A 230,686-nucleotide genomic window follows, 5' to 3' on the forward strand; every position below is an offset into this window, starting at 1 on the left:
CCTCTAGAAAAGTATGACCAATATTTAAGTCAGTTGCGCACTTAGAATGACCACCCAGCCAAATCTAATCCTGGAAAGACATTTTAAGATACATGAAAAATCTCCTAGAATACATTGGTCCTATTGGACTTATTACCCTAATCATTGCCTACAGTATATACAGGAGGCTCCACCCGACGACAGAAGATGATAAGCACCACCTGCCCAGCCGATGTCCAGAATGTTCGTCCACATCTATTCAAGCCTACAAGCCGGCTAGAAAGCGCTACTCTCGAACTGCAGCTATGATGGGCCACCTATTGAATGGTAGTCGAGGAGCTTGGTTTGCTACCCTCTACGAAGCTGACCGAACCTACTACTACTGTCGGTACTGCGGGCACAAATTTGACAGAAAAGAAAATAGATTCCTGGCAGAATAGGATTCACCTACAAGGCACTTGAGGACGCACTCTCAGGTGCTTTTTATATCCAACTAGCTTGCCAATCTTTCCTCCTGCCCAAGATTGGTCTGATAAAGATAGCGCATCCGTTCAATCTGCAAGCGAAATTGCCCGACCAGGGCTGATACATCCAAAACCATTTCCTTAGTTCGAGTTGCTTCCATGACACCATCTACCAAACGACTGACTTCCTCACCATCTCGAACTCCCATAGACCACAGCTCCTGCAAGATAGTAATACCATAGCGCCTCTCATACTCAACCATGCTTTTCAATACCCACTGGTACTCAGTCTGATGTTTCATTTGATTTCTCCTTATACACGACTCAACAGGGAACGATTGTAAAATTGATTGGTTAAACTGGCCTGCAACATGGCCAACTCCACAATAGACTGGTAGTTTGTCAAATCAAGCCCTTCTAATATCCGATAAGATATAAATAATTTTGGCTGCAAGCGACTCAGATGACTGCTCCAGGCAAACCCATCCTCTTTGAATAAATCAAAGGCAAGAAAATATATCTGATTGACTAACTGATAGGCTCTGCTATTTAACAAATAGGAATAATCCTGCATTACATCTCGGCAAAAGGAAGCTAACCAAATCGCAGCCCTCAACTCTGGATTCCCCTGGTATTTAGCCAGCAAGCGCATGGTCATGAGACCAGCTGTACCCTCAGACAAGCTGTCAACACACACATCACCCGTATCTAGTCCAAAATGCTCAGCATAATTCTCCCACTCCCGATACAAGGTTTCCCACTGAATCTCAGTCCTCCGAACTTCCATTTGTCTATCCTCCAATCCTTCTGTTTTCATTATCTTACCATCATTTTTGAATTTTGTCAAACATGTTAAACAAAAATTTGATATTTTATTCAAGATATGGTAAAATAAGTTAAACAATCAAGGAGGAAAGCCATGATTCTAGGTGACATTTTAAAAAACTACCGGACAAACGAAAAACTATCAATGGATAAATTTGCGGAAATATCCGGCCTAACCAAGGGTTACATTTCTATGCTGGAAAAAAATCAGCATCCAAAGACTAAGAAGCCCCTTCTACCAACCATGGAAACTCTGGAAAAGATTGCGATTGGGATGGGCATCCCAGTGCATGAACTGATTGCCCAATTGGACCAGGACCAGGATATTGCCCTGACCCTGACACCTGGACAATTTGCCCAATTCCATTACAAAATGTCAAATCAGGTGCAAGAACTAGACCAAATATTGGTAGGTGACTACCGTGATAAATGGATTCACTTTGGCTTTGAGCAGGTAGCTAACATGGCAGATTCAGATGCACCGTCAGGCGAGGTTATCAAGCTGTCTGACTACTTAGAGACCGTCCAACTTCCTGTCCAAGGCAAGGTGTCTGCTGGTAGCGGTTATTGGCAGGACAGCGACTTTGATAACCTAGTCACTTTTTCTACTGATACTATTCCTACTCCACAGGAGTACGATGCTATTGCTGAGGTGGTCGGAGATTCAATGGCGCCCTACATTGCCAACGGTGACTATCTCTTTATCCGTCTCTCTCACCAAGTCGAGCTCAATACTGTAGGAATTTTTTCGGTCAACGGCGAAAATTTTGTCAAAAAAAATAAGGGAACCTATCTCGAATCCCTTAATCCCGACTATGATGATATCCTCTTGTCTGAGGACGACGACATCAGACCAATTGGTCAACTCGTCCAAATTTATTCTCCTGAATAAAATGAAAAATCCTGTGGTTCTCAAAACTACAGGATTTTTGTTTTATCTTTGAATAGACGACCAAAATGCAGACTTGGCTTGAGGCTTTTCACCACCAAATCGACAGGCTCATCCATTTGATTCCTACAAAAGTTTACTTAATCTTTTCTTCTTCATAATCACCGTTCGGGCAGACGACTTGCTTGCCACCACCACGAACCTTCTTCTCAACCAGATAATGGTCACATTTTGGACAGGCACGACCGACCGGCTTATCCCAAGATGTAAATTCACATTCTGGATAACGGTCACATCCGTAGAAAAGACGATTGCGTTTGCTCTTGCGCTCAATGACCTGACCCTGATGACAGACTGGACAGGTCACGCCGATTTCCTTGGTGATTTGCTTGGTATTGCGGCAATCTGGGAAATTGCTACATGCGTAGAATTTACCAAATCGCCCCAGTTTGATGACCATGGGATGACCACAAACGTCACAGTCAAATCCGGCAGGCTCATCCTTGATTTGGATTTTCTCCATTTGCTCCTCAGCCTTGGTCAACTCAATCTTGAAAGGCTGGTAGAAGCTATCGATAATCTTCTGCCACTGCTCTTTTCCAACCTCAACGTCGTCCAATTTCTGCTCCATTTCGGCTGTAAATTTGACGTTGACGATGTCTGGGAAAAATTCAACAATCAATTTATTGACAATCTCGCCCAGCTCTGTCGGCTCAAATCGCTTGGCAGCCAGTTTAACATAATAGCGTTTTTGGATGGTCTCAATGGTCGGTGCATAGGTAGATGGACGACCAACACCATTTTCTTCCAAGGTCTTGATTAGTGTCGCCTCAGAATAGCGAGCTGGCGGCTGCGTAAAGTGCTGCTCAGGATTGGTAGCGGTCCGAGTAACCGTATCACCTTGCTCCATATCCGGCAACATTTTATTCTTGTCTGAGTCGTTGTAAACCGCCATATAACCGTCAAACTTGACTTGGCTACCATTAGCCGCAAAGAGAACACCATTTTTCTCTAGACGAACGCTCATGGTGTCAAATACAGCCGCAGCCATTTGGCTGGCTACAAAACGATTCCAAATCAGTGTATAAAGACGGAGCTGGTCCTTATCCAGATATTTGGCAATGGATTCTGGGGTCAGATTGACATTGGACGGACGAATAGCCTCGTGGGCATCTTGGGCACCACTGGCATTTTTGAACTTGCTGCCATGCTTAGAATAGTTTTGACCAAACCGCTCTGTGATAAAGGCAGCAGCCTGCTCCTGAGCCACTGGACTAATCCGCGTCGAATCGGTACGCATGTAGGTAATAAGACCCTGCGTGCCGCCTGTTCCAAGACTGACCCCTTCATAAAGCTGCTGGGCAATCATCATGGTCTTCCGCGTACGGAAATTGATTTTATTGGCCGCATCCATTTGCATGGTGGAAGTGGTGTACGGTAATGGCGCATTGCGTCTCCGCTCCTTGCGTTCGACTTGCTCCACCAAGAAATCATCACCCTTTAGCCTATCCAAGACTTCCTTGACTTGGTCATTGTTTTCGATTTTGACTTTCTTGCCGTCCACTCCATAAAATGATGCCTGGAATTTTTTCGTTCCTTTTTTGAAGGTAGCGTCAATGGTCCAGTATTCTTCCGGCTTGAAATTGTTGATTTCATTTTCTCGGTCAATGATGAGCTTGAGGGCAACGGATTGCACGCGCCCTGCCGACAAGCCTTTCTTGACCTTTTTCCATAAGATTGGCGAAATCGAATACCCTACGATACGGTCCAAGACCCGACGGGCCTGCTGGGCATCGACCAAGTCATGGTTGATAGCACGCGGCTCCTTGAAGGCATTTTTTACCGCATCCTTGGTGATTTCATTAAATACCACACGGTTTTTGTCCTGCTCATCCAAGCCCAAAATGTGGGCCAAATGCCAGGAAATCGCCTCTCCTTCCCGGTCCGGGTCACTCGCCAGATAGACTTGTTTGGCATTCTTGGCCTCTTTTTTCAAAGAATTGATGAGCGGCCCTTTACCACGAATATTGATGTATTCTGGTGCGTAGTTATTGTCAAAGTCAATGGACATGCTGGATTTTTTCAAATCACGGATATGTCCGACCGAGGCAACTACCTTGTAATTTTTACCAAGATATTTCTCAATGGTCTTGGCCTTGGCAGGCGACTCTACGATAACCAAATTTTTCTTGTTCGCTGTTTTTTTCTTACTAACTGTTTTTGTAGCCATTCTCGTTCCTTACAAATATTTTTAACTCACAAAGAATATCCTATTTTTCAGCTAGTGTCAAGATTTTTATTTTCCTATAGGAAAACTTATTTTAAAATTGATAGTCAGAAATGATGTCCAAGCCCGATGTGACGCACTTTGCGCCCTCTTGAATCAAATGATGACATCCGTCAGATTTTCCGTCTAAAATGGAGCCTGGAATGGCAAATATTTCCCGCCCTTCTTCCAGGGCACGCTCACAAGTAATCAGGCTACCCGACCGCATTTTTGCCTCGCAGACCACCAGTCCGCCGACCAAACCAGCGATAATCCTATTACGCTCTGGGAAATGAAACTTGAGCGGCTGTTCACCAGGCCCGTACTCTGTTAAGACCAGATGATGCTTGCCTATATAGGACTGCAAATCTTTATTTTCCTTGGGATACGACACATCCAAGCCTGTACCGATGACCGCAATGGTCTGTCCACCATTTTTTAGGCTGGCGATATGGGCCGCAGTGTCAATTCCACGCGCCAGGCCGCTGACAATGACATAGCGATTCTGAAGTTCCTTAATAATCTTCTGGACTGACTGGATGCCGTTTTTACTGGCATTTCGCGTACCAACCACGCCCAACTTTGGTTTATCTAGCAAGTCAAGGTCTCCTTGGTAAAAGAGCAAGACTGGCGGATTGTAAATTTCCTTGAGGGCCAAGGGATAAATGTCATCCAAAATCGAAAAGGATGGAAAGCGATTAAACTCCTCACGGCAGGCCTTGATGTCCAAATTTTTATAATTTTCCATAAAGAGAATGGGATTTTTGCATTCAGAGACGACAGCCATGTTGCGCAAGGATAGCTTTTTATCAAACTTTTCTTGGTAAACCAAGATTTTGTGAATATTGAGATTGGTCAGCCCAGCCTTTTTCAACTTAAAAATATCAAAATTATTCATATTAATTACCTCTCTACCTGATTTGTTCGTAAAAAAAATAAATCTCCGAAGAAATTCATAGAAAATTTTGAAACATTTTTTATTCTGAGACTAACAAATTCTTAAGAAATTCTCTGAAATACTGTTAGATTATTCTATTGTTCCTATTTTTTAATAATCAATTTGATTGCCTCTTGCAATCGTCTCTCTTGCTCCTCTGGGTCATCAGAAGGATGTTCAATACAGGATTGAACTTTTTGTGCAATGGCAATTCCCATCATGCTATTAATACTGGATCGGACTGCACTAAGCTGCGTTACAATATCTATACATTCTTGTTCTTCTTCAACCATTTTTTGAATACCGCGAAGTTGACCTTCTGCGCGTTTTAATCGGTTCATCATATCTTTTTTATCTGTCTTCATATTCTATATGGTACCGATTGTTTGTAAAAAAGTCAATTCAAAAACTTGACAAGTTATCCTCATCTTTGTTATACTTAAAATACCCTATAGGGTATCTAAGAGGAGAACACATGTTTAAACAAATCTTATCAGGAATCTTTTCATCTTCCGAGAGTCTTACTGTGGCAGAACTGCCACAAGCCTTACAAGAGCCCAATACTATATTATTGGATGTCAGAGAAGTCAATGAATTTAATTCTGGACATATTGCACAAGCAATCAATAGCCCACTGAGTCAACTTGAAAACTTCAAAGGCGATAAAACGAAACAGTATCTCGTCATTTGTCAATCAGGCATGCGCAGTCAACGAGCTACTGAGTATTTGACTAGTCTTGGATACCATGCACTGAATGTTCGTGGCGGAATGAATGCCTGGAACGGTCCTATCAAAGGAGATCAATAAATGAAAATTCTAATTATTGGTGGTGTTGCGGGAGGAATGTCCGCTGCTACTCGTCTCCGTCGTCTGATGGAGGATGCCGAAATTATCGTATTTGAAAAAGGTCCATACGTCTCCTTCGCTAATTGCGGACTTCCCTATCACGTTTCTGGAGAAATTGCAGATCAAAGCAGTCTATTACTCCAAACACCAGAAAGTTTACAAGAGCGATTTAATCTGGATGTTCGGCCTTTTCACGAAGTCATTAACATCCACCCTGACAAACAAACTGTCACTGTCCAAACTCCAAATGGGCAGGTCGAAGAAACTTATGATAAATTGATTGTATCGCCAGGGGCAAAGCCCTTTATTCCTACCCTAGAGGGTATAGAAAATGCAACCAATTTGTTTACTTTGCGAAATGTACCTGATTTGGAAAAAATCATGACACAACTGAAGAAAGTAGAAAATGGGAAAGCAGTTGTCATCGGTGCTGGTTTTATTGGTTTGGAAATGGCTGAAAATTTAACACTCAAGGGACTGGACGTCACACTGATTGAACAAGCTCCTCATGTCTTGCCGCCTTTGGATGAAGAAATGGCTAGCTTTATTGAGGCTGAACTAATATCGAAAGGAATTCGTGTCCTCACGGGTCAGTCTGTGACAGGTTTCAGCCACAATGGACAAGTATTATCTTTAGCAAATGGGGAAACAATTTCTTCTGACTTGACAATCTTATCTGTCGGGGTACAGCCAGATTCAACATTAGCTGCTGATGCAGGAATCGCAGTGGGACTTCGCGGTGGTATTTTGGTTGATGAAAATTATCAGACCAATCTACCAAATATTTATGCGGTAGGTGATGCTATCGTGGTTAAGCAAGAGATAACCGGGCAAGACGCTTTGATTTCTCTAGCCTCTCCTGCCAATCGACAAGGTAGACAGGTTGCTGATGTCATTGCTGGTTTAAAACGTATCAATAAAGGGTCTATCGGGACAGCCATCGTTAAAATATTTGACCTAGTCGCAGCCTCCACTGGTCTAAACGAACGAGCGGTTCAGACGCTTGGATTTAACCATGCGGTCGTACATACAACAGGCAAGGATCATGCCGGTTACTATCCGGGTGCAACCGATATTGTCCTCAAGTTGATTTTTTCACCAGTTGATGGCAAAATTTATGGGGCGCAGGCTGTTGGCCAAAAAGGGGTTGATAAACGCATTGATGTCATTGCGACAGCTATTAAGGCTGGTTTGACAATTTTTGATTTACCAGAACTTGAATTGACCTACGCACCTCCATTTGGCTCGGCTAAAGATCCGGTCAACATGATTGGCTACGCAGCCCTCAATATCGCAGAAGGATTGAGTGAGAATATCCAGTGGCATCAATTGGAGCTAGAGTTGGAAAATGGTGCTATTTTATTGGATGTCCGGAATCATAATGAAGTGCGAAAAGGTCATTTTAAAGATTATATACATATTCCACTCGATCAACTCCGTGACCGAATGAATGAATTAGATAAAAATGAGCGCTACATCGTAAGCTGTCATAGCGGTCTCCGTTCTTATATTGCTGAACGTTTGTTAAAACAACATGGTTTCGATGTAAAGAACTTAGACGGTGCCTATTCTCTCTATAAAATGGTGCGACCTAACGCTATCTTAAACTAGATTATCCCTCCAGACTAGATGGTTCTGGAGGAATTTTTATCTTTTCAATTGACAAATTATTTTCATGATTATATAATCTAGTTATGTATACTAGATTAAACAAAAACGAAAGCGATCATCAATTGCCCTATTGGGAAGACTTGCCAGAGATTGATTTGTATCTAGATCAGGTCTTGCTCTATGTCCATCAGGCTACGCAGTTTTCACCGTCTAAGGAGGACAAGGGGCTGACTGCATCTATGGTGAACAATTATGTCAAACACAAGCATTTGGAAAAGCCTATCAAAAAGAAATACCAGAAACACCAATTGGCTCGACTGATTGCGCTGACTTGTTTGAAGAATGTATTTTCCATCCAAGAAATCAGCCAGACCCTGAATATCTTACAGTCCCACTACTCTTCAGATAGGCTCTACAATTATTTTGTGGATTGTATGAATGAAAATGAGATGGAGACAGCTCCTGAAATCATTCGTTATGCTTGCCAGACCTTGAAACTCTACCACAAGACGCATCAGCTGGCTTTAGAATTAGAAAGAGGCTAGTCATGGATTACAAAATGAAACTCAGTATTCCCCTAACATTCGGCGAAGAAGTCGCTAACAGCGTCACGCATGCTATTGGTGCCCTTCTGATGCTGGCTCTACTGCCCATTACCGCTGTGCATGCCTTTAAGGATTACAATGTCACTGCTGTGGTTGGAATGTCCATTTTTGTCAGCAGTCTGTTCCTGATGTTCCTCTCTTCTTCTATCTATCATTCCATGCCCTATACTTCGATCCATAAGTATGTTTTGCGGATGATTGACCATAGTATGATTTACATCGCCATTGCGGGCAGCTATACACCTGTTGCTCTCTCCTTAGTCGGTGGTTGGTTGGGCTATCTGATTATCAGCTTACAGTGGGGCATTACGATTTTCGGCATTCTCTACAAAATATTTGCCAAAGAAATCAATGAAAAATTTAGTTTGGCACTCTATCTGATTATGGGCTGGCTCATCATTTTTATCCTGCCGGCCATTTTCCAACAGACAAATCTGACTTTCGGGCTCCTCATGTTGGCAGGGGGATTGTCTTATTCAATCGGTGCTCTCTTTTATGCCAAGAAACGACCCTATTTTCACATGATTTGGCACTTGTTTATTCTCCTAGCCTCAGCCCTGCAGTATATCGCCATTGTCTATTTTATGTTATACTAGAAATCCGATAGACGTTCCAATTTCATGCGATTTTTTGCTTTCCATGATAAACTGATACATAGGAAATGTTAGAAGCTGCATTCAGAGCTTGGCACTTTTATATAAGTTCATCTTACTTGTGAATACAATTTCTTAGAAAGTAAAAATTATGATTACCAAAGAATTTGACACCATTACCGCCATATCGACTCCCTTGGGTGAGGGCGCTATCGGCATTGTCCGCCTATCAGGAACCGAAGCTTTTGCTATCGCCAGCAAGGTTTTCAAGGGCAAGGACTTAGGCTCCGTTGCCAGCCACACCCTCAACTACGGCCACATCATCGACCCTGATACTGACCAGGTCTTGGATGAGGTCATGGTTGGCGCTATGCGTTCTCCCCGCACCTTCACGCGCGAAGATGTCATTGAAATTAATACCCACGGAGGCATCGCCGTTACCAACGAAATTCTCCAGCTCCTGATTCGCCAAGGTGCTCGGATGGCTGAGCCGGGTGAATTTACCAAGCGTGCCTTTCTCAACGGTCGTGTGGATTTGACCCAGGCCGAAGCCGTCATGGATGTTATCCGCGCCAAGACCGACAAGGCCATGCACAATGCCGTACGCCAGCTTGACGGCTCCCTTTCCCAGCTCATCAACGACACCCGCCAGGAGATTCTCAACACACTGGCTCAGGTCGAGGTCAACATCGACTACCCTGAGTACGACGACGTGGAGGAGGCGACGACAGAGCTGGTCCGTGAGAAGACCCTCCAGTTCCAAGCTCTTCTAGAAAATCTCCTCCGCACTGCCCGCCGTGGAAAAATCCTGCGTGAAGGCATCGCAACCGCCATTATTGGTCGTCCCAATGTGGGAAAATCCAGCCTGCTCAATAACCTCCTCCGCGAGGAAAAAGCCATCGTTACAGACATCGCAGGAACAACCCGCGACGTTATCGAAGAATACGTCAACATCAAAGGCGTCCCCCTCAAGCTGATTGATACCGCTGGTATCCGTGAAACAGATGACATCGTTGAAAAAATCGGTGTGGAACGCTCCAAAAAAGCCCTTGAGGAGGCCGACCTCATCCTGCTAGTCCTCAACGCATCCGAACACCTGACCGAGCAAGATCGCAACCTACTAGCCATTTCCGATTTGGCCAACCGTATTGTCCTGCTCAACAAGACCGACTTGGAAGAACAGATTGAAGCAGACCAGCTGCCTGAGGAGGTCATCCGCATTTCCGTCTTAAAAAACCAGAACATCGACCAGATTGAAGAAAAAATCAACCAGCTCTTCTTTGAAAATGCTGGTCTGGTAGAGCAAGATGCCACCTACCTCTCCAATTCTCGCCACATTTCCTTGATTGAACAAGCCGTCCAAAGCCTGCAAGCTGTCAATGACGGACTGGAAATGGGTATGCCTGTCGACTTGTTACAGGTTGACCTGACCCGCTGTTGGCAAATATTGGGAGAAATCACAGGCGATGCCGCTCCAGACGAACTCATCACCCAGCTCTTTAGCCAATTCTGTCTTGGAAAATAAGGACAAGGAGGATGGGCAAAAACTAGCCAGTAAATAAAAACACAGATAGATTCGAGCTGATTTTGATAAAATCCAGCCGAACTGTCTGTGTTTTTATTTTTGTTTCTACTATCTTGGACTAATTTCCTAGCCAATTTCGTTAGATTCCTGCTCATTAGGAGAATGCCTATCTCTGTTGGATTCGTTTGCTCTTCGCATTAGGTGCTCAACTATAAATAAATCTAATTCAGTATCAACGTCATATCTAGACCATTCAGGTGACAGATATCCAAATGTAGTAGAAGTGTAAAATGATTGGTTCTTCATAAATTTGCCTACTGTGGACATCCACATTGAACCATCTGGGTAATAAATCATACCTTGTGATTGTCTATTTGTTTTCGTATTATCCAATTTAGGTAACTGAAATAAACCATTTTGTAATAGCGGTGCTACCAAAGACAGATTTCTATCAAACGGTTTAACTGTAATACAGGCGTCATATTTATCAGACCAAGAATTTGAAAAATCACGAATAAAAGAGACTGAACGCAACGGACTAGTGACCTGAAATGCAATAAAATTTGTATCTAGACTATATCTTCTTTCTGAAAATACATGCAATATGGTTTCAACCATAGTTGAAGTATCTGTTGCAAGGTCAATTGGACGTTTGACATATAGCAACTTATCCCTGTAATAGGATGTTAATAAAGAAATATAGTTCTCAGAATCAGTAGATATGACAATTTCATCAAACAGTTGACACTCTAAGGCTAAATCTATCGTATAACAAGCCAACGGTTTTCCACCAATCATTCTAATATTTTTATGAGGGACTCCCTTGGACCCAGACCGCATAGGAATAATTGCTACCCTCACATTCCACCTCCAATCTCTACTATAAAACTTGTTCTAATAGTCTTAGTGGTTCAATCTTCATTATGATTCTTATGCTCTTTTACTTGCGAAGCATAATAAGCAAGCTTGTTAAATTTTAGCCCAAAAGTTGCCAGTTCATCCTGCAATTTCTTTACGCTCGATACCATGATCCCTCGCACTTTCACATTTGGTAGATCTTTTAACAATAAGGCTGTGGTGGAATAGTAATGGTAGACTTCCACACATTCATACTTAGCTAATAAGCGAAATACAAAATCTTCTGCTAGTAGGTCTGTTTCTACTTGATTTACATAGCTAATATCTATTGGTTTTCTAGGATGCTTTAAATAGTAATCAATACCCAACTGTATACACACTGCTTGCGTATAATTGGCAGTATCCATCCTAGAATCTTGTATTTCTTGACCAATAAAAACACGAGCCAAGGGCTTTTTCACATCACTTCCAGCCTCCATTTCAAAGGGGAGTGATAATCTGGTAACCACTGGTGCAGGGATAATGCTTGGAACATCAAATACAGTATAATGTTCTAGGGACGAAGCCTTTATGCGCTCTTGATCCCAAGATGGGTGCAAGTGCTGGAAAGTCTTGTATTGACCAGGAGTTCCAAAAACTCCATTTTTCAAAATAGAAGCCGTCCCATCATCAAAGGTTTTTATCTTGGTATCCGGGTGAAATTCTAGATAGATAGAAGCCGGTACGGAATCAAGCGAGGCTACGTAGAGATAGTCGATTTCCGATGGCAGAGAAGAAATTCCTTGATATAAGGTCTCATCAATACTGTGGTCAAGTAAGTGTAGCTGAACACTCGGTGGGAGCTGCTCCAACAAAGGGGGCCACTTGGTTTCGACTAGCTGACTCTTTAAGATTACCAATTCCCAGGTATCCTCTATATTTAACTGCATGATTGCCAATGCAACCTTTAGCTGAAAAGGAGTTTGGCAAAAGATTAAATTTCTCAATGGTATTCCTCATTTATCATCTATTTTTCCTCAAAATTCCTTTCTTTGTGCTAGTCTACCTAAAAGCTCACATCAAGAAGAGAAGACAACGGACCATAACAGCATTGAGCTTCTCTCAAAGAAAGAGGATTCACTTTACATCTCTAGAACCGACCGATTTTAGCCAGTTGAGGAGGGCACTTTCAGCCTCATCATGAGAAAACTCTTGAGCGATCTCTAGCACCTTTTCTGAAACTTGCTTGCGATAATCCGTCGGCCATGCGACAAGCTTTCTCAAAACCTCCACCAACTCCTCAACGGTTTCAAAACCTGTACCGTAGTCAAGTTTGTCCAAAACTTGGTTGTGACCAAAGTCAACCTTAGAAAGAATGGGAATCAAGCCGACCCCCAAGCTTTCGACCATGGCATTGGCATACATCTCACTAATAGAGCAAGAGAGGTAAGCTGTAAAACTATGGCGGGGGATAAGGGCTGTATCCACAAAACCTTTCAAGATCACATTGTCAGGGATCTGATGAGTTTTCCTAAACTTTTCAACTTCATTCGCCATCCCTCCGTAGATGTGCAACTCTAACTCCGGTACCTGACGAAAAGCCTCAATAGCCATATCAACCCGCTTAATTCTGTTAAAGTGGCTTGAAAGGAATACCTTATTAGAGGATAATCCCATTGGAGGATGAGAAGCAACTGCTACACCTACCGGATGGATAAATGTGGCATCATACCCCTCTTCTACCAGTCTCTGATTGAGATAAGGACTAGCCGTCAATAGCTTGTTCGGAAGAACGGTTTGATAGTTTGTGTTGTGTTCTAGTCCATGATAATGATTATAGTGTAAGACATCTCGGAAAATCATCCCTCTCTCCTCAGCGTAAGCTATCAGATCAGGAAAGTGAGATTGCAACTGATCTTTGATGATAACATCCTTCTCGGCCCCATGCTCATCCAGATAACGTATCACCAAGTCCTCTTCTGTGAACTCCTCTTCATCCAAATAATAGGAGACCACTGGATACTCCTTTGAACCTTGATAGTAGCCAGAGATCGCGATAGAACCATCTCGATTATAATACTCAAAGGATTCCTCGTCATTTCCATACGCAGTATAGTACGGACCTTGAGAACAAAAGGTTGTCGAAACAATTTCTAAGTTGGCGTTGCGATGCAAGATACCAACTACAAAACCATCTAGATTGGTATCAACGTCAATGAATCCATTCGCTACCTTGTAGATTCTGTATTGTGGGCCTTCTTTTAATAGCTGGGCACCTACTTCCAATGTTTTCTCAAAGGCTTCAAGTGTATAAGTAAAGGTAGTAGTATCCATATCTGAATAGGTACCTGGAAGGTTAATAACATCCTCTGGTTCAAAGCCCATGACACGTAAACGTTGGTAGTCATGCTCTAATACAAAAGGGGTGGTTATTAAAAATTTATTGGCGATTCCATGCTTCCTCAATACTGCATGTCGGTAGGTTTGGGTAGATTCGTAACCGAATATTTTAGGTGACATGAATCGCCTAAGGGTATAGACTGTCATAGCTTCACCGTCTTTCTATTTTTCATTTACTGTAGAAAAAGCGAACAAGTTTCCACCTCTATTAACAGAAGGCAGTCCTGTTCGCTTAGATACTCATGTCTGGATCACTTAGTCTAATACTAATCTGGTAGCGAGGTCGTCATTTCGGCTGGTTTAATAGTCATCGCTACTGCGGTTGTTGCTTCTGCCTCATAGGCTTGACGACGGTATTTGTAGGTGATAATCATCTCATCTCCTTCTTCCACAGCACCTTGTTCGGCCCCTTCCACTCCGACAAAAGTATAACCAACTGTTTTGTTACCTATATAATATGTGTACTCAACAACAGTACTGTAAGCAAACTCTGAACCAACAGGAATTATATCAAGACTCTTTATTGAAAGATATGTTGGGTTCAAATTTCGTTTATAATGGTTTTCCACATAAGTATAGACCGATTGATAATCTGAAGAGGTTAAAGCAGCGCCAGAAAAAGTCTTAGTTTCCGTTACAGTTACATAGCCATTGGCATCCGGAGTAACGAGCTTACCATTATAGTCAATCATTTCTAAAACAGGAATACGTAACAAAGCGATCTCTGCATTTTTCGCAGTTTTATCATCAGTGGTATCGTAAGTCAGACCAGTTGGGACTCTTTTAGTCGTCTCTGATACCACCTCTCCTGCTGCATTGCGTACTATTGTGGTGACCTTATTAGCTACGATACCATTATCCACAATTGTAGAACCGGAAACAATCTCTTCCCCCGTATCCGCATCAATATAACGGGTCTTAACGGTACCAGTTACTGGTGTAGAGATAGTTTCAGTCGTGTTTGGAGCAACTTTATAAATATATGTGACTGTTGTAGTACCTTTTTTAACAAGACCTTTCTCTACATCGCCATCTTTGACTTGAACAAGCTCGTAGACTTTGCCGTTGGAAGTAATGGAAGTTGGTTTCTGAGTGGTCGCATCATAACTCAGACCTGAAGCAACTGTGTCTTCTGTAACGCTAGCCACTCCATCTGTGGTGGTTGTGGTGGTCGTAGTCGTTGAAACAACACCATCTGTAACCAAGTCGACTGCACCTTGAATTTCATTACCTTCTGTATCTACATAATGAACAGTGACACTACCTGTGGCAGTTGAAGTTTGTACATCAGTTGTTACTTGTGGGACATGACGATAGATATAGGTAATGGTTGTAGTACCTTTTTTAACAAGACCTTTCTCTACATCGCCATCTTTGACTTGAACAAGCTCGTAGACTTTGCCGTTGGAAGTAATGGAAGTTGGTTTCTGAGTGGTCGCATCATAACTCAGACCTGAAGCAACTGTGTCTTCTGTAACGCTAGCCACTCCATCTGTGGTGGTTGTGGTGGTCGTAGTCGTTGAAACAACACCATCTGTAACCAAGTCGACTGCACCTTGAATTTCATTACCTTCTGTATCTACATAATGAACAGTGACACTACCTGTGGCAGTTGAAGTTTGTACATCAGTTGTTACTTGTGGGACATGACGATAGATATACGTGACTGTTGTAGTACCCTCTTTAACGAGACCTTGTTCTACATCGCCGTCTTTGACTTGAACGAATTCATAAACCTTACCTTCAAAAGTAATAGTTGTTGGTTTCTGAGTTGTTGCATCATATTTCAATTCTGAAGCAACTGTTTCTTCTGTAGAGCTTGATACTCCATCTACAGTCGTTGTCGTTGTCCTAGTCGTTGAAACCTTACCCTCCACTACTAGGTTGTACAGGTCTTTGATTTCCTTACCTTCGGTATCAACATATTTAACATTGACATTACCTGTTTTAGTTGTTTCTGTGACAGATTCTGTAATTTGTGGTACATGACGGTAAATATACGTGACTGTTGTAGTACCCTCTTTAACGAGATCTTTTTCTACATCGCCGTCTTTGACTTGAACGAATTCATAAACCTTACCTTCAAAAGTAATAGTTGTTGGTTTCTGTGTTGTTGCATCATAGGTCAATCCTGAAGCAACTGTTTCTTCTGTAGAGCTTGATACTCCATCTACAGTCGTTGTCGTTGTCTTAGTCGTTGAAACCAAACCATCCACTACTAGGTTGTACGGGACTTTGATTTCCTTACCTTCGGTATCAACATATTTAACATCGACATTACCTGTCGTAGGTGTTTCTGTGACAGATTCTGTAATTTGTGGTACATGGCGGTAGATATACGTGACTGTTGTAGTACCCTCTTTAACGAGACCTTGTTCTACATCGCCGTCTTTGACTTGAACGAATTCATAAACCTTACCATCAAAAGTAATAGTTGTTGGTTTCTGAGTTGTTGCATCATATTCCAATTTTGATTCAACTGTTTCTTCTGTAGAGCTTGATACTCCATCTACAGTCGTTGTCGTTGTCTTAGTCGTTGAAACCAAACCATTCTCTACTAGTTTGTACAGGGCTTTGATTTCCTTACCTTCGGTATCAACATATTTAACATTGACATTACCTGTTTTATCGGACTCTTTTACTGATTCCTCAGCTATAACTGGTATGTAACCTACATACTTCCAACATTCGCTTTCTTCAGCAGTGTGTTGGAATCTTTCATCCAATTTGATTTCAATTTGTTGAACAATATCTAAAAAGCCAACTGATTCTGCTAAAGCAGCTGAGCTAAACCCAGCCCCCGTAGCAACCAATAAAGCTACAGCAACAGTTTTACCTGTACGTTTATTCCTAAACATCAAGTAACCAGCAAAGGTAGCCAAACCAACACCTACTACAATTAGAGTTGTAGCCTGTTTTACACCAGTATTTGGCAAGACTTTTTGTATTACCTTTTGGATAGGATTAGACGGAGTTAGAGAACTTGGAGTTTTCGGTGTGTCTGAACCTGGATTTCCCGGTGTACCACTACTTGGTGGCACCGGTGTGTCTGAACTTGGAGTTTCTGGTATCTGAATTTCATCAGATGGTATAGCACTACATTTTCCTGTTTTTTCATACACTAAAACAAAATCTGTAATCCATTCCACATTTCCTGTCTCGCTATTGATCCATGACATCGGTACATCAGTAATTTGTCCTGGGATGACATGAGATTCCTGCTCATCTGAAAGTGAATCTAACGCAGCACGTCGGATTGGGGTAGTCTGAAGACCTGTTTTGATTTCCGCTGCTTCAACACTCGGAGTAGTCATAAGTCCCAAAGCACCAGCAAGTGTAATTGTCGAAACCAAACCATAGGCTTTAGTTTTTATCATTCGTTGCCTACCTTCAGCTTCTGCGATTTTAGAAAAAATATATTTCCTATTCATTGTAAATTACCTCGAAAATTTAATTCTAGCAAATTAGAATCACTAACAGCTAAATGAATAACAATCATATCTAAAAAATATTTAAGAATAGATAGCTGTTTTTATATGCTAGCGTAATTCTTCTCATTTGTCAAGATTATTGTCCTATATTATAAAAGAAAATCCATATTTATAATACTCTATCTTCATTCCATTTTTTTGATTATATTAACATATAAATAATTGATTTTATTTACTATTTAGGGTATACTAAAAATAGAGAGGAGGTCTTCCTATGAAAAAAATTATCATTCTGCTATCTACCGTTTTTCTCCTTGTGCTAGGTGTCATCAGCTGGAAACTATTAACCTCTGGTCATGCCAAGTTTGAACTCCAAGATTCAGCTTCAATATATATTATTTATCCTAATCAGATTGAGGCCTATCAACTAGAAGGAAATGACCTCAAGCTCTTGAATCGACAAGAGATGGGAGGCATTGTTTTCCCTCTAGGAAATAGCCACAAGCTCCAAAATCGTTATCTGATGCTATCAAGCAGCGCCCCAAAATCCTACGCAGAAAATGTCACTTCGCTGGATTTTCAAACAGGTATGATTTCCCAGAAAGCCACCAAGTTTCATGATTACATTGCAGGGAGTGACGAGCACCATCTCTATATGGCTGGTAGGCACCTGACTTGGTTTGATACGAGTGGCAAAGAGGCTGGACAGCTTACTCTGCCTGAAGATTTTTCTACCCTGCCTAGCATCATGACCGATTCTGGCGATTTGCTTGTTCTGTACGGTCACAGGTATGTAATTGATAAACCTGAAGAAACCCGTGCTTACTATCTGATTTTTGACAAGAAATCTGAGAAAATTGTAGACGAGATTGAGGTACCACTTAGTCATCAAGTCCACCAAGGCATCCTGAAAAATAGTCTTGTCTATCACCCGATTTTGACCTATTATCATGGTGATGGGCAACAGGAAACCTCTTATGATGTGCAGACCTTCGATCCTAAAACAAAAGAAATCGGAAAAATCCAGCTCTCTCATCCGCATCCCTCTACCATTCACAATCTGGGAGACAAGCATCTCCTATTGATTGAACATGATAGTTATATTAGCAAATATCCTCATTTCACCCTCTATAACTTAGAAACTCAAGAAGAGAGCTACCATGCCTTTCCTAACTTATCTGATAGCGACAGCCCAATCAAACATATTCAACTGTTGGATCAAGAACGATTACTGTTCACAAAGGATAATCAAGTCATCATTTATAATTTCAAACATTCTGAAATTCTCAAGCAGACAAACCTGCCATCTGGAAATGTAGCTGGTGTCTGGCTTACCCCCTAAGAAAAAGGAACTCGCTCGAGTTCCTTTTCACTTCTATTCTTTATCTTGTAAATCAACGCTTGGTACTGTTGTTGCGGCATCGTTAGTCGCTTGGAAATGGTCAACTTTCTCATAGCCAAAAAGATTGGCGTAGATAGAAGTCGGGAACTTCCTGATTTTTTTATTGTAGGCTGTTGCCACCGTATTATAATCCTTGCGGGCCACTAAAATCCGATTTTCTGTGCCTTCAAGCTCGGTAATTAAGTCCGATACCTGCTGGTTGGCTGTGATTTGTGGATAATTTTCCGCCACTACCAAAAGGCGAGAAACTGCTGAATCTAGCTGAGTCTGAGCCTGATTGTACTCTGCTGAACCTTGCTGGCTGGAACCAATCTTGGCACGCGCATCCGCGATAGCTGTAAAAATATCTTTCTCATGCTCCATGGCCCCCTTGACGGCCGATACAACGTTGGGAATCAGATCATAACGTCGCTGGAGCTGGGTCTGGACATTGGCCTGGGCGTTCTCCACTTCGGCGTGGCTGTCCACCAGACCATTGTACTGACCGATTGCTCCTATTCCCAAAAATAGCAAAGCTACTAGGGGGATGAGGAAGGTTAACCATTTTTTATTCATACTATTTCCTTTCTTTTCTTACCAACCAGATGAGGCGCCGCCTCCGCCGCCTCCACCACCGGACCAACCACCTCCGCCGCCAAAGCTAGATGAGGAATGGTCAGAATGATGGTGATGATGGTAATGATAATCGTCGACCCACATCCAAAGTAGGCTACCTGGACCGCCTCCGCGGCCACCACGACTGGACTTATCAATAATAATAAAAATAATAACCAGAACAATAATGAGGAAGAAAAATGAACCGACATCATCGTCACTATAAGTTTCTTGACTTTCTAAGCTAGCCAGCTGCTGGGCTCCCAGGTCTGTCCCGTAAAAGCGGTCGCCGATGGAATTGACAATGTAGGTGACACCAGCATCATAGTCCTCCTGGCGGAAAAACTCCCTGGAGGAATCTAAAATATCTTTGGCCTCTATATCCCTGATGACGGTGGCTGCATTGTCCGAGGTCTCTATCCGAAACTGCCTGTCATCTATGGCAATGACCAGCAAAATCCCGTTATCCGTCCCGGAAAATCCCACCTGCCAGTGACGAAAGAGCTCATTGGAAAAACTTTCTAAGTCATCATTCAGATGGTCCGTCACATAGACCCCCACCTGCAATTTTTGACCGGTTCGCTCCCATTCTTGATTCTTTTGGTCAATACTGGCGATCGTATCAGCTGATAGGTAGCCTTGTTGGTCTACTACCGTCGTATCCAGCGGCCGATCTGGCAACTGGTCCGCTCTAACAATTGGCGGAAATAAGGCCAGCAAAACTAGGAGACTGACCAAGATTCCGCCTAGCCATACCACATACTTTCTCATCTCAACACCTCCTTCGGCACAAAAAGACAAGAAATCATCTATTTTCTATATACAATTATATCATATTGTGCACTGTTGAACAATATTTTTTATGTCCCTCTGCAATCTGGGTAAGACACGTTCCTTGAACCAGGGATGCTTGGCCCTCCAGATATTATTTCTAGGAGAAGGATGGGGCAGAGGAAAATAACTGGGCAAATAATCCTCAAAATGTCGGACCCTTTCGCTCAAGTTCCTCTGGGATTTCCCAAAAATAGCTTCCTGAGCATAGCTCCCAATTAAAAGCGTCAGATCAATATGAGGCAAATGTTGCAAGATGAGCGGATGCCACTTGTCAGCGAAGTCCTTGCGCGGTGGCAAGTCACCTGACTTACCCTTACCAGGATAATAAAAATCCATAGGAAGAATAGCAAACAGACCTGAGTCATAAAAGGTTTCTCGGTCTACCCCCAACCAATTCCGAAGATTATCGCCACTAGCATCATCAAAAAGTCGACCTTTTTCTTGTGTTTTCAAACCCGGCGCCTGCCCGATAATCAGAATGCGAGCAGTCTCAGGCGCCTGAAAGAGCGGTTCAATCCCTTGACGTGTAAAAACTTGATTGGCAGGGTCAGACATAATAGCCCGACGAATGGAGGATAGCTGCATATTGTGTCTCCTAAAAAAGACGGAAATCCCGTCTTTTCATCTCTTATTTAATCAACTCGTAAATGGCCTCGGCGTAAATTGCCGCGGCGCGGTAGAGTTGCTCAACTTCGATAAATTCGTTGGCTTGGTGCATGGTGTTGACATCACCTGGGAACATGGCTCCGTAGGCAACACCACGTTTGAGCAGGCGTCCGAATGTTCCGCCACCGATCACTTGTTCGTGACCTTTCAAGCCTGTGTGTTTTTCGTAAACAGACAAGAGAGTTGCGACCATTGGGTCATCGATTGGGCAATAGTGTGGGGTATGACCATGCGCTGACAGGCTGACAGCTTCTACACCCAGTTGTTCCAAACCAGCCTTGATTGTTTCAGGGTTGGTATTTTTTGGATAACGGAAGTTGAGGGCAATGGTGTTATCAGATGAGGTTTCATCAAACTTAAAGACGCCTGCGTTCATAGAAAGGGGCCCCATCTGCTCGTCATAGATGGCTACACCGAGTTTTTTTGCATCATGGTCTTCTAGAAGGACTTGTCCTGCCAAGTCAAGATAGGCTTTGGCTGCTCCGTCAAAGGCGAATTGACTGAGGAATTTAGCCAAATAGGTTGCTCCGTTGACACCTTCTTCTGGGGTTGAACCGTGGGCTGATTTTCCTATGACGGTGACTTGAACTTGACCGTTTTCAAGGGTTTCCGCGTCAGCTTTTAGGCCATAGGCTGCTGTGAAGTCTGCCAACTTGCTGTCCAGATCTGCTAGGTCGCCAGAGATAATAGCTGTAGCAGATTCAGGCACCATGTTCTCACGCAGGCCGCCTGTGAAGGAATGCAGTTTAGCAGCTCCGCTATTTTCTCCCGCAAAATGCAAATAAGCTGTGATGTTACCCTTTTCGCCGTTGATAATCGGGAACTCGGCATCAGGAGAAAATCCGAAATCTGGCAGAGGGAGACCAACGTTTGCGAAGTAATAATCCATGTCCGCCCAGCCCGACTCTTCGTCGGTACCTACGATGAAGCGGACTTTCTTAGAGATTGGCAAGCCCAATTCTTTGATGATTTTCAAACCGTAGTAGCAAGCCATAGTCGGCCCCTTGTCGTCGGACGAACCGCGCGCAAAGAGCTTCCCATCGATGATTTGTGGCTCGTAGGGGTCTGTATTCCAGCCACTACCAGCAGGAACTACATCCAAATGCCCGAAGATACCAAGCACCTCATCGCCTTCACCGAACTCAAAATGTCCAGCATAATTGTCAACATTTTTGGTCGGATAGCCGTCACGCTCAGCAATTTCTAGAAATTTATCCAAGGCACGGACAGGACCCAGTCCGAATGGGTGTTGGGCATCCGCTTGGCTATCGTCGCGCTCCGAATTGATGCGCAAGAGGTCGAATAAATCCGCCATGAATTCATCCTTGCGTTTGTCTACTTCTGCTCTAAAATTGATTGTCATACTGTCTCCTTTGCAATGTAAATGTAAGTCTATTTTATCATAATTTATCATGCAGATATAGAAAAAACTGACCTTTTTCAAGATCAGTTTATTCTTATTCAAATTCCAATTGCGCCTTGTCCGTAAAATAAGACTTGTAGGCTGCGTATGATGCTATAACGGAGGCCAGACTGGTAGCCGACAAGAGCATGAACATGACCATAATCTGGTAACGAATGGCAGCTACAGGGTCAACACCTGCAAAAATCAGACCAGACATCATGCCGGGCAGGCTGACCAGACCGACTGTCTTGGCTGAGTCAATAGTCGGTTGCATTCCCGTCTTGATACTTTCACGCAAAATGTCCTGCGAAGCCAATTTGGCAGACGCGCCCAAACTCAATTTCTCCAAGACCCGCTGGCGATTATCCGTAAAGAGACGGTACATGGCTCGATAGGACAGACCGATGGCCGACATGGCATTGCTAGCTAGCATACCAGAAATAGGAATGACCTGCGAGGGAATGAACTTAATAGCCCCCGACCAAATCAAAATGCTCAAGGTCAATCCAGTAGAAATCAGAAGGGCAAAGAAGGGATGCCAGAAGGACTTGTTGACGACAGGGTTACGCTTATTGGCCTGACGACTAGCATTGTAGAGAATGACTAGGACCATGACCAAGCTCAACCAGCCATTGGACACTTGAAAGACAAACTTCAAGACATAGCCGACCAGAAAGAGTTGGACCACCGTCCGCAAGACAGCCATCACAATGTCTTTGGTAATTCCCAGTTTTTCCTTTTGGCTGATGCTAAGCGCAATCAAGACCAGACCAAAGACCAAGGCCAGAGAAAGATTGCTTACATTTACTTGGTTCATTGGACAATCCTCCCCTTCTCTACCTGGATAATGGTGCTGGCTGCTGCTATTTCCTCCGCATCATGCGTGACTTCGACAATGGTGTGTCCTGCCTTGTGGTAATCGGCAATCAAGTCATGCACCAAGGCTTTGCTTATCGCGTCTAATCCAGCCGTCACTTCGTCCAGTAAGAGCACCTGGGGCTCAAAGAGAAGATTGCGGACCAAGGCCACGCGCTGTTTTTCACCGCCCGACAATTCGGAGATTTTCTTGTCTAAAAATGTCGCTGGCAAATCTACCTTGGCAAGAGCTTGAACCGTGCTTTCTTCATCAACATCCAGCTGACGAATGTCAAAAGGAAAGGCAAGGTTATCCCGCACCGTTTGCCCAAAGAGAACTGGCTGCTGGAAACAATAGGAAACCTCTCTGCGGTAGAGAGGCATATCCATTTGTGCTAAATCCTGAGACTGGTAGAGGACTTGTCCTTGACTAGGAGAAGTCAACCCTGCCAGCAGTTTTAAAATCGAACTCTTACCAGACCCGGACGGACCAACCAAGGTCAGGCGCTGACCAGCATCTATACTGAGCGTCACATCCGCCAAAATGGTCGTGTCTGCATGAACTAAGCCGACGTGATTTAGCTGAAAAATCGGCATTAGCGATCTGCCTCCTCTGCCTCTTCCGCAGCCATTGCAATAGCCTGAGTCTCGTGAATAGTGCCATGCGCATGGTGAGCAGGACCATAGATAGAATAGAGTTTCAAGTCCTCATCGCCAATGTTGATAACATTGTGGTAGGTATCTTTTGGAATGAAAATGGCAAATTCTGGAACTACTTCTGTATCAAGGGTAATGTTGTCCGCATCTGTTCCCATGATAACCCGTCCCTTCCCTTGCTCCACGCGCAAGAATTGATCATTTTCAGCATGCACTTCCGCGCCAATATCCCCACCAACTGGAATCGACATGAGGGTCGCCTGCAAGAGTTCCCCAGTCCAAAGGGCTGTCCGGTAGTTTGTATTTTCCAAGGTTGCGTCTTCAATATTTGTTACAAATGGTGCTTTACCAAAATCTTTCGTTGTCATCTTATATACTCCTCAAATTGTAATCATTCTAAAGTTTATTTAGAATTGTTATAATTATAGAACTTTATCTGCAACTTGTCAAGAAAGAAATTGAAAAAAATTCATAAAAAAATTGACCAGCTTAACTGATCAATCTTTCCTAGTAAAATGAGCAATTTCTTCTTGGCTGATCGCATCTACAAAAGCCACCTGCTCTAGATTGCCAATCAGGTCAAATAGGGACTGACTGTTTGACTGGAGCTCCTCTGCCTCTTTGTCAGAGGCTTTATCTACCTTCAAAAATACTGTCAATTGATAGGGTTCCTTGTCTGATTGGATTTCGATATGGTCATAAGTATAACCTTCAGGATAATCCTGTAAAGCAGCTAACTGACTGACCTTGCTATTGTCACCAACATAGTCTGTTTTGTACTGTTCCAGATTCACCTCTTGGCTTTTTTCTGCCTGACAGGCTGCTAAAAAGACGAGGAACAAACAGGAAACAAGAAATAAATATTTTCGCATGACTTTTCCTCCTGAAGCTTATATACTTTAAATTATAAACCCTTACACAAAGCCTGTCAAGAAAATTGACTTCATGTAATGTATACCAAGAACAGGCTGTATCAAGCTACTCTCTATCACCTTTGTAACGTAAACCCATAGCATTGATAGCGACAATAACCGTTGATAGACTCATGAGCACGGCCGCCAATAAAGGATCCACCATAATACCCATGCTTGGATAAAGGATTCCAGCAGCTAAAGGAATGGCGATGATGTTGTAACCTGCCCCAAACCAGAGATTTTGCCTCATTTTGCTGATGGTTGTCTTGGCAATGCTCAACATATCCAAGACCGCTGATGGATTGGATTGAACCAAGACTACATCTGCAGAGTGGATGGCAACAGAGGTCCCTGCGCCAATGGCAAAGCCTAAATCTGCCGTCGCTAGAGCAGGCGAATCATTGACCCCATCGCCGATGAAAAGAACTGCCCCACGCGCCTGATAGTCCTTGACCAGCTTCGCCTTATCCTCTGGTTTAAGTTCAGCTCGGTAATCTTCTATGCCCAACTGACTGGCCACTTTTTGCGCAGTAGCTGGGTTATCTCCCGTCAACATCACAGGACTAATGCCCTGCGCTTTCAAGCCTTCTACAAAATCTTTAGCATCTTCTTTTATCTGGTCTCCCAAGGCTACAAATCCCAAGACTACACGATCAGCCACCAAAAAACTCAAAGTAAGGCCCAAATCAAGATAAGGTGCAATCACGTCCTGATCCACTGACAAACCTATTTCCTGCAGACCTTTGTAGGACATAATTTCATAAATCCTTCCATCCAAGACGCCTCGAATCCCACTACCAGGGATATTCTCAACTCGTTCTGCTTGATAGAAAAGTGGACCTGCCGCCTCCACAATCGAAAGGGCAATTGGGTGGGTTGAAAGAACTTCTAACGCTGCCATTTTGGCCAGCGTATCTGCTCCCTGAACCAAATCTTGACTGTGGCGAACTTGAAATTTTCCGTCGGTCAAGGTTCCGGTCTTATCCATCAAGGCAAACCGAATCTGGTTAACCTGTTCAAGAGCTGTTCGGTTCTGAACCAAAAGACCATTTTTTGAAGAAATCGTGGTCAATCGCGCCACAACAAGGGGAATGGCTAGACCAAGGGCATGCGGACAGGCAATGACAAAAACAGAAACTGCCATCATCAAGGCAAAGGCAAGATTAGCCGTCATGGTCCAATAAATAAAGGCCAAAATCCCCACAATTAAAGCTGCATAGAAGAGCCAAGAGGCTACGCGGTCAGCCATATTTTCAAGCTTGGATTTCTGGTTTTGCGCTTGACGGACCATTTCGGTCACCTGCGCCAAAAAGCTATCCTTACCAAGACTGGTCACTTCCATTTCAAAGGGCATGTTTTGATTGAGCGAACCACCGAATACCCTATCTCCCGCCTCTTTTTTGACAGCTCGAGATTCCCCAGTAATCATGGATTCATCAATATGAGCAACACTCAAAATCTTACCATCGGCCGGAATTTTTTCATTTTCCTTGACTAAGAGGAAATCCCCAATCTGCAAGTCCTCTACCGCAACATCTGTCCCATCCTTGAGATGGGCTTTTTTCGGAATGAGAGAGGCCAAGTCTTTCAGGGCATCGCCTGCTCCCATAACCGCCTTCATCTCAATGATATGCCCAATCAGCATAATGACAATCAGCGTAGACAACTCAAACCAAAAGTTCATGCTTTCTTGTCCCAATAGCGCTAAAATTGTTGCATAAACGGAGTAAAGATAGGAAACAATAATCCCCATGGAAATCAGGGTCATCATTGCAGGTTTTTTAGCTTGCAACTCCCCCTCTAGCTCCGTTAAAGAAAGGTGTTCCTGAGTAGAAGAAGATAATAGAACCTAATATCAGCTGGACAAGTTCAACACCCGGAAAACGTAAAAGAGTGAAACCTGCAATTGGAGAAATGGCAAGTAGGGGAATCATGACTGCCACTGCGACTTTGAGTTTTGTATTCATATCCCCCATGTGCATCATGTGCCCACCATGCTCCATCATGTCATGGTCATGCCCTTGGTGATGCTGATGAGCATCATGAGTATGATGAGAATGATGACTGACGTCAGAGCCCCCTACATGATGATGGTCGTGATGGACGTGATGGTCAGAATGATGATTGGCGTGAACCCCCTCTTCATGAGGATGCTCCTGCTGATGAGAATGATGGCTGGTCTGACCAACTTCCTCAGAATGCATCATATGTTGGTGTTCCTGCTTATTTTCTTTTGAATGGTTCATAAGATAACTCCTATTTCTGTCTACATTTGTAATCGATTTACAATTATAGTTTACACTTGTAGTCAAAAAATGTCAACCGATTAGATCAAAAAAACCTAGAATGGGAGTGAACCCAACTAGGTTATACAGTTTATCAAAATCTGCTCATTTCAAATTAAAAACAGTACTAGCTAAGTAATCCGACAGGCATGGAAAAAGGGTATAAAGTTTATGAGCGAGAGCTAGTGACCAAGGCAGGTTGACCTCACGTCTCTTGGTTCCCATAGCCGCAACAATTTTCTTGGCAACGTAATCTGGCTGAAGGAGAAAGGCTTTGACACTCTCCTGATAAGAACCATCTGGATCTGCTTGATCGAAAAAGCCCGTCGCAATGGGACCTGGATTGACTGTCGTCACCGCAACGCCATACTTAGCTAACTCTAGCCGTATCGTATTTGAAAAACCAATAGCAGCAAACTTGGTTGCTGAATAAACGGATGATTTGGCCGTTGCTACTAGACCAGACATGGAGACAATATTGATGATCTGACCAGACTTTCTAGCCTTCATCCGCTTACCTACTAAACGGCACATGGTCATCAGGGCAAAGGTATTGATGTCAAACATAGCTTGGACCTGCTGGCTAGAGAAATTCTCAAAATCATCGTAAATCGCATAGCCAGCATTATTAACCAGAATATCAATCTGCCCATACTGGCTATCTAGCTCCTCAAAGAAAGCTGTCAGAATCGCCTCGTCACGAATATCCACATCAAACACAGCCTTTTTCTCATGATAGGCGTAGAGTTGTTCGATTTTGTCCACGTCGCGACCCAGCAGAATCAGAAAATCATCTGCCAAGAGGGGAACCATTTCCTGCACCAAACCACCTGATGCGCCTGTTATCAAAATGGTTCTCATAGTTCAATTTCCTCCAAGTCCTTGACCACATGAACTTCTTCAAAAATGGTCTTAGCATCGCGTCGTAGCTGACTAACATCCTTGGCCAAGAAACGCGGACTGATATGATTGAGCAAAAGTCGCTTGGCTCCCGCCTCACGCGCCACTTCTGCCGCCTCCATATTGGTTGAATGTCCATGCCGACGCGCCATCTTTTCATCGCCCTTACCATAGGTCGCCTCATGGACCAAGACATCCGCATTGACCGCAAGTCGCACACTGGTATGGCATTTGCGTGTGTCTCCCAAGATTGTCACAACCTTACCCGGACGTGGTGGCGATAGATAATCACTGGCAATGATTTCACGACCGTCCTCTAGGGTAACATTCTCGCCATTTTTGATTTTTCCAAAGAGGGGACCAAAGGGTACACCGGCCGCACGGAGAGCATCCGCATCCAGCGTTCCCTCCAAATCTTTTTGCATGACGCGGTAGCCGACACATGGCACCGTGTGATCCAGCTTGTCTGCGAATACCGTAAATTTGTCCGTCTCAAGAACCTTGCCAACTGTCTCTACGTCAAACTCATGAAAATGAATGCGGTAAGGCAAGCGGGAACCTGACACTTTCAGACTGGCCAAGACAAAGGAACGAATGCCCGTCGGACCATAAATTTCAATATCCGTCTGCTCCTCACTAGACTGGAAAGAACGGCTGGACAAGAACCCGGGCAAACCAAAAATATGATCGCCATGCAGGTGAGTAATGAAAATCTTAGCCACCTTGCGCGGACGAATGGTTGTTTCAAGGATTTGATTTTGCGTTCCTTCGCCACAATCAAAGAGCCAGACCTCATTGATTTCGTCCAAGAGTTTCAAGGCCAAGCTGGACACGTTTCTTGCCTTGGAGGGCTGACCCGCCCCCGTACCTAAAAATTGAATTTGCATTGTTTACTTTCTAATGTTTTATATATAAAATTGCAGAGCGATCTGACCAGGCAAAATAGCGCTGACCTGAATATCCATCCGCCACTTCCAGCACTTCTTCCTGATTAAAGCCTGAAATCTTGACCAATCCTTCTGCTGTCGCCACTTGGGTCAGGAGATAGTCTGTTTCAACTTCCTCTAACTCGACGTCCTCAAAAGGATTGGCTCGCATCCAAAGCTTGCCCTCCTCCAAAAAGACGACATAGTGGGGGAAAACTTGAGCAATCTCAAATAACAAACTGTCCGTGATTTCCTCCGTCCCCTCCGAAAAGACCTGAGCCAAACCGTCCGTCGACACATAGGCAAATCCGAAAGACTTGCCTGATAAATTCAGGCGGACAAAAGGCTTGTCTTCAGCAAAGCTGGGCTCTTTTGGAAAAAGGCTCAGCTGCTGAGAAAGTGTCAGATAGTAGTCCGTCGCTTTCTCTGCTCCTTGTTTTTGGTAGATTTCCGCAAAATAGGCATTGATAACCGAAGGCGGGGGCGTGATAAAGTCTAGTTTTTGTTGGTCAGTCATATCAGCTAATTTCTTCGCCAGATAGACCTTGTCCAGACTGGTAAAGCCACCGTATTTGATTGCCAAATCAAGATAATCCGTCATAAAATTCTTCCAACTTCCATTTATTGCTGGAAGCGATATAGCCTGATACCACTTCCACATCCTCTTCGTAGGTCCGATGTTCAATCAGTGCCAAAGTGGCTAAATCATGCAATTTATAAGATTCAGCAAGTGGAACCCTGACCTCAAATCGTTCAAACATGGTCTTAATCTTGGCCAAAACCATCATTTGTATATGGCCTTTGGCATTTTTATCCTTAGCGGACAACATGACATGAGGAAACTGACTTGGAGTAAAGCTGTCATCGGTCTTGTCCAGCTTGTTGTAAAGGGCCAGACGAGGAATGTCCAGCATATCTAGGTCTTTTAGAATGTCCAAGACCACCTGCTCCTGCTCACTGTGGTTGGGGTCAGAAGCATCGATGACATGGAGCAAGAGGTCCACATTCATGGACTCCTCCAAGGTGGATTTAAAGGCAGAAATCAACTCGGTCGGCAGGTCCTGAATGAAGCCAACCGTGTCGGTCAAGGTCACGTTGAACTTGTCCGCCAAGTTAATCTGCTTGGTCGTGGCATCCAGTGTGGCAAAAAGTTCATCAGCCTCGTACTGTCGCTTGTCGGTCATGGCATTCATGATAGTGGACTTGCCAGCGTTGGTATAGCCAATCAAACCAATCTTGAAGACACCTGATTGCAGGCGGCGTTCACGGACAGTTGCTCGGTTTTTCTCCACTGTTTTGAGTTGGCGTTCGATGTCGTGAATCTGGTTGCGAATGCTTCGACGGTTGAGCTCCAACTGGCTTTCACCCGGTCCACGAGAGCCGATACCACCTGCCTGACGGCTGAGCATGATACCCTGACCAACCAGACGCGGCAACATATACTTGAGCTGGGCTAGGTGGACCTGTAACTTGCCCTCGTGGCTTCGAGCTCGCATGGCAAAAATATCCAAAATCAACTGCATGCGGTCAATGACCTTTACACCTAAAATCTCTTCCAAATTGACATTCTGACGGGGTGTCAGTCGGTTATTGACAATGACGGTATCAATCTCATCAGCTTCGACCATCTGGGCAATTTCTTCTAGTTTCCCTGAGCCGACAAAGGTCTTGCTGTCGTATTTTTCCCGTTTCTGGGTATAAACACCCTTGACCAGAGCGCCAGCTGTCTTAGCAAGACTTGCTAATTCTTCCATGGACATGTCAAAATTATCTGTCTGCTGTAATTCCACTCCAACCAGGAGGGCGCGTTCTTGTTCTTTCTGGGTTTCAATCATTTAAAAATTCCTCCACGGCAGTGAAAATCTGCGACTTGTAATCTGGATCGCCTACTGAATAGAAGGGAACCTCCATCCGATTTCTGAACCAGGTCAATTGGCGTTTGGCAAAGCGGCGGCTATTTTGCTTGACCTTATCAACCGCTTCTTCTATGCTGATTTGACCTGCTAAGTATGGGAAAAACTCCTTGTAGCCAATCCCCATGGCAGCTTGGGCTTGGGGATACTTTTTGTAGAGCCAGCTGACTTCATCCAACAAGCCCGCCGCCATCATCTTATCCACGCGCTGATTGATGCGATCATAAAGAACCTGTCTGTCATCCGTCAGGCAGATGTAAATAGGCTCATATTCTGACTCTGTATTTTCCAAATTTTTGCCAAATTTTTTCAACTCTAACCCACGAATGATTCTCCGTCGGCTGTTGCCCTCAACCATCAACCCTGCCTGCTCTGCCATTGTTTCCAAATCCTCGTCAGACAAGCAGTCGAGTTCCGCCCGATAAGCAAGAACTTGCTCCTGGTCAACCTGCCCGCCAAGATGGTAACCCTCTAGCAGACTTTGGATGTAAAGCCCTGTTCCTCCAACAATGATAGGCAACTTGCCACGACTAGTAATGTCTGCAATTAAGGCCTTGGCTTCTGCTACAAATTCATAAGCTGAATAGCCCTCTGTCACGTCACGGACATCAATCAAGTAATGAACTGCAGCAGCCTGCTCTTCAGGACTAGCTTTTGCCGTACCAATATCCAGTTTGCGATAGACTTGCTGGCTATCACCGCTGATAATTTCTCCATTGTAGCGCTGGGCCAAGTCTATGCCAAGGGCAGTTTTTCCTACCGCTGTCGGTCCAATGACCACAATAACTTTAGTTTTCATCTTTTTCCTTGAAAATATTTTGTTTTTTCGCTAAAATCTATTATAACACAAGTAAAGGAGAATTCACTATGGCTAAAAATTTTGGTAAAGGTTTCTTAACAGGTGTTCTTTCTACGGTTGCTCTTGCAGCTGGCGCTATCTTCACTGTTCATAAAACAATCATCGAACCAGAAGAAAAGAAAGAAGCCTTCATCGAGGAAAATCGTAAAAAAGCAGCACGCCGTCGCGTGTCACGTTAAGGAAAAGTTGGATGAAACGTCCAGCTTTTTTCTTTTGGCAGCAACATAAAAACAGCCCAAAACGGACTGTTGACTTCAGCATTTTCCTACAAAATGATCTCTTCCTTCTCAATCAAGACAATGGTCCACATCATGACCAGGGTCACCACTGCTAGTGCCAAAATCAGCGGTAGCCATGACCTAAATACTGGAAAACTATAGCCCAGGAGACCTGGACCAAAGGCAGCAATCAGATAGCCGCCCGTCTGCACCATACCGGATAATTGGGCAGTCGCCTGTGGGTTGCTGGTTTTCAAGGTAAAGCCCAGCATCATATAAGGGAACAATGCACCATTGGTAAAGCTCAAAATCAAATGAATGGCGGTCCAAATGGGAATATTTACAGGCGCTAAGGCCATGAGAGCGAGACCTACTAGAGAAACAGCGGAGATGATTAACATTATCCTCCTACGCCAATCCTTGGTCTGATGAGAAAGAATAGCCGGTGTCACCATAGACATGGGAATGGCCATGAGATTGTACATGCCGGACATGAAACCAGCCTCAGCCTTGCTAAAGCCAATGGACTGAGCAATGGTTGGGAGCCAGGTAATCTCTGTATAGAAGAGCACCGACTGGAGACCGCCGAAAATCAGAAAGGCAAGTGCAGCCTTATTTTTCCAAAGAGATTGACCAGATGACTTTTCCTGATTACTTTCAAAACGATGATTGTGGCGGACATTTGGCAGCCAAATCAAAAGGGCCAAAAAGATTACGGCCGTGACCAGATAGATAAAGGTCTGCCATGAAGTCGCCGTAACCACAGGTACTGCCGCCATAGAAGCCGTAGTTCCAGCCACCCCCATCAGGGTCACATAAATAGTGGTATAAAGCCCGATTTTCTTAGGAAAATTGGCTGTCACAATACTTGGCAGCAGGACATTGATAAAGGCAATGGTCCCGCCCAGCAAAACGGTTCCTGCAAACAAGCCCACTAGACCGCTGGCCCGCATTCCTGAGCCAATAGTCATGATGAAGAGCACCAGCGCCATCAACTTTTCCAAGCCTAGCTTGCCAGCCAAGCGCGGTGCCAAGGATGAGCAGAGGGCAAACATAATCAGCGGAATAGAGGTCAGAACCCCCAGCGAGCTGACTTGTACCCCCAAGCCAGCTGCGATGTCCGTCAAAATGGCAGGCAGGGCTGTAAAGGGAGCCCGCATAACCACACCCAGCATAATAATGCCAGCTACCATAAATAGCGATTGTTTTTTCATATCGTGATAGTTGTCCTTTCTCTAACGTTCGGATTTCAGCATTTATGATTATACCATACTTGACAAATGATAGAAAGTTATTCTGTTTTATTTCTGGTTATAGTTTTAAGCTATATCATTTCCCATTAAATAACTATTTTTCAAATGGGAAAATTTGCGTTAGAATACAAACATACCAAACGAAAGCGAGAAAATATAACATGACACAATCAAGATTCCTACTAGTTGGCTCCCTCCTCCGCCCTTCAGCCCTTGGAGAATACAAGCGCCAAATCGAAGCGCGTGATGACATCAAGTACCCATTTTACGATGCCTTCGACGGCTACAAGGAGACTGAAACTGAACTCATCGAGAAAATCGTTGCGGAACAAAAAGAAAATGGTCTCGACATCGTGACTGATGGCGAATTTGGTCGCTCTATGTGGCACCTGGACTTCCTCTGGGGCTTTGAGGGTATCGAGCGTTACATTGCTGATCACGGCTATCCATTTAAAGACCACGATGGCCAACCTTATGAAACTCGTAAGGACATCGGTCTTCGCATTACCGCTCCACTTTCTTCTAAAAATCACCACTTCATCGATATTTACAAGCAAGTACAGGAATTGGCTGGGGACACGACAACCAAGCAGACTATCTACGGACCAGCTCATGCCTTCAATGAATTGATTATTTTCAACGGTCAGGTTGGACCAGATCAAGTCTACAAGACCCGTGAAGACTTGAAAGAAGGCCTCATTGCTGCCTACAAGGAATTCTTGGACCAGTATAAGGCTGCTGGTGGTCAGATTGTTCAATTTGACGACTGTCTCTGGGAACTCTTCGATCCATCAAATCCTGTGCCATTCTTTCCGCAGGATGACCCAGAAGCATTGGCTGCTCTTGCAGATGAATTTATCGCTATCAATAATGCCGTTGCTGACTACGGTCATGAAATTGGCTTGACAGTCTGGACCCACAACTGCCGTGGTAACTATGAAAGCCGCTCTGCAGCTGGTGGCACTTACGAGGCTATCGCTGAGAAATTCTTGAAAAACCAGCGTTACAGCCGTTTCTTCCTGGAATGGGATGATGAGCGTGCCGGCGATTTGAAAGCTTTGGAAAGCTTGAAAGATTCGGATGTCGAAATTGTTCTGGGTCTGCTTTCAAGTAAGACTTCTGAACTCGACGATGAAGAGCGTGTTTACAAACTCCTCGAAGAGGCCAGCAAAATCATTCCAAAAGAACGCCTCTACCTGTCACATCAGTGCGGTTTTGCATCATGTGACTCTGGCAATGAGCTTGCTATCCCACAACAATGGGCGAAAATCAAACAAGGTCAAGACATTGCAGCCAAATTCTGGGCTGAATAAAGAAGTAAATCAAGGAGCCATCAGCATTGCTGGTGGTTTTCTCATGTTCAAAATCGCCTGATGCACAAAAAGACCCTGAAACTCAAGCTACAGGGTTGTTTGTCTATCTAATAAAGTAATTGTGCCAAAATCAAAACCGCAATCAGGGCCAGCAGATGACCGATATTGACAACGATAAAGGAATGCTTCAAGCCCCGCTTCATGCTCAATTTGGCCAGATTATGGAAGGTAATCATAACTCCCGATTGGGGAACAACTGTCAGCACCGCCGAGGCAATAACCGTCACCCTGTGCAAGACCTGGGGATCGATACCCGAATCAAGGTAGGCAGGCAAGAAATTGCTGGCAGCAATCCCTACCGCACCAGACGAAGAGCCAATGATACCACCGATTAGGGCAGTCGACACCGAAAGACTAATCAGGGGCGAACCAGAAATCTGTCCAATCCAGTCTTGGATAAGCAAGAAGCCTGAGGACATGGCCAAGACCGTTCCGAAAGCCACTGTGCTAGAAGTCACAAATGCAGGTAGAACAGATGCCGTTGTCCCTTCATTTAAGAGAGTTTGCTGATTGACCAGATTCTTACGGAAGAGAAGACCTGACGCCAGTATGGCCACCGTTAGCCCCACAACCAAGATATAAGGCGTTTTCTGAAAGATGTAAATAGTTGCAACCAAGCTCAACATGGGCAGGCTTGCCAAAACTATATTAGGAAGATTTGCGTTATCTGTAGTCACAATTTCCTCATCACGCTCAGTATACCCCTCATTTCTCGCCATACTTTTCTTCAAGGCAAACCGCATATAGGTCAAACCAAAAACGACTAAAATTAAGCTTGAAACCAGGCTCAAGAGCGGTGCGGCGGTCAAAGTCGTCCCCAAAACCTTGGTTGGAACCGCATTATGAATGGACGGCGTCCCTGGCAAACTGGACATGGTCAGGGTGCTGACACCTAAAAAAACTGGAATTGGAAATAGCTCCCAATTGATATTCAGCTCCTTAAAGAGCGGTCTCGACAGGGGCAAGAGGGTGAAAATAACCACAAAAAGGCTGACACCCCCATAGGTCAACAAGGAGGCAATCAGGACAATAGCCAGCAATACCTTATAAGGACTTTCCTTACCAACCACTCGCAAAATACTATTGGCAATGGTCTGGGTAGCACCACTTGCTTCCATATACTTGGCCAGTATGGAGCCCAGCATAAAAATCGCAAAGTTATTGATTAAAAAACCAGCCAGGCCAGTCATATAAGACTGCTCCTTGCCCAACATGGTCTCTAAAATAGGCATTTGATTGGTCAAAGCCACGATCAAGCTCGCCAAGGGGGCCGCAACCATCACGTTTAGATTCTTTGTGGTCCAATAAATAATGGCCACAATCGCCAAAAATACCCCTACTACTCCTAAAATTATCATAGTTCTCCTTTAATGAAAAGAGGGATTGCTCCCTCTGATTTTTACCTATACTGCCGAATGTCCTCTTTCCCTTGAACCTTTGCCAGCAACTGGACCACTGTCTGCCCTAGAATTGGATGGACATAATCAGCCGCAATATCAGCCAGAGGCTGTAGGACAAAGGCCCGCTCATGGGCATAGGGATGGGGCACCGTCAGCCGTTCGGACTGGATGATTTCCTGGTCCCAGAAAATAATATCCAGGTCAATGGTCCTCTGTCCCCATTTTTCAATACGAACACGGTCCAAGTCCAGTTCTATTTTTTGACAGATTTCCAAAAATGCTAGAGGCTCCAAATCCGTAAAGACCCGACAGGCTAGATTGAGAAAGTCAGCCTGGTCCGTCTTGCCCCAAGCTGGTGTCTCATAAAGAGCCGATATGGCTCCCAGCTGACAGGCAGGATGATTATTCAAACTCTCCAAGGCAGCCTGCAAATAGGCCTCACGGTCCCCCATATTGCCACCAATGCTCAGATAAGCTGTGTATTTCATGGGCGTTCACGCTCCAACTCAATACCAACTGAATCATAGTGGCCAGCGATAGGCGGATTTTCCTTGTGGATGGCCAGCTTGATCTTCTCTACTTTGGGAAATTGGTCAAAAATCTCCTGACAAATCAGCCCTGCAACTTTTTCAATCAGAATATAGGGTTTACCTTCGACCACTTTTTTCATAGCCTCGAAAACAAGGCCATAATGAACTGTATCTTCCAAATTATCCGACAATGAGGCAGCGGTTAAATCCAGAAACAAATCGCAGTCCACCGTAAAAATTTGCCCCAGGGTCTGCTCTTCCTTGAAGGCGCCGTGGTAGCCGTAAAATTTGCATTGTTTGAGTGAAATCTTATCCATTCTTGCTCCCATTCACTAATTGGTCCCAGACAGTAATCAGATCTCGATTGGCTTGGACATTGTGGACTCGGACCATTTTACAGCCCTTGGAAATAGCCCAAGCAGACAGGGCTGCCGTTGCCTGATCCCGGTCAGCTGCCAAGGTATTGCCACCCAAAAGATGGTCAACCACCCGCTTACGGGAAATCCCAAAAAGAACTGGATAACCAAGCCCAGTAATCTGCTCCAAGCCTTGGAGAAGATCCAGATTGTGCTGGGCATTTTTGGCAAATCCAAACCCAGGATCCAGCCAAATCTTGTCAGCCAAAATACCATCTGCTAGGGCTGCCTGAGCCCGCTCCGCTAGAAAATCTCGCACTTCTTGCACAATATCCTCGTAGACTTCCTCTGTTTGATTGTGCATGAGGATAATGGGGACCTGATACTCCGCTGCCAGGGCCAGCATTTCTCCGTCATAGAGACCTGCCCAGACATCATTGAGAATGTCTGCACCAGCCTCCAGAGCCGCACGCGCTGTCCCAGTCTTATAGGTGTCGATAGAAACCAGGCAGTCAAAACGCTCCTTTATAGCACGAATAATCGGTACCACACGGGCGATTTCCTCCTCTTGGGAAACAAATTCCGCCCCCGGTCGGGTAGACTCGCCACCGACATCGATGACCTGGGCTCCTGCGGCCAAAAGCTCTTCAGCCTGCGCTAGGGCAGCCTCTACTTCATTAAATTTTCCACCGTCAGAAAAAGAATCCGGCGTGACATTGAGAATGCCCATGATGGACACTTGCTGGTGTAAGTTGTCAATCGACATAGCTCCTCCTATTTGTGAATCATGGACAGCAATTCGCGACGCAAAACAGCATCTTCCTTGTATTTTCCAAGAGCAACTGTGGTCACTGTCTTGCTGCCTGGCTTGCGAACACCACGCATACTCATACACATGTGTTCCGCCTCCACCATAACGTAGACACCTTCTGGCTCCAAGGCGTCCTGCAGGGCATGGGCTACCTGGTGAGTCAAGCGCTCCTGCAATTGTGGACGGCGACTAGCCACTTCCACCGCACGCGCCAATTTGCTGAGGCCTGTCACACGCCCCTTGCTAGGTAGATAGGCCACATGCGCCACCCCATAAAAAGGCACCAAATGATGCTCACACATGGAGTGAAAGGGAATATCCTTGACCAAGACCACTTCCTCATGCCCCTCCGAAAAGACCGCCGTAAACTGATCCTTAGGGGCTTCATTGAGACCAGAAAACATCTCCTGGTACATCTTGGCCACACGCTTAGGCGTATCCAGCAGTCCCTCACGGTTAGGGTCCTCGCCCAATAATTCCAACAATTGGTAAATAGTTTGTTCAATTTTCTCTTGCTTTGACATAATACATCCCCTTATTTAATGTTCTTATTATACCCTAAAAAGGCTCCTAGGAAAAGTCTTACTCCCCTTTGTGATATAATAAAACAAAGAATTGTAAGGAGAGCGCCACATGACCAAGAAACCCGTCCAGTTAGCGACGATTTGCTATATTGACAATGGCAAGGAATTTTTATTACTTCACCGCAACAAGAAAGAAAATGATGTGCATCGCGGCAAGTGGATTGGCGTCGGCGGAAAATTAGAAGCCGGTGAGACCCCTCAGGCCTGCGCAACCCGTGAAGTCTTGGAAGAGACAGGCCTTACGGCCACCAAGTTGGCTCTGAAAGGCATTATTACCTTCCCTGACTTCACCCCCAATATGGATTGGTACACCTATGTCTTCAAGATTACCGAGTTTGAAGGCAACCTAATCGACTGTAACGAAGGAGATTTGGAGTGGGTACCCTATGACCAGGTCCTATCCAAGCCCACCTGGGAAGGCGATCGGCATTTCCAAGAATGGCTCTTAGAAAACAAGCCCTTCTTCTCCGCCTGTTTCCGCTATGACGGAGATAACTTACTAGACTACTCAGTGGATTTTTATGAGTGATAAACAGCTTAAAACCTGCAAGTCAGCTGACCTGCAGGTTTTAAGTTATTCTGATACTGGTTGCTCTGCTTGAGATTGAGCCTGCTTGCCTTCATCAAGGAGGGCTGCAATAATCTTCTGGTCACGCAGTTTGACGGAATCGTTGATGGTCTCAGCTGAGTGGATAATAGCCGCCTCCAACTCACGGCGTTTCTGACGCCCTTCATCAATAGCGGCGATGATGCCGTTGTTCTGGGCTACCAGACTTTCAGCCAATTTTGTCACCGACTGAACAGCCAGAGTCGGATTTTGAGCTGTGCGTTCCATCATCGGAATGGCTTCCTTAGACGTATCTGCCAGCATCTGAAGAGCAGCATTATTGGCATTGACGATGGCATCAGCCGTCTGGCTGGACTTTATGGACTGTTGCAAAATACCTAACTGGGCGATGGATAACTTCATGGTCGGAATGGTATTGCGACGGAGCATGCCCAAACGCTGTTTCATGTCAGACGAGACCTTGACCAGATTCCGCATCTGCGGTGTCGTTGTCCAGGCCACATAGAGACGGCTCAGATATTCAGAATGCTGCTGCTCCAAAATATTGGCCACTTCTGTGATCCGCGCCAGCTTTTCAGAGGCTACCTGATAGTCAACAGTGGTCGGAACCAGGCTAGCCAGTCTTTCCTGCTCTGCTCTTGCTCGCTGAGCGGCCTCTTGACCTGTTGCCTCGATAAAGGCAATGACACCGACCAGATTCTCGATAGACTTGGTATTGTTTTCAATCAAGAGCTCGGCAGAAACGATATTGCGCGAGAGAACTTCTTCCTGCTTGACCACGCTGGCTGCCATAGTGTCCATTTTCTTTTCGATGGTCTGGGAATCGAAGTAAAATTCCTGCAAGTCGTTCTTGGTCTGCTTGAAAAGACGCTGGAAGAAACCAGGCTTCTTCTCCAATTCAGCCGTGCTTGAAATGTCCTTATACTTGGCCACAAAGCCGTTAAGTTCACGGTTGGTATTGGCCAAAAGCTCATCCACCTGCGGAATTTCAATCTTCTTCTGCTCACTCAAGATGTGGTTGACCGTTGCATTGACCTCCTCAACCGCCTCCTTGCCAAAGTCCAGGAGGGCGTTCTGGTTAGATACAAAATTATCCACCAACTGCGGTGCCTTGGCCTGGATCCCGGCCTGCTGTTCAGGTGTCAATTGGGCAAGGAAGGATACTTTCTGACTGTCACCAATGGGCGTAGCCTGGATGATTTCCGTTGTCTTGTCCTTCTGGTTCAAGCCGTTGCTGGCAATGGCATCTATATCAAAATTAAATCCTGACATCTTATTCCTCTACTTTCTTGTCACGTTTCATCATACGCAGGCTGACTTCAAAATCCTGCATATCGGCTTCGTTAAACTGGCGAATGGTATTATCCAAGTCACTATCAAAGGTCTCCATGGCAGATTTTGCCTGGGCCAAACGTTCTTCCGCATTGAAATAATCCTTGGGAGACTGCTTGATTTTCATATACCCCTGCAAAATATCCTGGAAACGCTGCATATTGGCCTCATGAATGGCCGTCAACTCTTCCTTCTTATCCGTTGTCGCCTCTAATTTCTCTAAAATGACTAGATGATCCCGTTGGATATTGCAGTAGGTCTCAAGAATTTCTGGCGTCAGGTCCGCAATCCACTCCTGCTCCGTCAGCTCCTGCTTGGCTTGAACGCAAGGCTCTGCCTCCTTGACAGGCTCTGTTGACTTTTCAGGAAGTTTGAGCTGATACTTGAGCTGAAGGGTGTCCACAACTTCCTTACTCTTATAGGCGTCTAAGTACTTACCAACCTTTTGATAGACTTGGTCCAGCTCAAAGAGTTCTGCCAGCAAGCGTCCCCGCAATTGCAGAACCGCCTTGTCCTCCCCATTTTCAGCCAAGAGCTGCTGGTGCTTGGAAAATCCCGCACTGATGGACCATACCAGATTTTCCAACCGCTGGATAGATGAACGGTTGAGCATCCGATGAACCGCAGGACGATTCTTCACATAGAGATAAACCAGTCCCAGAGGCAAAATAATATACCAAAAATTTATCAAAATCCCCAAGACAATGAACAGGGCAAGGATAGAGCCCAAACCATCATCTTTTTTATAGCGTTTTTTACCCATACGTTTTCCTCATTTTTCCATTATATTATATCATATTCCTCCCCATCTATGAAAAATTTACCAAAGAAAAAAGCCGGGTTTCCCCAACTTTTTAGAAGGCCTTGGCCTGGGTTGCATGGATGCTGTCAATGGAAATGCCAGAGGTGGCAAACAGGTTCTCCAATTCCTCTACAGCGATGCGGCCTTCGATTTGAACCTCGATGACCACATTGCCTTTTTTAGTCTGTAATTGAACGGTGCTAATGATATTGTAGCCCTTGTCAGAAATAATCTTGATAATCTTCGCAAGCTCACCAGCCTTATTTTCAACTAGGAAACGAGCCCGCACGCCCTCTTCTCCATAGCCTGAAACGTGGAGGAAGGCAGCAAAGATATCGCGGTCTGTGATGACACCGTAGAGCTGACCATTGTCCACAACCGGCAGGATGCCCACCTTGTTTTTATACATGAGGTAGACCGCATCCTCCAAGCTGGCATAGCCTGAAACTGTGATGACGTCCTTAATCATGACATCCTTGACCTTGGTCTTGTTGAGCAGGTAGTTCATCTCGTAGATAGACAGGCTGGTCGCCTTTGACGGACTAGCCTCTGCGATGGTCCCTTCTGTTACCAAACCGACCAATTTATCATTTTCAATGACCGGCAAGCGGTGCAAATCCTGCTCACGCATGATGTCTGCAGCATGGGCGATCGTTGTATCTGGCGAAATATAAACAACCTTACGGGTCATAAAATCTTTAACGGACATGGAACTTCCTCCTCGATATTTTCTACTCCTATTATAGCAAAAAACGAAAACGATTTCAATATCTTATGAAAAGAAATGAAAATCAGTGATCAACGACCACTGATTTGTTAGAAACTAGATTCACAAGTAAGGCACTTTAAGTTTTTTGATGGAATACTGACTGTATTTCGAGAAAAAACGAACGAAACTTGCCTTAGCTCAGGTGCCGAATTGTGAATATAGGTTCTAAAATTATACACCCTTAACTGCGAAATAGATCCCGCTTGGGCAGGCAAAGTTAAAGTTAGGGAAGGGCTGTTCATTGACTGGGCTGCAGGTATCTGTCAAACCAGCGATGCGCTCCTGAAGGCCTGCAATATCGGATGTTTCAAACAAGACGCTCGGTACATTGTCCAACACCTCTGGCGATACTTGAGCGATAAATTCCTTGGCATAAACCGTAATCGTAGTCGTCGCATCCGCATGAGACTTCATGTCAAAGGTCTCAAAGCCCATCATCTCCGCTTCATTTTCAATGACAAAACCTGCCGCTGACCAAAAACTTTTTTCTGCCGCCACATCATCCACATAGAGCATGAGGCCCAATTCTTTATTAAACATCTGTTATCCTCTTTCTAAAACGATATTGCTAATCATAGCAAGTTATGGTTCAAATTGCAAGAATGAATTCCTAACCTTCTAGTGATTTGTCGGCTGCCTGGGCCAGTCTCCCTTCCTCCAACTCAGCCTGCTCACGCGCCTGCTTTTTCAGACTCTTAATCTCGCTCTTCAAGCCCATATTTTTTGCCATTCCAAGCAAATATTGGATGACCAAGCCAAGAAATACAGAGCCGAGAATGACCAAAATCAAGGGCAGACGGAAATAACCAAAGATATAATTGACCTTGACAACCTGTTGGTTAGCCAAAGATAAGACCACCGTCAGAACGATAATAACCAGTAAGCCGATTAGGGATAGTTTTTTCTTCATATAATACCTCTTTCATCTGTCAGTCTATCATAAAACAGGAATCGTGACAAGGAAGGGGGATTGGGAATTGTATAGGAATATTTTCAGAAATTACTGCTTTATTTTTTTACATATAAATAGGCAGATGAATCAAATGAAACACCTGCCTATTCTCAATTTTTTTCATTTTCCAAAGAAACTATTCCCTGAAAAATAAGGAGGAACCTATGACAAAATATCAGTAAACAATCATTGTTTTATCATCCAACATAAGCAAAGCTACCTCTTGATATAAGTACATATCCTCATCATAATTTTTGCAACAAGTTTTTAGTTTGATATTTGTAAATAAAATCCAATTTTTAAACTCTCAAAACTAAGAAGACACAAATAAAATCATTCAATAATTTCATAAGTTCCGCTGCTTTCCCACCCTCAAAAATGGACTTTTCTTCATTTCTTTCCTATTTCATGATACAATAGAGCTATGAGAATCCAACAATTATATTATGTTATAAAAATAGCAGAGACAGGGAGTATGAACGAGGCTGCAAAACAGCTTTTCATTACCCAACCAAGCCTGTCCAATGCTATCCGCGACCTGGAAAAAGAGCTCAATATCAAGATTTTTTTCCGTAATCCCAAAGGCATTACCCTGACCAAGGACGGGATTGAGTTTCTATCCTATGCCCGCCAGATTGTCGAGCAGACCGAGCTGCTGGAAGACCGCTATAAAAATCCCAACGCCAAGCGCCAACTCTTCAGCGTATCCTCCCAGCACTACGCCTTTGTGGTCAATGCCTTTGTCTCCCTGCTCAAGGAGACTGAAATGGAAGACTACGAGCTCTTCCTGCGGGAAACCCGGACCTGGGAAATCATCGATGACGTCAATAATTTCCGCTCAGAAATCGGCGTCCTCTTCCTTAATAACTACAACCGTGAAGTCCTGCTCAAGTTGCTGGATGACCACAGGCTCTCCCATACGCATCTTTTCACTGCCAAGCCTCATGTTTTCGTCAGCAAGACCAATCCACTGGCACAAAAGAAAAGTATTAGCCTGGATGACCTAGCCGACTATCCCTACCTCAGCTATGAACAAGGGATTCACAATTCCTTCTACTTTGCCGAGGAAATTCTCTCCCAAGTCCACCACAAGAAATCCATCGTCGTATCCGATAGGGCCACCCTCTTCAATCTCCTGATTGGGCTAAACGGCTATACGGTTGCGACTGGTATCTTGAACTCCAACCTAAACGGGGACAATATCGTCTCCATCCCGCTGGATTATGACGATGAAATCGAACTCATCTACATCAAACATGAGAAAGCTGTCCTATCCGACATGGGGGAAAAATTCATTGCCTATCTCCTGGATGAAGTAAAATTCGATAAAAAATAATGACATATTTAAGTAGATTTCTTCTATCAATATATGTTATAATGCTATCATGAAAGCAGTTGAAAGTGATGTTGGAAATATGGTAAATTCTCAAAGTAAGTTCTAGTTCCCGTCCTTCCAGAAGTTACTTTGAGAAAACTGCATAACATCAACAGAATTTAGTCTCAGACTAAGTTCTTTTTTGACTAAAAATGTTGATAATAGTGAGTTTTAGGGTTGAAAAAGTTGAAAAAAAGAGTACACTAAAGTTACTGGCTCTGAGACGTCTCAAAGTAAGTTCTAGCTATCTGGAATTTTGGATGGGACAAGTTCCTTTCTATTTTTGAAATTATTTTTTAATAAAAACTAGCGATTATTTATCCAATAATCGAGGTGATTGAATGACGTTCTCAGGGTCAATTTTAGAGATTCCCAAAAGTGTTGCCAATTCCTCACCGTAGGTAAATGTAAAGAGTTCATAGGCGGATTTTCCGTTGAAAGAAGCTCGTTTGATGCTGTTGACATGCGAACAAACCAGGTTGATGTCCTCCTGTGTCAAGTTGTCAAACGAACTTCCTTTAGGAAGAATATCTCTGATAAGTGTGTGATTCTTCTCAATTCTCCCTTTCTGGTCAGAACGATTGGGGTCACAGAAGAATAGCTTAGATTCTCCACGCACATCCATTTCGATGTCGTCCACTCTGGCGAATTCACCGCCATTATCAGTCAGAATGACAGGAAATATTTCGCAGAAGTCCATCTCTTTCTGATGTAGGTCATTCTTGATAGCGTAGAGATGTTTAGCGACCTCATTAGCTGTTTTATTATCAAGTAATCGAGCGAAGATAAAGTTACAGAAGGAGAGGTTAAAGGTGAGAAGTACCTTTCCGCCGATCCGTCCAGTAACGGTGTCCATTTCCAGCCAATAGCTGATTCCTTTCTCTGTGAGAAAGCGTTGGAAGTCCTCGTAAGACCGTCCTTCTTTGGCAATTTTAGGAATGGGTTGTAGGTTTCTGGTTCTCCGCTTTCTGAATTTCACGACACGGGGGAAATCAATGGGCTTTGTGGACAGATAGCCTTTTTCAAGGTATCTGTAGATAGAAGCTCTGGATGCCGAAAGTTCGTTTGAGGCGATGATATGGTTGAGGTGTTGTCCCTTTTGGATGGCTGCAGAGACAATCTCGTCCATACGATAGAATTCTTCCTTGTTTAGGGCAACACCTGTTCTCGAGTCTGAGAGCTTAGCTTCGTAATCAAGCTGAGCTCTTTTTGCGTAGTAGAATTGTTTCTGGTATCCGCAATTGATTCTCTTTTTCGGACAGGCATTACAAACGTAGGGAGCCTTTTTGAGTAGAGGGCAAGAATCACAATTAGATGTCACAGAATTTTCTTTAACCACTCGATTTCTCCGAACTTCTTTTGAGATTGTAGAAGGATCTTTACCTAACTTAGCTGCTATAGCTGAGAAGGGCTTAAGTTGTTCAATTCCTATTTGAATATCGTTGCGATCAGAGAGAGTTAAGTGTTTGTTTTTCATTGTCGATTGCCAACTTGTCCCATAGTAAGTTCTACCTTATTTCCTTGTCTCAGTCTAATTTCCAGTTTTTAAGACAGACTAGAACTTACTTTGAGAATTTAGCATGTTGGAAATATTTCAACAAAATCACGGGAACCGCTTTCATTTTTTTGTTCTTTATGCTATAATACTTCTATAATAAATTTTAAGGAGTGATGAGATGGCTCAAAATAAAATGTTAGCTATGATTCTTGCAGGTGGACGGGGAACCCGTCTTGAAGGTTTAACAAAAAAGGTGGCCAAACCTGCCGTTGCCTTCGGTGGAAAATACCGCATCATCGATTTCCCTCTCAGTAACTGTGCCAACTCTGGTATCGATATTGTCGGTGTCTTGACCCAGTACGAACCGGTCTTGCTCAACTCATACGTTGCCCAATCACAGCGTTGGGGGTTGGATGTCCAAGGTTCTGGTATTTTTGTCCTGCCACCAAGTGAGAAAATCGAAGGTTTTGGTCTCTATAAGGGCACGGCTGACGCCATCACTCAAAATATCGACTTCATTGATTTGAACGAGCCTGAGTATGTCCTCATCCTGTCTGGTGACCACATCTACAAGATGAACTATGACAAGCTCTTGGATACCCACATTTCCAAGAAGGCTGATGCGACTATAGCAGTTATCGAAGTTCCTATCAAGGAAGCGTCACGCTTTGGTATCATGAATACGGATGATGAGTACCGCATCGAGGAATTTGAAGAAAAACCGGCCAACCCTAAGAGCAATCTTGCCTCAATGGGTATCTATATTTTTACATGGAAAACGCTTAAGAAATACCTCCTGGAAGACGACAAATCAGAAACCTCATCACACGACTTCGGCCACGATATCATTCCAAAATACCTGGCAGATGGTCGCACTCTGATTGCTCACCCATTCCGTGGCTACTGGAAGGACGTGGGTACGGTTAATAGTCTCTGGGAATCTAACATGGACCTGATTGACCATGCAGATGAGCTAGACCTGTCTGACCGTTCATGGAGAATCTACTCTGAAGACAAGGGCTCTCCTGCTCAAGTTATCAGTGCTACTGCCTCTGTCAAGTCTGCCTATATCGATAAGGGAGCCATTATTGATGGTGCCATCGAGCACTCTGTTATCTCAAATGATGTGCAAGTTAATGTCGATGCGGTTGTCAAAAATTCTGTCCTCCTACCTGGTGCTATCATCGGTGAGGACGTTGAATTGGACTATGTCATCGTGGCTGAAAATGTCAAGATTGCGGACGGTGTCAAATTGGCTGGTGAACCAGACAATATCCTCTTGATTGATAAGAATGTGAACAAGTAAGAAAGGTCGATTATGTTAAGAAATACTCTAGGAATTGTAAATATTGAAGGGAATAATGTGCACTTCGGCAATGTCATGGACCACCGTGGTGTACAAGCCTTTGGTTTCCTTGGCCGCTACCGCTTGATTGACTTTGTCTTGTCCAATATGTCCAACTCTGGCATTACGGAATTTCAGGTCTACATGCCTGCCAAGATGCGCTCAACCATCCAGCACGTCGGAACTGGTAAGCACTACAACATTAACAGTAAGCGTGGTTCGCTCCGTCTCTTGAACGGCGTGACCGACCCCAACTCTGTTTACCAGCATGACATCAATGCCTTTTCAGAAAATCTTCATTACATTGAAAGTTCTACCAAGGAATATGTGCTGATTGCGCCATCTTACTTCCTCTACAGCCAAGATTTCACAAAGGTCATGGCAGAGCATCAGGAAACTGGAGCTGACATCACCGTTCTCTACAAAAATGTTATGGACGCCAAGGAGAATTTTATCGGCTGCCAAACCTTGAAATTCGATGATGACAAGCGGGTCGTGGCCTTTGAAGAAAACCACGGTAAATACAAGAATCGTCCTGTTTCACTTGAAGCCTACATCATGAAGCGGACCACCTTTATCGAGCTCATCCGCCGTGCCAACAAGGTTTCCTCGCTCTACTGGCTCAAGGATATCCTGCGCGATGTGGCTGACCAGTATGTCATCCGTGGCTACGCCCACCGTGACTTCGTTGCCTGCATCAACAGCATTGATAGCTATTTCAATACCCAGCTGGACCTCTTGCAGCGTGACACGCGCAAATTGCTCTTCAAAAATGATTGGCCTATCCATACCCAGACCAGCGATTCATCTCCTACTCTTTACGGAACACTGGCAGATGTCAAACGATGCCTGATTGCCAACGGTGCCAATATCAATGGTCAGGTTGAAAATTCTATTATTGACCGAGATGTCATTATCGAAGACGGGGTGACCATTAAGAACTCTATTATTTTAAATGGCGTAACGGTGCGCAACGGTGTCACTATTGAAAATGCCATTATCGATAAGGCGACCAAGATTGTTCATTCTACGGATATTAAAGGAACTGCAAGTAATCCAGCCTATATCAAGGCACATCAAATCATCTAGGAGTAAACATGACAAAAAAATCTGTACTCTTTGTAGCATCTGAGGGACTTCCATTCATCAAAACTGGCGGCTTGGCTGATGTGATCGGCTCTCTGCCAAAAGAATTGGTCAAACAGGGGATGGATGTTCGGGTTGTGCTGCCACTTTACAAGAAAATCGCCATCAACAACCATGCTGATTTTGATTATGTATCCAGCTACGATGTGCGAGCAGGCGATATCCAGTCCATGGCCAATGTCTACAGCCAGGTCGTCGATGGTGTGACCTTCTACTTCATCGAACATCGTGATTTCTTTGAGCGTGACGAGCTCTATGGCTACGATGATGACGCCATGCGGTTTGGGTTCTTCCAGCATGCGACCTGCCGTCTGCTTGAGGCTCTCAACTTCTTCCCAGATGTCATTCATTCCCACGACTGGCATGCGGCGGTCATGCCCTTCCTCTGCCGGACCTTCTACAGCTACCGGGAAGAATTCCGTAATATCAAGCATGTCTTTACCATTCATAACCTGGCTTTCCAAGGGATTTTCAACAAGCAAGCCCTCTGGTCTGCCCTGGGGATGGACTACAGCTACTATCTGGATGGTATTGCACGTTTCCACGACGAATGTATCAGCTTTATGAAGCTAGGTATACTCTACGCTGACAAAGTAACGACTGTTTCTGATACCTACGCCAGAGAAATCCTTACCGAAGAATTCGGCGAAAATATGCAACATGTCCTCGAACTTCGCAAGCATGATTTGGTCGGTATTGTCAACGGTATCGATTACGATAGTTGGGACAGTCAGACAGACCATTATCTAGTGAAGAACTACGGTCTTGAAACAATCGGAGATAAGAAAGCCAATAAATTGGCCTTGCAAGCTCAGTTTGGACTTCCACAGGATGAACATGTCCTGATGATCGGTATCGTATCTCGTTTGACCTGGCAGAAAGGCTTCTACCTCTTGACTGAGGTGCTCGGCCATCTTCTTCAAGCCCATGTGCAATTTGTCATCTTGGGTAATGGTGAAGCAGACGTTGAAAATGCCTTCAACCACTTCAAGCATGCCTATCCTGAAAAATTTGCCTTCTACCGTGGCTACAATGAACCGCTTGCCCACCAAATTTATGCAGCAAGTGACCTCTTCCTCATGCCATCCATGTTTGAGCCCTGTGGTATTAGCCAGCTGATTTCCATGCACTATGGGACCCTGCCACTTGTCCGTGAAACAGGGGGATTGGTGGACACCGTCAAGCCATACCACATCGAAACAGCTCAAGGAACTGGTTTTAGCTTCGGCGGCCGTGATGCCTACAGTATGAAACAGGTCTATGACCTGGCCCTACAGACCTACTACGACCGACCAGAAGACTGGAATGCCATGGTCAAGCAAGCCATGGAAGAAGACTTCAGCTGGACCTCTTCAGCTGAGAAATATATCTGGCTCTACCGTGAAATTAGTGGCTAGGTAAGATTTGACCACAAACTAAAGGGGAGTGCGACCAAGGTCCACTCCTTTTCCACAAGGGAGATTGTTATGACAGAATTTACTGATTTGGATTTATACTATATGAATTCCGGTGAGCACACCACACTCTATGAGAAAATGGGGGCTCATATCATCAAGGAGCGTAATAAAATTCTTGGCACCCAATTTCGTGTCTATGCTCCAAATGCGAGAGAAATCTTTTTAGTTGGTGATTTCAATAACTGGGATCGCAGTCATCCCATGAATCGGGAAATTGACGGGGTCTTTGAGCTCTATGTGCCTGATTTGAAATCACTGGAAGACTACAAGTACCTGATTATCAGCCATGACGGTCGGGAAATTTATAAGGCAGACCCCTATGCCTTTTTCAGCCAGGTCCGGCCCAATACTGCCTCCACGACCTATAACAGTCGCTACAAGTTTAAGGACGATATCTGGATGTATGACCGGGTTTCTTACGATTTCAAGGAAGAACCTGTGTCTATTTACGAGGTTCATCTGGGTTCTTGGAAACAAAAGGTTGTCAATCAAAACCAGGCTGGCGCCCCGCTTGAATCCTTCTATTCCTATAAGGAAATCGCCCCTCTCTTGATTGACTATGTCAAGGAAAACAAATTCACTCACATCGAGCTGATGCCCATCACCGAGCATCCTCTGGATGCCTCTTGGGGCTATCAGGTCACTGGCTATTACAGTCCGACCAGCCGCTATGGCAAGCCTGATGAATTAAAATACCTGGTAGACCAGTGTCACCAGGCTGGGATTGGGGTTATTTTGGACTGGGTTCCCCTCCACTTCTGTAAGGATGCCCATGGTCTCTATCAGTTTGACGGATCCTGGCTCTATGAGTATTTCCATGAAAATGACCGTGAAAATAGACAGTGGGGTACGGCTAACTTTGACCTGGGCAAGGGCATTACGCGGTCCTTCCTCCTCTCTAACCTTAAATACTGGCTAGACAACTTCCATTTTGACGGCATTCGGGTCGATGCCCTTTCCTACCTCCTCTATTGGCGCGGAGAAACCGAAGAGGACAAAATCAACCATGCCGCAATTGACTTTATCAAGCGGGTCAATGCCATGGTTCACACCGATTACAAGGGCGTTCTCATGATTGCCGAGGATTCCTCAAGCTATCCAAAAGTCACCCATGCACTGGAAGACGGCGGTATTGGCTTTGACCTCAAATGGGACTTGGGCTGGATGAATGATACCCTGAAATTTGTCGAGCGTCCGTCTGTTTATCGTAAATACCATTCCAAGGAAATCACCTTTGGCATGTATTACAATCAAAACGAGCACTACCTCCTACCCCTGTCCCACGACGAGGTTGTCCATGGGAAACACTCTATCATTGATAAGATGAACGGGGATTTTGAAGATAAATTCCACCTGGCCCGTGTTTACTACAGCTTCTACTATGCCCATCCTGGCAAAAAACTCCTCTTCATGGGTAATGAATGGGGCCACATCCGCGAATGGCATGAATATACAGAAATGGACTGGGGATTGCGCCTTTATCCAAACCACGAGTCCTTCTACCAGATGATGAAAACCCTGTCTAACTTCTATCGGGACAATGATGCCTTTTGGAAATACGACCATCAAGCCTATGACAAGGGCTTTGATTGGATAACAATAGATGAAGAGGCCAGCGTCTACGCCTTTGTCCGCAAGAGTGATGACCAGGAAATTCTAACTGTTCATAACTTCAATGATCAGGAGGTCTTCGATGTGCACCTAGCCCTGCCAACAGATTCTGAATACAAACTGGTCTTCTCATCTAATGCCATCCCGATAGAAACCTTTAGCCTCTATCCGGATGAAAATGGAGCCAAGATTACTGTTCCAAGGTTGACGTCCTTCTATCTGGAGCGAGTGAAATAGCGATAAAATCTTGTGCCTTTGGTGCAAGATTTTTTTCTGTGCATTTGAGGAAAAATTCCATACAAAAAAGCCAGCCACTGTTTAGATGACTGACCTATCTATTCTATTCAACTGCTGTGTAAGTTGCTGCTTTCTCAAGGAAGGCGTCAAATTCACCTTTGGCTTTGACATCAGCGATAACCTTGTCGATTTCTGCTTTGAGGTCTGCGCTGCCTTTTGGAAGAGCAATGACTTTTGAATTTTCATCAATGGTTGGGAACTCAGCTTTGGCGATGCCCAAGTCAGCATTTTGTGAAACATAACCTGCTGCCACTGGCGAGTCCATCAAGACTGCATCAACCTTACCAGCCTTCAATTCGTTGACCGCTTCGCCCATCAAAGTGAGAGAAACAATCTTAGCACTGCTCAAGTTTTCTTTAGCATACGTTTCTTGTGTAGAACCTTTTTGAACGGCCAAGTTAAGACCTGCAAGAGCGTCGGTATCTTTAATCTGATCTGCCTTGTCCTTGTTGACCAAGAGAACATCTGAAATCAGGTAATATTCTTCAGAGAAATCAAATGTTTTCGCACGTTCTTCTGAGTAAGAAATACCCGCAATGGCGATATCTGCCTTGCCATTTTGCACGCTGGTCAAGACGTTGTCAAAGTTCATTGGAGAGATTTCCAATTTTACGCCCAATTCATCAGCAATTTTCTGTGCCAACATGATGTCCGCACCAACGACTTCGTTTTTGCCGTCTACAAGTGCTTGGAATTCAAAAGGTGCATAGTCTGGGCTAGTAGCTGCGACCAAGGTACCTTTTTCCTTGATAGTATCCAAAGTTGACTTGCTTGACTCCGTCGTTGACGATGAACAAGCTGCCAAGGTAAGACCAGCTACAACAGTTGCCGCAAGAGTTAAAATTTTGTTAAATTTCATGATAATTTCCTTCTTTATTGCTTATGTTTTCAGATATTCTGAAACAACATGACCTATTATATGGCATTTTTATTCATTTGTCAACGGGAGTGCTTTGAATATTTATTCTTTATTTACTGATTGACTGTTGGTAGGCTTCTTCGACAAAGTCTGACATCTTGCCTGACTCAACCAGCTCTTTCACGACCTTGTCAATCTTAGCTTTCAGCTCTGCGCTTCCTTTTGGCATGGCAACAGCATAAGAGTCCGAAATGGTTGTCTCAATGTCCATGTCCACAATTTGCAGGTCTGGGTTGCTACCCACATAAGCCTTAGCAATCGGTTCTTCAAAGATTACGCCGTCCAATTGGCCAGATTTTAATTGCTGGATCAGGTCGCCGTTCTTCTCTAGACTGAGGATGGAGGAGTCAGCAAAAGCCTCCTTGGCAACGGATTCTTGGATAGAACCTTTCTGGGTACCGATGGTTACTGATGCGAAATCTTCAGCCTTGCTGTATTTAGCTGCGTCATCCTTTTTGACAATCATCTTGTTGACCGACTGGTAGTAGGCTTCTGAGAAGTCGTAGGTTTTGGCGCGTTCTTCTGTGGCAGAAATCCCTGAAATACCAACGTCCGCCGTACCTTTTTGGACACTTGCCAATACGTTAGAGAAGCTCATTGGTGAGAACTCTACTTCCACGCCCAATTCTTCACCGATGGCCTTGGCCAACTCGATATCTGCCCCTACGATGGTATCCTTACCGTCAATCAATTGCTTGTATTCAAAGGGCGGGAATTCTGGGTTGAGGGCAACGACCAGGGTCCCCTTGTCTTCGATTTTTTCAAGTGTGGTTTGGTCGCTGTTTGATGAACCACATGCAGCCAAAGCCAAACTAGCAAAGCAAACTGTCGCAAATGTATAAACTTTTTTTAATTTCATGATAATCTCCTTTTTATGCAATAGACACTATTTTTATACCATACATTTCGTATGTTTATGCTATTTTATACCATAATTATGCAATTGTCAACCATAAAATCCGAATTTTTATACATTTTCTTGAAAAAAGTGAAAAATGCTGAAAAAACACCCTGTTGCCAGAGTGTTCCAGTTATCAGTTTTTAATCAATTTCTAAGCCGCCTGTATACAGTCTGTAGTAGACGCCTTTTTTCTCCATGAGCTCTGCGTGGTTACCACGTTCGACAATGCGGCCATGGTCCATAACCATAATGACATCAGAGTTGACAATCGTCGACAAGCGGTGGGCTATGACAAAGACGGTCCGGCCCTGCATGAGCTTGTCCATACCCTCTTGGACCATTTTCTCGGTCAAGGAATCGATAGAGGAAGTCGCCTCATCCAAAATCAGGACCGGAGCATTGGCTAGGGCTGCCCTGGCAATAGCAATCAGCTGACGTTGACCATTTGACAAGCCAGCCCCATCACCGCTAATCTGGGCGTCGTAGCCATTTTCCAAATGTTTGACAAAGCGGTCAACATTAGATAATTTTGCCGCAGCCAGTATCTCATCTCGACTGGCAGCTTCATTACCATGGGCGATATTTTCCGCAATGGTCCCTGTAAAGAGGTGGGTATCCTGCAAGACGATGCCCAGGGATTTTCTCAGAGAAGCCTTATCAATCAAGCGAATATCAATTCCGTCGTAGGTAATCATGCCTGACTGAATCTCGTAGAAACGATTGATGAGATTGGTAATAGTCGTTTTCCCAGCTCCTGTCGCTCCGATTGATCCCTTGGTCGATAATCGCCGCCATCAAAAAGAGAATGGATAGCTCGAACAGCACTTCAATCGTCATCGCCAAGAATGCCAAAATCGAGGGTCGCTTATAGTTACCAACATAGCCTAGTAGTATCTTATACATTACTCTCCTCCTTTATTGTAATTATCACTAACTATTATTATATTGCTATTCAAGAAAATATTCAATGATTAACATGAAAATGACAGGAAAAAAAGCCGAACATCCTTGTTCAACTTTGCTCCTATCTATAATTCCTATCCCATTCTCCGTCCTGGTCTTTCCTTGTATAGAAAAATTCAGACAGATTTGGATCATCCATGACCTTGAGAATTTCCAGCAAGTCATAGGCCAAATCCATTTGGGGTAAATCCGATTTTTTAACCCAACGGACTTCTCCTTCTTCCGTCGAGAGGAGTTGACCGGTAAATGCTGTCGCCTTGTAGAGAAAGACAATGCAACGATGCCCCTCCTTATCAGGCCAGTGCTTGGTCCCAACCAGCTGGGCATTCTGAATTGTCAGACCGGTTTCTTCATAGACCTCACGGACGACCGAATCATAAAATGGCTCATTTTCCTCAATGTGCCCACCTGGGAATGCAACGCCGGACCAACGATAACGATCGGGGTCGCGGATTTGTACCACCACATTTCCATCCTTGTCTTCAATGAGGCACATATTGGTCAGGGTAACGGTTTGCTTACGGGACATAGTTCACTCCTTTTATAATATATTCCTCATTATACCACAAAAGCCAAGGAAATCCCTCGGCTTTGTTAATTTCTTACCAACGTGGTTCTGCTTCAAAGGTCCATTTCCGGGTCCAAGAATGGCTCTGACCTGGCTGGATAGAAATGGTTTGGATGATTTCTGGGCTGACGATATGGTCCGTTGCCCATAGGAGGAGACTGGTTGGGGTGACTCTATCCGTCCCAGTCACGCTAGCCTTAGCCCCCTTGTGCAAGAGTTTCCATGAAAACTCATCTCGGAGCGGAGCATTTTCCGTAGAAAGCACACTCAAAGACACATCGGTCTCACACTTGTCAAAGGCAATAGCCTTGCCGTTTGCTATAAAATTATTATGGTCGTAGCCACCAAATCCCTCCAGGCGCTGGTCGCCCAAATCATACATGTCCGGCAGCTCCAGGCGGTAGTCAGGCGAAATAGCCATCCCATCGATACTGAGGAAATTATGGCAATATTCCTCGGTCACAATCTCCCGCTCGCCAACATTAGTGATGGTCGCCTCCAAAATCAGGTGATTGTCCTCTATCCGAATGGTCTTACGCACCTGAGCCGCAATGCCCAAACAAGGCACCGCATCCGTCACAAAGTCCGCACTGATCTCCGTGTGGCTAAAAGTCACAGGATAGGGCACAACCTCCTCATACTTGTGTTCAAACTGGTAGCCCAGGTCGCTGTCCTGCTTGATCAGACCCACTCCCAGCTTTGGAAAATAGTTTCCGACTGCAGCACCTTGTGAAAAATCACCCGAAAACTCACAACACAGACCGCGGCCACCCGATGACAAGTGTCTCAGGTTCATGGGTTCATTGGCACAGAAATGCGTATCTCCGTCCAAAATGACATTAGAGATGAAACCAGCTCGGTCAAAGCGAAAAGTATCATTGGGCCGCTCGCCAGGCTCAGCAATCTCCACTCGCAGGCGATGATTGGTAAGGTAGATCATAAGAACCTCCGTGAATATTTTATAACATAATTATATATTAAATATCCACCTAAGACAATAGCCTACCCTACTTTTCCAAAATCATCCGATATTCTGTCCGTTCTTGGCCGAGATGGACCTGTTTGCTCACCCCATCAAAGCGAAAGCCGACTTTTTCATAGAAAGAAATAGCACGCGCATTTCCTTCCAGCACCCAGAGGCAAACTCTATCGTAGTCTTGCATTTTTTCCAGCGCAGCTTGGAGCAGTCGGTAGCCGACTTTCTGACCGTAGACATCCGCCAGCACATAGAGGGCGTATAGTTCGCTAGCATTTTCCAAATCCTCCGACATGGACTGACCATAGCAGGAAAAGCCTACTACCTGGTCATTTTCAAGAGCCACAAAAATCCTCTCTGGATAGCGAAAGGCCCAGTCCTGACAGCGTTCTAGCGTGTAGGTCTTTTGGAGAAATTCCTGCGGTAACAAGTCAGCGTAGGCCTCCTGCCAAGCCTTCCAATGGACATAAGCCTTACCCCTAATCTCCTCCTCAGTCTGCATGGGTTTAATAATCATCATTATCACCTCCTTTTAAAATGATTATACTGAAAAAAAGAAGCTAACACAAGGTCAACTTCTCATCTTCATTACGGGTGCAAGCGGTGCAACATACGTGGGAATGGAATGGCTTCACGGATGTGTTTTGTACCAGCTACAAAGGTTACCATACGCTCAATACCGATACCAAAACCACCGTGTGGTACCGAACCGTATTTGCGGAGGTCAAGGTAGAATTCGTATTCTGACTTGTCCATGCCGAGTTCATCCATCTTAGCTACCAAGGCATCGTAGTTGTCCTCACGCATAGAACCACCGATGATTTCACCGTAGCCTTCTGGAGCCAAGAGGTCCGCACAAAGTACGCGCTCTGGATTGCCAGGAACTGGTTTCATGTAGAAGGCCTTGAAGCTTGCTGGATAGTTAACAACGAAAGTCGGTACACCAAAGTAGTTTGAAATCCAAGTTTCATGTGGCGATCCGAAGTCATCACCATGTTCGATGTGTTCGTAGTCTGTATCTTCATCAGCTTCATGTTCTTGCAGAAGGGTAATGGCATCATCATAAGCCACACGTTTGAATGGTTCTGCAATGTAGCGTTTAAGGGCATCCACATCACGCTCAAGAGTTTCCAAGGCTTGAGGAGCACGGTCGATAACACCTTGAATCAAGGCTTTGACATAAGCTTCTTGCAAGTCAAGTGACTCTTCATGGCTGAGGAAGGAGTACTCGGCATCCATCATCCAGAACTCTGTCAAGTGACGGCGGGTTTTTGATTTTTCTGCACGGAAAACAGGACCGAAGTCGAAAACACGACCAAGGGCCATGGCACCAGCTTCCAGGTAAAGCTGACCTGATTGACTGAGGTAGGCAGGTTGACCAAAGTAGTCTGTTTCGAACAATTCTGTCGAATCTTCTGCCGCATTTCCAGACAAGATTGGGCTATCAAACTTGATAAAGCCATTCTTTTCAAAGAATTCATAAGTCGAATAGATGATGGCGTTACGGATTTGCTGGATAGCGACCTGTTTACGCGAACGCAACCAGAGGTGACGGTTGTCCATGAGGAAGTCCGTACCGTGTTCTTTGGGCGTGATTGGGTAATCTTGTGACTCACCGATGACTTCAAGGTCTGTCACATCCAACTCGTAACCAAATTTAGAACGCTCATCTTCTTTGACAATTCCTGTTACATAGACAGAAGTTTCTTGGCTGAGGCGTTTTGCTACATCAAATTTTTCCGTTCCCTCTTCTTCACCGAATTTTTCAATGAAGTTTGGTTTGAAGGCAACGGCTTGGAAGAAGGCTGTTCCGTCACGCAACTGCAAGAAAGCCAATTTCCCCTTACCTGACTTGTTGGCAACCCAGGCACCGATGGTCACTTCTTGACCGACATAATCTTTTACTTGGTTAATGGTGATTAATTTTCTAGACATAATCTTTCCTTTTTTCTTTTATTTTGACATGAATGTGTGGAGTCGAGCAACAGCCTCTTTGAGCGTGTCCATATCTGTCGCGTAGCTGAGGCGGATATTTTCAGGAGCACCAAAACCTGCACCTGTTACCAAGGCCACACCGACTTCTTCCAAGATAGCTGTGGTAAATTCCGTCACATCCGTGAACCCTTTCATTTCCATAGCTTTTTTAACATTTGGGAAGAGATAGAAGGCTCCTTCCGGTTTGATAACTTCAAAACCTGGCACTTCTGCTAGTAATGGATAGATAGTGTTAAGTCGCTCTTCGAAGGCCTGACGCATGGTTTCAACCGTATCTTGTGGACCTGTAAATGCCTCAATAGCTGCATATTGAGCAGCCGTGGTCAAATTTGATGTAGTCTGACCGATAATCTTACTCATGGCACCGATAATCTCTGGATTTCCAACCGCAAATCCAACCCGCCAACCAGTCATGGCATAGGCCTTAGCCACTCCATTGACAACAATGATCTGCTGGCGAATGCTCTCTGAGATACTTGAAATCGGTGTAAAACTATTGCCGTTATAGACCAAACGGCCATAAATATCATCTGCCAAGATGAGAATGTCGTGTTCCACAGCCCAGTTTCCAATAGCCTCCAATTCCTCACGACTGTAAATCATACCAGTCGGATTGGACGGGCTGTTGAGCAAGAGGACCTTGGTCTTGTCTGTTCGAGACGCTTCCAACTGGTCAACCGTCACCTTGAAATTATACTCTTCCGTCGCAGTGACAAAGACTGGCACACCTTCATTCATCTTAATCTGGTCAGCATAAGACACCCAATAAGGCGTTGGAATCAGAACCTCATCACCCGGATTGATAACCGCTGCAAAGAAGGCATAGAGGATAAACTTAGCACCCGTTCCCAGCACAACCTGATTGCGCTCAATGGAGTAGCCGTAAAATCGCTCAAAATACGTATTGACCGCATCTTTCAACTCTGGCAAACCAGATGCCACCGTATAAAAGCTAGCCTTGCCATTTTCAATAGAAGAAATCGCAGCCTCTTGGATATTCTTAGGAGTGAAAAAATCTGGCTCTCCCAAGGTCAACTCCAAAATATCGCGTCCCTGCGCTTTCAAGGCCTTGGCACGCGCACCAGCCGCCAAGGTCACACTTTCTTCCATTTCCAAAACGCGGTTTGATAGCTTACTCATAAGCCCTCCTTTTTGATAAAGTCTCCAGTTTTAAAATCAATGTTATAATAGGCCGTCCCTGACTTGATTTCCCAAATAGGCTTGCCCTCCCGCATGCCGATAATCGCGCGGTCAATCTGGCCGGCTCCCTGCTCTTGGGCAATGGTCTCAGCCTGGGCTTGGGCAACGCCGTCAGATAGTTTGTAAACATAAACTTGGGAGGTTTGATCTGACACTAGGATTGCCAGCTCTTGTCCAGCAGAATCCGTCCCTAAGACGGTATGAAAGTCGTCCACACCTCGGTAGGAATTAATCGTTTCAATGGTTTCCAACTGGACTGCTTGACGGGCCAGATTCTCCGCCCTCTCACTTGCCTGGGCATAGGGACTGCTGGCCATTTCCAAAATCAGGAGTATAGAAAATGTCAAAACCGTCAGGATAACTGCTGAACCAATCAAGAATTGTTGACCTAAGGTCAGGCTAATCCAAGGTTCACGTGATGTTTTCGCCATAATAGGAATATTATACTACAAGTTGCCACATATTGCTAATTGAATCCGAAAATTCTGCAAAAAAACTTCAGCTAAAATTCGATATGGGAAAATGCGCTCAAAATCTTGTCAGAATCAGCTTTTTCAGCCATCAAATTTCTTGCCAAAGGAACTAGTTATTGATAAAATAAACTTATGAATAAAGTAGAAAACTCTCTAAAAGAAAATCAGCATGCCCTACATAGTTTAGTTGTCTTTCGTCGCGCTGCCAATACTATTAGCAGACAGGAGACAGATATCATCAGAAAACATGGATTAACCGTTGGCCAATTTGGCGTGATGGAAGCACTTTACAATAAGGGGAATTTGCGCATCCAAGATTTGATTGATAAGCTACTCAGCACTTCTGGCAACATGACGGTGGTCATTCGGAATATGGTCCGTGATGGCTATATCTTCAAGACCCAGGATGAAAGTGATAAGCGGGCTTCCTTGATTGGTTTGACTCCTTTCGGTCGGGAAACGATTGAGAAGGTTTTGCCGGAACACTATGCTCATGTTGGAAAAATTTTCTCTGTTTTGAGCCAGGAAGAACAGGATTTATTGGCCGATTTACTAAAAAAATTCAAATTCATAGACAAAAATGTTGCTAATTAGTGATTTATGTGTTATGATAGTCACATCAAGTAATTAAGGAGTTACATTATGTCAAACATTTTATTTTTAGTTGGTTCTCTTCGTGAAGGTTCATTCACTGCTCAATTGGCTCAAGCTGCTGAAAATGCACTTGAAGGTAAAGCAACTGTATCTTACCTTGATTGGAAAGAAATTCCTGTATTCTCACAAGATTTGGAAGCTGATGCTCCTGCATCTGTAAAAGCTGCGCGTGAAGCAGTTGTTGCTGCTGACGCTATCTGGATTTTCTCACCAGTTTACAACGCTGCTATCCCTGGTTCAGTGAAAAATGTTCTCGATTGGCTCAGCCGTGCACTTGATTTGTCAGATCCACGTGGTGCATCTGCTCTTCATGAAAAAGTGGCAACAGTATCTATCACTTCATTTGCACACCAAGAAGATGCAGCTGTTCAATACCGTGCACTTCTTCCATTCATCCGCACAAACTTCGTAGATGAATTGACATTTGCAACAAACGGCGCTCCAGTTGATGAAGAACAATTGGCTAAACAAGTTGACGCTGTTCTCGCTGCAATTAACTAATTCGCAAGCCTCCCTACAACAAGAACCTGTATTCACAAGCTAAATATGTTGAGCTGCAAATACAGGTTATAAGTCTATTTCTCAGGAGATAGGCTTTTCTTTTTTACTCAAAAAGTCCTAGGTTCTTGACTACCTAGGACTGCTGCTTTTATCTGAATAGATTTTGTGTGCTTGAATTTGGACTAACCTAGACTTTTTGCGACAATATCCGCCGTCGAACTGATTTTCTGACGTCTTCTGGTCCTATTTCCTAGTTATTTTATAGCAGAATGGGGAAAGATTCTCAATACGCATATTCCATAGAATAGACAAGGCACCCAGATTCTGGGTGCCTATCTATTTTCTACTACCAAACAGGTCTGCTATCTGGCCTACAAGTGGGAGGTGAGAAGATGCAATATAAACCAATCATTCGACTAGTGGTGGGAATGTAGGTCCAGATAAAGACCATGTAGGATAGTTGGAAAGCATAAGGATTACTCTTCTCTTCTGCGAGCTGTGCCTGCTATGGCAAGGGCAGCTAGGAAGAGGCTAGCACCAATTGCAGTCACTGCATGTGAATCGCTGGTACCAGTATTTGGCAATTGAGCCGTACCAGGGCTAGCTGGTTGTGCAGGTCCTGCTGGGCTCGGTTGAGCTGGAGTTGTTGGAACTTCTGGCTCAACTGGAGTCTCAGGCTTGACAGGTGTCACAACAATCGGTCTACTTGGTCGAGCTGGTGGGCTCGGAATGTAGTTGATTGGTGTATCTTGACCTGGATTTCCTGGGATAGGAGGCGCAATGTAGCCCTTGGTTGGATCACTTGGATCTACTGGCTGCAATGGTACTCCTCCTGGGCCGACAGGGATATAACCCGGAACATGCGGAATAGATGGTAGATCTGTACCTGGTTTGCCTGGGTCAGTCGGATGATTCGGATATGGAACCGGAGTAGATGGCTGACCTGGAATGTTTGGTACATAGCTTCCAATTGGTACATAAGTGTAGACAACACTTGTACCGCCTGCTGGAATCTTACCAGAAGCATTGCTTGGTACTTCCTTGAGCAGATAGCCCTTGATGATCTCAGGGGTGGTCGTGTAATCATCACCAACCTTACCTGGAATGGACTTGCTTGGAATCAAATCATTGCCCTTGTCATCCACATAGCGCACGGTCACGCTAGCGTCTTGTGGAATGTACTTGATAACAGTATCTTCACCTGGCTTGCTTGGTACAGGTGGCAGGTAGTTACCGTCTGGACCCTTAGGCAATTCTTTACCATCTGGTCCTACAGGGATGTAGCCTGGAACGACTGGCACAACACCTGTCGGAATACCTGGTTTACCTGGGTCTGTCGGATGGTTCGGATACGGAATTGGTGGCACTGGGTCGTGACCCTCTGGCAATTCTGGTACCCATGAACCGAGTTTATTGTAAACATAGACAACGGTTGTACCTTCTGCTCCCACCTTGCCCTTGCTGTTAGCAGGGATTTCAGTTAGATAGTAGCCCTCAATCACCTGTGGAGTGGTGGTGTAGTCATCACCGACCTTGACTTCCTTGCTTTCTGTTGGACGCAGGTCTGCACCCGTATCGTCCACATACTTGACAATCAGGCTAACAGTATTTGGATCATCTGGATTGATGTCCACCGTCCGCTCTACCAATTCGTAGACAAAGGTGTTGGACTTCAGATCTGGTCCAAATGTGCCGTCCTTATCGTAATTATCCTTGTTGGTAACTATGTAGCCCAGGTTTTCGTACATGGTAACAATGCTGGATACATCCATGCCCAGCTTATCGCCAGTCTTACCAGACAGGTCAATGGTCACCTTGGTCACGGGATTTTCAGGAACTGTCACGTCCACAAAGCTAATCTTACCAACTTGCTCAACCGGTTTGTAGGTAATCGGCGTTGGCTGGCTTGGATCCTTCGGTTTCGGTGGAATATAGTTGCCATCTGGATCCTTAGGCAATTCATTACCATCAGGGTCTACTGGTACATAGCCTGGATAGTCTGGAACCGTTGGAATTGGATTGTTTGGATCCTCTTCATTTGGTCTGGTTGGTTTTGGATCCGCAGGCTTGGTCGGATCGTTCGGATCGTTTTCATACGGAATGTCTGGAACTGGGTCATTTCCTGGAGGCGGTGTGACGGTCCAGCTAGACAGTTTCTTGTAGGTCACGACTTCGCTGATATCAGTCGTAGTTTCCGTAGCGGTCACATCCTCCGCAGTTGTGCTAGCCTCTACCTTGTCACCGTTCTTAGTCGCTGCAATAGCCACATAGCCATCAATGACTGGCAATGGATTTCCTTCCAGAACAGCGTCGCCATCCTTGGCTTCCCAATCCGTGTAGGTCACTTGCTTGGTCACAAAGTTGTAGCTACCTGTCCGCTCGAAGGTCACTGTTGTAGTCTTGCCTTCTGGAGCTGTTACAGTCTCGCCCTCTGGACTTTCGACTACATAGGACACCTTACGAGTAATGGTGCGAGAAACATCTTCCCACTTCGGTCCATCAGGATTATTCGGATCGACAGGCGTGCCTGGGGTCTGTGGATTATCTGGGGTGATAGAGACAACCTTAGCTTTCACAATGACAGTGAAGGTCTGAGTGGTATCCTTATCAGTGTCAAATACTTGTCCACCTTCCTTGGTGAAACCATCTGTCACGACCTCATAACCTTGGTTAGTGAGTTCAGTGATACGAGCTGTTGTGGTGTAGTTGATTGGCTCGCCTGACTTACCTGTTACTTCGTCTACTGCTCCTAGCGTTTGTCCTTTGTCATCTTTGTATGTGATGGTCGCTTTTTGAGCGTCTTTTACATATCTTACGATGACTTCTTTGTCTGCTGCAGTAGCTGGCACGTCTAGTTCAGCTTCGACACTTGCCTTGTCTGGAGTGTAACCTGCAATAGCTGGTGTGTCTACTTTGTCGAAGTCATCATCAGCTGAGGTCCATTCACCATAGGTCACGTCTTTAGTTACCAAGTTAACAGTTGCGGTACGTTTGTAGGTTAGTGTTTCTTCTACGTCTGGCTTAGCTGTTGACCCGTCTTCGTATTGGTACTTGATGGTACGTTTTACTGTTTCGTTCAGGTCTGTTGCTTTCACTCCGTCTGGCCATTCTGGTCCGTCTGGATTACCTGGATCTACTTCTGTTCCTGGATTCTTAGGATCTTCTGGTGTGACAGTTACTACTTTTGCTCTGACTACTACTTCGAATGGCTGGTCTGTAGCTTTGTCTGTGTCGTATACTTGTCCACCATCTTTAGTGAAGCCGTCACTTACTACTTCGTATCCTTGGTTAGTGAGTTCAGTGATACGAGCTGTTGTGGTGTAGTTGATTGGCTCGCCTGACTTACCTGTTACTTCGTCTACTGCTCCTAGCGTTTGTCCTTTGTCATCTTTGTATGTGATGGTCGCTTTTTGAGCGTCTTTTACATATCTTACGATGACTTCTTTGTCTGCTGCAGTAGCTGGCACGTCTAGTTCAGCTTCGACACTTGCCTTGTCTGGAGTGTAACCTGCAATAGCTGGTGTGTCTACTTTGTCGAAGTCATCATCAGCTGAGGTCCATTCACCATAGGTCACGTCTTTAGTTACCAAGTTAACAGTTGCGGTACGTTTGTAGGTTAGTGTTTCTTCTACGTCTGGCTTAGCTGTTGACCCGTCTTCGTATTGGTACTTGATGGTACGTTTTACTGTTTCGTTCAGGTCTGTTGCTTTCACTCCGTCTGGCCATTCTGGTCCGTCTGGATTACCTGGATCTACTTCTGTTCCTGGATTCTTAGGATCTTCTGGTGTGACAGTTACTACTTTTGCTCTGACTACTACTTCGAATGGCTGGTCTGTAGCTTTGTCTGTGTCGTATACTTGTCCACCTTCCTTGGTGAAACCATCTGTCACGACCTCATAACCTTGGTTAGTGAGTTCAGTGATACGAGCTGTTGTGGTGTAGTTGATTGGCTCGCCTGACTTACCTGTTACTTCGTCTACTGCTCCTAGCGTTTGTCCTTTGTCATCTTTGTATGTGATGGTCGCTTTTTGAGCGTCTTTTACATATCTTACGATGACTTCTTTGTCTGCTGCAGTAGCTGGCACGTCTAGTTCAGCTTCGACACTTGCCTTGTCTGGAGTGTAACCTGCAATAGCTGGTGTGTCTACTTTGTCGAAGTCATCATCAGCTGAGGTCCATTCACCATAGGTCACGTCTTTAGTTACCAAGTTAACAGTTGCGGTACGTTTGTAGGTTAGTGTTTCTTCTACGTCTGGCTTAGCTGTTGACCCGTCTTCGTATTGGTACTTGATGGTACGTTTTACTGTTTCGTTCAGGTCTGTTGCTTTCACTCCGTCTGGCCATTCTGGTCCGTCTGGATTACCTGGATCTACTTCTGTTCCTGGATTCTTAGGATCTTCTGGTGTGACAGTTACTACTTTTGCTCTGACTACTACTTCGAATGGCTGGTCTGTAGCTTTGTCTGTGTCGTATACTTGTCCACCATCTTTAGTGAAGCCGTCACTTACTACTTCGTATCCTTGGTTAGTGAGTTCAGTGATACGAGCTGTTGTGGTGTAGTTGATTGGCTCGCCTGACTTACCTGTTACTTCGTCTACTGCTCCTAGCGTTTGTCCTTTGTCATCTTTGTATGTGATGGTCGCTTTTTGAGCGTCTTTTACATATCTTACGATGACTTCTTTGTCTGCTGCAGTAGCTGGCACGTCTAGTTCAGCTTCGACACTTGCCTTGTCTGGAGTGTAACCTGCAATAGCTGGTGTGTCTACTTTGTCGAAGTCATCATCAGCTGAGGTCCATTCACCATAGGTCACGTCTTTAGTTACCAAGTTAACAGTTGCGGTACGTTTGTAGGTTAGTGTTTCTTCTACGTCTGGCTTAGCTGTTGACCCGTCTTCGTATTGGTACTTGATGGTACGTTTTACTGTTTCGTTCAGGTCTGTTGCTTTCACTCCGTCTGGCCATTCTGGTCCGTCTGGATTACCTGGATCTACTTCTGTTCCTGGATTCTTAGGATCTTCTGGTGTGACAGTTACTACTTTTGCTCTGACTACTACTTCGAATGGCTGGTCTGTAGCTTTGTCTGTGTCGTATACTTGTCCACCATCTTTAGTGAAGCCGTCACTTACTACTTCGTATCCTTGGTTAGTGAGTTCAGTGATACGAGCTGTTGTGGTGTAGTTGATTGGCTCGCCTGACTTACCTGTTACTTCGTCTACTGCTCCTAGCGTTTGTCCTTTGTCATCTTTGTATGTGATGGTCGCTTTTTGAGCGTCTTTTACATATCTTACGATGACTTCTTTGTCTGCTGCAGTAGCTGGCACGTCTAGTTCAGCTTCGACACTTGCCTTGTCTGGAGTGTAACCTGCAATAGCTGGTGTGTCTACTTTGTCGAAGTCATCATCAGCTGAGGTCCATTCACCATAGGTCACGTCTTTAGTTACCAAGTTAACAGTTGCGGTACGTTTGTAGGTTAGTGTTTCTTCTACGTCTGGCTTAGCTGTTGACCCGTCTTCGTATTGGTACTTGATGGTACGTTTTACTGTTTCGTTCAGGTCTGTTGCTTTCACTCCGTCTGGCCATTCTGGTCCGTCTGGATTACCTGGATCTACTTCTGTTCCTGGATTCTTAGGATCTTCTGGTGTGACAGTTACTACTTTTGCTCTGACTACTACTTCGAATGGCTGGTCTGTAGCTTTGTCTGTGTCGTATACTTGTCCACCATCTTTAGTGAAGCCGTCACTTACTACTTCGTATCCTTGGTTAGTGAGTTCAGTGATACGAGCTGTTGTGGTGTAGTTGATTGGCTCGCCTGACTTACCTGTTACTTCGTCTACTGCTCCTAGCGTTTGTCCTTTGTCATCTTTGTATGTGATGGTCGCTTTTTGAGCGTCTTTTACATATCTTACGATGACTTCTTTGTCTGCTGCAGTAGCTGGCACGTCTAGTTCAGCTTCGACACTTGCCTTGTCTGGAGTGTAACCTGCAATAGCTGGTGTGTCTACTTTGTCGAAGTCATCATCAGCTGAGGTCCATTCACCATAGGTCACGTCTTTAGTTACCAAGTTAACAGTTGCGGTACGTTTGTAGGTTAGTGTTTCTTCTACGTCTGGCTTAGCTGTTGACCCGTCTTCGTATTGGTACTTGATGGTACGTTTTACTGTTTCGTTCAGGTCTGTTGCTTTCACTCCGTCTGGCCATTCTGGTCCGTCTGGATTACCTGGATCTACTTCTGTTCCTGGATTCTTAGGATCTTCTGGTGTGACAGTTACTACTTTTGCTCTGACTACTACTTCGAATGGCTGGTCTGTAGCTTTGTCTGTGTCGTATACTTGTCCACCATCTTTAGTGAAGCCGTCACTTACTACTTCGTATCCTTGGTTAGTGAGTTCAGTGATACGAGCTGTTGTGGTGTAGTTGATTGGCTCGCCTGACTTACCTGTTACTTCGTCTACTGCTCCTAGCGTTTGTCCTTTGTCATCTTTGTATGTGATGGTCGCTTTTTGAGCGTCTTTTACATATCTTACGATGACTTCTTTGTCTGCTGCAGTAGCTGGCACGTCTAGTTCAGCTTCGACACTTGCCTTGTCTGGAGTGTAACCTGCAATAGCTGGTGTGTCTACTTTGTCGAAGTCATCATCAGCTGAGGTCCATTCACCATAGGTCACGTCTTTAGTTACCAAGTTAACAGTTGCGGTACGTTTGTAGGTTAGTGTTTCTTCTACGTCTGGCTTAGCTGTTGACCCGTCTTCGTATTGGTACTTGATGGTACGTTTTACTGTTTCGTTCAGGTCTGTTGCTTTCACTCCGTCTGGCCATTCTGGTCCGTCTGGATTACCTGGATCTACTTCTGTTCCTGGATTCTTAGGATCTTCTGGTGTGACAGTTACTACTTTTGCTCTGACTACTACTTCGAATGGCTGGTCTGTAGCTTTGTCTGTGTCGTATACTTGTCCACCATCTTTAGTGAAGCCGTCACTTACTACTTCGTATCCTTGGTTAGTGAGTTCAGTGATACGAGCTGTTGTGGTGTAGTTGATTGGCTCGCCTGACTTACCTGTTACTTCGTCTACTGCTCCTAGCGTTTGTCCTTTGTCATCTTTGTATGTGATGGTCGCTTTTTGAGCGTCTTTTACATATCTTACGATGACTTCTTTGTCTGCTGCAGTAGCTGGCACGTCTAGTTCAGCTTCGACACTTGCCTTGTCTGGAGTGTAACCTGCAATAGCTGGTGTGTCTACTTTGTCGAAGTCATCATCAGCTGAGGTCCATTCACCATAGGTCACGTCTTTAGTTACCAAGTTAACAGTTGCGGTACGTTTGTAGGTTAGTGTTTCTTCTACGTCTGGCTTAGCTGTTGACCCGTCTTCGTATTGGTACTTGATGGTACGTTTTACTGTTTCGTTCAGGTCTGTTGCTTTCACTCCGTCTGGCCATTCTGGTCCGTCTGGATTACCTGGATCTACTTCTGTTCCTGGATTCTTAGGATCTTCTGGTGTGACAGTTACTACTTTTGCTCTGACTACTACTTCGAATGGCTGGTCTGTAGCTTTGTCTGTGTCGTATACTTGTCCACCATCTTTAGTGAAGCCGTCACTTACTACTTCGTATCCTTGGTTAGTGAGTTCAGTGATACGAGCTGTTGTGGTGTAGTTGATTGGCTCGCCTGACTTACCTGTTACTTCGTCTACTGCTCCTAGCGTTTGTCCTTTGTCATCTTTGTATGTGATGGTCGCTTTTTGAGCGTCTTTTACATATCTTACGATGACTTCTTTGTCTGCTGCAGTAGCTGGCACGTCTAGTTCAGCTTCGACACTTGCCTTGTCTGGAGTGTAACCTGCAATAGCTGGTGTGTCTACTTTGTCGAAGTCATCATCAGCTGAGGTCCATTCACCATAGGTCACGTCTTTAGTTACCAAGTTAACAGTTGCGGTACGTTTGTAGGTTAGTGTTTCTTCTACGTCTGGCTTAGCTGTTGACCCGTCTTCGTATTGGTACTTGATGGTACGTTTTACTGTTTCGTTCAGGTCTGTTGCTTTCACTCCGTCTGGCCATTCTGGTCCGTCTGGATTACCTGGATCTACTTCTGTTCCTGGATTCTTAGGATCTTCTGGTGTGACAGTTACTACTTTTGCTCTGACTACTACTTCGAATGGCTGGTCTGTAGCTTTGTCTGTGTCGTATACTTGTCCACCATCTTTAGTGAAGCCGTCACTTACTACTTCGTATCCTTGGTTAGTGAGTTCAGTGATACGAGCTGTTGTGGTGTAGTTGATTGGCTCGCCTGACTTACCTGTTACTTCGTCTACTGCTCCTAGCGTTTGTCCTTTGTCATCTTTGTATGTGATGGTCGCTTTTTGAGCGTCTTTTACATATCTTACGATGACTTCTTTATCTGCTGCAGTAGCTGGCACGTCTAGTTCAGCTTCGACACTTGCCTTGTCTGGAGTGTAACCTGCAATAGCTGGTGTGTCTACTTTGTCGAAGTCATCATCAGCTGAGGTCCATTCACCATAGGTCACGTCTTTAGTTACCAAGTTAACAGTTGCGGTACGTTTGTAGGTTAGTGTTTCTTCTACGTCTGGCTTAGCTGTTGACCCGTCTTCGTATTGGTACTTGATGGTACGTTTTACTGTTTCGTTCAGGTCTGTTGCTTTCACTCCGTCTGGCCATTCTGGTCCGTCTGGATTACCTGGATCTACTTCTGTTCCTGGATTCTTAGGATCTTCTGGTGTGACAGTTACTACTTTTGCTCTGACTACTACTTCGAATGGCTGGTCTGTAGCTTTGTCTGTGTCGTATACTTGTCCACCTTCCTTGGTGAAACCATCTGTCACGACCTCATAACCTTGGTTAGTGAGTTCAGTGATACGAGCTGTTGTGGTGTAGTTGATTGGCTCGCCTGACTTACCTGTTACTTCGTCTACTGCTCCTAGCGTTTGTCCTTTGTCATCTTTGTATGTGATGGTCGCTTTTTGAGCGTCTTTTACATATCTTACGATGACTTCTTTGTCTGCTGCAGTAGCTGGCACGTCTAGTTCAGCTTCGACACTTGCCTTGTCTGGAGTGTAACCTGCAATAGCTGGTGTGTCTACTTTGTCGAAGTCATCATCAGCTGAGGTCCATTCACCATAGGTCACGTCTTTAGTTACCAAGTTAACAGTTGCGGTACGTTTGTAGGTTAGTGTTTCTTCTACGTCTGGCTTAGCTGTTGACCCGTCTTCGTATTGGTACTTGATGGTACGTTTTACTGTTTCGTTCAGGTCTGTTGCTTTCACTCCGTCTGGCCATTCTGGTCCGTCTGGATTACCTGGATCTACTTCTGTTCCTGGATTCTTAGGATCTTCTGGTGTGACAGTTACTACTTTTGCTCTGACTACTACTTCGAATGGCTGGTCTGTAGCTTTGTCTGTGTCGTATACTTGTCCACCATCTTTAGTGAAGCCGTCACTTACTACTTCGTATCCTTGGTTAGTGAGTTCAGTGATACGAGCTGTTGTGGTGTAGTTGATTGGCTCGCCTGACTTACCTGTTACTTCGTCTACTGCTCCTAGCGTTTGTCCTTTGTCATCTTTGTATGTGATGGTCGCTTTTTGAGCGTCTTTTACATATCTTACGATGACTTCTTTGTCTGCTGCAGTAGCTGGCACGTCTAGTTCAGCTTCGACACTTGCCTTGTCTGGAGTGTAACCTGCAATAGCTGGTGTGTCTACTTTGTCGAAGTCATCATCAGCTGAGGTCCATTCACCATAGGTCACGTCTTTAGTTACCAAGTTAACAGTTGCGGTACGTTTGTAGGTTAGTGTTTCTTCTACGTCTGGCTTAGCTGTTGACCCGTCTTCGTATTGGTACTTGATGGTACGTTTTACTGTTTCGTTCAGGTCTGTTGCTTTCACTCCGTCTGGCCATTCTGGTCCGTCTGGATTACCTGGATCTACTTCTGTTCCTGGATTCTTAGGATCTTCTGGTGTGACAGTTACTACTTTTGCTCTGACTACTACTTCGAATGGCTGGTCTGTAGCTTTGTCTGTGTCGTATACTTGTCCACCTTCCTTGGTGAAACCATCTGTCACGACCTCATAACCTTGGTTAGTGAGTTCAGTGATACGAGCTGTTGTGGTGTAGTTGATTGGCTCGCCTGACTTACCTGTTACTTCGTCTACTGCTCCTAGCGTTTGTCCTTTGTCATCTTTGTATGTGATGGTCGCTTTTTGAGCGTCTTTTACATATCTTACGATGACTTCTTTGTCTGCTGCAGTAGCTGGCACGTCTAGTTCAGCTTCGACACTTGCCTTGTCTGGAGTGTAACCTGCAATAGCTGGTGTGTCTACTTTGTCGAAGTCATCATCAGCTGAGGTCCATTCACCATAGGTCACGTCTTTAGTTACCAAGTTAACAGTTGCGGTACGTTTGTAGGTTAGTGTTTCTTCTACGTCTGGCTTAGCTGTTGACCCGTCTTCGTATTGGTACTTGATGGTACGTTTTACTGTTTCGTTCAGGTCTGTTGCTTTCACTCCGTCTGGCCATTCTGGTCCGTCTGGATTACCTGGATCTACTTCTGTTCCTGGATTCTTAGGATCTTCTGGTGTGACAGTTACTACTTTTGCTCTGACTACTACTTCGAATGGCTGGTCTGTAGCTTTGTCTGTGTCGTATACTTGTCCACCTTCCTTGGTGAAACCATCTGTCACGACCTCATAACCTTGGTTAGTGAGTTCAGTGATACGAGCTGTTGTGGTGTAGTTGATTGGCTCGCCTGACTTACCTGTTACTTCGTCTACTGCTCCTAGCGTTTGTCCTTTGTCATCTTTGTATGTGATGGTCGCTTTTTGAGCGTCTTTTACATATCTTACGATGACTTCTTTGTCTGCTGCAGTAGCTGGCACGTCTAGTTCAGCTTCGACACTTGCCTTGTCTGGAGTGTAACCTGCAATAGCTGGTGTGTCTACTTTGTCGAAGTCATCATCAGCTGAGGTCCATTCACCATAGGTCACGTCTTTAGTTACCAAGTTAACAGTTGCGGTACGTTTGTAGGTTAGTGTTTCTTCTACGTCTGGCTTAGCTGTTGACCCGTCTTCGTATTGGTACTTGATGGTACGTTTTACTGTTTCGTTCAGGTCTGTTGCTTTCACTCCGTCTGGCCATTCTGGTCCGTCTGGATTACCTGGATCTACTTCTGTTCCTGGATTCTTAGGATCTTCTGGTGTGACAGTTACTACTTTTGCTCTGACTACTACTTCGAATGGCTGGTCTGTAGCTTTGTCTGTGTCGTATACTTGTCCACCATCTTTAGTGAAGCCGTCACTTACTACTTCGTATCCTTGGTTAGTGAGTTCAGTGATACGAGCTGTTGTGGTGTAGTTGATTGGCTCGCCTGACTTACCTGTTACTTCGTCTACTGCTCCTAGCGTTTGTCCTTTGTCATCTTTGTATGTGATGGTCGCTTTTTGAGCGTCTTTTACATATCTTACGATGACTTCTTTGTCTGCTGCAGTAGCTGGCACGTCTAGTTCAGCTTCGACACTTGCCTTGTCTGGAGTGTAACCTGCAATAGCTGGTGTGTCTACTTTGTCGAAGTCATCATCAGCTGAGGTCCATTCACCATAGGTCACGTCTTTAGTTACCAAGTTAACAGTTGCGGTACGTTTGTAGGTTAGTGTTTCTTCTACGTCTGGCTTAGCTGTTGACCCGTCTTCGTATTGGTACTTGATGGTACGTTTTACTGTTTCGTTCAGGTCTGTTGCTTTCACTCCGTCTGGCCATTCTGGTCCGTCTGGATTACCTGGATCTACTTCTGTTCCTGGATTCTTAGGATCTTCTGGTGTGACAGTTACTACTTTTGCTCTGACTACTACTTCGAATGGCTGGTCTGTAGCTTTGTCTGTGTCGTATACTTGTCCACCATCTTTAGTGAAGCCGTCACTTACTACTTCGTATCCTTGGTTAGTGAGTTCAGTGATACGAGCTGTTGTGGTGTAGTTGATTGGCTCGCCTGACTTACCTGTTACTTCGTCTACTGCTCCTAGCGTTTGTCCTTTGTCATCTTTGTATGTGATGGTCGCTTTTTGAGCGTCTTTTACATATCTTACGATGACTTCTTTGTCTGCTGCAGTAGCTGGCACGTCTAGTTCAGCTTCGACACTTGCCTTGTCTGGAGTGTAACCTGCAATAGCTGGTGTGTCTACTTTGTCGAAGTCATCATCAGCTGAGGTCCATTCACCATAGGTCACGTCTTTAGTTACCAAGTTAACAGTTGCGGTACGTTTGTAGGTTAGTGTTTCTTCTACGTCTGGCTTAGCTGTTGACCCGTCTTCGTATTGGTACTTGATGGTACGTTTTACTGTTTCGTTCAGGTCTGTTGCTTTCACTCCGTCTGGCCATTCTGGTCCGTCTGGATTACCTGGATCTACTTCTGTTCCTGGATTCTTAGGATCTTCTGGTGTGACAGTTACTACTTTTGCTCTGACTACTACTTCGAATGGCTGGTCTGTAGCTTTGTCTGTGTCGTATACTTGTCCACCATCTTTAGTGAAGCCGTCACTTACTACTTCGTATCCTTGGTTAGTGAGTTCAGTGATACGAGCTGTTGTGGTGTAGTTGATTGGCTCGCCTGACTTACCTGTTACTTCGTCTACTGCTCCTAGCGTTTGTCCTTTGTCATCTTTGTATGTGATGGTCGCTTTTTGAGCGTCTTTTACATATCTTACGATGACTTCTTTGTCTGCTGCAGTAGCTGGCACGTCTAGTTCAGCTTCGACACTTGCCTTGTCTGGAGTGTAACCTGCAATAGCTGGTGTGTCTACTTTGTCGAAGTCATCATCAGCTGAGGTCCATTCACCATAGGTCACGTCTTTAGTTACCAAGTTAACAGTTGCGGTACGTTTGTAGGTTAGTGTTTCTTCTACGTCTGGCTTAGCTGTTGACCCGTCTTCGTATTGGTACTTGATGGTACGTTTTACTGTTTCGTTCAGGTCTGTTGCTTTCACTCCGTCTGGCCATTCTGGTCCGTCTGGATTACCTGGATCTACTTCTGTTCCTGGATTCTTAGGATCTTCTGGTGTGACAGTTACTACTTTTGCTCTGACTACTACTTCGAATGGCTGGTCTGTAGCTTTGTCTGTGTCGTATACTTGTCCACCATCTTTAGTGAAGCCGTCACTTACTACTTCGTATCCTTGGTTAGTGAGTTCAGTGATACGAGCTGTTGTGGTGTAGTTGATTGGCTCGCCTGACTTACCTGTTACTTCGTCTACTGCTCCTAGCGTTTGTCCTTTGTCATCTTTGTATGTGATGGTCGCTTTTTGAGCGTCTTTTACATATCTTACGATGACTTCTTTATCTGCTGCAGTAGCTGGCACGTCTAGTTCTGCTTCTACACTTTCCTTGTCTGGAGTGTAGCCTGCAATAGCTGGTGTGTCTACTTTGTCGAAGTCATCATCAGCTGAGGTCCATGGGGTATAGGCAAGAGCTCCAGTAACGACATTTACCTTAGCAGTGCGGGTAAATGTCAATGTTTCTTCAACTGTCGGTCTTGCCTCTGATCCGTCTTCGTATTGGTACTTGATGGTACGTTTTACTGTTTCGTTCAGGTCTGTTGCTTTCACTCCGTCTGGATATTTTGGTCCAGTTGGATTAGTTGGGTCTATCGGAGTATTTGGCTCTTTTGGAGCATCAGGAGTTACCGTCTTAATTCTTTCACGTAAAACAATCTTAAATACCTGACTTGGATCCTGTCCATCACTGTCTTCTAAACTATCAAATGTCGCTGTAGCATTTGTGAAATTATCACTGATTATCTCGTAACCACTATTTAACTTGTTACGAAGATAATCGCTAGTTGCTGACGTAGAAATAGCAGTTCCTTTTCTATCTTGCTCAATCAAACTCGTGTCAAAGACTTCGGGCCCTTCTTGATTATTCTCAACATTAGCTGTCTTTGTATAGATTTCTATCTTAGCTTTTGCTGCTTTCTCATATACAAATGTCAGTTCTTTCAACGTGTCACGTTCAATATTCCCTGTCTCTGCTGAAACTTTAACAACGTGACGTAACTCTGCTGGATCCTCAGTAACTGGTTTAAGAGTAGATGTAGCAGGATCTACCTGTTTAAACAAATAACGAGTACCATTTATTGTCTTCTCTGCATATCGTAGTGACTCAGCGTTATACTGAGAACCGCTTACTCCGTGATCAACTAAAGTTGTGCTTTCCAAAATTGGTTGACCAGTTTCATCTACATAATGTACTACTACGCCTCCTTTTTCAGCATAGTAATAAGTCACGTGCTGTTCATTCGCTACATTGTCGTTGACCATACGCATTTGAACACCACCGAAACCAAAAGGTTTACCGTCTTTTCCTTTTAGTGTTACCGCTTTGTGTTCTGGAATAAAGAAATTACCTTCAGGGAAGTTTTCTCCATTTCTAGCAAAATTATTAGTTTCCCCTGTAATAACATTTGTCACTGTATGAGGAGTAGTTTTGTAACTTTCAAATTGATGTTTTGAAGTGTATCTATAACTACCTTCTAACGTATTTACTTTGCCAGGAACAATTTCTTCAGATGTAAAGAACTTAATAAAGTTTTCTGATGTAAGGTCTGCTTCCGTAATATTTGTTTTTTTATCAAGTGCTAATCTATTTGGTCCATCTGGATTCAGTAGGTAAATATGTGCTTTATGGGTACCGTCTTTTCTAGTAACTTCCAACACACGAACCAAATTGTGCGTCATGATACTTTGAATCGTTTTTGATCCAACCTTGTAATCTGCTGCTAAATCTCCCTTTAGAACAGTCGGAACATCTTCGGCAATTAGCTCATATTTATCAAAATCTAACGCACCTGCAATAGTATAACTATCTCCAGTTAATGCTCCTTTTTGGATATAGGTAGCTAGCGTTTCTTCTGCTCTCTTTTCTGTAGCTTTTACGACATATTTCGTTTCTTGTGTCGTACGAACCGGAACTAAAACATTAAAAATATTCAGTTCTGTCCCAACAGAATTTGGACTAACCTTATCATAAATGACTGTATTGACATTGCCACCATTAGGGTTGTTGATTTTTAAGTTTTTGCTTGTAGAATTACTCGGATCTGGGGTGAATTGAAAACGATATGTATAACCAGCGTTCTCATATTGAGATAAGGTATTAAACTTAGCTGTAGAACCTTGGGCAATCTCTATCGATTCTAAAATTTTATTATTCTGACGCTTATCAACTAAATCTGCATATACCTTGTTGATTTCTCCTTCTTTAGAGATAGAAAATTGGAAGAAGTAATCTTTATTATATTTGTTATTAAATGTCGTTGTCTTGTTTGGTTCTATCTGAGAATTCAAACTTAATACCATAAAGACTTCTCGTCCATCAGGTAGCGTTGTTTTATACGCTGTAGGTACTGCTGTTGTTGCTTCTGCTACACTTGCATCACCAGCTGCTACATCCAAACCTGTATTAGCAGCCTTAACTTCGTCCGGAATAACCCATTCAGTAGTTACATAAGATACAGTATTTGCACTTCTTGTAGCATTTTCGATAGCCCTAAAACCACTTGTCCCTTCCGCATTGCCGCTAGCTGTCGGTTGGTCGACTTGACCGTCGGATGCTGGTGGCACTGTTGCCCCAAAGCCTGTATAGCCTTCTGTTACTACCTTGGTTTCTGGGACAGCTACAGGGCGCACTGAAAAGGCTACTGGGTTGGCCTGGCCTTCGTGGACGGTGGCGGTCACGTTGGTCTTGGCTGGGTCTGACAGCTCATAGCCCTTCGGCAGGTAGTCAGCTGTGACAGTCACTTCTGCGCTAGCCTTTTCCTCAGTAGTGGTGACGATGGTCGCCTGTGGTTTGCCCTTGCCGACCTCTTCCTTTGTGGTTTCTTCCACATAGGAGGCATGGTAGACGATACCTGCTTGGCGTTCGACAGGCACTTCCACCTCTGGTGCAGCTGGTGCTTCTGGCGCAACTGGCTCAGCAGTTACTTCTGGGACAACTTCCGCAGGTGCTACTGGAGCTTCAAGGACAGGTGCTTCTGGCTCTGGACTTGGCAAGCTTTCCACCACGGGAACTTCTGGCACTTCTACTGGAAGCTCAGCTGGTGGCGTCTCTGGGACTGGGACTTCTACCGCTGGCTGGGTAGAAAGGTCGATTTCCTCCGCCTGGGCCAATGGACCTGTCGCTAGACTGGCGATGGCAACACCAAGCAAAACACTGGCAGCACCGAAATGGTACTTACGAATAGAGAATCGCTGGCGTAGACTATACCAGTCAAAACCACGATTCCTCCGATTAGGTTTATTTGACATTGCAAACCCTCCTCTATATAATTTTGTTTTTTAAAACAATTTAAAGATAACATATATTTTTGTATAAATCAAGAATTTTTATGTTATTATAAGTCTCTCTAATAGGTTATATATATTTGTATTTTGTTAGAATGGTTTATCGGTAAAATATTCATGGAAAACTGCTATTTTATTAGGTTTTATTGACAGATCAATAAAAAATATCCCCTACAAATTTTTGCAAGGGATAATGACTGATTTGTGAAATTTTCACAAAAATTATTGATAAAATACATTTATATATATATATATATATATCTGTTTTAGTATGTTATCGGTAGCTTGGTTTCCTCCGCTACAACCAGGCGCTTGTCCTCCTTGTCCGTAAAGGGCAGGACTGGTGGGCGCAGTCTTTCCAGGCAGGAGACCACTTGGCTACCATCCTGGTTAAACTTGAGCAGGGCATAGTAAGGGTCGTGGTAAAAGAGGAAGGTGTAGCCTTGACTGTAGGCTTGCTTGATCCACTTTTCCTTGGCCTTGATACTGTCCATAGGGTAGTCGTCTACTGCTGCCACCCAGAGGGGATTAAAGTGGGCATGGGTCAGGAGTGTGTCGGCCATGTGTATCAGGGTCTCCCCATCTTGCTTGAGCAGGATAATGCTGTGGCCACGGCTGTGACCGCCTGTGTGGTGCATCTCAATGCCGTCGACCAGCTTGAGCTCTGATCCAAAGGTCTGGACCTGGTCTTGGATGGCCTGCCAGTTTTCAGGCAGGTAGGTAGCCCTGGTACGGGGATTGGGATAGCGCACTTCTTCCCACTCGATGTCATTGATGTAGATAGTGGCATTTGGGAAGGTGGGAACCAGCTCGCCATCGACTAGCCTGGTCAGGCCACCGGCATGGTCATTGTGCATGTGGGTCATGAGGACCACATCGATATCCTCAGGGCTGAGGCCCAGCTGGTCCAGGCTTTCTAGGACACGGTTTTCTGAGATGACGCCGAGATTTCTCCGGAGTTTGTCACTGAGTTTTTCCGTCCCCAGACTGGTGTCGATCAGGTAATGCTTGCCCTGGTAGCTGATGAGGATGGGGTCTGTTAGGTCATGGATGAGCCCCTGTTCATTGGTCGGGAAATAGCGGGACCAGACAGCCTTGGGCACAGGTCCGAAGATGGTTCCTGCATCCGTGTACTTGTCTGCCCCTCTCAGCCAGGTCAGGGTCATCTGGCCGAATTGGTAGTTTTGTAGTTTCATATTTTCATATTCTCCTCATTTCACATGAGTTTTACAGCCACATTTCTGCAATTTTTTTCTTGAGTCGGTCTGTTTTTCCGCCGTATTCCTTGGTAATATTTGCATCGTGAACATAGCGCTCGATATCATCGTTTCCGATGAAGCTATAAGCTCCAGTTATACGAACTACTTCCTCAGAAATGGTTGAGGCCAGTCTGGAGGTGATGATTTTCAGCATGGAAACCTCCCGTTCGTCCGACATATCGGTCCGCAGGTAGTCATGGTAATAGGCTTCGCAGGCAACCAGGGCCGTTTTCAGGTCGACGATGCGGAGTTGATTGATAGATACGTCGATAGGACGCTTGCCAAAGCCCCGGCGAATCTGTGAATAGGCCAGACCTTTCTTGAAGGCACCTTCTGCAATGCCCAGGGATTGAGCACTGATGGCCAGCCGCATCTTAATCATAGACTGGGTGTACTGTTGCTTGCCGGCAATCTGGTGGCCCAACAGCTGGTCGTTGGTCAGCTGGACATTTTCAAAACTAATAGGCGCCAGCGGCATAGAGCGGACACCGACCTTATCAATGGTGGGACCGACCTGGACACCGGAAGTCTTGCTGTCGAGGACAAAGATAGCCATGTCCTTCTTGCCGTACTGGTCCACGGTCTGGCAGAGGACAAAGAGGACATCAGCCATAGGAGCATTGGAGACCATCTGCTTGCGACCGTTGATAATCCAGCCCTTGTCAGTCTGTCTGGCCATTGTTTCAGGAAATTGCTTGTCCAGATTGATATCTTCCTCGGAAAAGGCAAAGGCACCGATTTTTTTGAAGTTGAGCAAATCATCCAGATAGCGCTCCTTCTGCTCAGGGCTGCCAAAATGCTCCAAGAGCCAGATGGCAAAGAAGGCCTGGGTCATGAGGATGGCCGCCAAGGAGGAAAACTCGATGGACAGGAGGCGAATGACCTCTAGAAAGGTCCTGAGCCCGCTGTCTCTGTCCACAGTTTGGTGGAGCAGGTGGAAAATCTTGTGGTCTGTGACCAGCCGATTAATAAAGAGGAGCGGAAAGAGCTTGTGCTCATCATAGTGGGCTGCTTGGCCAACTATCTCAGCCTGGATATAGTCGCTAATCTGGTCTAACTTTTCTTGGTCGTATTGCATGATTCACCTACTTTATTCGACAGGCGTGTAGTATAATTTCAGGAATTCTTCGTAGACAAAGGACTCGATTTCATTGGTCTTGGACTTGTACGGTCGGCAGAACCAGATATTAAAAGGCAAAAAGTCTCTGAAGCGGACCATGGTGTGCTTGTCCTTGTCCACCAAATCTTCGATTGGCCGGGGCAGGAGGGTGATGATATTATTGCCAGATGTGGCTTCGATTAGGTAGTCCCAAGAGTAGGCTAGGAAGCTGACCTTAGGCTTGATTTTTTCTTTTTTGAACTTGTCCTTGAGGAGGTGGTAGGTGGTGTAGGACTTGTTAAAGGTGGCGACTTGATAGGGTTCAATGTCCTTCCACTCTAGCAGGTCCTTGCTGGCCAAGGGATGATTCTTGTCCATAAAAGCCACGTATTCGTCCATCTGGATGATGTGTTGCTCGTATTTTTGGCTATCCAGGGAGGTCGGCTCAATGACCACGACAAAGTTGAGGTCCTCAGCCAGGAACATGCGATTGAGGTCCACTCCTCCTCCTTCGGTAATCTGGATATCAATATTTGGGTTTTTGAGCAGGAAGTCCGGCAGGATATTAGCAAAATAGACCCGCAATATCAAAGACGGAATACCCAGACGGATGGTTCCCTTCTGCTTAGTAGACTCGGTCTGAATCATTCTTTGCATGTCTTCGTATTTCTCGACAATTTCGGTGGCAAAGCGGTAGACACGCTCACCTGCCTCGGTCAGTTTTTCCAGGCGACCATTTTTCCGATGGAAGAGCTGGAGCCCTTCATTGGTCTCAAACTGGGTGATGAACTGGCTGAGAGCTGACTGGCTGATATGAATCTTCTTGGCGGCTAGGGATAGATTACAGTTGTTCTCAACAATATTGATAAAATACCCCATTTGAACAATATCCATTCCCATAGCATATCCTCCTTTGTCCTTTTGGACAAGCGTTTTTCATATAATCTTGTCTCACCTATCTGAACTGGTAGCTAGGTGATGTTTTTTCATGTTTTGTTTATCGTTTTGCCCTAAAAATCTGGCAACTAAGGTTTCAATTTGTTTTTAGTAGACAACGATAAATTACTCAATTTATTATATCATATTACTGAGTATTTTTAAATAAATCCGCTCGAATTTTACAAATAAATCCCAGCAAATTGACTACTGGGATATTTCTTGTACTTAACATCTATCAAACCGACCTCAAGAACTGTCCCATTGTCTTGTTGCTAGTAAGTGTAGCTAGTAAAGTCAGGTTTGCGGAAATGCTTTCCTAGATTGGCATTGTGATGACATTGTCAGCAACGACCACGTCACCTGCTGTTTTTTCTAGGACTTCTTCTACCGTTACTCCAGGAGCTACTTCCTTGAGCAGGTATTTGCCGTCTTGGAATTCAAATACGGCTAATTCGGTGATGACCATGGATACCACTCCTTTGGCAGACAGTGGCAGGGTGCATTCTTTGAGGATCTTGGATTCACCATTTTTATCGACATGTTGCAGGGCCACAATCACGCGCTTGGCACCAACCAAGAGGTCCATGGCGCCGCCCATGCCTGGCGCGAATTTTCCTGGAATAATCCAGTTGGCAATGCTGGCGTCCTGGCTAACTTCGAGTGCTCCAAGCACAGTCGCATCCACGTGACCACCACGGATGATGGCAAAGGATGTTTGGATATCAAAGGTTGAAGCTCCTGGCATAAGGGTGATGGGAGCACCACCTGAGTTGGCAATATTTGGATGGTAGTTATCCTTGCCTGGGGTTTCACCGAAACGAAGGGCTCCATTTTCAGCTTGGAGGATAACGCTCACTCCAGCTGGGATATAGTCAGCAGATGCGTTTGGAATACCGAATCCCAGGTTGACAACGTCTCCGTCATGGAATTCTAAAGCGACACGACGTGCAATAACTTCTTTTGCTTTCATATTTTTACACCCCTGCTAGTTTCTTCGTTTCTGTCCAGAGAGCACCCATCATTTCATGGTGTTCTTGTGCTGTCAAACCTTGGACGACATAATCTACTAAAATACCAGGAATATAGACATCATCCGGCTTGATTTCTCCGATTTCTACCACTTCATTGGTCTCAACGATGACTGTGTCGGCAGCCAGGGCCAGTTGCAATGAAATGTTTTTAGTGGTTCCTTCGATGTAAAGGTTTCCGTACTTGTCTGCCTTGCTGGCCTTGATTAAGGCTACGTCAATTTTCAATGGATCATAGACTAGGTACTCACGGCCGTTGCGGACAACTTTTTCTTGTTTTTCTTCTAGGATGGTTCCAACGCCTGTCGGTGTCAATACGGCACCCAGACCTGCACCTGCAGCGTGGAGGCGTTCAACCACTGTGCCCATCGGTGTGAATTCAACTTCCATCTCACCGCTGAAGTAGGCTTTTTGGGCACCTGGTGAGGTTCCGACGTGGGCTGCTATGTATTTGGATACTTGGTGGTTTTCGCAGAGGCGACCTACTCCGACTTCCTTACCAGGATGGGAGGTTACGACAGATGTCAGAGTCAGGTTTTTTGTGCCTTGTTCCACCAAGCCATCGATCAATTCAAAGGGTTCACCGACACCGAGGAAGCCTGAGATTCCCACGATGTGTCCCGGTTGTACCAGCGATACTGCTTCTTTGAGCGTTACAATTTTTGCCATTTTTTTCTCCTCGTCAAAGCTACTTATTTCCGTGTAAAGACTGCTTTTCGTTTTTCAACAAAAGCGCCCATGCCTTCTTTTTTATCCTCTGTTGAGAAGAGGAGTGCTTCTGCTTCTGTTTCCAAGCGGATAGCACTTTGCAGTGGTAATTCTGTTCCCACGCTGATGACATGTTTGGCTTTTTCGACAGCCAACGGAGCATTCTTCAAAATAGATTTTGCTAGATTTTCAGCTTCCTGCATCAATTCCTCTGCTGGGACCAGGCGATTGAGTATGCCGAGTTCGACTGCTTCTGGTCCTTTTACATTTCGAGCCGTGAAAATGAGTTCCTTGGCTTTGCTGATGCCGATGAGGCGTGGCATCCGTTGGGTTCCTGCAAATCCTGGTATAATTCCAAGTGTCACTTCAGGGAAGCCCAAAAGAACTTTTTCATGGCCCAGACGAATGTCTGTTGACAGAGCCAATTCCATACCACCTCCCAAAGCATATCCGTTAATTGCTGCGATAGATGGCTGGCGAAGATGTTCTAGTCTGGAGAAAGTATCATTGGCATAGGTCATGTATTCGAAGGCTTGTGTCGGCGTCATCTTATCCATTTCCTTGATGTCTGCGCCGGCTACAAATGATTTCTCACCTGCACCTGTGACGATGACTACACCAATTTCTGTACTGGTTTCCACTACATCCAATACTTCATTCAAGTCTTTCAAGACTTGTGAGCTGAGGGCATTCAATGCTTCTGGACGATTGATAGTGATATAGCCGATGCCATCTTTGACGTCCAACAATACAGTTTTGTTCATAAACATTCTCCTAATGTGTAATGTGATCGGTCACCTAGGGTCAACAATGCAACCAATCGATTGACAAAATGTAAAACGCTTACATTATTAGTTTATCAACTATTTACATATTCGTCTACTTAAGAAATTTTAATAGTTGTATTAGGTGGGCTTATAGAAATTGTGCGAAAACCAACTTATTTATTGAGGTTGTTCAACCATCAAAAAGTAATCAAGAACGCTTTCCCAAAAAGTAAAAAAGCACCCAGATTTCTCCGGGCACTAGAGGTTAGGAAGCTTTTTTAGATTTAGCAATGTAGTAAAGCTGGAGCAAGATTCCGACCACGGCCATGCCGATGACGATATAGAAGGCCATAGAGTAGTCTCCATTGTTGGCTTGAGCCAGACGAGCACCCAGCTGTGGTCCTGCAATAGCAGCCACACCGTAAGCCGTAAACATCCAGCCGTAGTTGGTACCTACATTGGCCACACCCCAGTTATCAGCCGTGATACCTGGGAAGGAACCGAGGAAACCACCGAAGGACAGGGCAACCAGCATGACACCGATGATAGCCAGGACACTGCCTTCACCTTTAAAGGTCGCTGTCAGGAAGAGCCCTCCTGCTACTGCGGCAAACATGGCAACAACGGTCGGGTAGCGACCAATCTTATCAGACACGGCTCCCCAGAAAATCCGGCCAAAGGTATTGGCGATGGAAACCAGCATGACAAAGAATGTCGCTTCACTGACCAGCTTGTATTGGTCAGAGATGGATGCGGCACCACCGATAATCATCATACCGCCGGTCGCACCGAGGATGTAAATCAACCAGAGTAGCCAGAAATTGCCTTCACGCAACATTTCCTTATGGGTCTTACCAGTCGGAGCTGCAGCACCTGGTGTCGGAGCAGCTGCTGGAGCCTTTTCCATGACCAGGGAAGACGCACAGATGACCACCAAGAGGGCAATACCCAGTACATTGAAGGTCCGGTAAACACCCATGGCGCCAATCATGCCTTTAGCAACTGGCCCGATAATCAGGGGACCAAGACCAAAGCCTGCCGCTGTCAAACCACCAGCCAGACCTTTTTTATCAGGGAACCATTTGGAAGCGACCGAAGTGGCTGCACCATAGGCAGACCCGATACCTAGACCCAGGATGACACCGTAGGTCAGATAGAGAATCGACAAGCTGGTTGCAAAGCCTGTGGCAAACATGCCTAGACCAAAGAGGATACCACCTAAGAATACAAATTTCTTAGGACCGAGGGCATCAACCTTGGGACCGAAAATAATCATTCCGATCGGAACCATGGCAAAGGAGATACTAAAGGCCAGTGAGGTCTGGGCCTGTACCCATCCTTGGTCGGCATTGGCTTCCAAGAGAGCTTTTTGGAAAACGGACCAGGCATAGCCCGCTCCCAAGGAGAGGTTGGTCAAGATGGCCGCCGCCAAAATGACCCAACGATTTGGTGTTTTTTTCATAATCTTTCCTCACATAATCTACAAATGGTGAAAGTTACTCAATGAAAATCAGGAAGACGCGGAGAACTCTGACGCTTATGGTTTTATGGCGACAGGCTGAAAAGCACCCCCAGAGCTTTTCACACATCAAGTCGAGTCAACAACGTCTGCGTTTGATTTTCGAAGAGTACTATCTGCTCACGATAACGGCTATCCCCATACCACCACCGATACAGAGAGTTGCTAAACCGCATTTGGCATCACGTTTTTGCATTTCATGTAGAAGTGTGACAAAGATACGGGCGCCTGACGCTCCGATTGGGTGACCGAGGGCAATGGCACCACCGTTTACATTGACAATATCTGGATTGAGTCCTAGTTCGCGATTGACTGCGCAAGCTTGGGACGCAAAGGCTTCGTTGGCTTCAACCAAATCTAGGTCACTGATAGACAAGCCTGCCTTATCCAGGGCCTTACGGGATGCGTAGATAGGACCACAACCCATAATAGTTGGATCTAGACCTGCACTTGCATAAGATTTGATAGTAGCAAGGACTGGCAGACCCAATTGTGCAGCTTTTTCACTGCTCATCATAATGATAGCCGCTGCTCCGTCATTGATACCAGAGGCATTTCCGGCAGTAACAGTACCGTCTTTCTTGAATGCTGGGCGCAATTTAGCCATGCCTTCCATGCTGGCATTTTCACGTGGATATTCGTCTGTGTCAAAGACGAGTGGATCGCCCTTGCGTTGCGGAATCAGGACTGGTACGATTTCGTCTTTGAATTTACCTGCCTTGATAGCAGCGACAGCCTTTTCCTGGGAACGAACCGCAAAGCTATCCTGATCTTCACGGGTAATATTGTACTTGGCTGCGACATTTTCTGCTGTGATACCCATGTGCATTGGCTCAAAGGCATCCGTCAGTCCATCTTTTAGCATGGTATCAATCACTTTGCTGTCGCCCATGCGGGAACCCCAGCGCTGATTTTGAATAACATACGGCGCCTGACTCATATTTTCCGTACCACCTGCAATGACAACATCTGCATCTCCCAAAAGGATAGCTTGGGCTGCTAGGCTGATGGTTTTCAGACCAGAACCGCAAACTTTATTAATGGTGAAGGAAGGAGTCGTTACAGGCAAGCCAGATTTGATACTAACTTGACGTGCGACGTTTTGTCCAAGACCTGCACCAAGTACATTACCAAAAATCACTTCATCCACCAAAGTAGGATCAAGGTTAATTTTTTCGAGTGCGCCTTTGACAGCAGTTACTCCCAAATCAACAGCAGATATATCTTTTAAACTTCCACCGTAACTGCCAATTGGTGTTCGAACAGCTGCTACAATTACTGCTTCTCTCATTTCTTTCTCCCTTCCTAATACGTAAAGAATCCTTGACCAGTCTTACGACCAAGTTTACCAGATTCCACCATTTTTTTAAGAAGTGGAGCTGGACGGTATTTTGGATCCGCGAAGCCATTGCTCAAGACATTCATAATAGCCAAAACAACATCGAGGCCAATTAAATCAGCTAGAGCTAATGGGCCAATCGGATGGTTGGCACCCAATTTCATGGCTGTGTCAATTTCTTCTGCACTGGCAACGCCTTCTCCCAAGACAAAGATTGCTTCGTTGATCATTGGAATCAGGATACGGTTGACCACAAAACCATAGGAATCCGCCACGCGCACCGCTGTTTTATTGATTTTTGCAGTGACTTCTTCTACCGCAGCAGCTGTTTCTGGAGAGGTTTGAATGGCACGAATAACTTCGACCAATTTCATAAGAGGAGCTGGGTTAAAGAAGTGCATACCTAGCACCTTATCCGGACGACCTGAAGCGGCAGCAATATCGGTCACAGACAGGGAGGAGGTATTGGATGCCAGGATGGTTTCTGGAGCTGTAATCTCGTTTAATTGCTTAAAGATGCTCAGCTTGATATCGCGGTTTTCAGTCGCTGCTTCCACCACCAATTGCACATGTTTGGCATCCTGGTAATCTGTCGACGGGATCAATCGTGCATAGGCTGCGTCTGCTTCTTCTTGGGTCATTTTTTCTTTACCAACAGCACGATCAAATTGTTTCTTAATACCTGCTAGACCACGTTCAACAAATTCTAATTTAATATCATTGAGATAGACAGTGAAGCCTGATTGGGCAAAAACTTGAGCAATCCCGCTGCCCATTTGACCAGACCCAATGACCATAACATTTTTAATTTCCATTATACTTTTTCCTTTCCTTTCGCCCTAGAGCCAACATCCTGGGAGCAGGAGATTCCCCACTCCCGGATGAATTGCTTACTCTTAGAAAATTATTTCTCTTTTCAAAAGCCTTGACCAGCGAAAATCTCCAGTGGAGGTTTGCGGCCTGTCGCCTTGAGCCGAGAGATGGATTTTCAGTGAGTTTTAGACGAAGGCACCGATTCCAGTCAATTCACGCGCCACAATCATGGCATTGATTTCGTGTGTTCCTTCATAGGTGTAAATAGCTTCCGCATCTGTGAAGAAGCGAGCAACTTCTGTTTCGTAGGTAATACCGTTACCGCCGCAGACTTCACGAGCCAGGGCTACTGTTTCTCTCATGCGGAGAGAGTTGTGGAGCTTAGCCAGTGAAGAGTTGAGCATTTCTTCTGTGCCAGATTCTTGGATTTCGGCAATGCGTGCGGAGTAAGCAATGGCTGCCTGCACATTTGCCTGCATACGAGCCAATTTTTCCTGTACCAATTGGAAGCCACCGAGTTTGCGGCCGAATTGTTCACGAGTTGTGGTCAAGCGAAGGGCTGCATTGAAGGCACCAGCCGCTGTACCCATGGCAATGTAAGCAACGTCTGCGCGTGTGCGAACGAAGATTTTCGCTACATCACCATAGCCGTTGATATTGACAAGACGGTCTGCTTCAGGAACTTCCACATCTTTGAGTGTAATGTGACCATTGTTTACGATACGGAGGGAAATCTTGTGCTCCACGTTTTCCACAGAAAGACCTGGGCTACCTTGTTTCACCATGAAACATTTGATTTTCTTGGTTTCCACATCGCGGGCAAAGATTGGAATAAAGTCTGCTGTCTTAGCACCACCAATCCAGCGTTTTTCGCCGTTCAATACCCAGACATCACCCTTGCGCTCAGCTGTTGTTGCAAGACCACCTGCAATGTCAGAACCATGGTCAGGCTCTGTCAAACCGAAACAGGTCTGTGCTTCAAAATTACGAACTGGTGTACCAAAGCGCTCAATCTGCTCCTGGCTACCACCAATGAGAATCGTATTGTAACCAAGTCCGCCATGCACTGTGTAGAAGGTTGCAACAGACGGATCGAAGCGAGCCATTTCCAGGTAGAGGAAGGCGTTGTAAAGCTCACCAGCCTTCCAAGATCCTTCGCGACCAACGAATAAATCTGGGTGAGTCATAATTTTGGCTGCTGCAAATGCTCCCAGGATTTCTTCACGTGGAAGCAGGGCTTTTTCATAGCTGTCAATCAAGACTGGACGAACACGTGCTTCTAATTCTTGGCGCAAGTGTTTCAAGACTTTCAGTTCACCCTCCGTCAATTTTTCGGCATAACCGAACAAATCTTCTGGGTACAACTCTCTAGCTAATTCTTTAACTGACATGGTAATAGACTCCTTTTTGTATTTTTTGCTTTTTGTAAAGCGTTTACATTTTGTTGACAACATTATAATATAACGAAATTACATAAAAATCTACTTAATAAAAATTAATACGACTATAAGTGAAGATTATAGAATTTCACAAAGTAGGAAAACACAAGAATCCTTACCATTCCTAACTTTGGAAAGTATAAAAATAGGAAGAACAGAAAGTTTGTGAAGAAAAAAGCAGACCGGATTCTGAATCCAGCCTGCCAAAGAGGAAATTGGTAGTGTATTAAAAATTAGAGGTGGAGTTTCTTCAAGACATGCTCTGCTTCTGTAAAGATTGTCTCGATAATGGCCTTGGCAGGCTTGATGTCATTGACCAGACCAGCAATTTGTCCAGCCATGAGAGAGCCGTTTTCAGCATCTCCATCCTTGACCGCCTTGGCAAGAGCCCCCATGGTGATTTCTTCCAGATCATGACGGGAAGTAGCCTGAGCCTCGATTTCCAGATATTTGTCTGTCATAGCATTGCGGATACAGCGCACCGGCGCCTTAAATTTGCGACCAGTCACGACAGTTGAGGTGTCTACCGCATCCAGCACAGCCTGCTTGTAGCTATCTGGTATCGGGCATTCTTCTGCCGCGAGGAATACGGTCCCCATCTGCACCCCTTCTGCTCCCAGGGCAAAGGCTGCGACCACACCATGGCCATCTGCCACACCACCTGCACAAATCACAGGAATATCTAGAGCAGCAGCCACCTGTCTCGTCAGGGGCATGGAGGCCGTTTCGCCGATGTGACCACCAGCTTCCATCCCTTCAGCCACTACAGCATCACAGCCCAATTCCTGCATTTTGAGGGCCAGCTTGACACTTGGAATAACTGGGACTACCTTGATACCAGCTTCCTTGAGACGAGGCATATAGGGTTTCGGCGTACCTGCACCTGTGGTCACGACCTTAACCCCTTCTTCAATCAGGACTTCCACAATCTCTGCCACATTGTCCATCATCAACATCAGATTGACCGCAAACGGCTTATCCGTCAGGGCCTTGGTCTTCCGAATTTCCTCTCGGACCTCATCTGCCGTCATGCCGCCTGAAGCAAGAATACCCAGACCGCCAGCGTTTGAGACAGCGCTGACCAATTGGTGACGAGAAATTTGAGCCATGGCTCCTTGGAAAACGGGATACTGGATACCCAACAATTCTGTAACACGATTCATCTTGTATATTCCTCCTGTTTCGTTATCTTTGTCACAATCATACCAAATATTGAAACCCTTTTCAATCCTTCTTCTATTACAAAATCTTATGTCAACCATAACAAATTGTAATGTGTCTGGACTAGCCTATTTTGGCGGGATAACATTGGCCTGACCAGCTATGACCTTGACACCATCCTGATTGGTCACGATAGTCTCCAAGGTCAACCAGCCCTTGTCATCAATGGCTGTAATGGTTGCAGTCGCAGTCAAGGTATCCCCGATTCCAACGGGTTTGAGGAATTTCAACTCCTGTCCCAGATAGATGGTGCCAGGACCAGGCAGATACATGCCCAATACGGTTGAAATCAAGGAAGCACCCAACATGCCGTGGGCAATCCGCTTCTTGAACATGCCCTGTGAAGCCTCAACTTCGTTGACATGGGCAGGATTCAAATCACCTGAAATCCCTGCAAAAAGGATCACATCTGTCTCTGTAATGGTCTTAGCAAACTGACCCGTCTGCCCAATTTCAAATACTTTTGTCATTGTACTACTCCTTTTCGTCATTTTATTTATCCTCAATGAAAATCAATCTAGCCACCAGCAAAACTCTATCACTAACTTATTTCAAGGCGACAGGCTGAAAGGCTCTTGACAAGGGATGGTTTTGATTTTCGAAGAGTTTTAGTTGATTTTTTATTATTTTTTACTATAATGGGGTCAAAGAAAGGGTTATTATATGAAATCATATCCTATCCACTACCATACACTGAAAAATGGCGAGCGCCTAGCCTATTCAAGAACTGGCACTACTGGCCCAGCCTTGATTCTCCTGCATGGCAACCTGAGTTCGTCGGTTCATTTCTACCAGCTGGCAGAGGCTCTGGAAGGAGACTTTCAGCTAATTCTTCCAGACATGCGTGGCTTCGGGCATTCCAGCTACCAGCAGCCTGTCCATTCCCTGCAGGAATTGGCTCTGGACTTGGTGGAGCTCATGGATGTGCTGACAATCCCTAGCTATGCTATCCTTGGTTGGTCCACAGGCGGTGGGGTTGCCTTGGAAATGGCTGCGCTAAAACCACAAGCCGTTGAGCAGGTATTTCTCCTCGCCTCCATCGGCATACAGGGCTACCTGTCTCCTAGCGGTATCAATCGACCTCAATTAGGCCTGCTGCCGCTCCTCATCCAGACCAATCGGGCCATGGCCAAGTGGAATCCCGTCCTGCAGAAGGTCGAGTTGGCCTTACAAAACCGTGACCAGCGTATCCTCAAGAAAATAATGGACCCACTCTACCAACTCTACCCGATTTCTGAGCAGGATTACCAGGCCTATATGGATGCCATGTGCCAGCAGCAAAACTACTCTGACATCTTTATCAACCTCTTCACCTTCAATATGACCAATCGGACAAACGGCTTGGTCGCCGGAACCAACCGGATTCAAGATGTCACCTGTCCGGTCATCATTATCCACGGGGACAAGGACAAGGTTGTTCGTATGGACTCTGCTCTTCTGACCTATCAGACCTTGAAGCAACAGGCCCAGCTCTATGTCATGGATGCTGGTCACTCTATCCAGACAGACCAACCTAATCAGCTAGCAGACATTCTAAGAAAACATCTCCTCTAACGAACAAGCCACATTGATAACTTTCCCCATTATAGACAAGGAGCTGGGCTTAAGCCCAGCCCTTTTTACTCATCATGGGTTTTATAGAAATCCATGAGTTTTGGTATTACTTGTTGGCGGGACCGCTTGCTGACAAAGAGGCCGATATGGCCGGAATCATAATAGACAGTCTCCGTATCTTTTGAGCCAACTAATTTCGGTAATGGTTCAGAAGCCAGAGTCGGCACTTGGTCATCCCGATTGGCAATGATATTGAGCAAAGGCTGCTTGATATTCTTGAGATTGACCGTTTCATCGCCGATTTTGAGCTCGCCCTTGACCAGCTTATTATCATGGTACATGTCATTGGTAAACTGACGAATGGTCGCTCCAGCCTGGGCAGGGCTGTCAAAAATCCAGCTTTCCAGGGCCAAGAAATTGGTCATGGCTTTTTCATTGTCCAATTTATCAATCAAATCCAAATATTTATTGGTGGTTAATTTGATAGGCGATAAGAGCAAGAAACCGTTGTTCATGACTTCTCCAGACAGGTTGCCATAGGCTTCGACCATACTGTCTGCATCCATATATTTGCCCCATTGGAAGAGCAACTTATCACACGGAGAGAAATCAATCGGCGCCACAACAGTCACCAGATTCTTGACCAAGTCAGGATTGAGGGCTGTAAAGATAGTCGCAAAATTGGCTCCCTGGCAAATACCGAAAAAGTTGATTTTATCGGCACCAGAATGGTCCAAAACAGCCTCCACACAGTTGCGCATATAGCCCTGGATATAGTCTTCCATGGTGATATACATGTCATCCTTGGTCGGATAACCCCAGTCGATGACATAGAGATCCGCCCCCGCATTGAGCATATCTTCCACAAAGCTATTGCCCTCCTGCAGGTCTAGCATGTAGTATTTATTGACCAGGGCATAAGAAATCAGGGTAGGCGTCTTGAGCGGTCGTTTTACTTTTGGTTTGAAATGATAGAGGACCAACTTATCCTCTGCGTAGATGACTTCTTTTTCCGATACGCCACCTTTTGGTCGTTCCAGCTTGGTCAAGGTTTCAATGCCCTTAATCAAGCGTTGTTGGGATTCCAGGGCATCCTGGATATTTTTCTTCGGTATGGTAAATAATTCCTCAAACATAGGCCATCTCCCTTCTTACTTATTTGCTGTCAGCTTTCTTGCTGGGCTTGGTCTTGGCAGGCTTGGCCTCTGCGCCTTGCTTGATGTCCTTGAGTTCGCGCTTGAGCTTGGTCACTTCGCGTTTCAACTCTTGAACCTTTTTATACAGACTGCGCGCATCACTTTCTAGGACAATCGGCAGGCCTTTAAGGACTAATTCCAAAAGTTTATTGCGGGCAATGACAAACTGCGCATTGGCGGTGCCAAATTTGGCCAAGAGTTGAGAAAATTCATCTGAGTAGAAATATTCTTGTAAGGTTTTTTCTACTTCATTAGACCAATGATGATAAAATTCCTTGTATGTTTGCGGTTGCTCACCCTTTTTAACCAATTCAGCAAATTCTTCCATTAAAGTTTTAGCCCGATTTTTGGTCACCTGGGTCAATTTTTGCTGGAATTCTACGCTTGTCAACATCAGCTGGATACTATTGTCAATAAAGGCATTCTGAGCCTCTATCTTTTCCGTATTGTTGCCCATGCCTGGAATGCGCAAGAGCGGCGCTACTGTCTGCTCATACTGGCTCTTCCATTGGTCAAAGAAACCAGCCAGCTTGTCTGGATCTCCATTGGCACCCTCGACATAGAGACGACTGAGGTCAAAGAAGGATTCAGCCCACGGCCCCAAGAATTGAGACCAGTTATCCTTGAGCGCGCCGGTCAGCTGATAAGGCGCTTCTAGGATTGAGCGCAGCTGGGTAGGAATATAGGGTTGGACAAAATCAGCATAAAATTGCTGGCCATCTGACATCCACTTGTTGACCCATTCCTTGCCATCTTCTTCAAATGGCTTGGAATAGAGGTCACGAAGGTTGTCAAAATAGCGATAAAAACTAACAAAATGCTTGTTGGCATCCATCATCTTGACCAAGGTTGCATAAGAATCCGAATCAAGGGCATCATAGAGACGGGATGGATTGAACTGGTTGCGGTAAAATTCCAAATAGGTATTCATATCTGGAAATTGGGAAATGTAGTTGCCCAGAGGTCCTTCTTGATAGGCCTTTTGCATCTGTTCTGTCCAGCTAGACTGAAGTTTGTTCCAAGAATCCAGGGCAGGATTGGTCATCCCAGTTTGGAAGGGCATGGTAAATCCATTGGTCGGATTCAAGGACTTGAGATAGTCAGTGAAGAATTGCTGCTGCGCGGTCAAAATATCTGCCATACCTTTTGGGCCATCTTCAGCCTGTTTTGGTATCAGACTTTGCCACTGCTCAGCCATTTTCTTTTGAGCCTCAAACCACTGATTGATCATATCGTATTGGGACATAAGATTCCTCCTTATAAGAATTCGGTCAATTCCTGGACCGTCAGGTTAGACAAGTGGGACAGTCTACCTACAATTCTTATCTTATTATAGAGAGTTTTCAATTTCAAGCTGTCATGCTCTACATGCAACTTAGAGTTTTTTATAGCAACTAGTAGGCCAACTAATACATAAAAATAATACGGCGCTCACAGTTAGCTTTTGATACTCAGTCAAATTCAAAAAGAGTGGATATAGGTTTGTTTTCTTAATCGACAAAAACATATATAAGCTTGTTTGTTATTAAAACCTAGCTAGGATATCTATTCGCCTCTAGAGATTTCCAAAGATTTTCTCTAGAGGTCTCTCCCTCTTTCAGAATGGTTAGATTGAATTTTGCTGGGTTTGAGCAAACAAAAAGCAGGCTCATCATCAACAAGCCTGCTGTCATTCGTTATCATTCTTCCTTACTCGTATGTCGCTTGCCAAGGTCCTTAGCTTCTTGCTCCGACATGCTAATCACTTTTGACCAATTGGTATTCTTAGGCATATTATCCTTGGAATACCAATAAACATCCGCCTTTCCATTACGGGCAATATAGACGACCGGAGCCAATTCCTGACTTGCTTCCGTGCTTGGATTAGTCGCTTGCTGGCTAGATGCAGATGCTGTCGTCGAGCTACTTGCCGTTTCAGTTGGTACCAGACTAGGCTTGGCTGTCCCCGTCAAGTAGTCAATCTCCGCATTTTTAGAATAATTCTCCAAAACGACCCGCGTAATACCATAGGTATCGACTATCTCTTTTTCACTACCCAGCCGAATCTCCAATAGATTCCCAGCCTGATCGATACCTACGTATTGGAGCTCAATCTGGCGTGGCACCAATTCACCGCCTCTATAAATCGGAGTTACCCGATAATCCAACCAATAGTTAGGATGGGTTGCCAGCCAAGAATCCAGCCGATTTTCATAAAAAAGCATGCCTTCAATGTTGGTGTCCTTGGTCCCTTTGTAATGACCACTATTGGTCCAGGCAGTCAGAGGAACCAAATTTTCACCCTGGTCGGTCAAGCCGCTGAACTGGTAGCCGATTAGGTGGCCACGATTGAAGAGATAGGCCTTCTTCCCATCCTTGTTATAGGTCAGTTTGTAATTGTGCCAGCCTACAGGATTGTATTTTATCCGAGGCTCCCGCTGCTTCTTGGGTTCATCCTTATCCTGCAATTGAATATGGGCAAATGTCGCACGCCTGAAATGGTCAAATTCTCCAAGAACCAACTGCTTCTGACCTGTAAAAGGCAGTAATTGCAAACCCTGGTAATCCACTTGATTGGCCAGGGTTGCAGGCCCATTGCCGAAAAAGAAAATCACCGTCAGAATGCCAAGGATGAGCCGAAAAATACGCCGTTTCATACATACTACTCCTTAGGATAAACGAAATCTGTCTATCATTAGTATATCATGAAACCGCTTCATATTCACTACAAAACTGAAACATCTTGGTCTGCTTAGCCTATCTTATTTCACCGTTTCAATCCGCCACTGCTGCCAGCCCCTAAACCGTACTGCTCCCTGCTGGTCCGTCCGATAAACATGCATTTTTTCATGTGCAAATCGTTCCAAGGTTTCTTGATGAGGGTGCTTGTAGCGGTTATTTTCCCCAGCCGATACCAGGGCAATCTTGGCCTTGATATGGTCCAAAAATTCAGGATAAGAGGAGCCTTTGGACCCATGATGCCCCGCTTTTAAGACATCGACCGGCAGAGTGGGATAGGTCTCCACCAGCTCCAGCTCACTCTGCTCCAAATCCCCCGTAAAGAGGAAATTGGCCTGCAAGAGCCTGCCGTAAAGCACGATAGAATCATCATTGCCACCGTCACCTACGAGCTTGGGATAAAGCACCTCCAGATGAGAATCAAAAATCGGCAATCTATCTCCAACCTGCACCACTCTGACAGGCGCATTGACCGCCCTCAACTTCTCCACAAAGTCCGCATCGGTCACACTTCCCGGCGACACATAGATAGTTCCAATCTCCACAGCCTTGGCTACAGCCAAGAGGTCGCCCACATGGTCTGCATCGGTATGGGTCAAGACCAAACTGTCAATCCTGCCCACACCTCGACTATGAAGGTAAGGAATCAAGGTCTGCTCTGCATTGGCCTTGCGCGACCGCTCCTGCCAGGCCTCCTTGGCTGCAAAATCCACGCGCCCACCCACATCAATGAGCACCGTCCGCCCCCGCCAATCCCGCAGGAAAAGGCTATCTCCCTGCCCCACGTCCACCATGGTCACCTCGTTTTCCAGGGGATGTTTTGTCATGAAAAATAGCAGAGCGAGGACCATGCTGAGACCAATCAGCCATTTTTTCCGCCTGTGAAAATCATAGAGCAAGAAAAGACCGACCAGCAAAACCAGCAAGACCAGAGGTGATGGCTTGCCAAAAATCCACGGACGCAACCCCAAATCCGCCACCCAGACAATAATTTTCTCCAAGAGGACAAAAAATCCATTGACCCAAGTAATTTTGACCAAGGGCGATAGCAGGAAAATCAAGGACAGACCTGGTAGGAGCAAGACATCGAATACAAAGGAAAAAGCAAAGGTCAGCAGAATGGACAGGGGCTGGAAAGAATAAAAATAGCCGATTAGAATAGGTAAAATCCCAGCCGAAATAGCCAAACTTTCCACCGCAATTTTCTTAAACCAGCCCAAGTCCTCGAAGTCAAAAACTGTCAGCAAGAAAGCGTAGGTAAAGGTCAGGACACCGCCTGCTGTCAGCAAAAAGCGTGGCATAATGAGCAGGCAAACAAAGACCGTCACCGCAAAGTTATCCAACTTCCGCAACCCCAGATTGCCCAGAATTTTCTGTACTAAAGACCGGACGACAGAAACCGACCAGCCTGTCAGACCAGCATAAACAAGTGAAAAGGGAATTTGAACCTTGTCCACCGTCTCCTTGGTCAGACCCAGCCGCAGGAGAATCCAACGAAACTTGTCCACAAAAAAGCCAACCTGCATACCAGACAGGGCAAAGAGGTGGATAATGCCCAGACTGGAATAGAGCTCACTCATCTGGTCAAAATCGCTATCCAACTCCCCAAACAAAAGCCCCGTCATATAATGGCTCATGGGAGCAGGGAAATTGGTTTTCACATAGACCAGAGCCTTTCTTCGCAGGCTAGATAGCCAGTCCAGAGGATACCAGCTCACAACCTTGTCAACCTTATGAATAGCCACAACCTTGACCGTCCGATAAATGCCCTGGGTCCGCAAATAGGCAGCATAATCAAAACCATTGAAATTACGCTGACCGGCTGGCCGGCTCACCTCAGTCTCTACCGTCAGGTCAACCAGGTCCGACAGATTTTGAAAAGCCTCCTGCTCCTCTTGGCTGGTCAATTTGTAGAAGGCTTGGTAAACTCGCCCGTCAGCCCGACCGCGAAAGGACAGGCTGTCTCCATTGATGTCAATGGTATCTGGAATGACCAGTAGGGTCGTCACTTGCTCAGGGGCTGACTGGTCTGCCCTGGTCCATTGATACAACTGAAATCCGAAGAAGAGACCACATAGGCCTAAAAGCGCCAGCAGTCTGACTAAAGCCTTCTGCCCCTGCTGCAAGCAGAAGACCACCAAGAGAAAACTGAGCAGGCCTATTGCCAAAAGCGAAAAGCGATGAACCAAAAAATATAGGGAGACGACTAAAAAGGCCAGGTGGATAGGCTGGCAGGGGAGCTTAAACCGTGACATAAGGCCGGATGTTCTCCAGGGTCTTGTCGCCGATACCCGACACATTATTGAGGTCGTCGACGCTCTTGAAGCCACCATTGGCCTCCCGATAGGCGATAATGTCCGCCGCCCGCTTGGCCCCGACGCCTGAAATGGTCTGCAGCTCCGCCTCGGTCGCCGTATTGAGATTAACTAGACCTTGCTTGTCGTCTTGGTTTTGGGACATAGCAGAGCTGGGATTGCTGCTTGCCACCACCGAGATATTTTCACCTTTACTAGCCACATAGACCACCGCTTCGTCGCTCAGCTTCTGAGCCAGATTGACTGACTTCTGATCTGCCTCCTGGGAAAATCCACCCGCAGCCAGCAAGGCATCGTTGACCCGGCTACCATGTTCAAGGGTATAGAGCCCCGGATTTTTCACCGCTCCCTTGACATCGACCACCAACTGGCTGCTCACTTCAGTTGAGCTAGATGCTGTTTTCGTTTGGTCCTCAGATGATGCAGAGCTTGTCTGCTCTGTCCTGGTTAAGTCAGCTAGACCTGTTTGGTCAACGGATTTGGCGGGTTGGCTAAAGAGCAGAAAGCTGGTCAAAATGACCCCTGCCGCAGCCGGCAGACCAATCTGCCACTTATAGTTTTTCAATATTTCGATATAAGAATGGATATTGTTCATTTTACTACCTCCAACTAGTAAGTGCGTAAAAGAACAGAAAAAACTCACAAAATTTGCGAGTTTTTTATCTCCTTATTTCTTGTCCAATTCAACCGATGGATTCCAGACGAAACTAGCCAGGTAGCTAAATACATAGGTCAGTCCCAAAATCAAGGCCACCAGCAAAAGTATCGGAATACGGTAGATATAGGTCAAGACATTTGGTTTTTTCTTGGTTTGGAAGGAGCCAGCGTAGTCGTCCAGACGCTTGAATTCCTTTTCGATACGGCCTGTTACCTCAGCTGTTCCTGCATCGTCCATGCGCTTGATGTCTAAAATATCAATTGGATTGCCAAAAGCCACATCAATCCGCTCACCAGCCAACAAGCCCTTGAGGGTCAGAGGACCGACATAGGTCGCAGGCATGAGCTTGACCTTGGCAGACTTAGCAATCACAGCCACCCCTCCCTTGAGCTCAGATGAATGACGGCTACCAGACGGAAACATGACCAGCGAACGGTCGCTTTTTTTCAACATGTTAACTGGATACTTGATGGCTGCCATACCAGGATTTTCACGGTCAATAGGAAAGGCACCACACTTGCGAATCCACCAACCAAAGCCACGGTCCTTGAAGAGTTCCTTTTTGGCCATAAAGATAAATTGCTTTGGTGCCGCCGCATAGCCCATGAAAACAGGGTCCCAGAAGGTCTTGTGAGGAGCAATCAGAATATAATTCTCTTCCTTGGGCAGGATATTTTCCTTATCATGGTAGTGAATATTACCATTGACAGCCCAGAGTAAAAATGATAGTAATGTTCGTAAATAAGCGTAAAACATAGATTCTCCTTTTTATCCCTTCTATTATAGCATAGTTTGAAAAATGGTGCTGCCTTTTCTCTGGTAAACTTGGTTCTAATCAAAATACGATATCACGACTTTTTTCTTGCCAACATGGTCGCAAAGCGCATCTTGAGGAAATTTCCATTCTCATCCCGCTTGTGGAGCTGTCCAAAGTCTTCGTTGTACTTGACCAAGTCCCAGTCACGGTAGTATTCCTTCAACTCCCCTTCTCCAAAGGTAAAGGAGAAATTCATAGGACAAGGTGCATCTTCCGTATCCATGGCTGCTACAATCAAGTTGTAACCACCCGGTCTTGTTCGTTCCTGCATATTTTGTATAATGGCGGGTATACGGTCACGCTCCAAAAACATGAAGACCACTGTTGAGATAATCCAGTCATAGTCCTGCTCCAAACTAGCTGAGTTAATATCATAAGTCCCAGCCTGTAAATCCAAATCCTCCGCTTCCTTGACCTGCAAGAGTGTCTGAATGCTCGGAACATGCTTATCAACTGCCGTCACCTCAAAACCCTGCTGGGCCAAGTAAAGACTGTTACGACCATGGCCGCATCCCAAGTCCAAGACCTTACAAGGTTTGATAGTATCCAAGGCCTCCAAGACCTCCGAATGCGTCCTCGTATATCCGTACTTTTTAGCAAAATAATCCTCTGGCTGACAGAAAAATTCCAAGAAAAACTCCGTATCCTCTGTCAACAAGGTCACCCGATGCCAAGCCTGTGGCTCAACAAAAGGAATCTCATCTGTCGGACCATAGACAAATTCTCCCAAAATTTCATTAAGATCTGAAATCAGCTCAAACTTGAGCTGGCCTTTCAAGACTTTGATTTTGGCCCAGGTACCCACTTTAGTATTGTGCTTGGTCAAAAAATGCTTGGGAACCGTATCCTGATTCCAAATGGGCATGCGTTTGTAAGGAACTAAAACAGTCATCATCTCTCCTTTTCTTTCCAATACACTTAGTCTATCACAAAGGAAATATGAATTCAAACCCATTTTTTTCTTGACGTGGAGTGAACTCCGAGGTGTATAATATAGAAAACTAGAAAGGTTGCTTACTAATAAATGTAGATGTGTAGAAAATATGAAAACAGCTATTTATGAAAAAGCCGGTAAGATGACCGTTGCAGAAATCGAAAAACCTAGCCTTCAAGCCAAAGATGATGTCATTATCAAGGTCGTTCGGGCCTGTGTTTGTGGGTCGGACCTTTGGGGCTACGGAGAAGACATTCACCATGACCACGGTGACACAAACTCTGGTCATGAAGCCATCGGTATCGTTGAAGAGGTAGGCGAAGACATTACAACACTTGTTCCTGGTGACTTTGTGATTGTTCCATTTACACATGGTTGCGGACACTGTGATGCCTGTCGTGCTGGCTTTGATGGTACTTGTGACAACCATCCAGGCTACACCAACTGGGGCAACAACTACCAGTCTCAATACATTCGTTTCCACTACGGCAATTGGGCCTTGGTCAAAATTCCTGGTCAGCCGAGCGATTATTCAGAAGGGATGATTAAATCCCTCTTAACCTTAGCAGATGTCATGCCAACAGGTTACCATGCGGCTCGCGTAGCAGATGTCAAACCTGGTGACAAGGTTGTTGTCATCGGTGATGGTGCAGTGGGTCAATGTGCCGTCATTGCTGCAAAAATGCGCGGAGCTTCTCAGATCGTCATGATGAGCCGCCATGCAGACCGCCAGCAAATGGCTTTGGAATCAGGGGCTACTGCCATCGTAGCAGAACGTGGCGAGGAAGGAATTGCCAAAGTCCGTGAAATTCTTGGAGGTGGCGCTGATGCTGCCCTCGAATGTGTTGGTACAGAAGCTTCTATTGACCAAGCCCTCGGTGTGCTTCACAATGGTGGTCGTATCGGTTTTGTAGGTGTGCCTCATTACAACAACCACGCCCTCGGCTCAACTTTTACTCAAAATATCATTATCGGTGGTGGCTCGGCTTCTGTCACAACCTATGATAAGGAAATTTTGCTTGATGCTGTTCTCAAAGGACAGATCAATCCCGGTCGCGTTTTCACCCAAACTTACAGCCTAGACAATATCGACCAAGCCTACAAAGACATGGCCAACCGTAAAACGATTAAAGCTATGATTACGGTGGATTAAGGTGCCAAACATGGTTAAAAAATTCAAGAGTATCTAGTAATAATCTCCAAGTTTGAATCACTTATTACACAGAAAAGTAAAATCCCTCACCTACCTAAAAATCGTGGTGAGGATTTGTTTATACATCATTAGGGCATTTCAACTACTAGAAAAGTGTAAGCAGTCTACATATCAGATTATCACTCTGATTGTATCAATCCACTCAATCTCATTATTATCCATTCAAAACAACGTCATTTCTGACAAGGTTTGTATTTTGAAAAATCTCTTAGATTCAGTTTTGGATCTGGTTTTGGGATATAGTTTTTCTAACGGGCATTGTGACGAAACCTGAAGTAATACGACTAGCAAAATGTGTTAGAAAACTGATTATGGTAGAAAACTGCAAGATATTGGCGCCAATGACCAGAGCAACGATAATGTACAACAGAATTCCTGTTTCAATAGAGCATCCAGTTGATTCACAAATTAATTACTTTTATTTTATTATATATTTCAAATCCTAATATTCACTGAGTTGATTAAATTAATTAAATTCAACTAAATAACAATAATCATTCAAAGCATTGTCTGCAAAATAATTAAAGTAGTTGCTATGAAAAAATTGGTAGCTAATATCTGCTAGAAACGACATGTCGAATAGTTTCATTTGCAATGAACTAGGCAATAAATAACAAGACAACTATCTTGACTGCGTATCAATTGTAAAATAGGTTGTGAATGTTGTTTTGTTTCTTTCACCAGTGGTTCTTATTGACAAATTTATTCTTAAGACTTAGTGTTTAATAAACGTAACTTGATTTTTCTTCAAATTCTCTGGGAATTGTTTTCTAACATATTTCGTGTAAGCTTCTTCTGTTAATTTGATATACCCATCTTCTATCCCCGTTGCAATAAGACTTTCAGACTCAATAAATTTCATGTTTTGTGTGGTTGCAACATATATTATTGGATTTTTTATTTCTCCTTGAGTCAGCGAATCTAATCCACCATCATAATGATAAGTTTCAAACACAATTGTTCGTTCATTTTGAAACCTTGTTTCTAATAAATTATTTCCATCTAATCCATTTAATGCATCAGTGGTAAGAAAACTTTTTATCTTATTCTTATCTTCTTCACTATATATATCCGGCAGTAAATACAATCTAGTTCCATTTTTTGCTTGATCTATCAGTTTTTCAGGTAGATCTAACCCAGTATCTATGAGATAATTTGGTGATACCGTAAAATACCATAAATCCATATCAGGTGCATATATATTATAATGACTATCACGCCATTCTCTCATTAGCTTGGTTGAATAATGAACAGAGTTTAAAATGTAAACTCCATCCTTGCCTTCAATGCTCTCATACCAGTTATACATGTCTTTAGACATTTGATCTACACTAGATCGTAATTTTGTTTCATCGCCTTCTATAAAGAATCTATCAATATAATAGTAATCTGAATCAGAATTTGAAACACATGCTCCGAGCATCGTCAACATGCATGTTAGAAATATTGAAATAAATATTTTCTTCATCAGTATTCCTCCAATTTTTGCAGACAGTACAAACAGGGTATCACATTATCATTAAATACTTTTCCAATCCCAAACTATTAAATAAAAGTTTTTATTCTTAGCTTTTTCAAATAGTAAATACCAAAATTACACATTAATTATAACACAAAACAAATAAGTAAACAACAAGGTGTTATAATAATATAGTGGATGTTTACTAGAAGTATAAAAAAAGCTACACACCATATCAATATTAACAACATTCGCACAATTTTTTCTCCGAACATTACGGGCACACAGTCTGTATTTCATTTTCCTATAACAAAAAGACCAGGATTTCTCCCAGCCTCTATCGACTATTGATAGCCTTCATGGTTCGCTTAATATCACGGTCTTGCTCACGGCGTTTAATTGACTCTCGCTTGTCGTAGTCGTGCTTCCCTTTGGCAAGCCCAATCAGGACCTTAGCAAAACCGTCCTTGATATAGACCTTGAGGGGAACCAGGGTCATCCCTGTTCCCTTGACCTCATTGCCCAAAGACTCGATTTGCTTCTTCCGCAAGAGGAGCTTGCGGGTCCGCGTTGGCTCCTGATTCCAGATATTGCCCTCATCGTAGGGAGCGATATGGACATTGACCAACCAAGCCTCGCCCTGCTTGATCTGGGCAAAGCCGTCCTTAAGGTTGATCCGCCCCGCACGAATAGACTTAATCTCCGTCCCCGTCAGGACCATCCCCGCCTCCACTGTATCGACAATGGTATAGTCGTGGCGGGCTTTTTTATTCTGTGCAATCACATTGCCCTCACCCTTGGCCATGCCTATCTCCTTTTCTTCTTGTTCTTTTTAGCCACTTCTTTGTAAAATGGTTTCTTTTTCTTGTCTTTTTTACCACTTTTTGACTTGTGGTCTTTCCCAGACTTGTGACGTCCGCTGTCGCGACCAGCAGCTTCTTGTTTGTGGTGCTTGCCCCGTCCTCGCCCTGACCGATCATCACGGTCACGGTTGGAGTGACTGGCCGTTCTCCGCTTGGCTTTCAAAGCCTTTTCCACAATATCCAGCTCGGACGGAACGTGGGCAAAATCGATTTCCCCTGTCATCTTGTCCGCCCGCGTTAGCTTGATACGAATTGGCTGACCGACACGGAAGACTCGACCTGATTTCTCACCCTGCAAGGTCAGAGTCCGCTCGTGGAACTGGTAGTATTCGTTGAGGTTGGTGATATGAATCAGGCCTTCAACCGTATTTGGCAACTCAACAAAGAGACCAAACTTGACCACGCTAGACACGACACCATCAAACTCTTGCCCGACAAATTCTTGCATGAACTCTGCCTTCTTCATGGCTTCGACTTCCCGCTCTGCCTCAATGGCACGGCGTTCTAAACTGGACGAAGACTTGGCAAGCTCAGGAATAACCCGCTCAAAATGCTCTGCTTTTTCCGCAGGATTGTGACCATAGTCCCGCACCATGCGGTGAACCAGCAGGTCGGGATAGCGGCGGATAGGACTGGTGAAGTGAGTGTAAAACTCCGCACCCAGACCGTAGTGGCCGTGGTTGTGCTCCGAGTAGCGTGCCTGCTGCATGGAACGCAGCAACATCATGTTGAGAACATCGGCGTAGGGCTGATCCTTGACCCGCTCCATGAGGTCCTGAAGGGCGTCCTGGCTGATAGAGCTGGCCGTTCCATAGACCGTCAGACCAAAGCTGGTCGCATAGTCGATGAACTTCTGCAACTTGTCTGACTTAGGCTCCTCGTGGATCCGATAGATGAAAGGCAGGTCCAGTTTGGCAAAATGCTCAGCAACGCACTCGTTGGCCGCCAACATGAAGGACTCAATCATCCGCTCGGCAATGCCCCGCTGACGCAGTTGAATATCGACTGGCAGACCATCCTTGTTGACGATGATTTTAGCTTCAGCTGTATCAAAGTTGAGAGCCCCACGCTTGTAGCGCATGGCTTCTAGCGTCTCATGGAGTTTGACCATGAGGTCCACACTCGGCACGATTGTCTTGTATTTGTCCAGCTTTTCCTTGTTGCCTGCAATCATGTCATTGACATCAGAATAGGTCATGCGGAAGGTAGTTTTGATAACCGTTTGGCCAATCCAGTGCTTGACTACCTTGCCCTTGCGGTCAATTTCCATAATAGCCGACTGGGTTAGACGGTCCACGTTTGGATTAAGGGAACAGATACCGTTTGACAGGCGTTCTGGCAACATGGGTACCACACGGTCGGTCACATAGACAGAGGTTCCCCGCTTGACAGCTTCCTGGTCCAAGGCAGAGCCTTCCGTCACATAGTAGCTGACATCAGCGATATGAACACCCAGCTCCAGATTGCCATTCTTGAGTTGCTTGATATGGACCGCATCGTCCAAGTCCTTGGCATCTGCACCGTCGATAGTGAAGATGATTTCATCCCGCAGATCCAAGCGGCCTTCAAAGTCCTGTTCAGACGGACTTTCTGGCACCCGATTGGCCTCTGCCAAAACTTCATCAGGGAATTCCGACACGATGTCCATGGATTCCAAAACTTCCAAGACATCGATTCCCACATCGTCCTTATGCCCCACCACATCCCGAATGGTCGCGACAAAGTGGTCCCGTTTCTTATTGGGATAGGCTTCAATATCAACTTTTAGGATTTCCGTTCCGGTCAATACCAGAGGTGACTTCTTGATGTAAATTTTCTGTGCGATTTTCTGGTTTTTAGACTTGATGTAGCCTGCATATTCTGGCTTGTCTTCGTCAAAAATAATCAAGCCCACCGCTGTTTTCAGGCTATGTTCCAAAATATCAATGACTTCCGCTTCCGCAGCCGTCCCCTTGAGCCTGTCCGCTACTTTCTTGATAGCCACTTCCACTCGGTCACCCTCGATGGCGAAGTTGACATCGTCACGGCTGACAAAGAGATCATCTTCCTCCTCGTCAATTGTCACAAAGCCAAAGCCAGACTTGTGGGCACGGAAAATACCCTGTAAGGTCACCTTGTTTTTGGACACTTTTGGAGCTGGCAGAGCAATTCGACCCGCATTGTCAAAGACAAGCTTACGGCTACCTTCCATGCTAGACACCAGCTTGACCAAGTCTGTAAAACTCTTAGCAGAGCTGGCTCCAAACTGATCGGCCAGCTGGTCCATGGTCACAGGACCTGCTTCTGTAATATAGTTTAAAATATCTTTTTTCATTTGTCTTTACCAAAGTGCTAGGAATATCCCTAGCTCTACTTTTCTAAATTTGCGTCATCATTTCAGCGCAGTGGTTGATTGGAAATTTTGTTCGCATTTTATTCTCCAAAATTTCCTAATCAACTGTACAGGGTGTGAGTAAAACGATCTAGGAATAGACCGTTTTAGCCTGAACCTAGAAACGCGAGAGTTCAGTTGAACTTCTTTTGATTAGTCAAATTCTGTCCCACTCCCAAAAAAATAGACCAAGAGCATTGCCCCAGTCTACATTTGATTCTATTAATTACTTGAAATGATAACCAGAACCAGCGCATTGAGCAACCAAAGGGCAACTAGAATGGCTGTAAAACGCTGCATCACTGCCTCAAACCCACGCGCCTTTGTCCGCTCAAAAAGAGCACCACTAGAAGCATCAAAGACATTACTTGATTGGTTTTTAGCTGGCTGAATAAAAATCACCGCCACAAGAATAACAGATAAAATCAACAGAATGGTTAATAATACTTGATACATACTTTTTTCACTTTCTTAAATAACTCCTGCTATTATACCACAGAATCTATTTCGTTTCAAGGTGGAGGGTTACTTTTCTCTCCTTGGGGCAGTATTTCAAGACCTGGATTTTATCCGGATGGGTCTTGGCATTCTTGCTAGTCAAATAATTCTTACTGCCACATTCAGAACATTGCAAATTGATTTTTACTCTCACTAGACTTCCCTTACTTTCAAGTAGTTTCTAAAATTCACCAAGGACCAAATCAGATTAAACAAAACCAGAGCGCTAGACACATAAAACACCCAATCATAGCCTAGATGAGCAGCAGTCGTTGACCCAATCATGGGTCCCACAACCGAACCTAGATTATTAAAAATCTGATTGTAGGAGAAAATGCGCGAAATCCCTTCTTTGGGCGTTAACTTGGTCAAGAGGGAATTGACCGACGGCAATAGAGCTCCCGTACCAAAACCATAGAGAAAGCGCAGTACACCTAGCTGGAAAGGACTTTGGGCAAAGACGCAGAGGACATTGATCAAGAGACTGTAGGCCAAGGCCATGAGCAGCAACCTGTGATTGCCAATTCGGTCCCCCAATTTCCCCAAAGGACCTGAAGTCACCAGCGAGGCCATGCCCGGCAGGGAAATAATAAATCCAGCTACAAAAAGCAGATTGTCCGTCTGACCCAGATGCCGCACATAAAGAGTTAAAATCGGCACGATAGCCTGAGCCGCCGCAATGATAATCATGGAAGTGATAAACAGTCCCACCATCATCTGCTTGTCCTTGATTTGATGAAAGAGCTCTGCAATCATCATCTGCTGCCCCTTTGCCATCGGCTTGAAATCTTCACGAATATATAAAACTGTCAAAACCGCCACCAAGAGATAGAGCAAACCGACCAGCAGAAAGACATTGTGAATCCCCACTATTTCCGCCAAAAAACCACCCAGAGTCGGGCCAATCAAGTTACCCGCCACAGCCCCTGTTGACAAGGTTCCCAGAGCATAGCCTGTCTTGTCCTTGGGTACCTGACTGGCTACTAGAGCCGTCGCATTGGGAATATAGCCGGTAAAAATCCCATTCAACACACGCAGGACAATCATCCAAAAAACATTTGGCACAAAAGCCATCCCACCCATGGTGAAAATCATAGCCAAAGCCGCCCGCACCATCATGGGCTTGCGACCATAACGGTCCGCCAAACTCCCCCAAATCGGTGCCATAATAGCTGCCGCCAGGGCATTGGTCGACACAGCCAGACCAGCAAAATACTCCACCTGACTGCCAGTCACTCCCAACTCCTCCACAAAGACCGAGATAAAAGGCATGACCAAGGTAAAACTAACCCCCGTCAAAAAATTCCCAATCCAGGCCACTTTCAAATTCGGCTTCCAGTAACTACTACCCTCGTCCATTTCCAATCTCCTCCACCAAAGACGCCACCTGCGCCAAGGTCGCCTCCCGCGACCCACTGTTATCAATCACCTTATCTGCCCGTTCTTTTTTCTTTTCTAAAGAAAGCTGCGCTGCCAAGCGATTCTCCGCCTCCTGCAGGCTATAGCCGTTGCGAGCCATGAGCCGTGCCAACTGCTGGCGCTCATCGACATAGACCAGCCAGACCTCATCGACCTCCCCGCTATAATCCAACTCGTAGAGCAGGGGAATATCCATGAAAACCACTTCTTCTGTCTGTGCTAGCAAATCCCGTCGTGCCAACAGTTCTTTCCGAATAATCTGGTCCTGCAGTTCAGATAAACGGGCCCGCAACTGGCTATCCGCAAAGACCTGCTGGCCCAATTTTACTCGGTCCAATTGACCATCAGCTGCTAGAATTGCCGGACCAAACTCCTCAAGCAAGACCTGATAGAGCCGTCCGCCCTTTTTTTGCAAATCATGAACTACCCCGTCTGCATCGATGACCTGATAGCCCTTCTCTCGTAAAAAAGCCGTCACTGTTGACTTACCCGACGCGATACCGCCTGTTAATCCGATTACCTTAGCCATGCTTCACCTGACACCGGGGACAGAAATGCGTGCCCCGACCTCCCAGCTGGATTTTGACAATCTCCGTCTGGCAACGCGGACAGGCCTGCCCCTGCTTTCCATAAACTTGTAAATAATCCTGCATGGTCCCATCCATGCCTAAGGCATTTTTGTAGGTCCGAATGGTCGAACCGCCCTTTTCAACTCCCAGAGCCAAAACATCAATGGTGGCTTGGCGAAGGCCCGCCACCTGTTCTGCTGTCAAGGTTGAACTTCCCTGGGCAGGATGAACCTGTGCTCGGAAAAGCACCTCATCGACATAGATATTGCCCAGACCAGCCACTAGGGTTTGGTCCAGCAGGTGCGACTTGATTGGCTTTTTGGACTTAGCTAATTTGGTCTGAAAAACAGCCATATCAAAGTCTTCTTCCGTCGGCTCAGGACCTAATTTTTTAGACAAGAAATAGGCTTCCAAGTCCACTTCCCGCAACAATTCCATGGTGCCAAACTTGCGGACATCTTGGTAAACCAAGGTAGAACCGTCTGACAATGCAAAAAAGACATGAAAGTGCTTGCTAGCAGGCACCACATCATGGAAAAGATTGTACTTGCCCTCCATACGCAGATGGGAAATCAGCACAAAATCTGTCAGATAGAGGAGCAAATATTTACCCCGACGGTCCACCTCCATGATGGTTTGACCAACCAACTGCTCACGAAAGCTGTCCGCACCAGTCACAATCATACGAGGATAGTCCACCCGGACACGTTCAATTTTCTTACCTTTGACAAGACGATTGAGCCCACGACGAACCGTCTCAACCTCTGGAAGTTCGGGCATACTATTCCACCTCAACCTTTCTGACATAATGTATATTTCTACTTACTTCTCTGAAACCATTCTTGGTATGAAAAGCCTGACTGTGGCTATTTTCAAAATCCGTATCCGATGCCAGTTCCCGTGCTCCATGAGATTTAGCCCACGAATCTGCAAAATCGAGTAATTCGGCAGCAATCCCCTGTCCACGATAATCAGGATGAACAAAAATTCCTTCTACATAGGCAACTGAACTAAACTGACAGCCTTCCACATAATCATGGCGGAGTGACAAACTTATCCACGCCACCGCTATGCCTGACGAAGAATAATAAAGAAACTCAAATGGAAACTTACCCTCAGCAAATTGTTCCATCAAAACTTGTTTATCTGTCTGCCATACCGAACTAGCAAATGAACCCCAAACAGAAACTGTTTCTTCCGTAACAGATTTTATTGACATACTTTCTCACCTTTGCGACGTAAAACACCACTAACGTGGTGTCTCAATGTTTCTTTATATGTTTTTACCTCAAAGATGTAGCAACATGGCATTATTGCGTCACTTTCGGATTTCTGGAATTGGAATATTAGAGACTATCCATAAGCTCACAGCCGTCTTCTTACTTCAAGGCTAGCGGGCTATTGAGGTCACGCCCCGACTGCCTCGCTCTCCAATTTCTTGGCTTGGGTTCAATTCGCCAAAGTTGAATGCATTAAAACGCTATTCAACTAACGGCAATTCTCTGCGGAATTGCCTGGGCGACTTACTAGTTTCTCACATCCACTGGACTGCTTCGCCCCCCCGAACGTTCCTCGCTCTCCAATTTCTTGGCTCGGGTTTTCACATGGTCACTTTCGCATTTTTAGGTGACCAGCTGAAACAGTCTATTCCCAGACTGTTTCACTCCCCCGGACGTTTTTAATACTCTTTCTCATTATAACCAAAGTCTGCCAGATCGAGTTTTTTGTCACGCCAGTTTTTCTTGACTTTGACCCAGGTTTCCAGGAAGACCTTGTCCCCCAGCATAAGTTCAATATCGCGTCGAGCCATGGAGCCGATTTTCTTAAGCATGGCTCCTTGTTTGCCAATGATAATGCCTTTTTGGCTATCGCGTTCGACCATGATGGTCGCGCGGATATGAACCTTGTCTGTAAATTCATCCCGTTTCATGGACTCGATAACCACTGCCACCGAATGCGGAATTTCCTCGCGAGTTAGGTGCAAGACCTTCTCGCGAATCATCTCGGACACCAAGAAGCGCTCTGGATGATCGGTAATCTGGTCTGCTGGGAAATATTGGAAACCTTCATCCAGATTTTCCTTGAGAATTTCCATCAAGCGATTGACATTATTGCCTTGGGTTGCAGAAATAGGCACAATTTCCTTGAAATCCATCTGCTGGCGGAAATCATCAATCTGCTCCAATAACTGGTCCGGATGGACCTTGTCAATCTTGTTAACCACCAAAATAACCGGCACCTTGGCCTGACGCAGACGCTCCATAATCATATCATCACCCTTGCCCCGTTTTTCATCGGCAGGCACCATGAAGATGACCGTATCCACCTCACGCAAGGTGCTGTAAGCAGACTCAACCATGAAGTCTCCCAAGGCCGTCTTTGGCTTGTGAATACCTGGCGTGTCGATAAAGACAATTTGTTCCTCGTCCGTTGTGTAAATCCCCATAATCTTGTTACGGGTAGTCTGAGCCTTGTCGCTCATGATGGCAATCTTTTGCCCCATTACATAGTTGAGAAAAGTCGATTTCCCCACATTTGGACGACCCAAAATCGCCACAAAACCTGACTTGAAAGTCATAGATTCTCCTTATTTTCCTAAAAAACCAAATCCCAAATCTTAGGGATAAAAATAATCAATCCTGTCAAAAGGGCAAAGCCTGAGACAAAAAGGACCGCTCCTGCCGCCATATCCTTGGCATTCTTGGCCAAAATGTGAAAATGATAGTCCGAAGCCAAATCCACCACGCTTTCAATAGCCGAATTCATGATTTCAAAGGCAATCACCAGGCTAATGCTGAGCAGGAGAAAGAGCCATTCTGTAGCCGATACCTGGAAAATCAAGCCGGCCAAGACCACCAAAAAGGCCGTTGCCGCATGCTTTTTCATATTGCGCTCTTCCTTAAAGGCCGTTATCAAGCCGGAAACCGCAAAATCCATACTGGCTACCAGATTCTGATTCTTCCAGCGTTTCTTTGAATTATTCTCTCGTAAGTCCATAAGCCGTCAAAATCTCTTCTTGCAAACCAAACATCTCCGCCTCTTCCTCAGGCGTGTAGTGATCATAGCCGTTGATATGGAGGAAGCCGTGCACAGCCAAAAAGCCCATTTCGCGGTCAAAACTATGGCCGTAGTCCTCTGCCTGCTCACGCGCCTTGTCAATGGAAATAAAGAGCTCACCGATGTAGGCATCAAAATCTTCCATCATCTCACCCAATTCAGGATTGTCCAGCAAATCTTCCTCATCAAAGACAATCTCCTGCTCCGGCTTGTACTCTAGGCTGACTACATCCGTCGGACGGTCAATTCCCCGGTACTCTAAATTCACTTCATGGACACGCGCATTGTCCACAAAGGTCACAGCCATTTCCTTGTTTTGCTTGCCGATTTTCTCCGCCGCAAATTGGAGCAAGTCTGTAATCTGCTCTTGCATCTGAGCAGAAACCTGCCCTGTTTCATCAATCATTTCAATATACATGGTCATACATTCCCTTTACTATTTAACATTATATCACAAATGGCAGAAAGATTCTTTTTTATGGTATAATAGAAATACACTATATTATTACAGGGAACCACTATGAAAGCTGAACAGAATATCATTGCCATCATCGACAGCAATCTGGAACAGATGACCAAGCTGGAAAGGGAAATTGCGGCCTACTTTACAAGCCTGGACTCCAAGACCATGGATTTGAGCTTGGAAATCGTCACCCAGGAACTACATATTTCTCCTTCTGCCCTGACCCGCTTTGCTAAGAAATGCAGATTTTCAGGCTATCGGGAATTTGTCTTTGCCTTTCAAAACCAGCAACAACAGCTAGACAAACAATTTAAACATGTCCAAAACAACCTGACCAAGAAGGTCCTGGTGGATTACGACGAAATTCTAACTGCGACCAGCCAGCTGGTGGACGAGGAAAAACTGCAGGAAATCGCCCACCTGATTGACCAAAGCAAGCGGGTTTATTTCTACGGCACCGGCAGTTCAGGCCTCGTTGCCATGGAGATTAAGTCCCGTTTCATGCGCCTGGGAGTTGTCTGCGACGCCATTACCGACCGCAATAACCTGATCTGGACCACCAATATCCTGGATCCCAACTGCCTAGTGATTGGGCTCTCCCTGTCTGGCTATACTGAGGATATCATCGACCACCTGACTCTGGCAGCCGAGCGAGGTATTCAGACAGCCCTCTTGACAACCAGGGAATTTGATACAACTCCTATTGACACCCTTATCCCTGTCGCATCTGTTCGCAATTTGAACTATGGCAATCGCATTTCACCACAGATCCCGTTATTGATCATGTTAGATATTCTCTACGCATACTTTCATGCTATAGATCAAGAGAAAAAAGAAAGCATATTTAAACAAACAATCGTTGACTAGATTTGCCAAACGTTTTCAAAAAGAGTAAGATAGAAGGTAGCAATACAAAAGGAGAATCATATGAAATTTTCAGACTATACCTATGTCCGTCCCGATTATGAAGCCATCAAGGCTCAATTTACTGACCTGACAGACCAGTTGGCTCAGGCAAGTGACTTGGAAACAACTCGTACACTTGTGACAGACGTTACCAAATTACTCAACTTGATCGATACCCAGTACAACCTCTGGATGATCCGTCATACTATTGACATGAATGATGAGTTTTACAATGAAGAAACCAAGTTTTGGAATGAGTATTCTCCACTTTTTGAAGAATTGACCACCAACTACTACCGTGTCATTGTCCAGACCCCTTACAAGGAAGAGTTGTCAGACATCTTGCCTAAAACCTTCTTCATGCAGGCTGAGAATAAGCTCAAGACATTCTCATCAGACGTCATTCCATTACTGCAAAAAGAAAATGAATTATCTGATGAGTACAGCAAACTGATTGCGGGTGCGGAGATTGATTTCCAAGGACAGACTTACAACCTGGCACAAATGGGGTCATTTGGTCAATCAACCGACCGTGAAGTCCGCAAGGCTGCTTCTGCTGCTACAACTGCCTTCTTTGAAAGCAAGGAAGCTGATTTCGACCGCGTTTACGATGAATTGGTCAAAGTCCGCACAGAAATCGCCCACAAACTTGGCTTCAAGGACTATGTGGAATACGGTTACCTCAAGATGAACCGTTTCGATTACAATCGTGACATGGTCAAGGTGTACCGTGAGGAAATCCTCAAACACATCGTACCGATTGTACAAAATCTGCGTCAACGCCAAGCCAATCGCCTGCAAGTTCCAAGCCTCAAACACTACGACCTCAATCTTGAGTTCTTGGACGGAAATGCAGTCCCACAAGGTGACCCTGATTTTATCGTCAGCCAAGCCCAAGACATGTACCGCGAATTGTCCGCAGAAACAGGCGAATTCTTCGATTTCATGATTGAGCATGAACTCTTAGACTTGGTCGCAAAACCAGGCAAAAACAGCGGTGGCTACTGTACCTATATCCCTGACTTCAAGAGCCCATTCATCTTCTCCAACTTCAATGGAACCAGCGGTGATATTGATGTCTTGACCCACGAAGCAGGTCACGCCTTCCAAGTCTATCGTTCGCGTTGGATTCAAAGTCCAGAAGTTGTTTGGCCAACCTATGAAACCTGTGAAATCCACTCCATGTCTATGGAATTTATGACCTGGCCTTGGATGGACCGTTTCTTCAAGGAACAAGTCGATAAATATAAATTTACTCACTTGGCAAGTGCCCTTCTCTTCTTGCCTTACGGTGTCTTGGTGGATCACTTCCAGCACGAAGTCTATGAACACCCAGAGATGACTCCAGCTGAACGAAAGGCGACTTGGAAAAAACTCCAAGACCTCTACTTGCCAGACCGTGATTATTCTGAATCAGAAGCCCTCAACCGTGGTATCTTCTGGTACCGTCAGGGGCATATCTTTGCCAGCCCATTCTACTACATCGACTACACCTTGGCTCAAGTCTGTGCCCTCCAATTCTGGAAACGCACGCAGGTGGACCATGATGAAACTGCTTGGGAAGACTACATCCGCATCTGTGATTTGGGCGGCACCAAGTCCTTCTTACAAGTGGTTGAAGCTGCAAACCTCCAATCACCGTTCAAAGAAGGTGCCCTTGAAAGCACAGCCAAGGCTGCTGCCGATTGGTTAAATGCAGTTAAGGATGACGAACTATAAAACACAAAAATCTGAATGAGATACGAACTCATTCAGATTTTTTTGCTTTGACAAATTCGATGTACTTATCCCCAAAGACTTCAATTTGCTCCAAAACCATCTTAAATTCCTGACCAATCTCGCTCAGTTCATATTCCACTTTTGGCGGAACCTGTGCATAAACCTTCCGAGTGATTAAACCATCATCTTCCAGCTGACGCAGTTGCTTAGTCAAGGTTGCTTGGGAAATCCCTGTCAATCGACGATGCAATTCATTAAACCGAACGGGACCTTCTTCGATATGATGTAGTAATAAGATACTCCATTTCCCAGATAAGACACTCTGAGTGGTCACATAAGGACACTCTGGAACCGTATGCTGTGTGAACGTTGCCATAATTTCTCCTTTATTTTTCCTTGATACTACACATTACTTCACAAAAAGATAGTGACTATTCAAAAAAAACGTACTTGTAATATTTTTAGTACCTGATACAATAATACCATAAACTGCGAAAGCAGGAAAGAAAAAATTGTTAGAGGTATAACATCATGAAAAACATTCTATTTATCGTCGGTTCACTACGTGAAGGTTCATTTAATCACCAAATGGCAAAGCAAGCTGAAAGCATCTTAGAAGGTCAAGCAACTGTATCTTATCTTAACTATAAAGAAATCCCGCTTATGAACCAAGATCTTGAAACACCAGTCTTGCCAGCTGTCCAAGCTGCACGCGATGCGATTATAGCTGCAGATGCTATCTGGATTTTCTCACCGGTTTACAACTTTGCAATCCCTGGGACTGTGAAGAACTTGATTGACTGGCTCAGCCGTGCCCTAGACTTATCAGAAACACGTGGCCCATCTGCACTACAAGACAAAATCGTTACTGTATCATCTGTTGCCAATGCTGGACATGACCAAATGTTCGCTAGCTACCATGCACTCCTACCGTTTGTTCGTATGCAAGTTGTAGGTGAGTTTACAGGTACAACTGTCAATCCAGAAGCATGGGGAACTGGACAGTTGGTATTGTCAGAGGAAGCCATCGCCGGCTTGCAAGCGCAAGCTCAAGCTTTGTTAGAAGCTTAGATTCTACAGGTCAATATACATCCTTCCATGACCTTTATCGAGTTGAAGATGATAAAATTGCAGAACTCTGGGATGTTATTGTGCCAATTGAGGAAAATTCCAAAACTTCCAATAGCAATGGTAAATTCTAATCAAAAACCAAGAAAATAAGATGAAAGAAAATTAAAATGAAACTATATTACATCATCGATGCTTATTGTGGTTGGACCTACGGCTTTAACCACATTTTCACAAAATTCATGCAAGGCCATCCTGACATAGAAATAGAGGTCATTAACGGAGGCTTGTTTGTCGGAGATAACAAAAAGAAAATGGTTGATTTCCAGCAGGCACAGACCATCAACAAACAAATCGAAAGCTATTACCAAATGTCTTTTGGCGATAACTACAATCAATTGTTTAAGGATAAGGACTTTACTATGGACTCCCTCGGTCCTGCTAGAGCCTACTCAGTCTTGAAAAACTATGTTGAGACACATAACCATGCTCAGCTGACATTAGACATCCAAGCCTTATTTTTTGAAGATGGGCTAGATCTCAGTCAAGCAGATAGTTACACCAGCCTAATCGGTACCTATCAGTTACCCACAAAGGCTATGGAAGAACTATCAAGCATCTTGAATCAACCAGAAAATCTACACCCAGACTTTATCAAGGCTTATGAAATGGGGGTAACCTCTTTCCCAACCTTGTTACTCGAAAAAGACGGAAACTTCTTTAATCTTATTAACCAAGTTCGCACAGTAGATGATTTGGAAAAAAATTTCCAAGAGGCAGTTGCTCAATAGAAAAGAAAATACCTATGTCAAAAAATCAATTATATAAAAATATTTTGGAAGAGACTTATCTAGCTACTGCTCAAGGTCGAATAGAAGATTTCAAGAGCCATTTGGCTGCTGATATCTCTTGGACAGAAGCTGCAGGCTTTCCCTATGCTGGTACCTATATCGGTCCAGATGCAGTGATTGAAAACGTCCATGCAAAACTAGGTTCTGAATGGACCAATTATAGTGCCACACCTGTTGATTACGCCTTTTCAGGAAACCGTGTCATGGTTTATGGCTACTACAAGGGGACCTACAACCTTACTCAGAAATCCTTCCAAGCAGACTTTGTCCATATTTACGATTTTAATGCTGAAAATAGAATTACACACTTTATCCAAATCGTAGATAGCGCACTTGTTGAGAAAGCTATGAGATAATAATCAATTTTCAAAAGTCTATTCGACACACATTCTTCGCCAAAAGATACTAAGTAACTCGAAAATTCCTATAAATTGTATCAGAAAGATAGGTATCCCTATGTACAATTCCCAATTTGAATTGGGCCTAGTTGCCCTCAATGTCCGCGATTTAGAACTCCAAAGCCTATTTTACCAACAAGTCTTAGGTCTCCAAGTTCTCTCCCAAAGTCCTAACCAGATTGACCTAGGCGTTGGAAAAAACATCCTTATTCGACTTATTCAAACAGAGCAGAAAGGCGAAGTTAGCCACAGCTACGGGCTATACCACTTGGCCATTGTCCTACCTAGCCGAGAGGACTTAGGGACCATCTTCCGCCACTTTATCGACAATAAGATTCCCCTCCAAGGCGCCAGCGACCACGGTTACAGCGAAGCCATTTACCTAGCCGACACCGAAGGCAACGGTATCGAAATTTACCGCGACCTGCCTCAAGACACTTGGGATGTCCGCCCGGACGGCCGTATCATCGGCATTACTGAGCCTATGGATGCTGAAACGATCTATGCTTTAGGGAAAAAAGCTGACGCAGCCTATCAGATGCCGCTTGGCAGTCGCATGGGTCATGTCCATCTATCTGTCCGAGAAAGCACCGCTTCTAGTCGATTCTACCAAGAGGTCCTAGCTATCGAGGATAAATTCTCCGTCCCATCTGCAGCCTGGCTAGCGTCTGGTGACTACCATCACCACCTAGCTGTCAACGAATGGGGTGGAAAACTGCTGGCCACACGAAAAGAAGGCATGCCGGGCCTAGCCTACTACACTCTAGTCTATACAGACATCCAAGCCTTCCAAGCCACCATTAAACGTGCCCAGACCGCAGGACTTGACCTGTACCTTGCCACCCAAGAAGTCGCCTTTGTCGATGTGGACGGCATCAGGACCCGATTGGTCTACCAAACGAAATAAGAGGTTAGACAGATACCTAACCTCTTTTATTTTATCAAACCTAAATCGTATTTCATCCCCAAAATCCGTTCCACTGATTGCTCAATGCGGTCCTCGCTTAGTTTTCCTCTTTTTACCTGGTCCAAAAGATAGGGAATCTGACTCGTAAAGTTAGAAGACAAAATCATATCCGCCCCCGCCTCGATTGCCTGAAGGGCTGCTTCATTTTGATCAAGAAATTCTGACAAACCCAATTTATCAAAATCATCTGTCAAAATAACCCCTTCAAAGCCCAGCTCCTGACGTAAAATAGCCATCACCTCAGGTGATATAGAGGACGGTTGGTCCGAAACAGCAGTCAGAATAATGTGACTGACCATGACTGAGTCCGCTCCTGCTTCAATCCCTGCCTCAAACGGTAAGAAATCCTGCTTTCTCAATTCATCTACAGGACGGTCATCATAGACCAGCCCCGTATTCGCATCACCCGTCTCACTCGAACCAGGGAAATGCTTCAAGGTAGATAGAAAATTTTCTTCCTTGAGCAATGTGACGACCTCACGAACGTAGTCAGATGTTGTCATGGCATCCTGGCCTAGTGTCCGTTCATAAATGGGTGAACTGGGATTGGTTACAACATCAGCAATCGGGAAAAAGCCCGCTGAAATACCTAAATCCTTTAGAACCGAAACCTTGGATTTTGCTCCCTCCAGGACAGCATCCAAACCTCCCTCATCATACAATTCCATCGGTGATGCAAAAGGTTCTTTCAAGATTGGACTAATTTGACTAACAGCTCCTCCCTCCTCATTGGAAGCCAAAAGCAAGGGGATATTGGAGGCTTTTTGATAGCTTGCCAAGTCTTTTTTTAGCTGACTCAGCGACTTACCTTCTACATCTTTGGATTCCAGCATATAACCTCCTAGATAATAGGCCCCAACAATCTGTTCAGCCTCTTGCTCAGGAATATGCCCTAAAAATAATTGACCAATCTTATCCTCTATGGTCATACCTTCCATCATTTGATTGATAGTCCTCTGCTTCTGTGTCAGACCACTATCAACAGCTGGCGATTCCATCTTATCAAAAACAATCCAACCACTCAGCAAGATCATCAAAAGAAGGCTAACCACAGAAAATATAGCGAAGTTTTCTTTGTTCTGAATAAATCTATCTTTCTCAATCATCCTCTAATCCGATTCAAATAATCCTGATAAGACTCCGTCTCCATCAAGGTCTTTGCATTTTCCACACGCGCCCTAGTCGGCGGTTTTGTCCCCTCCAGCGGGTAAGGTCTCCCCAACTCTCTCCACTTAAATTCACCTAAATTGTGATAAGGCAGAACTTCAAAGCGCTCGACATTGTTCAAGGTTTTGACAAATTTGCCCAACTCAACCAGGTCCTCATCTCGGTCTGTCAATCCTGGAACCAAGACATGTCGAATCCAAACAGGCTTGCCAATATCCGATAGGTAACGAGCACACTCTAAAATAGTTTTATTACTATGACCTGTAACAATACGATGCTGGTCAGGATTGATTTCCTTGATATCTAAGAGCACCAAGTCGGTCACTTCCATGAGACGGTTGTATTTTTCCAAATAACGCTCAGTCGAACGGAAGGTCAGGGCACAGGTATCTAAAGTCGTATGGATGCCTTTTTCTTTTGCCAGGGTAAAGAGAGCAATCAAGAAATCAATCTGAATGGTCGCTTCACCACCAGACACCGTAATCCCCCCTTCCTTGCCCCAGAACATCCGAAAACGCAGAGCTTCTTTTAGGACATCCTCAGCAGTACGCTCGGTTGCTGCCGGGTTAACCAAATCCCAGGTATCAGGATTGTGACAATACTGGCAACGCATGTGACAGCCTTGCATGAAGACCACAAAGCGAACACCAGGTCCATCAACTGAACCAAAACTTTCGGTAGAATGAACTAGACCGGTAACTTTTCCATAATCAATCTCTGTCATTGGCTTTTCCTCACTTTTTACTATGATTATTATATCACAAAAAATGAAAACGCTCTATATTTTCTGAATGAATAAATTGACATCCCGTTACTACACACCAAAAACCACCCACAAAACTGGGCTCTATAAGACTGTAGTGGGTAAATCCCCTATGGAGATTATGGAGCCTTTTTGAGTATAGAAAAAAAGTCCCACATGACCTAAAATGAAAAGCGTCTAAACCATCATTAAAAAGGAATCATATGGAATAGATAAATAGTCAGGGAAGTGACTGTTTATCCCCGAGCCCAGAAATAATAAAGCGAGGATAGTATCACAAACTTACTGGGAACGAAAGACCCCAACATCACTATTTTGGATTATGAGGACTGCACTTCTCACAAGGAAATTCTTGCCAAACTGGATTATTCAGCTCCTAAATACCACTCTTGTCATGGTCAAATGACTAAATACGATTTCCAGAAAACCTCTAAAACTCCCTACTTAGAATCTGCTGGATACCCTCTGCTTATCCGCTTGAGAAAGCGCCGTTTCCGCTGTAAAAATTGCGGAAAAATGGCTGTCGCAGAAACCTCTCTGATCTAGAAAAACCACCAAATCTCAACCATTGTTCACCAGAAAATAGCTCAACCTCTCATTGAAAAACAGTCTATGACCGACATCGCTAAGCGTCTTGCCCTCTCTCTACCTCAACTGTCATTCGTAAGCTAAATGAGTTCCAATTTAAAACCGATTGGGATTTGCTTCCTGAAAATATGAGCTGGGAGTCAAACAGTCTGGGGATATACGGTTTGAGCTAGTTTCAAGAAGGGAAAAATGAGTTTCATCGCTCAGAATTTTGACTCGCTAAAAGTCATTACAATCCTTGACGGACGCACACAAGCCACAATCAGAAATCACTTCCTGCGCTATTCCAGACAAGCTAGAAATCGTGTTAAAGTCATCACTATGGACATATTTATACTCAACTAAAATCAAAAATAGCCAAACTCCACTCTCTACGTACAATTGATTTGAGTTGAGAAGGAGATAGGTTTTGAATAACCTCTTGAAGTTTATCAATAACCTCATTCAAGCTTCTAAATATCTTATTCTTGAAACCACGTTTGCGGATTTCGGCCCAGACTTGCTCAATAGGGTTCATCTCTGGTGTGTAAGGTGGAATAAAGGTAAATTCTATATTCTCAGGGATATTCAATGTCTGAGATTTATACCAGATGGCATTGTCCATGACTAGAATAATGTAGTCATCTGATAAGCTTCTGACAATTGGTGTAGAAATTCATTCATCCAATCACTATCACAACCGCTTCTACTCGGTCACTAACCCAATCAATGACTTGTGGTTGGAAGAACCTAAAAACTCAAAAACCGAGCTTCATTTGAAACTCGGTTAGTGGTTATTATCAGGAAGGTCCGTCTCCAGAAGTTAATGATTAAAAACTAATATGCTTCGATTGCTACCCATTTTCTATTAATTTTCAATTGTCTAAAGTGTGGAGATTGCTTTATTTTTTACAGTGTTCTAAATATAATATCCGAAAATCAATCAATGACTGACGATCTTCTGTGGAAATACCAGGTCGGTATTTCCAGAGTTTGAACGGGCAGCAAGCCAATGAAAATAAGGTTGTGAATAAAGAATATCATAAATAGATGGGTGGAACTGAAGCAGACCTTCCTCTAGTTACTGCCTTAGGGGGCAATAGCTAGTTTGCCAAAGAATAAATGAAATCATCTTTCTATCTACAATGTTAATATAACACTTTTTCAAAATAAATTCAAATAATTGTGTGCAAAAAACAAACTTATTTTTTAAAATTTTTGTTAAACTCATCCCACATTTTCTGCTGTGGCTTGGCAAAGGGATAGGTATGAAAATCTTCAACCGAAATCCATTTTAATTCACGATTAGCTGGTAATTCCGACTGACTTGCCACTCCTTCTATCAACTCAATCTGCCATTTGCGGTGGCTGAAAATATGCTGAATGGTCTCAAATTCTTGCTCCTGCCAGTCAATAGTCAGACCATATTCTTCTGTAAAGCGTAGCTTCATATCAGGCTGCTCCGGCTCTTCTGCCACTTCAAACAAGGAAACTTGTTTGGCTAGGATAGCCCCTTTTTCCAAAAGCGGAAAAGACCAAAATCCTGATAAGAGTCCAGCGTCGGTATTTTTCTCAAGGAGAAATTGATTATCCTGATTGCGAATGAGAAAGCCTTGATAGGCGACTGGGACAGGCTTTTTCTTGGGTACCTTGATAGGATATTTGTCCATTGTGCCATTGAGATAGGCTGCACTAAAGTCCTTCACGGGACTTTCTTCTGGCCGTGGATTGGCAGGCGCCTCAATATCTGAACCCAAATCCATCAGGGCTTGGTTAAAGTCTCCCGGTCTAGCTGGGTCAATCAAGATGTCCATCATGGCTTGAAAAATCTTGCGATTCGCAGGGAGACCAATGTCATAATCCACTTCAAACAAACGGCTGAGCACGCGCATGACGTTGCCGTCTACCGCAGGCTCCGGCAAACCAAAGGCAATGCTAGAAATAGCACCAGCTGTGTAGGGACCAATGCCTTTTAGACTGGAAATTTCTGCGTGTGTCTTGGGAAAGGAACCATCGAACCGTTCAACCATATCTTGGGCCGCTTTCTGCATATTGCGGACACGAGAATAATAGCCCAACCCTTCCCACAATTTGAGAATGACTTCTTCCGGTGCCACTGCCAAGTCTCTGATAGTCGGCAGATGGTGGAGAAAGCGCTCATAGTAAGGAATAACCGTATCCACACGCGTCTGTTGCAACATAATCTCAGACACCCAAATGGCGTAGGGATCCGATGTTCGTCGCCAAGGCAGGTCTCGTTTGTTCTCATCATACCAATCAAGAAGAGCCTTGCGAAAGGCGACAATCTTCTCTTCTGACCACATGTCAATTCCATATTCTTTCAAATCTAACATAATTCTAGTATAGCACAAAGACAGGGAGCTAGCTGTTACTAACTCCCTGTCTGTAGTATGAAATGTTACTTACCTACTGTTCAGCAGCCTGCTGGCTCATCTGCATCTGGTAATAAAAACCTTGCGCATCCATCAATTCCCTATGATTACCTTGTTCGACAATTTTTCCATCTACCATGACCAAAATCAAGTCAGCTGATTGGATGGTTGATAGGCGATGGGCAATGATAAAGCTGGTCCGTCCCTGCATCAATTTGGCAAAGGCTTCTTGAACCAATAACTCCGTCCGTGTGTCAATCGACGAGGTCGCCTCATCCAAAATTAAGATTTTAGGGATTTTGACAAAAACGCGCGCAATCGACAGCAATTGCCGTTGACCCTGCGATAGAGAGGCGCCACCATCTGTCAGGACAGTATCATAACCTTGGGGCAATTGACGAATAAAGAAATCCGCATTGGCTGCCTTGGCCACCTCGATAACCCATTCCCTAGTCGCATGAGGATATCCATAGGCAATATTTTCATGGATAGTTCCTGATTTTATCCAGGTTTCTTGGAGAACCATGCCAATCTGCCGCCGCAAATCCTCTCGGCTGTATTGGGAAATAGGCACACCATCCAGGACAATCTGACCAGCATTGACATCGTAAAAACGCATGAGCAGATTAATCATGGTCGATTTCCCTGCGCCAGTCGGACCAACAATAGCCACCTTTTGACCAGAGGTAACATCAATCGTCAGGTCCTCAATGAGCGATTTTTCAGGCTGATAAGAGAAAGATACATTTTCAAAGGAAATAGCCCCCTGCAACTGATCCGAGTCAATTGTCCGCTCTGCCCTATCCTCTTCGCTAGCTAGATTAACAAGAGCAAAGAGCCTGTCTGCACAAGCTAAAGCGCTCTGCAATTCCGATAGGACAGAAGAAATATCGTTAAAAGGCTTGCTGTACTGGCTGGCATAGTTGAGAAAGGTGGTCAGAGAGCCGACTGTAAAGGTCCCCTGCATGATGCGAAGTGCTCCAAGACCTGTCAAAAGCGCATAAATCAGGGCATTGACAAATCGGGTAGTCGGATTAACCGTAGACGAAGCAAATATTGCCTTCTGCAAATAATGAGCGTAGTCGCCATTGACCTGCTGGAACTGCTTCTTAAACTGGTCTTGGGCATTGAAGGCCTGCACCAGACTGAGCTGGCTAATGGTCTCCTCTAAGAGCTGAGCTTGCTGCCCACGCGCCTGGGTCTGGCGACTGTAGTAAGTATAGCTCTTCTTGGCAATAAAACGCGCCACAAAAAGAGACAGCGGGGTCAAGGCAACAACCAAAAGCATCATGACAAAATCCAAACCTGCCATGGTAAAAATGGTCAAGAGAATGGTCAAAATTCCAGCGAAAAACTGGTTGAAGACCATCAAAAGACCGTTAGTCAGCTGTTCACTATCACTGGAAAATCGTGCAACCAAGTCCCCCGTTGACTGCCTATCCAGATAGGAAAGGGGCAACTGGTGCAATTTGACATAGACCTGCTCCCGCAAGTCTGCCACCATATCATAGACCAGGCGATTGGTGACCAAGGGCAGATACCACTGGACCAGGCCATTGGCCAGAATGACGACAAACATCTGCAGCAGAATCTCCAGCAAGACCTGGCTATCTGCTACCAAGACCGCGTCGACTGCCCGACCGATAAGGATAGGAAGATAGACGGTCAGAAGGACCTGAGCCAGTGTCGCCAGCAAGAGCAGAGTCAGACGAATGGGCTGTTTTAGGACCAGTCCCGTCAATTGATGCAGACTAGTTTTCTTCATGGCTGCTCTCCTCTCCATGCTGGGATTGGTCAATTTCACGGTAAATAGCAGAGCTTTCTAGCAAGTCTTGATGACGACCTAGCCCCACCTGCTGTCCCTGGTCCAGCACCAAAATTTGATCCGCCGTCTTCAGGCTATTGGTCCGTTGAGACACCATAATCAAGGTTTGGTCAGGCAATTCCTCCTTGATAGCCTGCAAGAGACGGCTCTCTGTCAGATAGTCCAGGGCCGACGTCGCATCATCCAAAATCAAAACAGGTGCTTCTTTCAAGAGAGCACGCGCAATGGTCAGCCGTTGCCGTTGTCCACCGGAAAAATTCTTCCCAAAGGCTGCTACAGGACTATCCAAACCGCCCTTTTCTGCCACAAATCCATCCGCCTGAGCAATCTTCAGGGCCCACCAAATGCGTTCTTCGGAACTATCAGCCAGTCCCAAGGTAAGATTTGAGCGGACTGTTCCAGCAAAGAGCTGGGCCTGCTGGGCAACGGTGGCACAATTAGCCCGCCAGGTTTTGAGATTCACAAGACTCTTTCCATCAATAAAATGCATCAATTGATTAGCTGGCATCGGATAAAAGGCCTGTAAGAGATTGACCAAGGTCGTCTTACCAGCACCCGTACCACCGATGATGCCGATAAACTGGCCTTTCTTTATATGAATAGAAATTCCTGACAGGGCCTGTTCAGCAGCATTGGGATAGGCAAAATCCAGCTTGTATAGTGCAAAAACATCAGCTGGGTCATTGGCTTGCAGGACTGGCAGAGTGCCTTCCAGGTCTTCGGATTCTTGCTTGAAAATTTCCTGAATCCGTTGACCAGCGATATAAGACTGGTTGATAGATGAGACAACCATGACCATCTTGACCAGCTCCGCCAAGATTTGCAAGAGATAATTGATTAGGGCAATCAGCATCCCTTGCTCTAGCAGATTGTTAGAAATGGCTAGATTTCCCTGCCAAATCAAAATCATCAAGGTCGCATTAACCACCAGAAAAGTCAGTGGCGACAGCAGGCTAGACCAGTAACCAGCCTGTAACTGTCTATTTTTATAGGCCAGATTGAGGGCTTGAAATTGAGCAACTTCTCTCGCTACCTGGCCAAAGGCACGAATGACCCGCCAGCCCGTAACCGTTTCACGCACCTGCCCTACCAAGCTATCCAAATCTCTACGAATCGATAAGAGATAGCGACTGACAGCCACCGTAATGCCTGCCGCAATCACCAGCAAAACAGCAATCATCCCCAGAAAATAGAGAGAAAGGCTAGGACTGATATAGAAGGCCATGAAGAGAGCACCAAAGACCACAATCGGAGCCCGTAGAAACAGGCGCAAGAAAATATTGATTCCTGCTTGAATCTGCAAGGTATCACTGGTCAAGCGCGTCAAAATTGATGAGCGGGACAAATTATCCTGACTAGCTTGCGGCAAAGATAAGACTTTTTCAAACAGGTCCTCTGTCAACTGCTTGGTCACCCCAACTGCTGCCTTGGCTGAATAATATTGCCCTAAAATAGATACTAGAACTCCCACAATTGCCAACCCTGTCAGGAGTAAAAGCATAGCAACCAGGTCCCCCTGATTGCCATGTGGAATAATTGTATCAACGATATGGGCAATAGCCAAGGGAACAAGGAGTTCAAAGCATGCCTCCAACAGTTTGAATAGAGGAGCTAGCGTAACTTCTTTCAGGTAATCCCTGACATATCGTAGGATAAATGTCATAAGCTTACAAAGCGTCTACAGCCTGAGCTGCTGTGATAATACCAAGTTTGTAGACGTCTTCTGAACTACAACCGCGAGACAGGTCATTTACTGGTTTATTCAAACCTTGTAAAACTGGGCCAACCGCCTCATAACCACCAAGACGCTCTACAACCTTGTAAGTAATGTTTCCTGCTTCAATAGCCGGGAAGACAAAGACATTGGCTTGACCTGCTACTGGACTTCCAGGTGCTTTCAAACGAGCTGTATCTGGAACCAGGGCAGCATCCATCTGCAATTCTCCATCAATCAATAGATCTGGACGAAGTTCCTGAGCCAAGCGAGTTGCTTCCACTACCTTATCAACACGTGGACCTGAACCTGACCCTTTTGTTGAGTATGAAATCATAGCCACTTTTGGATCGATTCCAAATGTCTTAGCCGTTTCTGCTGATTGGATGGCAATCTCAGCCAAGGTTTCTGCATCTGGTTCAATGTTAATTGCACAGTCTCCAAAGACAAACTTGTGCTGGTCTTTAACCATCAAGAAGACACCTGAAGTACGTTTTACACCTGGTTTTGTCTTAATAATTTGAAGGGCAGGACGTACAGTATCTGCTGTTGAGTGGATCGCACCAGAAACCATCCCTTCTGCTAATCCCATTTGCACCAACATCACACCAAAGTAGTTGACATCACGCAAAATTTCATCTGCCTGTGCTTCATCAACCTTGCCTTTACGAAGAGTAACAAATTCATGCTTCATGGCATCGAAGTTTGCGTAATTGTTAGGATCAATAACTGTGATCCCAGGGTTTGAGAAACCAAAGTCTGTCAACAAAGTATGAACATCTTCCGGCACACCCAGGATGATAGGCTCTACCAAACCTTCAAATTTCAAACGAGCTGCTGCACGCACGACGCGCTCATCTGTACCTTCTGGGAAAACGATACGTAGTTTTTTACCTACGATTTTTTGCTTCATTTCACCAAATAAATTCCGAATTTCCATTTAAATTCTCCTTTTAAATATTATTTATTAGTTAACGATGTAATAACAGCCTGAAAATCGTCTGGAAGTGGAGCTTCCAAGTCAATCCTTTGGGCTGAGAAGGGATTGTCAAAAGCCAAATTGTGACAATGCAAGGCCTGACGTTGAATACCACATTCTAAACTGCCACCATACATATCATCCCCAAGCAAAGGAAATCCAATGTGGGAAAAATGGACACGAATCTGGTGTGTTCGACCAGTGTGCAACTGAATGTCTACCAAATGAATATCTCCCCATGATTGCACAACTCTATAAGAAGTGTGGGCATACTTGCCCTCCTTGGTCACAATTCGAGTAATGATGCTATCAGCCGGTCTGCCGATAGGAGCGATAATCTCCCCTTCTGCATCCAGCTTCCCCTCACCCTTGACCAGAGCATAGTAGCGTTTATGGATAAGCTTTGCCTGCAATTGCTTGTCCAATCTAGCATGGGCATAGCCGTGCTTAGCAAAGAGCATGACCCCAGACGTATCCCTATCCAGACGAGTCACTATGTGGACCTGCTTGTTTTCATAGTCCTGCTCGACCAAGTAACCCTTGACAAAGTTGGCAATGGTCGACGAATGAAGACTGCTAGGAATGGAGGCATAGCCAACCGGCTTATTGATAGCTAAAAAATGGTCATCCTCGTAGACAATGTCCAGGGGAAAGGAAATAGGTTCCAAACTACCTGTCAAATCCGCTTCAGCTGGTATATCAATTGTAACTCTATCGCCAATATCAAGCAAGTAAGTAGCATTCTGTGGCTGGTCGTTAACCAAAATAGCACCACCAGTGTACTTGATTTTAGCCAGCAATCCCTTGGACACCCCGTGTTTCTTCAGGAAGGTCTTGATTTTGGTGTGCTGGTCGGCTATAAATTCAAACCGCATTACTCCACCTCGCCGATAAAGGCATCTTTGACCCGATTCCAAAAGCTAGTATGGCTGGGCGATGCGACAAAATGGATTTTACTATTGTCAATCTGGTATTCAATGCTCTTAATATTGTCGTAGACATAGGTCTTATTGTCCACTGCAATAGAATAGCGGTCATCATGCTGGGGCTCGATAACAATCTTGTCCTTTTTCGGTACTACGACTGATGACCCCAGCGTCCGGTAGACCCGATTGTTCAGACTGGCCACTTCTGCAATCTGCAGAGCCTCAATAGTCGGATGAAGGACAGCGCCCCCCAGCGACTTATTGTAGGCCGTTGAGCCAGTCGGTGTCGATACCGATATGCCATCCCCACGAAAACGCTCGAAGGGAACATGGTTGATGATAATATCAGCCACCATGGTCTTGGTCAGGCGCTTGATAGTCGCCTCATTGAGGGCGCGCGCCGTGATTACCCGGCCATCATTGAGTTTGACCTTGACATTAAGAATGGGATAGGAAACACGAGCTCCCCTGTCCAACTTCAAATTCTCTACTAGCTTGTCCACTTCAAAATCCCGATAATCCGTGTAAAAACCCAGATGCCCCGTATGAATACCGACAAAGCGGACCCTATCGATGAGTTTCTCATACTTATGAAAGGCCGACAGGAGCATGCCATCTCCACCAATGGAAATGACAATATCTGGATTCTTGGGTGTGAGGATAAAATTCGCCTCTTTGAGCTTGGTCCAAAGTTCCTTAGACACCGCCTCACTCTTGGGATTTCGGCTGGCGAGCAGAGCGATTTTTTTTCTATCTGTATTCTTCATCTGAATCATCACTATTTCCGACACCGTCATTCAGCTTGCGGTGGGCAGGGTCAAAAAGAGCCTGAGCCTCCTGAATGTCGTTGCGGATTTTACGCATCTCCTCGTCTAGTTCGTAGGCAATCTTGGCTGTAATTTCCAGCCGTTTCTTGATTTCCTCAGGGAAATTTCCCTTATACTTGTAATTAAGCGAATGTTCAATAGTCGCCCAAAAGTTCATAGAAAGTGTTCGAATCTGGATTTCTGCTAGGACGGTCTTGCTGCCATTGATCGTATCCACCGGATACTCAACGACCACATGATAGGAACGATAGCCCGATGCTTTCATGTACTTGATATAGTCCCGCTCATGGACAATCTGCATGTCCTTGCGCTTGCGCAAAATAGCCAAGACCTCCTCAATGTCATCCACAAACTGGACCATGATCCTCAGACCGGCAATGTCCTGCATGTCCTGGGCCAGATTTTCCAGCTTGATATGCCGCAGAGCCATCTTTTCCTGAATAGACTCGATAGGCTTGACCCGCCCCGTCACAAATTCAATGGGAGAATGGCGGTTAAACTTGCGGTACTGCTTTCGAATACCACGCAGCTTAATTTTCAACTCCCCGACAGTCTGAATATAGGGGTCTAAAAATTCTTCCCAATTAAACTCCATACGGCTCCTTTCTTGTCAAATCCTATAAATTGTATTAGAATAACACAAAGATTATTATACCATATGAAAGGGGTTTACAGTATGAAAAACCATCTGGAAATTGAGTACAAAACATTATTAACCAAATCTGAATATCTTCGACTGCTACCCGATTTCGCAGATGTCCAGCCTGTCATGCAGACCAATCACTACATAGACACGCCGGATTTAGATATGAAAAGTAACCGATTTTCCCTCCGTATTCGGACCTTTGAGGACATGGCAGAGCTGACCCTAAAAATTCCCCAGGAGATTGGCAATCAGGAATACAATCAAGATCTAGACATCGATACTGCACGAAAATTGCTGACCAATTTTCAACTGCCAAAAGGACAGATTACTGACATCATTTCAGCCACCGGTGTCCCTCTTGATAACCTAGCCGTCTGGGGTAGCTTGACCACCAAACGCTATGAAAAAGAGACCTCTATCGGTCTCATGGCCCTGGATGAAAATGACTATGCCGGCATCCATGATTATGAACTAGAGGTTGAAGTAGCCGATGCCGAAGAAGGCAAAATCCTCTTTGACGACTACTTAAAAAAACAATCCATCCAATTCAAATACGCCAGCAGCAAGGTCGCCCGCACCGCAGCCCAGATAAAATCAGCCCAATAAGGCTGATTTTTGACTTTACTACTGAAAATTGTCCGTTTTTTTGGTAAAATAAATCTATCTATGTTTCATTGCTTTTATGAAAAAGTAGGGTTATAAAAAGGAGTTAGTCAAAATGGTACAACCACTTGGTGAACATAACATTAAATTATTCTCGCTCAACAGTAACCGTGATATCGCTGAAAAAATTGCAGAATCAGCCGGTATTCCTCTTGGAAAAATGTCTTCACGTCAATTTTCTGATGGTGAAATCCAGATTAACATTGAGGAATCAGTCCGTGGTGTTGATGTCTATATCATCCAATCAACTAGCTACCCAGTCAACAATCACTTGTGGGAACTCTTGATTATGATTGACGCTTGTAAGCGTGCCTCTGCCAACACCATCACCGCTGTCATGCCGTATTTTGGCTACGCTCGTCAAGACCGCACAGCCTCTCCACGCGAACCAATCACTGCTAAACTAGTAGCAAATATGTTGGTAAAAGCCGGTGTCGACCGCGTTCTGACCCTGGACCTCCACGCATCACAGATTCAAGGTTTCTTTGATATTCCAGTGGATAATCTCCTGACAGAGCCACTCTTTGCGTCCTACTACATGGAAAAAGGCCTCTGCAACGACGATGTGGTCATCGTTAGTCCCAAAAATTCAGGAATCAAGCGCGCTCGTAACATCGCAGAATTTTTGAATGCACCGATTGCTATCATTGACTACGCCCAAGACGATTCGGAACGTGCCGAAGGCTATATCATCGGTGATGTTGCTGGGAAGAAAGCCATCCTGGTCGACGATATTCTAAATACAGGTCGCACTTTCTCTCAAGCATCCAAAATTGTTCAAGACGGTGGTGCAACTGAAATTTACGCCGTTGCCAGTCATGGACTTTTCGCTGGGACTGCTGCGGAACTCTTGGACAACTCTCCTATCAAGGAAATTTTGGTCACAGACTCTGTTGCCAGCAAGGAACAACATCCTAATAATATTGCTTTCATCACGGCTAGCAACTTGATTGCTGACGCTATCCACCGCATTCAAGAACACCAGCCATTGAGCCCACTTTTCAAATTTAACAGCCCACTTAAATAAAACTAGGAGTTACACTTGATTTATTTAGATAATGCAGCTACGACTGCCCTGTCACCGGCTGCCCTAGAACGGATGACGGAAGTCGCTGCAGACATCTATGGCAATCCGTCTAGCATCCACGGTGCTGGTCGTAAGGCTAATCAGGTTCTCAGACAGGCACGACAGGATATAGCTGATATCTTGTCGGTCCGTCCTGATAACTTAATCTTCACATCTGGAGGCTCTGAGGCCAATAATTTAGCCATTCAAGGCTATGCTCTGGCCCATCAAGACAAGGGCAAACACCTTATCACTACTGCCATTGAACACCATGCAGTCCTCCATACCATGCAGTATCTGGAGGAACGCTTTGGCTTTGAAGTGACCTATATCCAGCCAATCGACCAAATCATCACAGCCCAGCAGATCAAAGATGCACTTAGACCAGACACCATTCTGGTCAGCACCATGTTTGCCAATAATGAAACTGGCCAACTGCTCCCTATCCAAGAAATTGGACAGTTACTAACAGACCACCAGGCAGTTTTCCATGTTGATGCAGTGCAGGTCATGGGAAAATTGCCTGTTCAGCCTGAAAAACTAGGAATTGATTTCCTATCTGCTGCTGCCCATAAATTTCATGGCCCAAAAGGTATTGGTTTCCTCTATTCAAGATTGCCTAAATTTGATGCACTCATACATGGCGGTAAGCAAGAAAATCAACATCGTGCAGGAACAGAAAACCTCCCTGCCATTGCAGCGATGGCCACAGCCCTCAAAGAGCAAACTGCTAAAAGGGACCAAGATCTTCAATACATCACTTCCCTAAAAGAACACCTCATCTACCACCTGGCCGACACCGACTACTACATCAATCAAACTGGCGACCACCTTCCTCATATCATCAATCTTGGCTTTCCTGGTCAACTCAATGAGCAGGTGCTCATGCGCCTAGATCTAGCCGGAATCGCAGTTTCAAGTGGTTCTGCCTGCACAGCAGGTGTTGTACAAAACAGTCATGTCCTTGAGGCTATGTATGGAAAAGATTCTCCACGACTGAAAGAATCCATCCGCATCAGTTTCTCAGAAAGCAATACGACTGCTGATATTGATGCACTCATCACTGAATTACACAAGATAATAGGAGGATAAAATGGCATTTGAAAAAACTGTACACTTAAAAGATTGTAACTTTACCTATCATATCAGCTCGGGTATCAAAAAATACACCCTGCGTGACAATACCTTTGAGCAAACCAAGGCTGGCCACTATCAGCTGGAACGCCTACTAGAAGAAGTTCCCAATTCTGGGCAAGGTTTCCTCTTGAAAATTATCATCAACCAAGATTTGACTGGTTTCAAAATCAACATCACAGACAAGTCTGGTCTTCGTTTGATTAACATTTTCAAACCAGGCAGCAATCCAGTTATTCAGGAAAAATTCTACTTCCTCATGGATAGCCTGGTCGACCGAGATATATTTACAAAAGAGGCCTAAGATGATTGAAATCTACTACACTGATGCCTACAAACTAGAACGAGTTCAACAATTTGATAATCTGGATGAGGCTAAATTGGCCTTTGCAGGCTGTGTCACCCTACCAGATTATTACCCTGTTACCCGCATTCTCAAGGACGGACAAGCTCTTGACTTCCAAGGCACCGTCGGAGACCTCTATCGCTATTTTCAAACCCTATAGAAAGACCGAGTTGTTTGGTCTTTTTTTCAAATCAATCTGTTGATTTTTTCACAAACATAGACTAAAATAGAAGAAAGAAGTGAATTAACAAACAAGCTGATAGTGATGTTATCGGTTTTGCAATCCCTTGCAAATTTTTGATACGATTTACAAAAGATTGTGAAATCTATCTGACCAGTAACAGGTGTCCTACAGCTAGAAGGAGAAAAGAGTGAAGAACATAAAAAACGCTGACATCCCCCGGGCCACGGCCAAGCGACTTTCCTTATATTACCGCATTTTCAAGCGATTCCACGCTAGCAATATTGACAAGGCCAGCTCAAAAGATATTGCAGAAGCTATCGGAATTGATTCTGCAACTGTCCGCCGTGATTTTTCTTATTTCGGTGAACTAGGTCGCCGTGGTTTTGGCTATGACGTCCAAAAATTGATGGAATTTTTTGCTGAAATTTTAAATGACAATTCCATCACCAACGTTATGCTCATAGGGGTTGGTAACATGGGACGTGCCCTACTCCACTATAAGTTCCACGAGCGAAATAAAATGAAGATTGTTATGGCTTTTGAAGCAGATGATAATCCAGCTGTGGGCACAGTTGATGAATCTATTCCAATCTATGCCATTTCTGAATTGAAGGAACGGATTGCCGAGGCTGATTCACAAACTGCCATCTTGACCGTCCCAAGTGTTAAAGCCCAGGAAGTAGCTGATGTGCTAGTTAAGTCCGGTGTCAAAGGAATCCTCAGCTTCTCACCAGTTAACCTCTCTGTACCAAAAGATGTGGTTGTCCAATATGTGGATTTGACCAGCGAACTGCAAACACTCCTGTATTTTATGAGAAAAGGCGAATAAGAGAGCAAAACAGGGTTAGTTTCGACTAGCCCTGTTTTTTGATACTAAAATAATTCACTCTCTTCCCTGAAAGAATAATAGTCCTTCTGCCCGACAATCAGATGATCCAAGAGAACCAGACCCAAAGTCTCACAAGAATCCTTCAAATTTTTAGTAAAGAGCAAATCGTTTTTACTCGGCTGTACAGAGCCTGACGGATGATTGTGAACAATGATAATCGAGGTCGCCATACACTTGACTGCATAATGTAAAATCTCCCTGGGCTCTGCGATACTGCGATTGACACTGCCGATAAAGACTGTTTTTTGGTGGATGACCTGATTCTGAGTGTTGAGATAGAGGGCGACCAGATGCTCCTGCTTCTGCTGTCCAATCTCCTGAATCATTTTACGCCCCAGTTTTTCACTACCCAAAATACGATCGTTGAGCAAAATCTCAGACTGATTGATGCGCTTACCAAGCTCAATCATGGCCTTTATCTCAATCGCCTTGACCCGACCAATCCCAGTCAAGCTCTGCAATTCCTCAATAGACAAATCCCTTAGAGCCGCCAGATTTTCCAGCTGATTATGTAGATTGTTGGACAAGATAGAAACCGGCTCCTTTTTTGTACCCGTACGGATGAAAATAGCCAGGAGTTCCTGGTTACTCAGGCGTTCCGGCCCCAATTCTAACAAGCGTTCACGGGGCATCAGTGCTTCTTCCTTAAAATCAATTTGATACATAAAATCCTCCTCACCTATCTGTTCGTAAAAAAATTGAAAAAAGGATAGAAATTCTACCCTTTTGACAAATCAATTTATAGTTGAACCTGATTATATGTTTGTTCAAAGTATTTGAGTGTTTCGCCATCAGCCTGGTCATAAGGAATCACTTCTTCTAAGTCGCCCTTAACAATGGTCCGCATGGTGGCAGCCAAGTCTTCACAGGTAACCAGCGTAATCTCATTTTGCCCTTCAACATCATCGATGACATAGACACTATCAGGCGTCACTGACTGAACACTTTTCACGTTATAAACATAGATGTTTTCCTTGTCAGTCAGATAAATCTTCATCCCCTCTTTGGCATTTTCAAGAGGAGAAAAGAGAGTTTCACTGGCTCCAGCCATACCAAAAATATGGTGGCTGGCTAGCGAATAGTTGCCTTTACCCATTTCTTGTGTTTCTTTCATGGTGCCCGCTCCATACATGAGGGCAACGTTTGAAAGACCTTTGAAAATTGGCAAGTTAATCTTCAAATCTGGGATAGCAATCCCTCCAATAACTGGCAGCTGCTGCGCTTCCCACTGGGCCTTCATAACAGCTTCAGTAGAGATAGATTCTACTTGAGCAAAATCAAATGTAGTGTCCACCTCTTTATTGCTAGCAATTTCTTCCTTGGATACTTTGGTTACCTGATACTTATTACTGTTCCAGGCAATCATCATATTGCGGATAGATGTGTTGAAAATCAAGGCTAGCGAGATGAGCATTAGGAGACCTGCTGCAAGATTTCTCAACCATGACCCCCGTCTTGCTTTCCTTTTCTTATCCTTTGTCATTACTTATCCTCTTCTTTCGTATTTTCTTCGTCTTCTGCGGCATCAACCAGTGCAAAGGTCATGATTTTCGCTTCCTGATCCAGTCTCATTACCTTGACACCCATAGTCGAACGACCTGTTTGCGAAATATTGGCAACGCTGGTCCGAATAATGACACCTGTATCAGTAATCACCATGATGTCCTCAGTGCCTGACACCGTAATCAATCCAGCCAATGGACCATTCTTTTCTGCCACTTTCATGGTGATAACTCCCTTACCACCACGACCTTTTGTCGGATACTCACTCGCAGGCGTCCGTTTGCCAAAGCCCTTCTCAGATAGCACCAGAACTTCCTGGTCATCGGAAATCATGGTCGCTCCGACCACCTGGTCACCGTCTCGCAGGGTAATCCCTTTGACACCCGTTGCAATACGGCTCATACCGCGGACAGCTGTCTCCGTAAAGCGTACACTATAGCCAAACTTGGTTCCCATAATGACGTCTGCCTGACCATCTGTCAAGAAAACATTGATGAGTTCATCATCTTCTTTCAAATTCAGAGCCTTGAGACCATTTTGACGGATATTGCCAAATTCGGACACACTGGTACGTTTGACAATCCCCTGACGGGTCGCAAAGAAGAGATAATGGCCATCTTCCTGCTCCTTGGTCACATTGATAATGGTCTGGATGGACTCATTTTCCTCCAGTTTGAGGAGATTGACCACTGGCAAGCCCTTGGCGGTCCGACCGTATTCAGGAATTTCGTAACCTTTCAGACGGTAAACACGGCCTTTGTTGGTAAAGAAGAGCAGACGGTCATGGGTGCTGGTTGACACCAGTTCACGGACAAAGTCGTCGTCCTTGACACCTGTCCCCTGAACACCGCGTCCACCACGTTTCTGAGCATGGAATTCATCCTGGGCCAAACGCTTGATATAGCCCTGGTTTGACAAGGTAATCAAGACATCTGACTCTTCAATCAAGTCCTCGTCTTCTAGTGACAAGACCTCACCGACCATCAATTCTGTCCGACGTTCATCCGCATACTTGCGCTTCACTTCGTCCAGCTCTTCTTTGATGATGAGAATCACACGCTCTGGCTTGGCCAAAATATCCGCCAAATCAGCAATCAAAGCTATCAATTCATCATATTCAGACTGAATCTTATCACGTTCCAATCCTGTTAGACGACGGAGACGCATATCCAGAATAGCCTGGCTCTGACGCTCTGAAAGATTGAATTTGGCCATCAATTCTGCTTGGGCAATAGCATCCGTTTCCGAATTGCGGATGATACGAATAACCTCGTCAATATGATCCAGCGCAATCAGCAAGCCTTCTAAAATATGGGCACGTGCCTCAGCCTTCTCCTTGTCAAACTGGGTCCGACGGGTTACTACTTCTTTTTGATGCTCGATATAGGATTCCAAAATCTGACGAACAGAAAGGATTTTCGGAACACCATTTTGAATAGCCAACATGTTGAAACTAAAGTTGGTTTGGAGCTGGGTCTGCTTGAAGAGATTGTTCAAAATCACGTTGGCAGAGGCATCACGACGCACCTCAATGACGAAACGAACACCCTCACGGTTGGACTCATCACGGACCGCGGTAATACCGTCAATCCGTTTTTCCTGCACCAAGCGAACGATATGTTCTTGAACCTTGGATTTGTTGACCATGTAAGGAAATTCCGTTACAACAATCCGCTCACGGCCATTGCCATATTCTTCAATCTCCGTGCGCGAGCGCATTGTAATCGATCCCTTACCAGTCTCGTAAGCACGGTGAATACCTGATTTACCCATAACCAGGGCTCCCGTTGGAAAGTCAGGCCCCGGTAAAACCTCCATAATTTCACGAGTGGTGACTTCTGGATTGTCCATAACCAGCTTGACCGCATCAATGGTTTCACCCAGATTATGCGGCGGAATATTGGTCGCCATACCAACGGCGATACCTGTCGTCCCGTTGACCAAAAGGTTGGGGAATCGTGCTGGCAATACCTCTGGCTCACGCTCGCTGGAATCATAGTTGTCCGCGAAATTAACGGTATTTTTGTTAATATCACGCAGCATTTCTAACGCAATCTTGCTCATCCGAGCTTCAGTGTAACGCTGGGCAGCGGCACCGTCCCCGTCCATGGAACCAAAGTTCCCGTGACCATCAACTAACATGTGGCGATAAGACCACCACTGGGCCATACGGACCATGGCCTCATAGATGGCAGAATCCCCATGCGGATGGTATTTACCCATAACATCACCCGTGATACGGGCAGATTTCTTATGGGGCTTGTCGGGAGTGATTCCCAATTCGTTCATTCCATACAAAATACGGCGATGAACCGGCTTAAGACCGTCACGCACATCTGGCAGTGCACGAGAAACAATGACACTCATCGCATAGTCAATGAATGAGCTTTTCATTTCGTTGGTCAGATTCACCGTCACTAAGTTTTTATCTTGCATTCTATGCCTCATTTCAACTGCATTCTTACTACTATTATACCATATTCTGGGGCTCTTTTCTGACTTGGAAATTGCTATGTAAACATTTTCAAGTCCCTATTTCCAAGTGACAAACCACAGGAAAAGTGCTAGAATGGAATGTGGTCAGGGGACAACATGCCCCCTAAATAAAACTAAGGAGATGTTTAGAAGATGACTGCAACTAAACAACACAAAAAAGTGATCCTTGTCGGTGATGGTGCCGTAGGTTCAGCTTATGCTTATGCCCTTGTCAACCAAGGTATTGGTCAAGAATTGGGTATCATTGATATCAATAAGGACCGTACACAAGGTGACGCGGAAGATTTGAGCCACGCTTTGGCCTTCACTTCACCAAAGAAAATTTATTCTGCTGAGTACTCTGATGCTCACGATGCTGACCTTGTTGTCTTGACAGCAGGTTTGCCACAAAAACCAGGTGAAACTCGCCTTGAATTGGTAGAGAAAAACCTCCGTATCAACCAACAAATCGTTTCTGAAATCGTTAAGTCTGGTTTCGACGGTATCTTCCTCGTCGCTGCTAACCCAGTTGATATCTTGACTTACTCAACTTGGAAATTCTCAGGCTTCCCTAAAGAGCGCGTTATCGGTTCAGGTACTTCACTTGACTCAGCTCGTTTCCGTCAAGCATTGGCTGATAAGATTGGTATCGACGCTCGTTCCGTCCACGCCTACATCATGGGTGAGCACGGTGACTCTGAGTTCGCTGTGTGGTCACACGCTAACGTTGCTGGTGTGAAATTGTACGACTGGTTGCAAGACAACCGAGATATCGATGAGCAAGGTCTTGTTGACTTGTTTGTATCCGTTCGTGATGCTGCTTACTCAATCATCAATAAAAAAGGTGCTACTTACTACGGTATCGGTGTTGCCCTTGCCCGTATCACTAAAGCAATCTTTGATGATGAAAATGCTGTACTTCCATTGTCAGTTTACCAAGCTGGTCAATACCAAGGTGTTGAAGATGTCTTCATCGGTCAACCAGCTATCATCGGCGCACATGGTATCGTTCGTCCAGTAAACATCCCATTGAACGAAGCTGAATTGCAAAAAATGCAAGCTTCTGCAAAACAGTTGAAAGATATCATGGACGACGCATTTGCTAACCCTGAAATCGCAGCTGCAATCAAAAACTAAGATAAAAAAGATGAGTTGATTTAGCTCATCTTTTATTTATCTCGCACATCATAGCGGAGCATGGCGATGCCATCTGTCACAGTTGATTCGACCAAAGTCAATGTCTGCTCTTCTGCTAAAAAATCAAAGAGACGAATGCCATTTCCTAAAATAGTTGGTATAATCCCGATAATAAAATGATCAATCAATCTTTCCTTAAGACAAATTTGAACGAGTTGAGCGCCACCAAACAACCAGATATCTGAACCATCTTCTCCTTTCAACTTTTTGATTACATCAACAATATTTGAAACAAAGCGGACATTGTCATAGCTGGGCTGTTGATGGCGACTAGCAATGATAAACTCCTTCTCCTCATATCCGGCAATCATTTCCAGAGGACAATCTTCTAGTGATTTTCTGCCCATAATAACCGTATCACACGATTTGAAAAAAGCTTCATTATCAAACTGCAGGCTCGTATCATAGTCAGTTGTTCCATGCCCTTGTATCCAATCGTAAGAACCATCCGTTCTGGCGATGTAGCCGTCTAAACTCATGGCAATATTTAGTACTAACCGACGCATAAATCTCCTTTCAAAAGGCAGAACCCTCAACAAATGCTGAGGGTTCTTGTTGTATAGCTATTTTGATTTGATATAGTTGATACCGTCGGCTTTTGGTGCCACAGCTTTACCAAAGAAGGCAGACAGGGCAATAACGGTAATCAAGTAAGGTGCAATTTGCAGGTAAACGGTCGGAATATCTTTCAAGCCTGGCAACTGGCTACCGATAACCGCCAAACTTTGTGACAAACCAAAGAAGAGACTGGCTAACATAGCACCAAGCGGATTCCATTTACCAAAGATAACAGCAGCCAGGGCAATGAAACCTGAACCAACGATGGTTGTCGCTGAAAAGTTGATGTTTACCGATTGAGCACTTACTGCTCCTCCAACACCGCCAAGAAAACCGGCAATCAATACACCCGCGTAACGCATAGCATAAACGTTAATACCCAGTGTATCAGCCGCTTGTGGGTGCTCACCAACTGAACGGAGACGCAAACCGAATTTCGTTTTATACAGGACAAACCAAGATAGGAAGGCTGTTGCAATCGCGACGTAGCCCATCAAACTGGTGTTCTTGAAGAAGAGGTCCCCCAAGACCGGAATATCTGCCAACACCGGGAAAGAGAATTTACCAAATGATTGACGAATACTATCTGTCTGACCTTTATTGTAAATAACCTTAACTAGGAAGACACCGAGAGCTGGTGCTAAGAGGTTGAGTACCGTACCTGACACGACGTGGTCCGCGCGGAAGTTAATGGTCGCCATGGCATGGATTGCTGCAAAGACAACTCCAGCCAAACCACCAACAATCACTGCTAATAGCGGGGTAGCTTTACCAAAGGTCTCAGCAAATTCAATATTGAAGACAACTCCAGCAAAGGCACCAATAACCATAATCCCTTCCAGACCGACATTGACAATACCACCACGCTCAGAGAACACACCACCTAGACTGGTGAAAATCAATGGCGCTGAATAAATCAGCATTTGCGAAATGAGTAGCGTTAAAATAGTCAAGTTCATCTTATTTTACCCCTTTCGCTTTCTTTTTTGAGTTGAGTAACTGCTCAAAGATAAATTTCACACCGATGAAGAAGATGATAGACGCTGTTACAACGTTGATCAATTCTGGTGGAATCTGAGCACGAACCATACCTGGAGCACCTACAGATAGGGCACCGAAGAGGAAGGCCGCAAATGGAATACCAAGCGGTGAGTTAGTTGCTAGAAGAGCAACAGACATACCGTTGAAACCAATATCCAGGTTACCACTTTGAATATAGACATTCTGGAAGGTACCCAAACCTTGGATAGCTCCACCCAGGCCAGCAAGTGCACCTGAAATAATCATAGACAAGATGATAGTCCGTTTTGCCGACATACCTGCATAATCAGACGCTGTCGGGTTGATACCAACCGAACGGATTTCAAAACCAAGTGTCGTCTTGGTCAAGAGGAACCAGATAACAATAACAGCGATAATGGCAAAGAAGATACCGATATTCATACGCGAATTGTCTGTCAAAGCCCGCAACCACTCTGTTTGATAGGAAGCATTGGCCGAAACGTTGATAGACGAGTCCGTATTTTTCATCAAATCATCTGAGAAAATATCACGGATAATGTAGTTCCCAGAATAGAGTAAGATGTAGTTCATCATGATGGTCACGATGACCTCACTGGTTCCCAGATAGGCACGGAGAACACCAGGAATGGCTCCAGCAATACCACCAGCTAACATAGCAATGATTACCGTTGCCAAAATCAAGACTGGACGAGGTAAATCTGGATTAGCCAAGGCAAACCAGCCTGCAAAAATCCAGCCTACATAAGCTTGACCTGACAAACCGACGTTGAAGAAACCAGCACGACTCGCCACCGCAAAACCAAGGGCAGTGAAAATCAGCGGTGCCATAGCACGGAAAATTTCACCGACAGACTTGATAGTACCGAAGGCTGAGTAGAACAATTCCTCATAGCCCCAGATTGGGTCATAGCCAAAAATCAACATGACAATTGATCCCAATACAAGACCGCTCACAACAGCAAGTAAAGGAAGGATCAGATTTTGATATTTCTTAAGCATGTTCTTCTCCTTTCTCAATGTGACCACCTGCCATCAACACACCGAGCTCTTGCTTGTTGGTCTTAGCAGGGTCAACGATACCGTGGATGACACCATCATGGATAACTGCAATACGGTCTGAAACATCCAAGATTTCATCCAATTCAAAGCTGACAACCAAAACAGCTTTCCCTTTATCACGCTCGGCAATGAGACGCTTACGGATGTATTCAATAGCACCAACGTCCAAACCACGGGTCGGTTGGCTAACAATCAAGAGATCAGGATTACGGTCCACTTCACGAGCGATAATAGCTTTCTGCTGGTTACCACCAGAAAGTGCCTTGGCAGGAACCAATTCACTGGCACCGCGAACATCGAATTCTTGCATCAATTGACGGGCTTTTTCATTGATAACGTTGTAGTTCAAAATACCATTCTTAGAAACGGGTTCTTTGTAGTAGGTCTGTAGAGAAATATTTTCGGCTACCGTCATTGGAAGGACCAAACCATCGCGGTGACGGTCTTCTGGTACGTGGCTGACCTGCATCTCTGTAATCTTACGAGGGGTCTTACCAACCACTTCTTCACCCTTAATCTTGATAGAACCAGATTTGACCTTACGGAGACCTGTAATGGCCTGAATGAGCTCACTCTGACCATTTCCATCGATACCTGCGATACCGACGACTTCGCCAGCACGGACTTCCAAATTCAAGCCCTTAACAGCTGGAATTCCACGGTTTTCATTAACAACCAAATCCTTAATAGACAAAATGACTTCTTTTGGATTGGCAGGAATTTTCTCTGTTTTAAAGGAAACAGAACGGCCTACCATCCACTCAGCTAAGTCTTGGTTGGTTGCATCTCCGACAGGAACTGTCTCGATTGATTTACCACGACGGATAACCGTTACCGTATCAGCAACCGCACGAATCTCATCCAGCTTATGGGTAATCAAGATGATGGATTTGCCTTCAGAAACCAGGGTCTTCATAATCTTCAAGAGCTCTGCAATTTCCGCGGGAGTCAAAACAGCCGTAGGTTCGTCGAAAATGAGCAAGTCAGCTCCGCGATAGAGAGTTTTCAAGATTTCAACACGCTGTTGAGCACCGACCGAAATATCCGCAACCTTGGCAGTTGGGTCAACTTCCAAACCATATTTCTGGGAAAGCTCTTTAATCTCAACAATAGCCTTCTTGAGGTCAATCACACCGCCCTTGGTTGTCTCACTACCGAGGATAATATTTTCCGCAACTGTAAAGGCATCCACCAACATAAAGTGCTGGTGAACCATCCCGATACCCAAGTGGGCTGCCCTAGAAGGTGAATCAATGTTAACTGGTTGACCATTGATAACAATTTCACCGCTAGTCGGTTCCAAGAGACCAGCCAGCATGTTCATCAATGTTGATTTACCGGCACCATTCTCACCGAGCAGGGCATGGATTTCACCACGTCTGACATTCAAATTGATGTGGTCATTCGCAACAAACTCACCAAAAATTTTGGTGATTTCACGCATCTCAATGACATAATCCTTAGTCATAATCTATTTCCTTTCTGACTACAATCGCTAAACGAAAAATCGTTTTCACATAACTATTGTACCATTTTTGTCAGTAAAACCTACCACCATTTGATAGGCTTTACTGAGAAAAATCTCAGCTCCGAAAAGGGCGACCGATAGGCCGCCACTTCGGAAAACTAACTGTTATTCAGCTTATTTTTCTGGTGTTTCTGGAACTTCAACTTTACCATCCAAGATTGCTTGTTTAGCGTCTGCGACAGCTTTAGAAGCATCTTCAGAAAGGTTTGTTTCAGCCAATTCTACACCTTTGTCAGCAAGTGAGAATTGAACAACTGTACCACCAGGGAATTCACCTTTAACTGCTTTTTCAGTGATGTCTTTAACTGAAGTACCAACTTCTTTGATGGTTGATGCCAATACGAAGTTAGATTCTTTACCGTCTTTAGAAGTGTAAACACCTTCAGCAGATTGGTCACGGTCAACACCGATTACCCAAACTTTATCTGCTTCATCACGAGTTTCGTTTTCAGCTTTAGCAGCAGCAAATACACCATTACCAGTACCACCAGATGCGTGGAAGATAATGTCTGCACCTGCAGCGTATTGAGCAGCAGCGATTGTTTGACCTTTAGCAGCATCACCGAATGAACCTGCATAATCGATTGTAATTTTGATGTCTGGGTTTACAGACTTAGCACCAGCTACGAAACCAGCTTCAAAGCGGTCGATAACGACACCTTCCATACCACCGATGAAACCAACGTGGTTTGTTTTAGTAGATTTAGCAGCTGCAACACCTGCCAAGTAAGAAGCTTGGTGGTCTGCAAATCCAACGCTGACTACGTTCTCTTGATCTGGAACAACTGAGTCAACGATTACAAAGTGAGTTTCTGGGTTATTTGGAGCCGCTTCAGCAATCGCAGTTTCCAAGGCGAAACCAATACCGAATACAAGGTTGTAACCACCAGCAACAGCTGAGTCAAGGTTTGTTACGTAGTCTGATTCACTTTGTGATTGAATGTAGTCATAGCCGCTACCTTTTGACAAACCATTTTCGTCACCCCAAGCAGTCAAACCTTCCCAAGCTGACTGGTTAAATGAACGGTCATCAACACCGCCGATGTCTGTTACGATCATTGGCTTAACTGATACTTCTGATGAGTCTGTAGATGCTGCTTCTTTGTTTGCAGTACGGCTTCCACAGGCAGCCAATGTAAGAGCTGCAACAGTAGCTAGACCAAATCCGACAAGTTTCTTGTTCATTTCTGAACCCTCCTAAAAAATTCTTTTTGCAACTTTCGTTGCGGTGATAATACTACAGTCTAACGACTGTCTTACAGACTAGTTCAGGTCTGTAAAAGAATATGGAAGTAATTCCCCGACTGTCATCTCGACTGTCGATAGATCTTTGGCAACAAGTGTCACCTTTAAATCCTTATCAAAAAATTCAGCCATGACCTGGCGACAAGCACCGCATGGTGAAACTGGTTTCTCTGTCTGACCATAAACAATCAGCTCAGAAAAATCCAAGACGCCCTCTGAAACAGCTTTGAAAATAGCTGTTCGTTCGCCACAGTTTGTCAAGCCAAAGCTGGCGTTTTCAATGTTAACACCTGTAAAGACTTGCCCATCCTTGGCAACCAAGACAGCTCCAATTGGAAAATGAGAATAGGGAACGTAGGCTTTCTTACTCACTTCCTCAGATAATTTTATCAACTCAGTAGTCGCCATCTGCTACAGCTCCGTTCATAATCGCTACACCTGAAGATGCACCAATACGGGTTGCACCAGCTTCGATAAAGGCAAGGGCATCCTCATAGGTACGCGCACCACCAGATGCTTTGACACCCATATCTGGTCCTACTGTTTGGCGCATCAAGGTAACATCAACCACTGTCGCACCACCTGTAGAAAATCCAGTAGAAGTCTTAACAAAATCAGCACCGGCCTCTTGAGACAATTGACAAGCCTTCACCTTTTCCTCATCGGTCAAAAGACAGGTTTCGATGATGACTTTAACCAATTTATCGCCACTGGCTTCCACAACCGCCTGTATATCTTCCAATACTAGGTCATAGTTCTGAGATTTGAGGGCACCAATATTGATGACCATATCAATCTCGTCTGCACCATTTGCAATCGCATCCTTGGTCTCAAAAGCCTTGACAGCTGGCGTGTTAGCTCCCAGAGGAAAACCAATCACTGTACAAACCTTGACCTCTGTTCCAGCTAACCCCTTTGCAGCGTAGGCAACCCAAGTTGGATTAACACAGACGCTAGCAAAGTCGTATTCTTTTGCCTCTTCAATAATCTTTGCAACCTGTTGCTCAGTTGATTCAGGTTTCAAAATGGTATGGTCGATATATTTATTTAATTTCATAAGTTTTCTCCGTACATTAAGAAATGATTTCAATGATTTCCTTCGTATTTACACTTACATCATCTATTTTAACATTTTTTTGGAAATTTGTAAGCATATTTTCCGAAATATTTTCATTTGCATAGATGGTTGCAATCGGCTGACCTTTTTCGACTGCATCCCCCACTTTTTTGTGGAAAACAATACCAGTCTCATAGTCCAGTTCATCTGTTTTTACCGCTCGACCTGCTCCTAGTTTCATGGCAAATAGACCAAATTCTAGAGCTGGCAAACCAACAATATAGCCATCTCGCTCTGCCAATACGTCCACCTTGTGGGAAACATCTGCCGGACGGTAGAGGTCTTCTAAATCACCTCCTTGAGCCTGAACCATTTCCTCAAATTTCTTAAGGGCAGCTCCATTTTCAATATGCTGACGAACTTCCGCAACCGTCTTTTCAACATCAGCAAGTCCCAACATGATTTGAGCCAATTCACAGATAAACTCTGTCACGTCTTCCCTACCCTTGCCTTGTAAAATTTCCAAGGCCTCAAGGATTTCCAGGCGATTACCAATGCTGGTTCCCACTGGCTGAGACATATTTGTCAAAACTGCAATAGTCTTACGTCCGACAGCCTTACCAAGGTCCACCATGGTCTGAGCCAGCACACGCGCCTCTTCTACTGTCTTCATGAAGGCACCTTCGCCCACCGTGACATCAAGGAGAATGGCATCTGCACCAGCCGCAATCTTTTTAGACATAACCGAGCTTGCAATCAAGGGAATAATGTCCACCGTCGCTGTCACATCGCGCAGAGCATAGAGCAACTTATCAGCCTTGACCAAATTATCTGATTGGCCAATAACCGCAACTCCCGTCTCCTGAACCTGCTTGATAAAGTCTTCCTGAGTCACCTCAATCTGATACCCTTTAATGGACTCCAATTTGTCCAGAGTGCCACCTGTGTGACCCAAACCGCGTCCGCTCATCTTGGCAACTGGCACTTCAAAACTAGCTACCAAAGGAGCTAAAATCAAGGTTACTTTGTCACCCACACCACCAGTCGAGTGCTTGTCTACCTTGATACCAGGAATAGCAGATAAGTCAATCTGGTCACCTGATGCCACCATATTCATAGTTAGATCAGAAATCTCTCGCGTTGACATGCCTTTAAAGTAAATGGCCATCGCCAGGGCTGACATTTGGTAGTCAGGCACTGTTCCAGCCACGTAGCCCTCAATCAACCATTTAATTTCCTCAGAAGACAATTCCAAACCATCTCGTTTTTTCTGAATTAAATCAACTGCTCTCATTCTTTCACACTTTCTAAAATATAGTATCCCTTATCCTTTTTCTTTATTTGACAATTGCCAAACACTTCTTCCATCTTGGTCTTGGCACTTGGTGCGCCCTGTTTCTTTTGGATCACAATGGTCAAGGTTCCACCGTCCACTAAGTATGCATGGGCACCTGAAATGACTTCGTGCACCACCGCCTTGCCAGCACGGATAGGTGGATTGGAGATAATATAATCAAAATTTCCGCTGACATTTTCATAGATATTGGACTGGAAGATAGTTGCTGGAACACCGTTTTTCTCAGCATTCTTTTCAGCCAACTCGAGCGCTCTGCTATTGATATCAATCAAGGTCACATCAACATTAAAGACCTTTGCCAAGGTTAATCCAAGTGGACCATAGCCACAGCCAACATCCAAGAGGGTCTTCCCAGTTTCTAATTCTAGGGATTGTAAAAGCACCTGACTTCCATAATCAACCATTTTCTTACTAAATACACCTGCATCTGTCAAGAATGTCATGTGGGTATCTAATAAACGGACACGGAGTTCATGAATATCATGTGCTGTACTGGGATTTTTTTCGTAATACATCTCTGACATGTCTTTATTATAACATTTCCTAAAAACGTTTTCAAGAGGTTTTACTTACCTGAAAAGATATGTTAAAATAAATGACAAGAAATAATTACTAGATATGGAAAACAAAAAATGAAACATGAATTTTTAAATTTTGAAGAAATCGATCGCTCCACCTGGCAGCAACTTCACCGTAAAACCACCATCCCCTTGACTCAGAGTGAACTCAATTCCATCAAAAGTTTCAATGATAAGATCCAACTTCATGAGGTATCAGATGTCTACCTCCCCTTGGTCAACCTCATTCACATCTATCGCAAGGCCAGAAAAGATTTAACCTTTACAAAGAGTCTCTTCCTCCAGAAATCCATCAAATCTCAACCATTTATCATCGGTATTTCCGGAAGTGTTGCTGTTGGTAAATCCACTACCAGTCGCTTGCTCCAGATTTTGATTGCCCGCACTTTCAAGCATTCAACTGTAGAACTGGTTACCACCGACGGTTTTCTTTACCCCAATGCTACCCTAGAGGAAATGAATCTATTGGACAAAAAAGGCTTTCCTGAGTCTTATGATATGGAAAAACTGATTGGATTCTTAGACAATATCAAAAATGGCATCAATTGTGAAATTCCTGTCTATTCTCACGAAACCTACGATATTGTCCCTGATAAAAGTCAAAAAATTCAGGTCCCTGATTTTCTAATTGTCGAGGGAATCAATGTCTTCCAGAACCCTCAAAACCAGCGACTCTATGTCAGCGATTATTTTGATGTATCTATCTATGTGGATGCCGAGGTGGAGAATATCGAAACCTGGTACTTAGAACGCTTCCAAAAATTGCTGAAACTTGCAAAAAATGACCCTAGCAACTACTACCATCGCTACACCCGGCTCTCCTATCCAGAAATCATCGCAGTCGCTCAAAATACTTGGAAAAATATCAACCTTGCCAACCTCGAAAAATACATCGAGCCGACGCGCAATCGGGCGGATATTATCTTGCACAAGGCTGAAAACCATGAAATTGATAAAATTTATCTAAAAAAATAAATAACACTTGTCAAAACCAGTCTTTTCAGATATAATGGTATGGTTAGTACAAGAAAGGGTGGAGGTGAAACCATTGGCAAACATTAAGTCAGCTATCAAACGCGCTGAATTGAACGTTAAACAAAACGCTAAAAACTCAGCACAAAAATCAGCTATGCGTACTGCAATCAAAGCATTTGAAGCTAACCCATCTGAAGAGCTTTACCGCGCTGCTAGCTCAGCAATCGATAAGGCAGAAACTAAAGGTTTGATTCACAAAAACAAAGCAAGCCGCGACAAAGCACGTCTTGCAGCAAAACTTGCGTAATAAAATCGAAGTCGTCAAGACTTCTTTTTTTATTTTAAAAATAGGACTGGCGCTGCCAATCCTATCTCGGTATCTTGATTTCAAAAATAGTTCCTGTTGGCTGGTTATCACGAATTGAAATTTCCCCCTTCAAGGAATCACTAATCTGTTTAGCCAAGGACAAGCCGAGTCCAAAACCACCTTTTTGTCGCGTTCTAGCCTTATCTACCCGATAAAAACGATCGAAGACCTTGGTCTTATCATCCTGACTAATTCCTATTCCATTGTCCGCGACTGTAAAGTACGCAAATTTATCCTTTACTCTTGCCTGAATGCTAATTTGTCCATCGTCTCTTGTATATTTCAAGGCATTATCAAAAATAATGGTCAGGAGTTGTTTTAGCAGGGCCTTATCTGTCCGAATAGGCTGCTTAATATGATTCGTAACAAGTAAATCCTTGCCACTCTCTTCAGCGATAATGTTAAAATTGTCAAAGATTTCCTCGAGATATTGTGGATCCAAATCATCCATCACAATCTGGAAACCATCATCTCGCCGAGCCAGATTCAGCAAATTACTGGTTAAAATCCGCATGTTCCGCACTTCAGCAAGACTGGAGGCAATGCTTTCACTGGATTCAATGATGGTCGCATTGGGATGACGGAAGAGCCCCTCTAGGCGATTCTGTAGGACAGTCAGTGGTGTCCTGAGCTCATGACTAGCATTCTCCACAAAATCCTTCTGCTTTTGATAGCTCAGCAAAATTGGCCGCATACTGAGTTGAGCTAAATAAAGACTGGCAAACAGCGAAATAAACCAGAAGGAGACCATGACAATCGCCACTGTTCGCTCATAGGTCTGAATAGACATTTTAATCTGACTGACATTGACACAGATAGTCGCGTATTTCAAGTCTAGCGACGAATATTTTTCCATTACCTCACTCGGCAACTCCAGGGTGGTATAACGGAAATCATCGTCACCAAATGGCCCTTCGACGCTGACTTCCTTTACATTTTTCAAACTTTCCTTATCAAAAGCCAATTCAGACAAACCGCTGAAGACATCAGAATTGACTAGCTCACCCGCAGAATTATACAAGAGTACGTGGAAATTGGTTCCCAAACGAATGGGCTCACCGGGACCACCATCAGTATCATCTGGGAGAGTATTCGCACTTGCATTACCTTGATTGCTCTGGTCCTGAAGAATAATTTCCGAATCTGGATTCAGCATCCTAGCTGCCGCAAAATTCAAAACCAAGTCAGGATGTTGCTTGATTTTGTCAAACTTGATATCTGTACTACGATACATGGTAGACCGCATCAGTTGAAAAATAATGGCCGTCATAGATATGAAAATCAGCGTAAATACGGCAAAATAGCGGATAAAGTAGGAAAAATTGTCCGACTTGGTGAGCTTTCTCATCTTATTGATCATTTTTCAAAATATACCCTACACTTCTCAAGGTCTGCAAGCGGTCTGCGAAAACCGTTCCCTTTAATTTCTTTCGGACTTTTGAAACATAGACCTCTACTACTGAGATGGTCGTATCGCTGTCAAAGCCCCAAATACGGTCAAAAATTTGAGTTTTAGGAAGAATAACGTTCTGGTTTTGCAAGAAATACACCAGTAAATCAAATTCTTTTCCTAGTAACTCAATTTCACTGCCGTCCACATAGGTCATATTGGTAGACAAATCAACAGTCACATTGCCAAATTCTAGCTGATTATCATTGAATTTACCAGCTCGCTTCAAAAGCGCCTGAATACGCATCTTCAACTCCTCTAAATAAAATGGCTTGGTCAGGTAATCATCCGCCCCCAATTCAAAACCGTGACCCTTATCATCCAAGCTTTCTTTAGCCGTCGTAATCAGGACCGGAGTAGAAATTCCTTTTTCGCGGATTTCTTTTAAGACCTGAAATCCATCCTTCTCTGGCAACATCAGATCCAAGAGAATCAGATCATAGACACCTGATTCTGCCTCATAGAGGCCCTCATCGCCATCAAAAACCTGCATAACATCAGCAAAATCATCTAGAAAGTCGAACACCGAATTAGATAGGCTTACATCGTCTTCAACAAGCAATATTTTAATCATATCTGTCTCCTTTTTTACTCATTATAACATCTTCACATTCATATTTCTATTTAGAAAAAGCCAAACTAGCAGCAATTCCTACTATTAAATGCAGCAGGTTCACGAATAGATGTTAGAACCTGTAGTCACAAGTACGATACATTTCGATAAGGGATAGTTTCTTGCTAATCAAGGCCGCTTGAGATGGAATACTGACTGTATTTCGAGAAAAACTAGAACCTATAGGAAGTTTTCAGATTTGCTCCGATTTTTGTAGCAATCTGAGAATTTAACCTGTGACTGTAGGTTCTACCAATGAGTGGCAGAAAAATATCCTTAGCTCAGGTTCTGAGCTGTGAAGGCAGGTTCTTATACTCCTAGCTTGACCTCTCTAGTATAAACGATGTAACTTAAAAGAAACTAAAACACAAAAAGACTTCCAAAAGGAAGCCTCCTGATAATTACTTACCAAGTTTTGCTTTTGCAGCGTCTGCAAGAGCTGTGAAACCTGCTGCATCGTTTACTGCGATATCTGCAAGCATTTTACGGTTCACTTCGATTTCAGCCAATTTCAAACCGTGCATCAATTGTGAGTATGACAAACCGTTCATACGAGCTGCCGCATTGATACGAGTGATCCACAATTTACGGAAATCACGTTTTTTCTGACGGCGGTCACGGTATGCATAGTAGTAAGAGTTCATTACTTGTTCTTTCGCAGTGCGGAACAAGAGGTGCTTAGCACCGTAGTAACCTTTAGCTAATTTTAAAATACGTTTACGGCGTTTACGAGAAACAACGCCACCTTTAACACGTGCCATTTAATTTTCCTCCAAATAATTCAAATAGTAATTATGCAATACTGATGCGAGATTAGCGCATTTGTGTAAGCATTGACTTGATACGCTTAAAGTCACCAGCATGTACCATACCTGCTTTACGAAGGTGACGACGTTGTTTTTTAGTTTTACCGTGGAAACGGTGTGAAGTATAAGCGCGGAAGCGTTTCAATCCACCAGAACCTGTACGTTTAAAACGTTTAGCTGATGCGCGGTGAGTTTTTTGTTTTGGCATTTTAATTCTCCTTTTAGCGTAAAAAGCTTATTTTTTATCTGAAGCTGGGGCCAACTGCATAAACATTTGACGACCGTCCATCTTAGCGCGTTGTTCGATAATGGCAATATCTTGGGTTGCTTCGGCGAACTCAGCTAATACTTTCGCGCCAACATCTTTGTGGGTAATCATACGACCCTTGAAACGGATCGAAACCTTGACCTTATTTCCTTTTTCAAGGAATTTACGGGCATTACGAAGTTTCGTCTCGAAATCCCCTTTGTCAATAACTGGACTTAGACGCACTTCTTTGACAGTGACAACACTTTGTTTCTTGCGTTGTTCTTTCTGTTTCTTCTGATACTCAAATTTGAACTTACCGTAGTCCATAATTTTAGCAACTGGCGGTTTAGCTTGCGGTTGAATCAATACTAAATCCACATTTGCCTGATCAGCGATGGCCTGAGCCTCATTGAGCGGTTTGATTCCCAACTGTTCACCCTCAAGACCGATAAGACGAACTTCACGCACTCGAATTTCATCATTGATGAACAAATCTTGCTTTGCTATGGCTTTTCACCTCATTTTATTTTTTTCGAGAAAAACGAAACGGACTTGCTACACAAGTCCGCACTACACCATTATTCTTTCCGAAGAAATCTTAATCCGTAGGGCCAGACAACGTTAGTCGCAAGGCGAGAAGCTCTCACTTCTGCTTTTCTCAATACGACCATTCTATCATGTCCTACACTACTTGTCAAGGATTTCTTTCGCTTTTTCTGAAATAAATTGCACAACACCTTCAATAGAAACACCAGTTGTATCAAAGGTAATGGCATCTTCTGCTGCTTTGAGTGGTGAAACTGCTCGTGTACTATCTTTCAAGTCACGGGCCGCAATCTCCTCTTTCAAGGTTTCCAAATCCGTCTCAATGCCTCGCGCCTTATTTTCCTTAAAACGGCGAAGGGCCCGCTCTTCAACAGAGGCAATCAGGAAAATTTTCAACTCTGCCTGAGGCAAAACAACTGTGCCAATATCACGACCATCCATGACAATGCCACCTGCCTGGGCAATTTCTTGCTGGAGTTCGACCAGTCTTTCACGAATAGGAGCCAATGCTGCCACCCAAGAAACATTGTTGGTCACGTCGTTATCACGAATGGCTAGACTGACATCCCGTTGACCGAGGAACACCAGTTGCTGGCCATCTTCCGAACGGCCGAATGAAATCGGATACTGAGCCAAGAGAGCTAAAATATCGTCAACCATATCAGCTGTTAGTTTATTTTCCAGAGCTAACAATGTAACGGCACGATACATAGCACCAGTGTCCAAATAGGTATAGCCAAAATTTTTCGCAATAATTTTTGCCACGGTTGACTTTCCGCTCGAAGCAGGTCCATCGATGGCGATTTGAATTGATTTCATAAATCCTCTTATCTAATACGTACTACATCTCCTGGGTTGGCCCACCAAGTACCACCAGGTCCCACCATTTTTTCTGGATTCAAGCGTTCCAACTCAGCCATAGAAACCCCTGCTCGGTTGGCAATACTTGCAAGACCTTCGCCAGGTTGGACAGTTGTGGTTGTACCATCTCCACGATCTACCAAATCCGCAGCGGAGCTTGCCTCTGTTGATGATTCCTCAGTGGCTGCTTCTGTAGTCTCAGTCGTTTCAGTTGCGTTTGAATCTTGCTCAGATGAACTCGAAGTTGCAACCTGGGCATTTTCAGCATTATAAAAACCTTCTGTCGAGTCAGTATTACTGCCACCTGTAGACAGGTAAATAGCCAAAATGATAATGGCCAAAAGGAAGAAAACAAAGATTGAAGCTAAAATAGTAAACAAGCGACTACTCGCCATCATACCTACTTTTCGATTTCTACGACTTACTGACACTTGCTCATCCTCAACTTCTTCCAATTCTTCTTCAAAAAGTTCATCATTCCATGGTTCTTGTGACATTGATAGCTTCTCCTTGTATTTTTTTCCTATTATGTTTACAATTATTCTATGAATATTAGACTGATTCCTGAAAAATGTATCGCCTGTGGTCTATGTCAGACCTACTCGCCCTTGTTTGACTATGATGATGACGGTATCGTTATCTTTAGCCATACTGAAGCATTAGAAACAAGCATTCCAGCTGATAATCAGGCTCTCCTGGCTGCAAAATCATGCCCCACCAAGGCTATTCTTGCGGAGTGATTTCGCTTCATCTGAATAGTAGACTTCAAAATAATCCTGCTTGACCAAATGGTCGACAAGCTCTATTTCGCCTTGAAATTTGGGATGAAGGGCTAAGGCATTGATGAAGTATTTCTTAGGCCACTTCCTCATGCAGAATGTTAGCTCCTCGGCTTCATTTCTCCTACAGATACTGATAGATAAATAATTGACCTTGACCTTGCTGATGGAAGCAATGTCAATTTTTTTATTCTTAAATAGATTTGCTGATGCGATATATAAATTTTCATCTTCAATAAGAAAGTACCGATGACTGCCTAAAATCGCTAAGACAATCGTCGTAAACAGCAAGAGAAAAATGATAAATACCTGGCGACTTCTCTCCAAAATGAGGGATAGCCCTAGAAAGAGAGGAACCAAGGACAGGGACCAATAGATCATCGAGGTCGCAAAATCCGGTTGCCAATGGTATCTTAATTTTCCAAATAATCGGATCATTTTATACCTCCTTTTTCTATTTTAGCATAAAAAAGAGGATTTTCCTATGGAAAATCCTTAAATTGTGTGAAATTATTACAAAGAGATTGCGATTGTGTTACAGAACGGATGACTTTGTTGAGAGAAACACTCCTGGCCAGCTCAGATTAACTGTGACTCGTCGCCAAGTTCAAAATATCGGCAACGGACAGACCTGTTCCTTGAGACATCTGGTCAACTGGGACTCCCATAGATAAAAGGTTTTGTTCAATCTCCATATTACGGATGATAACTCCCTGTTCGATTCCTTGCTCAATCCCCTCCTGCAAAGCCTTTTCACGCACGGCCTCCTCATGGCGGGTGATACCTGAATGAATTTCCCAAAAATGGTTGGATGCGTTGCGGCTCCACTGGTCTATCATGTCTACTTCCTCCTTGGTCATGGTAATCTCAAGACAGCTGTTGAGTAAGTTTTTGAACCAAACTCAAGTCCAAACCAACGAAGTCAGCTATCTGCATAGGACTACGACCTTGCTGTAACATACGACCGATCATACTCAATTGCCCTTGTTCGATTCCTTGTTCAATTCCTTGCTCAATACCAAGTTCAATCCCCTCTTTCAAGGCTTTCTCACGAACAGCCTCTTCATGGCGGGTAATACCGGAATGAATTTCCCAAAAATGGTTAGATGCATTGCGATTCCATTGGTCTATCATGTCTATTTCCTCCTTGGTCATTGCATTTCTGTCGAGCAACTGCTCGGCCTTATCAATAATAGGTGTCGGTCGTTGGCTAAAGCCTCGGTTGGAGAAAAACTCCAGCCAGAGTCGTTGTTTGTCGTCCAGCATGCTGTCACGGAACTTTTTCAGCTCGATAATCACCATTTCAAACGGTTTCTTGTACTGTCCAGTTTCACCGAAGGGCTGTTCCAGTACTTCGCCTGTCTGACTGTCCGTAATGATAAAAGAATGAATGGGACGATTGTCATCAAAATAACGGCTGGCAACAAGCGCTATCGAATAGACCGGCATGATTTTTTCATACATATCGTGGGTCTTGTAAACCTTCTTGCGAACATTGGGCAAATCCTTAACCAAATGCTGGCAAGAATAGGTCCAGAGCCGCTTGATGAAGTTCTTCTGGTAGGCCACCTGAATCTCGATAATGACCTGGGTCTGGTCCTCCATGAGAGCCAGAATATCCACTGTGGTGCTGAAAAATCCCTTCCGTTCGCGCTTGAGGTCTGCGATAGTACCATTCAAAATCTCAACAGACTGGGGGCGAAAGCCCAGAAAAGTTTCGATAAAATCAATGGTAATCTCATGGTCGCTAAAAATTTTCTTAGCAACAATATCAGCTAAGGGATTAATCTTGTGGCGGCGTTTTGACAAATCAGTATCCTCCGAATTTAGTTCTACTACTTACTTAATTCGAAAAATACTGGCAGTTTCTAAAATTATTTTATCATAAATGGAAGAAAATGTAAAAAATGAGAAAGTAAATAATAATAGTTCTTTCTCATTACATATACTTTGAAATTACCTAAGAGAGCTAGTTTTTGACAGGTACAACAAATACTATAAATTTTGTTCCTTGATAATATATATGGGACGTTTTTTAGTTTCTAAAAATATTTTTGCAATATATTTTCCTATTATCCCAATAGCTAACAGTTGAATTCCACCAATAAATAATATAATTGAAACGGTGCTTGCCCAACCTGTGATACTGCCACCAATAGTGACTTTGCGAACGACAACAAATAAAATACCCAAAATCGACATTAAGAACGATGATATTCCAGCCCAGACTGATAAATTTAAAGGTGCCTCCGAAAAATTAATGAATCCCTCCAAAGAATAATTTAATAAACTCCAAAAACTCCATGACGTTTCACCAGCGATTCTTTCCCTGTTCTCATAACTGATATAGTCTACTTCAAACCCTACCCAGGAAAATAATCCTTTTGAAAAACGGTTGACTTCTTGAAGTTCTAAGATACTATCAACTACCTGTCTTGTCATCAGACGAAAGTCTCTGGCTCCATCGATCATCTCTGTATCCGAAACTTTATTAATTAATTTATAGAATAATTTCGAGAAAAAGGAGCGAATCGGTGGTTCACCTGAGCGATCTGCACGACGAGTTCCCACAACGTCACAACCACCCTTTATTTTCTCATACATTTGGATGAGTAATTCTGGCGGATCTTGTAAGTCCACATCCATCACCGTAATGAAATCTCCCTTGGCGTGTTCTAAGCCAGCCAAAAGGCCTGCTTCTTTCCCAAAATTTCTCGAAAAAGAAAGATAATGAACATTGTCGAAATCCTTTGAAACCTCTCTGAGGATTCTTAGAGTCGCATCCTTAGAGCCATCATTAACAAATAAATATTCAAAAATTAGCTCATTAGACAATTCTTTTTCAACTTCTTGGGTAGCTGCTAGAAATGGACGGATTGTTTCTTCCTCATTATAGCAAGGGACGATGATTGTCAGTTTTTTCATGAATTCTATACCTCTTCTTATTGGTTAAACTATAAAAGAATATGGCAAGACTGGATAGAATCTGGATTGCATAGCCAATCCATTGTACAGTAGTTTTTTTATATTGAATAGAAACATGCCCACTAGATGAAACGTTTATTACAGCCCTACCATCATAAAGAACTTTATGTGTGGCTTCCGGCTTCCCCAGAGCCTCCGCTTCTGCAACCTCTGAATATGATTTCTTTACATAAGAAAGCTCCGGTTGGGTACCGTTCGCTCCCTGTGAATAATTTGCAATATAGCCTTTGTACCAGATTCTAGGAATAACTACGAATTGCTCCCCTATACCTTCTAATAATTCAATATCGAAATCCAGCCTATTGTATCCATGCTGAATATTTGTAATCTGAACTTTCTCTGAGTCAAATTCAAATAACTTAATTGTACCATTCCTAATATTGTCGTGTACAATGTCAATATTTAAATATTCATCGCCTGAGGTATCATATGTTTTTTCTGTTGAACTATAGAATGCATTATAGGCATCTCTATTAGTATTATCCATTATCTTTTTTGCATTATCTTTGTATCCCCGTTCAGAATATGGAATAGTATCAAATGTAAATTTCATTGGAAAACTATAAAGATAGATACCCACTTGCAAAACTGTCACCAATAAAACTATTTTTTGGGGTGCAGTTTTCATAATCGCCATTAAAACAAAGACTGGCAATAGATAAATCAATCTTTCCGTATATTGGAAAACTGATAAAAATGTCTGGCGTAGCATCCCCCATGGCAAAATGTTTGATGAGAAAATAAACATTATGATGACTGTACCAATTAACTGCCTTGAATAAGTATCAAAATATTTAAAACAAAATACACTTAATATTAAGAATATAAAAATAATTGGCCAATAATAGTTCGATAGTATGGAAATTATACTTCCTGGAGCCATTAGAGCATCTGAAGGAAATGGAAAATCACGAAGTTTCCAACTAACAAAAAATGTTTGGGAACTATTTTGTTCAAGATACTGTAAAATAAATCCACTCAACAGGAAAATAGATACTATTACCGAACTAAAAAATGACATTAGTTTTGTAAAACTTAACCGTCTCACATTAAATATTACCAGTATGGCAGAAAATATCGCAAGTACAATTGTTGAAATAATGTGTGTCTGCACCAGTAATGAAATCACTACTGCTAATAATATAGGATTATTCTGATTTTTATAAAGAACTTTATAGATTGCGTAAAGTAATAATGGAATCAAGGGCACAACTGCTGTCATACCAAATCCGAAATATGTAACAGAGCATGAGACAGCGATTGCTCCAAAAATGGAACGCGATTTATCAGCTGTCATCTTCTCCAACACATAATATGTCGACCAAACTGTTAGAAGTGTCAACTGTCCTACAAATGCTGAAAATGCAAATGTCGCAACTTTAGTTTTAAGAAAAACTAAGGCCGGAAAGTATAGCATCCAGTTTCCATAAAACATTGGAAGCCCATATCCCGATCCATACAGAAACAGATAGTTTAAATTCGGCAATAAATCCTTATTAGTAAGCGAATGTGCCAATCCGACTATCCTTCCTAAATGAAAAGGGTAGTCGTATATGATACTTGATACATTTGCAGATACAAATGAAACCAATGTAAATACTGCCGAATAAATCAATAAAAATAGATACCGACTTTTAAAAATCTTTTTACCCGTATCATAAAAATTTTTCTTGTTCAATCAACTCTCCTTTAATTAATACTAAAAAAACCGTTATAGTCTTTTAAGTAAAATTTTCCAGCAGTTATATCATACTGAATTAATTTTAGATCTTCTAAAATTTCTTTTTGGGACTGTGAAAGATCACTCTTATCAACACTCGCATTCTCTAAAACATCCGTAAGTAGCGCATAATATGGAGATACTTTTGAATTCGTATGTGCCAACACAGCTGCAGGGAAATCACTTGAATTGAGTATCGGGAAATCGACCTTTTTAGTGTCGTGATTACTCCAAATAAAGTAATCTGTCAGATATTGACTCTCTGGCTTATTCTCAAATGCAGATGAAGGGTAAAATCCCGGAAGATGGTCTCCGTAAAATACAACCGTTATTTTTTTATCAACTTTCGAAAGTTTTTGTAAAAATTCTTTTGTGACAATGTCCGTTTCATTTACCAACCGAGCATAATTCGTCAACCTTGCATTTTCTAATTCTGTAAATCCCTCACCCGTACCATAAATAGACTGAGGTTTATCCATCATCCAAGGAATATGATTTTGATAAGTTATAACAGAAAAAAATTGACTTTCCTTGGTATCAATTTTATCGAGAATATTCTGGTAAGTAGAAGCATCACTAGGGAAACCACCATATTTTTCATTTATAGTTGGTGGCAAAGCATTTTTGTCATCTGCAACAAAGTTATCAAATTTTAATCGCTTATATACATCTGCTCGAGAATATAGTTGTGTTTGTCCTAAATGTATCACAAATCTATTATCAGATAGATAGCTATCGCCAATAGAAGGTAATTTTTTCATTTTTGGAACTACTTCAACATTATAAATAGATACAGAGGAAGACAAATTATAAAAAGGTAATCCAAGCAATGTCTGAATTTCAACATTAGCAGTACCTCCACCATAGGCATCCGATTTCATTAGCCCACTGGTTGTTTTAGATTTAATCTCATCAATATTTTTTAAGATATTTTCACTTAGTTGCACACCCTTGACCCTATTTGGGTTGGACAATCCTTCGCTCAAAATAAAAATCAAAGTCTCGTCAGAAATATTTTTATCCCTAGTTTTATTAATTTCCGTTGCTCGGTTTGTGTATTTCTCAACCAGTCCCTCAATAGTAGCTCTATTGTAGTTCTCCGGTTTATCCATCACTGGTTTTGTTAACTGTTTTATCCATACATACATCAATGACTGATATCGAGCACTTCCTACATGTCCAGTAAATGCTATATTCCTGGTATTATTTAATCTAGATAGAACTGGAATATTATTTGGTATTAATCCTCCATCTTGCTTATAGAATATTGTTATAATTCCACTAAAAATAGAGAATACAGAAATAAACCAAAATATCCTCTTTTTAATAGAAGTTACAATCGCTCCTTTGAGAAATCTTTTATTTAATACATAATAAACTACAATAAAGAAAGCCAGCAACAAGATCGTCATAAAAAATAATTTTGCATCTAAGAAACTAAATATCAAATCTAACTCTGTCGCCATTGAGAAATCAACTAATAGTAAGGGTTCATTTCTCAAGTTAAATTTTAGGAAATTAGCAATTGAAATCGCTATTCCTGAAAATAAGATTAAAAGAGTAGACGCCCAATATCTATTAAAAATTGAATAAACAATCAAAAAAATTAAGGCTAACATTATAATTTGAAATAAAGTTGCACCTGGAAAAATAAATTCTCCTAAATAATCTTCATCCGCTCTTATACCAAATTGTATTGAGAAATTAAAAATCAAAGCAAAAAATAGGCTACTAATAAAAGCTAAGGAAACTGAAGATTTATTTTTTCTAATCTCATCAAATGCATTCCAAAACGAAAAAGCAATCAGCGTAACTGTAAAGACAATGGTTGGAACTTTATAAGCTATTGAGACTAAGAAATTATTAAATTGTTCATAGTCATCTAAATACAAGAACTGCCTTATATTTTCCAACAGTTTACTATCATATGTCACTATAAGTGACGTAAGCAGTGCCAATAATATATCGGAAATGTATTTATCTGAGAAAAAATCACCAATCTCTTGCAACGAACGACAGCGTTTTGAAATAAATTGGGCGATATAAGCTAGACCTATTATGCTAACAACAACTTTCCAACCACCAATTTCAAAGAAATTATTATCCTGAAAACCGAAAATATAGAAAGATTCATTGTTTAAATTTCTAGTAAATAACAACAAATAAGAGATAAATAAGTATAAGACATATGAAGCTAGTAACCGTAATAGAAAAGTTCTGTTTACGTGCTTTGATAATCCTATAGATAAAATAAACAAAGATATACTTGAAGCAATGATAAAGGTATATCTATACGTGGCAATTGCTTGCCCAATTAATCTAAAATCAATTGTATACTCGCTAACAGTATAGAAACTAATTATCAAAGTGGCCACTACTAGAATCAAAATAGCAAAATATTTTCTTAACTTTATTTTTTCTACAATTTCTTTCATTTTTACTATATTATTCCTCATTTTCTGAAAGATTCAACCATCAATAAAACATTGCACTATTATAGTAGTACTTTGCAAAATAATTACTCCCCTTTTTCCAACGAATAGTTCCTGATATCCGTCCCTAATTCGATTTTATTTGCCAGTCGAATCCCTCTCCATTTTTCAATATGAAAAAGTGGGTTGATGGCTAGCCAATATAGCTTTCTCTTCCAATTATAATCCCTATCATTCACTATTCTTAGGCTATCTTTAATACTGGCTTTTAAACTGTTTTTCACTAGGGACAAGATAGACACTTTAGTAGTAATGCCACTATTTATACGAACATTATAGGTTTCGTCAAAGATGCGTTTTCTGTATTCTGATAGTCGAACATCGTTAGAGTGTTCAACCACAGCTCGACCATTGTAGGCCTTGAAATAACCTGCATCAAGGACATCTTTGCCATACTCGTAATCTTCCGAATAGGCAACATCCCGATAACCGATTGTTTCAACCAAAAATTTTCGTGGAGCAGCAGAACAAACATCGCTATAGAAGGATTCTTTTGTATACTGACCATGTTTTTCTGGGTCCTTCCGTTGCCATATAGTAATTGCATCTTCTGCACCTTGTTCACCAAATACTGCATTGATATCATACTTCATGGCTGGGAAACAATAATGCCGCGGTTTTTGTCTCCCAAGCACCGCAACAATCTTGTCAGTAATTTCAAATGGTGCAACCATTTCTGAGAGCCAATGTTCATTGTGAGGCACAGCATCTTGACTGAGATAAACCATGTACTCTCCCTGGGCCATTTCAGCAGCCATTTGGCGAGTGCCGCCGTGAGAATAATCTTCTTTTTTTAGATGAATAAGCCGTAAATTTCCGTATTGTTCCGCAAATCGCTCTATAATCGCTACCGAATTATCTGAGGAACCTGAGTCAGTCATCAACACATCCCACTCAAAATTCGTTTGTTGTCTATATAAAGCTGATAGGGTTTCTTCCAGGTGATCCTTTTCACCATTATAAACAGGAATAAATACTGTAGCTTTTAACCCATTAGTCATTTAGTACCTCTCGACGGATTATCGCTTCTACTTTTTTATAACTTTCGTCCCATGACAAGCCAGTATATTTCTCACTCATTTCGTTAGCATGTTCATCAATATCACTTCTCTCAACCGCTTGACATAATTTTTCTGCCAAAGCAACTGGATAAGCTTCCGTATAGAGGATATCCTCAACATCTCCCAGAACCATGCGGTTATTATCGCCATCATTCATAACGGGCACACATCCCGCAACCAGAAGTTCCAATGGCAAAAGAGAGACATTGGTCAATGACAATACCAAGCAGGCTACACTTTCGTGATAAATCTCTGCTAATTGATTTTTATTTAAAATGCCACGATCGGTGAATTCAAATGGAATATCATAATTTGACATATCTTGACCAAAAAACTCAATGTCATACTCTGGATGACGCTCTTTAAAAATCTTCAGTGCCATAACACCAAGCTCAAATCCACGACGCTCGGTATGAGCACGCGCATAAAAGGCAATCTTTTTTTTCTTTGAAATTGGAGCTTTGGGTTTATAGATATCGATATCTGCACCGAAGTCAAAATAGTCCGCCTGCATGCCATACTGACCAACCTTTTCGACCAGCCATTTACCTGCTGTCACTCCGTAAAAACCGAATTTATAGGTCGCCTCTGCCAGCATATACCGTGAACCAACACCAAAGAATATGGGTTCAAAGTCTTGTACGAAATAAAATTTATGAAGATTTTCTGATTGGAGATTAAATACTGCGTAAGCGGTCTCCCAACTAGTCGCGAAAACCACATCTTGATTAGAGAAATCAGCTAAATCTTCCACATCTACATCAATTCCATACGAACGCGAAAAAATATCCTTGGCTTCTTTGGAGGATTGTGGAATCGTATTATTGTGGTAAATGTAGAAAGTGATGTGATGCCCTTGACTTTGCAAATACTTTACAAATCGAGCAATCGTCGTATGACCTCCACCACCGGGACCAACTGGTGGCGATACCCATGCAATATTTAAAGTATCTTTTGATAATTTAGCAGGTCTAATATATGGATGATTGATATAATCAGCTTTAGCCAAATCAATAAATTGAGGCATCTGCGGTAGACTGTTCATATCCACTTTAACAATTTGATTTCCCCCTTGTGATGGATGCAATAAGCGTGACTTAATTTTACGTATAGTAGCCCTCGCACCTTCATTTTTATAAGAATTAATAATTCTTTTCATCCTCTATCTCCACTTAACTATTTTTAGTAGTCCATTTTTTATTTTCTGAAGAAAAACTGCCAACTTATATGTCCTAGACTCATAAATTAGTCTTAATTCTTGAATCAGTAATTGATTTTCTACAACTTCCTGCTCTTTCAATACTATCATCTCATTCAAATATTGAATGTGTAGATTTAAATCATCGACTCTCTCTTCAAAATCTCTGATTCCCTGCCATAAATTATTAACATCATTTTCCAATCTGACCACAATATCCCCAATAAAATTATTCATTGCTAAAACATAATTAGAGTATTCAACAGAAAATAATTGAATTTCCTTATTGTCATTCTCTATCTGTTCTATAAGCTGTGGTAATACATTGCTCAGTTGATATTTTTGTCTAAAAAACTCAACGTTCTCGGTGTAGAATTTCTTTGCATCATCATAGTTCTCCATAATATCTTCAAAAATTTCCTGAGGACTCTTTTGATTATCTTCAAATCCTCTCCCTGAAAAATTATGGTATTCAGCTTTTTCAAAATTGTTACTATTTAGAAAACCTGGACCAGCAAAATGATCATATACGTATATTGGCTTTCCAAGAACTAAACAATATTGAACATTTTTCCCAATACCAATTATACAATCATATTCCGAAAACATTTCGGGCGAAGCTAATTCATATTTTGAACTCCAAACACCCGCATAATCTACTATTATGCCACTAGCATCAAACCAACTCTGTAATTCTTTCAGCTCACTTGGGGGATGGTTGGAAATAATCAATATTTTTTTTAAAGGTCTATTATTAGAATAGCTATTCACTGCATAACCAACTGGAACTGGATTTTGATACATAAATAATCTTGGTATGTCATTGAAAAATCTACTTAAATTTTTATCAACAACTTCCTGTGAAATTGCCAACGTACCAGAAGATAATCTAGATTCTAATCCGAAAACAAATGGTTGCTCCAGGACATGACTTTTTAGCGCTGCCATGTGTAAAAATAAAATTTTAGGAAATTTACTATGGTGTTCTCTAAAACTCTTGACTATTGAATTTGGCAAAATATTTTGACATGAGATAATAAAATCATAATCTTCTAATGAAAATACATGTTCTCTATCCGTAATTACTTTTATATTTCTTTTTTCAAATTCGGACCTCATAGGTTCTAGGAATAAATACGTAAAAACCTCAACTATAGCTCCCTCTTGTTGTAAGTACTCTGCCAATTCTAAAATGTTTAATTCAGCTCCACCAAAACCACGTAACCAAATATGCGTTAATAGAAACCGTTTTTCTTCAAACATATTATATACCTTTAACCATCTTTATCATTGAATTTTTACATCTACTGTCGGTTTCCAATAAATGTTATTCCCAGAACTTCCCCTGTTTATCAACTCAAAATCGACAATCCCACTAAACATTGCATATTCCTTAGAACGATCTCTAGATTTCACACCAAATTCTGTAATAAACTTGCCATTTGGAAAAATATTTTGAATTGAAAATAAAATGGAAGCAAACTTAGCAGATATATTAATGCTCCCTGCAACTTCTTCATCAGAAACCCATCTATATAATAGTTCCCCGCTATCCTTATGAATGGTGAAAGTAAAAACTGGATCCTCAATCACTCGTTCAAATGTCACATCAAAGTTAAATAGCAATTCTTGGTCATCCTTATTCTCAAAATGTGCATCAACACTAATTTTTTCTAAAGAGGTCTTTCTATCTGCTTCTGTAACAACTTCAAATCCATTCAATTCTTTATATAGGCGAGAAATTTCCATCGGAGTTCCAACTACTGTATGATGCCCTTTGTCAATCAACATTGCTTTATTACAAAAACGTTGAACTTGCTCCATGGAATGTGTCACAAGAATAACTGTTTTTTTCTCCCGCTTTAATTTAGCAAAATAATCAAAACACTTTCTCTGAAAAGCTTCGTCTCCGACCGCTAACACTTCATCCAGGACTAAAATGTCTCCTTCAGCTTTTATTGCTATGGAGAATGCCAGACGGACCTGCATACCACTAGAGTAATTTTTCAGCTTTTGATCCATAAACTCTTCTAGCTCTGCAAATGCGACAATATCATCGTACATTTCGTCAATCTCTGGACGTGAAAATCCTAGAAGTGCACCATTTAAATAAATATTTTCGCGACCAGTAAGTTCAGGGTTAAAACCAACGCCAAGCTCAATAAAAGGAATCAAGGTTCCATTGACACTCACATTGCCCTTTTCTGGTGTATAAATTTGTGAAATAATTTTGAGCAGGGTTGACTTTCCAGAGCCATTCCGACCAACAATACCAAAGAAATCTCCTTTTTCTACTTCAAAAGAAATATCTTTTAAGACATGTTGCTCCTTATAACCCTTTATCCCTCTAAAATAATTGACCAAGGTTGTTCTTAAACTTTGAGTCGCTTCTGTAGGTAATTTAAAGCTCTTGCTGACTGATTCGACTTTCAGCGCAATCTCTTTGTTAGACATTATAAAATCTCCGCAAATTTCTTAGAATTCTTTTTAAAAATACTATAACCAATGATAAACACAATCACTGATAACACATATGGAATAGCTACCATCCATTTATCCTCATAAATATCCCAAGAAATTGTTGCCCCATCATAAACAATATGGTGGCGCAAATCTTGGATAATCTGGGCAACTGGATTCATCATCATCAACTTGGCTACGCCAATGTGCCCACGCTGAAGAATGTAGGTTATCGAATAAATAATCGGAGTAGAATACATCCCAGCTTGTAAAACAACTTCCCAAATTGGTCCCATGTCTCGGTATTTGACAAACAAACTCGAAAGAATAAAGGCAATTCCTGAAGTCAAAATAACCAACTCTAGGAAGGATGGAATGAGAATGAGAACACCCGCATCCAATTGCACGCCATTGATTAACGCAAAAATTAGAACAACGGCCAAATTGATGCCGTAATTTATCGCAGCACCAATAATTGATGAGATGACAATAATTTCTTTAGGAAAATTTATTTTTCTCAACAAATCCCCACGCGCTGCAATGGACAACATCCCCATATTAGTGGCTTCTGTAAAGAAATTCCAAGTTACCATACCGAGCAACAAGCTTACAGCATAGTGTGGCGTTCCGTCATCAAATTTCAAAAATCTGACAAAAACCAGATACATGATAGTAAACATTAAAAAGGGCTTCAATATCGACCACAAATGCCCAATCAAAGAACCTTGGTATCTTAATTTAAAGTCTGTCTTGACCATTTCCCGCAGGAGAATTTGGTTTTCTTTATTGAATAAATTCATTTTATTTCCTTATAAGCAAATTTAGTTAGGATGAGGCTGGTAAATACCAGTGTGTGAAAGGCTTTGTTTTTCCTCAATCCATATGTTTTTAATATTCGGTAGCGTTCTGGCATAGACTTATCCATTATAGTCACAAAGGCCTCGACCAGATTTCTATCGGTTGGCGCCAAAGGCAGAGCCAGCAGATGACTTGCTTGCTTTTGACTATTGCGAATCAAATCCCAATAAACGGAGAAAAGTACATGGGGCCGAATCCATTTTTTGAATCGCTTGGACAAGGTTCTAGCTCCCAAGACATTTTCAGCATGCTGGCGGTACAATTCCGTCGGCTGGTCAATGTAAACCAATTTCCCAAAAGCTGTGGCCAGCAAGGCCAGATACCAGTCGTGCATGAGAATGTCGTCTGTCACCGTCCACAGTTCAGCCAGAGCGTGGTTAATCATACTAGTTCCGCCTGTCACTGTATTTTCAGTCAATTCTTGAACCAGCTCGGTATTGGCATGATGAGACTGGCTGCGAATCATACTTTCATTCATGACCTGCAAGTCTTGGTTAACCACCTTTAAGTCTGTGTAAACCATGAGTGGCTGGTCTGCTGGATAGGCTTGAGCCGTCTCCAAAGTCACCTGTAGTTTATCTGGTAACCAGACATCATCCTGATCACTGAAAAAATACACATCAGCCCTCTGGTATTGCACCAAGGCGTGAAAACTTTTGATGACGCCTAGATTTTCGGTGCTGTCGGGATTGATTAAGTGAATCCGGCTATCCTGCTGGGCAAAATCAGCGATAATTTCACGTGTCCTGTCCCTAGAGCCATCGTCTCGTATCAAGAGCACCCAGTCCGTAAAGGTCTGCGCCTGAATAGAGCGGATTTGCTCTGCTAAAAACTCCTGACCATTGTAGGTCGACATGAGTATGTTAACGTTCATGTAAAAATAATTCCTCATATTGTTGGACAATTTTCTCCCAAGTATAGTCCATTCGCATGTGCTCTTTGGCAATCTGCCCTAGCTCCACTGCTTCTTCTTGTCCATCAATTTTGTTGATTAGTTGGGTCAGATTTCCACTTTCCTTGGTCCAATAGCGAGCGCCATTTTGTGCGACTTTGCGATTGAAATCCACACCTAAAACAAGATTTTCATTAGTTTGAGCTAGCGCCTCTAAAAGACTTGGATTGGTTCCACCCACTTCATGCCCATGAATATAAGCTCGACATTCCTGCCGCAGATACTTGAGTAAATCCTGATCATAGACCGTCCCGATGAACTTGATTCGCGCATCTCTCTCAAAGCCCGTTTCTTCCTTTAGCTTTTGGAAATAGGCAGAGCCTTCATGATTGGCTACGATAACCAAATCACGCTGAGTGCTCGACTTCATGAACTCCTTGATAGCTGTCGCGTAATTATTTTCAGGAACAAAACGCCCAATAATCAAATAATAATCCTTTTCGCGGATGGACCAGTTGGCAAATGCCTGCCGTACTTGCTCTGATTGGCTAGTCAGACTGGTCTGACTCAAATCAGTCCCGTAAGCGATAAATGTGGTCTTAGTCCCCGGATAGGCTGATTGAATATAGTCCTCAATCCCCTCATTATCTGCAATGATGAGATTGGCCTGCTTAGCCATCGCTTTTTCAGCATGTTTCAGATAAGCTTGCACAGGCTTAGGCCATTTGGAACGTTTCCATTCTAAACCGTCAGGATTGACAAATAAAACACCGCCAACATCTTTAATTTTCTTGGCAAATGGAGCTATGAAACCACCTATGGTATTTCCCAAAATGTAAAAAATCGGAGACTGCATCTGCTGGTCCTTGACCAGGCGCAAAGCGTAGGAAATGGCCATCATGTCATAGGCGATAACGCGGGCCGGACCTAATTTAGGAGGATTGATGGTAAAACAATCCGCTCCCAAATAAGTCGAATGTTCCTGATGACTGGTATCGGACAGGCAAGCCACATGGTAGTGTATATTTTTTGATTTTTGGTGACTGACCAGTTGCTGGACAAAGGTCTCAAAGCCACCATACTTTGCAGGCAAGCCACGACTGCCTATAATAAAAACGTGTTGCATAAACCTCTCCATTTAACTGCAGTTCTTTCTATTATAGCATTTTATCAAGTAATCCGCTATTTTAACATTAGGCAACGCAGAAAAAGCCATCAAAAATGATGACTTATCCTACGGGTAAAATCCTTAGTTATCAAACTTGTTTAATCCATATCTTTGAATCAAGGACAGCAATTTTTCTCCATATTTTGGGTCTGTTGCATAGCCTGATTTTTGCAAAGCAGCAATTGCCGTTTGATAATCTTTGGCCTGGGTATAGGCTCTGTAATTTTGTGTTCTCCAAGGTGATGACGTAAAGAATTTACTGTAATCTTGGATACTTTCTGATACGGTGTTATAGGCTCTAAAATGTGCCGTTTCTTGGACTGCTTTTCCATTACGGAACTCTGTCGTTTGTTTTGATACCGTCTTACCTTTCCAAGAGGCGTCTGCCTTGATTCCAAAAAGGTTATTCCCTTGGGTAGCCAATTGAGATGTGCCCCATGCTGACTCAAGAATAGCCTGGGCCATTACCACACTCGGAACTAGACCCGTGGTTTTAGCAGCTGATACGAGACTATTGATAAATAATTGTTGATTTTTTGATGTCTGAACAAGAGTGTCATTAGATGACTGACGGTGATTTGCGCCTTGTTCAGAAACAACTACTTTCCCCCAACTGCACCATACCATTCATTGATTCCTTGCGCTAAAGCTTTTGCCAATCGAACATGATAAGAATCTTGTTTGATTTTTTGAAGCTCTGTTGGATTATCCATGAAGCCCATCTCAACAAGAACAGCAGGAATTGCTGTCTCGCGAAGTACAGCAAATGTATTTCGTTTTACACCTCGGTTTACCGCACCAGTCTCGCGAACCAGGTTGGCTTGAACCTTATTAGCAAGAACCTGACTCTCTGCTAATCGTGTTGGATCATTATGCTTGGCTTGATTGATTTTTGGTTGGTACTCAGGATAAGCTTGATACCAGTAGGTCTCAATACCACTTGCATTAGTAATTCCCGCACCAGTGGCATTGAAGTGCAAGCTAACAAACAAGTCCGCATTACTTTGATTTGCACGACGAGAACGTTCTGTAACAAAGTCAACATAAGCATCACCTGTACGCGACATCAAAACGTTGTATCCCATTTGCAATAGATTATTTTTCAACTTGTTTGCAACTGACATAACAAGATTTTTCTCATATACTCCGCCATAAGACGCCCCTGAATCTCGACCACCATGACCTGGATCAATAAAGATTGTCTTTGAACGAGCAGTCGTTGTCGTTTGAGGATTTGTTATTGCAGGTGTCGTTGCAGGCGTAGAAGGTTGGGACGGTTTGGCTGGTTGCGATGCTTGCGAGGTCGTTGATTTGACATCATGTTTGGTAGTTAGAAGTGTGTCTAGCTTTCTAGTCTGAACATTTTGTCCGTAAACAATCATATTGTAAGTGCCAGTGTCGTTTTTATGATCCTTAGTCGCCACTGCAAAAGTGTATTGACCGTTTGACTGACGGTTAGCACGGTAGACCTTCATATCATCCTGACCACCATTAGCTGACCATACTGGAACTACAACACTAGAAACTGTTGATGAAACATTAGAAAGTGCCACGTTGAAACCTGTTGCTGTATTGGTAACACTAGCCGACACCTTACCTGCGATAACAGTTGCTTTTGGCGTTTCGGCTGGCTTGGTTACTGCAGGTGTTGTTGCCGGTTTAGAAGTTTCGGCTGGTTTGGCTACTGTTGGTGTAGAGACCGGTTTAGAAGCTTCGGCTGGTTTAGATACGGCTGGAGCAGTCGATGATTGACTGGTAGCTGAATAGTTATGACTGCCACTGAGGAGGGTATCCAGCTTCCTAGTCTGAACATTTTGTCCGTAAACAATCATATTGTAAGTGCCAGTGTCGTTTTTATGATCCTTAGTCGCCACTGCAAAAGTGTATTGACCGTTTGACTGACGGTTAGCACGGTAGACCTTCATATCATCCTGACCACCATTAGCTGACCATACCGGAACTACAACACTGGAAACTGTTGATGGAACATTAGAAAGTGCCACGTTGAAACCTGTTGCTGTATTGGTAACACTAGCCGACACCTTACCTGCGATAACAGTTGCTTTTGGCGTTTCGGCCGGCTTGGTTACTGCAGGTGTTGTTGCCGGTTTAGAAGTTTCGGCTGGTTTGGCTACTGTTGGTGTAGAGACCGGTTTAGAAGCTTCGGCTGGTTTAGATACGGCTGGAGCAGTCGATGATTGACTGGTAGCTGAATAGTTATGACTGCCACTGAGGAGGGTATCCAGCTTCCTAGTCTGAACATTTTGTCCGTAAACAATCATATTGTAAGTGCCAGTGTCGTTTTTATGATCCTTAGTCGCCACTGCAAAAGTGTATTGACCGTTTGACTGACGGTTAGCACGGTAGACCTTCATATCATCCTGACCACCATTAGCTGACCATACCGGAACTACAACACTGGAAACTGTTGATGGAACATTAGAAAGTGCCACGTTGAAACCTGTTGCTGTATTGGTAACACTAGCCGATACCTTACCTGCGATAACAGTTGCTTTTGGCGTTTCGGCCGGCTTGGCTACTGCAGGTGTTGTTGCCGGTTTAGAAGTTTCGGCTGGTTTGGCTACTGTTGGTGTAGAGACCGGTTTAGAAGCTTCGGCTGGTTTAGATACGGCTGGAGCAGTCGATGATTGACTGGTAGCTGAATAGTTATGACTGCCACTGAGGAGGGTATCCAGCTTCCTAGTCTGAACATTTTGTCCGTAAACAATCATATTGTAAGTGCCAGTGTCGTTTTTATGATCCTTAGTCGCCACTGCAAAAGTGTATTGACCGTTTGACTGACGGTTAGCACGGTAGACCTTCATATCATCCTGACCACCATTAGCTGACCAAACTGGAACTACAACACTGGAAACTGTTGATGGAACATTAGAAAGTGCCACGTTGAAACCTGTTGCTGTATTGCTAACACTAGCCGACACCTTACCTGCGATAACAGTTGCTTTTGGCGTTTCGGCCGGCTTGGTTACTGCCGGTGTAGTTGCTGGTTTAGAAGTTTCGGCTGGTTTTGGCGCTGGGGTTGTTGCTGGCAGACCTGCATGTTTCTTATAATAGTCAGAAATTCCTTTGACAATTCCATCAACCAATTTTTCCTGATAAGCTGCGGACGAGATTTTTGCTGACTCTGCACTATTGGACATATAGCCCAACTCTAGCAAGACCGCGGGAGCAGTCGTCTCACGCAAGACCTGGAAAGTTCTCCGCATTACTCCACCGTTTCGAGCACCAGTATTGGTAATTAGATTAGATTGGATGCTGTTTGCCAAACTTGCACTCAAATTTATGCGCTGAGCATCATTGTGATACTGGCTATTGATTCGCGCAGGATACTCTGGAAAATACTGATAATAGTAAGTCTCAATCCCATTAGCAGAAGGAGACGTCGAAGCATTAAAATGAATACTTACAAAAATATCTGAAGAAGTTCGATTGGCTTTTTCAGAACGCGGCAATAAACCAACAGAGCTATCTGCCGTTCGAGTCAATTCCACTCGGAAACCTTGCGCTTCAAGCTTTGATTTTACACGATTCTGAATCTGTAGGTTCAAATCCTTTTCATTTTTACCAAAATAAACGGCACCGGGATCACTACCACCATGTCCTGCATCTAAGTAGACAACTTTATTGAAGACATTGTACTGCCCTTGAGATGCTGAACCACTGGATACTGATGTCGTAGATGCGGATGGCTGAACAGGGGTATTTACGGGCGTTGTCGGCGCAACCGTTCCTACAGAAACATAGCGTCGATTTCCACCATAAGAAATGTAGCTTAACCATTTATGCTGGTCCGCAGTTACCACACTGTCATAATTAACCGTTTGCCCCTTTTCATAGCGTGCCAAATCTGGACTTGAAATCTTTGGCTCACTCTTAACACCTGTAGCCTGAGTAAAGACATAACTACCTGAAGGTGCTACATTTGGGGCTACTGGTTCTGTTGATGCTACAGTTGGCGTCGTTTGGCTTACTTGATTTGAAACAGCTTGGGTGCTCCCTGACTGTGGCATCGATCTCAAAGAGGTCGTTCCTGTCGTGTCAGTTGGTTGAGTCACTGCTTCCGCTGTCGCTTCTGTGGTTACCGTAGTTTCTGTGGCAGCAATAGGATCAACTGAAGGAGCAGTCGCTACCGTTGATGTTGAAGGCGTAATCACTGGACTAACATCCGACGAAACCGGCACTTCTTCAGCAGATGCTGTTTGAGTGGCCATAAAGGACACGCTTGCCAATAAAACAGAAGCAGCACCAAATGAATACTTCCGAATCGAAAAACGTTGTTTTTGATCAAATTTCATATAAATCTCCTATGTGTACAAACATATCTATCAACAATCACAAGCTAAATCTGGTCCCAAAACGTCCATATCAATTCGACACCGCATTTTGTTGTGAGCACAAAAACTTCTGCCAACATTCTACCATATATAGGAAAAACTTGCAATGATAAACAACTATTCTGTAACTATTATTTCGTTTAAACATTCTACTACAAAATTTGCTGCCTACAGATCCTCTTTTTTTTTAAAATCAACGAGAACCTCAATTTGGTAAAGGGCTAATTTTTACATAAAAAATGAGGCTGGGCAGAAAGTCCAGCCTCGCTTCTCAGAGTTCGTGTCAACATCTCAGCGCAGTGGTTGATTGGCAGATTTGTTCGTGTTTCACACTCCCATCCACTCCCTATAATTCCTCAGCTATCTTATTAATTTTCCGCAGGCGATGATTGACACCACTCTTGGTAATTGGGTTGGTCAAGCTATCCGCCAATTGCTGGATAGAATAGTCAGGATGCTGGATGCGGAGCTGGGCCACTTCCTGCAAATCTCCAGGCAACTGGTCCAGTCCAATGGTCTCGATAATCTTACTGATATTGTTAATGGTTTTCATGCTGGCAGTGACTGTCTTGGCAATATTGGCCGCCTCGGCATTGGTCGCACGATTGAGATCGTTTCTGGCCTCGCGCAGGAGCTTGACATTTTCAAACTCGGTCTTTGCCTCTTCTGCCCCAATGACTAGGAGGAAATCCATGATATCCTCGGCTCGTTGCAGATAGGTAATGGTCCCTTTTTTTCGTTCAATCACCTTGGCATCCAGCAGAAATTTCTGCATCAAGTCCGCCAAGTCATGGGCATGGTCGCTGTAGACCGAGGCAATTTCCAACTGGTACTTACCTTTTTCAGGGTCCTTGACAGAGCCCGCCGCCAAAAAGGCACCTCGCAGATAGGCCTGGCTCCAGGAATCATTTTCCAATACCAGCGGTGAAATCCCCGTCTCCAAGCCGAAAAAGCTATCTGCCAGATAGAGGTCGTTGAGAATATCATTGACCCCGTCCTCGATATGAACAGAATAAATCCTATTCTTTCTAAGGTTTTGCCGTTGGTGGTGACGGATTTCCGCCTTAATCTGGTAAAAGGTCTGGAGCATTTCATAGACATGCCGAGCAATCTTGGCATTTTCAGTCGTAATGGACAGGGTCAAACCTGACGATGCCAGACCTAGACTGCCTGCCAGCTTGATCATGGCCGACAACTCCGACTTATTTTGACTGGACTGAATCAGCAATTCTTCCTTGACTTGTATCGTAAAACTCATGACCGCACCTGCAAGATATTGAGTAATTCTTCTACTACAAAATCACCGTCGTGAAAAGCTCCGCCATTTTCCAAACGAAGAAAATTCGACGAAATCACGCGCCGCGCCTGGTCCTGAAGCCCTGCAAAATCGTGCTTGACCTGGACTAGATACTCATCAAACTGGTGGGTATCCATGTAGTCCTGTGGCACAGGCTCGATGTTAACCAGGACGGTGTCAATAAAACGACAGGCCAGATGGGCATTGAGGACCGTAACGTGGTCAGCATCTGAGAAGAACTCCGTCTCCCCGCGCTGGGTCATGATGTTGCAGACGTAGACCACCTCCGCCTTGGTCTCCTTGAGAGCTTGTCCAATCTCGGGAATCATAAGGTTGGGTAGAATAGAGGTGTAGAGGGAGCCAGGTCCCAGCACCACCAAATCGCTGTCCATAATGGCATCCACTACCTGCGGACTGGCTGTTGGGGTTTGATCATTGTAGGTATCGGTGACAAATACATGCCCAATCATGCCTGGATGCTTGGAAATTTTACTTTCACCGACCACCTCAGTCCCGTCAGTAAAGACGGCATGGAGGGTCAGCGGATGCTCACTGGAAGGATATATTTTCCCTGTCGTATGGAAAAAGCGGGTCAAGAGCCGCATGGCATTGTAGGTCGATCCCTGCATCTCAGAAATCCCAGCGATGATGAGATTGCCCAGCGGATGCCCTGCCAAGGGACCGTCGCTGGCATCAAATCGGTACTGGAAAATCTGCTCATAGAGCTTGGGCATATCTGACATAGCCAGGAGGACATTGCGCAAATCACCCGGCGGTGTAACCTGGAGGGCATGGCGAATCTCACCAGACGAGCCTCCGTCATCTGCCACCGTCACGATAGCTGTAATGTCCGCATCCTTGTTGCGCAGGCTTTTGAGAATCACAGGAATCCCCGTTCCTCCTCCGATAACCGTAATCTTTGGCTTTCTCATGACCGATTGACCGTCTCTTTCCGCTTGTCTTTGTCCCGATGACTCAGGTTGACAAGCCAGTTTTTCTCTAGGTCTTCTGCTAGGCGTTTGGCAAAAGCTACGCTGCGGTGTTGACCGCCCGTGCATCCGACGGCTATGGTCAGAACTGATTTACCTTCCTTCTGGTAACCTGGCAGAATTGGCTCGATCAAGCTTATCAAATGGCCGTAGAACTCTTCTGATTCCTGGTGGTCCATAACGTAATCGTAAACCGGCTGGTCCATCCCTGTCAGATTGCGCAGTTCGGGCTTGTAATATGGATTTGGCAAGAAACGTACGTCAAAGACCAGGTCCGCATCTAGAGGTAGGCCGTACTTAAATCCGAAGGATAGGACTTCCACCCTGAAAGACGGCTGATTGTCCTGGCTAGCGAATTGCTCAGAGATGGCCATACGTAGGTTTCTCGGTGTCAAATCCGAGGTATCAATCACATTCTGACTCATATTTTTCAAGGGAGCTAGAAGTTCGCGCTCTAGATTGATACCGTCGAGAACTCGGCCGTCTGCAGCCAGAGGGTGAGAACGGCGGGTCTCCTTATAGCGGGCCACCAATTCACTATCCGTGGCATCCAGGAAGAGAATCTTGAAGTCCAGGTCTTCTGCAGTTTCCAGGTCATCTAGAACCTCACGGATTTCCGCAAAGAAGGACCGGCTCCGCATGTCGACAACCAGGGCAATCTTGTTATTGTCCTTGCTGGCATGGATGAGCTCGATAAATTTCGGCAATAGGGTCGGTGGCATATTGTCAATGGTAAAGTAGCCCAGGTCCTCAAAGGACTGGATAGCGACTGTCTTACCGGCTCCCGACATCCCTGTCACGATAACTAGTTGGAGTTTGTCTGCCATAGCTAGACCTCCTTTTTCTGATTTATTCAACAACGGCGATGACTTCGATTTCAACCTTCACATCGCGTGGCAGGCGAGCAACTTCTACAGCTGAGCGAGCTGGAAAATCGGATGAGAAGGCTGTTTTATAGACCTCATTAAAGAGTACAAAATCATTCATATCCTTGAGGAAACATGTTGTTTTGACAACGTGGTCAAAGTCTGTTCCAGCTTCTGCTAGGATGGCTGCAATATTTTTCAAGACTTGATCGGTCTGTTCTTGAATGGTCTCACCAACCACTTCACCCGTTTCTGGTGATAGGGGTACTTGGCCTGATGCGAAGAGCAGATTACCTACGACCTTACCCTGAACGTACGGGCCGATAGCTGCTGGTGCTTTGTCTGTGTGAATAGTTTTCATAGTATATCTCCTTTTGTTTTCTAAATCTATTATAGCATAGGTTGCTAGGATTGAGGTAGTTTTGGGAATTCTTTCCATGGACAATCCCTGAAATTTTATGTAACAAAAAAGGCTGGACATGGATTCCAACCTTATCTAGAGCTTCTCATTTTTTCTATTAACATCTCAATACAGCATGATATCATGTTCCAGTGGCTTGATAAAATACAGAGCTAGGTTATCATCGTTGTAAGCAGAAGCTCCAATTGCCAGAGGGCTGCCCTCATACCAAACACTAGTCCCATCCGGAATAAAACCGTTTTGCACATAAAGTTTCTGAGCCTTGCCATAATGAGCATTCAGACCAACACCTATCCCTATCTGGGATGTAAAATCGGATACAAGTTGGCAGATAGCATCCAATAATCTGTAGCAAATTCCCTGACCCTGAAACTGTTCAAAGACATTAAAATCGACAATTTCAGGAATACCTGTCTGAAAAAATCGCCCCTTCTTGGGAGATTTGACAAGAGTAATATAACCCAGACAGGCCTGCTCATTTTCAGCTACCAAGACCTGGCGCTCGCCTTCTTCCTGCTCTGTCAAATAACTTTCCAGGATTGCCTTCCGCGACAGCCAGCCCTGCTCTAAAAAGCCTGATCTAGCTTCTCAATATGACAAGCCTCTAAATGAATCATTCTAATCATGTCACGCTCCTCTGTATAGATAAACACAAGACATCTTTAGGTAAAATGATAGGTGTAACTAAATCTCTCTAGAAAAATCACTGTCTAGTTCCCGATAGGGTTGGATATTTTGAACATATTCTAAGACGCCTTGAAATTGGTCTTCTTGGTCACGAACCGCCTTGTAAACGACATAAACAAAGGTTTCTTCATCCTTTTTGAACCACATAGTCACTTCATTTTTCTGTCCACTGCGCAGGAGTTCAAAGATTTTTTTGACCTTGTCAACAATTTTTGGTGGATGACAGAGTTCGACATTGCGTCCGATTTGACTAGGTGTTCGCTTGAAAATCATTTCCTCAACTGGATGGCTATCATTGTAATATTGGAAAATGTCATCCTTGTTCACGAAGGTTAATTCCAATGGTAAATGATTAAGGATGAGATTCGCTTGTTCAAGAGTCAAATAACCATTGCCAAAAGGCTGTGGACTAGCAGGGTCCAGAACTGATGTGGTCGGTTCTTTTGGTGTGAAGGAGATAGTAAACTGTCCCTCTGGCGTATCAATCACCCGCACATTGGGATCGCTTGCCTGCGGTGCAGATGATGCGTCCTTCTGCTCTGCTATTTCTCCAAAAGAAACCCGATGGGGAACCCATTTTGCTGTAGGTTTCACAATTGCGTAGCCATAAGCATCACTTTCAGCGGCAATCTGCAACCAATCATCTTGTGTAAAAGTCTCCAGCAAAATCATTAGCAAAATCGCTTCTTCCTTGAAAACCATCTCTTCAAACTCAGTGGCGAAAATTTCAAAAATTTGACGAACAGTTTCTATATCTCCATCTGGCAAGGTATCTAAAGCCTTACGGGCTTCCTTAAAGAGCAGACGAATATCATCATCTACACCCCACATAACCTTGGGTGGCGCATCATGACCGTAGCGCTCCATGATTGGAAAGAAGAGTTTTTCCTTGCGCGTATAATGATGGTCAAACTGACCTAACAATTTATATTGACGTTGCAAACCTTGGAGAAGTTGGTCGCGCACTTCTTCCTCCTCCACTTGCTCATACTGCTCTAAAATCCGACGAATGCGCAATAAAGCTCCACGAAGTGCAAGATTTTCTTGTTTAAAGACATAAACAGGATGACCTTCTTGATCCATGTCTGCCACTTGGACATCCGATATAGCTCCCTTGAAAAGATTGGCATGAACATTACATAAGCCCATAACATCTTCGAAGGTAATCCCCGTATCGCTGGACATGAGTTCGTATTCCATCATCGAAATCTCCAGCGCTGACACACCTGTAAAATGCTGATTAAATTGTTCCTGAACGGACTCCGCGCTAGCTCCGTTATGCAGGTCCAAGAGGATATTTTTTAAAATATCAATTCGCTGTTCACGCATCATTGCCTCCTACTACCTGATACCCATTCCACTCTAAGGTTTGTTGGATTTGTTTCAACGAAATCTTGGTCATTTTAGAACCCATTTTCAGACTGGTCACCTTTCCAACTGTGTGAAGCATGGCAGGATTGGCCAGTGGGGAAAAACCAAGCTCAATCAGTATATCCTTGACTTCTGGGTGCTGGTTGATAATCTCTGCCACAGGCAGATTTAGGTCGATGGTGTTCATTGTTTTTCCCCCTTCAACGCCTCAAACTTCGCTTTCATGGTTGGATTGTTACGTGTTAGCTTTTTGACCGTGACGTCATCCAGTTTGTTATTGGCCAGACGGAGCTGATTCTCGCTGGTGGTCAGGGCTGCTTTGACCGCCTCCATCCGCTTGATAGCCTTATCAATCTCGTCAATGGCTTTTTGGAAATTGGTGCTGGCTGACTGGTAGTTCTTGGCAAAGGCTGTTTTAAAGGTCGCCAAATCTTCTTCAAAATGGGTAATATCGATATGCTGTTCTCTGACCAAGGCCAATTCTTGCTTGTATTTCAAACTATTGAGCGCCGCATTGCGTAAAAGTCCTATCAACTGTATAAAGAACTGAGGACGAACCACATACATTTTCTCGTACTTGTGGCTGACATCAACAATCCCCGTATTGTAGTAATCGTTATCCGCCTCTAGCATGGTCACTAGCACCGCATATTCACAGTTCTTCTCACGACGATCCTTGTCCAATTCTTTGAAAAAGTCCTCATTCTTATGCTTTTTAACCGTGTCATCCGCCTCATTTTTCATCTCAAACATGATGGAAATGATTTCTACACCATTTTCATCCGTCTCGCGGTAGATGTAGTCGCCCTTGGACCCACGCGCCGACACTTGATTATCTTTTTCAAAATAAGCATTGGGAAAGGCTAACTGTCGAACCTTATTGAACTCCGACTCAGCATACAATTCCAAACTTTCACCGATAGCCTTGGTCGATTGCTGGGCCTTGAAGTTCTTATAGAACTCTACCTGCTCGCTAGCCGCCTTGAGCTGAACCTCATACTCCTGCCGAGTGGTCGCCAGCGCCAATTCCTGCTTCTGCTCCTGCAAAACCAAGGCATTCTGGGCCGCATCCCGCTCCTTCTCAACCTGAGCCACTGCCTGCTGCAACTCCAAATCCTTGGACAGACCCACTTGCTCCAATTTTGCCTTTAGCTCTAGGATTTCTTGGTCTTTTTGGGAAATAGCAGAGCTGATTTCTAATTCCGACTGACTAGTCAGTTTGTCCAGCTGAGCCTGAAGTGCCATCAACTCCTTATCCTTTTGAGCAATAGCAGAGCTAACCTCATGTTCCGTCTGACTAGACACCTGCTCAACCTTAGCTGTCAGTTCTAAAATAGCCTTATCCTTGTCAGCCAATTTAGCCTGCAAGTCATTTTCAGCCTTCTGAGCCAGCAACTCTGTCTCACGCGCCAAACGATCATGAACTTCCTTATCAAACTCCACACCACGAACCTGAGCCAAAAGCTGGCTGTATTCTGTTTCATTAACTTGAAAAGCCGTCCCACAATGCGGGCAAGTAATATTGTGCATGATTTTCTCCTAAATCTGTTCTTGAACAAAGTGCGACCACTTTTCTTGCAAGGGTTTCTGTTCTGGCACTTCAGCCCCCTCAAGCAAGGCTTGGATACATTCATGCTGGACCAGCCAACCGGTCATATCTTTTTCAGCCGTCGCAAATTCATTGCCAAAATCCTTAGGAATGATTTCCTCAAAGGCAATGTGACTCCCACCTTCTTGCTCTGTCAGAATAAAACCAACCCGAGCAGTATCCCAAGTATAGACAATTTCATGCGGTTCGCGATAGGCCAACAAGTCCATCTCCTCGCGGAAATCATCCATTTCAAAGACCAACTTTTGTCCTTCAATATGGAGTTCTGGAAACCATTTGGCAAAACCAGCGTCTGTAGCCAGTAAATCCCATGTTTCTGTCAAAGATGCAGAAACGGAGTATACCACATTTAATTGATAGTGTGTAGAGGTTGTAGTAATTGAAATTTTCATATGTCTAGTATAGCAAAAAATCTCTAAAAAATGAAAAAACACCAGCAAAGCCAGTGTCTAACTGTTCCTTTCCCTCACTGAGACTAGGATACGTCTCGCAAGAGGATTGACAATAAAATAACTCAAGGGAAGCGACAGAATAATATTTCTCAAAAAGCGGAAACCATAAATCGGTAGATGAAAGGGAAGATGGCTCATATACATACCAAATACTCCCATAATTAACCCCATTGCAACAGACCGAAAACTAATCATAGCAAAGGAAATATGCTTTTCAGAAGGTAATTTTGGTCCGATGAAATTGATCCATCTGAGGGCTAAAGGATTGACAAATTGCGATGCTATAAAAGAGACAACCACTCCCAAGAAATAAGATGGCAACAAAATAGGTAGTTGCAAGCGACCTGCCCACCATAAATTATAAACAGTCATTACAAATCCCATCATCGCTGACATTAACATGCCAAAAAACAAGCGTTCCTTTCGATTTTGAGGCATAAACTACTCCTCCTATACAGCTTCGTTAGTTATAGTATAACACAAATCACTAATTATTGGTATTGATTGATAAGAAAAGCCTGAATCGCTCCAGGCTTATTACTCAAAGAATTTATAGTAATCTTCCAATTGCATTTCCGCTTTTTGCTGGCGATTGAGGTCTTGGATAATTTGACCATCCTTCATGACAATCAAGCGATTGCCAAAGTTAAGGGCATCCTCCATCTGGTGAGTGACCATAAGGGCAGTCAGCTCCTGGTCGGCAATCAGGCTATCCGTCAAATTCATGAGGGACTGGCTGGTCTTTGGATCAAGGGCCGCCGTGTGTTCATCCAAGAGCAACAGCTCTGGCTTGACGATAGAGGCCATTAAGAGGCTGAGAGCCTGACGCTGGCCACCCGATAAGAAACCAGCTGGAGTGGCGATATGCTTTTCCAGACCATTGCCAATTTTTGCTAGGGTCGCCTCAAACTCTTCCAAATGCTGGGGAAGTTGCCGAGGAACCAACCCACGACCTTGGCCACGGTACTTGGCAATCAAAAGATTTTCCGCCACAGTCATCCGAGGTGCCGTTCCCATCTTGGGATCCTGAAAGACCCGGGACAGGTACTTGGCCCGCTTTTCCGCTGGCCACTTGGTCACATCCTCGCCCAAGATAGACACTGTTCCACTGGTCAAGGGCAGGGTACCTGCTATGACATTGAAGAGGGTGGACTTACCAGCACCATTGCCACCGAGAATAGTGATAAAATCCCCTTGGTAGATAGTCAGATTGACATCCTTTAGAATCACGCGCTCCTGGTCCAGGCCATTGTTGACCACCACACACGCATTTTTTAGTTCAACGATTGCATTCATTTGGTCAAGCTGGCTCCTCTCAGGATGTTATTTTTGATTTCAGGGACCATGAGGCAGACTGCCAAGATGAGGGCCGAAAAAATGCGGAGGTAGCTGGTATTGATTCCCAGGGAAATCACACCCAAAATCAAGAACTGGTAGAAAATCGCTCCCACCACAATGGTGATAAAACGCTCCGCCATTGTCACATTATCAAACAAAACCTCACCGATGATGAGACTGGCCATGCCGACCACGATGACACCGATACCGCGCGAAACGTCCGCGTAACCCTCCTGCTGGGCGATGAGGGCACCAGCAAGGGCGATGACCCCATTGGAGAGGATCAGACCCATAAGCTCCATACGGCTGGTATGAATGCCAAAACTGCGCGCCATGTCGGGATTGTCACCCGTAGCGATAAAGGCCTGACCCAGGCGGGTATTTAGGAAGAATAGCAGAGCAGAGATGACAGCCACAACTGCCATTAGGCCTAGTATCAATCCATTTGTCTCCCTATCAAAAGGCAGGAGGTCCTGCAAACTCTTGATATTGAGCAAGCCCAGATTGGCCCGCCCCATGATGAAGAGCATAATGGAATGGCAGGAAGACATAACCAGAATCCCCGACAAGAGGGTTGGAATTTTCCCCTTGGTATACAGGAGACCGGTCACAAGCCCTGCCAAACAGCCTGCGAAAACAGCAGCTAAGGTCGCCAGAATCGGGTGGACACCCTGAGTAAGTAAGGTCACAACCACTGCTCCGCCCAAGGGAAAGGAACCCTCTGTCGTCATATCTGGAAAGTTCAAAATACGGAAGGTCATGAAGATACCAAGACCAAGAATGGCCCAAAGCAGGGCCTGGGAAATGGTGGAAAGGATCATAATTCTCTCTAAAATTTCGTTTATTTAATCACGCGGCTTGCTTTTTCAACAATCTCCGCTGGAAGGGTAAGGCTAAGTTCATCAGCTACTTTTTGGTTGACGACAACGGTACCTTGGTTAAAGACTTCAACTGGTGTGTCAGCTGTTTTGGCACCGTCAAGAACCTTGGCAGCCATTTTACCAGTAGCAACACCTAGGTCAAATTGGCTGAGGGTTACAGATGCGATACCGCCACCTTCGACCATATCCTCTACAGAAGTATAGATTGGTTTTTTAGACTTGTTGGCTGCAGAAACGACTGTTGAGAAAGCCGATGCAATGGTATTGTCAACTGGTGTGAAGAAGGCGTCTACCTTGGTTGAGGCAACTTCTACTGTTGAGGCAATTTCGTTTGAAGAAGGAACTGCATACTCGATAACTTCATAGCCTGCTGCCTCAGCTGCCGCCTTAAATTCAGCAACTTGGGCCTTTGAGTTGTCCTCGTTTGATGAGAAAAGAGCACCGATTGTTTTTGCCTCTGGGGTGATTTGTTTAATCAAGTCAATAGTATCTGCTACTGGTGTTTGGTCAGAAACACCAGTGATATTGCCACCAGGATTTTTCAAATCAGCAACCAAGTTGGCACCGACCGGATCTGTTACAGCTCCCATGATAATCGGTAGGTCGCTGGTTGCGTTGGCTAGGCCTTGGGCGGCTGGTGTCGCAATACCAATCAGCAATTCGTTGCCATTATCGACCAATTTTTTACTCATGGTTTGCACTTGAGACTGGTCACCTTCTGCATTCATAAAATCAATTTCTAGGTTGACATCCTTATCGTAGCCGCCTTCTTTGAGACCAGCTTCGATTCCTTTGTAAATTTCGTCCAAGGAAGCGTGGGTCACATATTGGAGAACTCCGATTTTAACGGTTTGAGATTCCGTCCCAGTCTCTGTTGAGGTCTCTTGTTTATTCTGATTTGAAATCACTACAGCCACAATAATCGCAAAAAATGCAATCAACACACCCATCAATTTTTTATTTTTCATCATAAACCTCTTTCTTATTAAAACAATTGTATCTATTTCGTCAATTCAAGATCTGTAAGCTACGCCATCGTTTCATCATAATGTAATCTCCTTTGTATAGAAAAAGCCCACGCATACTAAAATCGTATGCGAGGGCGTCAATGACACGGTGCCACCTCACTTATGGGAATTCTCCCATATCTCATCTCCTCAAACAAGGAGTTGCACTGTAAGGTGTGCCAACCGAACTATCATTGTTTTAAGTTCATTTGCGTGACTGTTTTGGCTGAGTACTTATGCCAAACAATCTCATCAGCCCATTTCATAAAACTCCGCCACCTGTTCTCAGCACCACAGGCTCCCTGAAGACTTCTGTCCTACTACTTCTTCTGATTACATACGATTATAGATGGTCTTGGAGGATTTGTCAAGGATTTTGAACAAATTTTCTGAAAATTCCTTAACATGTTGTCAGCCCCCAAAATATGCTATACTAGAAAAAGCTAGATTCCAGGAAGAGAAAGAGGTCTACCATGTCTTTTGACGGATTTTTTTTACATCACATGACGGCTGAGTTAAAGGCCAATTTAGAAGGTGGGCGGATTCAGAAAATCAACCAACCTTTTGAACAGGAGATTGTCCTCAATATCCGCAGCAACCGTCAGAGCCATAAATTGCTCCTGTCCGCCCATTCGGTTTTCGGTCGGGTTCAGCTGACCCAGTCGGACTTTACCAATCCAAAAGTGCCCAATACCTTTACCATGATTCTGCGGAAATACTTGCAGGGAGCTATTATCGAGGAAATTCGTCAGTTGGACAATGACCGCATCTTAGAATTTTCGGTGTCCAACAAGGACGAGATTGGCGACCATATCCAAGCTACCTTGATGGTGGAAATCATGGGCAAGCACAGTAATATCATCTTGGTGGATAAGTCTGAACAGCGGATTATCGAGGCTATTAAGCACGTCGGTTTCTCGCAAAATTCCTACCGAACCATCTTGCCAGGTTCCACCTACATTCTTCCACCGGAGACGCATTCTCTCAATCCTTATACAGTGTCTGACGAGAAATTGTTTGAAATCTTATCGACTCAGGAACTGAGTCCGAAAAATCTCCAACAGGCCTTTCAAGGTTTGGGTCGGGATACGGCTTCTGAACTGGCCAGTCACTTACAGACAGACCGCCTCAAGAACTTTCGTGCCTTTTTTGACCAGGCTACACAGCCTAGCCTAACGGACAAATCCTATGCTGCTCTGCCATTTGCCAATAGCCCTGAAAACCAGCTACAATTTGAGAGCCTGAGCAGTCTGCTGGACTTCTACTATCAGGACAAGGCGGAGCGGGACCGGGTGGCCCAGCAGGCCAATGAGCTGATCAAGCGGGTGGCCAGTGAGCTGGAGAAAAATCGCAAAAAGTTGGTCAAACAGGAGCAGGAATTGGCGGATACGGAAGGTGCGGAATTGGTGCGACAGAAGGGCGAGCTCTTGACCACCTATCTGCATCAGGTACCCAACGACCAGGCTAGTGTGACCTTAGACAACTACTATACGGGCGAGGAGTTGGAGATTGAGTTGGACGTGGCTCTTACTCCTAGCCAGAATGCCCAACGTTATTTCAAAAAGTACCAGAAACTCAAGGAGGCGGTCAAGCATCTGACCAGCTTGATCGAGGAAACAAAGGCGACCATTATCTATCTGGAGTCTGTTGATACCATGCTGGGACAGGCTAGTCTGGCAGAAATCGATGAAATCCGTGAGGAATTGATTGAAACAGGCTACCTCAAACGTCGCCATCGTGAGAAAATCCACAAGCGTCAGAAACCTGAGCGTTATTTGGCAACAGACGGGAAAACTATCATTCTGGTTGGGAAAAATAACCTGCAAAATGATGAGTTGACCTTCAAAATGGCCAAGAAAGGCGAACTCTGGTTCCATGCCAAAGACATTCCAGGTAGCCATGTGGTCATCACAGATAACTTGGACCCCAGCGACGAAGTCAAGACAGACGCGGCAGAGCTGGCTGCCTATTTCTCCAAGGCAAGGCATTCTAACTTAGTTCAAGTTGATATGATTGAAGCCAAGAAACTTCATAAGCCAACAGGTAGCAAACCTGGTTTTGTGACCTACCGCGGTCAGAAGACCCTGCGCGTGACACCGACAGAAGAGAAAATAAAAAGCATGAAAATCTGATGATTTTCATGCTTTTTAAAACCTGTGTTCACAAGCAAAGTATATTTAGAAAAGAGATAGTTTTTTACAAATCAAGGCTGTTTTTTGATGTAATACTGACTGTATTTCGAGAAAAACGAACGCTGAGTGGCAGAAAACTAGCCTTAGCTAAAGATGTTGAGCTGTGAATACAGTTTTTATTTTATTTCGGAAACTTCACCTTCATCACAGTTCCCTGACCTAACTGGCTTTGGACGTGGATGGTAGCGCCGTGGACTTGAAGGGCGTGTTTGACAATGGAGAGACCGAGACCGGTACCGCCCACTTGTTTGGAACGGCTCTTGTCGGCCCGATAAAAACGCTCAAACATGCGTTCCTGGTCTATCGGTGAGATGCCCAGACCAGTATCTTCTACGACCAGGCTAATGGCCTCATCTGTCTGACTGAGGCTAACATGGACCTGTCCATGATCGGTATTGTATTTAATGGCATTGTCACACAGATTAAAAATAATAGACTGGAGTAGGACAGGATTTCCATGATAGGAAATCTGGGGACCCGTAAAGCTCAAAGCGATATTTTTCTGCACCGCCTTGTCTTCCAGACCAGCCAAAACCTGCTGGACCAGGTCAGTCAATTGCACATCCTCTTTTCGGATATGTCTACCTTCATCCAACTGGGCCAATTGGAGAATATCCTCTACCAGTTGAATCATGCGCTGGGATTCCTGGTGAATCTTCTCGGCAAAGACGACAACATCATCTGGCGAGGCAATGCGCGACTGCAGAATTTCAGAATAGCCAGATAGAATGTGGAGCGGTGTCCGCAATTCGTGGGAAACCGTCGCTGTGAATTCTCGCCGTAATTTTTCCAGATAATACTGCTCGGTCACATCGAAAAAGAGAAGAACGGCCCCTGATTGCTGCTGCTCCGACCAAATCGGACGTCCGATGACCTTGTATTGGTGGTCCTGCAATTCGACAATTGTATCTGTTTTCTGACCATCCAGTAACTCCGTCAGCAAGTCCTTCAAGGCCGATTGGCGCTGAAAAATAGCAATGGGTCTGGAGAGGGCTGACTCTTCCAATTCTAAAAGATTACGAGCCGCCTCATTGTAGATGACTAACCGGCCCTGGTTATCAACGATGACTAACCCCTCCTTCATCTTGGAAATGATAGTGTCAAATTCATCCTGTTTCTGCCGCAGGAGACTCTCTTTTTCAGCCAATTGAGACTGGTGAAAATCCAGTCGCTTGAGCAGGGGATGCAATTCCTTATAAACATCATTTTTCAAGGGTCTCTCTAAGTCAATGGTTTCCAAGGGCCGGAGTAATTTTTGAGCCGTGTATTTGGCAAGGACGTAGGAAGTCAGAAGCGACACAAACCCCAAGACGGCAAACCAGGGAAACATCTGCTGCATCAAATCAAAGACCGTACTGTGGGAAACTGAAAGACGGACGATACTGCCGTCTTGCAAGAGCCGTGCCGAGTAAATGAGGGTTTCAGACAGGGTACTAGAATACCTGACCCTCTGGCCGATTCCATTTTTTTTAGCCTGAATGACTTCTTCACGCTGGCTGTGATTGTCCATTTGCGAGGCATCATTTTCGGAGTCATAGATGACACTGCCGTCAGGAGCTATCCAGGTAAACCGGTATTCTCCAGGAGCAATGTGCTGCAGATAGTCTATGCCTTCATTTTCAACCGCCTCTGCCACCAACTGGGTTTCTTGAACTAAATGATCGACCAATTGACCGTTAAAATAATTATAAAGGTAGACCTGGACAGTGAGGATAGTCAGCAGAAAGACCCCCATAGCTGTCATAAATACTGCTTGAAAAATCCGTTTAGTCATGGTCTTGCTCCAAGAGATAGCCTACTCCACGTACTGTTTTGACCAGGTGACCGGCTTGGCCCAATTTCTGGCGCAGGGTTCCCACATGGACATCGACCGTCCGCGTCTCGCCCATAAAATCTTGTCCCCAGACCTTGTCCAAGAGTTCCTGACGGGTAAAGACTTTTTGAGGCAACCGCATGAAGAGGTGCAGTAATTCAAATTCTTTCAAGGTCAATTCAACCTTGCTATCTTGGACATAGACCTTGTGACTGGCTAGATTGATACGAATCGTGGCAAAGGCAAGCTCTTGCTCCTCCTGCTTTTGAGTCCTGCGCAAAACAGCCTTGATACGGGAAATCATTTCCATCATACCAAAGGGCTTGACCAGGTAATCATCAGCCCCCATGTCCAAACTCTGAACCTTGTCAATCTCAGTCCCCTTGGCCGTTGCCATAATGACGGGTATAGCCAGCCACCTGGTCTGCCTACGCAGATCCTGGAGGACTGAAATTCCGTCCTGGCCTGGCATCATAACATCCAAGACCACTAAATCAGGACTTGCTTCCTCCAATCCTTCCCAAAAACTAGCAGCCTCTGGAAAACCCTTAGCCTCAAAACCAGCAGTCTTGAGGCTATAGATCATCAATTCACGAATGGCATCATCATCTTCTACACAGTAGATCATTTTCTTACCCTTCTAATTGACCCGTGATAGAAAATTGTACCCACTTGGCAATATTGACAGCGTGATCACCGATGCGCTCCAGGTACTTGGCAATCATCAAGAGGTCAATGGCCTGGTCACCATTTGCAGTGTGGCTCCCGATATATGTAGCCAGTTTTTCTTTTATTGTACCAAAATATTGGTCAACTGTATCGTCTTTTGCAACGACTTGGCTGGCCAAATCGTGACTTTCTTTGATAAAGGCATCCAGGGCACCCACCACCATCTGACTGACCTGCTCTGCCATTTTCTTAACCAAAGGAATCTCTTCCACCAGGTCAATGGGATTGTTGCGAATCAGGTCCGCCACTTCAGAGGATTGGGCGCCGATGCGCTTCATGTCATAGACCATTTTAAGGGCGGATGAAATGGTGCGCAGGTCCCGAGCAACTGGTTGCTGGCGCAGGAGCAATTTGAGGCAACGGGCTTCGATATCCCGCTCTAGCTCCTCAATCTGCTGGTAGGTCTGCTGGATTTTTTCGTAGTTCAACTGCTCTGGCCCATTGAGACCGTCGGCAGAGCCTGCGATAATCTCCTCACAGAGACCACCCATGTAGACCATGTCCTTTTGCAATTCTTCTAATTGGCTTTCAAAACGTGAACGCATTAACCAAACCTCCCTGTGATATAGTCTTCCGTACGTGGATCTTTTGGCATACTAAAGAGACTGCTTGTCTTGTCAAATTCAACGACCTCACCCAAGAGGAAAAAGGCAGTCTGGTCAGACACCCGCAAGGCCTGTTGCATATTGTGGGTGACCATGACAATAGTATAGTCCTTCTTCAATTCCAGCACCAATTCTTCTATCTTAGCGGTTGAAATCGGGTCGAGAGCTGACGTCGGCTCGTCCATCAAGAGAACTTCCGGCTCGATAGCCAGGGCACGGGCAATACAGAGACGCTGCTGCTGACCGCCCGACAAGCCCAGAGCAGACTTATTGAGGCGGTCCTTGACCTCATCCCAGATAGCTGCCTGACGAAGAGAACGCTCGACAATCTTATCCAGTTCCAGCTTATTATGAATGCCGTGGGTACGAGGTCCGTAGGCCACATTATCATAAATGCTCATTGGAAAAGGGTTTGGTTTTTGAAAAACCATTCCGACCTTCTTACGGAGGACTGTCGTCTTCATCTCCGCATAAATATCTTCTTGGTCCAGCAGAACTTTGCCCGTTAAACGGCAGTTCTTGACCAAATCATTCATACGGTTCAGACTTTTTAAGAGGGTTGATTTCCCGCAACCAGAAGGCCCGATAAAGGCTGTAATCTGATTGCCTGGAATTTCTAAATTGATATTCTTCAAAGCCTGAAAATCCCCGTAGAAGAGATCCAGACCTTGGATACTTAGTTTACTCATTTCTATTTCTTCCTAATTTTACTGCAATCCATTCAGACAGGAGGTTCATGACAATGACCAGAATCAAGAGAATGACAGCTGTTGCATAGGTCTGATTGACATAAATACCTTCACCCGAAATCAAATACATGTGGACAGCCAGGGTCCTACCTGAGCTGGTGAGATTGGTCGCCACTTCTGCTACTGTCCCTGCTGTGAAGATCAAGGCTGCTGACTCACCGATAACCCGGCCCAGGGCCAATACGACACCTGAAAAAATTCCCGGTAAGGCAGAGGGCAGAACCACCTGAAATATGGTCCGCAATTTACCAGCGCCAAGGGCAAAACTTCCTTCCCGATAGCCATCTTCAACGGACAAGAGAGCCTCCTCGGTTGTCCGCATAATCAAGGGCAGAATCATGATACTAAGGGTCATAGCCCCTGCAATGATTGACAGGCCCAAGCCAAGGAATTTGACAAAGAAGAGGGCACCAAACAAACCATAGATGATAGACGGAATCCCTGATAGTGTCTCCGTTGCCAAACGAACAATGGTCACTAGGGGATTGTCCGGCTGGGCATACTCTGTTAGGTAGATAGAGGCACCAATCCCGATTGGCAAGGCAATCAAGAGGGCCAGAAGAGCCATCAAAACAGTGTTGAGAAGGGCTGGTAGCATGGACACATTGGTTGAATTGTAGGTCCATGAAAAGAGCTCCAGATTGAGATAGGGCAAGCCCTTGATCAAAATATAGAGAACGATAAAGCTGGTTGCAAGGCCTGCCAAACCAGCCGCTAGAAATACCAGCCACCTCAAGATAAGAGAGGTCCGGTCAGTCGAAGCTTGGTGTTTTACTAATGACATCCTAGGCCTCCTTCTTATTCATGCTATAGAAGAGCAAGTTAATGAGTAATATAAAGACAAAGAGCACAACTGCAGTTCCAATCAGGGCCTCACGGTGGAGATCCGTTGAATAACCCATTTCCATAACGATGTTGGTCGTCAGTGTCCGTACTCCCGAAGTCAAGGAACTTGGTATCAGGGCCTGGTTACCAGCCACCATGATAACTGCCATGGTTTCTCCCATTGCACGACCAAGACCCAAAATAACACTGGCCATAATCCCCCGCCTTGCTGCTGGTAGGATAATAAAGAAGATAGACCGTTCATGGGAGGCTCCCAGGGCCAAGCCACCCTGATAATAGGTTTCTGGAACCGCACGTAGGGCTGCCTCAGAGACACTGATAATAGTCGGCAAAATCATGATTCCCAACAAAATGGATGCTGTCAAAACCCCCATCCCGTGACCACCGACATTGCTACGGATAAAAGGCACCAAGACCACTAAACCAAAGAAACCATAAACAACTGAGGGAATTCCCGCCATGAGGCTGACCGCACGCTTGAAAATTGGATACCATTTTTCTGGACAGAAGAAGGCCAGAAAGACAGCTGTCAGAATACCAATTGGTACACCGAGCACCAGGGCACCAAAGGTCACGTAGACGGAGCCCACAATCATCGGCAAGACACCGAAAAGTTGATTAGACGGTCGCCAATCTAAGCCAAACAGGAAATTTCCCCAACCGATTTCTTGGATGGCTGGCAAACCAGCTGAAAATAGAAAGATACAAATAAATACTACGGATAAAACGGAAATGCAGGCAGCCAGAAAAAAGACTGCTTGCATGCCGGTTTCTCGGAACTGACGCATAGACTCCCCTTATTTAGAAATGTAGGTTGACCACTCGGCTTCTTTACCAGTGTAAATATCCTGCACTTCTTGTACTGTCAAACCTGACAATGGATTTTCCTTATTGACAATTACTGCAATACCATCGATGGCAATTGGTGTAGCTGATACACCAGCTGAACTTTCTGAATCCTTCAATTCACGCGATGCCATACCAATATCAGCAGAGCCCTCAATGGCGCTTGTCACACCTGTTGAGGAATCACTTTGCTGGATTTCCACAGTTACATCTGGATTGACTGCTTGATAAGCTTCTTTTAATTTTTCCATAACTGGGTTAACAGAGCTTGAACCTGCTACCACGACCTTACCTGATTTTGTCTTAGCCTGGTACGCTGCTTTGGCATCGACTGGGATATAGCCGGATTTTTCAACTACTGCTTGACCATCAGAACTCATAATAAAGCTGATGAAGTCTTGAGCAGCTTCGCTAATAGAATCCTTTGTAACGATATTAAATGGACGGGCAATCTTGTATTCACCAGATTTGATAGTATCAATACTTGGAGCGACACCATCGATTTCCAATGGTTTGCTGTTGCCGTCAAGCGCACCAAGTGAGGCATAGCCGATAGCCGCGGTATCTCCGGTTACTGTCTGTAACATAACCGCTGTAGAGTTGGTTACAATAGCTTGGTTAGTTGTATTGTCCACCTTTTCGCCATTGGCATCCTTAGACTCAATTCCCACCAACTCAATAAAGGCACCACGGGTTCCTGACCCTTCCTCACGGGAAACCACTGTAATAGGCTGGTCTGCTGTGTCCTTAGCAGCCTGACCACAGGCAGTCAGAAGGCCGACACTGGCCAAACCAAGAACAGCAAACTTTGTAAGACGATTCGTTAAAGACATAATCAATTCTCCTTTTTGTTATGACTCTATCTTACACCGTCAATATCAAATCTATTAGAGGGCTTTTGTAAAGTTTGTGTAAAATTAGGAGAATCATCACTAGCTCCTCTCACACCACTGTACCTATCGCACGAAAAAAGAATTCCACCTGTAAGTCGAATTCTTTCCTTCGTATTCTCATTTAGAAACGTCACTCCGCCTTCTCTATATCCTCTCGCACTTCCTTGGCATTAAATTTCGCAAAGAGGTACTGGCGGTCTTGGATTGGGAAGCGTTGGTCCAGCTGATCGACTGCCCCCACTTCCACATTGCCCTGGGCGATAACATAGTCCATAACGTGGCCGCCAAAGGTCAAATCATCTGAGATAAAGTGCAGGTGGTAACCCGCTACGCTGACGCCGTGGAAAATTTCCGGTGTCCAGATACCTACAATGGTGCCCGAAATATCCTCAGCCGTGTATTCAGGCTGGTGGCTGGCCACCTCCGCAAAGCGAACGCTGGAGGCTGACTTGGGAATCATGCGGACGTGCATGCGAGAAAAGGTCCCCTTAATCTTAATCGAACGGAAAAGATTCTCCCCGTCATAATAGGACTCAATTCTTGCCTGCAGCTCCTCACTGGTCATCTCAAAACGCTGCTTGAAAATGACCTCAGCTTCGTGGAAAATAACCGCTGCATAGGGTACCTTCATATCAGTAGGAACCTCCACCACTTCCGGCTTATCCCCTGCTCCCTTGGCCTGATAGGCCTTGCCATCTAGAACAATCAATTCTCCGTCGATAGAGTCCAAGGTCCCCAGCCCCAAATCACCGTGTTCCAAGAGCTCACCGACCGTCAAGGAACCACCGTAAAGACCAGCCATGAGAGCCCCTAAGGTATTGTATTGAAATAATCGATTTACTTGCATATCCTACTCTTCATTCAAAAATTCTTGCATGGCCAAATCATCTGGCACCAGGCTCAAATACCGACCAGCCTGGACACGCGCATCCTCAGCCCGCCCCATAAGCCGTAAAGCCTCCACATAATCCGCCAAAAATTCTGGGTTGTCTGCCAAATCTACAACCAAGTCATCAAAGATAGCCAAAGCCTGCTCCACTTCTTCCAAAGACATATAGGCCTTGGCAATATTCCAACGGGCCAGGACATTGTCTAAGTCATCGGTCAAGAATGGCAATACTTCCTCATAGCGCTCCTGCTCCAAATAAAGATTGGTCAAGCGCAAGGCCACTTCATTCTCATCATCAATGACCTCCCGGGCCCGCAGCAGGAAGTCCTCTGCCGCCGCCTCATCATGCAATTCATAGGCATACTGAGAAGCTTGCAGCAAGAGATTGGCATCAAAGTCATTTTTGGCCAGGCCTTGCTGGGTCATGGCCAGAGCCGCCTCCAACTGGTGTTCCGCATGGAGAGACTGCCCATAGGCGTACTCATAGCCCTCAAAGTCAGGATTGATGGTATCTAGCTGCTTAAAGTAAAGATTAGCCTTCTGGTATTCTTCTTGTTCAAATAGCAGAGCTGCCAACTCAAAAACCGTCTGGTCATCATATTCCAGCTCCACAGCCTTTTCCAGAAATTCGACAGCCGCCTCGAACTTGCCCAGACTAGCATAGGCTAGACCAATCCGCTGATAGGTCGACACCCCAGTCAATTCGTAGATTTCCCGATTGTCCAGCTGGGCGTAGAGGGAAACAGCTTCCTTGAAATTTTCCAATTCCATGTCCAACTCAGCTAGTCCAAAAGTGATAATGGGCTCATCCGACAGGTGACTAGCCTCCAGCAATTTTTCACGGGCTACATCCGATAGGCCCTCTGCCTGGTACAAATCTGCCTTGACCAAGAGTGCCTCTAAGTAGGCAGGGTGGCGCTCAGGAATGGCCTCTAGATAACCAAAAGCCTCTTCGACCAAGCCATCTTCAAAGGCAATCTGAGCCAAATTGATAGCCACTTCTGGGTATTGGCTCTGCAATTTCCCATAAATCTCCGCCGCCTGGGGGAGAAATCCAATGGACTCCAGGTAGGCAGCCAGGGCCAAGAGCGTCTCTTCATCGTCCTGGACCAAGGCCCGCTTGAAATATTTATTGGCTTTATCCAAATCCTGCTGGTCCAAGCAAGCCAGCATCTTTTCACTATTGTTCATTATTCGCTTCTAAACTCTCTATTGTATCTTCTTCGTATAATTCGCTATAAACCTTATACCATTCAAAGGCTGCCTTGACCAAGACCTTGATAGAGGCATAGATAGGAATTCCCAAAAGAACGCCCAGCACCCCAAACATCTGCCCTGAAGTCAATAGGACAAAGAGAATGGTAATAGGGTGGATGTTCAAGGAAGAACCGATGATCAAAGGCGTCACAAATCGACCCTCAATGGTTTGCTCAATCATAAAGACAATCAAGACCTTGACCAGCATGAAGGGACCTGCAATCAAGCCCAAAATGACAGCCGGAATCATAGCCAAGAAGGAACCCAGATAAGGGATCAGATTGAGAAAACCAGCCAAAATCCCCAGGGTCACAGGATAGCTGAGACCAATGATGGAGAACATGATGGAAAACATAAGAGCCACAATCATGGCCACCGTCACCTGACCGCGCACATAGTTGGACAGCTGGCTATTGACATCCGACAAAACGGTTCCAATGGGCGCCCGCCACTTGGTCGGCAAGTATTGGGTGATATAAGCATTGAGCCCCTTACCATCTCGCAAGAGATAGAAGAGGATAAAGGGCATAATCAAGACCGCCACAATAATCTGCGATGCCGTTGAAATCAAATGACTAGCCCAGTTGACCGCGCTGGATGAAAATCGCTGAGCAAAGGAAATAATCTGATCATTGACCTGATTGATCGCCTGAAGGGCCGTCGGTCGGAATTGTTCAAACCGCTTATCCTGCAACAAGGAGGTCAACTGTAGCTCCAGCTTTTGAATGTTTGCAGGCAGATTTTGCACAAATGAAACTACCTGTTCCTGGATATTTGGAATAGCTACTGCCAAGCCCCAAACTAAGAGCAGTCCAATCAGAACAAAAACAATGGAAATACCAATCGTTCTGGAAACCTTCCTCTTCTCCAACCAATCCACAATGGGATTTAGGAGATAATAAAGCAAGCCTGTCAACAGCATAGGCAAGAGAATAATCTCCACAAAACTACCTATCGGTTTTAACAAAAAACTAATCTTAGAAAATACAAGAATGGTCAGACTAATCAGCAGGGTCACTAGGAAAAAAGTCACCGCCTGATTGTTAATAAACCATCTAAAAAACCAGGTCACACTAAACTTTTGATTTTTCTCGTCCATCTCATTTCTACCTTTCCTTTTTCTACTATTGTACCATGTAAATGCCGAAAATTTATGCTGGAAATCATGTCCAAGAAATTTTTTCATGCAGAATTGTGGTATAATTTAAACAATCACTAGATAAGGAGAAACAAATGAACATTTATTTCGGAACCTACACCAAAAGAGACTCAAAAGGGATTTATAAGGCTAACTTCAATCCTGAAACTGGCTCACTGGCTCAATTAGAATTGGTCGCTGAAGAGCCAAACCCAACTTACCTTGCTTTCGATGCAGAGGGACGACTTTACTCCGTTGGCTCAGAAAACGGTCAGGGAGGGATTGCTGCCTTTACAGCTGATTTCCAACCACTCAACCATGTCGTTGAAGAAGGGGCTCCCCATTGTTATGTTGCAGTTGACGAAGAGCGCAATTTGGTCTATGGTGCCAATTACCATAAGGGACAGGTCTTGGTCTACAAACGTTTAGAAGACGGTTCTCTGGAATTGGCAGACCAGGCGCAACATGAAGGGTCTGGTCCTCATGAAAACCAAGCATCTCCTCATGTTCACTTTGCGGATTTGACACCAGATAAGTTATTGGTAACCTGCGATTTGGGAACGGACCAGGTCATCAGCTACAAGGTATCTGACCAAGGTAAATTGGAACAAGTAGGTAGCTATTCTTCTGCTCCTGGGGCAGGACCACGGCACATTGTCTTCCACCACCACGCAAAAATTGCCTATCTAATCTGCGAACTCAATTCGACCATTGAAGTTTTGATTTACGATGGTCTTGGTCAATTTGAACACATGCAGACCATCTCGACCCTGCCAGCTGACCACACTGGTTTCAACGGCACAGCTGCTGTTCGCATCAGTAAGGATGGGAAATTTGTCTACGGTTCTAACCGCGGTCACGACTCCATTGCTGTCTACAAGACCTTGGGTGATGCCAGCCTTGAGCTAGTGGAAATTGTCCCAACCAATGGCAAGACGCCACGTGATTTTGCCCTCAGCCCAGATGAAAAATTCCTGGTTGCGGTCCACCAAGACTCTGACAATGCGACTGTCTTTGCCCGTGATGAAGAGACAGGTCGATTAACAGAACTATCCTATGATTTCCTGGTTCCAGAAGCTGTCTGCGTGACCTTTCATCCATAATTCAAAATAATTGTGAAATCGCTCTATTTTTGGTTTAATAGACAAATAGGAGGTGAGATTATGAATCCAGTAGATTTGTTTAACGAAGTAAAAGACTTGATTGCCAACAAAGACTTTGACGGTGCAAAACAATTCATAGAAGAAAACAAAGACAACTTCGGCGAATACTTGGAGCAAGCAAAAGGCTTGTTGTCAGGTTCTGAAGGCGTTAACGGTCTTTTAGATAAAGTTAAAGGCTTATTCTAATACATGTAAAAACTAGGCTGAGAATGTTCAGTCTAGTTTTTTGTTTGTTCAAACATATTTGTTATCTCCTGCAATGAAGGAATTACCCAATCACTCTTCAATTTTTCATTTTCACTGGCATGCTTCCCAAAATCTGTCAGTATTCGTACAGTCCACATTCCCAAAGATTTAGCAGGTAGAATATCATTATCATACCTATCACCAACATAGACAACTCTATCTGCAGGGATGTTTACTTTTTGCAAGGCAAGTGTGAAAATAGTTGTATCTGGTTTAGATAGCCCAACCTCTTCAGAGAGGATGATGAGTTGAAAATAAGACTCAATTCCCCACTCTTTAAGCAGTTCTCTAATACTACTAGACTGATTGACAATAATCCCCAATCGATAGTTTTGTGATACCTTCTCTAGAGCATCTATTGTTTCAGGATACAGGCTCACCCCCTCATTTGTCCATAAAGGACGTGGCTCGGTCGGTGCAAAATGGTTCCAAGTTGCTCGAATAGGGTCCAAGTCTTCCCAAACAAACTCCTCCATCTTACCAGAATAAACAGAGACGGAAATGTCCATTCCAAGAGAGCCTAACATTTTCACACACTCTTCCATGTACTCACGATAGGCTAACTCTTCATTCAGCAATGTAGAACCCAAATCAAAAAATATCCATTTTATCACTCTGTTCACTCATTTCTATTTTTCATTGACAAATAACAGATGAATTCCTATTTACACTATCGCACCTTGTTTGTTACTTAAGCTTCGGTTGCTATTTTCTAAAATAATCGCCAGTTGCTGCAATTTTTCTTCAATTTGATGCATGGTAGCAAGGAAAACTTGATCACTCTGGCCACTCGGGTCGTCCAGTCCCCAATCTTCTCGATGTTGACAAGGAAGATAGGGACAATCAACATTGCAGCCCATGGTAATAACAATATCAACCGCCGGCAATTCATCAATTAACTTGGAATACTGTGTTTCCTCCATATCAATCTGGTACTGTCTCTTCATTAAACGAACCGCATCATGATTGATTTGCGGTTTGGTTTCAGTCCCTGCCGAGTAGGCATCGAAAACATGTGCATAGTTCGCCTTAGCTAAGGCCTCCGCAATCTGACTTCGACATGAATTATGTCCACAAACAAATGCAACTTTGGTTTTTTCTTTCATTCATCTCCTCCTTTTATCGTCAACTAACAAGTATTTCAATTACCTATTTTAACCTGCTTTTCTTAGTTATTATACAATTTCTCGTTCCATTTGTACAATATCGGAGATAAGTACCACAATCACCAACATAAGATAATCAAGACTGTAAATACAACCAACAATGTTGCCATAAAAATTCCATGTAAAATAGTGACCCTTATTTGCCCCACTTTACAAAAATCCTCCCAATTAAATCAGAGGGCATCTTCATATCCTTAAAACCTTGCTAGTTCGAGAGCCATAGGGATAAGTTGTATACTGCACGACAAAAAACAAGTCCAGATAATTCCGAACTTGTTTCCACTATAACCCTAGCTATCCTAGTTCGGGGATAAATTAGTACACAGTACATTGAAAAACAAGTCTGAAACGTTTCGGACTTGTTTTTACTAGAACCCTCGCTATGCTAGCTCGGGGATAAATTAGTACACTGTACTACGAAAAACAAGTCTGGAAATTTCCAGACTTGTTCTTATTATAACCCTCGCTATACTAGCTCGGGGATAAAACAGTCTCCCAGACTGTTTTATTTTTTCAAATTATAGAATGAGTTCAAGCCTTTGTAGACTGCAACTTCACCCAATTGATCTTCGATGCGAAGCAACTGGTTGTATTTAGCGATACGGTCTGTACGTGACAATGAACCAGTCTTGATTTGGCCTGCGTTAGTTGCAACTGCGATGTCAGCGATTGTTGAATCTTCAGTTTCACCTGAACGGTGTGATACAACTGCAGTGTAGCCAGCTTCTTTAGCCATTTCGATAGCTTCGAATGTTTCAGTAAGCGTACCGATTTGGTTAACTTTGATAAGGATTGAGTTAGCAGCACCTTCTTTGATACCACGTGCAAGGTAGTCAGTGTTTGTTACGAAGAAGTCGTCACCAACCAATTGAACGCGTTTGCCAAGACGCTCAGTAAGAGCTTTCCAGCCATCCCAGTCGTTTTCATCCATACCATCTTCGATAGTGATGATTGGGTATTTGTTAACCAATTCTTCAAGGTAGTCAATTTGCTCTGCAGATGTACGGACAGCAGCGCCTTCGCCTTCGAATTTAGTGTAGTCGTAAACTTTACGCTCTTTGTCGTAGAACTCAGATGACGCACAGTCGAAACCGATCATGATGCCGTTTTCGCCAGCTTCGTAACCAGCAGCTTCGATAGCTTCGATGATTGTTTCAACACCGTCTTCAGTTCCTTCGAACTTAGGAGCGAAACCACCTTCGTCACCAACAGCTGTTACCAAACCACGAGCTTTCAAGATTTTCTTCAAAGCGTGGAATACTTCAGCACCCCAACGAAGACCTTCTTTGAATGAAGGAGCGCCAACTGGCAAGATCATGAATTCTTGGAAAGCGATTGGAGCGTCTGAGTGAGAACCACCGTTGATGATGTTCATCATTGGAGTTGGCAATACTTTAGTATTGAATCCGCCAAGGTAAGTGTAAAGTGGCACTTCAAGGTAGTCAGCAGCTGCACGCGCAACAGCGATAGAAACACCGAGGATTGCGTTTGCACCCAACTTACCTTTGTTAGGAGTACCGTCAAGAGCGATCATAGCGCGGTCGATAGCTTGTTGATCACGAACGTCATAACCGATGATAGCGTCAGCAATCACGTTATTTACGTTGTCAACAGCTTTTTGTGTACCAAGACCAAGGTAACGAGACTTGTCACCGTCGCGAAGTTCAACTGCTTCGTGTTCACCAGTAGAAGCTCCTGAAGGAACCATACCACGTCCGAAAGCACCTGATTCAGTATAAACTTCAACTTCAAGTGTAGGGTTACCGCGTGAGTCAAGGACTTCGCGAGCGTAAACATCAGTAATAATTGACATTATATTACTCTCCTTTGAGTTTAAAATTGTTACATAGCTATCATACCCTAAAAATACAGATTTTTCAAGAAAAAACAGGTTATTTTACAGAAACCAAGGATGTAAACGCTTGCCTTTTCAGTAGTCCCTTTTTATGCTATACTAAGGACATGACTGATATTCAAAAAACAATTTTACAAAAAGCATCTGGCGAGACCAGACTGGACCCTGACCAACAGCGTAAATACATGGGAACCTTCCGCGAACGGGTGGTCCTCATTCTCAATTTTGAAGAGGCCAATCATCCTGATCTGGCAAAGAACTTTGCTTCTATCTGCCAAAAACTCCTGTCAGAAACCAGTCCTCTTTTTCTCAAGTTGTCCCCTTCCCTGTCCGATAGCCTGCAAATCGCACTGATGAAAATTGCTCAGCAGGGTAGCATCACAGCCAGCATTATCGATGAGAAAGTTGGCGCTTCACCTTATGCTCTCCTATTCCACACGGACCATGCTGTCGATAAGGAGGATATTGCATTCGCAGCAAACTTTCCAGAATGGATGACAAAAACAGAAAAAAAGGAAGATACAAAACCTTCCTTCTGGAAAAAATTATTTGGGTAAGCAAGGCTTGCCCTTTTTATTCCCCAAAATAACACATTCATACTCAATGATTAGGCAATCACAATATCAAGTCCTTGTGCCAGCTGCTGCAACCGGGCTACTTTTTCAATCTGATTAAAGAAAACATAAAACTTGTCTTCTGTAATTGACAGCAAGCCCGCAGCCAAGCCTTCAGCTTCAAACTTGGCATTGATCGTTACGAGCCACTGGGCAAGATTGGCGCCTGGATTGAGTCCATCCGGATCCAATTTTAGTAAAATACCTGCAGCACGTACCTGTTTGAGCTGATCGAAACCATTGATAAAATCCGTCAAGTCAACTTCTATATCACAAGGGAAAATATAGTCCTGCCTGGTTAACAGCGTGACTAAAATCAACCATAAATTGTCTTTTTCTGACTCCGTCACCTGGTCCAAAAATTGGTCAAACTCCTCAGCTGACAAATAGGATTCGAACATATTCAAAATATGATTGGGATCCGTTGCAAAAACTGCCTCTTTCAACTGTGCGAACAGGTCTCTGTCGCTATTTGACAAGATTTCAGCTATTTCAAATATATCCTGCAATTGATTTTCTGTTAGCATGCTTCCTCCTTCTTAATTCGTAGGAAAATCCCACTGGACATAGGGAGCGACTTCTTGCACAAAATGGTAAATGTCGTTAAAGTCCGCTCCAGCCAGGGCATTCAAATTCACTTCAACTAACAAATTCCCTGAATTTCCAACAATCCTCAGCTTATGCGACAAAAAATTCCGATAAATAGGCCGCACTATATAGCGCATCTCTCCAATTTCTTCCATTGAAAAATGCTGGCGTGGTGAGCCGATTTTTTCCTGAAAGTCCAAGCCTTCAGCTGTTAAGAGAAAGACTTCACCCTGCTGGCGCAAGACATACGCATAGATAGCCGATAGGATAGCGACCAGGAGAAAGACAAGTCCTAGTCCAACTGCAGGTTCTGGTTTGGTCATCACACCGATGCCAATCAACGCCGCAAGGTTAGAACTGACAAGCGGATAGACTAAAGATCGTTTGTAGGAAATCATCTTATAGGTGCACACCTTTCTCAACGAGAGCTTCCAACTCTGTCAAGCGGGCTTCAAAGACCTTGAAGGCATCGTTGAGATAGTCTTCCTTGGTCATATCCACGCCAGCTTTTGCGATGACATTGAGTGGATAATCAGAGCTACCAGCCTTGAGGTAGTTGAGGTAGTTTTCCTTGTCCTCTGGGTTACCATTGACAATCTTGTCTGCTAAAGCAGACGCTGCCGCAAAGCCAGTTGAATATTGGTAAACATAGAAATTGTAATAGAAATGTGGAATACGAGCCCACTCATACTGAATCAATGGATTTTCTTCCGCAGACAAGCCATAATACTTCTCATTGAGTTTACCGTAAAGCTGGTTGAGGAAATCAGCGGTCAAGACTTGGCCTTCCTGGTCAGCCTTGTAAATAGCCTGCTCAAACTCAGCAAATTGGGTTTGACGGAAGACCGTTCCACGGAAACCGTCGAGGTAGTGATTGAGAATAGCAAAGCGGGTCTTGTCGTCTTCCACTTCTGCCAAGAGCTTCTCAGTCAAGAGATTTTCGTTGGTTGTTGACGCAATCTCAGCCAAGAAAATCGAATAGTGACCATAGACATAGGGCTGATTCTGACGAGTCAACATCGAATGAAGTGAATGCCCTGTTTCGTGAATCAGGGTGTACATATTGTCCAAATTGTCCTGCCAGTTGAGGAGCATGAAGGCGTTGGTGTCGTAAGCACCACCTGAATAGGCTCCTGAACGCTTGCCTTCGTTGACATGGACATCAATCCAGCGGTTTTCAAAGGCTTCTTTGACAATGGCCGCGTACTCATCACCAAAGATATCCAAGGTTTCGACACAAGTAGCCAAGGCCTCCTCATAGGTGACTTTTGTATCTGTGCTCGAAAGCGGTGTGTACATATCGTACATCTTAAGGTCATCAATACCCAAGAGTTTCTTACGCAAATTGATGTAGCGGTGCAAGAGCGGGAGGTGCTTGTTGACTGCTGACACTAATGTATCGTAAACGGACTCTGGGATAAAGTTGGCAGAAAGGGCTGCGTGGCGAGCAGAGTCGTACTTCCGCAAACGAGCTTTCAGGTTATTGACCTTAACGTTAGACTGAAGGGTCTTGGCGTAGGTATGCTGGAACTGCTCGTAGGTTTCGTAGAGTGCCTCATAGGCCTCTTGACGCACTTCGCGGTTTTTGGACTCCATAAAGGAGATGTAGTTGCCGTGAGAAAGGGGCACCAACTTGCCGTCCTCATCTGCGATTTCTGGGAAACGCAGGCTAGCATTATCCAAGACAGAGAATGTTTCAGATGGTGCTTCAAAAATCTCACTGGTCGCCGCAAGAACTTCTTCTACTTCTTGTGACAAGATGTGATCCTTGGCTGCCAAGAGTTTTTCAAACTGGTGGTTGTACTGAGTAAGAGCTGGCTCTTCTGCCTTGAAAGCCTCTAGTTGCTCCTCAGTAATGGCCATAAATTCTGGCTCATAGAAGGCAAAAGCCTGTGAAAAGGCAGAATAGAGGGTCATACCTTTAGCTTGGAATTCCTGATATTTCCCTTCACGAGTATCTTGGTCATTTTTCATATTCGCATAGACATAGAGCTTTTCAAGCCTACGAATCAGACCAAGCTGGGTTTCGCTAATCTCCAAAAGGCTCTTAGCTGAGTCCAACAAGTGACCTGCAAAGGCCTTAGCTTTTTCTGTTTCTGCTTGGAGATCAGCCAACTCGGCTTCCCAAGCCTCATCTGTTGGGAAAATAGTCGCTAAATCCCACTGGTATTTTTCTTCGATTTCATGACGTTGTTTTGACATAATAAATCCTCCGTTCCCAATATTTTACCACAAAAAAGCCTCGCTTTCCATTGAAAAGGGAGGGCTTACAACCTACTCATCAGTAGTAAAGTAGGTCTTGGCATCTGCTACAACTTCTTTGACAAAGCTGTCATAAAAGGCAAGGTTCGGGATGCCATATTGGTTTAACAAGCTATCGACGTAACTATTTCCTTCCGCATCTTTAATATTTCCTTTTTTCTCCTGGTCATCATACTGGTGGGTGAAATTTCCTTGTAAATCAATGAGGAGAGCGCCATCATTTGCAAAAGAAATAGAATAGCCACTGTCTACAAAATACTGTCCGACCTGTCCCTTAGCTGCACTTGCTTTCTCTTCGCCTTCGTATTCATCTGTCGCTACAGTATAATCACCACTTTCAATGAAATAGGTTACCTTACAACCACTTGGATAGGAAAGCATAAAATATTCCCCTACGGTTGTATCGGAGACATGGACATACTCTGTTCCATCATCAAAGGTAATGCTGGTACCTCCACTTTCCGCTACTTCCTTAGAGACTACTTTCTGACTATGTTTGGAGTTAAACTTCTGTACTTCTTCCTCATTGATTGTTTGCACTTGCTGACTAGAGGCAGTGCTTGTTTGCCCTTCCTCATACCTGACAGCACAAGCTGATAAGCAAGCTATTAGCAGTAAAGAGGCACTTACTAAGGTAAAACGACTGAATTTCATTCCACGAACCTCCTTGTAAACCTTTTTTTATTATATCATTATTTACATAAGTTGTCTATACATTATAGGTGGATACAAGATTTGTCTACTCTTATCTTTTGCTTTGTCGTAAAACTGATCAAATGCTTGGTACATCGGAGTCAGGTCTTGCTTGATTTGGGCAAAGCCAATGGCAGAGCGGGGCAGTCGGATTTGGGGATAAAAGTCTAATGCTGTCTTGATCAGTAGATTTTCCCCACGTCCATAAGCCTCTGCTTGCAGGGCGAGCCATTTGGGGGATTTGTAATAAAGCTGTTGAGCAATGTAGCGAGGCAAATCCTCATCCATTGGACAAGTCATGCTAGATAGAATTTGCTTGGCAAAGGGCAGACGCAAGATTTCCAATAAATTTCCCTCGCAAAATGGAAAAACCTTAGTCATACAGTGGACCTTACCTCGTAAGTCTTCATGAATAAGGTAACGGAGCCGCAATTCTTTTTTCTCGTCATCTAATTCCCAGAGGTGAAACCCCATATTCATACTAAAAGAGAGAAATTGCTTGTGCAAATTGGTCAGTCGTTCCTTGAGCCACAAATCCTTGCCAAGCAACCAAAGAACCAGATAACCACCCTCACGATAGGCCTGCGTCCTCAGCTGCAAACGAGAAATCGGCAGACTGGAACATTGGACTTCCAAAGCTAGACTATTATTAACAAATAAATCCGCGACCTGCCCTATACTGGGCAGGCTTTTTTCAAGTTCAACTTGTTCGGCATTGATTAACCATCTGTACAGACAAGACTTAAGTGACAGATGCTGGGCGGATTCATTCTCGGAAAAGTAATGGCAGTCCCGCAGGGTGACGTGGGCAAAGTGCGAACGCAGAATTTTTCCAGATTTGTATCGGACCGGTCCTCCACAACCTGGACAGGAAAAACTGCCTTGCGGCGCAGGATTTTCCAAGACATTAAAGACTTGCCCATCTTCATCAAGTGCAACTAACATAAAACCTCCTCTCTTTATTAGTTCGCAAGTTGTGGTAAAATGATGAAAAGGAGATGGAAAATGACCAAAAATATTATCAAATGGGAAAAGGATGGCTTCATTCTGCAGTCCTTTCAAGTGGGCTTTGCAGAGAAATACTATGAGGACTGTTTTACCAAGCCTTCCGTTGAAATTTATCGTTTGACAGGGAGCTCGGGAACTTACACTAAAGATGACGTTATCAACTTCTACAATCGGATTGTGGCTGACCCTGATCGGTTTGATTTTATCTTGATTGCACCTGACGGAACCTTTATCGGTGAGTCGGTCATCAATGAACTAGATAGGGAGAATAACTCCGCTAACTTTCGGATTGTTATCTTTGACGAGGACTATTTGGACCGTGGTTTGGGCTCTTGGGCAGTCGAGAAAACCAGAGATTTCGCTTTTGAGCAGGTTGGCTTACATCGCTTGGAATTGGAAGTTTTTTCCTTCAACCCGCGTGCCAAGCGTGCCTATGAAAAAGCAGGTTTTCGTTTAGAAGGTATCAAGCGTGACAGCCATAAGACAGCAGACGGTTATGCCGATACCCTCATTATGTCCATTCTAGAAAAGGAATGGAAAGTACTCAAAAAACCAGCCGACTAGGGCTGGTTTTTGTGTCTTGTCTCTGCAAACTTACCCAATCTGACTGCCGTTTGGCACAGATGGATCTACTGTTAAAAGTGTCAAATTGCCGTCGTGTTCGGCTGAGAGGATCATACCCTGGCTGAGCAAGCCCATCATCTTACGTGGCTTGAGGTTGGCAACGATTTGAACTTTCTTACCGACCAACTCCTGCTCATTTGGATAGTACTTGGCAATACCAGACAGGATTTGGCGGTCCTGACCGTCACCAGCATCTAGACGGAACTTGAGCAACTTGTCAGAGCCCTCCACCTTGGCAACTTCCTTGACTTCGGCCACGCGGATTTCAACCGCATCAAAGTCCTCGAACTTGATCGCAGCTTTTTCGTTTTTGAGTTCCACGTCAGCTGGGTTCCACTCTTTTTCTTCCTCTTGGGAAATAGCAGAGCTGCCACCCATTTGAGCTTGGATATAGGCGATTTCCTCTTCCATATCCAGACGTGGGAAGATAGGTGTACCTTTTGCGACCACTGTCAAACCAGCTGGAAGACCAGCAAAATCAAGGTTTTCAAGGTCAAATGCTGTTCCCAAACCAAGCTGTTCCATAATGGCATTTGAAGTAGTCATCATGAATGGTTGAATGAGATGAGCCACCACACGAAGACCTGCTGTCAAGTGAGCCATCACCGCCGCCAACTTGTCACGGTCAGCTTCTTCTTTTGCCAAGACCCACGGTGCTGTTTCATCGATGTACTTGTTGGTACGGGAGATGATATTCCATACCGCTTCCAAGGCGCGTGGGTAGTCAACAGCTTCCATATATTTGTGGTAGCTTGCTAAGTTGTCAGCAACTACTGCCGCCAAGTCCGCATCAAAATCTGTCACGTTGGCAACAAAAGTCGGTACCTGACCACCGAAGTACTTGTTAATCATAGCAACGGTACGGTTGAGCAAGTTTCCAAGGTCGTTAGCTAGTTCGTAGTTGATACGACCAACATAATCTTCTGGTGTAAAGGTGCCGTCAGAGCCAACTGGTAGACTACGCATGAGGTAATAACGGAGCGGATCCAAACCGAAACGCTCGACCAGCATTTCTGGATAAACCACATTGCCCTTAGACTTAGACATCTTGCCATCTTTCATGACAAACCAGCCATGAGCAACCAAGCGGTCTGGCAACTTCATATCCAACATCATGAGCATAATTGGCCAGTAAATGGAGTGGAAACGAAGAATGTCCTTGCCAACCATATGGTAAACTGTTCCATTCCAGAACTTGTCGTAGTTGGCTGTTTCTTCCTGACCATAGCCCAAGGCAGTTGCGTAGTTGAGTAGGGCATCAATCCAGACATAGACAACGTGCTTTGGATTTGACGGTACGGGCACGCCCCAGGTAAATGAAGTACGGGATACGGCCAAATCTTCCAAGCCTGGCTCGATGAAGTTTTTCATGATTTCATTGAGGCGGCCGTCTGGCTGGATAAAGTCTGGGTGAGCATTGAAGAACTCAACCAATTTATCCTGATACTTGCTGAGGCGGAGGAAGTAGGATTCCTCTGAAACCCAGGCAACCTCGTGACCGCTCGGAGCGATACCGCCTGTTACCTTGCCGTTTTCATCTCGGAAGACCTCTTCTAATTGGCTCTCGGTGAAGAATTCCTCGTCTGATACGGAGTACCATCCAGAATACTCTCCCAAGTAAATGTCGTCCTGCGCCAGCAATTTTTCAAAAACAGCCGCCACCACTTCCTCGTGGTAATCATCAGTCGTGCGGATAAATTTGTCGTAAGAGATGTCGAGCAAGTTCCAGAGCTCTTTAACGCCAACCGCCATGCCGTCAACGTAGGCTTGAGGTGTCAAACCAGCTTCGTTAGCCTTCTCTTCAATCTTTTGACCGTGCTCATCAAGCCCTGTCAGATAGAAAACCTCATGGCCCATGAGACGCTTGTAGCGAGCCAGTACGTCACAGGCAATGGTCGTATAGGCCGAACCAATGTGGAGCTTACCCGATGGGTAATAAATAGGCGTTGTAATATAAAATGGTGTTTTTGACATGATATAATCCTTTCAGAAGGCTAATGAAACCTTTTTCTAAACGCTTTATTTTATCACATTTTTATGCAAAAACAAAGCGACTTCCTATTCCAAACCCTCCACTATGTGATATACTAGTAAACAGTTATGAAAAAGTTTGAGGTTTCCTATGTTTTCTCCTAAGAATTTATTGATTCATCTATTTTATGTACTGATTGTGGTCGGTCTCTTTTTATATGGAGCCCAGGATTCACCCCTGATTGGGAATATGACCATGGCCCTCATCGCCTTGGATTTGGCCATTTTAGTCAAGGAAAACAGCCATGTGGCAAGCAAGCTCCTCCTGACACCATTTTGGCTCTTCTTCTATCCCAACACCTTCTTTATGGTGACCCAGCTAACCAATCTCCAGCTGGCCAGCAATACCCTTTGGGAACAAAGCAGTCTGATTCTCTTCATGTTGACCATTCCTGCTATTTTATTCGGCATTATGGCTGGGGTAGAGAGCTTGGAGCTGATTTTCAAGGGCTACAATATCAGACATTACAGCTTGCGACTCCTAGTAATTGGCACCCTGGCTCTGACATCTAGCTACGCTATTTATGTCGCCCATTTTGCCAATCTTCATTCTTGGGATATTTTCGTTCAGCCCTTCATCGTCTTAAATTCTATGTTGGCAGCTATCTCTTGGGAAACATTCCCATTTATTATGGGCGTGACTTTTCTTCAAGTCATGGTCTTGGTCTTTGCCGTTGATGAATAAAGGAGTCGAAAGAAACAGTTCAGCTGTTTCTTTTTTGTTTTCTAATACTTAATCCATTCTTAAACATGTTCAAACAATACAATGCCTAGTCCCACTTTTCTTTCTGAATGTGTTATACTAGCTTTTATATTTTACAGAAAGAGGTTTGTCATGTTTACAAAGAAAAATGTTTTTATTCATATTTTTTTCCTCATCATCGCTGCCGGTCTAAAGCGTTATGGTGTCACCGCACCAGACTTGACTTGGAATATGTTTTTGGCTTTGGTAGCACTTGATTTTGCCATCCTCACCAACTACAGTAAGTCTAAATACATAAAAATCATTGCTGCCCTTCTCTGGCTCTTTTTCTATCCTAATACCTTTTATATGGTGACGGACATCGTCCATATGCATTTTGCAAACACTGTACTCTGGCAACGGGAAAGCATGATCCTTTTCATGCTCTATGTCCCAAGTATTTTCTATGGGGTCATGACTGGCGTGGAAAGCCTGCGGCTGATTTTCTCTGCCTTTTCTATCAAGTCCTACTGGTTGCGTTTGTTCCTAATTGGAGGGCTATCGCTTCTATCCAGCTTTGCCATTCACATTGGACGCTATGCCCGGCTCAATTCATGGGACATCTTTACCAGACCAAGCCTGGTTGTCAGTGAAATGATTGAAGTCATTTCTTGGGCTGCCCTGCCCTTCATCCTGGGCTTTACCTTTATACAAATCATGGTCTTGGTCTTTTCCATAGACGAATAACAAAACCGGCAACAGCCTTGTACTGTTACCGGTTTTTCTTATCAAAAATGGAGTTGTGCAAATACATCTTCCAAATCAGCTATTATTTCTTGATGAAAGTCCAAATAATAAGTTTTCTGTTCAGAATCTGGTAATTTTTCAATATCTGCTAAAATGTCCTGATAGCGGTGTAGAAGGTTCTTACCAGCCACTTTATCTATCTCATCCATTTCACCGATACCTACTGCTATGTCATCTAAGTTGTCATATTTTGTCAGCATTGCCTCAGTCCACTCCCGCTTGTCCTTGTTGAGAGTAACAATCTTTTCTGTCAACCAGTCTTCAAACCTTTCCTCTTCTGTCAAAGACTGGCTATTAGCGGCGGTCTTAGTCACTCGGTCGGATTTACTGGAACGAAGGTAATTCCGATAAAACCAAACGGCAAAAAGAGTAACTAGGATGATATTGACTGGAAAGACAAAGCTAAGGGTGAACAGTACGGTCAGCCACAAGATCAACTTGATATTTCTTGTCGTTTTCTCTGCAGGTCTTTTCTTCTCTTCCCAATCATCCAGTATAGCCTGGGCTTGTGCAGTATAGGTTTCAACCAATTTTGCCAGTCGGACCTTTTTCTCTGGGTCATCTTCCAGTTCCATTGCCAGATAGGCTTGGTTGGCCCTAGCCTTGGCTGCTTCATAGGTCTGAACTGTCCCCAAATAGGCCGCATTGCTATTCATCTGATTCAGCAAGCGATCCGTCTCCCCTTTGATAAAAGTCCGATCGCTTGATGTTAATTTACGGTAAGGCATAACAACCCCCTCCTGAATATCTGAAATATACTACCATTTTACGATAGGTTACATTCTTTTGCAAGGCTTCAATATCATTATTTCCTTCTGCCAAACAATAGGCTTAAAATGACAAAACCACCTGCCAAGGCGACAATAATCACTGGTGAAGCCCAGAGCAAGATTAAAAACCAAATCAAGAGTTTGTCCACTTGTCCTTCCTCCTACTTCCTACGAAAGAATGTGAAAGCTATGGCTATGGCGATAATGCCCACCAGATAACAAATCGCAAATGTAAAAAATAGAAACGAACAATATATTTCTCCAGTAATTTGGTTGATAAATAAGATTGATTTGTCAAACTTCATAATTTCAATTTACTTTATCATCTTTAATCTAAAAAACTTTACATAGGAATATAAAGTATCGTAAATCTGGAACAATTATTTTTCATAAATCTATGTCACTCATCTGATTGATAATCTTTATAGTATAAATCATACCATTCTATCATAGCTTGTACTGTTTGAAATGAAATATTTTCAATTTCAGCATGACCATCTTTCAATGCAATCAAACTCATTCCTCTTGCTTTACCCTTAGTATCTCTAGAGATTCTATAGCGTGTGACTTTTTTCTTTTTTTACAGATGAGCAATACTGTACATCATCTTAAAACAAGGATTTCTAACTCTCCATCCTCCTCTCCATCTCCTCCATATCATAGTCAAAAAGCAGGTCATGGCAGTCCGTAAAAAGCTGACGACGCTTGTCATCATCCACCAATGCGATATCCACTCCCCTATCATCATAGCAATGATACAGAACCTTTTCCTTGCTAGATAGAAAGAGAACTGAAGCAGAAAGGTAGTTAAAACCACCATGGTCGGCTTTGATAATCTCCTTCAACAGAGCTTTCAAATCTTGGTCAGTGACCGGAAAAAGATAGCGTTCAAAGACCAGCACTTCTCCCGTCCAGTCCTCCACTTCAACCAAGTCAGGCTCAGGGCACTTGTCAAAGTTAAATTTCGATGTAAAATGCCAGAGGTAAGTGTCGATGTCCCTATCTTCCTGGCGAAGCAGCGAAAGAATCACATAGTCGTATGCTGAAGCTGCAGTCTCCATCAATTCAACCGCACGCGCAAAAGCCCTATCCAGATACACTTTTCTAGGTAGCTGTTCAGCCTCAACCGCAGGACCAATCTCAAAACGAAGCGCCAGAGGGGTCGCATAGAAAAATGGACCTACCAATGGCTTGTTTTCTAATCGAAACTCCTTGATCCAGTTATTAAAAATCATCGTTTGCTACCTTTCAAAAAAGCATGCCATTTTCATGACATACTTGATTTCTCTTATAACAATTCATTCAGCGGTGTGAAGATAATTCGCTCCAAATCAGCTACGTAGGTTCCCAACTGCTGTTGCTTGCTGAAGTACTCTGTCAAAAGAGCGTTACCTTGAACCTGCTTATTGAAGTCCAGCATCTTTTTCTGGTCCACTTCAGTCGGAATGTCACCAGCCTGCAATTTAGCTTGGATAGACTTTTGGAACTCAATGTAGCCTTCCAAAATAGACTTGGCTTCTGGATTGGCTTCCACAGACACCTTAACCGCTTCAACCGCCTTGTATTCAGGCAAATTGCGGATAGCACGCTCCAACTCATTGGCAATATCATAGATATTTGTTGACATAATTTTCTCCTAATCTAGGTGGATTTGGTAGTCCGTCTGCTGACGCAACCGTCCAGCTGCATCCTCCAAATCTTCCTTATTTTTAAACGTAATTTGCAAGATACCGTAAATATCCTCACGGTTTTCCTCGTTGATGCGGATATTGACGATAGAAATGCCTCGCAGGACCTCCAGCACCTTCAAGACCGTGTCTTCCTCATCCGGAACATTGATAAACAAATCATAGAAGGAATCCACACCAGCCCGCTTATGAATTTCCATAGCCTTGCGCATCTTCCGTCCATGGTCGAAAAACTCCCAGATAGCATCCTGGTCTTTTGTGGACAATAGCTGAGCTACTTGGTCCAATCTCGCCTTAAATTCCTCAATCCGTCCCAGAATCGGCTCTGGATTGGTCACCAAAATACTGGTCCACATGCCAGGCTCACTCTCCGCAATCCGCGTCATATCCCTGAAACCACCTGCCGCAAAATTATTAGTGAAAGGATGGTCCAGAGCATAGTCCCCAGCCTGATTCATCAGACTAGATGCCAAAACGTGAGGAAAATGGGAAACCTGACTGGTCACCCGGTCGTGCTCCTCCGCTTCGATTTGCACAAAACGAGCACCGGTCCCCGACAACAAATCTGTCAATCGTGGCACTGCATCTGGCTTGGTCAGACTAGAAGGCGTCATGATAAAATAGGCATTTTCAAAGAGCAAGCTATCTGCCGCCTCAGCGCCCGATTTATGGCTACCTGCCATGGGATGTCCACCAATAAAGTTGATACCTTTGGGTGCCAGGTATTCCTCAGCCGCTGCCACAATGGCCACCTTGGTCGAACCTGCGTCAGTCACAAGGACATTTTCTTTTAAGCCCAATTGGCTCAGTTCTTTGATAAATTCGATAGTCTGCTGGATAGGCACACAGAGGATAATCACATCTGCCTGACCTGCATACTGGGTAAAATTGTCTGTCGCCAGGTCCACCATGCCCCGCTCCAGAGCCACGCGCCGCGATTGCTCACCGCGATTGTAGCCAATGATTCGGTAATCTGGGTGGGCCTTCCGAATACCCAGGGCCAAAGAGGCCCCAATCAGCCCCAAGCCTGCAATATAAATCGTTTTTGTCATGAGACTCCTAGAAATTCTTCACATAGTCACGGTGGCTAGCCACAGCTGCCTTGAGTTCTTCCAGGTTATCAGATGAGAATTTGTCCAAGATTTCTGTCGCAAGAACTGTCGCCACAACAGACTCCATGACCACTCCCGCCGCTGGCAAAGCCGTCGGATCGGAACGCTCCACCGTCGCCTTGTAAGGCTCGTGAGTGTCAATATCCACTGACATAAGCGGCTTGTAGAGGGTCGGAATTGGTTTCATCACTCCCTTGATGACCAGTGGCTGACCATTGGTCATACCGCCCTCAAAACCACCGAGATTGTTGGTGCGGCGAGTATAGCCCTCTTCTGCATTCCACAGGATTTCGTCCATGACCTGGCTACCTTTTAGATAGCCGGCCTGGAAACCAACCCCAAACTCTGCCCCCTTGAAGGCATTGATAGACACAACGGCCTGGGCCAATTTTGCATCTAATTTTCTATCCCATTGCACATAGGAACCAAGACCAGCAGGCACTCCACCGACAACTGTCTCGACAACACCACCAATCGTGTCGCCGTCGCGTTTGATTTGATCAATGTAATCCTTGATTTCCTGCTCACGTTCCTGGTTGACAATAGACACTTCAGACTGAGCAGCCAATTCACGAATTTCTGCAACAGTCAGACCATCTGGAACGTCGATTTCCTTGCCACCGAAGACGACAACGTGGTTGGCAATTTCAATATCCAACTCAGCCAAAATGCGCTTGGCAACGGCACCTACCGCCACCCGCATGGTCGTCTCACGCGCAGATGACCGCTCCAAGGAATTACGAAGGTCGTCAAAACGGTATTTCATCCCGCCAACCAAGTCCGCATGACCTGGACGAGGATGCTTGATCCGGCGTTTTGACTTGAGCTTGTCCTCAATATCTTCCACTGCCATAATGTCCAGCCACTTCTGGTGGTCTTTGTTGGTCACATTGAGCGTAATCGGTGCCCCAGTCGTCTTACCATGACGAACACCAGCCGTGATTTCCACACGGTCTGTTTCTATTTTCATCCGACTTCCGCGACCGTAACCGCCCTGACGGCGAATCAAGTCCGCATTGATGTCATCTGCAGTCAATGGAAGGCCGGCAGGCACTCCCTCAATAATAGCCGTCAAACGTGGTCCATGGGACTCTCCAGCAGTTAAATATCTCATCCTAATTCTCCAAAATCTCTAAAAACTTGCGGGTATTGGCCAGGGACATTTGCCCAGGCGCAGAAACCTCATCTAAACTTGCAAAGGTCCAGCATGAACCAGTTATGTGACCAGCGATGCGAGTGAGTTTACCCAGCTCACCCATGGAAATCGTCGCAAAGGTCTGCTCTGCATTGAGGGTTTTGAAACCTCGTGTGTAGTTCATCACATCCAGAACATCCTGCTCTGACTTAGCCATCACAGCAATCTTAACAACAGCTGGCGATAGACTAGTCAATTCAGACATGATTTCCAGATAGTTGGCCGGTGTCTCCTCAAAGTTGTGGTAGCTCAGCACCAAATTTGGAAAGTCCAGCATCTGGTCGAAGACGGCCTTATATGAATAATATTCAAAATCAATGTACTCAGGCTTATAAAGTCCAGCAACTTCCTTGATTAAGTCCACATATTCCTGGTCATCTAGGTCCAGATAGCCACCCTCACGCGTCGTACGAACCGTGAAAATCACTTCCTTACCATTGCATTTTTCAAAAATAGCAGGCGCAAGAGTCAAGATAGCTTCTTTTTGCAGATAATCTGCCCGCCATTCAATCAAGTCCGCCTCGGCCAGACGCTCAACGTCTAAGGCTTCCACTTCCTCCAAATTTCTAGGCATAATCGGAACGACTATTTTCATTTTTTCACCTGTATTGTAAAGACCTTAAGGTAATTACTACTTTCATCTTTTTTATTGTATACAAAATCCGACGGAAGACGATAGGTCGTCACATAGCGATGCTTGACAGCACCGAATCCTTTTTCAATCTGGTCCTTGAATTTCTCCAGGGAAAGATTGGCCGCATTGGTTGACAAAATCAAATGACCATTTGGCTCTAAAATCTCCACCGCCTGACTGACCAGCTTATGGTAGTCCTTGGCAACCGAAAAAGTTTGTTTTTTATTACGGGCAAAGCTTGGTGGATCAATAACGATAACATCGTAGGTCAAGCCCTTACGCTTGGCATATTTGAAGTATTCAAAAACATCCATGACCACAAAGCTATGTTGGTCAACATCCACACCATTTGCCTCAAAATGCGCCTGGGACAGCTCCCGAGATCGCTTAGCCAAATCAACAGAGGTCGTCTGGCTGGCTCCGCCCATAGCCGCTGCTATCGAGAAGGCTGCCGTATAGGAAAACATATTGAGCAGGGATTTTCCAGCTGCGAGACCATCTATCAGTGAGCCACGGACCTCATGCTGGTCCAGAAAAATTCCCGTCATCAATCCATCGTTCATGAAAACTTGATAGCGGACACCATTTTCCAAAACCGTAAAGGTATCTGGAGCCTCCTGACCGTATAGATGTGCACTCTCATAATCCAATCCCTTAAAACGAATCTTTTCATAGGCACCTGCAAGCTCTTGATAAACCTGGCTAAAGGCAGAAATAATCACCTCTTTGATGCCATAAACAAAGGAATTATACCAGGAGAATACAGCATAGTCAGCATACAAATCCACTGTAAAACCACCAAAACCATCGCCATCTTGATTGAAGAGACGGAAGGCAGTCGTCTGCTCAGAATGGAAATAGGCCTGCCGCTTAGATTTGGCTGTCTCAAAGAGTTTGACAAACCATTTCTCTGTCACTGCCTGCTTGGTAGAACTAACCAACCAGCCATAGCCCTTATTCTCTTTGGAAATATAGGCCTGACCAATAAACTGATTGGCTTGATTATAGAGTTCCACCCACTTGTCCAGCTCCGGTTGAACCAAAAAATCGTGTTCCAGGAGCCCATGCTGTCCTCTTTTTAGCCTTTTTTCAGCTTTGGGATGTAGAATCAATTTCATGGAAATATTATACCAAAAAATTATTCGATTCACAAAAAAACTCCTAGAATTCAAGCATGTTTTGAAAATGTGGTATAATGATGAGAACCTATATTCACAGACCGGAACTCTTATATAGAGTTAGTTTCTAAATCTGCCTTCGGTGTGACGGGGCTTATAAAATTTTTTGAAAGGACAGAGAGGACTTTAGAATGGTGAAAAAGATTAACCAATGGATGAAACAGCACCTGAGTGGCCGACTGGCTTTTATTCTTGCCCTCTTGACCAGCTATTGGCTCAAGGCCTTGTGGGCCTATTTTGTTGACTTTAACCTGGACCTATCCAACCCCTACCAGTTGCTGATTGCCATTATCAACCCTATTCCACTGGGGCTGCTGCTGCTGGGGCTGGCCCTCTATATCAAAAATAGCAAGCTCTTTTACGCAACTGCAGGGACAATTTACTTCCTCCTCTTTGCCTGGCTGTTCGCAAATGCCGTCTACTACCGAGAATTTTCAGATTTCTTCTCCGTCTCGACTATTTTGGCATCTTCCAGCGTTTCCGAAGGGTTTAAGGGACAAGCAGTGACCAAGTTATTTCGTCCCTGGGACCTAGTTTATTTCTTAGATTTTGTTGGTCTGATTTTCCTGATTCGCGCTAAAAAAATAAGCTTAGACCGTTCAGTTTTCCCTCAGAAACAGGCTCTGGCCCTAACGTCACTATCTGTTCTGCTTTTTTCGATCAACCTATTCTTAGCAGAAATTGATCGCCCAGAGCTCTTGTCCCGCGGTTTTTCCAATACCTATATCGTTCGGGCCCTGGGCTTGCCAGCCTACTTAAGCTATAATGCCAACCAGACCTATTCTGCGGAGAAGGACCGTTCCGGTGCCAGCGCAGCCGATTTGGAGCCTGTGCAAAGCTTCATCCAAACCAATTATGCAGCACCAAATCCTGAATTTTTTGGCAAGGCCAAGGGGAAAAATGTCATCTACCTGCACCTGGAAAGTCTACAGCAGTTCATCATTGATTACAAACTAGAGGTCGACGGCCAGGAATACGAGGTTACTCCCTTCCTCAACTCCCTCTACCATTCCAACTCTACCCTTGCTTTCTCAAACTTCTTCCACCAGGTCAAGGCGGGGAAAACCTCCGATGCTGAGACCATGATGGATACATCCTTATTCGGACTCGACCAGGGTTCCTTTATGGTCCAGTATGGGGGAAGCAATAGCCAGCAAGCTGCTCCCTATATCCTATCCAAGTTAGCCGGTTACGACTCAGCTGTCTTCCACGGAAATAGCGGCACCTTCTGGAACCGAAACAACACTTACAAGCGCTGGGGATACAACAACTTCTTTGATATTTCCTACTTCTCAGAACCGACGGAAGAAAATTCCTTCCAATACGGGCTCAATGACAAGGTTGTCCTGGCTGATTCCATTCAGTATCTGGAGCTTCTCCAGCAACCATTCTACGCCAAATACGTTCTCGTATCCAATCACTATCCCTTTACAACCAGCTTGAGCGGCGACGAAGTCGGCTTCCCACTGGCCAAGGGAGAGGATGCGACCATCAATAGCTACTTTGCGACAGCAAACTATCTCGATGCAGCAGTCAAGGCTTTCTTTGACTACCTGAAAGAAAGTGGCCTCTACGAAAATTCTATCATTGTCCTCTACGGTGACCATTACGGTATTTCTAATTCCCGTAACCCGGATTTGGCTGCCCTCATTGGCAAGGACCCAGAAACCTGGTCCGAATACGACAACGCCATGTTACAACGGGTTCCCTACATGATTGTGGTACCTGGAATGACAGAGGGACGAATCATTGATACCTACGGTGGCCAGATAGACTCCTTGCCAACCATTGAGCACTTACTAGGCATTGAAACCAATCAATTCCTACAAGTTGGACAAGATTTACTGTCACCGCAGAAACAACAGATTGTTGCCATGCGAACAGCAGATACCTTTGTTACACCAGAATATACATCCTATGCCGGCAAGCTCTACTACACCGATAGTGGCATCGAACTCACCAATCCAGATGAAACGACTTTGGCTAAAATCGAAAATATAAAAAATCGGGTAGCTTCTCAGTTAGCAACTAGCGATGCCATTCAAACTGGCGATCTCTTCCGCTTCTTAAAAAACGATATAGGATTCCCAGATGTTTCAACTTATTCCTATCAAGATTCCCTGAAAAAACTGCTAGAAAGAGAAAAAGCACTTGGTCAAGAGTCAACCAGCCTCTGGGCACGAAAAAATAAACAATCGACCGTCAGTCTCTTTAAAGCACCGAGCTATCAGGAATTGCATAAAGAAACAGCTGAGACAAGTGCGACAACTTCCAGCGACACAGATGATTCTGACACAACAACGGAAACTAGCACCAGCGCAGGGAATTAGGAAATGGGAGATAAGCTAACTTCCTTTCCCTGTGTCATTAATTTGAAACCTGTTGACATATTTCACTACTCCTTAGAATGACCATTCTGAGGAGTTTTTCTATGCAGATTGCACCTATACAACTGTCCTTTCAACCTTAATCCAATTGCTTCACTGCAATCTCCAAAGCACAAACAAAGACCGAAGCTACTGCTTCAGTCCTTAATCTTCTATTAATAACGAATGCTTTCGCGAGTCTTTTCGTATGAACGAACAAAACGTTCTGTAACGCCTGGTTCAACTGCTTCCAAGGCAAATGAGATTTCTTCAAATGATGCTTGATAATCAAAATCTTTTTCAAAAATTGCAAGCGAACGATTGAAGGCTTTTTGAACATTCTCGTCGAATGAACGGTAGCGGTTAGAATACTGAAGCAACTGCTCTGTCAGCGTAGAATACTGAACGATTGAGTAGGCAATTTCTTCTAATTTTTCCATATCATAGGTCGCATTCTCCAACAATCGATTGATGATTTCAATATTGATTTTAGAATACTCTAACTCTGCTGCCAAAGCTTCCACCTGATCGCTGGTACGGAAGAAACTTGAAAGGAAATATTCTGGAATACCAGGAAGATTTCGTTTTTCCATAAAGCGTTTCAGGGTGTGCAGCTTATGAATGTAGAGATTTGCTTTGATACGAGCCGATTTTTCTGAATCCTCTTGGGTCTTGAGATAGTCTGCCAAGACTAGCTGCTCTTCTTCAATTTCTTTCAAACTTGCAAGGGAATGTTCCAAGCGCTCCTGAAGAATTGAATAGGCTACCTGAGGATTGTCCAAATCTTCAACACTTTCTGTCACAACAGCATCCAGTGATGTCAAGCGATTTGCCAATTGTTGAATACGAGAAACCTTGCTATCCGCCAAAACGTAGGTAGCTTGAAGAAGGTTAACCTCTTCTGTCAATTTGTCTGAATTGCTGCGGATATGCTCCAAATACTTGGGCAGGGTTTTGCTGATTTTAACTGTCTCTTTGTGAGCATCAATTTCCTTCTGGAATACATCATAGAGATGGTCAATGCGCTCTTGAATATGGGTATTTTCAGCCTCAGCCACATCCAAATCAAATGACACGATGAGGGCTGAATTTTCACGAATAGCAACACGGATTTCCTGGAAAGTCGACTCAATGTCCGTCTCTGTGAACAGGTAATTCTGCTCAACCAACTTACGGTAACCAGACTCCAAATCTTCCAACTGCTCTGGGAAGTCTACATCCACTTTCTCCACCAAGGCAGGGATTCGATCCATGATTTGATTGAGGGCAATCATGTGCTCCTCTGTCTTGTTCAGAATTTCAGCTGCCTCAAGCGGGTCACCAGAAGAATTGAGCATAACGAATTCTGAAAATTCAACTTCGATATTCTTAACTTGCTTTTCAAGCTCTGGAAGTGTATCGCCGTACTTGCCTGAATTTTTCTGCAGAGTTGCCTGCAATTCTTCAAACATATCCAAGGCGTATTTGACACGACCAGTATTTTTCTCTTCTTGTTCGGAAAGCTCTGCCAAGCCTTGACGGATTGACGTGATATCTTCTTCAATCAGGTCAATCTGGCTCTCAATGCTGTCAATAGCATTCTTTGTGCTGACAAAGCGGAAAGCATTGTTAAACCCTTCTGCTTCAAAAATATGGTTCTCAATATCTGCAAATGAATTGAGGGAAAGGTCCACCCATTTTTGATTCCACTCGCGGAAGGAAATTTGACTCTGACCAATCAAGTGCAAGGTCTTTACCTGCTCCACTTCATCATTCACAGGCAGGTTAAATAGCTCTTCCTTACGATCCTCCAATTGAAGCAACTTTTGCTCGTTTTTCTTTCGGATAATAAGGCAGGCTACATAGGCAACAATTAAAATGACAACAATCGCTACGATTAAATAGATTGTTCCTCTAGACATGTAGTTCTCCTTAGATAGTATGGTAATTTACTAGAATATATCGCCTTATTATACCATATATTGCTAGCTAGTGCACAATTTTTTTCAGTGAATATGTTCTAAATATCCAATGTTGAGTAAACCGCATTTTCCTCGATAAACTCGCGACGGGGTTCAACCTTGTCTCCCATCAACATATCAAAGATTTTATCTGCCTCAGCAGCATCATCTACTGAAACTTGTGCCATAAGACGATTTTCAGGATTCATGGTTGTTTCCCAGAGCTGGTGATCGTCCATTTCTCCCAAACCTTTGTACCGCTGAATGGTTGGCTTGGAACGTCCTGTACTATGTCTTTCTAAGGCTGCTTGGAGTTCTTGTTCTTGATTGGCTCCTGGTTGGATGTATTCCTTAATCTCACTTCCGACCTTGACACCATAGATTGGTGGCTGGGCAATATAGACGTAACCCGCTTCGACAATCGGACGCATGTAACGGTAAAAGAGGGTCAAGAGAAGGGTTCGGATATGAGCTCCGTCGACATCGGCATCGGTCATGATGACCAATTTTTGGTAGCGTGCTTTCTCAACATCAAAATCTGCCCCAAAACCAGTCCCCATAGCTGTAAAGAGACTACGGATCTCTTCGTTGGCCAGGATTTTATCCATGCTGGCCTTTTCCACGTTCAAAATCTTACCACGGATAGGCAGAATGGCCTGGAACTCACGGTCACGACCGGATTTAGCCGAACCACCAGCCGAATCCCCTTCGACGATAAAGAGCTCTGTCTTAGTCGCGTCATTTGACGAACAATCAGCCAATTTACCAGGCAGGTTGGAAATCTCCAAACCTGACTTCTTACGGGTGACTTCACGCGCCCGCTTGGCAGCAATACGAGCCTTGCTGGCCAGAATGCCTTTTTCTACAATTCGACGGGCAATCTGTGGATTTTCCAAAAGAAACTCCGCAAAGGCGTCTGAGAAGAGACGGTTGGTGATTTTAACAACTTCGCTGTTGCCCAGCTTGGTCTTGGTCTGACCTTCAAACTGCGGTCCAGGGTGCTTGACAGAGATAACGGCGGTCAGACCCTCACGAACATCCTCACCAGTCAGATTGTCCTCATTTTCCTTGAGTATTTTATTTTTCTTAGCATAGTCATTGATAACACGAGTCAGGGCCGTACGGAAACCTTGCTCATGGGTACCGCCTTCATGGGTATGGATATTGTTGGCAAAGCTGACCACATTTTCATGGTAACTGGTCGTATACTGCATGGCCACTTCCACCGTAATATCATCCATCTCACCATCCGTATAAATCGGCGTTTCAAAGATAACATCCTTGTTTTCATTAAGGTACTCAACATAAGAAGCAATCCCACCTTCATAGTGGTACTCCTTGGTCTGCTCCTGCCCCTCACGCTTATCGCTGATGGTCAACTGCAAACCACGGTTGAGGAAGGCCAATTCCTGGATACGTTTATTGAGCTTAGCAAAGTCAAACTCGGTCGTTTCCGTGAAGATTTCTGGGTCTGGAATAAAGTGAACGGTAGTACCATTGCGGTCTGTCTCACCAATGACCTTCAAATCATCTACCACTTCACCACGACGGTATTCTTGATAATATACCTGACCATTTTTATAGACATGGACATCCAGCTGGGTAGACAGGGCATTGACGACCGATGAACCTACACCGTGCAAACCACCTGACACCTTGTAGCCGCCACCGCCAAATTTACCACCGGCGTGGAGAACGGTAAAGACTGTCTCAACGGCCGGACGACCTGTTTTTTCCTGAATATCAACCGGGATACCACGGCCATTGTCAACAACCGTAATCGAATTATCTGGCTCAATAAAGACTTCAATCTTGCTGGCAAAGCCTGCCAGTGCCTCGTCAATCGAGTTGTCGACGATTTCCCAAACCAGGTGGTGGAGGCCTTCTTTAGAAGTAGACCCGATATACATACCCGGACGCATGCGAACAGCCTCCAGTCCCTCTAGGACCTGAATTTGACTGGCATCATATTCCTGGGCTTTTTCTTGTAAATCTTTGATTTCTTCTGTCATGTTCATCCCTTATTTTTCTAGTTATACTCAATGAAAATCAATCTAGCCTAGCTTCAACTGTTTGGGGAACAGTTGAAGGCTGGAAATAGAGCGAACTTGTTCGCCTCAAAAACGCCGAAGGTAGAACTCTGTCGTTCTCTCGTTTCAAGGTGACAGGCTGAAAACCTCCCCCGGAGCTTTTCACTCACCAAGGCACTTGACGACGGATATTTTTGATTTTCGAAGAGTATTAAAACATTCTAACGAATACCCTTCATTATACCATATTTTAGCGCCAATTCCTACTAAAAGCAGACGATTCCCCTGAGAAGCAGACCCTAACTCTCACCCCAACAATCAAGACACAGAACCCAAGAAAAAAGCCTCTAGACGGATGCTAAAGACTTCAATAGTTTATGCTATTCTTACAATTCTGTGATATCACCTGTGCGGAGATAGACCATCCACTCACAGATATTTTTCGCGTAATCCCCTACACGCTCCAGGTAGGTCAAGACTTGGAAGTAATCACGTCCGGCAATCAAAGCGTCCGGATTTTTCTTGATTTCTTCAGTGGTCAATTCCTGGATTGTCGCGTAGAAATTATTGATGATTTCATCACGAGCTGCCACTTCGTAGGCTGTTTCGATTTCTGATGCGTTCAAGTAGAGTTCTAAAGCCGCTTCTACCAGATTACGGACTTCTTTACCCATCTTCTTGATTTCATCTTCAACAATCTGGATACGAACTTCACCCTTCATGCGGATAGTCGCCTTGGCGATAGAAACAGCATGGTCTCCCATACGCTCCAAGTCGCTGGTTGCCTTCAAGACAGTGATAACACGGCGCAAGTCTGTTGATACAGGCTGTTGCAAGGCAATGATTTCAAGTGACTTTTTCTCAAGTTTGACTTCAAATTCATTGATTTTGCTATCTGCCTCGATGACTTCCTTAGCCAATTCACGGTCATGAGTTGTAAAGGCACGGACTGCATTGTTGATTTGCGCCTGTACTTCGTTCCCCATGGCATAGAATTGATTATGCAATTTTCCTAATTCTTCTTCAAATTGTGCTCTTAACATATATATCTCTTTTCTATATCTAAATGAAGATTAACCGAATTTACCAGTAATATAGTCTTCGGTTTCCTTGTGAGCTGGATTCAAGAACATTTCCTTGGTTTTATTGTACTCAATCAAGTCGCCATCCAAGAAGAAACCAGTACGGTCTGAGATACGGGACGCCTGCTGCATAGAGCGGGTAACCAGAACCATGGTGTACTTTTCTTTCAAGCCATAGAGCGTATCTTCAATCTTACCAGCCGAAATCGGGTCAAGTGCCGAGGTAGGCTCATCCATCAAAATAATCTTAGGACTGGTTGCCAATACACGGGCCACACAAACACGTTGCTGCTGACCACCTGACAAACCCAAGGCCGAGTCATGGAGACGATCCTTGACCTCATCCCAGATAGAAGCACCTTTGAGCGAACGTTCTACCGCCTCATCCAAGACGGCCTTATCCTTGATACCATTGATACGAAGACCATAGACAACATTCTCATAAATGGTCATTGGGAATGGGTTGGGTTGCTGAAAGACCATCCCGATTTCCTTGCGCAAGTCAACAGTATCTGTGCGTGGACTATAAATATTCTTGCCGTTGTAATCAATAGCTCCTGTCAAGGTTACTTCTGGGTTCAAATCGCCCATACGGTTGATAGACCGCAAAAGCGTTGATTTACCAGAACCTGAGGGACCAATCAAGGCTGTAATCTCATTTGGGTAGAAATCAATAGAGACGCTGTTCAAAGCCTTTTTCTTATTGTAGTAAACAGACAAATCTTTTACTTGTAAAATAGGTGTTGTCATGGTGTCTCCTTTCTATCCGAAGTGTCCTGAAACGTAGTCGCTGGTTGACTTGAGTTTGGCATTTTGGAAGACGTTTGATGTCTTATCATACTCAATCAAATCACCCAGGTAGAAGAAGGCTGTATAATCGCTGGCCCGGGCTGCTTGTTGCATGTTGTGAGTCACGATGATAATCGTATAATTCTTCTTGAGTTCAAACATGGTTTCTTCCAACTGCATCGTCGCAATTGGGTCCAGGGCTGAAGCTGGCTCATCCATAAGCAAAATCTGTGGTTTTACAGAGATAGCACGCGCGATACAGAGGCGTTGCTGCTGACCACCTGACAAGGTAAAGGCTGACTTGTGCAAATCGTCTTTGACCTGGTCCCAGAGGGCTGCTTGCTTGAGCGAGGTTTCCACGATTTCATCCAAGACTTGCTTGTCCTTGACACCTGCACGCTCATGGGCAAAGGTAATGTTTTTGTAGATGGACTTAGCAAATGGGTTGGGACGTTGGAAAACCATACCGATGTGCTTACGGATTTCGTAAACGTTCATGTTTGACTTGTTAATGTCAATTCCTTCATAGAGGATTTGGCCGGTTACCTTGGCAATATCAATGGTATCATTCATCCGATTGAGACTGCGAAGGTAAGTCGATTTCCCACAACCTGACGGACCAATCAAGGCTGTGATTTTATTTTTCTCGAACTGCATATCAATGCCCTTGATAGCCTCATTTTTACCGTAGTAAACATGGACATCCTTTGTCGAAAGGGCGATTTTTTCTTCTGGGAAGGTAATGATATGGCGTTCATTCCAGTTATATTCTGCCATTTTTTCTCCTTATAAGTCGACTGCTTATGCTGCAGAAGTCATTTTCGCATGAAGTTTCTTACCGATATAACGGGCAGAAAGGTTGAAAATCAAGATAAATACCAAGAGGATGGCTGCAGAACCTGCAGATACTTGTGTCGCATCAGGAATCGTTCCCTCACTGTTGACCTTCCAGATATGAACCGCTAGGGTTTCTGACTGACGGAAAATCGAAATCGGGCTGGTAACGCTGAGCGGGTTCCAGTTGGACCAATCAAGAGCCGGAGCTGATTGACCAGCGGTATAAATCAGAGCTGCTGCTTCACCGAAGATACGACCGGATGCAAGGACAATACCAGTAACAATACCTGGCAAAGCCTCAGGAATGACTACGTGGAGAACTGTTTCCCAGCGTGACAACCCAAGGGCTAAACCGGCCTCACGTTGTGTATGGTGAACGTGGCGCAGGCTATCCTCAACGTTACGGGTCATCTGTGGCAGGTTGAATACAGTCAGGGCCAAGGCACCTGAGATGATAGAGAAACCATATTCAAACTGGACAACGAAAATCAAGTAACCAAACAAACCAACGACTACCGATGGCAGAGAGGACAAGATTTCAATACAGGTACGGATAAAGTTGGTCAACGGACCTTTCTTAGCATATTCCGCTAGGTAGATACCAGCACCAGTTGACAGAGGAACTGAAATCAAAAGCGTTACAACCAAGAGGAAGAAGGAATTGTAGAGTTGGATACCAACACCACCACCTGCTTTATAGGAAGATGACTTGCTGGTCAAGAAATGCCAGTCTACATGAGGCAACCCTCTTAATAGGATAAAGAGGATAAGGGCTGTCAAAATAACGACGATAACTGTGGCGATAGAGTAAAGAATACCAGTCGCCAGTTTATCCATTTTCTTAGCGTGCATAGTTTTTCTTACCCTCTCTCGTAATAAATTTCATAATCATATTGAAGACCAAGCTCATCAAGAGCAAGACAAGGGCCAGTGACCAGAGGACGTTGTTCTGAACCGTTCCCATTACCGTGTTACCGATACCCATGGTCAAGACAGAGGTCAGGGTCGCAGCAGGTGTTGTCAAGGACGTTGGGATAACCGCTGAGTTACCCACCACCATCTGAATAGCCAAGGCCTCACCAAATGCACGGGCCATACCGAAGATAACAGCTGTGAAAATACCTGGTTTAGCTGCGTTCAGAATAACGCGCCAGATAGTCTGCCAACGCGTCGCACCCATGGCCAAACTTGCCTCACGGTAGTGACGAGGAACGGCCTTCAAGCTGTCCACTGTCATAAAGGTTACAGTTGGCAAAATCATGACGAAGAGTACGAATACACCTGACAAGATACCAAAACCTGTCCCGCCAAAGATGGAGCGGACAAAGGGTACCACCACCTGCAAACCGATGAAACCATAAACTACTGATGGAATACCGACCAGCAATTCGATAACTGGCTGGAGAATCTTAGCACCACGTTTTGGTGAAATCTCTGTCATAAAGACTGCTGCTCCGATAGCAATCGGCGTTGCAATCACTGCTGACAGGATGGTAACGATAAAGGAACCAGAAATCATTGGTAGGGCACCAAAAGTTTTGGATGCCGGTTCCCACTTGTCACCGAACAAGAAATCTACAATGCTAATGCCATCCACAAAGAAGGTCGAAAGTCCGCGTTGGGCCACGAAAATCAAAATCATGGCAACGATGAAGACAATCAAGCTCAAGCAAAGGAAGGTCAAAATTTGACCAAATTTCTCTAAACGAGAGTTCTTGGAAGGGGTTGACAATTCTTTTTCAAGTTGTTGATTTTTCATTTCTACTCCTTCTCTGTGACCACGCCATCAGCTGTCTTTTCAACTTTCATGGCATTCATAGAAATATAGCCCATGCTGACAACGATACCTTCTTGGACTTCTTCTGAATACATGTAGTCCAAGAATTCCTTGGTCAAACCTTCAGGCTCGCCCTTGGTGTACATATGCTCGTAAGCCCAGATTGGCCAGTCGTTGGTCGCTACATTTTCAGCCGTCGGTTCAAACCCGTTCAATTTAATGGTATGAATTGACTCATCTAGATAGGCAAAGGCCAAATAAGAAATCGCTCCTGGCGTTTGGGCTACAATGGACTTAACCATCCCGTTTGAATCCTGTTCCTGACTTTGAATGGCTTTTTCACCTTGCATGATGATGCCGTCAAAGGTCGCACGAGAACCCGAACTTGCTGCACGGTTGATAATGGAAATTGGAAGGTCTTTACCACCTAGCTCCTTCCAGTTGGTAATCTCACCAGTGAAGATTTTACGCAAGTCCTCTGTCGAGATGTCGTCTACTGTCACCTCTTCGTTGACAATGACCGCTAGACCTGCAACTGCTACCTGATGGTCCACCAGCTGGCTGGCATCAATCCCATCCTTCTCCTCAGCAAATACGTCTGAGTTACCAATTTGGACAGCTCCTGACTGAACCTGTGACAAACCAGTACCCGAACCACCACCTTGGACATTGACAGACTTACCGATGTTGACAGAGCCAAATTCATCCGCTGCCGCCTCAACCAGGGGTTGGAGGGCTGTCGACCCTACTGCTGTAATGGATTCTCCACGATCAATCCATGACGAGCAAGCAGAAAGGGCCAAACTAGAAACTAAAAATAAAGCTGCAATACCTAGCTTATGCTTTTTTTTCATGTCGTTTTTTCCTTTACATTTTTCAGTGGAATCTCCTCTATTTTATGTATTTTTTACATAGAATTTACAAGATTTTTCCACCATTCCACTATAACATATAACCGTACAAGTTGCAAAAATAATCTGCTTGCATCTCTTAAAAACGAAGGCCTTTGGGAAAGCTGTTTTTCAAGGTCCCATTGACAATTTTTGCAAATCCCAGACCATTGCCAGCAACCGCTACCTGATACCAACCATTAGGCAAATCCTTGGACACTTCAAGAGGCTGACCAGCCACATAGGCGGTGAAATCATCCAAGCCAATGTCCACTCGTTTTTTCACCTCATGGCTATGCAGGGCAAGACCAAGGGCAAAACTTGGCTCGAAACGTTTCTTCTTGAAAACGCCCAGATGAAGACCATTTCGGGCAATCTTAACCTTGGATAAGTCTGGCAGACCGGCAGGCAAGAGATAGAGATTGTCGCCAAAGACCTGCAGGAGACCGTCCAACTGAACCCGCAACTGCTGTTCCGCAAACTCCTTCCAGAGCTGGCTTTGTTCCCGGTTGAGATTGGACTTGCCAGACTTGACTTTCTTGCTTCTTCCCTGACCGACATAGCGGAACTTGGCCACAAATTGCCCTTCCCCCTTGAAATGGTGCGGATACATACGAGCCGTCTCAGGACAGCCAATGCCCTCCACCATTCCATTTATTTTAGGAATATCCACCAACTCTAGATGAAATTCTTCTACTAACCAGGCTACAATTTCTTCGTTTTCCTCAGGCGACCAGGTGCAGGTTGAATAAATCAGTTGTCCCTGGGGAGCCAGCATCTCTATTGCAGACTCCAAGATTTCTCTCTGTAGAGCCGCACATTGGGCCGGGTAGTCCGCAGACCAGTACTGAATGGCATCCGGATCCTTGCGGAACATGCCCTCACCTGAGCAGGGGGCATCCAGAACAATCATATCGAAATAGGAAGGGAAAACCTTTGCCAAACGGTCGGCTGATTCATTGGTCACGATAACATTTCTGGCAGCAAACCGTTCAATATTTTCAGCTAAAATCTTGGAACGCTTGGCCGATATTTCGTTACTGACCAAGAGGCCAGTATTATCCAAATAGGAAAGCAGGTGGGTCGACTTGCCTCCTGGGGCTGCCGCCAAGTCCAGGACTTTCATCCCTTTTGCAGGCGCAGCTACTTGACCGACAATCTGAGCGGCCGGTTCCTGGGAATAGACCAGACCTGTCACGTGCTCAGGGGATTTTCCTGAAACTTTGCCATAGTAAGACCAGGGCATGTCCGGAATGGCATCCGCAAATTCCATCTGGGTCTCTTTAAGCGGATTGGTCCGAAAACCTGAAACAGCTGGCTGGTCAAAACTCTCAAAAAATGCTTGGGCTTCTGGTCCAAGCAATTCACTATATTTATCAATAAAATCTTGTGGTAAATTCATGATGTTAGATACCTTTTTACTTCTTCAACATTGGCGTCGGCCACCAAGAGAACATACTCCCGTCCCTGGTAAAGTGGCTGGTCATTTTCCAAACTCAGGAGACTGAACCCAAGGGCCTGACCAAGTATGGCTGCTGCCGCATAATCCCAGGGGTAAATATAGGAAGCGTAGGCCAGAAGACGACCCTTCAAAACCTGTAAAAAGCCGATTCCAGCACTTCCTACCGATCGCGTCCCCAGGGTTTGCTGGGCCAAATCCCGCAAACCATAGGCATTTTCTGCATAAATCTTGGCATTGAGCCCCAGCAAACTGTAGGCAAAATCCTTCTTCTGGGGAGCAGGCAAGAGTTGGTCATTGAGCTTGACAGGGTAGTTAGCACCACCATGCAAAATCTCATCATTCATGAGGTCGTAAATGACCGCAAAAATCCCTTTTCCTTCTTCAAAATAAGCCAGCATAATGGCAAAATCCGCCTTCTGCGCGATAAAATTCGTGGTCCCGTCAATTGGGTCGATGACCCAGACATGACCAGTATCAATGCTGGAAACATCGCCACCTTCTTCACCCAAGATATGGTCGTCAGAATAATGCGATAAAATAGCCTGACTGAGACGCTCCTGGATAGCCATATCCACATGGGTTACCAAGTCCTGGGGATTAGTCTTTGCAGTGATTTCCAACTGGTCGTCCAGATGTTCCAGGAGAAAGTCCCCGGCTTCCTTGACAATCGTCAGGGCAAACTGATATTTAGCGTCCAAGTCTGACCACCCCCTTCTGCCTTTCTTGGGCAGCCTTGACTACACGGTAGCTAGAGTAGCCAGAAACATCCTCAAAATCACGGTCAATTTGCTTTTCTTGGGCCTTACTGGGAACCACTTCCTTGAAGGCACGGTAGGCTGTCAAAACCTGTCCTGCATCAGCTCCCTTTTCATAGGCCAGCTCCACCTGATTCAAAAAAGAAAGCACGGAGGAAATCTCCTCTGTGCTCCACGAAAAATCAAGTGGATATGAATAATTTTTGTTCATATCAATTTATCCTATTTCTGCTCGCAATGTAGCATTTTTTAATTCTTGTTTACGGTATTTTCTAGGAAGGAAGGCACGGATTTCATCTTCGTTAAACCCAATCTGCATCCGCTTTTCATCCAAGATAATGGGACGACGCAAGAGACTCGGATAGGTTTCTATCAATTCAATCAATTGACCAATGGACAGGTCATCGACATCCACATTCAACTTTTGAAAAACCTTAGAACGTGTCGAAATGAGGTCATCCGTTCCATTTTCTGTCAAGGCTAAAATTTGCTTAAGCTCGACAGCAGTCAGCGGACTGGTCATAATATTGTGCTCAATAAAAGGGACTTCATGATTGGTCAACCATGTACGCGCCTTGCGACAACTAGTACAGCTTGGCGATAAAAACAAGGTAATCATCTGTTTCAGCTCCCTTCTACATTCCTAATCACTTATATTATATCGCAACTTTAGAACGTTTTCAAGGCTATTCCTGGATTTATTCCTCTTTCTTAATCAAAATGTCGATTTTTTTCTCCAACTCCTGAATCTTCAAACCTTGTTCCTCGATTTTGGCAAGGAGAATATCCATCTTGGTCTCGCGCTCATTGTCGGTAAAAAAGCGGGTAATGGTCGAGGTCACCATACCGAAGGTGCAGATGCCAATCAACATCAGGAGGATGGCCATAATTTTTGAAATAGTATCCGTAGGAACAATATCCCCGTAACCAACCGTTGTCATGGTCACAATAGACCACCAGAGGGCATCAAAGAAGGACTTCTTCTCGATGATAGACAGGACCCCACTGGCCACTAGGACAGCTGATACATTGAGCATCAGAACCTTGGACAGGCTATTGGTGTGGAGGAGCTTATTGAGCGTGTCCCAGAAACGATTGGACAGGGCAAAAATGCGGGCAACCTTGACCAGGCGAAAAAGCCGCGCCAGCCGACCAATCTGCAGGAAACGAAAGACCGAATCGAAGGGAATAATGGCAATCAATTCTAAGATATGGTCCTGTATGTATTGCAGATTATCTTCTGCATAATAAAGCTGAACGAAATAGTCCACTACAAAAATGAACCAGAGGCACCAATCCAAGGTCTGAAAGCCAGAATTATACACAAGGCTGGTATCC

The 230,686-nt window shown here is 44.3% G+C and carries 215 protein-coding genes, 4 pseudogenes and 1 other annotated feature (2 of these 220 only partly in view); of the genes and pseudogenes, 46 read left to right on the forward strand and 173 right to left on the reverse strand.

Annotated features, from left to right (window positions below):
• On the forward strand, positions 1 to 45 hold the final stretch of the coding sequence (locus NQZ91_03050; protein UUM58361.1) for a hypothetical protein. The gene continues 330 nt to the left of window position 1, outside the view; the window shows 45 of its 375 coding nt (coding positions 331-375); its start codon lies off the left edge, out of view; its stop codon occupies positions 43 to 45.
• Positions 46 to 92: 47 nt separating this feature from the next.
• Positions 93 to 419: a hypothetical protein gene (locus NQZ91_03055; GenBank protein UUM58362.1), complete on the forward strand. Its 327-nt coding sequence runs from the start codon at positions 93 to 95 to the stop codon at positions 417 to 419.
• A 53-nt stretch (positions 420 to 472) separates the two neighbouring features.
• Here NQZ91_03055 and NQZ91_03060 read toward each other — a convergent pair whose 3' ends face one another.
• Both NQZ91_03060 and NQZ91_03065 read right to left on the reverse strand, forming a co-directional pair.
• The gene (locus NQZ91_03060) at positions 473 to 745 is read right to left on the reverse strand and encodes a hypothetical protein (GenBank protein UUM58363.1); all 273 of its coding nucleotides are present in this window, start codon (positions 743 to 745) and stop codon (positions 473 to 475) included.
• A gap of 11 nt (positions 746 to 756) precedes the next feature.
• The gene (locus NQZ91_03065) at positions 757 to 1,260 is read right to left on the reverse strand and encodes a hypothetical protein (GenBank protein ID UUM58364.1); all 504 of its coding nucleotides are present in this window, start codon (positions 1,258 to 1,260) and stop codon (positions 757 to 759) included.
• Between the two features lie 102 nt (positions 1,261 to 1,362).
• On the opposite strand from NQZ91_03065, the gene NQZ91_03070 reads away from it, so the two are divergent.
• Complete coding sequence (locus NQZ91_03070) at positions 1,363 to 2,160, forward strand: XRE family transcriptional regulator (GenBank protein UUM58365.1); 798 nt, start codon at positions 1,363 to 1,365, stop codon at positions 2,158 to 2,160.
• A 133-nt stretch (positions 2,161 to 2,293) separates the two neighbouring features.
• On the opposite strand, the gene topA is transcribed toward NQZ91_03070, so the two are convergent.
• The 3 genes from topA to NQZ91_03085 all read right to left on the reverse strand — a co-directional run bounded on the left by topA (position 2,294) and on the right by NQZ91_03085 (position 5,725).
• Positions 2,294 to 4,387: a type I DNA topoisomerase gene (gene topA / locus NQZ91_03075; protein UUM58366.1), complete on the reverse strand. Its 2,094-nt coding sequence runs from the start codon at positions 4,385 to 4,387 to the stop codon at positions 2,294 to 2,296.
• Between the two features lie 91 nt (positions 4,388 to 4,478).
• Positions 4,479 to 5,321: a DNA-processing protein DprA gene (gene dprA / locus NQZ91_03080; GenBank protein UUM58367.1), complete on the reverse strand. Its 843-nt coding sequence runs from the start codon at positions 5,319 to 5,321 to the stop codon at positions 4,479 to 4,481.
• A 143-nt stretch (positions 5,322 to 5,464) separates the two neighbouring features.
• Positions 5,465 to 5,725: a metal-sensitive transcriptional regulator gene (locus NQZ91_03085; protein UUM58368.1), complete on the reverse strand. Its 261-nt coding sequence runs from the start codon at positions 5,723 to 5,725 to the stop codon at positions 5,465 to 5,467.
• A 110-nt stretch (positions 5,726 to 5,835) separates the two neighbouring features.
• Here NQZ91_03085 and NQZ91_03090 point away from each other — a divergent pair, with 110 nt between their 5' ends.
• The 5 genes from NQZ91_03090 (at position 5,836) to mnmE (ending at position 10,541) form a co-directional block, all read left to right on the forward strand.
• On the forward strand, positions 5,836 to 6,168 hold the full coding sequence (locus NQZ91_03090; protein UUM58369.1) for a rhodanese-like domain-containing protein: 333 nt from the start codon (positions 5,836 to 5,838) through the stop codon (positions 6,166 to 6,168).
• Positions 6,169 to 7,818 (forward strand): FAD-dependent oxidoreductase, encoded by a 1,650-nt coding sequence (locus tag NQZ91_03095; protein ID UUM58370.1) that lies wholly within the window; start codon positions 6,169 to 6,171, stop codon positions 7,816 to 7,818. It abuts the gene before it with no gap.
• 83 nt (positions 7,819 to 7,901) lie between these two features.
• Complete coding sequence (locus NQZ91_03100; protein ID UUM58371.1) at positions 7,902 to 8,363, forward strand: DUF1836 domain-containing protein; 462 nt, start codon at positions 7,902 to 7,904, stop codon at positions 8,361 to 8,363.
• Between the two features lie 2 nt (positions 8,364 to 8,365).
• Positions 8,366 to 9,019 (forward strand): hemolysin III family protein, encoded by a 654-nt coding sequence (locus tag NQZ91_03105; GenBank protein ID UUM58372.1) that lies wholly within the window; start codon positions 8,366 to 8,368, stop codon positions 9,017 to 9,019.
• A gap of 148 nt (positions 9,020 to 9,167) precedes the next feature.
• Complete coding sequence (gene mnmE, locus NQZ91_03110) at positions 9,168 to 10,541, forward strand: tRNA uridine-5-carboxymethylaminomethyl(34) synthesis GTPase MnmE (GenBank protein ID UUM58373.1); 1,374 nt, start codon at positions 9,168 to 9,170, stop codon at positions 10,539 to 10,541.
• 126 nt (positions 10,542 to 10,667) lie between these two features.
• On the opposite strand, the gene NQZ91_03115 is transcribed toward mnmE, so the two are convergent.
• The 4 genes from NQZ91_03115 to NQZ91_03130 all read right to left on the reverse strand — a co-directional run bounded on the left by NQZ91_03115 (position 10,668) and on the right by NQZ91_03130 (position 17,155).
• Positions 10,668 to 11,402: an acylneuraminate cytidylyltransferase family protein gene (locus NQZ91_03115; protein UUM58374.1), complete on the reverse strand. Its 735-nt coding sequence runs from the start codon at positions 11,400 to 11,402 to the stop codon at positions 10,668 to 10,670.
• Positions 11,403 to 11,452: 50 nt separating this feature from the next.
• The gene (locus tag NQZ91_03120) at positions 11,453 to 12,385 is read right to left on the reverse strand and encodes a glycosyltransferase family 52 protein (protein UUM58375.1); all 933 of its coding nucleotides are present in this window, start codon (positions 12,383 to 12,385) and stop codon (positions 11,453 to 11,455) included.
• A gap of 130 nt (positions 12,386 to 12,515) precedes the next feature.
• Entirely contained in the window at positions 12,516 to 13,898 is a 1,383-nt protein-coding gene (locus NQZ91_03125) for a glycosyltransferase (GenBank protein ID UUM58376.1), read from the reverse strand.
• A 146-nt stretch (positions 13,899 to 14,044) separates the two neighbouring features.
• Positions 14,045 to 17,155, reverse strand: a complete 3,111-nt coding sequence (locus tag NQZ91_03130; GenBank protein ID UUM58377.1) for an LPXTG cell wall anchor domain-containing protein — start codon at positions 17,153 to 17,155, stop codon at positions 14,045 to 14,047.
• A 328-nt stretch (positions 17,156 to 17,483) separates the two neighbouring features.
• On the opposite strand from NQZ91_03130, the gene NQZ91_03135 reads away from it, so the two are divergent.
• On the forward strand, positions 17,484 to 18,551 hold the full coding sequence (locus tag NQZ91_03135) for a hypothetical protein (protein UUM58378.1): 1,068 nt from the start codon (positions 17,484 to 17,486) through the stop codon (positions 18,549 to 18,551).
• Positions 18,552 to 18,584: 33 nt separating this feature from the next.
• Here NQZ91_03135 and NQZ91_03140 read toward each other — a convergent pair whose 3' ends face one another.
• The 14 genes and pseudogenes from NQZ91_03140 to miaA form a co-directional block, all read right to left on the reverse strand.
• Positions 18,585 to 19,166 (reverse strand): LemA family protein, encoded by a 582-nt coding sequence (locus NQZ91_03140; protein ID UUM58379.1) that lies wholly within the window; start codon positions 19,164 to 19,166, stop codon positions 18,585 to 18,587.
• An 18-nt stretch (positions 19,167 to 19,184) separates the two neighbouring features.
• Positions 19,185 to 19,976: a TPM domain-containing protein gene (locus tag NQZ91_03145; protein UUM58380.1), complete on the reverse strand. Its 792-nt coding sequence runs from the start codon at positions 19,974 to 19,976 to the stop codon at positions 19,185 to 19,187.
• A gap of 60 nt (positions 19,977 to 20,036) precedes the next feature.
• Positions 20,037 to 20,624 carry a uracil-DNA glycosylase family protein gene (locus NQZ91_03150; GenBank protein UUM58381.1) on the reverse strand — a complete coding sequence of 196 codons (588 nt, stop codon included), beginning with the start codon at positions 20,622 to 20,624 and terminating at the stop codon, positions 20,037 to 20,039.
• A 43-nt stretch (positions 20,625 to 20,667) separates the two neighbouring features.
• Complete coding sequence (pepV, locus tag NQZ91_03155) at positions 20,668 to 22,068, reverse strand: dipeptidase PepV (GenBank protein ID UUM58382.1); 1,401 nt, start codon at positions 22,066 to 22,068, stop codon at positions 20,668 to 20,670.
• 94 nt (positions 22,069 to 22,162) lie between these two features.
• A complete protein-coding gene (gene fetB / locus NQZ91_03160; GenBank protein ID UUM58383.1) occupies positions 22,163 to 22,927 on the reverse strand; it encodes an iron export ABC transporter permease subunit FetB in 765 nt (254 codons plus the stop codon).
• Positions 22,924 to 23,562, reverse strand: coding sequence for an ATP-binding cassette domain-containing protein (locus tag NQZ91_03165; protein UUM58384.1), 639 nt, complete (start codon positions 23,560 to 23,562; stop codon positions 22,924 to 22,926). Before NQZ91_03165 ends, fetB begins: the two co-directional genes overlap by 4 nt.
• A complete protein-coding gene (locus NQZ91_03170; GenBank protein ID UUM58385.1) occupies positions 23,562 to 23,990 on the reverse strand; it encodes a cupin domain-containing protein in 429 nt (142 codons plus the stop codon). The genes NQZ91_03165 and NQZ91_03170 overlap by 1 nt, the downstream gene beginning before the upstream one ends.
• 129 nt (positions 23,991 to 24,119) lie before the next feature.
• Positions 24,120 to 24,494 (reverse strand): DUF4825 domain-containing protein, encoded by a 375-nt coding sequence (locus tag NQZ91_03175; GenBank protein UUM58386.1) that lies wholly within the window; start codon positions 24,492 to 24,494, stop codon positions 24,120 to 24,122.
• 106 nt (positions 24,495 to 24,600) lie between these two features.
• Positions 24,601 to 26,782 (reverse strand): annotated as a pseudogene (locus NQZ91_03180) (copper-translocating P-type ATPase).
• 144 nt (positions 26,783 to 26,926) lie between these two features.
• Positions 26,927 to 27,682 (reverse strand): SDR family oxidoreductase, encoded by a 756-nt coding sequence (locus NQZ91_03185; protein ID UUM58387.1) that lies wholly within the window; start codon positions 27,680 to 27,682, stop codon positions 26,927 to 26,929.
• Positions 27,679 to 28,608 (reverse strand): ribonuclease Z, encoded by a 930-nt coding sequence (rnz, locus tag NQZ91_03190; GenBank protein UUM58388.1) that lies wholly within the window; start codon positions 28,606 to 28,608, stop codon positions 27,679 to 27,681. The genes NQZ91_03185 and rnz overlap by 4 nt, the downstream gene beginning before the upstream one ends.
• A 10-nt stretch (positions 28,609 to 28,618) precedes the next feature.
• Positions 28,619 to 29,248 carry a cystathionine beta-lyase gene (locus NQZ91_03195; protein UUM58389.1) on the reverse strand — a complete coding sequence of 210 codons (630 nt, stop codon included), beginning with the start codon at positions 29,246 to 29,248 and terminating at the stop codon, positions 28,619 to 28,621.
• Positions 29,232 to 30,482, reverse strand: coding sequence for a GTPase HflX (gene hflX, locus NQZ91_03200; protein UUM58390.1), 1,251 nt, complete (start codon positions 30,480 to 30,482; stop codon positions 29,232 to 29,234). Before hflX ends, NQZ91_03195 begins: the two co-directional genes overlap by 17 nt.
• Positions 30,475 to 31,359 carry a tRNA (adenosine(37)-N6)-dimethylallyltransferase MiaA gene (gene miaA, locus NQZ91_03205; protein UUM58391.1) on the reverse strand — a complete coding sequence of 295 codons (885 nt, stop codon included), beginning with the start codon at positions 31,357 to 31,359 and terminating at the stop codon, positions 30,475 to 30,477. Before miaA ends, hflX begins: the two co-directional genes overlap by 8 nt.
• A gap of 68 nt (positions 31,360 to 31,427) precedes the next feature.
• On the opposite strand from miaA, the gene NQZ91_03210 reads away from it, so the two are divergent.
• Complete coding sequence (locus NQZ91_03210; GenBank protein UUM58392.1) at positions 31,428 to 31,598, forward strand: DUF3042 family protein; 171 nt, start codon at positions 31,428 to 31,430, stop codon at positions 31,596 to 31,598.
• 86 nt (positions 31,599 to 31,684) lie between these two features.
• On the opposite strand, the gene NQZ91_03215 is transcribed toward NQZ91_03210, so the two are convergent.
• Entirely contained in the window at positions 31,685 to 32,851 is a 1,167-nt protein-coding gene (locus NQZ91_03215; protein UUM58393.1) for an MFS transporter, read from the reverse strand.
• Positions 32,852 to 33,051: 200 nt separating this feature from the next.
• Between NQZ91_03215 and NQZ91_03220 the strand changes: the two genes are divergently transcribed.
• Positions 33,052 to 34,203, forward strand: coding sequence for a cobalamin-independent methionine synthase II family protein (locus tag NQZ91_03220; protein ID UUM58394.1), 1,152 nt, complete (start codon positions 33,052 to 33,054; stop codon positions 34,201 to 34,203).
• 107 nt (positions 34,204 to 34,310) lie between these two features.
• On the opposite strand, the gene NQZ91_03225 is transcribed toward NQZ91_03220, so the two are convergent.
• From NQZ91_03225 to folE, 5 genes are read right to left on the reverse strand one after another with little or no spacing between them, the layout of a single operon-like run.
• The gene (locus tag NQZ91_03225) at positions 34,311 to 35,621 is read right to left on the reverse strand and encodes a GntP family permease (protein UUM58395.1); all 1,311 of its coding nucleotides are present in this window, start codon (positions 35,619 to 35,621) and stop codon (positions 34,311 to 34,313) included.
• A gap of 41 nt (positions 35,622 to 35,662) precedes the next feature.
• On the reverse strand, positions 35,663 to 36,151 hold the full coding sequence (gene folK / locus NQZ91_03230) for a 2-amino-4-hydroxy-6-hydroxymethyldihydropteridine diphosphokinase (protein ID UUM58396.1): 489 nt from the start codon (positions 36,149 to 36,151) through the stop codon (positions 35,663 to 35,665).
• Entirely contained in the window at positions 36,148 to 36,510 is a 363-nt protein-coding gene (folB, locus tag NQZ91_03235; protein ID UUM58397.1) for a dihydroneopterin aldolase, read from the reverse strand. Before folB ends, folK begins: the two co-directional genes overlap by 4 nt.
• The gene (gene folP, locus NQZ91_03240) at positions 36,503 to 37,315 is read right to left on the reverse strand and encodes a dihydropteroate synthase (protein UUM58398.1); all 813 of its coding nucleotides are present in this window, start codon (positions 37,313 to 37,315) and stop codon (positions 36,503 to 36,505) included. The genes folB and folP overlap by 8 nt, the downstream gene beginning before the upstream one ends.
• A gap of 8 nt (positions 37,316 to 37,323) precedes the next feature.
• A complete protein-coding gene (gene folE / locus NQZ91_03245) occupies positions 37,324 to 37,884 on the reverse strand; it encodes a GTP cyclohydrolase I FolE (protein ID UUM58399.1) in 561 nt (186 codons plus the stop codon).
• Positions 37,885 to 37,993: 109 nt separating this feature from the next.
• Between folE and NQZ91_03250 the strand changes: the two genes are divergently transcribed.
• On the forward strand, positions 37,994 to 38,473 hold the full coding sequence (locus NQZ91_03250; protein UUM58400.1) for an 8-oxo-dGTP diphosphatase: 480 nt from the start codon (positions 37,994 to 37,996) through the stop codon (positions 38,471 to 38,473).
• A gap of 45 nt (positions 38,474 to 38,518) precedes the next feature.
• Here NQZ91_03250 and NQZ91_03255 read toward each other — a convergent pair whose 3' ends face one another.
• From NQZ91_03255 to NQZ91_03275, 5 genes are all read right to left on the reverse strand, one after another.
• The gene (locus NQZ91_03255; protein ID UUM58401.1) at positions 38,519 to 39,784 is read right to left on the reverse strand and encodes a toxic anion resistance protein; all 1,266 of its coding nucleotides are present in this window, start codon (positions 39,782 to 39,784) and stop codon (positions 38,519 to 38,521) included.
• Between the two features lies 1 nt (position 39,785).
• Positions 39,786 to 40,607, reverse strand: coding sequence for a hypothetical protein (locus tag NQZ91_03260; GenBank protein ID UUM58402.1), 822 nt, complete (start codon positions 40,605 to 40,607; stop codon positions 39,786 to 39,788).
• 91 nt (positions 40,608 to 40,698) lie between these two features.
• A complete protein-coding gene (locus NQZ91_03265; GenBank protein ID UUM58403.1) occupies positions 40,699 to 41,355 on the reverse strand; it encodes a CBS domain-containing protein in 657 nt (218 codons plus the stop codon).
• A 231-nt stretch (positions 41,356 to 41,586) separates the two neighbouring features.
• Positions 41,587 to 41,955 (reverse strand): glyoxalase, encoded by a 369-nt coding sequence (locus NQZ91_03270; protein ID UUM58404.1) that lies wholly within the window; start codon positions 41,953 to 41,955, stop codon positions 41,587 to 41,589.
• Between the two features lie 70 nt (positions 41,956 to 42,025).
• Positions 42,026 to 42,325 (reverse strand): lipopolysaccharide assembly protein LapA domain-containing protein, encoded by a 300-nt coding sequence (locus tag NQZ91_03275; protein ID UUM58405.1) that lies wholly within the window; start codon positions 42,323 to 42,325, stop codon positions 42,026 to 42,028.
• A 466-nt stretch (positions 42,326 to 42,791) separates the two neighbouring features.
• Here NQZ91_03275 and NQZ91_03280 point away from each other — a divergent pair, with 466 nt between their 5' ends.
• Positions 42,792 to 43,703: a LysR family transcriptional regulator gene (locus NQZ91_03280; protein ID UUM58406.1), complete on the forward strand. Its 912-nt coding sequence runs from the start codon at positions 42,792 to 42,794 to the stop codon at positions 43,701 to 43,703.
• A gap of 352 nt (positions 43,704 to 44,055) precedes the next feature.
• Here the strand turns inward: NQZ91_03280 and NQZ91_03285 are convergent, their stop codons facing one another.
• Positions 44,056 to 45,219, reverse strand: coding sequence for an IS30 family transposase (locus tag NQZ91_03285; protein ID UUM58407.1), 1,164 nt, complete (start codon positions 45,217 to 45,219; stop codon positions 44,056 to 44,058).
• A 199-nt stretch (positions 45,220 to 45,418) separates the two neighbouring features.
• Here NQZ91_03285 and NQZ91_03290 point away from each other — a divergent pair, with 199 nt between their 5' ends.
• From NQZ91_03290 to glgB, 4 genes are all read left to right on the forward strand, one after another.
• On the forward strand, positions 45,419 to 46,546 hold the full coding sequence (locus NQZ91_03290) for a glucose-1-phosphate adenylyltransferase (GenBank protein ID UUM58408.1): 1,128 nt from the start codon (positions 45,419 to 45,421) through the stop codon (positions 46,544 to 46,546).
• Positions 46,547 to 46,558: 12 nt separating this feature from the next.
• Positions 46,559 to 47,674 carry a glucose-1-phosphate adenylyltransferase subunit GlgD gene (glgD, locus tag NQZ91_03295; protein UUM58409.1) on the forward strand — a complete coding sequence of 372 codons (1,116 nt, stop codon included), beginning with the start codon at positions 46,559 to 46,561 and terminating at the stop codon, positions 47,672 to 47,674.
• Between the two features lie 8 nt (positions 47,675 to 47,682).
• The gene (gene glgA / locus NQZ91_03300) at positions 47,683 to 49,128 is read left to right on the forward strand and encodes a glycogen synthase GlgA (GenBank protein UUM58410.1); all 1,446 of its coding nucleotides are present in this window, start codon (positions 47,683 to 47,685) and stop codon (positions 49,126 to 49,128) included.
• Positions 49,129 to 49,197: 69 nt separating this feature from the next.
• Positions 49,198 to 51,036 carry a 1,4-alpha-glucan branching protein GlgB gene (gene glgB / locus NQZ91_03305; GenBank protein ID UUM58411.1) on the forward strand — a complete coding sequence of 613 codons (1,839 nt, stop codon included), beginning with the start codon at positions 49,198 to 49,200 and terminating at the stop codon, positions 51,034 to 51,036.
• 103 nt (positions 51,037 to 51,139) lie between these two features.
• On the opposite strand, the gene NQZ91_03310 is transcribed toward glgB, so the two are convergent.
• The 9 genes and pseudogenes from NQZ91_03310 to NQZ91_03350 form a co-directional block, all read right to left on the reverse strand.
• Entirely contained in the window at positions 51,140 to 51,955 is an 816-nt protein-coding gene (locus tag NQZ91_03310; protein UUM58412.1) for a transporter substrate-binding domain-containing protein, read from the reverse strand.
• Positions 51,956 to 52,064: 109 nt separating this feature from the next.
• Positions 52,065 to 52,874 carry a transporter substrate-binding domain-containing protein gene (locus NQZ91_03315; protein ID UUM58413.1) on the reverse strand — a complete coding sequence of 270 codons (810 nt, stop codon included), beginning with the start codon at positions 52,872 to 52,874 and terminating at the stop codon, positions 52,065 to 52,067.
• Between the two features lie 182 nt (positions 52,875 to 53,056).
• Positions 53,057 to 53,683, reverse strand: a pseudogene (locus NQZ91_03320) (ATP-binding cassette domain-containing protein).
• Between the two features lie 257 nt (positions 53,684 to 53,940).
• Positions 53,941 to 54,408 carry an 8-oxo-dGTP diphosphatase gene (locus NQZ91_03325; protein UUM58414.1) on the reverse strand — a complete coding sequence of 156 codons (468 nt, stop codon included), beginning with the start codon at positions 54,406 to 54,408 and terminating at the stop codon, positions 53,941 to 53,943.
• 73 nt (positions 54,409 to 54,481) lie between these two features.
• The gene (locus tag NQZ91_03330) at positions 54,482 to 55,387 is read right to left on the reverse strand and encodes a hypothetical protein (GenBank protein UUM58415.1); all 906 of its coding nucleotides are present in this window, start codon (positions 55,385 to 55,387) and stop codon (positions 54,482 to 54,484) included.
• A gap of 67 nt (positions 55,388 to 55,454) precedes the next feature.
• Positions 55,455 to 55,943 carry a GNAT family N-acetyltransferase gene (locus tag NQZ91_03335; protein UUM58416.1) on the reverse strand — a complete coding sequence of 163 codons (489 nt, stop codon included), beginning with the start codon at positions 55,941 to 55,943 and terminating at the stop codon, positions 55,455 to 55,457.
• A 68-nt stretch (positions 55,944 to 56,011) separates the two neighbouring features.
• Positions 56,012 to 57,358 (reverse strand): asparagine--tRNA ligase, encoded by a 1,347-nt coding sequence (gene asnS, locus NQZ91_03340; protein ID UUM58417.1) that lies wholly within the window; start codon positions 57,356 to 57,358, stop codon positions 56,012 to 56,014.
• An 18-nt stretch (positions 57,359 to 57,376) separates the two neighbouring features.
• Complete coding sequence (locus NQZ91_03345; GenBank protein UUM58418.1) at positions 57,377 to 58,558, reverse strand: pyridoxal phosphate-dependent aminotransferase; 1,182 nt, start codon at positions 58,556 to 58,558, stop codon at positions 57,377 to 57,379.
• Positions 58,555 to 59,049: a peptidase gene (locus NQZ91_03350; protein ID UUM58419.1), complete on the reverse strand. Its 495-nt coding sequence runs from the start codon at positions 59,047 to 59,049 to the stop codon at positions 58,555 to 58,557. Before NQZ91_03350 ends, NQZ91_03345 begins: the two co-directional genes overlap by 4 nt.
• Positions 59,050 to 59,223: 174 nt before the next feature.
• Between NQZ91_03350 and NQZ91_03355 the strand changes: the two genes are divergently transcribed.
• Entirely contained in the window at positions 59,224 to 59,685 is a 462-nt protein-coding gene (locus NQZ91_03355) for a MarR family transcriptional regulator (protein UUM58420.1), read from the forward strand.
• Between the two features lie 48 nt (positions 59,686 to 59,733).
• A complete protein-coding gene (locus NQZ91_03360; GenBank protein UUM58421.1) occupies positions 59,734 to 60,246 on the forward strand; it encodes an NAD(P)H-dependent oxidoreductase in 513 nt (170 codons plus the stop codon).
• Between the two features lie 476 nt (positions 60,247 to 60,722).
• On the opposite strand, the gene NQZ91_03365 is transcribed toward NQZ91_03360, so the two are convergent.
• The 13 genes from NQZ91_03365 to NQZ91_03425 form a co-directional block, all read right to left on the reverse strand.
• Positions 60,723 to 76,544 carry a MucBP domain-containing protein gene (locus NQZ91_03365; GenBank protein UUM58422.1) on the reverse strand — a complete coding sequence of 5,274 codons (15,822 nt, stop codon included), beginning with the start codon at positions 76,542 to 76,544 and terminating at the stop codon, positions 60,723 to 60,725.
• Between the two features lie 302 nt (positions 76,545 to 76,846).
• On the reverse strand, positions 76,847 to 77,776 hold the full coding sequence (locus NQZ91_03370) for an MBL fold metallo-hydrolase (GenBank protein ID UUM58423.1): 930 nt from the start codon (positions 77,774 to 77,776) through the stop codon (positions 76,847 to 76,849).
• A 31-nt stretch (positions 77,777 to 77,807) separates the two neighbouring features.
• Positions 77,808 to 78,917 carry an acyl-CoA dehydrogenase family protein gene (locus NQZ91_03375; protein UUM58424.1) on the reverse strand — a complete coding sequence of 370 codons (1,110 nt, stop codon included), beginning with the start codon at positions 78,915 to 78,917 and terminating at the stop codon, positions 77,808 to 77,810.
• A 12-nt stretch (positions 78,918 to 78,929) separates the two neighbouring features.
• On the reverse strand, positions 78,930 to 79,832 hold the full coding sequence (locus NQZ91_03380) for a LysR family transcriptional regulator (protein UUM58809.1): 903 nt from the start codon (positions 79,830 to 79,832) through the stop codon (positions 78,930 to 78,932).
• A gap of 361 nt (positions 79,833 to 80,193) precedes the next feature.
• On the reverse strand, positions 80,194 to 80,847 hold the full coding sequence (locus NQZ91_03385; protein ID UUM58425.1) for a 3-oxoacid CoA-transferase subunit B: 654 nt from the start codon (positions 80,845 to 80,847) through the stop codon (positions 80,194 to 80,196).
• 4 nt (positions 80,848 to 80,851) lie between these two features.
• Positions 80,852 to 81,574 carry a 3-oxoacid CoA-transferase subunit A gene (locus NQZ91_03390; protein UUM58426.1) on the reverse strand — a complete coding sequence of 241 codons (723 nt, stop codon included), beginning with the start codon at positions 81,572 to 81,574 and terminating at the stop codon, positions 80,852 to 80,854.
• A 23-nt stretch (positions 81,575 to 81,597) separates the two neighbouring features.
• Complete coding sequence (locus NQZ91_03395; protein UUM58427.1) at positions 81,598 to 82,377, reverse strand: enoyl-CoA hydratase-related protein; 780 nt, start codon at positions 82,375 to 82,377, stop codon at positions 81,598 to 81,600.
• A 268-nt stretch (positions 82,378 to 82,645) separates the two neighbouring features.
• Entirely contained in the window at positions 82,646 to 83,842 is a 1,197-nt protein-coding gene (locus NQZ91_03400; protein ID UUM58428.1) for an OFA family MFS transporter, read from the reverse strand.
• A gap of 169 nt (positions 83,843 to 84,011) precedes the next feature.
• Positions 84,012 to 85,190 carry an acetyl-CoA C-acetyltransferase gene (locus tag NQZ91_03405; protein ID UUM58429.1) on the reverse strand — a complete coding sequence of 393 codons (1,179 nt, stop codon included), beginning with the start codon at positions 85,188 to 85,190 and terminating at the stop codon, positions 84,012 to 84,014.
• Positions 85,191 to 85,204: 14 nt separating this feature from the next.
• Complete coding sequence (locus tag NQZ91_03410) at positions 85,205 to 86,053, reverse strand: 3-hydroxybutyryl-CoA dehydrogenase (GenBank protein UUM58430.1); 849 nt, start codon at positions 86,051 to 86,053, stop codon at positions 85,205 to 85,207.
• 183 nt (positions 86,054 to 86,236) lie between these two features.
• Positions 86,237 to 87,442: an acyl-CoA dehydrogenase family protein gene (locus NQZ91_03415; GenBank protein UUM58431.1), complete on the reverse strand. Its 1,206-nt coding sequence runs from the start codon at positions 87,440 to 87,442 to the stop codon at positions 86,237 to 86,239.
• Positions 87,443 to 87,723: 281 nt separating this feature from the next.
• Complete coding sequence (locus tag NQZ91_03420; protein ID UUM58432.1) at positions 87,724 to 88,653, reverse strand: nitronate monooxygenase family protein; 930 nt, start codon at positions 88,651 to 88,653, stop codon at positions 87,724 to 87,726.
• Between the two features lie 126 nt (positions 88,654 to 88,779).
• A complete protein-coding gene (locus tag NQZ91_03425) occupies positions 88,780 to 89,181 on the reverse strand; it encodes a MaoC family dehydratase (GenBank protein UUM58433.1) in 402 nt (133 codons plus the stop codon).
• 193 nt (positions 89,182 to 89,374) lie between these two features.
• Between NQZ91_03425 and NQZ91_03430 the strand changes: the two genes are divergently transcribed.
• On the forward strand, positions 89,375 to 90,265 hold the full coding sequence (locus NQZ91_03430) for an alpha/beta hydrolase (GenBank protein ID UUM58434.1): 891 nt from the start codon (positions 89,375 to 89,377) through the stop codon (positions 90,263 to 90,265).
• Positions 90,266 to 90,330: 65 nt separating this feature from the next.
• On the opposite strand, the gene phaC is transcribed toward NQZ91_03430, so the two are convergent.
• From phaC to tehB, 7 genes are all read right to left on the reverse strand, one after another.
• Positions 90,331 to 91,401 carry a class III poly(R)-hydroxyalkanoic acid synthase subunit PhaC gene (phaC, locus tag NQZ91_03435; GenBank protein ID UUM58435.1) on the reverse strand — a complete coding sequence of 357 codons (1,071 nt, stop codon included), beginning with the start codon at positions 91,399 to 91,401 and terminating at the stop codon, positions 90,331 to 90,333.
• 19 nt (positions 91,402 to 91,420) lie between these two features.
• Positions 91,421 to 92,707, reverse strand: a complete 1,287-nt coding sequence (locus tag NQZ91_03440; protein UUM58436.1) for a hypothetical protein — start codon at positions 92,705 to 92,707, stop codon at positions 91,421 to 91,423.
• Positions 92,708 to 93,140: 433 nt separating this feature from the next.
• Complete coding sequence (locus tag NQZ91_03445) at positions 93,141 to 94,097, reverse strand: DNA/RNA non-specific endonuclease (GenBank protein ID UUM58437.1); 957 nt, start codon at positions 94,095 to 94,097, stop codon at positions 93,141 to 93,143.
• Positions 94,098 to 94,202: 105 nt separating this feature from the next.
• Positions 94,203 to 96,434, reverse strand: a complete 2,232-nt coding sequence (locus tag NQZ91_03450) for a DNA internalization-related competence protein ComEC/Rec2 (protein UUM58438.1) — start codon at positions 96,432 to 96,434, stop codon at positions 94,203 to 94,205.
• On the reverse strand, positions 96,421 to 97,089 hold the full coding sequence (locus NQZ91_03455; GenBank protein ID UUM58439.1) for a helix-hairpin-helix domain-containing protein: 669 nt from the start codon (positions 97,087 to 97,089) through the stop codon (positions 96,421 to 96,423). Before NQZ91_03455 ends, NQZ91_03450 begins: the two co-directional genes overlap by 14 nt.
• Before the next feature lie 72 nt (positions 97,090 to 97,161).
• Positions 97,162 to 97,908, reverse strand: a complete 747-nt coding sequence (locus tag NQZ91_03460) for a 1-acyl-sn-glycerol-3-phosphate acyltransferase (GenBank protein UUM58440.1) — start codon at positions 97,906 to 97,908, stop codon at positions 97,162 to 97,164.
• Between the two features lie 92 nt (positions 97,909 to 98,000).
• On the reverse strand, positions 98,001 to 98,861 hold the full coding sequence (tehB, locus tag NQZ91_03465) for an SAM-dependent methyltransferase TehB (protein ID UUM58810.1): 861 nt from the start codon (positions 98,859 to 98,861) through the stop codon (positions 98,001 to 98,003).
• 151 nt (positions 98,862 to 99,012) lie between these two features.
• Here tehB and NQZ91_03470 point away from each other — a divergent pair, with 151 nt between their 5' ends.
• A complete protein-coding gene (locus NQZ91_03470) occupies positions 99,013 to 100,056 on the forward strand; it encodes an alcohol dehydrogenase catalytic domain-containing protein (protein UUM58441.1) in 1,044 nt (347 codons plus the stop codon).
• Between the two features lie 775 nt (positions 100,057 to 100,831).
• On the opposite strand, the gene NQZ91_03475 is transcribed toward NQZ91_03470, so the two are convergent.
• From NQZ91_03475 to ybeY, 12 genes are all read right to left on the reverse strand, one after another.
• Positions 100,832 to 101,584, reverse strand: a complete 753-nt coding sequence (locus NQZ91_03475) for a hypothetical protein (GenBank protein UUM58442.1) — start codon at positions 101,582 to 101,584, stop codon at positions 100,832 to 100,834.
• Positions 101,585 to 101,912: 328 nt separating this feature from the next.
• On the reverse strand, positions 101,913 to 102,380 hold the full coding sequence (smpB, locus tag NQZ91_03480; protein ID UUM58443.1) for an SsrA-binding protein SmpB: 468 nt from the start codon (positions 102,378 to 102,380) through the stop codon (positions 101,913 to 101,915).
• A gap of 2 nt (positions 102,381 to 102,382) precedes the next feature.
• Positions 102,383 to 104,752 carry a ribonuclease R gene (gene rnr, locus NQZ91_03485; GenBank protein UUM58444.1) on the reverse strand — a complete coding sequence of 790 codons (2,370 nt, stop codon included), beginning with the start codon at positions 104,750 to 104,752 and terminating at the stop codon, positions 102,383 to 102,385.
• Positions 104,753 to 105,031: 279 nt separating this feature from the next.
• Positions 105,032 to 105,265, reverse strand: a complete 234-nt coding sequence (gene secG, locus NQZ91_03490; GenBank protein ID UUM58445.1) for a preprotein translocase subunit SecG — start codon at positions 105,263 to 105,265, stop codon at positions 105,032 to 105,034.
• Positions 105,266 to 105,311: 46 nt separating this feature from the next.
• Entirely contained in the window at positions 105,312 to 105,461 is a 150-nt protein-coding gene (gene rpmG / locus NQZ91_03495) for a 50S ribosomal protein L33 (protein ID UUM58446.1), read from the reverse strand.
• Positions 105,461 to 106,666: a multidrug efflux MFS transporter gene (locus NQZ91_03500; protein ID UUM58447.1), complete on the reverse strand. Its 1,206-nt coding sequence runs from the start codon at positions 106,664 to 106,666 to the stop codon at positions 105,461 to 105,463. The genes rpmG and NQZ91_03500 overlap by 1 nt, the downstream gene beginning before the upstream one ends.
• Positions 106,653 to 107,255, reverse strand: a complete 603-nt coding sequence (gene coaE, locus NQZ91_03505; protein UUM58448.1) for a dephospho-CoA kinase — start codon at positions 107,253 to 107,255, stop codon at positions 106,653 to 106,655. The genes NQZ91_03500 and coaE overlap by 14 nt, the downstream gene beginning before the upstream one ends.
• Positions 107,248 to 108,075: a DNA-formamidopyrimidine glycosylase gene (gene mutM / locus NQZ91_03510; GenBank protein UUM58449.1), complete on the reverse strand. Its 828-nt coding sequence runs from the start codon at positions 108,073 to 108,075 to the stop codon at positions 107,248 to 107,250. The genes coaE and mutM overlap by 8 nt, the downstream gene beginning before the upstream one ends.
• A 1-nt stretch (position 108,076) precedes the next feature.
• Positions 108,077 to 108,514 (reverse strand): GNAT family N-acetyltransferase, encoded by a 438-nt coding sequence (locus NQZ91_03515; protein UUM58450.1) that lies wholly within the window; start codon positions 108,512 to 108,514, stop codon positions 108,077 to 108,079.
• A gap of 459 nt (positions 108,515 to 108,973) precedes the next feature.
• Positions 108,974 to 109,873: a GTPase Era gene (gene era, locus NQZ91_03520; GenBank protein UUM58451.1), complete on the reverse strand. Its 900-nt coding sequence runs from the start codon at positions 109,871 to 109,873 to the stop codon at positions 108,974 to 108,976.
• A gap of 17 nt (positions 109,874 to 109,890) precedes the next feature.
• On the reverse strand, positions 109,891 to 110,292 hold the full coding sequence (locus NQZ91_03525) for a diacylglycerol kinase family protein (GenBank protein UUM58452.1): 402 nt from the start codon (positions 110,290 to 110,292) through the stop codon (positions 109,891 to 109,893).
• Positions 110,273 to 110,770 (reverse strand): rRNA maturation RNase YbeY, encoded by a 498-nt coding sequence (gene ybeY, locus NQZ91_03530; protein UUM58811.1) that lies wholly within the window; start codon positions 110,768 to 110,770, stop codon positions 110,273 to 110,275. Before ybeY ends, NQZ91_03525 begins: the two co-directional genes overlap by 20 nt.
• 102 nt (positions 110,771 to 110,872) lie before the next feature.
• Between ybeY and NQZ91_03535 the strand changes: the two genes are divergently transcribed.
• Together NQZ91_03535 and NQZ91_03540 are read left to right on the forward strand one after the other, a co-directional pair.
• Positions 110,873 to 111,682 (forward strand): MurR/RpiR family transcriptional regulator, encoded by an 810-nt coding sequence (locus tag NQZ91_03535; GenBank protein UUM58453.1) that lies wholly within the window; start codon positions 110,873 to 110,875, stop codon positions 111,680 to 111,682.
• A gap of 60 nt (positions 111,683 to 111,742) precedes the next feature.
• Positions 111,743 to 113,440 carry a M3 family oligoendopeptidase gene (locus tag NQZ91_03540; GenBank protein ID UUM58454.1) on the forward strand — a complete coding sequence of 566 codons (1,698 nt, stop codon included), beginning with the start codon at positions 111,743 to 111,745 and terminating at the stop codon, positions 113,438 to 113,440.
• 28 nt (positions 113,441 to 113,468) lie between these two features.
• On the opposite strand, the gene NQZ91_03545 is transcribed toward NQZ91_03540, so the two are convergent.
• Positions 113,469 to 113,816 (reverse strand): helix-turn-helix transcriptional regulator, encoded by a 348-nt coding sequence (locus NQZ91_03545; protein UUM58455.1) that lies wholly within the window; start codon positions 113,814 to 113,816, stop codon positions 113,469 to 113,471.
• A 155-nt stretch (positions 113,817 to 113,971) separates the two neighbouring features.
• On the opposite strand from NQZ91_03545, the gene NQZ91_03550 reads away from it, so the two are divergent.
• From NQZ91_03550 to NQZ91_03565, 4 genes are all read left to right on the forward strand, one after another.
• Positions 113,972 to 114,511, forward strand: a complete 540-nt coding sequence (locus NQZ91_03550) for an NAD(P)H-dependent oxidoreductase (GenBank protein ID UUM58456.1) — start codon at positions 113,972 to 113,974, stop codon at positions 114,509 to 114,511.
• A gap of 167 nt (positions 114,512 to 114,678) precedes the next feature.
• The gene (locus NQZ91_03555) at positions 114,679 to 115,299 is read left to right on the forward strand and encodes a thioredoxin (protein ID UUM58457.1); all 621 of its coding nucleotides are present in this window, start codon (positions 114,679 to 114,681) and stop codon (positions 115,297 to 115,299) included.
• 14 nt (positions 115,300 to 115,313) lie between these two features.
• Entirely contained in the window at positions 115,314 to 115,715 is a 402-nt protein-coding gene (locus NQZ91_03560) for a nuclear transport factor 2 family protein (GenBank protein ID UUM58458.1), read from the forward strand.
• Between the two features lie 100 nt (positions 115,716 to 115,815).
• Positions 115,816 to 116,664, forward strand: coding sequence for a VOC family protein (locus NQZ91_03565; GenBank protein ID UUM58459.1), 849 nt, complete (start codon positions 115,816 to 115,818; stop codon positions 116,662 to 116,664).
• A gap of 26 nt (positions 116,665 to 116,690) precedes the next feature.
• Here NQZ91_03565 and NQZ91_03570 read toward each other — a convergent pair whose 3' ends face one another.
• Both NQZ91_03570 and pflA read right to left on the reverse strand, forming a co-directional pair.
• Positions 116,691 to 117,758, reverse strand: a complete 1,068-nt coding sequence (locus NQZ91_03570; GenBank protein UUM58460.1) for a beta-hexosaminidase — start codon at positions 117,756 to 117,758, stop codon at positions 116,691 to 116,693.
• Between the two features lie 68 nt (positions 117,759 to 117,826).
• Complete coding sequence (gene pflA / locus NQZ91_03575) at positions 117,827 to 118,615, reverse strand: pyruvate formate-lyase-activating protein (GenBank protein UUM58461.1); 789 nt, start codon at positions 118,613 to 118,615, stop codon at positions 117,827 to 117,829.
• Between the two features lie 312 nt (positions 118,616 to 118,927).
• Between pflA and NQZ91_03580 the strand changes: the two are divergent.
• Positions 118,928 to 119,575 (forward strand): annotated as a pseudogene (locus NQZ91_03580) (transposase family protein).
• 4 nt (positions 119,576 to 119,579) lie between these two features.
• On the opposite strand, the pseudogene NQZ91_03585 reads toward NQZ91_03580, so the two are convergent.
• The 8 genes and pseudogenes from NQZ91_03585 to NQZ91_03620 form a co-directional block, all read right to left on the reverse strand.
• Positions 119,580 to 119,923: pseudogene (locus tag NQZ91_03585) on the reverse strand (transposase).
• Between the two features lie 500 nt (positions 119,924 to 120,423).
• Positions 120,424 to 121,575, reverse strand: coding sequence for an A/G-specific adenine glycosylase (mutY, locus tag NQZ91_03590; GenBank protein ID UUM58462.1), 1,152 nt, complete (start codon positions 121,573 to 121,575; stop codon positions 120,424 to 120,426).
• A 73-nt stretch (positions 121,576 to 121,648) separates the two neighbouring features.
• Positions 121,649 to 123,379: an ABC transporter ATP-binding protein/permease gene (locus tag NQZ91_03595; GenBank protein ID UUM58463.1), complete on the reverse strand. Its 1,731-nt coding sequence runs from the start codon at positions 123,377 to 123,379 to the stop codon at positions 121,649 to 121,651.
• Entirely contained in the window at positions 123,366 to 125,102 is a 1,737-nt protein-coding gene (locus NQZ91_03600) for an ABC transporter ATP-binding protein/permease (protein ID UUM58464.1), read from the reverse strand. Before NQZ91_03600 ends, NQZ91_03595 begins: the two co-directional genes overlap by 14 nt.
• 4 nt (positions 125,103 to 125,106) lie before the next feature.
• Entirely contained in the window at positions 125,107 to 126,093 is a 987-nt protein-coding gene (pta, locus tag NQZ91_03605; GenBank protein ID UUM58465.1) for a phosphate acetyltransferase, read from the reverse strand.
• A gap of 20 nt (positions 126,094 to 126,113) precedes the next feature.
• Entirely contained in the window at positions 126,114 to 127,007 is an 894-nt protein-coding gene (locus tag NQZ91_03610) for an RluA family pseudouridine synthase (protein UUM58466.1), read from the reverse strand.
• Positions 127,007 to 127,825, reverse strand: coding sequence for an NAD kinase (locus NQZ91_03615; GenBank protein ID UUM58812.1), 819 nt, complete (start codon positions 127,823 to 127,825; stop codon positions 127,007 to 127,009). Before NQZ91_03615 ends, NQZ91_03610 begins: the two co-directional genes overlap by 1 nt.
• Complete coding sequence (locus tag NQZ91_03620) at positions 127,809 to 128,480, reverse strand: GTP pyrophosphokinase family protein (GenBank protein ID UUM58467.1); 672 nt, start codon at positions 128,478 to 128,480, stop codon at positions 127,809 to 127,811. The genes NQZ91_03615 and NQZ91_03620 overlap by 17 nt, the downstream gene beginning before the upstream one ends.
• Before the next feature lie 81 nt (positions 128,481 to 128,561).
• Between NQZ91_03620 and NQZ91_03625 the strand changes: the two genes are divergently transcribed.
• The 6 genes from NQZ91_03625 (at position 128,562) to NQZ91_03650 (ending at position 132,753) form a co-directional block, all read left to right on the forward strand.
• A complete protein-coding gene (locus NQZ91_03625) occupies positions 128,562 to 129,137 on the forward strand; it encodes a CYTH domain-containing protein (protein ID UUM58468.1) in 576 nt (191 codons plus the stop codon).
• A 112-nt stretch (positions 129,138 to 129,249) separates the two neighbouring features.
• Positions 129,250 to 130,221: a ribose-phosphate diphosphokinase gene (locus NQZ91_03630; GenBank protein UUM58469.1), complete on the forward strand. Its 972-nt coding sequence runs from the start codon at positions 129,250 to 129,252 to the stop codon at positions 130,219 to 130,221.
• A 15-nt stretch (positions 130,222 to 130,236) separates the two neighbouring features.
• Positions 130,237 to 131,352 (forward strand): cysteine desulfurase, encoded by a 1,116-nt coding sequence (locus tag NQZ91_03635; GenBank protein ID UUM58470.1) that lies wholly within the window; start codon positions 130,237 to 130,239, stop codon positions 131,350 to 131,352.
• Between the two features lies 1 nt (position 131,353).
• On the forward strand, positions 131,354 to 131,698 hold the full coding sequence (locus NQZ91_03640; GenBank protein ID UUM58471.1) for a DUF1831 domain-containing protein: 345 nt from the start codon (positions 131,354 to 131,356) through the stop codon (positions 131,696 to 131,698).
• 1 nt (position 131,699) lies between these two features.
• Positions 131,700 to 131,900, forward strand: a complete 201-nt coding sequence (locus NQZ91_03645) for a DUF4649 family protein (protein UUM58472.1) — start codon at positions 131,700 to 131,702, stop codon at positions 131,898 to 131,900.
• A gap of 211 nt (positions 131,901 to 132,111) precedes the next feature.
• A complete protein-coding gene (locus NQZ91_03650; protein UUM58473.1) occupies positions 132,112 to 132,753 on the forward strand; it encodes a redox-sensing transcriptional repressor Rex in 642 nt (213 codons plus the stop codon).
• 44 nt (positions 132,754 to 132,797) lie between these two features.
• On the opposite strand, the gene radC is transcribed toward NQZ91_03650, so the two are convergent.
• The 3 genes from radC to gyrA all read right to left on the reverse strand — a co-directional run bounded on the left by radC (position 132,798) and on the right by gyrA (position 136,752).
• A complete protein-coding gene (radC, locus tag NQZ91_03655) occupies positions 132,798 to 133,478 on the reverse strand; it encodes a DNA repair protein RadC (GenBank protein UUM58474.1) in 681 nt (226 codons plus the stop codon).
• A 74-nt stretch (positions 133,479 to 133,552) separates the two neighbouring features.
• Positions 133,553 to 134,296 carry a class A sortase gene (locus NQZ91_03660; protein ID UUM58475.1) on the reverse strand — a complete coding sequence of 248 codons (744 nt, stop codon included), beginning with the start codon at positions 134,294 to 134,296 and terminating at the stop codon, positions 133,553 to 133,555.
• Positions 134,296 to 136,752, reverse strand: coding sequence for a DNA gyrase subunit A (gyrA, locus tag NQZ91_03665; GenBank protein ID UUM58476.1), 2,457 nt, complete (start codon positions 136,750 to 136,752; stop codon positions 134,296 to 134,298). The genes NQZ91_03660 and gyrA overlap by 1 nt, the downstream gene beginning before the upstream one ends.
• A 192-nt stretch (positions 136,753 to 136,944) precedes the next feature.
• On the opposite strand from gyrA, the gene NQZ91_03670 reads away from it, so the two are divergent.
• Positions 136,945 to 137,928, forward strand: a complete 984-nt coding sequence (locus tag NQZ91_03670; protein UUM58477.1) for an L-lactate dehydrogenase — start codon at positions 136,945 to 136,947, stop codon at positions 137,926 to 137,928.
• 32 nt (positions 137,929 to 137,960) lie between these two features.
• On the opposite strand, the gene NQZ91_03675 is transcribed toward NQZ91_03670, so the two are convergent.
• The 9 genes from NQZ91_03675 to NQZ91_03715 all read right to left on the reverse strand — a co-directional run bounded on the left by NQZ91_03675 (position 137,961) and on the right by NQZ91_03715 (position 146,339).
• Positions 137,961 to 138,494 (reverse strand): dihydrofolate reductase family protein, encoded by a 534-nt coding sequence (locus tag NQZ91_03675; GenBank protein UUM58478.1) that lies wholly within the window; start codon positions 138,492 to 138,494, stop codon positions 137,961 to 137,963.
• Positions 138,495 to 138,551: 57 nt separating this feature from the next.
• A complete protein-coding gene (locus NQZ91_03680; protein ID UUM58479.1) occupies positions 138,552 to 139,505 on the reverse strand; it encodes an ABC transporter permease in 954 nt (317 codons plus the stop codon).
• Position 139,506: 1 nt separating this feature from the next.
• Positions 139,507 to 140,568 carry an ABC transporter permease gene (locus NQZ91_03685; GenBank protein UUM58480.1) on the reverse strand — a complete coding sequence of 354 codons (1,062 nt, stop codon included), beginning with the start codon at positions 140,566 to 140,568 and terminating at the stop codon, positions 139,507 to 139,509.
• A complete protein-coding gene (locus tag NQZ91_03690) occupies positions 140,561 to 142,096 on the reverse strand; it encodes an ABC transporter ATP-binding protein (GenBank protein UUM58481.1) in 1,536 nt (511 codons plus the stop codon). Before NQZ91_03690 ends, NQZ91_03685 begins: the two co-directional genes overlap by 8 nt.
• A 174-nt stretch (positions 142,097 to 142,270) precedes the next feature.
• The gene (locus tag NQZ91_03695; GenBank protein ID UUM58482.1) at positions 142,271 to 143,341 is read right to left on the reverse strand and encodes a BMP family protein; all 1,071 of its coding nucleotides are present in this window, start codon (positions 143,339 to 143,341) and stop codon (positions 142,271 to 142,273) included.
• Positions 143,342 to 143,419: 78 nt separating this feature from the next.
• Entirely contained in the window at positions 143,420 to 143,809 is a 390-nt protein-coding gene (locus NQZ91_03700; protein UUM58483.1) for a cytidine deaminase, read from the reverse strand.
• A complete protein-coding gene (gene deoC / locus NQZ91_03705; GenBank protein ID UUM58484.1) occupies positions 143,796 to 144,458 on the reverse strand; it encodes a deoxyribose-phosphate aldolase in 663 nt (220 codons plus the stop codon). Before deoC ends, NQZ91_03700 begins: the two co-directional genes overlap by 14 nt.
• A 16-nt stretch (positions 144,459 to 144,474) precedes the next feature.
• Positions 144,475 to 145,752 carry a pyrimidine-nucleoside phosphorylase gene (locus NQZ91_03710; GenBank protein UUM58485.1) on the reverse strand — a complete coding sequence of 426 codons (1,278 nt, stop codon included), beginning with the start codon at positions 145,750 to 145,752 and terminating at the stop codon, positions 144,475 to 144,477.
• Positions 145,749 to 146,339 carry a class I SAM-dependent methyltransferase gene (locus NQZ91_03715; GenBank protein UUM58486.1) on the reverse strand — a complete coding sequence of 197 codons (591 nt, stop codon included), beginning with the start codon at positions 146,337 to 146,339 and terminating at the stop codon, positions 145,749 to 145,751. Before NQZ91_03715 ends, NQZ91_03710 begins: the two co-directional genes overlap by 4 nt.
• 108 nt (positions 146,340 to 146,447) lie before the next feature.
• Between NQZ91_03715 and coaA the strand changes: the two genes are divergently transcribed.
• Both coaA and rpsT read left to right on the forward strand, forming a co-directional pair.
• On the forward strand, positions 146,448 to 147,368 hold the full coding sequence (gene coaA, locus NQZ91_03720; protein UUM58487.1) for a type I pantothenate kinase: 921 nt from the start codon (positions 146,448 to 146,450) through the stop codon (positions 147,366 to 147,368).
• A 58-nt stretch (positions 147,369 to 147,426) separates the two neighbouring features.
• Positions 147,427 to 147,675, forward strand: a complete 249-nt coding sequence (rpsT, locus tag NQZ91_03725) for a 30S ribosomal protein S20 (GenBank protein ID UUM58813.1) — start codon at positions 147,427 to 147,429, stop codon at positions 147,673 to 147,675.
• 61 nt (positions 147,676 to 147,736) lie between these two features.
• On the opposite strand, the gene NQZ91_03730 is transcribed toward rpsT, so the two are convergent.
• The 7 genes from NQZ91_03730 to NQZ91_03760 form a co-directional block, all read right to left on the reverse strand.
• Positions 147,737 to 149,095 (reverse strand): HAMP domain-containing histidine kinase, encoded by a 1,359-nt coding sequence (locus NQZ91_03730; GenBank protein ID UUM58488.1) that lies wholly within the window; start codon positions 149,093 to 149,095, stop codon positions 147,737 to 147,739.
• Positions 149,085 to 149,759 carry a response regulator transcription factor gene (locus NQZ91_03735; GenBank protein UUM58489.1) on the reverse strand — a complete coding sequence of 225 codons (675 nt, stop codon included), beginning with the start codon at positions 149,757 to 149,759 and terminating at the stop codon, positions 149,085 to 149,087. The genes NQZ91_03730 and NQZ91_03735 overlap by 11 nt, the downstream gene beginning before the upstream one ends.
• 440 nt (positions 149,760 to 150,199) lie before the next feature.
• Positions 150,200 to 150,559, reverse strand: a complete 360-nt coding sequence (gene rplT, locus NQZ91_03740) for a 50S ribosomal protein L20 (GenBank protein UUM58490.1) — start codon at positions 150,557 to 150,559, stop codon at positions 150,200 to 150,202.
• A 52-nt stretch (positions 150,560 to 150,611) separates the two neighbouring features.
• Entirely contained in the window at positions 150,612 to 150,812 is a 201-nt protein-coding gene (gene rpmI, locus NQZ91_03745; protein UUM58491.1) for a 50S ribosomal protein L35, read from the reverse strand.
• A gap of 27 nt (positions 150,813 to 150,839) precedes the next feature.
• Positions 150,840 to 151,361: a translation initiation factor IF-3 gene (gene infC / locus NQZ91_03750; GenBank protein ID UUM58814.1), complete on the reverse strand. Its 522-nt coding sequence runs from the start codon at positions 151,359 to 151,361 to the stop codon at positions 150,840 to 150,842.
• Positions 151,362 to 151,386: 25 nt separating this feature from the next.
• Positions 151,387 to 151,515, reverse strand: a sequence feature (ribosomal protein L20 leader region).
• Between the two features lie 26 nt (positions 151,516 to 151,541).
• Positions 151,542 to 152,219 carry a (d)CMP kinase gene (gene cmk, locus NQZ91_03755; protein ID UUM58492.1) on the reverse strand — a complete coding sequence of 226 codons (678 nt, stop codon included), beginning with the start codon at positions 152,217 to 152,219 and terminating at the stop codon, positions 151,542 to 151,544.
• Positions 152,220 to 152,227: 8 nt separating this feature from the next.
• The gene (locus NQZ91_03760) at positions 152,228 to 152,758 is read right to left on the reverse strand and encodes a LysM peptidoglycan-binding domain-containing protein (protein UUM58493.1); all 531 of its coding nucleotides are present in this window, start codon (positions 152,756 to 152,758) and stop codon (positions 152,228 to 152,230) included.
• 48 nt (positions 152,759 to 152,806) lie between these two features.
• Between NQZ91_03760 and NQZ91_03765 the strand changes: the two genes are divergently transcribed.
• Positions 152,807 to 153,001: a ferredoxin gene (locus NQZ91_03765; protein UUM58494.1), complete on the forward strand. Its 195-nt coding sequence runs from the start codon at positions 152,807 to 152,809 to the stop codon at positions 152,999 to 153,001.
• On the opposite strand, the gene NQZ91_03770 is transcribed toward NQZ91_03765, so the two are convergent.
• The 28 genes from NQZ91_03770 to NQZ91_03905 all read right to left on the reverse strand — a co-directional run bounded on the left by NQZ91_03770 (position 152,969) and on the right by NQZ91_03905 (position 183,111).
• Entirely contained in the window at positions 152,969 to 153,478 is a 510-nt protein-coding gene (locus tag NQZ91_03770) for an EbsA family protein (GenBank protein UUM58495.1), read from the reverse strand. The genes NQZ91_03765 and NQZ91_03770 overlap by 33 nt on opposite strands.
• Before the next feature lie 146 nt (positions 153,479 to 153,624).
• Complete coding sequence (locus tag NQZ91_03775; GenBank protein UUM58496.1) at positions 153,625 to 153,879, reverse strand: hypothetical protein; 255 nt, start codon at positions 153,877 to 153,879, stop codon at positions 153,625 to 153,627.
• Between the two features lie 28 nt (positions 153,880 to 153,907).
• Positions 153,908 to 154,849, reverse strand: a complete 942-nt coding sequence (locus NQZ91_03780) for an Rpn family recombination-promoting nuclease/putative transposase (protein ID UUM58497.1) — start codon at positions 154,847 to 154,849, stop codon at positions 153,908 to 153,910.
• Positions 154,850 to 155,035: 186 nt separating this feature from the next.
• Positions 155,036 to 155,965, reverse strand: coding sequence for a glycosyltransferase family 2 protein (locus tag NQZ91_03785; protein ID UUM58498.1), 930 nt, complete (start codon positions 155,963 to 155,965; stop codon positions 155,036 to 155,038).
• Entirely contained in the window at positions 155,931 to 157,703 is a 1,773-nt protein-coding gene (locus NQZ91_03790) for a hypothetical protein (protein ID UUM58499.1), read from the reverse strand. The genes NQZ91_03785 and NQZ91_03790 overlap by 35 nt, the downstream gene beginning before the upstream one ends.
• Before the next feature lie 11 nt (positions 157,704 to 157,714).
• Positions 157,715 to 160,180 (reverse strand): sulfatase-like hydrolase/transferase, encoded by a 2,466-nt coding sequence (locus NQZ91_03795; GenBank protein UUM58500.1) that lies wholly within the window; start codon positions 160,178 to 160,180, stop codon positions 157,715 to 157,717.
• Positions 160,181 to 160,263: 83 nt separating this feature from the next.
• Positions 160,264 to 161,238, reverse strand: coding sequence for a glycosyltransferase (locus NQZ91_03800; GenBank protein UUM58501.1), 975 nt, complete (start codon positions 161,236 to 161,238; stop codon positions 160,264 to 160,266).
• Positions 161,231 to 162,457, reverse strand: coding sequence for a glycosyltransferase family 1 protein (locus tag NQZ91_03805; protein ID UUM58502.1), 1,227 nt, complete (start codon positions 162,455 to 162,457; stop codon positions 161,231 to 161,233). Before NQZ91_03805 ends, NQZ91_03800 begins: the two co-directional genes overlap by 8 nt.
• Before the next feature lie 3 nt (positions 162,458 to 162,460).
• Positions 162,461 to 163,759, reverse strand: coding sequence for a glycosyltransferase (locus tag NQZ91_03810; protein UUM58503.1), 1,299 nt, complete (start codon positions 163,757 to 163,759; stop codon positions 162,461 to 162,463).
• A gap of 24 nt (positions 163,760 to 163,783) precedes the next feature.
• On the reverse strand, positions 163,784 to 164,950 hold the full coding sequence (locus NQZ91_03815) for an ABC transporter ATP-binding protein (protein ID UUM58504.1): 1,167 nt from the start codon (positions 164,948 to 164,950) through the stop codon (positions 163,784 to 163,786).
• Positions 164,950 to 165,756 carry an ABC transporter permease gene (locus NQZ91_03820; GenBank protein UUM58505.1) on the reverse strand — a complete coding sequence of 269 codons (807 nt, stop codon included), beginning with the start codon at positions 165,754 to 165,756 and terminating at the stop codon, positions 164,950 to 164,952. Before NQZ91_03820 ends, NQZ91_03815 begins: the two co-directional genes overlap by 1 nt.
• Positions 165,753 to 166,688, reverse strand: a complete 936-nt coding sequence (locus NQZ91_03825) for a glycosyltransferase family 2 protein (protein UUM58506.1) — start codon at positions 166,686 to 166,688, stop codon at positions 165,753 to 165,755. The genes NQZ91_03820 and NQZ91_03825 overlap by 4 nt, the downstream gene beginning before the upstream one ends.
• The gene (locus NQZ91_03830) at positions 166,678 to 167,832 is read right to left on the reverse strand and encodes a DUF1972 domain-containing protein (protein ID UUM58507.1); all 1,155 of its coding nucleotides are present in this window, start codon (positions 167,830 to 167,832) and stop codon (positions 166,678 to 166,680) included. Before NQZ91_03830 ends, NQZ91_03825 begins: the two co-directional genes overlap by 11 nt.
• Before the next feature lie 123 nt (positions 167,833 to 167,955).
• Positions 167,956 to 168,501, reverse strand: a complete 546-nt coding sequence (locus NQZ91_03835; GenBank protein ID UUM58508.1) for a glycoside hydrolase family 73 protein — start codon at positions 168,499 to 168,501, stop codon at positions 167,956 to 167,958.
• Positions 168,474 to 172,190 (reverse strand): N-acetylmuramoyl-L-alanine amidase, encoded by a 3,717-nt coding sequence (locus NQZ91_03840; GenBank protein UUM58509.1) that lies wholly within the window; start codon positions 172,188 to 172,190, stop codon positions 168,474 to 168,476. Before NQZ91_03840 ends, NQZ91_03835 begins: the two co-directional genes overlap by 28 nt.
• 385 nt (positions 172,191 to 172,575) lie before the next feature.
• A complete protein-coding gene (whiA, locus tag NQZ91_03845) occupies positions 172,576 to 173,487 on the reverse strand; it encodes a DNA-binding protein WhiA (GenBank protein UUM58510.1) in 912 nt (303 codons plus the stop codon).
• Positions 173,484 to 174,458, reverse strand: a complete 975-nt coding sequence (locus NQZ91_03850) for a YvcK family protein (protein UUM58511.1) — start codon at positions 174,456 to 174,458, stop codon at positions 173,484 to 173,486. Before NQZ91_03850 ends, whiA begins: the two co-directional genes overlap by 4 nt.
• The gene (gene rapZ / locus NQZ91_03855; protein ID UUM58512.1) at positions 174,455 to 175,342 is read right to left on the reverse strand and encodes an RNase adapter RapZ; all 888 of its coding nucleotides are present in this window, start codon (positions 175,340 to 175,342) and stop codon (positions 174,455 to 174,457) included. The genes NQZ91_03850 and rapZ overlap by 4 nt, the downstream gene beginning before the upstream one ends.
• Positions 175,343 to 175,364: 22 nt before the next feature.
• On the reverse strand, positions 175,365 to 175,742 hold the full coding sequence (locus NQZ91_03860) for a RidA family protein (GenBank protein ID UUM58513.1): 378 nt from the start codon (positions 175,740 to 175,742) through the stop codon (positions 175,365 to 175,367).
• Positions 175,743 to 175,907: 165 nt separating this feature from the next.
• Positions 175,908 to 176,327 (reverse strand): GNAT family N-acetyltransferase, encoded by a 420-nt coding sequence (locus NQZ91_03865; protein ID UUM58514.1) that lies wholly within the window; start codon positions 176,325 to 176,327, stop codon positions 175,908 to 175,910.
• A gap of 159 nt (positions 176,328 to 176,486) precedes the next feature.
• The gene (locus tag NQZ91_03870; protein UUM58815.1) at positions 176,487 to 177,818 is read right to left on the reverse strand and encodes a DUF438 domain-containing protein; all 1,332 of its coding nucleotides are present in this window, start codon (positions 177,816 to 177,818) and stop codon (positions 176,487 to 176,489) included.
• A complete protein-coding gene (locus NQZ91_03875; protein UUM58515.1) occupies positions 177,811 to 178,047 on the reverse strand; it encodes a DUF1858 domain-containing protein in 237 nt (78 codons plus the stop codon). Before NQZ91_03875 ends, NQZ91_03870 begins: the two co-directional genes overlap by 8 nt.
• Positions 178,044 to 179,390 carry a DUF2130 domain-containing protein gene (locus NQZ91_03880; GenBank protein ID UUM58516.1) on the reverse strand — a complete coding sequence of 449 codons (1,347 nt, stop codon included), beginning with the start codon at positions 179,388 to 179,390 and terminating at the stop codon, positions 178,044 to 178,046. Before NQZ91_03880 ends, NQZ91_03875 begins: the two co-directional genes overlap by 4 nt.
• A 9-nt stretch (positions 179,391 to 179,399) precedes the next feature.
• Positions 179,400 to 179,861, reverse strand: a complete 462-nt coding sequence (locus NQZ91_03885; GenBank protein UUM58517.1) for an ATPase — start codon at positions 179,859 to 179,861, stop codon at positions 179,400 to 179,402.
• A gap of 57 nt (positions 179,862 to 179,918) precedes the next feature.
• Positions 179,919 to 180,359 carry a hypothetical protein gene (locus NQZ91_03890; GenBank protein UUM58518.1) on the reverse strand — a complete coding sequence of 147 codons (441 nt, stop codon included), beginning with the start codon at positions 180,357 to 180,359 and terminating at the stop codon, positions 179,919 to 179,921.
• A 99-nt stretch (positions 180,360 to 180,458) separates the two neighbouring features.
• Positions 180,459 to 181,217: an ABC transporter ATP-binding protein gene (locus tag NQZ91_03895; GenBank protein UUM58519.1), complete on the reverse strand. Its 759-nt coding sequence runs from the start codon at positions 181,215 to 181,217 to the stop codon at positions 180,459 to 180,461.
• Positions 181,214 to 182,080 (reverse strand): ABC transporter permease, encoded by an 867-nt coding sequence (locus NQZ91_03900; protein ID UUM58520.1) that lies wholly within the window; start codon positions 182,078 to 182,080, stop codon positions 181,214 to 181,216. The genes NQZ91_03895 and NQZ91_03900 overlap by 4 nt, the downstream gene beginning before the upstream one ends.
• Positions 182,081 to 182,100: 20 nt before the next feature.
• Positions 182,101 to 183,111, reverse strand: coding sequence for an ABC transporter substrate-binding protein (locus NQZ91_03905; GenBank protein ID UUM58521.1), 1,011 nt, complete (start codon positions 183,109 to 183,111; stop codon positions 182,101 to 182,103).
• Positions 183,112 to 183,620: 509 nt separating this feature from the next.
• Between NQZ91_03905 and NQZ91_03910 the strand changes: the two genes are divergently transcribed.
• A complete protein-coding gene (locus NQZ91_03910) occupies positions 183,621 to 185,279 on the forward strand; it encodes an NFACT family protein (GenBank protein UUM58522.1) in 1,659 nt (552 codons plus the stop codon).
• A 181-nt stretch (positions 185,280 to 185,460) separates the two neighbouring features.
• Here NQZ91_03910 and NQZ91_03915 read toward each other — a convergent pair whose 3' ends face one another.
• The 10 genes from NQZ91_03915 to NQZ91_03960 all read right to left on the reverse strand — a co-directional run bounded on the left by NQZ91_03915 (position 185,461) and on the right by NQZ91_03960 (position 195,065).
• Positions 185,461 to 187,113, reverse strand: a complete 1,653-nt coding sequence (locus tag NQZ91_03915; protein UUM58523.1) for an ATP-binding protein — start codon at positions 187,111 to 187,113, stop codon at positions 185,461 to 185,463.
• Positions 187,106 to 187,780: a response regulator transcription factor gene (locus tag NQZ91_03920; GenBank protein ID UUM58524.1), complete on the reverse strand. Its 675-nt coding sequence runs from the start codon at positions 187,778 to 187,780 to the stop codon at positions 187,106 to 187,108. Before NQZ91_03920 ends, NQZ91_03915 begins: the two co-directional genes overlap by 8 nt.
• 4 nt (positions 187,781 to 187,784) lie before the next feature.
• Positions 187,785 to 188,426 (reverse strand): phosphate signaling complex protein PhoU, encoded by a 642-nt coding sequence (gene phoU / locus NQZ91_03925; protein ID UUM58525.1) that lies wholly within the window; start codon positions 188,424 to 188,426, stop codon positions 187,785 to 187,787.
• Positions 188,426 to 189,175 carry a phosphate ABC transporter ATP-binding protein PstB gene (pstB, locus tag NQZ91_03930; protein ID UUM58526.1) on the reverse strand — a complete coding sequence of 250 codons (750 nt, stop codon included), beginning with the start codon at positions 189,173 to 189,175 and terminating at the stop codon, positions 188,426 to 188,428. Before pstB (NQZ91_03930) ends, phoU (NQZ91_03925) begins: the two co-directional genes overlap by 1 nt.
• A complete protein-coding gene (pstA, locus tag NQZ91_03935; protein ID UUM58527.1) occupies positions 189,168 to 190,019 on the reverse strand; it encodes a phosphate ABC transporter permease PstA in 852 nt (283 codons plus the stop codon). The genes pstB (NQZ91_03930) and pstA (NQZ91_03935) overlap by 8 nt, the downstream gene beginning before the upstream one ends.
• Position 190,020: 1 nt before the next feature.
• Positions 190,021 to 190,869 carry a phosphate ABC transporter permease subunit PstC gene (gene pstC / locus NQZ91_03940; GenBank protein ID UUM58528.1) on the reverse strand — a complete coding sequence of 283 codons (849 nt, stop codon included), beginning with the start codon at positions 190,867 to 190,869 and terminating at the stop codon, positions 190,021 to 190,023.
• Positions 190,870 to 190,878: 9 nt separating this feature from the next.
• A complete protein-coding gene (locus NQZ91_03945; protein ID UUM58529.1) occupies positions 190,879 to 191,760 on the reverse strand; it encodes an extracellular solute-binding protein in 882 nt (293 codons plus the stop codon).
• A 190-nt stretch (positions 191,761 to 191,950) separates the two neighbouring features.
• Positions 191,951 to 192,667, reverse strand: a complete 717-nt coding sequence (gene budA / locus NQZ91_03950; protein UUM58530.1) for an acetolactate decarboxylase — start codon at positions 192,665 to 192,667, stop codon at positions 191,951 to 191,953.
• Between the two features lie 3 nt (positions 192,668 to 192,670).
• Positions 192,671 to 193,900: a hypothetical protein gene (locus NQZ91_03955; protein ID UUM58531.1), complete on the reverse strand. Its 1,230-nt coding sequence runs from the start codon at positions 193,898 to 193,900 to the stop codon at positions 192,671 to 192,673.
• Positions 193,890 to 195,065, reverse strand: a complete 1,176-nt coding sequence (locus NQZ91_03960; GenBank protein UUM58532.1) for an AI-2E family transporter — start codon at positions 195,063 to 195,065, stop codon at positions 193,890 to 193,892. Before NQZ91_03960 ends, NQZ91_03955 begins: the two co-directional genes overlap by 11 nt.
• A gap of 134 nt (positions 195,066 to 195,199) precedes the next feature.
• Between NQZ91_03960 and NQZ91_03965 the strand changes: the two genes are divergently transcribed.
• Entirely contained in the window at positions 195,200 to 196,207 is a 1,008-nt protein-coding gene (locus NQZ91_03965) for a lactonase family protein (protein UUM58533.1), read from the forward strand.
• A 60-nt stretch (positions 196,208 to 196,267) separates the two neighbouring features.
• The gene (locus NQZ91_03970) at positions 196,268 to 196,453 is read left to right on the forward strand and encodes a hypothetical protein (GenBank protein UUM58534.1); all 186 of its coding nucleotides are present in this window, start codon (positions 196,268 to 196,270) and stop codon (positions 196,451 to 196,453) included.
• A gap of 32 nt (positions 196,454 to 196,485) precedes the next feature.
• On the opposite strand, the gene NQZ91_03975 is transcribed toward NQZ91_03970, so the two are convergent.
• The 3 genes from NQZ91_03975 to eno all read right to left on the reverse strand — a co-directional run bounded on the left by NQZ91_03975 (position 196,486) and on the right by eno (position 199,492).
• Positions 196,486 to 197,127 carry an HAD family hydrolase gene (locus NQZ91_03975; GenBank protein ID UUM58535.1) on the reverse strand — a complete coding sequence of 214 codons (642 nt, stop codon included), beginning with the start codon at positions 197,125 to 197,127 and terminating at the stop codon, positions 196,486 to 196,488.
• Positions 197,128 to 197,178: 51 nt separating this feature from the next.
• Positions 197,179 to 197,619: an arsenate reductase ArsC gene (locus tag NQZ91_03980; GenBank protein UUM58536.1), complete on the reverse strand. Its 441-nt coding sequence runs from the start codon at positions 197,617 to 197,619 to the stop codon at positions 197,179 to 197,181.
• Positions 197,620 to 198,184: 565 nt separating this feature from the next.
• Positions 198,185 to 199,492 carry a phosphopyruvate hydratase gene (gene eno / locus NQZ91_03985; GenBank protein UUM58537.1) on the reverse strand — a complete coding sequence of 436 codons (1,308 nt, stop codon included), beginning with the start codon at positions 199,490 to 199,492 and terminating at the stop codon, positions 198,185 to 198,187.
• Between the two features lie 149 nt (positions 199,493 to 199,641).
• Between eno and NQZ91_03990 the strand changes: the two genes are divergently transcribed.
• The gene (locus tag NQZ91_03990; GenBank protein UUM58538.1) at positions 199,642 to 200,091 is read left to right on the forward strand and encodes a YueI family protein; all 450 of its coding nucleotides are present in this window, start codon (positions 199,642 to 199,644) and stop codon (positions 200,089 to 200,091) included.
• Between the two features lie 50 nt (positions 200,092 to 200,141).
• Here the strand turns inward: NQZ91_03990 and NQZ91_03995 are convergent, their stop codons facing one another.
• From NQZ91_03995 to NQZ91_04015, 5 genes are all read right to left on the reverse strand, one after another.
• Positions 200,142 to 200,675, reverse strand: a complete 534-nt coding sequence (locus NQZ91_03995) for a hypothetical protein (GenBank protein ID UUM58539.1) — start codon at positions 200,673 to 200,675, stop codon at positions 200,142 to 200,144.
• 12 nt (positions 200,676 to 200,687) lie between these two features.
• Positions 200,688 to 201,134: a hypothetical protein gene (locus tag NQZ91_04000; GenBank protein ID UUM58540.1), complete on the reverse strand. Its 447-nt coding sequence runs from the start codon at positions 201,132 to 201,134 to the stop codon at positions 200,688 to 200,690.
• Position 201,135: 1 nt separating this feature from the next.
• Positions 201,136 to 202,938, reverse strand: coding sequence for an oligoendopeptidase F (gene pepF, locus NQZ91_04005; protein ID UUM58541.1), 1,803 nt, complete (start codon positions 202,936 to 202,938; stop codon positions 201,136 to 201,138).
• A gap of 72 nt (positions 202,939 to 203,010) precedes the next feature.
• Positions 203,011 to 203,652, reverse strand: coding sequence for a hypothetical protein (locus NQZ91_04010; GenBank protein ID UUM58542.1), 642 nt, complete (start codon positions 203,650 to 203,652; stop codon positions 203,011 to 203,013).
• Between the two features lie 42 nt (positions 203,653 to 203,694).
• Positions 203,695 to 204,636: a competence protein CoiA family protein gene (locus NQZ91_04015; protein UUM58543.1), complete on the reverse strand. Its 942-nt coding sequence runs from the start codon at positions 204,634 to 204,636 to the stop codon at positions 203,695 to 203,697.
• Positions 204,637 to 204,696: 60 nt separating this feature from the next.
• Here NQZ91_04015 and NQZ91_04020 point away from each other — a divergent pair, with 60 nt between their 5' ends.
• Positions 204,697 to 205,263, forward strand: a complete 567-nt coding sequence (locus NQZ91_04020) for a GNAT family N-acetyltransferase (protein UUM58544.1) — start codon at positions 204,697 to 204,699, stop codon at positions 205,261 to 205,263.
• A 30-nt stretch (positions 205,264 to 205,293) separates the two neighbouring features.
• Here the strand turns inward: NQZ91_04020 and metG are convergent, their stop codons facing one another.
• A complete protein-coding gene (gene metG / locus NQZ91_04025) occupies positions 205,294 to 207,300 on the reverse strand; it encodes a methionine--tRNA ligase (protein ID UUM58816.1) in 2,007 nt (668 codons plus the stop codon).
• 145 nt (positions 207,301 to 207,445) lie between these two features.
• On the opposite strand from metG, the gene NQZ91_04030 reads away from it, so the two are divergent.
• Complete coding sequence (locus NQZ91_04030) at positions 207,446 to 208,039, forward strand: DUF1361 domain-containing protein (GenBank protein ID UUM58545.1); 594 nt, start codon at positions 207,446 to 207,448, stop codon at positions 208,037 to 208,039.
• Positions 208,040 to 208,189: 150 nt separating this feature from the next.
• A complete protein-coding gene (locus NQZ91_04035; protein ID UUM58546.1) occupies positions 208,190 to 208,783 on the forward strand; it encodes a DUF1361 domain-containing protein in 594 nt (197 codons plus the stop codon).
• A gap of 41 nt (positions 208,784 to 208,824) precedes the next feature.
• On the opposite strand, the gene NQZ91_04040 is transcribed toward NQZ91_04035, so the two are convergent.
• From NQZ91_04040 to NQZ91_04070, 7 genes are all read right to left on the reverse strand, one after another.
• Positions 208,825 to 209,571, reverse strand: a complete 747-nt coding sequence (locus tag NQZ91_04040) for a hypothetical protein (GenBank protein UUM58547.1) — start codon at positions 209,569 to 209,571, stop codon at positions 208,825 to 208,827.
• A gap of 665 nt (positions 209,572 to 210,236) precedes the next feature.
• Complete coding sequence (locus NQZ91_04045) at positions 210,237 to 210,848, reverse strand: DUF3885 domain-containing protein (GenBank protein UUM58548.1); 612 nt, start codon at positions 210,846 to 210,848, stop codon at positions 210,237 to 210,239.
• Positions 210,849 to 210,901: 53 nt separating this feature from the next.
• Positions 210,902 to 211,240 carry a YlbF/YmcA family competence regulator gene (locus NQZ91_04050; protein UUM58549.1) on the reverse strand — a complete coding sequence of 113 codons (339 nt, stop codon included), beginning with the start codon at positions 211,238 to 211,240 and terminating at the stop codon, positions 210,902 to 210,904.
• A 9-nt stretch (positions 211,241 to 211,249) separates the two neighbouring features.
• Entirely contained in the window at positions 211,250 to 212,353 is a 1,104-nt protein-coding gene (locus tag NQZ91_04055) for a prephenate dehydrogenase (GenBank protein UUM58550.1), read from the reverse strand.
• A gap of 7 nt (positions 212,354 to 212,360) precedes the next feature.
• Positions 212,361 to 213,527 (reverse strand): chorismate synthase, encoded by a 1,167-nt coding sequence (gene aroC / locus NQZ91_04060; GenBank protein UUM58551.1) that lies wholly within the window; start codon positions 213,525 to 213,527, stop codon positions 212,361 to 212,363.
• Between the two features lies 1 nt (position 213,528).
• Positions 213,529 to 214,203, reverse strand: coding sequence for a type I 3-dehydroquinate dehydratase (gene aroD, locus NQZ91_04065; GenBank protein UUM58552.1), 675 nt, complete (start codon positions 214,201 to 214,203; stop codon positions 213,529 to 213,531).
• On the reverse strand, positions 214,200 to 215,360 hold the full coding sequence (locus NQZ91_04070; GenBank protein UUM58553.1) for a class I SAM-dependent rRNA methyltransferase: 1,161 nt from the start codon (positions 215,358 to 215,360) through the stop codon (positions 214,200 to 214,202). Before NQZ91_04070 ends, aroD begins: the two co-directional genes overlap by 4 nt.
• Before the next feature lie 194 nt (positions 215,361 to 215,554).
• Here NQZ91_04070 and NQZ91_04075 point away from each other — a divergent pair, with 194 nt between their 5' ends.
• Complete coding sequence (locus NQZ91_04075; GenBank protein UUM58817.1) at positions 215,555 to 217,750, forward strand: LTA synthase family protein; 2,196 nt, start codon at positions 215,555 to 215,557, stop codon at positions 217,748 to 217,750.
• A 212-nt stretch (positions 217,751 to 217,962) separates the two neighbouring features.
• Here the strand turns inward: NQZ91_04075 and ezrA are convergent, their stop codons facing one another.
• The 13 genes from ezrA to NQZ91_04140 form a co-directional block, all read right to left on the reverse strand.
• Positions 217,963 to 219,687: a septation ring formation regulator EzrA gene (ezrA, locus tag NQZ91_04080; protein ID UUM58554.1), complete on the reverse strand. Its 1,725-nt coding sequence runs from the start codon at positions 219,685 to 219,687 to the stop codon at positions 217,963 to 217,965.
• Between the two features lie 98 nt (positions 219,688 to 219,785).
• Positions 219,786 to 221,738 carry a DNA topoisomerase (ATP-hydrolyzing) subunit B gene (gyrB, locus tag NQZ91_04085; protein UUM58818.1) on the reverse strand — a complete coding sequence of 651 codons (1,953 nt, stop codon included), beginning with the start codon at positions 221,736 to 221,738 and terminating at the stop codon, positions 219,786 to 219,788.
• A 404-nt stretch (positions 221,739 to 222,142) separates the two neighbouring features.
• Positions 222,143 to 222,799 carry a phosphate signaling complex protein PhoU gene (gene phoU / locus NQZ91_04090; GenBank protein UUM58555.1) on the reverse strand — a complete coding sequence of 219 codons (657 nt, stop codon included), beginning with the start codon at positions 222,797 to 222,799 and terminating at the stop codon, positions 222,143 to 222,145.
• A gap of 30 nt (positions 222,800 to 222,829) precedes the next feature.
• Positions 222,830 to 223,588 carry a phosphate ABC transporter ATP-binding protein PstB gene (gene pstB, locus NQZ91_04095; protein UUM58556.1) on the reverse strand — a complete coding sequence of 253 codons (759 nt, stop codon included), beginning with the start codon at positions 223,586 to 223,588 and terminating at the stop codon, positions 222,830 to 222,832.
• 12 nt (positions 223,589 to 223,600) lie between these two features.
• Positions 223,601 to 224,404, reverse strand: a complete 804-nt coding sequence (pstB, locus tag NQZ91_04100; protein ID UUM58557.1) for a phosphate ABC transporter ATP-binding protein PstB — start codon at positions 224,402 to 224,404, stop codon at positions 223,601 to 223,603.
• A gap of 24 nt (positions 224,405 to 224,428) precedes the next feature.
• A complete protein-coding gene (gene pstA, locus NQZ91_04105; protein UUM58558.1) occupies positions 224,429 to 225,316 on the reverse strand; it encodes a phosphate ABC transporter permease PstA in 888 nt (295 codons plus the stop codon).
• Positions 225,306 to 226,223, reverse strand: coding sequence for a phosphate ABC transporter permease subunit PstC (pstC, locus tag NQZ91_04110; protein UUM58559.1), 918 nt, complete (start codon positions 226,221 to 226,223; stop codon positions 225,306 to 225,308). Before pstC (NQZ91_04110) ends, pstA (NQZ91_04105) begins: the two co-directional genes overlap by 11 nt.
• 2 nt (positions 226,224 to 226,225) lie before the next feature.
• The gene (locus NQZ91_04115) at positions 226,226 to 227,095 is read right to left on the reverse strand and encodes a phosphate ABC transporter substrate-binding protein PstS family protein (GenBank protein UUM58560.1); all 870 of its coding nucleotides are present in this window, start codon (positions 227,093 to 227,095) and stop codon (positions 226,226 to 226,228) included.
• 136 nt (positions 227,096 to 227,231) lie between these two features.
• Positions 227,232 to 228,533: an RsmF rRNA methyltransferase first C-terminal domain-containing protein gene (locus NQZ91_04120; GenBank protein UUM58561.1), complete on the reverse strand. Its 1,302-nt coding sequence runs from the start codon at positions 228,531 to 228,533 to the stop codon at positions 227,232 to 227,234.
• On the reverse strand, positions 228,530 to 229,291 hold the full coding sequence (locus tag NQZ91_04125) for an inositol monophosphatase family protein (GenBank protein UUM58562.1): 762 nt from the start codon (positions 229,289 to 229,291) through the stop codon (positions 228,530 to 228,532). Before NQZ91_04125 ends, NQZ91_04120 begins: the two co-directional genes overlap by 4 nt.
• A complete protein-coding gene (locus NQZ91_04130; GenBank protein UUM58563.1) occupies positions 229,281 to 229,559 on the reverse strand; it encodes a UPF0223 family protein in 279 nt (92 codons plus the stop codon). The genes NQZ91_04125 and NQZ91_04130 overlap by 11 nt, the downstream gene beginning before the upstream one ends.
• A gap of 6 nt (positions 229,560 to 229,565) precedes the next feature.
• The gene (locus tag NQZ91_04135) at positions 229,566 to 229,967 is read right to left on the reverse strand and encodes a Spx/MgsR family RNA polymerase-binding regulatory protein (protein ID UUM58564.1); all 402 of its coding nucleotides are present in this window, start codon (positions 229,965 to 229,967) and stop codon (positions 229,566 to 229,568) included.
• 79 nt (positions 229,968 to 230,046) lie between these two features.
• On the reverse strand, positions 230,047 to 230,686 hold the 3' portion of the coding sequence (locus tag NQZ91_04140; GenBank protein ID UUM58565.1) for a potassium channel family protein. 92 nt of this gene lie beyond the right edge of the window; only the last 640 of its 732 coding nucleotides appear in the window; its start codon lies beyond the right edge, outside the window; its stop codon occupies positions 230,047 to 230,049.

The organism is Streptococcus suis (genome assembly GCA_024583055.1).
Lineage (GTDB): Bacteria > Bacillota > Bacilli > Lactobacillales > Streptococcaceae > Streptococcus > Streptococcus suis_V.

What these genes read in the sequence shown, in the direction of transcription:
- NQZ91_03730 (UUM58488.1), bottom strand. Translation starts at nt 149,095, where the DNA reads ATGATCAATAAGATGAGAAAGCTCACCAAGTCGGACAATTTTTCCTAC.
- rapZ (UUM58512.1), bottom strand. Translation starts at nt 175,342, where the DNA reads ATGGCAGACAAACTCCAACTAGTTATCGTGACAGGGATGTCGGGAGCC.
- NQZ91_03770 (UUM58495.1), bottom strand. Translation starts at nt 153,478, where the DNA reads ATGATCCGATTATTTGGAAAATTAAGATACCATTGGCAACCGGATTTT.
- NQZ91_03280 (UUM58406.1), top strand. Translation starts at nt 42,792, where the DNA reads ATGAGAATCCAACAATTATATTATGTTATAAAAATAGCAGAGACAGGG.
- NQZ91_03810 (UUM58503.1), bottom strand. Translation starts at nt 163,759, where the DNA reads ATGTTTGAAGAAAAACGGTTTCTATTAACGCATATTTGGTTACGTGGT.
- NQZ91_03620 (UUM58467.1), bottom strand. Translation starts at nt 128,480, where the DNA reads ATGGAGTTTAATTGGGAAGAATTTTTAGACCCCTATATTCAGACTGTC.
- glgA (UUM58410.1), top strand. Translation starts at nt 47,683, where the DNA reads ATGACAAAAAAATCTGTACTCTTTGTAGCATCTGAGGGACTTCCATTC.
- NQZ91_03445 (UUM58437.1), bottom strand. Translation starts at nt 94,097, where the DNA reads ATGAAACGGCGTATTTTTCGGCTCATCCTTGGCATTCTGACGGTGATT.
- NQZ91_03675 (UUM58478.1), bottom strand. Translation starts at nt 138,494, where the DNA reads ATGCGTCGGTTAGTACTAAATATTGCCATGAGTTTAGACGGCTACATC.
- NQZ91_03255 (UUM58401.1), bottom strand. Translation starts at nt 39,784, where the DNA reads ATGTCAGGATTTAATTTTGATATAGATGCCATTGCCAGCAACGGCTTG.
- NQZ91_03470 (UUM58441.1), top strand. Translation starts at nt 99,013, where the DNA reads ATGAAAACAGCTATTTATGAAAAAGCCGGTAAGATGACCGTTGCAGAA.
- NQZ91_03260 (UUM58402.1), bottom strand. Translation starts at nt 40,607, where the DNA reads ATGGGTAAAAAACGCTATAAAAAAGATGATGGTTTGGGCTCTATCCTT.
- glgB (UUM58411.1), top strand. Translation starts at nt 49,198, where the DNA reads ATGACAGAATTTACTGATTTGGATTTATACTATATGAATTCCGGTGAG.
- NQZ91_03380 (UUM58809.1), bottom strand. Translation starts at nt 79,832, where the DNA reads ATGGATATTGTTCAAATGGGGTATTTTATCAATATTGTTGAGAACAAC.
- gyrB (UUM58818.1), bottom strand. Translation starts at nt 221,738, where the DNA reads ATGACAGAAGAAATCAAAGATTTACAAGAAAAAGCCCAGGAATATGAT.
- NQZ91_03315 (UUM58413.1), bottom strand. Translation starts at nt 52,874, where the DNA reads ATGAAATTAAAAAAAGTTTATACATTTGCGACAGTTTGCTTTGCTAGT.
- dprA (UUM58367.1), bottom strand. Translation starts at nt 5,321, where the DNA reads ATGAATAATTTTGATATTTTTAAGTTGAAAAAGGCTGGGCTGACCAAT.
- coaA (UUM58487.1), top strand. Translation starts at nt 146,448, where the DNA reads ATGAAACATGAATTTTTAAATTTTGAAGAAATCGATCGCTCCACCTGG.
- NQZ91_03500 (UUM58447.1), bottom strand. Translation starts at nt 106,666, where the DNA reads ATGGACGAGGGTAGTAGTTACTGGAAGCCGAATTTGAAAGTGGCCTGG.
- NQZ91_03170 (UUM58385.1), bottom strand. Translation starts at nt 23,990, where the DNA reads ATGACAACGAAAGATTTTGGTAAAGCACCATTTGTAACAAATATTGAA.
- NQZ91_03195 (UUM58389.1), bottom strand. Translation starts at nt 29,248, where the DNA reads ATGACGGATTATCTTGATTTGGCAATCAAATACGGTGGCTTTACCAGT.
- NQZ91_03860 (UUM58513.1), bottom strand. Translation starts at nt 175,742, where the DNA reads ATGAAAACTATTCACACAGACAAAGCACCAGCAGCTATCGGCCCGTAC.
- folE (UUM58399.1), bottom strand. Translation starts at nt 37,884, where the DNA reads ATGTCAAAGCAAGAGAAAATTGAACAAACTATTTACCAATTGTTGGAA.
- NQZ91_03460 (UUM58440.1), bottom strand. Translation starts at nt 97,908, where the DNA reads ATGTTTTACGCTTATTTACGAACATTACTATCATTTTTACTCTGGGCT.
- NQZ91_03980 (UUM58536.1), bottom strand. Translation starts at nt 197,619, where the DNA reads ATGAAAGAAAAAACCAAAGTTGCATTTGTTTGTGGACATAATTCATGT.
- NQZ91_03290 (UUM58408.1), top strand. Translation starts at nt 45,419, where the DNA reads ATGGCTCAAAATAAAATGTTAGCTATGATTCTTGCAGGTGGACGGGGA.
- NQZ91_03835 (UUM58508.1), bottom strand. Translation starts at nt 168,501, where the DNA reads ATGGTATGGTGCAGTTGGGGGAAAGTAGTTGTTTCTGAACAAGGCGCA.
- NQZ91_03890 (UUM58518.1), bottom strand. Translation starts at nt 180,359, where the DNA reads ATGCCTCAAAATCGAAAGGAACGCTTGTTTTTTGGCATGTTAATGTCA.
- NQZ91_03390 (UUM58426.1), bottom strand. Translation starts at nt 81,574, where the DNA reads ATGGCAAAAATTGTAACGCTCAAAGAAGCAGTATCGCTGGTACAACCG.
- NQZ91_03055 (UUM58362.1), top strand. Translation starts at nt 93, where the DNA reads ATGAAAAATCTCCTAGAATACATTGGTCCTATTGGACTTATTACCCTA.
- NQZ91_03660 (UUM58475.1), bottom strand. Translation starts at nt 134,296, where the DNA reads ATGACAAAGGATAAGAAAAGGAAAGCAAGACGGGGGTCATGGTTGAGA.
- NQZ91_03310 (UUM58412.1), bottom strand. Translation starts at nt 51,955, where the DNA reads ATGAAATTTAACAAAATTTTAACTCTTGCGGCAACTGTTGTAGCTGGT.
- phaC (UUM58435.1), bottom strand. Translation starts at nt 91,401, where the DNA reads ATGTTTGAGGAATTATTTACCATACCGAAGAAAAATATCCAGGATGCC.
- NQZ91_03400 (UUM58428.1), bottom strand. Translation starts at nt 83,842, where the DNA reads ATGAAAAAAACACCAAATCGTTGGGTCATTTTGGCGGCGGCCATCTTG.
- NQZ91_03560 (UUM58458.1), top strand. Translation starts at nt 115,314, where the DNA reads ATGTCAAAAAATCAATTATATAAAAATATTTTGGAAGAGACTTATCTA.
- NQZ91_03210 (UUM58392.1), top strand. Translation starts at nt 31,428, where the DNA reads ATGGCTAAAAATTTTGGTAAAGGTTTCTTAACAGGTGTTCTTTCTACG.
- NQZ91_04030 (UUM58545.1), top strand. Translation starts at nt 207,446, where the DNA reads ATGTTTTCTCCTAAGAATTTATTGATTCATCTATTTTATGTACTGATT.
- NQZ91_04010 (UUM58542.1), bottom strand. Translation starts at nt 203,652, where the DNA reads ATGAAATTCAGTCGTTTTACCTTAGTAAGTGCCTCTTTACTGCTAATA.
- NQZ91_03640 (UUM58471.1), top strand. Translation starts at nt 131,354, where the DNA reads ATGGCATTTGAAAAAACTGTACACTTAAAAGATTGTAACTTTACCTAT.
- fetB (UUM58383.1), bottom strand. Translation starts at nt 22,927, where the DNA reads ATGAACCAAGTAAATGTAAGCAATCTTTCTCTGGCCTTGGTCTTTGGT.
- NQZ91_03990 (UUM58538.1), top strand. Translation starts at nt 199,642, where the DNA reads ATGACTGATATTCAAAAAACAATTTTACAAAAAGCATCTGGCGAGACC.
- NQZ91_03515 (UUM58450.1), bottom strand. Translation starts at nt 108,514, where the DNA reads ATGTCAATAAAATCTGTTACGGAAGAAACAGTTTCTGTTTGGGGTTCA.
- NQZ91_03425 (UUM58433.1), bottom strand. Translation starts at nt 89,181, where the DNA reads ATGACAAAAGTATTTGAAATTGGGCAGACGGGTCAGTTTGCTAAGACC.
- NQZ91_03630 (UUM58469.1), top strand. Translation starts at nt 129,250, where the DNA reads ATGGTACAACCACTTGGTGAACATAACATTAAATTATTCTCGCTCAAC.
- deoC (UUM58484.1), bottom strand. Translation starts at nt 144,458, where the DNA reads ATGAAATTAAATAAATATATCGACCATACCATTTTGAAACCTGAATCA.
- pstC (UUM58559.1), bottom strand. Translation starts at nt 226,223, where the DNA reads ATGAAAAATCAACAACTTGAAAAAGAATTGTCAACCCCTTCCAAGAAC.
- NQZ91_03685 (UUM58480.1), bottom strand. Translation starts at nt 140,568, where the DNA reads ATGCTTAAGAAATATCAAAATCTGATCCTTCCTTTACTTGCTGTTGTG.
- NQZ91_03105 (UUM58372.1), top strand. Translation starts at nt 8,366, where the DNA reads ATGGATTACAAAATGAAACTCAGTATTCCCCTAACATTCGGCGAAGAA.
- NQZ91_04135 (UUM58564.1), bottom strand. Translation starts at nt 229,967, where the DNA reads ATGATTACCTTGTTTTTATCGCCAAGCTGTACTAGTTGTCGCAAGGCG.
- NQZ91_03815 (UUM58504.1), bottom strand. Translation starts at nt 164,950, where the DNA reads ATGTCTAACAAAGAGATTGCGCTGAAAGTCGAATCAGTCAGCAAGAGC.
- folB (UUM58397.1), bottom strand. Translation starts at nt 36,510, where the DNA reads ATGGATAAGATTTCACTCAAACAATGCAAATTTTACGGCTACCACGGC.
- NQZ91_03545 (UUM58455.1), bottom strand. Translation starts at nt 113,816, where the DNA reads ATGGCAACGTTCACACAGCATACGGTTCCAGAGTGTCCTTATGTGACC.
- rplT (UUM58490.1), bottom strand. Translation starts at nt 150,559, where the DNA reads ATGGCACGTGTTAAAGGTGGCGTTGTTTCTCGTAAACGCCGTAAACGT.
- radC (UUM58474.1), bottom strand. Translation starts at nt 133,478, where the DNA reads ATGTATCAAATTGATTTTAAGGAAGAAGCACTGATGCCCCGTGAACGC.
- NQZ91_03330 (UUM58415.1), bottom strand. Translation starts at nt 55,387, where the DNA reads ATGATCTACCTTACCAATCATCGCCTGCGAGTGGAGATTGCTGAGCCT.
- pepV (UUM58382.1), bottom strand. Translation starts at nt 22,068, where the DNA reads ATGACAATCAATTTTAGAGCAGAAGTAGACAAACGCAAGGATGAATTC.
- NQZ91_03550 (UUM58456.1), top strand. Translation starts at nt 113,972, where the DNA reads ATGAAAAACATTCTATTTATCGTCGGTTCACTACGTGAAGGTTCATTT.
- cmk (UUM58492.1), bottom strand. Translation starts at nt 152,219, where the DNA reads ATGAAATCAATTCAAATCGCCATCGATGGACCTGCTTCGAGCGGAAAG.
- NQZ91_03475 (UUM58442.1), bottom strand. Translation starts at nt 101,584, where the DNA reads ATGAAGAAAATATTTATTTCAATATTTCTAACATGCATGTTGACGATG.
- NQZ91_03325 (UUM58414.1), bottom strand. Translation starts at nt 54,408, where the DNA reads ATGTCCCGTAAGCAAACCGTTACCCTGACCAATATGTGCCTCATTGAA.
- budA (UUM58530.1), bottom strand. Translation starts at nt 192,667, where the DNA reads ATGCAAGTAAATCGATTATTTCAATACAATACCTTAGGGGCTCTCATG.
- NQZ91_03215 (UUM58393.1), bottom strand. Translation starts at nt 32,851, where the DNA reads ATGAAAAAACAATCGCTATTTATGGTAGCTGGCATTATTATGCTGGGT.
- NQZ91_03420 (UUM58432.1), bottom strand. Translation starts at nt 88,653, where the DNA reads ATGAATCGTGTTACAGAATTGTTGGGTATCCAGTATCCCGTTTTCCAA.
- NQZ91_03565 (UUM58459.1), top strand. Translation starts at nt 115,816, where the DNA reads ATGTACAATTCCCAATTTGAATTGGGCCTAGTTGCCCTCAATGTCCGC.
- NQZ91_03410 (UUM58430.1), bottom strand. Translation starts at nt 86,053, where the DNA reads ATGGAAATTAAAAATGTTATGGTCATTGGGTCTGGTCAAATGGGCAGC.
- NQZ91_03945 (UUM58529.1), bottom strand. Translation starts at nt 191,760, where the DNA reads ATGTCTTTAACGAATCGTCTTACAAAGTTTGCTGTTCTTGGTTTGGCC.
- NQZ91_03225 (UUM58395.1), bottom strand. Translation starts at nt 35,621, where the DNA reads ATGATAATTTTAGGAGTAGTAGGGGTATTTTTGGCGATTGTGGCCATT.
- ybeY (UUM58811.1), bottom strand. Translation starts at nt 110,770, where the DNA reads ATGTATATTGAAATGATTGATGAAACAGGGCAGGTTTCTGCTCAGATG.
- pstC (UUM58528.1), bottom strand. Translation starts at nt 190,869, where the DNA reads ATGCGTCAGTTCCGAGAAACCGGCATGCAAGCAGTCTTTTTTCTGGCT.
- gyrA (UUM58476.1), bottom strand. Translation starts at nt 136,752, where the DNA reads ATGCAAGATAAAAACTTAGTGACGGTGAATCTGACCAACGAAATGAAA.
- NQZ91_03125 (UUM58376.1), bottom strand. Translation starts at nt 13,898, where the DNA reads ATGTCACCTAAAATATTCGGTTACGAATCTACCCAAACCTACCGACAT.
- NQZ91_03645 (UUM58472.1), top strand. Translation starts at nt 131,700, where the DNA reads ATGATTGAAATCTACTACACTGATGCCTACAAACTAGAACGAGTTCAA.
- NQZ91_03540 (UUM58454.1), top strand. Translation starts at nt 111,743, where the DNA reads ATGAAATTTTCAGACTATACCTATGTCCGTCCCGATTATGAAGCCATC.
- NQZ91_03060 (UUM58363.1), bottom strand. Translation starts at nt 745, where the DNA reads ATGAAACATCAGACTGAGTACCAGTGGGTATTGAAAAGCATGGTTGAG.
- NQZ91_03085 (UUM58368.1), bottom strand. Translation starts at nt 5,725, where the DNA reads ATGAAGACAGATAAAAAAGATATGATGAACCGATTAAAACGCGCAGAA.
- NQZ91_04115 (UUM58560.1), bottom strand. Translation starts at nt 227,095, where the DNA reads ATGAAAAAAAAGCATAAGCTAGGTATTGCAGCTTTATTTTTAGTTTCT.
- NQZ91_03100 (UUM58371.1), top strand. Translation starts at nt 7,902, where the DNA reads ATGTATACTAGATTAAACAAAAACGAAAGCGATCATCAATTGCCCTAT.
- NQZ91_03555 (UUM58457.1), top strand. Translation starts at nt 114,679, where the DNA reads ATGAAACTATATTACATCATCGATGCTTATTGTGGTTGGACCTACGGC.
- era (UUM58451.1), bottom strand. Translation starts at nt 109,873, where the DNA reads ATGACTTTCAAGTCAGGTTTTGTGGCGATTTTGGGTCGTCCAAATGTG.
- NQZ91_03175 (UUM58386.1), bottom strand. Translation starts at nt 24,494, where the DNA reads ATGCGAAAATATTTATTTCTTGTTTCCTGTTTGTTCCTCGTCTTTTTA.
- NQZ91_04035 (UUM58546.1), top strand. Translation starts at nt 208,190, where the DNA reads ATGTTTACAAAGAAAAATGTTTTTATTCATATTTTTTTCCTCATCATC.
- eno (UUM58537.1), bottom strand. Translation starts at nt 199,492, where the DNA reads ATGTCAATTATTACTGATGTTTACGCTCGCGAAGTCCTTGACTCACGC.
- NQZ91_03095 (UUM58370.1), top strand. Translation starts at nt 6,169, where the DNA reads ATGAAAATTCTAATTATTGGTGGTGTTGCGGGAGGAATGTCCGCTGCT.
- NQZ91_03525 (UUM58452.1), bottom strand. Translation starts at nt 110,292, where the DNA reads ATGGACTTACGAGAGAATAATTCAAAGAAACGCTGGAAGAATCAGAAT.
- folK (UUM58396.1), bottom strand. Translation starts at nt 36,151, where the DNA reads ATGAAATACACAGCTTATCTGAGCATTGGTGGCAATATGGGGGACCGT.
- NQZ91_04045 (UUM58548.1), bottom strand. Translation starts at nt 210,848, where the DNA reads ATGATTTTTAATAACTGGATCAAGGAGTTTCGATTAGAAAACAAGCCA.
- NQZ91_03695 (UUM58482.1), bottom strand. Translation starts at nt 143,341, where the DNA reads ATGAACAAGAAACTTGTCGGATTTGGTCTAGCTACTGTTGCAGCTCTT.
- phoU (UUM58525.1), bottom strand. Translation starts at nt 188,426, where the DNA reads ATGCGTTCACGTTTTGAAAGCCAATTAGAAGAATTGCAAAAGGACATG.
- NQZ91_03065 (UUM58364.1), bottom strand. Translation starts at nt 1,260, where the DNA reads ATGAAAACAGAAGGATTGGAGGATAGACAAATGGAAGTTCGGAGGACT.
- NQZ91_04020 (UUM58544.1), top strand. Translation starts at nt 204,697, where the DNA reads ATGACCAAAAATATTATCAAATGGGAAAAGGATGGCTTCATTCTGCAG.
- NQZ91_03070 (UUM58365.1), top strand. Translation starts at nt 1,363, where the DNA reads ATGATTCTAGGTGACATTTTAAAAAACTACCGGACAAACGAAAAACTA.
- NQZ91_03185 (UUM58387.1), bottom strand. Translation starts at nt 27,682, where the DNA reads ATGAGAACCATTTTGATAACAGGCGCATCAGGTGGTTTGGTGCAGGAA.
- miaA (UUM58391.1), bottom strand. Translation starts at nt 31,359, where the DNA reads ATGAAAACTAAAGTTATTGTGGTCATTGGACCGACAGCGGTAGGAAAA.
- NQZ91_03285 (UUM58407.1), bottom strand. Translation starts at nt 45,219, where the DNA reads ATGAAAAACAAACACTTAACTCTCTCTGATCGCAACGATATTCAAATA.
- NQZ91_03920 (UUM58524.1), bottom strand. Translation starts at nt 187,780, where the DNA reads ATGATCTACTGTGTAGAAGATGATGATGCCATTCGTGAATTGATGATC.
- topA (UUM58366.1), bottom strand. Translation starts at nt 4,387, where the DNA reads ATGGCTACAAAAACAGTTAGTAAGAAAAAAACAGCGAACAAGAAAAAT.
- rnr (UUM58444.1), bottom strand. Translation starts at nt 104,752, where the DNA reads ATGAAAAAAGATATTTTAAACTATATTACAGAAGCAGGTCCTGTGACC.
- NQZ91_03885 (UUM58517.1), bottom strand. Translation starts at nt 179,861, where the DNA reads ATGAAAATTTCAATTACTACAACCTCTACACACTATCAATTAAATGTG.
- NQZ91_03825 (UUM58506.1), bottom strand. Translation starts at nt 166,688, where the DNA reads ATGAACGTTAACATACTCATGTCGACCTACAATGGTCAGGAGTTTTTA.
- NQZ91_03165 (UUM58384.1), bottom strand. Translation starts at nt 23,562, where the DNA reads ATGCCGATTTTTCAGCTAAATCACGTCGGCTTAGTTCATGCAGACACG.
- NQZ91_03760 (UUM58493.1), bottom strand. Translation starts at nt 152,758, where the DNA reads ATGTCACAAGAACCATGGAATGATGAACTTTTTGAAGAAGAATTGGAA.
- mutM (UUM58449.1), bottom strand. Translation starts at nt 108,075, where the DNA reads ATGCCCGAACTTCCAGAGGTTGAGACGGTTCGTCGTGGGCTCAATCGT.
- NQZ91_03870 (UUM58815.1), bottom strand. Translation starts at nt 177,818, where the DNA reads ATGCGTGAACAGCGAATTGATATTTTAAAAAATATCCTCTTGGACCTG.
- ezrA (UUM58554.1), bottom strand. Translation starts at nt 219,687, where the DNA reads ATGTCTAGAGGAACAATCTATTTAATCGTAGCGATTGTTGTCATTTTA.
- NQZ91_03335 (UUM58416.1), bottom strand. Translation starts at nt 55,943, where the DNA reads ATGATGATTATTAAACCCATGCAGACTGAGGAGGAGATTAGGGGTAAG.
- folP (UUM58398.1), bottom strand. Translation starts at nt 37,315, where the DNA reads ATGTCGATTGACAACTTACACCAGCAAGTGTCCATCATGGGCATTCTC.
- NQZ91_03090 (UUM58369.1), top strand. Translation starts at nt 5,836, where the DNA reads ATGTTTAAACAAATCTTATCAGGAATCTTTTCATCTTCCGAGAGTCTT.
- NQZ91_03895 (UUM58519.1), bottom strand. Translation starts at nt 181,217, where the DNA reads ATGAATGCAATCGTTGAACTAAAAAATGCGTGTGTGGTGGTCAACAAT.
- aroC (UUM58551.1), bottom strand. Translation starts at nt 213,527, where the DNA reads ATGAGATATTTAACTGCTGGAGAGTCCCATGGACCACGTTTGACGGCT.
- mnmE (UUM58373.1), top strand. Translation starts at nt 9,168, where the DNA reads ATGATTACCAAAGAATTTGACACCATTACCGCCATATCGACTCCCTTG.
- NQZ91_03595 (UUM58463.1), bottom strand. Translation starts at nt 123,379, where the DNA reads ATGAAGAAAACTAGTCTGCATCAATTGACGGGACTGGTCCTAAAACAG.
- pflA (UUM58461.1), bottom strand. Translation starts at nt 118,615, where the DNA reads ATGACAGAGATTGATTATGGAAAAGTTACCGGTCTAGTTCATTCTACC.
- NQZ91_03625 (UUM58468.1), top strand. Translation starts at nt 128,562, where the DNA reads ATGAAAAACCATCTGGAAATTGAGTACAAAACATTATTAACCAAATCT.
- NQZ91_03440 (UUM58436.1), bottom strand. Translation starts at nt 92,707, where the DNA reads ATGTCCCAATACGATATGATCAATCAGTGGTTTGAGGCTCAAAAGAAA.
- NQZ91_03455 (UUM58439.1), bottom strand. Translation starts at nt 97,089, where the DNA reads ATGAACAATATCCATTCTTATATCGAAATATTGAAAAACTATAAGTGG.
- NQZ91_03830 (UUM58507.1), bottom strand. Translation starts at nt 167,832, where the DNA reads ATGCAACACGTTTTTATTATAGGCAGTCGTGGCTTGCCTGCAAAGTAT.
- NQZ91_03270 (UUM58404.1), bottom strand. Translation starts at nt 41,955, where the DNA reads ATGTTTAATAAAGAATTGGGCCTCATGCTCTATGTGGATGATGTGGCG.
- NQZ91_03960 (UUM58532.1), bottom strand. Translation starts at nt 195,065, where the DNA reads ATGGACGAGAAAAATCAAAAGTTTAGTGTGACCTGGTTTTTTAGATGG.
- NQZ91_04130 (UUM58563.1), bottom strand. Translation starts at nt 229,559, where the DNA reads ATGAACAAAAATTATTCATATCCACTTGATTTTTCGTGGAGCACAGAG.
- NQZ91_03680 (UUM58479.1), bottom strand. Translation starts at nt 139,505, where the DNA reads ATGAACTTGACTATTTTAACGCTACTCATTTCGCAAATGCTGATTTAT.
- NQZ91_03775 (UUM58496.1), bottom strand. Translation starts at nt 153,879, where the DNA reads ATGATAGACCAGTGGAGCCGCAACGCATCCAACCATTTTTGGGAAATT.
- whiA (UUM58510.1), bottom strand. Translation starts at nt 173,487, where the DNA reads ATGAGTTTTACGATACAAGTCAAGGAAGAATTGCTGATTCAGTCCAGT.
- NQZ91_04050 (UUM58549.1), bottom strand. Translation starts at nt 211,240, where the DNA reads ATGTCAACAAATATCTATGATATTGCCAATGAGTTGGAGCGTGCTATC.
- NQZ91_03250 (UUM58400.1), top strand. Translation starts at nt 37,994, where the DNA reads ATGACCAAGAAACCCGTCCAGTTAGCGACGATTTGCTATATTGACAAT.
- NQZ91_04040 (UUM58547.1), bottom strand. Translation starts at nt 209,571, where the DNA reads ATGCCTTACCGTAAATTAACATCAAGCGATCGGACTTTTATCAAAGGG.
- NQZ91_03365 (UUM58422.1), bottom strand. Translation starts at nt 76,544, where the DNA reads ATGTCAAATAAACCTAATCGGAGGAATCGTGGTTTTGACTGGTATAGT.
- rpmI (UUM58491.1), bottom strand. Translation starts at nt 150,812, where the DNA reads ATGCCAAAACAAAAAACTCACCGCGCATCAGCTAAACGTTTTAAACGT.
- NQZ91_03370 (UUM58423.1), bottom strand. Translation starts at nt 77,776, where the DNA reads ATGAAACTACAAAACTACCAATTCGGCCAGATGACCCTGACCTGGCTG.
- NQZ91_03610 (UUM58466.1), bottom strand. Translation starts at nt 127,007, where the DNA reads ATGCGGTTTGAATTTATAGCCGACCAGCACACCAAAATCAAGACCTTC.
- NQZ91_03715 (UUM58486.1), bottom strand. Translation starts at nt 146,339, where the DNA reads ATGTCAGAGATGTATTACGAAAAAAATCCCAGTACAGCACATGATATT.
- NQZ91_03350 (UUM58419.1), bottom strand. Translation starts at nt 59,049, where the DNA reads ATGGCGAAAACATCACGTGAACCTTGGATTAGCCTGACCTTAGGTCAA.
- NQZ91_03965 (UUM58533.1), top strand. Translation starts at nt 195,200, where the DNA reads ATGAACATTTATTTCGGAACCTACACCAAAAGAGACTCAAAAGGGATT.
- pstB (UUM58526.1), bottom strand. Translation starts at nt 189,175, where the DNA reads ATGAGTAAACTAAGTATCCAAGGTCTGGATCTCTTCTACGGGGATTTT.
- mutY (UUM58462.1), bottom strand. Translation starts at nt 121,575, where the DNA reads ATGTTAGATTTGAAAGAATATGGAATTGACATGTGGTCAGAAGAGAAG.
- NQZ91_03710 (UUM58485.1), bottom strand. Translation starts at nt 145,752, where the DNA reads ATGAGAGCAGTTGATTTAATTCAGAAAAAACGAGATGGTTTGGAATTG.
- NQZ91_03450 (UUM58438.1), bottom strand. Translation starts at nt 96,434, where the DNA reads ATGTCACGGTTTAAGCTCCCCTGCCAGCCTATCCACCTGGCCTTTTTA.
- NQZ91_03275 (UUM58405.1), bottom strand. Translation starts at nt 42,325, where the DNA reads ATGAAGAAAAAACTATCCCTAATCGGCTTACTGGTTATTATCGTTCTG.
- aroD (UUM58552.1), bottom strand. Translation starts at nt 214,203, where the DNA reads ATGAAAATAGTCGTTCCGATTATGCCTAGAAATTTGGAGGAAGTGGAA.
- pstB (UUM58557.1), bottom strand. Translation starts at nt 224,404, where the DNA reads ATGGCAGAATATAACTGGAATGAACGCCATATCATTACCTTCCCAGAA.
- NQZ91_03900 (UUM58520.1), bottom strand. Translation starts at nt 182,080, where the DNA reads ATGATCCTTTCCACCATTTCCCAGGCCCTGCTTTGGGCCATTCTTGGT.
- NQZ91_03765 (UUM58494.1), top strand. Translation starts at nt 152,807, where the DNA reads ATGAATATTAGACTGATTCCTGAAAAATGTATCGCCTGTGGTCTATGT.
- NQZ91_04015 (UUM58543.1), bottom strand. Translation starts at nt 204,636, where the DNA reads ATGTTAGTTGCACTTGATGAAGATGGGCAAGTCTTTAATGTCTTGGAA.
- phoU (UUM58555.1), bottom strand. Translation starts at nt 222,799, where the DNA reads ATGTTAAGAGCACAATTTGAAGAAGAATTAGGAAAATTGCATAATCAA.
- NQZ91_03395 (UUM58427.1), bottom strand. Translation starts at nt 82,377, where the DNA reads ATGAACAAAACTGTATTGTTGGACGTCAAAGATGGCATCGGCTATATC.
- NQZ91_03615 (UUM58812.1), bottom strand. Translation starts at nt 127,825, where the DNA reads ATGAAGAATACAGATAGAAAAAAAATCGCTCTGCTCGCCAGCCGAAAT.
- NQZ91_04120 (UUM58561.1), bottom strand. Translation starts at nt 228,533, where the DNA reads ATGAATTTACCACAAGATTTTATTGATAAATATAGTGAATTGCTTGGA.
- NQZ91_03385 (UUM58425.1), bottom strand. Translation starts at nt 80,847, where the DNA reads ATGAAAGCAAAAGAAGTTATTGCACGTCGTGTCGCTTTAGAATTCCAT.
- NQZ91_03690 (UUM58481.1), bottom strand. Translation starts at nt 142,096, where the DNA reads ATGACTAAGGATTATGTCATTGAGATGCGTGAAATCACCAAAATTTTT.
- NQZ91_03150 (UUM58381.1), bottom strand. Translation starts at nt 20,624, where the DNA reads ATGCAGCTATCCTCCATTCGTCGGGCTATTATGTCTGACCCTGCCAAT.
- NQZ91_03840 (UUM58509.1), bottom strand. Translation starts at nt 172,190, where the DNA reads ATGAAATTTGATCAAAAACAACGTTTTTCGATTCGGAAGTATTCATTT.
- NQZ91_03145 (UUM58380.1), bottom strand. Translation starts at nt 19,976, where the DNA reads ATGAGAAAGTATGTGGTATGGCTAGGCGGAATCTTGGTCAGTCTCCTA.
- secG (UUM58445.1), bottom strand. Translation starts at nt 105,265, where the DNA reads ATGTATCAAGTATTATTAACCATTCTGTTGATTTTATCTGTTATTCTT.
- NQZ91_03910 (UUM58522.1), top strand. Translation starts at nt 183,621, where the DNA reads ATGTCTTTTGACGGATTTTTTTTACATCACATGACGGCTGAGTTAAAG.
- NQZ91_04000 (UUM58540.1), bottom strand. Translation starts at nt 201,134, where the DNA reads ATGATTTCCTACAAACGATCTTTAGTCTATCCGCTTGTCAGTTCTAAC.
- smpB (UUM58443.1), bottom strand. Translation starts at nt 102,380, where the DNA reads ATGGCCAAGGGTGAGGGCAATGTGATTGCACAGAATAAAAAAGCCCGC.
- NQZ91_03880 (UUM58516.1), bottom strand. Translation starts at nt 179,390, where the DNA reads ATGCACAATATTACTTGCCCGCATTGTGGGACGGCTTTTCAAGTTAAT.
- tehB (UUM58810.1), bottom strand. Translation starts at nt 98,861, where the DNA reads ATGACTGTTTTAGTTCCTTACAAACGCATGCCCATTTGGAATCAGGAT.
- NQZ91_03355 (UUM58420.1), top strand. Translation starts at nt 59,224, where the DNA reads ATGAATAAAGTAGAAAACTCTCTAAAAGAAAATCAGCATGCCCTACAT.
- NQZ91_03700 (UUM58483.1), bottom strand. Translation starts at nt 143,809, where the DNA reads ATGGCGACTACTGAGTTGATAAAATTATCTGAGGAAGTGAGTAAGAAA.
- NQZ91_03375 (UUM58424.1), bottom strand. Translation starts at nt 78,917, where the DNA reads ATGCAATACGACCAAGAAAAGTTAGACCAGATTAGCGACTATATCCAG.
- NQZ91_04070 (UUM58553.1), bottom strand. Translation starts at nt 215,360, where the DNA reads ATGAAATTGATTCTACATCCCAAAGCTGAAAAAAGGCTAAAAAGAGGA.
- NQZ91_03800 (UUM58501.1), bottom strand. Translation starts at nt 161,238, where the DNA reads ATGACTAATGGGTTAAAAGCTACAGTATTTATTCCTGTTTATAATGGT.
- NQZ91_03345 (UUM58418.1), bottom strand. Translation starts at nt 58,558, where the DNA reads ATGAGTAAGCTATCAAACCGCGTTTTGGAAATGGAAGAAAGTGTGACC.
- NQZ91_03670 (UUM58477.1), top strand. Translation starts at nt 136,945, where the DNA reads ATGACTGCAACTAAACAACACAAAAAAGTGATCCTTGTCGGTGATGGT.
- NQZ91_03915 (UUM58523.1), bottom strand. Translation starts at nt 187,113, where the DNA reads ATGACTAAACGGATTTTTCAAGCAGTATTTATGACAGCTATGGGGGTC.
- NQZ91_03405 (UUM58429.1), bottom strand. Translation starts at nt 85,190, where the DNA reads ATGAGAGAAGCAGTAATTGTAGCAGCTGTTCGAACACCAATTGGCAGT.
- pstB (UUM58556.1), bottom strand. Translation starts at nt 223,588, where the DNA reads ATGACAACACCTATTTTACAAGTAAAAGATTTGTCTGTTTACTACAAT.
- NQZ91_03430 (UUM58434.1), top strand. Translation starts at nt 89,375, where the DNA reads ATGAAATCATATCCTATCCACTACCATACACTGAAAAATGGCGAGCGC.
- NQZ91_03135 (UUM58378.1), top strand. Translation starts at nt 17,484, where the DNA reads ATGAAAAAAATTATCATTCTGCTATCTACCGTTTTTCTCCTTGTGCTA.
- coaE (UUM58448.1), bottom strand. Translation starts at nt 107,255, where the DNA reads ATGGCTAAGGTAATCGGATTAACAGGCGGTATCGCGTCGGGTAAGTCA.
- rnz (UUM58388.1), bottom strand. Translation starts at nt 28,608, where the DNA reads ATGCAAATTCAATTTTTAGGTACGGGGGCGGGTCAGCCCTCCAAGGCA.
- NQZ91_03140 (UUM58379.1), bottom strand. Translation starts at nt 19,166, where the DNA reads ATGAATAAAAAATGGTTAACCTTCCTCATCCCCCTAGTAGCTTTGCTA.
- glgD (UUM58409.1), top strand. Translation starts at nt 46,559, where the DNA reads ATGTTAAGAAATACTCTAGGAATTGTAAATATTGAAGGGAATAATGTG.
- NQZ91_03955 (UUM58531.1), bottom strand. Translation starts at nt 193,900, where the DNA reads ATGAACAATAGTGAAAAGATGCTGGCTTGCTTGGACCAGCAGGATTTG.
- pta (UUM58465.1), bottom strand. Translation starts at nt 126,093, where the DNA reads ATGGAAATTCGGAATTTATTTGGTGAAATGAAGCAAAAAATCGTAGGT.
- NQZ91_03735 (UUM58489.1), bottom strand. Translation starts at nt 149,759, where the DNA reads ATGATTAAAATATTGCTTGTTGAAGACGATGTAAGCCTATCTAATTCG.
- pepF (UUM58541.1), bottom strand. Translation starts at nt 202,938, where the DNA reads ATGTCAAAACAACGTCATGAAATCGAAGAAAAATACCAGTGGGATTTA.
- NQZ91_03360 (UUM58421.1), top strand. Translation starts at nt 59,734, where the DNA reads ATGTCAAACATTTTATTTTTAGTTGGTTCTCTTCGTGAAGGTTCATTC.
- NQZ91_03265 (UUM58403.1), bottom strand. Translation starts at nt 41,355, where the DNA reads ATGTCCGTTAAAGATTTTATGACCCGTAAGGTTGTTTATATTTCGCCA.
- NQZ91_03415 (UUM58431.1), bottom strand. Translation starts at nt 87,442, where the DNA reads ATGTCAGTTAAAGAATTAGCTAGAGAGTTGTACCCAGAAGATTTGTTC.
- pstA (UUM58527.1), bottom strand. Translation starts at nt 190,019, where the DNA reads ATGTCATTAGTAAAACACCAAGCTTCGACTGACCGGACCTCTCTTATC.
- NQZ91_03820 (UUM58505.1), bottom strand. Translation starts at nt 165,756, where the DNA reads ATGAATTTATTCAATAAAGAAAACCAAATTCTCCTGCGGGAAATGGTC.
- pstA (UUM58558.1), bottom strand. Translation starts at nt 225,316, where the DNA reads ATGCACGCTAAGAAAATGGATAAACTGGCGACTGGTATTCTTTACTCT.
- NQZ91_03220 (UUM58394.1), top strand. Translation starts at nt 33,052, where the DNA reads ATGACACAATCAAGATTCCTACTAGTTGGCTCCCTCCTCCGCCCTTCA.
- NQZ91_03805 (UUM58502.1), bottom strand. Translation starts at nt 162,457, where the DNA reads ATGAAAAGAATTATTAATTCTTATAAAAATGAAGGTGCGAGGGCTACT.
- NQZ91_03795 (UUM58500.1), bottom strand. Translation starts at nt 160,180, where the DNA reads ATGAAAGAAATTGTAGAAAAAATAAAGTTAAGAAAATATTTTGCTATT.
- NQZ91_03970 (UUM58534.1), top strand. Translation starts at nt 196,268, where the DNA reads ATGAATCCAGTAGATTTGTTTAACGAAGTAAAAGACTTGATTGCCAAC.
- asnS (UUM58417.1), bottom strand. Translation starts at nt 57,358, where the DNA reads ATGTCTAGAAAATTAATCACCATTAACCAAGTAAAAGATTATGTCGGT.
- NQZ91_03600 (UUM58464.1), bottom strand. Translation starts at nt 125,102, where the DNA reads ATGACATTTATCCTACGATATGTCAGGGATTACCTGAAAGAAGTTACG.
- NQZ91_03785 (UUM58498.1), bottom strand. Translation starts at nt 155,965, where the DNA reads ATGAAAAAACTGACAATCATCGTCCCTTGCTATAATGAGGAAGAAACA.
- NQZ91_03570 (UUM58460.1), bottom strand. Translation starts at nt 117,758, where the DNA reads ATGATCTTGCTGAGTGGTTGGATTGTTTTTGATAAGATGGAATCGCCA.
- hflX (UUM58390.1), bottom strand. Translation starts at nt 30,482, where the DNA reads ATGATTGAAACCCAGAAAGAACAAGAACGCGCCCTCCTGGTTGGAGTG.
- NQZ91_03130 (UUM58377.1), bottom strand. Translation starts at nt 17,155, where the DNA reads ATGATAAAAACTAAAGCCTATGGTTTGGTTTCGACAATTACACTTGCT.
- NQZ91_03995 (UUM58539.1), bottom strand. Translation starts at nt 200,675, where the DNA reads ATGCTAACAGAAAATCAATTGCAGGATATATTTGAAATAGCTGAAATC.
- NQZ91_03875 (UUM58515.1), bottom strand. Translation starts at nt 178,047, where the DNA reads ATGAACACCATCGACCTAAATCTGCCTGTGGCAGAGATTATCAACCAG.
- NQZ91_03850 (UUM58511.1), bottom strand. Translation starts at nt 174,458, where the DNA reads ATGAGAAAGCCAAAGATTACGGTTATCGGAGGAGGAACGGGGATTCCT.
- NQZ91_04055 (UUM58550.1), bottom strand. Translation starts at nt 212,353, where the DNA reads ATGACAAAAACGATTTATATTGCAGGCTTGGGGCTGATTGGGGCCTCT.
- NQZ91_03905 (UUM58521.1), bottom strand. Translation starts at nt 183,111, where the DNA reads ATGATGAAAAATAAAAAATTGATGGGTGTGTTGATTGCATTTTTTGCG.
- NQZ91_03535 (UUM58453.1), top strand. Translation starts at nt 110,873, where the DNA reads ATGAAAGCTGAACAGAATATCATTGCCATCATCGACAGCAATCTGGAA.